This is a genomic window from Apilactobacillus timberlakei (genome assembly GCF_002993965.1).
GTDB lineage: Bacteria > Bacillota > Bacilli > Lactobacillales > Lactobacillaceae > Apilactobacillus > Apilactobacillus timberlakei.
On record NZ_POST01000004.1, the window covers coordinates 57,672 to 228,736 of the forward strand.

Annotated in this window: 176 protein-coding genes, 3 tRNA genes, 1 rRNA gene, 1 other RNA gene, 1 pseudogene and 3 other annotated features (1 of these 185 only partly in view); of the genes and pseudogenes, 155 read left to right on the top strand and 27 right to left on the bottom strand. The window is 30.2% G+C overall.

Annotated elements, in window-relative coordinates; genetic code table 11:
* The 14 genes from secA to whiA form a co-directional block, all read left to right on the top strand.
* Positions 1–92 carry the 3' end of a preprotein translocase subunit SecA gene (secA, locus tag C7N71_RS05615; protein ID WP_105988147.1) on the top strand. The gene continues 2,272 nt to the left of window position 1, outside the view, so the window shows 92 of its 2,364 coding nt (coding positions 2,273–2,364); the start codon falls outside the window, past its left edge; its stop codon occupies positions 90–92.
* A gap of 65 nt (positions 93–157) precedes the next feature.
* Positions 158–1,274 (top strand): peptide chain release factor 2 gene (gene prfB / locus C7N71_RS05620; RefSeq protein ID WP_105988148.1). Its coding sequence is split into 2 segments (ribosomal slippage): positions 158–229 and positions 231–1,274, totalling 1,116 coding nucleotides; the frame shifts between segments, so codons are not numbered across the junction.
* A 16-nt stretch (positions 1,275–1,290) separates the two neighbouring features.
* Positions 1,291–2,430 carry a PDZ domain-containing protein gene (locus C7N71_RS05625; protein WP_105988149.1) on the top strand — a complete coding sequence of 380 codons (1,140 nt, stop codon included), beginning with the start codon at positions 1,291–1,293 and terminating at the stop codon, positions 2,428–2,430.
* Positions 2,431–2,505: 75 nt separating this feature from the next.
* Positions 2,506–2,805: a PspC domain-containing protein gene (locus tag C7N71_RS05630; protein ID WP_105988150.1), complete on the top strand. Its 300-nt coding sequence runs from the start codon at positions 2,506–2,508 to the stop codon at positions 2,803–2,805.
* A 12-nt stretch (positions 2,806–2,817) separates the two neighbouring features.
* Positions 2,818–3,165 carry a phage holin family protein gene (locus C7N71_RS05635; protein WP_105964933.1) on the top strand — a complete coding sequence of 116 codons (348 nt, stop codon included), beginning with the start codon at positions 2,818–2,820 and terminating at the stop codon, positions 3,163–3,165.
* A 118-nt stretch (positions 3,166–3,283) separates the two neighbouring features.
* On the top strand, positions 3,284–4,222 hold the full coding sequence (gene hprK, locus C7N71_RS05640; RefSeq protein ID WP_105988151.1) for an HPr(Ser) kinase/phosphatase: 939 nt from the start codon (positions 3,284–3,286) through the stop codon (positions 4,220–4,222).
* 7 nt (positions 4,223–4,229) lie between these two features.
* Entirely contained in the window at positions 4,230–5,075 is an 846-nt protein-coding gene (gene lgt, locus C7N71_RS05645; protein ID WP_105988152.1) for a prolipoprotein diacylglyceryl transferase, read from the top strand.
* A gap of 23 nt (positions 5,076–5,098) precedes the next feature.
* On the top strand, positions 5,099–6,115 hold the full coding sequence (locus C7N71_RS05650) for an NAD(P)H-dependent glycerol-3-phosphate dehydrogenase (RefSeq protein WP_105988153.1): 1,017 nt from the start codon (positions 5,099–5,101) through the stop codon (positions 6,113–6,115).
* A 22-nt stretch (positions 6,116–6,137) separates the two neighbouring features.
* Positions 6,138–7,013 carry a UTP--glucose-1-phosphate uridylyltransferase GalU gene (gene galU / locus C7N71_RS05655; protein WP_105988154.1) on the top strand — a complete coding sequence of 292 codons (876 nt, stop codon included), beginning with the start codon at positions 6,138–6,140 and terminating at the stop codon, positions 7,011–7,013.
* Positions 7,014–7,093: 80 nt separating this feature from the next.
* Positions 7,094–8,020, top strand: a complete 927-nt coding sequence (gene trxB / locus C7N71_RS05660; protein WP_167387722.1) for a thioredoxin-disulfide reductase — start codon at positions 7,094–7,096, stop codon at positions 8,018–8,020.
* 169 nt (positions 8,021–8,189) lie between these two features.
* Positions 8,190–10,199: an excinuclease ABC subunit UvrB gene (uvrB, locus tag C7N71_RS05665; protein WP_105988295.1), complete on the top strand. Its 2,010-nt coding sequence runs from the start codon at positions 8,190–8,192 to the stop codon at positions 10,197–10,199.
* Positions 10,200–10,214: 15 nt separating this feature from the next.
* Complete coding sequence (gene uvrA, locus C7N71_RS05670; protein WP_105988156.1) at positions 10,215–13,067, top strand: excinuclease ABC subunit UvrA; 2,853 nt, start codon at positions 10,215–10,217, stop codon at positions 13,065–13,067.
* Positions 13,068–13,192: 125 nt separating this feature from the next.
* The gene (locus C7N71_RS05675; protein WP_105988157.1) at positions 13,193–14,191 is read left to right on the top strand and encodes a gluconeogenesis factor YvcK family protein; all 999 of its coding nucleotides are present in this window, start codon (positions 13,193–13,195) and stop codon (positions 14,189–14,191) included.
* A 3-nt stretch (positions 14,192–14,194) separates the two neighbouring features.
* The gene (gene whiA / locus C7N71_RS05680; RefSeq protein WP_105988158.1) at positions 14,195–15,148 is read left to right on the top strand and encodes a DNA-binding protein WhiA; all 954 of its coding nucleotides are present in this window, start codon (positions 14,195–14,197) and stop codon (positions 15,146–15,148) included.
* A 51-nt stretch (positions 15,149–15,199) separates the two neighbouring features.
* On the opposite strand, the gene clpP is transcribed toward whiA, so the two are convergent.
* Positions 15,200–15,793: an ATP-dependent Clp endopeptidase proteolytic subunit ClpP gene (gene clpP / locus C7N71_RS05685; protein WP_105964924.1), complete on the bottom strand. Its 594-nt coding sequence runs from the start codon at positions 15,791–15,793 to the stop codon at positions 15,200–15,202.
* Between the two features lie 92 nt (positions 15,794–15,885).
* Positions 15,886–15,957: transfer RNA gene (locus C7N71_RS05690), tRNA-Arg, on the bottom strand.
* Between the two features lie 254 nt (positions 15,958–16,211).
* Between C7N71_RS05690 and gap the strand changes: the two genes are divergently transcribed.
* The 12 genes from gap to C7N71_RS05750 all read left to right on the top strand — a co-directional run bounded on the left by gap (position 16,212) and on the right by C7N71_RS05750 (position 28,633).
* Positions 16,212–17,222 (top strand): type I glyceraldehyde-3-phosphate dehydrogenase, encoded by a 1,011-nt coding sequence (gap, locus tag C7N71_RS05695; protein ID WP_105964923.1) that lies wholly within the window; start codon positions 16,212–16,214, stop codon positions 17,220–17,222.
* A 158-nt stretch (positions 17,223–17,380) separates the two neighbouring features.
* Complete coding sequence (locus tag C7N71_RS05700) at positions 17,381–18,595, top strand: phosphoglycerate kinase (RefSeq protein WP_105988159.1); 1,215 nt, start codon at positions 17,381–17,383, stop codon at positions 18,593–18,595.
* 151 nt (positions 18,596–18,746) lie between these two features.
* Complete coding sequence (tpiA, locus tag C7N71_RS05705; protein WP_105988160.1) at positions 18,747–19,502, top strand: triose-phosphate isomerase; 756 nt, start codon at positions 18,747–18,749, stop codon at positions 19,500–19,502.
* Between the two features lie 103 nt (positions 19,503–19,605).
* A complete protein-coding gene (eno, locus tag C7N71_RS05710; RefSeq protein WP_105957080.1) occupies positions 19,606–20,925 on the top strand; it encodes a phosphopyruvate hydratase in 1,320 nt (439 codons plus the stop codon).
* A 105-nt stretch (positions 20,926–21,030) separates the two neighbouring features.
* Positions 21,031–22,557 (top strand): ClC family H(+)/Cl(-) exchange transporter, encoded by a 1,527-nt coding sequence (locus tag C7N71_RS05715; RefSeq protein WP_225361890.1) that lies wholly within the window; start codon positions 21,031–21,033, stop codon positions 22,555–22,557.
* Between the two features lie 102 nt (positions 22,558–22,659).
* Positions 22,660–22,899, top strand: coding sequence for a preprotein translocase subunit SecG (secG, locus tag C7N71_RS05720; protein WP_105957082.1), 240 nt, complete (start codon positions 22,660–22,662; stop codon positions 22,897–22,899).
* Between the two features lie 141 nt (positions 22,900–23,040).
* The gene (rnr, locus tag C7N71_RS05725; RefSeq protein ID WP_105988162.1) at positions 23,041–25,368 is read left to right on the top strand and encodes a ribonuclease R; all 2,328 of its coding nucleotides are present in this window, start codon (positions 23,041–23,043) and stop codon (positions 25,366–25,368) included.
* A gap of 28 nt (positions 25,369–25,396) precedes the next feature.
* The gene (gene smpB, locus C7N71_RS05730; protein ID WP_105988163.1) at positions 25,397–25,870 is read left to right on the top strand and encodes an SsrA-binding protein SmpB; all 474 of its coding nucleotides are present in this window, start codon (positions 25,397–25,399) and stop codon (positions 25,868–25,870) included.
* 93 nt (positions 25,871–25,963) lie between these two features.
* Entirely contained in the window at positions 25,964–26,653 is a 690-nt protein-coding gene (locus C7N71_RS05735) for a uracil-DNA glycosylase (protein WP_105988164.1), read from the top strand.
* 19 nt (positions 26,654–26,672) lie between these two features.
* On the top strand, positions 26,673–27,644 hold the full coding sequence (pta, locus tag C7N71_RS05740; protein WP_105988165.1) for a phosphate acetyltransferase: 972 nt from the start codon (positions 26,673–26,675) through the stop codon (positions 27,642–27,644).
* 12 nt (positions 27,645–27,656) lie between these two features.
* Entirely contained in the window at positions 27,657–28,124 is a 468-nt protein-coding gene (gene tsaE / locus C7N71_RS05745; protein WP_105988166.1) for a tRNA (adenosine(37)-N6)-threonylcarbamoyltransferase complex ATPase subunit type 1 TsaE, read from the top strand.
* A complete protein-coding gene (locus C7N71_RS05750) occupies positions 28,124–28,633 on the top strand; it encodes a GNAT family N-acetyltransferase (protein WP_105988167.1) in 510 nt (169 codons plus the stop codon). The genes tsaE and C7N71_RS05750 overlap by 1 nt, the downstream gene beginning before the upstream one ends.
* A 22-nt stretch (positions 28,634–28,655) precedes the next feature.
* On the opposite strand, the gene C7N71_RS05755 is transcribed toward C7N71_RS05750, so the two are convergent.
* Complete coding sequence (locus C7N71_RS05755) at positions 28,656–29,192, bottom strand: 3'-5' exonuclease (RefSeq protein WP_105988168.1); 537 nt, start codon at positions 29,190–29,192, stop codon at positions 28,656–28,658.
* 84 nt (positions 29,193–29,276) lie between these two features.
* Between C7N71_RS05755 and murB the strand changes: the two genes are divergently transcribed.
* Both murB and C7N71_RS05765 read left to right on the top strand, forming a co-directional pair.
* Positions 29,277–30,176, top strand: a complete 900-nt coding sequence (gene murB, locus C7N71_RS05760) for a UDP-N-acetylmuramate dehydrogenase (protein ID WP_404799026.1) — start codon at positions 29,277–29,279, stop codon at positions 30,174–30,176.
* 14 nt (positions 30,177–30,190) lie between these two features.
* Positions 30,191–32,161 carry a cation:proton antiporter gene (locus tag C7N71_RS05765; RefSeq protein WP_105988170.1) on the top strand — a complete coding sequence of 657 codons (1,971 nt, stop codon included), beginning with the start codon at positions 30,191–30,193 and terminating at the stop codon, positions 32,159–32,161.
* 39 nt (positions 32,162–32,200) lie between these two features.
* Here the strand turns inward: C7N71_RS05765 and C7N71_RS05770 are convergent, their stop codons facing one another.
* Positions 32,201–32,857 carry a DUF1361 domain-containing protein gene (locus tag C7N71_RS05770; RefSeq protein WP_181398991.1) on the bottom strand — a complete coding sequence of 219 codons (657 nt, stop codon included), beginning with the start codon at positions 32,855–32,857 and terminating at the stop codon, positions 32,201–32,203.
* A gap of 167 nt (positions 32,858–33,024) precedes the next feature.
* On the opposite strand from C7N71_RS05770, the gene cdaA reads away from it, so the two are divergent.
* The 10 genes from cdaA (at position 33,025) to C7N71_RS05815 (ending at position 43,275) form a co-directional block, all read left to right on the top strand.
* Positions 33,025–33,876, top strand: a complete 852-nt coding sequence (cdaA, locus tag C7N71_RS05775; protein WP_105988172.1) for a diadenylate cyclase CdaA — start codon at positions 33,025–33,027, stop codon at positions 33,874–33,876.
* Positions 33,876–34,832, top strand: a complete 957-nt coding sequence (locus C7N71_RS05780; RefSeq protein ID WP_105988173.1) for a CdaR family protein — start codon at positions 33,876–33,878, stop codon at positions 34,830–34,832. The genes cdaA and C7N71_RS05780 overlap by 1 nt, the downstream gene beginning before the upstream one ends.
* Positions 34,833–34,876: 44 nt before the next feature.
* Positions 34,877–36,229: a phosphoglucosamine mutase gene (gene glmM, locus C7N71_RS05785; protein WP_105988174.1), complete on the top strand. Its 1,353-nt coding sequence runs from the start codon at positions 34,877–34,879 to the stop codon at positions 36,227–36,229.
* Between the two features lie 171 nt (positions 36,230–36,400).
* Positions 36,401–38,224 carry a glutamine--fructose-6-phosphate transaminase (isomerizing) gene (gene glmS, locus C7N71_RS05790; RefSeq protein WP_105988175.1) on the top strand — a complete coding sequence of 608 codons (1,824 nt, stop codon included), beginning with the start codon at positions 36,401–36,403 and terminating at the stop codon, positions 38,222–38,224.
* Between the two features lie 165 nt (positions 38,225–38,389).
* On the top strand, positions 38,390–38,512 hold the full coding sequence (locus C7N71_RS08270) for a hypothetical protein (protein WP_263850929.1): 123 nt from the start codon (positions 38,390–38,392) through the stop codon (positions 38,510–38,512).
* Between the two features lie 25 nt (positions 38,513–38,537).
* Positions 38,538–40,070: a glycoside hydrolase family 73 protein gene (locus C7N71_RS05795; RefSeq protein ID WP_105988176.1), complete on the top strand. Its 1,533-nt coding sequence runs from the start codon at positions 38,538–38,540 to the stop codon at positions 40,068–40,070.
* 88 nt (positions 40,071–40,158) lie between these two features.
* Positions 40,159–41,283 carry an ABC transporter ATP-binding protein gene (locus C7N71_RS05800; protein ID WP_105988177.1) on the top strand — a complete coding sequence of 375 codons (1,125 nt, stop codon included), beginning with the start codon at positions 40,159–40,161 and terminating at the stop codon, positions 41,281–41,283.
* A 47-nt stretch (positions 41,284–41,330) separates the two neighbouring features.
* A complete protein-coding gene (locus C7N71_RS05805; RefSeq protein ID WP_105964903.1) occupies positions 41,331–41,651 on the top strand; it encodes a hypothetical protein in 321 nt (106 codons plus the stop codon).
* A gap of 210 nt (positions 41,652–41,861) precedes the next feature.
* Entirely contained in the window at positions 41,862–43,013 is a 1,152-nt protein-coding gene (locus tag C7N71_RS05810; RefSeq protein WP_225361891.1) for a cation:proton antiporter, read from the top strand.
* Between the two features lie 4 nt (positions 43,014–43,017).
* Positions 43,018–43,275 (top strand): hypothetical protein, encoded by a 258-nt coding sequence (locus tag C7N71_RS05815; protein ID WP_105988179.1) that lies wholly within the window; start codon positions 43,018–43,020, stop codon positions 43,273–43,275.
* 38 nt (positions 43,276–43,313) lie between these two features.
* Here the strand turns inward: C7N71_RS05815 and C7N71_RS05820 are convergent, their stop codons facing one another.
* The gene (locus tag C7N71_RS05820; RefSeq protein ID WP_105988180.1) at positions 43,314–45,353 is read right to left on the bottom strand and encodes a KUP/HAK/KT family potassium transporter; all 2,040 of its coding nucleotides are present in this window, start codon (positions 45,351–45,353) and stop codon (positions 43,314–43,316) included.
* A 168-nt stretch (positions 45,354–45,521) separates the two neighbouring features.
* On the opposite strand from C7N71_RS05820, the gene C7N71_RS05825 reads away from it, so the two are divergent.
* Positions 45,522–46,619 (top strand): SLC13 family permease, encoded by a 1,098-nt coding sequence (locus C7N71_RS05825; RefSeq protein ID WP_105988181.1) that lies wholly within the window; start codon positions 45,522–45,524, stop codon positions 46,617–46,619.
* 74 nt (positions 46,620–46,693) lie between these two features.
* Complete coding sequence (locus tag C7N71_RS05830) at positions 46,694–47,479, top strand: glucose-1-dehydrogenase (protein WP_105964898.1); 786 nt, start codon at positions 46,694–46,696, stop codon at positions 47,477–47,479.
* A gap of 57 nt (positions 47,480–47,536) precedes the next feature.
* Here C7N71_RS05830 and C7N71_RS05835 read toward each other — a convergent pair whose 3' ends face one another.
* Positions 47,537–48,868: an MFS transporter gene (locus tag C7N71_RS05835; RefSeq protein WP_105988182.1), complete on the bottom strand. Its 1,332-nt coding sequence runs from the start codon at positions 48,866–48,868 to the stop codon at positions 47,537–47,539.
* A gap of 148 nt (positions 48,869–49,016) precedes the next feature.
* Here C7N71_RS05835 and C7N71_RS05840 point away from each other — a divergent pair, with 148 nt between their 5' ends.
* Positions 49,017–49,898: a magnesium transporter CorA family protein gene (locus tag C7N71_RS05840; RefSeq protein ID WP_105988183.1), complete on the top strand. Its 882-nt coding sequence runs from the start codon at positions 49,017–49,019 to the stop codon at positions 49,896–49,898.
* On the opposite strand, the gene C7N71_RS08070 is transcribed toward C7N71_RS05840, so the two are convergent.
* A complete protein-coding gene (locus C7N71_RS08070; RefSeq protein WP_157944366.1) occupies positions 49,899–50,042 on the bottom strand; it encodes a hypothetical protein in 144 nt (47 codons plus the stop codon).
* A 207-nt stretch (positions 50,043–50,249) separates the two neighbouring features.
* Here C7N71_RS08070 and C7N71_RS05845 point away from each other — a divergent pair, with 207 nt between their 5' ends.
* Both C7N71_RS05845 and C7N71_RS05850 read left to right on the top strand, forming a co-directional pair.
* On the top strand, positions 50,250–51,125 hold the full coding sequence (locus C7N71_RS05845; RefSeq protein WP_105988184.1) for a GRP family sugar transporter: 876 nt from the start codon (positions 50,250–50,252) through the stop codon (positions 51,123–51,125).
* A 137-nt stretch (positions 51,126–51,262) separates the two neighbouring features.
* Positions 51,263–52,453: an aminotransferase-like domain-containing protein gene (locus C7N71_RS05850; RefSeq protein ID WP_105988185.1), complete on the top strand. Its 1,191-nt coding sequence runs from the start codon at positions 51,263–51,265 to the stop codon at positions 52,451–52,453.
* Positions 52,454–52,508: 55 nt separating this feature from the next.
* Here C7N71_RS05850 and C7N71_RS05855 read toward each other — a convergent pair whose 3' ends face one another.
* On the bottom strand, positions 52,509–53,729 hold the full coding sequence (locus C7N71_RS05855; protein ID WP_105988186.1) for an NRAMP family divalent metal transporter: 1,221 nt from the start codon (positions 53,727–53,729) through the stop codon (positions 52,509–52,511).
* A 179-nt stretch (positions 53,730–53,908) separates the two neighbouring features.
* On the opposite strand from C7N71_RS05855, the gene C7N71_RS05860 reads away from it, so the two are divergent.
* Positions 53,909–54,214 (top strand): hypothetical protein, encoded by a 306-nt coding sequence (locus C7N71_RS05860; RefSeq protein WP_105988187.1) that lies wholly within the window; start codon positions 53,909–53,911, stop codon positions 54,212–54,214.
* Positions 54,215–54,247: 33 nt separating this feature from the next.
* Here the strand turns inward: C7N71_RS05860 and asnS are convergent, their stop codons facing one another.
* A complete protein-coding gene (asnS, locus tag C7N71_RS05865) occupies positions 54,248–55,636 on the bottom strand; it encodes an asparagine--tRNA ligase (RefSeq protein ID WP_105988188.1) in 1,389 nt (462 codons plus the stop codon).
* A 60-nt stretch (positions 55,637–55,696) separates the two neighbouring features.
* Positions 55,697–55,913 (bottom strand) — a binding site (T-box leader).
* A 156-nt stretch (positions 55,914–56,069) separates the two neighbouring features.
* Between asnS and C7N71_RS05870 the strand changes: the two genes are divergently transcribed.
* From C7N71_RS05870 to C7N71_RS05895, 6 genes are all read left to right on the top strand, one after another.
* Positions 56,070–56,381 (top strand): heavy metal-binding domain-containing protein, encoded by a 312-nt coding sequence (locus tag C7N71_RS05870; protein WP_105988189.1) that lies wholly within the window; start codon positions 56,070–56,072, stop codon positions 56,379–56,381.
* Positions 56,382–56,561: 180 nt separating this feature from the next.
* Positions 56,562–59,216, top strand: coding sequence for an HAD-IC family P-type ATPase (locus C7N71_RS05875; protein ID WP_105988190.1), 2,655 nt, complete (start codon positions 56,562–56,564; stop codon positions 59,214–59,216).
* A 122-nt stretch (positions 59,217–59,338) separates the two neighbouring features.
* A complete protein-coding gene (locus C7N71_RS05880; RefSeq protein WP_105988191.1) occupies positions 59,339–60,004 on the top strand; it encodes a histidine phosphatase family protein in 666 nt (221 codons plus the stop codon).
* Between the two features lie 188 nt (positions 60,005–60,192).
* Positions 60,193–60,933, top strand: coding sequence for a MerR family transcriptional regulator (locus tag C7N71_RS05885; RefSeq protein ID WP_105988192.1), 741 nt, complete (start codon positions 60,193–60,195; stop codon positions 60,931–60,933).
* 156 nt (positions 60,934–61,089) lie between these two features.
* Entirely contained in the window at positions 61,090–61,272 is a 183-nt protein-coding gene (locus C7N71_RS05890; RefSeq protein ID WP_105988193.1) for a hypothetical protein, read from the top strand.
* A gap of 34 nt (positions 61,273–61,306) precedes the next feature.
* On the top strand, positions 61,307–61,777 hold the full coding sequence (locus C7N71_RS05895) for a GNAT family N-acetyltransferase (protein ID WP_105988194.1): 471 nt from the start codon (positions 61,307–61,309) through the stop codon (positions 61,775–61,777).
* A 238-nt stretch (positions 61,778–62,015) separates the two neighbouring features.
* Here the strand turns inward: C7N71_RS05895 and C7N71_RS08075 are convergent, their stop codons facing one another.
* The 3 genes and pseudogenes from C7N71_RS08075 to C7N71_RS05905 all read right to left on the bottom strand — a co-directional run bounded on the left by C7N71_RS08075 (position 62,016) and on the right by C7N71_RS05905 (position 64,615).
* Positions 62,016–62,186, bottom strand: coding sequence for a hypothetical protein (locus C7N71_RS08075; RefSeq protein WP_157944367.1), 171 nt, complete (start codon positions 62,184–62,186; stop codon positions 62,016–62,018).
* A gap of 429 nt (positions 62,187–62,615) precedes the next feature.
* Positions 62,616–63,765: pseudogene (locus tag C7N71_RS05900) on the bottom strand (tyrosine-type recombinase/integrase).
* Between the two features lie 52 nt (positions 63,766–63,817).
* Positions 63,818–64,615 carry a helix-turn-helix domain-containing protein gene (locus C7N71_RS05905; protein ID WP_105988195.1) on the bottom strand — a complete coding sequence of 266 codons (798 nt, stop codon included), beginning with the start codon at positions 64,613–64,615 and terminating at the stop codon, positions 63,818–63,820.
* A gap of 123 nt (positions 64,616–64,738) precedes the next feature.
* Between C7N71_RS05905 and C7N71_RS05910 the strand changes: the two genes are divergently transcribed.
* From C7N71_RS05910 to C7N71_RS05945, 8 genes are all read left to right on the top strand, one after another.
* Positions 64,739–64,954 carry a helix-turn-helix transcriptional regulator gene (locus C7N71_RS05910; RefSeq protein WP_225361892.1) on the top strand — a complete coding sequence of 72 codons (216 nt, stop codon included), beginning with the start codon at positions 64,739–64,741 and terminating at the stop codon, positions 64,952–64,954.
* A gap of 40 nt (positions 64,955–64,994) precedes the next feature.
* Positions 64,995–65,264, top strand: a complete 270-nt coding sequence (locus C7N71_RS05915) for a hypothetical protein (RefSeq protein WP_105988196.1) — start codon at positions 64,995–64,997, stop codon at positions 65,262–65,264.
* 139 nt (positions 65,265–65,403) lie between these two features.
* Positions 65,404–66,084: a Rha family transcriptional regulator gene (locus C7N71_RS05920; RefSeq protein ID WP_105988197.1), complete on the top strand. Its 681-nt coding sequence runs from the start codon at positions 65,404–65,406 to the stop codon at positions 66,082–66,084.
* 128 nt (positions 66,085–66,212) lie between these two features.
* Positions 66,213–66,401, top strand: a complete 189-nt coding sequence (locus tag C7N71_RS05925; RefSeq protein WP_105988198.1) for a hypothetical protein — start codon at positions 66,213–66,215, stop codon at positions 66,399–66,401.
* Between the two features lie 62 nt (positions 66,402–66,463).
* Positions 66,464–68,449 carry a VapE domain-containing protein gene (locus tag C7N71_RS05930; RefSeq protein ID WP_105988199.1) on the top strand — a complete coding sequence of 662 codons (1,986 nt, stop codon included), beginning with the start codon at positions 66,464–66,466 and terminating at the stop codon, positions 68,447–68,449.
* A complete protein-coding gene (locus C7N71_RS05935; RefSeq protein ID WP_105988200.1) occupies positions 68,421–68,651 on the top strand; it encodes a hypothetical protein in 231 nt (76 codons plus the stop codon). Before C7N71_RS05930 ends, C7N71_RS05935 begins: the two co-directional genes overlap by 29 nt.
* Before the next feature lie 406 nt (positions 68,652–69,057).
* Positions 69,058–69,240: a hypothetical protein gene (locus C7N71_RS05940; protein ID WP_105988201.1), complete on the top strand. Its 183-nt coding sequence runs from the start codon at positions 69,058–69,060 to the stop codon at positions 69,238–69,240.
* A gap of 83 nt (positions 69,241–69,323) precedes the next feature.
* The gene (locus tag C7N71_RS05945) at positions 69,324–70,169 is read left to right on the top strand and encodes a terminase small subunit (RefSeq protein WP_105988202.1); all 846 of its coding nucleotides are present in this window, start codon (positions 69,324–69,326) and stop codon (positions 70,167–70,169) included.
* A 40-nt stretch (positions 70,170–70,209) separates the two neighbouring features.
* Here the strand turns inward: C7N71_RS05945 and C7N71_RS05950 are convergent, their stop codons facing one another.
* Positions 70,210–70,521: a hypothetical protein gene (locus C7N71_RS05950; RefSeq protein WP_105988203.1), complete on the bottom strand. Its 312-nt coding sequence runs from the start codon at positions 70,519–70,521 to the stop codon at positions 70,210–70,212.
* A gap of 74 nt (positions 70,522–70,595) precedes the next feature.
* On the opposite strand from C7N71_RS05950, the gene C7N71_RS08080 reads away from it, so the two are divergent.
* The gene (locus tag C7N71_RS08080) at positions 70,596–70,772 is read left to right on the top strand and encodes a hypothetical protein (protein WP_157944368.1); all 177 of its coding nucleotides are present in this window, start codon (positions 70,596–70,598) and stop codon (positions 70,770–70,772) included.
* 692 nt (positions 70,773–71,464) lie between these two features.
* On the opposite strand, the gene C7N71_RS05955 is transcribed toward C7N71_RS08080, so the two are convergent.
* The 3 genes from C7N71_RS05955 to ssrA all read right to left on the bottom strand — a co-directional run bounded on the left by C7N71_RS05955 (position 71,465) and on the right by ssrA (position 73,533).
* Positions 71,465–71,725: a DUF3781 domain-containing protein gene (locus C7N71_RS05955; protein WP_105988204.1), complete on the bottom strand. Its 261-nt coding sequence runs from the start codon at positions 71,723–71,725 to the stop codon at positions 71,465–71,467.
* Between the two features lie 684 nt (positions 71,726–72,409).
* Entirely contained in the window at positions 72,410–72,880 is a 471-nt protein-coding gene (locus tag C7N71_RS05960; protein WP_105988205.1) for a hypothetical protein, read from the bottom strand.
* Between the two features lie 282 nt (positions 72,881–73,162).
* Positions 73,163–73,533: a transfer-messenger RNA gene (ssrA, locus tag C7N71_RS05965) on the bottom strand.
* Between the two features lie 121 nt (positions 73,534–73,654).
* On the opposite strand from ssrA, the gene C7N71_RS05970 reads away from it, so the two are divergent.
* Entirely contained in the window at positions 73,655–74,317 is a 663-nt protein-coding gene (locus C7N71_RS05970) for a C39 family peptidase (protein ID WP_105988206.1), read from the top strand.
* A 46-nt stretch (positions 74,318–74,363) separates the two neighbouring features.
* Here C7N71_RS05970 and C7N71_RS05975 read toward each other — a convergent pair.
* Positions 74,364–74,437 (bottom strand) — tRNA-Glu (locus C7N71_RS05975).
* A 110-nt stretch (positions 74,438–74,547) separates the two neighbouring features.
* Here C7N71_RS05975 and C7N71_RS05980 point away from each other — a divergent pair.
* From C7N71_RS05980 to C7N71_RS05995, 4 genes are all read left to right on the top strand, one after another.
* Positions 74,548–74,620, top strand: a tRNA-Gln gene (locus C7N71_RS05980).
* A gap of 240 nt (positions 74,621–74,860) precedes the next feature.
* Complete coding sequence (locus C7N71_RS05985) at positions 74,861–76,588, top strand: ABC transporter ATP-binding protein (RefSeq protein ID WP_105988207.1); 1,728 nt, start codon at positions 74,861–74,863, stop codon at positions 76,586–76,588.
* The gene (locus C7N71_RS05990; protein WP_105988208.1) at positions 76,588–78,405 is read left to right on the top strand and encodes an ABC transporter ATP-binding protein; all 1,818 of its coding nucleotides are present in this window, start codon (positions 76,588–76,590) and stop codon (positions 78,403–78,405) included. The genes C7N71_RS05985 and C7N71_RS05990 overlap by 1 nt, the downstream gene beginning before the upstream one ends.
* Positions 78,406–78,528: 123 nt before the next feature.
* Positions 78,529–79,542, top strand: a complete 1,014-nt coding sequence (locus C7N71_RS05995; protein WP_105988209.1) for a serine hydrolase domain-containing protein — start codon at positions 78,529–78,531, stop codon at positions 79,540–79,542.
* Between the two features lie 17 nt (positions 79,543–79,559).
* On the opposite strand, the gene C7N71_RS06000 is transcribed toward C7N71_RS05995, so the two are convergent.
* Together C7N71_RS06000 and C7N71_RS06005 are read right to left on the bottom strand one after the other, a co-directional pair.
* Complete coding sequence (locus tag C7N71_RS06000; RefSeq protein WP_105988210.1) at positions 79,560–80,270, bottom strand: type 1 glutamine amidotransferase; 711 nt, start codon at positions 80,268–80,270, stop codon at positions 79,560–79,562.
* A complete protein-coding gene (locus C7N71_RS06005; RefSeq protein WP_105988211.1) occupies positions 80,270–81,619 on the bottom strand; it encodes a Mur ligase family protein in 1,350 nt (449 codons plus the stop codon). The genes C7N71_RS06000 and C7N71_RS06005 overlap by 1 nt, the downstream gene beginning before the upstream one ends.
* Positions 81,620–81,794: 175 nt before the next feature.
* On the opposite strand from C7N71_RS06005, the gene C7N71_RS06010 reads away from it, so the two are divergent.
* The 31 genes from C7N71_RS06010 (at position 81,795) to C7N71_RS06160 (ending at position 107,615) form a co-directional block, all read left to right on the top strand.
* Positions 81,795–82,379, top strand: a complete 585-nt coding sequence (locus C7N71_RS06010; RefSeq protein WP_105988212.1) for a thymidine kinase — start codon at positions 81,795–81,797, stop codon at positions 82,377–82,379.
* A gap of 12 nt (positions 82,380–82,391) precedes the next feature.
* On the top strand, positions 82,392–83,474 hold the full coding sequence (prfA, locus tag C7N71_RS06015) for a peptide chain release factor 1 (protein WP_105988213.1): 1,083 nt from the start codon (positions 82,392–82,394) through the stop codon (positions 83,472–83,474).
* Positions 83,467–84,309, top strand: coding sequence for a peptide chain release factor N(5)-glutamine methyltransferase (gene prmC / locus C7N71_RS06020; RefSeq protein ID WP_105988214.1), 843 nt, complete (start codon positions 83,467–83,469; stop codon positions 84,307–84,309). Before prfA ends, prmC begins: the two co-directional genes overlap by 8 nt.
* A 17-nt stretch (positions 84,310–84,326) precedes the next feature.
* On the top strand, positions 84,327–85,349 hold the full coding sequence (locus C7N71_RS06025) for an L-threonylcarbamoyladenylate synthase (protein WP_105988215.1): 1,023 nt from the start codon (positions 84,327–84,329) through the stop codon (positions 85,347–85,349).
* A gap of 79 nt (positions 85,350–85,428) precedes the next feature.
* The gene (gene glyA, locus C7N71_RS06030) at positions 85,429–86,670 is read left to right on the top strand and encodes a serine hydroxymethyltransferase (RefSeq protein ID WP_105988216.1); all 1,242 of its coding nucleotides are present in this window, start codon (positions 85,429–85,431) and stop codon (positions 86,668–86,670) included.
* Between the two features lie 20 nt (positions 86,671–86,690).
* A complete protein-coding gene (gene upp, locus C7N71_RS06035) occupies positions 86,691–87,323 on the top strand; it encodes a uracil phosphoribosyltransferase (protein WP_105988217.1) in 633 nt (210 codons plus the stop codon).
* Positions 87,324–87,555: 232 nt separating this feature from the next.
* Positions 87,556–88,272 (top strand): F0F1 ATP synthase subunit A, encoded by a 717-nt coding sequence (atpB, locus tag C7N71_RS06040; protein WP_105988218.1) that lies wholly within the window; start codon positions 87,556–87,558, stop codon positions 88,270–88,272.
* 29 nt (positions 88,273–88,301) lie between these two features.
* Complete coding sequence (gene atpE / locus C7N71_RS06045) at positions 88,302–88,514, top strand: F0F1 ATP synthase subunit C (protein WP_105957131.1); 213 nt, start codon at positions 88,302–88,304, stop codon at positions 88,512–88,514.
* 44 nt (positions 88,515–88,558) lie between these two features.
* Positions 88,559–89,095 (top strand): F0F1 ATP synthase subunit B, encoded by a 537-nt coding sequence (gene atpF / locus C7N71_RS06050; protein ID WP_105988219.1) that lies wholly within the window; start codon positions 88,559–88,561, stop codon positions 89,093–89,095.
* Positions 89,085–89,627, top strand: coding sequence for an ATP synthase F1 subunit delta (gene atpH, locus C7N71_RS06055; RefSeq protein ID WP_105988220.1), 543 nt, complete (start codon positions 89,085–89,087; stop codon positions 89,625–89,627). The genes atpF and atpH overlap by 11 nt, the downstream gene beginning before the upstream one ends.
* 31 nt (positions 89,628–89,658) lie before the next feature.
* Positions 89,659–91,191 carry a F0F1 ATP synthase subunit alpha gene (atpA, locus tag C7N71_RS06060; protein WP_105988221.1) on the top strand — a complete coding sequence of 511 codons (1,533 nt, stop codon included), beginning with the start codon at positions 89,659–89,661 and terminating at the stop codon, positions 91,189–91,191.
* A gap of 21 nt (positions 91,192–91,212) precedes the next feature.
* On the top strand, positions 91,213–92,115 hold the full coding sequence (locus C7N71_RS06065) for a F0F1 ATP synthase subunit gamma (RefSeq protein WP_105988222.1): 903 nt from the start codon (positions 91,213–91,215) through the stop codon (positions 92,113–92,115).
* A gap of 33 nt (positions 92,116–92,148) precedes the next feature.
* Entirely contained in the window at positions 92,149–93,555 is a 1,407-nt protein-coding gene (atpD, locus tag C7N71_RS06070; protein ID WP_105988223.1) for a F0F1 ATP synthase subunit beta, read from the top strand.
* A gap of 12 nt (positions 93,556–93,567) precedes the next feature.
* Positions 93,568–93,987: a F0F1 ATP synthase subunit epsilon gene (locus C7N71_RS06075; RefSeq protein ID WP_105988224.1), complete on the top strand. Its 420-nt coding sequence runs from the start codon at positions 93,568–93,570 to the stop codon at positions 93,985–93,987.
* Between the two features lie 102 nt (positions 93,988–94,089).
* The gene (locus C7N71_RS08335) at positions 94,090–94,308 is read left to right on the top strand and encodes a DUF1146 domain-containing protein (protein ID WP_105988225.1); all 219 of its coding nucleotides are present in this window, start codon (positions 94,090–94,092) and stop codon (positions 94,306–94,308) included.
* Between the two features lie 24 nt (positions 94,309–94,332).
* Positions 94,333–95,622 (top strand): UDP-N-acetylglucosamine 1-carboxyvinyltransferase, encoded by a 1,290-nt coding sequence (murA, locus tag C7N71_RS06085; protein ID WP_105988226.1) that lies wholly within the window; start codon positions 94,333–94,335, stop codon positions 95,620–95,622.
* 93 nt (positions 95,623–95,715) lie between these two features.
* Positions 95,716–96,714, top strand: a complete 999-nt coding sequence (gene mreB / locus C7N71_RS06090) for a rod shape-determining protein (protein WP_105988227.1) — start codon at positions 95,716–95,718, stop codon at positions 96,712–96,714.
* 16 nt (positions 96,715–96,730) lie between these two features.
* Entirely contained in the window at positions 96,731–97,006 is a 276-nt protein-coding gene (gene yidD / locus C7N71_RS06095) for a membrane protein insertion efficiency factor YidD (protein ID WP_225361893.1), read from the top strand.
* 42 nt (positions 97,007–97,048) lie between these two features.
* Positions 97,049–97,270: a DUF2969 family protein gene (locus C7N71_RS06100; protein WP_105988229.1), complete on the top strand. Its 222-nt coding sequence runs from the start codon at positions 97,049–97,051 to the stop codon at positions 97,268–97,270.
* A gap of 30 nt (positions 97,271–97,300) precedes the next feature.
* Positions 97,301–98,509 carry an FtsW/RodA/SpoVE family cell cycle protein gene (locus C7N71_RS06105; RefSeq protein WP_225361894.1) on the top strand — a complete coding sequence of 403 codons (1,209 nt, stop codon included), beginning with the start codon at positions 97,301–97,303 and terminating at the stop codon, positions 98,507–98,509.
* A 331-nt stretch (positions 98,510–98,840) separates the two neighbouring features.
* On the top strand, positions 98,841–99,875 hold the full coding sequence (locus tag C7N71_RS06110; protein WP_105988230.1) for a methionine ABC transporter ATP-binding protein: 1,035 nt from the start codon (positions 98,841–98,843) through the stop codon (positions 99,873–99,875).
* Complete coding sequence (locus C7N71_RS06115; protein WP_318530534.1) at positions 99,868–100,560, top strand: methionine ABC transporter permease; 693 nt, start codon at positions 99,868–99,870, stop codon at positions 100,558–100,560. The genes C7N71_RS06110 and C7N71_RS06115 overlap by 8 nt, the downstream gene beginning before the upstream one ends.
* 12 nt (positions 100,561–100,572) lie before the next feature.
* Positions 100,573–101,394 (top strand): MetQ/NlpA family ABC transporter substrate-binding protein, encoded by an 822-nt coding sequence (locus tag C7N71_RS06120; RefSeq protein ID WP_105964858.1) that lies wholly within the window; start codon positions 100,573–100,575, stop codon positions 101,392–101,394.
* A gap of 115 nt (positions 101,395–101,509) precedes the next feature.
* The gene (locus C7N71_RS06125; protein WP_105964857.1) at positions 101,510–101,881 is read left to right on the top strand and encodes a GntR family transcriptional regulator; all 372 of its coding nucleotides are present in this window, start codon (positions 101,510–101,512) and stop codon (positions 101,879–101,881) included.
* Positions 101,874–102,743, top strand: coding sequence for an ATP-binding cassette domain-containing protein (locus C7N71_RS06130; protein WP_157944369.1), 870 nt, complete (start codon positions 101,874–101,876; stop codon positions 102,741–102,743). The genes C7N71_RS06125 and C7N71_RS06130 overlap by 8 nt, the downstream gene beginning before the upstream one ends.
* Before the next feature lie 518 nt (positions 102,744–103,261).
* Positions 103,262–103,489 carry a hypothetical protein gene (locus tag C7N71_RS08210; RefSeq protein WP_140929709.1) on the top strand — a complete coding sequence of 76 codons (228 nt, stop codon included), beginning with the start codon at positions 103,262–103,264 and terminating at the stop codon, positions 103,487–103,489.
* A 22-nt stretch (positions 103,490–103,511) separates the two neighbouring features.
* Positions 103,512–104,078 carry a hypothetical protein gene (locus C7N71_RS06140; protein WP_105988233.1) on the top strand — a complete coding sequence of 189 codons (567 nt, stop codon included), beginning with the start codon at positions 103,512–103,514 and terminating at the stop codon, positions 104,076–104,078.
* Positions 104,079–104,455: 377 nt separating this feature from the next.
* Complete coding sequence (locus C7N71_RS08215) at positions 104,456–104,890, top strand: hypothetical protein (protein ID WP_140921726.1); 435 nt, start codon at positions 104,456–104,458, stop codon at positions 104,888–104,890.
* A gap of 67 nt (positions 104,891–104,957) precedes the next feature.
* Positions 104,958–106,058 carry a D-alanine--D-alanine ligase family protein gene (locus tag C7N71_RS06150; RefSeq protein WP_105988235.1) on the top strand — a complete coding sequence of 367 codons (1,101 nt, stop codon included), beginning with the start codon at positions 104,958–104,960 and terminating at the stop codon, positions 106,056–106,058.
* Positions 106,059–106,149: 91 nt separating this feature from the next.
* Positions 106,150–106,689, top strand: a complete 540-nt coding sequence (locus C7N71_RS06155) for a DNA-3-methyladenine glycosylase I (RefSeq protein WP_157944370.1) — start codon at positions 106,150–106,152, stop codon at positions 106,687–106,689.
* Positions 106,690–106,784: 95 nt separating this feature from the next.
* Positions 106,785–107,615, top strand: coding sequence for a helix-turn-helix domain-containing protein (locus C7N71_RS06160; RefSeq protein ID WP_105988237.1), 831 nt, complete (start codon positions 106,785–106,787; stop codon positions 107,613–107,615).
* A gap of 32 nt (positions 107,616–107,647) precedes the next feature.
* On the opposite strand, the gene C7N71_RS06165 is transcribed toward C7N71_RS06160, so the two are convergent.
* From C7N71_RS06165 to C7N71_RS06190, 6 genes are all read right to left on the bottom strand, one after another.
* Positions 107,648–108,103: a universal stress protein gene (locus C7N71_RS06165; RefSeq protein ID WP_105988238.1), complete on the bottom strand. Its 456-nt coding sequence runs from the start codon at positions 108,101–108,103 to the stop codon at positions 107,648–107,650.
* A 17-nt stretch (positions 108,104–108,120) separates the two neighbouring features.
* A complete protein-coding gene (locus tag C7N71_RS06170) occupies positions 108,121–108,408 on the bottom strand; it encodes a hypothetical protein (protein ID WP_105988239.1) in 288 nt (95 codons plus the stop codon).
* A gap of 2 nt (positions 108,409–108,410) precedes the next feature.
* Positions 108,411–109,673 (bottom strand): replication-associated recombination protein A, encoded by a 1,263-nt coding sequence (locus C7N71_RS06175; RefSeq protein ID WP_105988298.1) that lies wholly within the window; start codon positions 109,671–109,673, stop codon positions 108,411–108,413.
* Between the two features lie 37 nt (positions 109,674–109,710).
* Positions 109,711–110,184, bottom strand: a complete 474-nt coding sequence (locus C7N71_RS06180) for a YueI family protein (protein ID WP_105988240.1) — start codon at positions 110,182–110,184, stop codon at positions 109,711–109,713.
* A 116-nt stretch (positions 110,185–110,300) separates the two neighbouring features.
* The gene (rpsD, locus tag C7N71_RS06185) at positions 110,301–110,909 is read right to left on the bottom strand and encodes a 30S ribosomal protein S4 (protein ID WP_105988241.1); all 609 of its coding nucleotides are present in this window, start codon (positions 110,907–110,909) and stop codon (positions 110,301–110,303) included.
* A 195-nt stretch (positions 110,910–111,104) separates the two neighbouring features.
* The gene (locus C7N71_RS06190) at positions 111,105–111,575 is read right to left on the bottom strand and encodes a GAF domain-containing protein (protein ID WP_105988242.1); all 471 of its coding nucleotides are present in this window, start codon (positions 111,573–111,575) and stop codon (positions 111,105–111,107) included.
* Positions 111,576–111,730: 155 nt separating this feature from the next.
* On the opposite strand from C7N71_RS06190, the gene C7N71_RS06195 reads away from it, so the two are divergent.
* From C7N71_RS06195 to trxA, 37 genes are all read left to right on the top strand, one after another.
* Entirely contained in the window at positions 111,731–113,449 is a 1,719-nt protein-coding gene (locus C7N71_RS06195) for a septation ring formation regulator EzrA (RefSeq protein ID WP_105988243.1), read from the top strand.
* Between the two features lie 115 nt (positions 113,450–113,564).
* Positions 113,565–114,713 carry a cysteine desulfurase family protein gene (locus tag C7N71_RS06200; protein ID WP_105988244.1) on the top strand — a complete coding sequence of 383 codons (1,149 nt, stop codon included), beginning with the start codon at positions 113,565–113,567 and terminating at the stop codon, positions 114,711–114,713.
* A gap of 14 nt (positions 114,714–114,727) precedes the next feature.
* The gene (gene thiI, locus C7N71_RS06205) at positions 114,728–115,945 is read left to right on the top strand and encodes a tRNA uracil 4-sulfurtransferase ThiI (RefSeq protein WP_105988245.1); all 1,218 of its coding nucleotides are present in this window, start codon (positions 114,728–114,730) and stop codon (positions 115,943–115,945) included.
* Between the two features lie 40 nt (positions 115,946–115,985).
* Entirely contained in the window at positions 115,986–116,495 is a 510-nt protein-coding gene (gene tpx, locus C7N71_RS06210; protein WP_105988246.1) for a thiol peroxidase, read from the top strand.
* A 31-nt stretch (positions 116,496–116,526) separates the two neighbouring features.
* Positions 116,527–116,747, top strand: a binding site (T-box leader).
* A 36-nt stretch (positions 116,748–116,783) separates the two neighbouring features.
* Positions 116,784–119,444, top strand: coding sequence for a valine--tRNA ligase (locus tag C7N71_RS06215; RefSeq protein WP_105988247.1), 2,661 nt, complete (start codon positions 116,784–116,786; stop codon positions 119,442–119,444).
* 53 nt (positions 119,445–119,497) lie between these two features.
* On the top strand, positions 119,498–120,799 hold the full coding sequence (locus C7N71_RS06220; RefSeq protein ID WP_105988248.1) for a bifunctional folylpolyglutamate synthase/dihydrofolate synthase: 1,302 nt from the start codon (positions 119,498–119,500) through the stop codon (positions 120,797–120,799).
* A 144-nt stretch (positions 120,800–120,943) separates the two neighbouring features.
* A complete protein-coding gene (locus C7N71_RS06225) occupies positions 120,944–121,948 on the top strand; it encodes a rod shape-determining protein (protein ID WP_105988249.1) in 1,005 nt (334 codons plus the stop codon).
* A 63-nt stretch (positions 121,949–122,011) separates the two neighbouring features.
* Positions 122,012–122,863, top strand: a complete 852-nt coding sequence (mreC, locus tag C7N71_RS06230; RefSeq protein ID WP_105988250.1) for a rod shape-determining protein MreC — start codon at positions 122,012–122,014, stop codon at positions 122,861–122,863.
* A 13-nt stretch (positions 122,864–122,876) separates the two neighbouring features.
* On the top strand, positions 122,877–123,395 hold the full coding sequence (gene mreD, locus C7N71_RS06235) for a rod shape-determining protein MreD (RefSeq protein WP_105988251.1): 519 nt from the start codon (positions 122,877–122,879) through the stop codon (positions 123,393–123,395).
* A 27-nt stretch (positions 123,396–123,422) separates the two neighbouring features.
* Positions 123,423–124,094 carry a septum site-determining protein MinC gene (locus C7N71_RS06240; RefSeq protein WP_105988252.1) on the top strand — a complete coding sequence of 224 codons (672 nt, stop codon included), beginning with the start codon at positions 123,423–123,425 and terminating at the stop codon, positions 124,092–124,094.
* Positions 124,094–124,906 carry a septum site-determining protein MinD gene (gene minD, locus C7N71_RS06245; protein WP_105988253.1) on the top strand — a complete coding sequence of 271 codons (813 nt, stop codon included), beginning with the start codon at positions 124,094–124,096 and terminating at the stop codon, positions 124,904–124,906. The genes C7N71_RS06240 and minD overlap by 1 nt, the downstream gene beginning before the upstream one ends.
* 50 nt (positions 124,907–124,956) lie before the next feature.
* Positions 124,957–125,180, top strand: a binding site (T-box leader).
* Positions 125,181–125,224: 44 nt separating this feature from the next.
* A complete protein-coding gene (locus C7N71_RS06250; RefSeq protein WP_105964835.1) occupies positions 125,225–125,863 on the top strand; it encodes an amino acid ABC transporter permease in 639 nt (212 codons plus the stop codon).
* A 12-nt stretch (positions 125,864–125,875) separates the two neighbouring features.
* A complete protein-coding gene (locus C7N71_RS06255; RefSeq protein ID WP_105988254.1) occupies positions 125,876–126,502 on the top strand; it encodes an amino acid ABC transporter ATP-binding protein in 627 nt (208 codons plus the stop codon).
* 13 nt (positions 126,503–126,515) lie between these two features.
* The gene (locus tag C7N71_RS06260) at positions 126,516–127,388 is read left to right on the top strand and encodes an amino acid ABC transporter substrate-binding protein (protein ID WP_105988255.1); all 873 of its coding nucleotides are present in this window, start codon (positions 126,516–126,518) and stop codon (positions 127,386–127,388) included.
* A gap of 3 nt (positions 127,389–127,391) precedes the next feature.
* Positions 127,392–128,654 (top strand): EF-P 5-aminopentanol modification-associated protein YfmF, encoded by a 1,263-nt coding sequence (yfmF, locus tag C7N71_RS06265; protein ID WP_105988256.1) that lies wholly within the window; start codon positions 127,392–127,394, stop codon positions 128,652–128,654.
* A 21-nt stretch (positions 128,655–128,675) separates the two neighbouring features.
* Positions 128,676–129,953 (top strand): EF-P 5-aminopentanol modification-associated protein YfmH, encoded by a 1,278-nt coding sequence (gene yfmH, locus C7N71_RS06270; protein WP_105988257.1) that lies wholly within the window; start codon positions 128,676–128,678, stop codon positions 129,951–129,953.
* 77 nt (positions 129,954–130,030) lie between these two features.
* Positions 130,031–130,897 carry a helix-turn-helix domain-containing protein gene (locus C7N71_RS06275; RefSeq protein ID WP_105988258.1) on the top strand — a complete coding sequence of 289 codons (867 nt, stop codon included), beginning with the start codon at positions 130,031–130,033 and terminating at the stop codon, positions 130,895–130,897.
* Positions 130,898–130,959: 62 nt separating this feature from the next.
* The gene (gene pgsA / locus C7N71_RS06280; RefSeq protein WP_105988259.1) at positions 130,960–131,541 is read left to right on the top strand and encodes a CDP-diacylglycerol--glycerol-3-phosphate 3-phosphatidyltransferase; all 582 of its coding nucleotides are present in this window, start codon (positions 130,960–130,962) and stop codon (positions 131,539–131,541) included.
* Between the two features lie 47 nt (positions 131,542–131,588).
* Positions 131,589–132,059: a nicotinamide-nucleotide amidohydrolase family protein gene (locus C7N71_RS06285; RefSeq protein ID WP_105988260.1), complete on the top strand. Its 471-nt coding sequence runs from the start codon at positions 131,589–131,591 to the stop codon at positions 132,057–132,059.
* Positions 132,060–132,161: 102 nt separating this feature from the next.
* Positions 132,162–133,217 carry a recombinase RecA gene (recA, locus tag C7N71_RS06290; RefSeq protein ID WP_105988261.1) on the top strand — a complete coding sequence of 352 codons (1,056 nt, stop codon included), beginning with the start codon at positions 132,162–132,164 and terminating at the stop codon, positions 133,215–133,217.
* A 194-nt stretch (positions 133,218–133,411) separates the two neighbouring features.
* Positions 133,412–134,977, top strand: coding sequence for a ribonuclease Y (gene rny / locus C7N71_RS06295; RefSeq protein ID WP_105988262.1), 1,566 nt, complete (start codon positions 133,412–133,414; stop codon positions 134,975–134,977).
* Between the two features lie 79 nt (positions 134,978–135,056).
* The gene (locus C7N71_RS06300) at positions 135,057–135,860 is read left to right on the top strand and encodes a TIGR00282 family metallophosphoesterase (RefSeq protein WP_105988263.1); all 804 of its coding nucleotides are present in this window, start codon (positions 135,057–135,059) and stop codon (positions 135,858–135,860) included.
* A 24-nt stretch (positions 135,861–135,884) separates the two neighbouring features.
* A complete protein-coding gene (gene mutS, locus C7N71_RS06305) occupies positions 135,885–138,506 on the top strand; it encodes a DNA mismatch repair protein MutS (RefSeq protein ID WP_105988264.1) in 2,622 nt (873 codons plus the stop codon).
* A gap of 18 nt (positions 138,507–138,524) precedes the next feature.
* On the top strand, positions 138,525–140,450 hold the full coding sequence (gene mutL, locus C7N71_RS06310) for a DNA mismatch repair endonuclease MutL (protein WP_105988265.1): 1,926 nt from the start codon (positions 138,525–138,527) through the stop codon (positions 140,448–140,450).
* Between the two features lie 23 nt (positions 140,451–140,473).
* A complete protein-coding gene (gene ruvA / locus C7N71_RS06315; protein WP_105988266.1) occupies positions 140,474–141,088 on the top strand; it encodes a Holliday junction branch migration protein RuvA in 615 nt (204 codons plus the stop codon).
* 16 nt (positions 141,089–141,104) lie between these two features.
* Positions 141,105–142,112, top strand: a complete 1,008-nt coding sequence (gene ruvB / locus C7N71_RS06320; protein ID WP_105988267.1) for a Holliday junction branch migration DNA helicase RuvB — start codon at positions 141,105–141,107, stop codon at positions 142,110–142,112.
* Positions 142,113–142,190: 78 nt separating this feature from the next.
* Complete coding sequence (gene yajC / locus C7N71_RS06325) at positions 142,191–142,526, top strand: preprotein translocase subunit YajC (RefSeq protein ID WP_105988268.1); 336 nt, start codon at positions 142,191–142,193, stop codon at positions 142,524–142,526.
* A 135-nt stretch (positions 142,527–142,661) separates the two neighbouring features.
* On the top strand, positions 142,662–143,642 hold the full coding sequence (locus tag C7N71_RS06330; protein WP_105988269.1) for a DHH family phosphoesterase: 981 nt from the start codon (positions 142,662–142,664) through the stop codon (positions 143,640–143,642).
* Positions 143,642–145,003, top strand: a complete 1,362-nt coding sequence (locus tag C7N71_RS06335) for a DEAD/DEAH box helicase (protein ID WP_105988270.1) — start codon at positions 143,642–143,644, stop codon at positions 145,001–145,003. The genes C7N71_RS06330 and C7N71_RS06335 overlap by 1 nt, the downstream gene beginning before the upstream one ends.
* 267 nt (positions 145,004–145,270) lie before the next feature.
* Positions 145,271–147,913 (top strand): alanine--tRNA ligase, encoded by a 2,643-nt coding sequence (alaS, locus tag C7N71_RS06340; protein WP_105988271.1) that lies wholly within the window; start codon positions 145,271–145,273, stop codon positions 147,911–147,913.
* Between the two features lie 66 nt (positions 147,914–147,979).
* On the top strand, positions 147,980–148,249 hold the full coding sequence (locus C7N71_RS06345; protein WP_105964816.1) for an IreB family regulatory phosphoprotein: 270 nt from the start codon (positions 147,980–147,982) through the stop codon (positions 148,247–148,249).
* A gap of 3 nt (positions 148,250–148,252) precedes the next feature.
* Positions 148,253–148,687 carry a Holliday junction resolvase RuvX gene (gene ruvX, locus C7N71_RS06350; protein WP_105964815.1) on the top strand — a complete coding sequence of 145 codons (435 nt, stop codon included), beginning with the start codon at positions 148,253–148,255 and terminating at the stop codon, positions 148,685–148,687.
* Positions 148,688–148,702: 15 nt separating this feature from the next.
* The gene (locus C7N71_RS06355) at positions 148,703–149,005 is read left to right on the top strand and encodes a DUF1292 domain-containing protein (RefSeq protein WP_105988272.1); all 303 of its coding nucleotides are present in this window, start codon (positions 148,703–148,705) and stop codon (positions 149,003–149,005) included.
* Positions 149,006–149,116: 111 nt separating this feature from the next.
* Complete coding sequence (locus C7N71_RS06360; protein WP_105988273.1) at positions 149,117–149,368, top strand: cell division protein ZapA; 252 nt, start codon at positions 149,117–149,119, stop codon at positions 149,366–149,368.
* Complete coding sequence (locus C7N71_RS06365; RefSeq protein ID WP_105988274.1) at positions 149,368–149,853, top strand: CvpA family protein; 486 nt, start codon at positions 149,368–149,370, stop codon at positions 149,851–149,853. Before C7N71_RS06360 ends, C7N71_RS06365 begins: the two co-directional genes overlap by 1 nt.
* A gap of 17 nt (positions 149,854–149,870) precedes the next feature.
* On the top strand, positions 149,871–152,225 hold the full coding sequence (locus C7N71_RS06370) for an endonuclease MutS2 (protein ID WP_105988275.1): 2,355 nt from the start codon (positions 149,871–149,873) through the stop codon (positions 152,223–152,225).
* 82 nt (positions 152,226–152,307) lie between these two features.
* Positions 152,308–152,619 (top strand): thioredoxin, encoded by a 312-nt coding sequence (gene trxA / locus C7N71_RS06375; RefSeq protein WP_105964810.1) that lies wholly within the window; start codon positions 152,308–152,310, stop codon positions 152,617–152,619.
* 42 nt (positions 152,620–152,661) lie between these two features.
* Here trxA and C7N71_RS06380 read toward each other — a convergent pair whose 3' ends face one another.
* Positions 152,662–153,150, bottom strand: a complete 489-nt coding sequence (locus C7N71_RS06380) for a YslB family protein (protein ID WP_105988276.1) — start codon at positions 153,148–153,150, stop codon at positions 152,662–152,664.
* A 176-nt stretch (positions 153,151–153,326) separates the two neighbouring features.
* On the opposite strand from C7N71_RS06380, the gene racE reads away from it, so the two are divergent.
* From racE to C7N71_RS08340, 21 genes are all read left to right on the top strand, one after another.
* Entirely contained in the window at positions 153,327–154,139 is an 813-nt protein-coding gene (racE, locus tag C7N71_RS06385; RefSeq protein ID WP_105988277.1) for a glutamate racemase, read from the top strand.
* Positions 154,139–154,732, top strand: coding sequence for an XTP/dITP diphosphatase (locus C7N71_RS06390; RefSeq protein WP_105988278.1), 594 nt, complete (start codon positions 154,139–154,141; stop codon positions 154,730–154,732). Before racE ends, C7N71_RS06390 begins: the two co-directional genes overlap by 1 nt.
* A gap of 73 nt (positions 154,733–154,805) precedes the next feature.
* The gene (locus tag C7N71_RS06395) at positions 154,806–155,183 is read left to right on the top strand and encodes a DUF948 domain-containing protein (RefSeq protein WP_105964806.1); all 378 of its coding nucleotides are present in this window, start codon (positions 154,806–154,808) and stop codon (positions 155,181–155,183) included.
* A gap of 14 nt (positions 155,184–155,197) precedes the next feature.
* Positions 155,198–155,626, top strand: a complete 429-nt coding sequence (locus C7N71_RS06400) for a hypothetical protein (RefSeq protein ID WP_105988279.1) — start codon at positions 155,198–155,200, stop codon at positions 155,624–155,626.
* A gap of 147 nt (positions 155,627–155,773) precedes the next feature.
* A complete protein-coding gene (gene ccpA / locus C7N71_RS06405) occupies positions 155,774–156,775 on the top strand; it encodes a catabolite control protein A (protein WP_105988280.1) in 1,002 nt (333 codons plus the stop codon).
* A gap of 90 nt (positions 156,776–156,865) precedes the next feature.
* The gene (locus tag C7N71_RS06410) at positions 156,866–157,600 is read left to right on the top strand and encodes a YebC/PmpR family DNA-binding transcriptional regulator (RefSeq protein ID WP_105988281.1); all 735 of its coding nucleotides are present in this window, start codon (positions 156,866–156,868) and stop codon (positions 157,598–157,600) included.
* Positions 157,601–157,698: 98 nt separating this feature from the next.
* Positions 157,699–158,559, top strand: a complete 861-nt coding sequence (comGA, locus tag C7N71_RS06415; RefSeq protein WP_157944372.1) for a competence type IV pilus ATPase ComGA — start codon at positions 157,699–157,701, stop codon at positions 158,557–158,559.
* Positions 158,560–158,563: 4 nt separating this feature from the next.
* Positions 158,564–159,541, top strand: a complete 978-nt coding sequence (locus tag C7N71_RS06420) for a type II secretion system F family protein (RefSeq protein WP_140922492.1) — start codon at positions 158,564–158,566, stop codon at positions 159,539–159,541.
* Positions 159,542–159,543: 2 nt separating this feature from the next.
* A complete protein-coding gene (comGC, locus tag C7N71_RS06425) occupies positions 159,544–159,855 on the top strand; it encodes a competence type IV pilus major pilin ComGC (RefSeq protein WP_105988284.1) in 312 nt (103 codons plus the stop codon).
* Complete coding sequence (locus tag C7N71_RS06430; protein WP_105988285.1) at positions 159,824–160,282, top strand: hypothetical protein; 459 nt, start codon at positions 159,824–159,826, stop codon at positions 160,280–160,282. Before comGC ends, C7N71_RS06430 begins: the two co-directional genes overlap by 32 nt.
* Positions 160,275–160,448 carry a hypothetical protein gene (locus tag C7N71_RS08085; RefSeq protein WP_157944373.1) on the top strand — a complete coding sequence of 58 codons (174 nt, stop codon included), beginning with the start codon at positions 160,275–160,277 and terminating at the stop codon, positions 160,446–160,448. Before C7N71_RS06430 ends, C7N71_RS08085 begins: the two co-directional genes overlap by 8 nt.
* Positions 160,449–160,461: 13 nt before the next feature.
* Entirely contained in the window at positions 160,462–160,860 is a 399-nt protein-coding gene (locus C7N71_RS06435) for a ComGF family competence protein (protein ID WP_157944374.1), read from the top strand.
* Positions 160,847–160,987, top strand: coding sequence for a hypothetical protein (locus C7N71_RS08220; protein ID WP_181398675.1), 141 nt, complete (start codon positions 160,847–160,849; stop codon positions 160,985–160,987). Before C7N71_RS06435 ends, C7N71_RS08220 begins: the two co-directional genes overlap by 14 nt.
* Before the next feature lie 79 nt (positions 160,988–161,066).
* Positions 161,067–162,095, top strand: coding sequence for a class I SAM-dependent methyltransferase (locus tag C7N71_RS06440; protein ID WP_404799025.1), 1,029 nt, complete (start codon positions 161,067–161,069; stop codon positions 162,093–162,095).
* 21 nt (positions 162,096–162,116) lie between these two features.
* Complete coding sequence (locus C7N71_RS06445) at positions 162,117–163,307, top strand: acetate/propionate family kinase (RefSeq protein ID WP_105964797.1); 1,191 nt, start codon at positions 162,117–162,119, stop codon at positions 163,305–163,307.
* 256 nt (positions 163,308–163,563) lie between these two features.
* On the top strand, positions 163,564–164,946 hold the full coding sequence (locus C7N71_RS06450) for an amino acid permease (protein ID WP_105988287.1): 1,383 nt from the start codon (positions 163,564–163,566) through the stop codon (positions 164,944–164,946).
* A gap of 95 nt (positions 164,947–165,041) precedes the next feature.
* Positions 165,042–165,650, top strand: coding sequence for a metallophosphoesterase family protein (locus tag C7N71_RS06455; RefSeq protein ID WP_105988300.1), 609 nt, complete (start codon positions 165,042–165,044; stop codon positions 165,648–165,650).
* 16 nt (positions 165,651–165,666) lie between these two features.
* On the top strand, positions 165,667–167,058 hold the full coding sequence (locus C7N71_RS06460; RefSeq protein WP_105988288.1) for a bifunctional metallophosphatase/5'-nucleotidase: 1,392 nt from the start codon (positions 165,667–165,669) through the stop codon (positions 167,056–167,058).
* A gap of 11 nt (positions 167,059–167,069) precedes the next feature.
* A complete protein-coding gene (locus C7N71_RS06465) occupies positions 167,070–167,618 on the top strand; it encodes a YutD family protein (RefSeq protein ID WP_157944375.1) in 549 nt (182 codons plus the stop codon).
* A gap of 2 nt (positions 167,619–167,620) precedes the next feature.
* Entirely contained in the window at positions 167,621–168,394 is a 774-nt protein-coding gene (locus C7N71_RS06470) for a TIGR01457 family HAD-type hydrolase (protein ID WP_105988290.1), read from the top strand.
* A 1-nt stretch (position 168,395) separates the two neighbouring features.
* Positions 168,396–169,019, top strand: a complete 624-nt coding sequence (locus tag C7N71_RS08340; RefSeq protein WP_105988291.1) for a TIGR01906 family membrane protein — start codon at positions 168,396–168,398, stop codon at positions 169,017–169,019.
* 35 nt (positions 169,020–169,054) lie between these two features.
* Here C7N71_RS08340 and C7N71_RS06480 read toward each other — a convergent pair whose 3' ends face one another.
* Positions 169,055–169,693 carry a VTT domain-containing protein gene (locus C7N71_RS06480; protein WP_105988292.1) on the bottom strand — a complete coding sequence of 213 codons (639 nt, stop codon included), beginning with the start codon at positions 169,691–169,693 and terminating at the stop codon, positions 169,055–169,057.
* A 161-nt stretch (positions 169,694–169,854) separates the two neighbouring features.
* On the opposite strand from C7N71_RS06480, the gene C7N71_RS06485 reads away from it, so the two are divergent.
* Both C7N71_RS06485 and C7N71_RS06490 read left to right on the top strand, forming a co-directional pair.
* Positions 169,855–170,442: a peptidylprolyl isomerase gene (locus C7N71_RS06485; protein ID WP_105988301.1), complete on the top strand. Its 588-nt coding sequence runs from the start codon at positions 169,855–169,857 to the stop codon at positions 170,440–170,442.
* Between the two features lie 482 nt (positions 170,443–170,924).
* Positions 170,925–171,065, top strand: a 16S ribosomal RNA gene (locus tag C7N71_RS06490); the annotation flags it as partial.

Here is a 171,065-nt window from a genome sequence, read left to right on the forward strand (position 1 = left end):
ATCAAATGTTTGAAGAAATGGTTTCAGATATCAATTATGATACAACTAGACTATTTATGAAGGCTGAAATTAGACAAAACATTGAAAGATAATTTTAAAAACGGGGATGGACTTGTATAGTTCCATTGCCGTTTTTTACATAGGGAGTAAATAATTTATGGAATTAAAAGATGCAAAAGATGAAATTAATAAAATAAAAAAAGCCATTGCTGGTTTTAGGGGGTCTCTTTGACTTAGATTCATTATCTGAAAATATTGAAATTAATGAGTCTAAAATGGCAGATCCTAATTTTTGGGATGATCCTAATAAGGCTAAAAGCTTTATTGAAGAAAACAATAAACTGAAGAAAAAGTATGATAATTTTAAGGTAATTGCTGAAGAAAGTGATGACTTAGAAATAAATTTAGAATTATTTGAAGAAGATAACGACCCCTCAATAATGGAAGAATTTGAAAATAATTTAACTAAGACTAAAAAGCATTTAGAAAATTATCGCTTAGGCATGCTTTTAAATGGTAAATATGATGGCAATAATGCCATCTTAGAAATTCATCCAGGTGCTGGTGGAACTGAATCTCACGATTGGGGAATGATGTTACTTCGCATGTATACCAGATGGGCTGAACAACATGAATTCAAATTAGAGACTTTGAATTATCAAGTTGGTGAAGTAGCTGGAATTGATAGTGCAACGTTATTAATTTCTGGTGAAAATGCATATGGATATTTGAAATCAGAAAAAGGTGTGCATCGATTGGTTAGAATTTCTCCATTTGACTCAGCAGGTCGTCGTCACACATCATTTGCCTCAGTGGATGTAATGCCAGAATTAGATGATTCAGTAAACATTGATATTAATCCTGCTGACTTAAGAGTAGACGTTTTTAGAGCCAGTGGAGCTGGTGGTCAACATGTTAACAAAACTTCATCTGCGGTTCGAATTACCCATGAACCTACTGGAATTGTAGTTGCTAGTCAAGCTCAACGTTCACAGCTACAAAATAGGGAAACTGCAATGAATATGTTAAAGTCCAAGTTATATGAATTAGAAGAAGAAAAGAAGGCTGAGCAAAAAGCTCAACTAGAAGGTGAACAAAAAGAAATTGGATGGGGTTCACAAATTCGTTCTTATGTTTTTCATCCATATTCGATGGTAAAAGACCATCGTACAGGCTATGAAACTGCTAAAGTACAAGATGTTATGGATGGGAAATTAGACAAATTTATTAATTCGTATTTACAATGGAAATTAAGCAAGCAGAACCCAGATTAACTTAGGAGACAAGCAAATGGATTATTTATTAACATTATCTATAATTTTTATTCAACCAGTTCTTTGGCTGGGCATAATTAAAGTTCTTTTAAACAATAAAAAAAGACTTTCACGTGAAAGAAATTCTTTTAATACTGCTATTTATCAAAATAATTTTGAGTTAAAACATTTTTTACTAGGATTTTTACTTTTTGGTATTTTTGGATCTATTTTATCAATTTTAGTTGGTACATTTATTTCTGTTCCATGGATTATTTTGTATGAAGTACTACTATTATTAAATATTGTGTTGATTCCCTATAGATTATTTCCGATTATAATAGCTGGAATAACAACTTTAATTACAATGATTCCTAGTATATTTGATTATATTAATGACAACTTTGATTCTTCAATTGATTTATCAATGACTGCCAATCAAAACATATTATTTCTAATTAGTTTAATCATTTTAATATCCGGTTTATTTTGGAGATACTTTGTTGGCCGTTATAATACCCCTGAAATATCGAAAAATAAACGTGGAAACCGTGTAGCTGGATATCTTTTAAATGAAATGACAGTTTTTCCATTACTCGTTTTAATTCCTGGCGACCAATTGCAAAAAGCAATTTCATTTTGGCCTACTTTCATGGTAGGACATCAATCGTTTAGTTTATTTTTATTACCAGTACTTTTAAGTGCAAAAATGAAAATATTCAAGAATGTTCCTTTAAAGATTGCAAAAAAGATTGGTAATTCAATCATTAAATTAGGTATTTTTGGATTTATATTAACAATTGGCAGCTATTTCTTCCCAATTGTTACTTTATATTCAATCGGAATCCTTATTATTGTTTATTTGTTGATTTTAATTAGACTCAAATTACAAGACCTTAAATCTGAAAAATGGTTTTCTGATGCAGTTGAAGGCGTTAGTGTAATTGGTGTTAAGCCATCTACTCCAGCTGATAAAATGGGGGTTGAAATTGGGGATCGTATTGTTGAAGTTAATAACAAAACGGTTCATAATGAAAATGAATTTTATGAGGCCATTTTATCTTCACCTACATTTTGTCGATTAAAATTAATAAATAGAAATGATCGAATCAAAATTACTGAATCAGCTATTTATAACGATTCACCAAATGAATTAGGGGTTGTTTTGTTTAAATAAATTATTTTTGTTAAAAGGATTGTATTTAAGCATGAAAAGTGTTTAAATGTTTAACTCAAAGGAGTTGTTAATAAAATGAAAAAATTAACTAGATCAAAAACAGACAGAATGCTAACTGGAGTTGCCGGTGGAGTTTCAGAATATCTAGGAATTGATTCTAGAATTATAAGAATAATTTTTATTATTCTTGCTTTCTTTCATGGCATTGGATTACTTGCATACTTGATTTTGCTTGTTTTAATGCCCAATACTCAACAAACAACTGGTCCTTTTGATGGGATGTTTAATCAATATAAGTCTAAAGAACAATCAACAACTAAGAATAACGATAAAAGAAAAAATTTAAAAGATGTTCAGGAATTTGATCATAAATAAAGGAGACTTACAATGGGATTTTGGGGTCGTTTATTAGTTAATACCTTATTATTTATAGCTATTGCAGGTTTCTTTCAAGGAAGCTTTTATGTCGCTAGTTTAACAACTGCCATTATCGCTGCTTTTGTATTGGCGATTTTGAATACTTTGGTAAAACCGGTATTGTTTATTCTTTCATTACCAATTAATATTTTGACATTGGGATTATTCAGTATTGTCTTAAATGCATTTATGTTAGAAGCAACCTCATATATTGTTGGCAGTGATTTCCAATTTACTTCTTTTGGGATGGCAATGCTAGTATCTATAATAATGTCAATTTGTAATGCGGTGTTATCTAATAATCAATCAACTGAATAATGTTAAAATTAAGTAGGTATTTAATAATATCTACTTATTTTTTTATTTTTAATGTGTTTTTAAGATTAAAAGATAATAATTAAAATGGTAAAATAATAATAACATAGGAGGTAAACGTATGACTTATAATGTTAGTGTTGCTGACTTAGTTGAAAATACACATCTAGATATTTTTTATGGTAAAGAGTATTTAGATAGACCTATTACTACTAGTGACATTTCAAGACCTGGTTTAGAGTTAACTGGATATTTTAATTATTATCCGGCTAAAAGAATTCAATTACTTGGAATTACTGAGACCTCATATGCAAAAGGCATGAATAGTGCCGATCTTTATGAAGTTATGAAAGAAATGTGTCACCCAGAAACACCAGCTTTTGTGATCTCGACCCAATTGGATCCGCCTGATGAATTAATTAGAGCTGCTAAAAATAAACATATTCCTATTTTAGGATCAAAATTAACAACCTCTAGAGTTTTAAGTAATATGACTAATTATTTAGAAAGTAATTTAGCCGAAAGAAAATCTATGCATGGAGTTTTAGTTGATGTTTATGGATTAGGTGTTCTGATGACTGGTGATTCAGGAGTCGGTAAAAGTGAAACTGCTTTGGAATTAGTTAAACGTGGACATCGATTAATAGCTGATGATCGAGTTGAGGTATACCAACAGGATGAACAAACACTAGTTGGACAAGCTCCACGTATTTTACGTCATTTATTGGAAATCCGTGGAATTGGGATTATTGACGTAATGAATTTATTTGGTGCAGGAGCTGTACGTTCAAAAACCAAAGTTGATTTAATTGTCCATTTAGAAAACTGGTCTGATAATAAAGATTATGATCGATTAGGGAATTCTAATGAAACTAGACGGATTTTTGATGTTGATGTTGAAAGAATTAACATTCCAGTTAAAACAGGACGTAATTTAGCAATTATTATTGAAGCAGCTGCAATGAACTTTAGAGCTAGAACAATGGGATACGATGCAACTAAAGTATTCAATGATAATCTGAATAGCTTAATTAAAGAAAATTCAAAACCTAATGGTTAATTAAATATTGAATGGAGGAGATCTTATTTCGTTAGCTTTAAATCCGATTGCATTTAATTTGGGATCAATTCAAGTTCATTGGTATGGAATCTTTATTGCTAGTGCAGTGATGATTGCGGTTTATCTTTCTGTTAAAGAAGGCTCAAAACGTGGAATTATTGCAGATAACATTTATGACATGATTTTATGGGCATTGCCTGTTGCGATTATTTGTGCTCGTATCTATTATGTAGCATTTCAATGGCCGTACTATAGTCAACATCTAGATGAAATCATTAAAGTTTGGGATGGGGGAATTGCCATTTATGGAGCTTTAATTGGTGCTGGCTTAGTTGTATTTTATTATTGTCGTAGTAAATTTATACCGGTTTGGTTGATGCTAGATGTTATTGCTCCAACTGTAATAATGGGACAAGGTATTGGTAGATGGGGTAACTTTATGAACCAAGAAGCTTTTGGTAAAATTACTAGTTTATCTTTCTTACAACACTTACATTTACCATCATTTATAATTAATCAAATGTTTATTCAAGGATCATATCGTCAACCAACTTTTTTATATGAGTCTATTTGGGATATATTTGGTTTTATAATACTAATGAATTTAAGGCATATTAACAAATTCTTTAAACGTGGTGAAGTCTTTTTAGGTTATGTAATTTGGTATTCATTTGGAAGATTCTTTGTTGAGGGAATGCGTACTGATAGCTTAATGGCCTTTGGTGATATAAGAGTTTCACAATTATTATCAATTGTTTTATTTTTCGGTTCTATTGGTATTATTATTTATCGTAGAAAGAAAAATCCAGATTTACCATATTATCTTGACGGTAGGTCAATAATTAATAAGTAATATAATTACAAGGAGATTTTATAATGGTAGAAAAAGTAGCAGTTTTAGGTGCAGGATCATGGGGTAGCATGTTAGCAAACATCTTATCTGAAAATGGTAACGAAGTTCATTTATGGTCTTATAAACCAGCTCAAGTTGAAGAATTAAACAACAAACACACTAATACTAAATACATTGAGAATTTTACATATTCTAAGGATTTAGTAGCTTATTCTGATATGAAGGAAGCTATTAATGGAGCTGATGACATTTTATTTGTGGTACCAGCTCAAGTTACTAGATCAATTGCTCAAAAAGTAAATAATATTTTGGCGGAATTGAATATGAAAGTAAATATTATTCATGGTAGTAAAGGAATTGAGCAAAAGACTTATAAACGTATGTCTGAAGTCCTTACTGAAGAAATTGATCCTAAATATCGTAAATCCATTTCTGTAATATCTGGCCCTAGTCAAGCTGAATCTGTAGCAAAACATGATATTACTTTGGTTACTACTGCTTCAGAAAATATTAAAGATGCTGAACACGTTCAGTCTTTGTTTATTAATGAATATTTTAGAGTGTATACCAATGATGATATTATAGGTGTTGAAATTGGTGCAGCGTTGAAAAATATTATTGCATTAGGAGCAGGAGCACTTTATAGTTTAGGATATGGTGATAATACTAAAGCAGCTTTAATGACTCGTGGTTTAGCAGAAATTTCTCGATTAGGGACTTCATTTGGTGCTAATCCATTAACCTTTACTGGATTGTCTGGGGTTGGTGATCTAATTGTTACAGCAACAAGTAGTGATTCTAGAAATTGGCGTGCTGGATATCAATTAGGACAAGGTAAATCATTGGACGAAGTTATTGAACATATGGGGATGGTAATTGAAGGCATTGCCACCACCAAAGCAGCCTATGAATTAGCTAAACAACGTGGTATCGATATGCCAATTACATCAGCTATTTATCATGTTATAAACGATGAATTAACTGTTAAAGATGCAATTAATAATTTAATGCATCGTGAAGGCCGAGCAGAATTGGACTAAATATGGTTTAAGGAGAATTTTTATGAAAAAAATTAGAAAAGCAATCATCCCAGCTGCAGGCTTGGGAACAAGATTCTTACCAGAAACTAAAGCAATGCCTAAGGAAATGCTTCCAGTAGTGGACAAACCTGCTATTCAATTAATTGTTGAAGAAGCAATTGCTTCTGGGATTACTGATATTTTAATTATTATTGGAAAAGGTAAGCGTGCAATTGAAGACCATTTTGATTCTAATACTGAATTAGAATTAAATCTTGAAAAGAAAAATAAGATGAAAATGTTGGAAGCTGTTAAGAAAACTAATGGTTTAAACATCTATTTTAAACGTCAAGAACACCCTAATGGTTTAGGGGATGCGGTTCATACTGCCAAGAGTTTTGTTGGGGATGATCCATTCGTTATTATGCTAGGTGACGATTTGATGCAAGACAAGACTCCATTAACTAAGCAATTAATTGATAGTTATGAAAAAACTAATTCTTCCACTCTAGCTGTTATGAAGGTTCCACATGAAGATACTTCTAAATATGGAGTTATTAATCCCGCTAAGGAAGTACAAGATGGATTATATGATGTTACTAGCTTCGTTGAAAAACCTAATCCAGAAGATGCTCCTAGTGATTTAGCAATCATCGGTCGTTACTTATTGACTCCAGAAATATTTGAAATATTGGAAAATACTAAACCAGGTAAGGGTAATGAAATTCAATTAACTGATGCTATTGATACTTTGAACAAAAATGGTAAAGTCTATGCTCATGAATTTAAAGGTTCTCGTTATGATACCGGGAATAAATTCGGCTGGTTAGAAACTAATATTGAATTTGGTTTACAACATCCAGAAGTATCAAATCAATTGAAACAATATATTAAGGATTTAGCTAAGAAATTAGACTAATATTACTTTGTGTGCAAAATAATAGACAAACTTTTATTTTGCTAGTAAAGTAGTGCTTATTGAAAAAGAGAGGAGCTGAAATTATGGAAAAATATGATGTAATCGTAATTGGTGCAGGTCCTGGTGGAATGACTGCAGCATTATATGCTTCTCGTGCAAATTTATCTGTTTTGATGATTGATCGAGGCATTTACGGTGGCCAAATGAATAATACTGCTGAAATTGAGAATTATCCTGGCTTTAAATCAATTTTGGGCCCAGATTTAGCTAAAAAAATGTATGAAGGTTCAATTAACTTTGGTGCAAAATATGCATATGGTACTGTTGAATCAATTGAACAATCAGGTAAAAATAAGATTGTTAAAACCGATCAAGATAGTTATGAAACAGGTTCTGTGATCATTGGGACTGGTTCTCAATACCGTAAATTAGGTGTTGAAGGTGAAGATGAATATGGTGGTAAGGGTGTTTCTTATTGTGCTGTATGTGACGGAGCTTTCTTTAAAAACAGAGAAGTAGTCGTAATTGGTGGTGGTGACTCAGCAATTTCAGAAGCTTTATACCTTGCTGGTATTACTTCAAGAGTTACTGTTATCCATCGTCGCGATCAATTAAGAGCACAAAAGGTACTTCAAGATCGTGCATTTGCAAACGACAAAATTAATTTTATTTGGAATACTAATGTAACTGAAATTATTGGTGATAATATGAAGGTTACAGGGGTTAAAACATTGAATAATCAGACAAATGAAACTGATGTTGTTGATGCCAATGGAGTATTTATTTATGTTGGAAACAATCCAATGACTGAACCATTTAATAATTTAAATATTACTGATGATAAAGGTTGGATTAAGACAAATGAACGTATGGAAACTTCAGTACCTGGAGTTTTTGCAATTGGAGACGTTCGTTCAAAAGAATTAAGACAAGTTGCAACTGCTGTTGGTGACGGTGGAATTGCTGGTCAAAATGCTTTTGAATATGTATCATCATTAGAAAAATAATTGATAAAAAGGAATGCTATTTAAGCATTCCTTTTTATTATCTTGTCGGATACGTATTAATTTTAGAATGTATGTTCGTGTGTTAAAATGTATACAAAATTGCAGGGATGTTTAAGGGCTTATAATTTAAGCTCTTATTTTAATGAGAAAGTGAGGGCTTTTATTGCAAATTAAACGAGAAAAAAATAACCATTTTGACTTAGTTTCTAAATATAAGCCAACTGGAGATCAACCAGAGGCAATTAAAAAATTAACTGTTGGTATTGAAAATGGCCAAAAATCTCAAATATTATTGGGTGCTACTGGGACTGGTAAAACATTTACGATTTCAAATGTTATCAAGAATGTAAATAAACCTACGTTAATTTTATCTCACAATAAAACGTTAGCTGGCCAATTATATGGTGAATTCAAAGAATTTTTCCCTAATAATGCAGTTGAATATTTTGTTAGTTATTATGATTATTATCAACCGGAAGCTTATGTACCTTCAAGTGACACTTATATTGAAAAGGACTCTTCTGTAAATGACGAAATTGATAAGTTACGGCATGCCGCTACTAATGCACTCCTAACCAGAAATGATGTTATTATTGTAGCTTCAGTATCGTCTATTTTTGGTTTAGGGAGTCCGGAAGAATACTATAAACATACGGTATCTTTACATGTAGGGCAACAAATAGAACGTGATGATGTTTTACGTCAGCTTGTCGATATTCAATTTGATCGGAATGATATTGATTTTCAACGTGGTCGCTTTAGAGTTCATGGTGATGTGGTAGATATTTTTCCAGCTTCAGGTGATAAACATGCACTTAGAGTTGAATTTTTTGGCGATGAAATTGATTCAATTAGAGAAATTGATACATTGACAGGCGAATTTTTAGGGAAAAAGAATAACGTTATTATTTTCCCTGCGACTCACTTTTTAACCGATGATCAAAATCTGGATCGTGCTTTAGCCAACATTAGAAAAGAAATGGATGAACAAGTTGCTAAATTCAAAAGTGAAGGTAAACTTGTTGAAGCCCAACGCCTAAAACAACGAACTACTTATGATATTGAAATGATGGCAGAAATGGGATATACCAATGGGATTGAAAATTATTCTAGGCATATGGATCATCGTAAACCAGGTGAACCACCATATACATTACTTGATTTCTTCCCTGATGATTATTTATTAGTTGTTGATGAATCTCATCAAACTTTGCCTCAAATTGGTGGGATGTATAAGGGTGATAAAGCTAGAAAAGAACAACTTATTAAGTATGGATTTAGATTACCTAGTGCTTTAGATAATCGTCCTTTGAAGATGCCTGAGTTTAAGAAACATATTAATCAAGCTGTTTACATGTCAGCTACACCTGGTCCTCGTGAACTAGAAATGACTGATAAAAAGAATATCGTTCAACAAATTATTCGTCCAACTGGTCTTTTAGATCCTACAGTTGAAGTTCGTCCAATCATGGGACAAATGGATAACTTAGTTGGTGAAATTAATAAAAGAATTGATCGAGACGAAAGAACATTTGTTACTACCTTAACTAAAAAGATGGCAGAAGATTTAACTGATTATCTGAAAGATTTAGGGATTAAAGTAGCATATTTACACTCAGATGTTAAAACTCTTGAACGGACTAAAATTATACGTGACTTAAGATTAGGTAAATATGATGTTTTAGTGGGAATTAATCTTTTAAGAGAAGGTATTGATGTTCCGGAAGTTTCTTTAGTTGCAATTTTGGATGCTGACAAAGAAGGCTTTCTAAGAAACGAACGTTCATTAATTCAAACGATTGGCCGTGCAGCTAGAAATGAAAATGGTTCTGTTATTATGTATGCTGATACAGTAACTGATTCCATGCAAAAGGCAATGGATGAAACTGCTAGAAGAAGAAAAATTCAAAAAGCATATAATAAAGAACATGGGATTACCCCACATACTATCAAGAAACCAGTTCGTGATCTTATTAAATATGATAATAACGATGATGATGAACCAAAAGAAAGTCATTCATTTGTTGAATCTGATTTCCAAAAGATGACTAAAAAAGAACAACAATCAATGCTTGAAACTCTAAATAAAGAAATGCGACATGCTGCAACGAAATTAGATTTTGAACAAGCTGCTTCTATTCGTGATACAGTTATGGAACTTAAGAGTCAAATGAAATAAGTAAGGAGTGATTTCTTGCCAAACGATAAAATTATTATTAAGGGTGCTCGTGCTCATAATTTAAAAAATATTAATGTTTCAATTCCTAAAAATAAATTAACGGTAATGACAGGACTATCTGGATCTGGTAAAAGTTCTTTAGCTTTTGATACTTTGTATGCTGAAGGACAACGCCGTTATGTTGAAAGTTTATCATCATATGCTAGACAATTTTTAGGCCAAATGGACAAGCCAGATGTGGATTCTATTGAGGGATTAAGTCCAGCAATTGCGATTGATCAAAAAACAACTTCTCATAATCCTCGTTCTACTGTAGGAACCGTTACTGAAATTAATGATTATTTTAGACTTCTATGGGCTCGCGTTGGAACCCCTATTTGTCCTAACGACGGAACTAAGATTACTCGTCAATCCATTGATCAAATGATCGATGAAATTATGGCATTACCAGAACGTACTAAATTACAAATTCTTTCACCAGTCGTGCGTGAAGAACGCGGTCAACATAAAAAGACTTTTGAAAAGATTCAAAGAGAAGGCTTTGTTCGTTATCGTGTTGACGGTGAAGTCCATGAGTTAGGCGATGGAGTAGAATTAGAGAAAAATAAGCGTCATAATATTGATATTGTTATTGATAGAATTATTGTAAAAGATGGCATTAAGTCAAGACTATCTGATTCTCTAGAAACTGCGCTAAGATTAAGTGGTGGTTATGCAGTCGCTGATTTAATGGGACATGGAGATAATCTCATTTTTTCAGAACATTATGCATGTCCTTTATGTGGTTTTACCATTAGCGAATTAGAACCTCGTTTATTTTCATTTAATTCTCCAATTGGTGCCTGTCCTGATTGTGATGGATTAGGAATGAAATTAGAAGTAGACGAAAGTCTAGTTATTCCTGATCAGAATAAAACTCTAAATGAAGGCGCAATTGAACCATGGAACCCAATTAGTTCTAAGTTTTATCCAAGCTTATTGGATCAAGCTTGCCATGCTTTTAAAATTGATATGGATACGCCTTTCAAAAAATTACCTAAGAAGCAACGTGATATTATTTTAAATGGCTCTAAAGGAAAAGAATTTCATTTTCACTTTGATAGTAATTTCGGTGGTGTACGTGATACTGATGCACCATTTGAGGGGGTCTTAAATAATATCGATCGTCGCTATCATAGTACTAATAGTGATTTTACCCGTGAGCAAATGCGTAAATATATGACAGAATTAACATGTCAAAATTGTCATGGCTTACGTTTAAATCGTGAAGCTTTAAGTGTGAAAATTAATGGTGAAAATATTAGTGAAGTTACTAATCTAGACATCAATAAAGAATTAGACTTCTTTAAATCTTTAACATTTGGCGAAAAAGATACCGTAATTGCAAAACCAATTTTAAAAGAAATTATTGATCGTTTGTCTTTCTTAAAAAATGTTGGTTTAGATTATCTAACATTGTCTAGAAATGCAGGAACTTTGTCTGGTGGTGAATCACAAAGAATTCGCTTAGCTACTCAGATTGGTTCTAACTTATCGGGTGTTTTATATGTGTTAGATGAACCATCCATTGGATTGCATCAACGTGACAATGATCGTTTGATTAGTTCATTGAAATCAATGCGTGATTTAGGCAATACTTTAGTGGTAGTTGAACATGGTGAAGACACGATGGAAGCTGCTGATTATATTGTAGATATTGGACCAGGTGCTGGTGCTAATGGTGGTAAAGTAATGGCTGTTGGAACACCAAAAGAAATTGCCAACAATGATAATTCTTTGACTGGTCAATATTTATCTGGAAATAAATTTATTCCAGTACCATTGAAACGTAGAAAAGGTAATAAAAAACATATTAAAGTTAAAGGTGCTGCTGAAAATAACTTAAAGAATGTTGATGTTGATATTCCATTAGGTGAATTTAATGTTGTTACTGGAGTTTCTGGTTCTGGTAAATCAACTTTAATTAATCGTGTTTTGAAACGAGCCTTAGCACAAAAAATAAATAATAATTCAGAAAAGCCCGGTAAATACAAGTCTATTTCAGGTTATAAGAATATTGATAAGTTAATTAATATTGATCAAAGCCCAATTGGGAGAACTCCACGTAGTAATCCTGCCACTTATACGGGTGTTTTTGACGATATTCGTGAACTATTTGCTGAAACTAATGAAGCTAAATTAAGAGGATATCAAAAAGGTCGCTTTAGTTTTAACGTTAAAGGTGGACGTTGTGAAACTTGCCATGGGGATGGGATTCTAAAAATTGAAATGAATTTTTTACCTGACGTTTATGTACCTTGTGAAGTTTGTCATGGTAAACGTTATAATAATGAAACGCTTGAAGTGGAATATAAAGGTAAAAATATTGCTGATGTTTTGGATATGACAGTTAAAGAAGCTTTATCATTCTTTGAAGCAATGCCTAAAATTACAAGAAAACTTAAAACCATTGATGAAGTTGGTTTAGGTTATGTTAAATTAGGTCAATCAGCCACAACTTTATCTGGTGGTGAGGCACAACGAATGAAATTAGCTGCTGAATTATACAAAAAATCAGCTGGTAATAACTTATATATTTTGGATGAACCAACTATTGGTTTACACACCGATGATATTAAGCGTTTATTAGTGGTTCTACATGAATTAGTCGATCAAGGTAATACAGTCTTAATTATTGAACATAATTTGGATGTTATTAAGACTGCTGATAATATAATTGATTTAGGACCAGAAGGTGGTGAAGGTGGCGGTAATATTATTGCTACTGGAACTCCTGAAGAAATTATCAAACAAAAAGATAGTTATACTGGTCAATATTTAGCTCTAGTTTTAAAACGTGATACTAAAAGAACTAAAATGAATAAATAAAATAAAAAAGAGTCTAAGACTCTTTTTTATTTTATTTATAAATGACACGCCCGGGTATGTGTGTTAAAATATCATGAGTTATTATATTGAACGAATAAATTGTTAAAGAAAGGCGGGAACATTTAATGAGTAATGATTTAAATAACCGTCCTAAAATTGTAGTTATCGGTGGTGGAACCGGACTACCAGTTATATTAAAAAGTTTAAAAGAAAAAAATGTTGATATTACAGCTATCGTGACAGTTGCCGATGATGGAGGTTCTTCTGGTAAAATTCGCAATTATATGGATGTGGTACCTCCAGGTGATATTCGTAACGTATTAGTTTCTTTGTCAGAATTACCTAAGCTAGAATTAGATTTGTTTCAATATCGTTTTAATAACGGTGATGAATTTTTATCTGGTCATTCGATTGGTAATTTAATTATTGCAGCTCTAACAGAGATGAAAGATGGGGTTAATAATGCAGTTGAAATTATTAGTAATATGATGAAAGTTAATGGACATGTTTATCCGGCCTCTAGTCAAGATTTACAATTATGTGCTGAATTTTATGATGGTACTAAAATGGCTGGTGAATATGAGATTACTTATGCCAATAAGAATATTAAACGTGTGTGGGTAGAAAATATTAGTAGCAATGAGCAACCCAAAACTAATCAAAAAGTAATTGACGCGATTATGAATGCTGATCAAATCGTTTTAGGACCTGGAAGTTTATTTACTAGTATTTTGCCAAATTTAATGATTGAAAACTTAGGACATGCAGTTATTGCTTCACCAGCTAAGGTAGTTTATATATGTAATATCATGACACAAAAGGGTGAAACTGATCACTTTACAGATGCTGATCATGTAAAAGTTTTAAATCGTCATTTGGGATGTAATTTTATTAATGTTGTTTTAGTAAACAATGCATCAATTCCTAATAACTATATTGATAAAATAAAATGGAATGAAATATCTAAACAAGTTACCCATGATGAAGCTGGCCTTGAACAACAGCATTGTAAAGTCATTCAAGATAACTTTTTAAAGTTATCTGATGATTGTGCTTTTCATAATGGAAAATTAGTATCTGATACGTTAATTAAACTAATAAACAACAAAGATTGGAGTGATTAATAATTGTCATATGCAAGTGAAGTAAAAAAAGAGTTAACCACTCTAGAAGTTCATAAGAAAAATGCTAAGGCCGAATTAATGGCTTTAATTCGAATGAATGGTTCAATTTCTCTATCTTCAAATAGAGTGTTATTAAATATTCAAACTGAAAATCCTGCAATTGCTCGTAGAATTTATAGTTTAATTTTGAAATTCTATGATGTAGAAAGTAAATTAGTTGTTCGTAAAAAGATGAAGTTAAATAAAAATAACATTTATATAGTAAGAATTATGTATCAAGTTAAGGAAATTCTTGATGATTTAAAAATATTCGATAATTATCAAATTGTTGAAACAGTGCCAACCAAACTTTTAAATAGTGATTCTCAAGTGAGATCATATTTAAGAGGAGCTTTTTTAGCTAGTGGATCTGTTAACAACCCCGAAACTTCTCGTTACCATTTAGAAATATACTCATTATATGAAGAACACAATGATATGATTTCTGAAATGATGAATAATTACGGCCTTAATTCTAGAACTACTGAACGTAGAAGTGGCTATATAACTTATTTAAAGGAAGCCGAAAAAATTGCTAATTTCTTACAATTAATTGGTGCCACTAACGCAATGTTAAAATTTGAAGATGTAAGAATTATGCGTGATATGCGTAATTCTGTTAATCGTTTAGTTAATTGTGAAAATGCTAATATGAATAAAGTTGCCAATGCATCAACAAGACAATTGACAAGTATTCAATATATAGCTAATACAGTTGGTTTGAAACAATTGCCAAAAAAACTTTATGATGTGGCAGTTACCAGGATTCAAAAGCCAGAAGTGAGCTTGAAGGAATTAAGCGATTCTTTACCTGATGGTAGTATTTCTAAATCAGGGATTAATCATCGTTTAAGAAAAATAAATGAATTCGCTGATAGAATTAAGAAAGAGGCTGAAGAGAAAGCGGCTGAAACATAAAAAAAGCATCTGGAATTATTCCAGATGCTTTTTTATTAACAATAAATTATATTATTTCTTTTCTGAACTATTTTTCATAATTGCATCAATTAAACCATAATCAACTGATTCTTGAGCACTTAAGTAATGATCACGTTCAGTATCATGATTAATTTTTTCAATTGATTGACCAGAATTTTCAGCCAAAATTTCATTAATCATATGACGAGTCTTTAGTATTGATTCAGCAGCAATCTCAATTTCGGTTTGTTGACCTTGAGCACCACCAGATGGTTGGTGAATTAATACTTCTGAGTGTGGTAGAGCAAAACGTTTACCCTTAGTACCAGATGAAGCTAAAACACTGGCCATTGATGCAGCCATACCCATTACAATGGTTTGAACATCTGCTTTAATAAATTTCATAGTATCATAAATTGCCATTCCGGCAGTTACAACACCACCAGGAGAATTTATATATAAGTAGATATCTTTATCAGAGTCTTGGGCATCAAGGAATAATAATTGGGCAATTACTGTATTTGCCATATTATCTTCGATAGGACCTGATAACATAATGATACGATCTTTTAATAATCTTGAGTAAATGTCATATGCACGTTCACCATTAGATGATTGTTCAATGACTGTTGGGACTAAATTCATATTGCTTCCTCCCCATAATTAATTTCATTTTAAAAGCTGTAACCAATTCTATATTATTGGTCAATCAAGGTCAAACGATTTGTTTAATATAATGCACTTGAAGGGAATCGAACCCTTAACTTAAGAACCGGAATCTTATGTGCTATCCATTACACTACAAGTGCATAAAATTACTATAAATGAATAAGCTATAAAATTCAAGATAACTATTTTAACTATTGATTTGCAAAGTAAAAACACGATTGATATACTGAATTTGTGGAGATTAATGCTATTTTATTTACAAATAATTATTATAAATTAATAATGAAAATTATTTTAAATTAGTTAGCCAGTTTTATAGACTATTACTTGAAAAAGTAGTAACATTAGCTCTGTACGTAGTACTTAAATTTATTTCTCTAGGAGGAAAACAGTTATGACTGTAAAAATTGGTATTAACGGTTTTGGTCGTATTGGTCGTTTGGCTTTCAAACGTATCAACGAACTAAACTCAGATGAAATTGAAGTTGCTGCTATCAATGATTTAACAACTCCTTCAATGTTAGCTTACTTATTAAAATATGATTCAACACATGGTAAATTCCCTGGTGAAGTTTCATCAACTGATAAAGGAATTGTTGTTGACGGTAAGGAAATCCCAGTTTACGCTGAAAAGAACGCCGCTGACCTTCCATGGGTTAAAAATGATGGTGTTGACTTTGTACTAGAATGTACAGGTTTCTACACTTCAGAAGAAAAATCACAAGCTCACTTAGACGCTGGTGCAAAACGTGTCTTGATTTCAGCTCCTGCTGGTCAAATTAAGACTGTTGTTCCTGGTGTTAACTTAGATACATTGAACTCAGATGACAAAATTGTTTCAGCTGGTTCATGTACTACAAGTTGTTTAGCACCTATGGCTTACTTTTTAAACAAAGACTTCGGTCTTAAAGCAGGTACTATGACAACTATTCATGCCTTTACTTCTACTCAAGCTATCTTAGATGGTCCTCGTGGTAAGAAGTTCAGAAACAACCGTACTGCTTCAGTAAACACTATTCCTCATTCAAGTGGTGCTGCTAAAGCTATTGGTTTAGTAATTCCTGAATTAAATGGTCATTTACAAGGTCACGCACAACGTGTTGGTGTTGTTGATGGTTCATTAACAGAATTAGTTTCTGTATTAGACAAGAATGTTACTGCTGATGAAATCAATGAATCAATGAAGAAATATGCTAAAGACAATGATGCCTTCGGTTACACTGAAGACCCAATTGTTTCAACTGATATTATTGATGATTCACATGGTTCAGTATTTGATCCAGGTCAAACTGAAATCACAGCAAATGGTGACACTCAATTAGTTAAGACTGTTGCTTGGTACGATAACGAATGGGGCTTTACTTGCAACATGGTTCGTACTTTATTACACTTTGCTGAACTTTAATATTAAATTAATGCTTTTATAGCAAACAAAGGTGGAGGAGGCATTTGCCTCCTCCATTTTTTATAAAATATTTTTCATTATTCTTTAAAAAAAGATCTAAATGAATTATATTTAATATGTGATTTATAATAACAATTTTTTTGAGGAGGTCGTCTAAATTGGCTAAGACAGTTGTTTCTGATTTAGATTTAAATGGCAAAAAAGTTTTAATGCGTGTCGACTTCAACGTTCCTGTGAAAGATGGCGTTGTTGGTGATACTAGTCGTATTGTTGGTGCTATTCCAACAATTAAATATGTAATTGAACATGGTGGTAAAGCCGTGTTATTTTCTCACTTAGGTCGTATTAAGAGTGAAGATGATAAAGAAGCATTATCATTACGTCCAGTTGCTGAAAAGTTATCTGAATTAATTAATAAACCTGTAACTTTTGTTCCTGAAACAGAAGGTAAAAAACTAGAAGATACTGTTAACAATATGAGTGATGGAGATATTGTTTTAGTTCAAAATACTCGTTATGAAGATGTTGTTGATGGTGAAAACGTAAAACGTGAATCCAAAAATGATCCTAAGCTAGGCCAATACTGGGCTTCATTAGGTGATTGCTTCGTAAACGATGCATTTGGTACTGCTCATCGTGAACATGCTTCAAATGTTGGTATTGCACGTGCAATGGAAGCTAATAATAAACCAGTAGCTGCTGGATTCTTAATTGAAAAAGAAATTAAGTTTATTGGTGGTGCTGTTAACGATCCTAAACGTCCATTTGTTGCCATTCTTGGTGGTGCAAAGGTTTCTGATAAGATCGGTGTTATTGATAACTTACTAGGTAAAGCTGATAAAATTATTATCGGTGGTGGAATGACTTATACATTCTATGCTGCTAAAGGTTACTCAATTGGTAACTCACTTGTTGAAAAAGACAAGATTGATACCGCTAAAGAAATCTTACAAAAGGGTGGCGACAAAATCGTCCTACCTATTGATTCTGTAGTTGCTCCTGAATTCAAGAATGATGCACCTACTGAAGTTGTTACTGATAATATTCCTGATGGCCAAATGGCTTTAGACATTGGTCCTAAGAGTATCAAACTATTCGAAGATGTATTAAGAGATGCTAAAACAGTTGTTTGGAATGGACCTATGGGTGTATTTGAAATGAGTAACTTTGCTAAAGGTACTCTAGCTGTTGGTAAATTCTTAGGTGAATTAAAAGATGCTACTACTGTTGTTGGTGGTGGTGATTCAACTGCTGCTGTTAACCAATTAGGCGTTGCTGATAAATTATCACACGTTTCAACTGGTGGTGGAGCTTCACTAGAATACATGGAAGGTAAAACTTTACCAGGTATTGCCGCAATTACTGATAAATAAAGAATTCTTTCTAAAAGAGCTCGATATTTTATATCGAACTCTTTTTTTTATTTATGATAAAATTGAATTACTTAATTTATTTTACCTGAGTGGTATCATTGATTATAAAGATTAATATTTAATTTTATTAAATATTGAGGGGGAAATAATAATGAGGACTCCTTTTATAGTGGGTAATTGGAAAATGAATTTAACTCTTGAAGAAGCTAAGAGCTTTTTAGATCAAATTACTAACAAATTACCTGATAGTAACCAAGTTGAGTGTGCAATTGCAGCATCACCAATATTTTTAGAGACTTTAACTAAATATTGTGAAAATAGTCCTTTAAAATCATCTGCTGAAAATTGTTTCTATAAAGATAAAGGGGCTTATACTGGTGAGGTTAGTCCTTATGCTTTATCTGAGATGGGGGTTAATTACGTTATGCTTGGCCACTCAGAAAGGCGTAAATATTTTAATGAGACCAATAGAACCGTAAATAAAAAAGTAAAAGCTGTACTACAAAACCATATGATTCCAATTATTTGTTGTGATGAAACGATGACCAAACAAAAAAACGATGATCATATGGATTGGGTAGTTAATCCAGTTGCAGAATCATTGAATGGTGTTTCATCTAGGGATGCACAAAATGTAGTAATTGGATATGAACCTAGTTGGGCAATTGGCACTGGTAAATCTGCTAGTGTTTCAGAAACACAAGAAGCTTGTTGTTTAATTAGAAAAACAATCGCTGAACTATACGATGAAAAAGTGGCTAATCAAGTCAGAATATTATATGGTGGTAGCGTTAATGACAAAAATGTACAAGAATTAATGCAACAAAAAGATGTTGATGGTGTTTTAGCAGGAACTGCTAGTTTAAAGCCCAAAGAATTTTTAAAAATTGTTAATTATTCAAAATAATTCGCTTTTTATAAGGAGTTTGTATTGAAAGTTTGTCTTTAAAATAATAAAATGAAAGTAGCCTTGATTCTGAGGTAACAACTTTCATTAAGGAGAGAATAAAATGTCAATTATTTCAGATATTTATGCTCGAGAAGTATTAGATTCTCGTGGAAATCCTACAGTTGAAGTAGAACTATATACTGAAGCAGGTGCAATGGGTCGTGGAATCGTACCTTCAGGTGCATCTACTGGTGAACACGAAGCCGTTGAATTACGTGATGGTGATAAAAACCGTTACATGGGTAAGGGTGTTACTAAGGCTGTTAACAACGTTAATAACATTATTGCTAAAGAAATTGTTGGTTATGACGTAACTGATCAATTAGCTATTGACCAAGCTATGATCAAATTAGATGGTACACCTACTAAAGGTAAGTTAGGTGCTAACGCTATTTTAGGTGTTTCATTAGCTGCTGCACGTGCTGCTGCTGATGAATTAGGTGTTCCATTATATAACTATCTTGGTGGTTTTAATGCTCATGTATTACCTACTCCAATGATGAACGTTATCAATGGTGGTGAACATGCTAATAACAAGGTTGACTTCCAAGAATTTATGATTATGCCTGTTGGTGCTGAAACTGTTAAAGAAGCTATCCGTATGGGTTCTGAAACATTCCACAATTTAAAGGCTATCTTAAACGAAAAGGGTTACTCAACTGCTGTAGGTGACGAAGGTGGTTTTGCTCCTGATTTGAAGAACAATGAAGAACCATTTGAAATCTTAGTAGAAGCAATCCAACGTGCTGGTTACAAGCCAGGTAAAGATGTATCAATTGCATTTGACTGTGCTGCATCAGAATTCTATGATGCTGATACTAAGAAGTACAACTTAGTAGGTGATGGTAAATCATACTCTGCTGATGAATTTGTTACATTACTAGAACAATTAGTAGACAAATACCCAATTATTTCAATCGAAGATCCATTGGATGAAAACGAATGGGAAGATTGGCAAATGGCTACTAAACGCTTAGGTAAGAAAGTTCAAATCGTTGGTGATGACTTATTCGTAACTAACACTGACTACTTACGTAAGGGTATCAAGATGGGAGTTTCAAACTCAATCTTAATTAAACTTAACCAAATCGGTACTTTAACTGAAACTGTTAACGCTGTACAAATGGCTAAGGAAGCTGGATACACAGCTATCATTTCACACCGTTCTGGTGAAACTGAAGATACTACAATTTCTGACTTAGTTGTTGCTATGAATGCTGGTCAAATTAAGACTGGTTCAATGAGTCGTGGTGAACGTATTGCTAAGTACAACCAATTAATGAGAATTGAAGATCAATTAGGTTCAGTTGCTCAATACAAGGGTGTACACTCATTCTACAACTTAAGTGAAGAAGCACGTAATAACATCATTAATAAGTAATTTTGTTATTCATAATAATAAAAAGCATTAGGCATTTTATGTTTAATGCTTTTTTTATTTTAATTATGGTATGATTAAATTATCATAGTTTAAGGGGAAATTGATTTGAAAAAGGATAATGTTAAACGCTTCAAATCAGTGTTATATGGAGCTTTAATTGGAGTTTTAGTTGGATTCTTTATTAGTATCTTTAGAATATCAATTGAATTCTTATCTGGAATATTATTAAAAATATCCATGTATGCTAATCATAATTTTTTATCTTTAATATTATTAATAGCTATTAATTTACTATTTGCAATTATTACTTATCAACTAATATTATCCAATTCTGATATTAAAGGATCAGGAATTCCACAAGTCGAGGGTCAACTCGCTGGAGAAATTGATTATAAATGGCTACCTGTATTTATAAAAAAATTTATCGGTGGTGTTTTATCTATTTCCAGTGGCTTATTTCTTGGTAGGGAAGGACCTTCAATTCAGTTAGGTGCTACCTTAGCACAAGGAATAGCTAAAATTACTCATAAAATTGGTGTTGATAGAAAAATAATGATTTCTGGTGGAGCAGCAGCTGGGTTATCTGCAGCATTTAATGCGCCTATTGCTAGTACTTTATTTGTTTTAGAAGAAATTTATCATAATTTTTCTACTCTAGTTTGGACTGTTGCATTGTCAGCAGCAGTTGCATCTAATTTTGTTTCAACAGCTATTTTTGGGAAAACGCCAGTTTTACATATGCAGTATTTTCATGTTATTCCACTACATATATATCCCTATTTAATTGGGTTAGGTATATTTTTAGGATTCTTTGGTAAAATTTATGAATTCTTTACCATTAATATTGGTAAATGGTATTCTAAAATTAAATTTTTGCCACAATGGATTTTTTCGATTATTCCTTTTATATTAGTAATACCAATTGAAATGTTTGTCCCTAAGGTTTCTGGCGGTGGCAGTACATTAGTTTTGATGCTTGCTAGTCAATCACCAGCAATATCAGCATTGATTTTTTACTTTTTATTACGTTTTATTTTTTCAACTATATCATATGGAACTGGTACTCCGGGGGGCATATTTTTACCGATGCTTTCTTTAGGTGCTATTTTAGGTGCCTTATATGCAAAAATATTAATTAATTTTAATTTAATGCCATCATATTTATTTGTTAATTTTATCATTGTTTCAATGAGTGCATATTTTGCTTGTATTAGTAAATCACCTTTTACAGCGATATTATTAATTACTGAAATGGTTGGTTCTTTGCAAAACTTAATGGCTTTATCATTTGTGACTTTAGTAGCATATATAGTTTCTGACTTAATGAATAGTAAGCCAATTTATGATGAAATGTTAAATAATTTACTGGATCCGCAAAAACAAAGTAATCTTGGCGAATTGTTTACAATTAACTATTCCGTATTTGTGGGATGTGAAATTGATGGTAAAATGGTTAAAAATATTTCTTGGCCTAACGATACGATTTTAAGCTCAATTGATCGAAATGATAAAGAAATTATTCCCAATGGTTCTACGATAATTAAAGCAGGGGATAATTTGAAATTATCAACCAATTATAAAAATCGTGGTTATGTACATTCTTATATGGATAAACTGGTAGCTAATGGTTGATAAAATTTATTACTAATTGGAAAGATTTACTTTATATGATAAACTAAAACATAAAGCTATCAATTATTGATTTAAAACCTATTTTAGGTAGGAGGCAACGAATTGTATAATTTATTAATGGATATAATTTGGATTGACAGTGTTTTAATAATCATTGCCGTATTAATGCAACCAGCTAAAACTAATAATGATGCAATGTCATCATTGAGTGGTGGAGCTGATGACTTGTTTGCTGGCTCAAAGCCTCGTGGTTTTGAAGCCTTTATGCAGAAAGTTACTGTTGTTTTGTTAATTATCTTTTTTGCGTCTGCATTAGCCTTGGTATGGCTATCATCGCATTAAAAAGAATGACTCCTGTAAAATTTACAGGGTCTTTTTTTATATTTAGTTAATAAAAGATAGTATAAAAATGTTAAAATGACTTATAGAAGTATGGCGGAATTTGATTAAGTTCAAAAATAATAAATTAATGAGGAATCGATATTGGAAGATAATAATTTAAAAAATGAAGTCCAAGCGGTTTTAAACAAGTTTCCTAGTCAAACATTTGCTGTTGAAGAAATTGCTGATGAACTAGGCTATCATGGTGCTAATGCATTTACTCTCATCGTGCAAACACTTGCTGTCTTGGAAAGAGAAAAAACTGTAATTGTTACCGAAGAAGGTAATTTCAAATTTAATGAAGAAAATGAAAAATTAGAAGGTGTTTTTCATTCAAACCCCAAAGGTTTCGGCTTTGTTAATTATGATGATGATTTAGACGACGCCTTTATTGCTCCAGGAAATACTATGAATGCAATGAATGGTGATACTGTTGAAATCAAAATTGTAAGAAAAGGTGACCAAAATTCAGGTAAGGGTCCTGAAGGTAAAATTGTAGACATCATTGAAAGAAACTATGAACAAGTAGTTGGTGAATTTACTCGTACTGATGATGATCAAGGATATATTGGTCAAGTTAAGTTAAAAGAAAAGAAATTAATTAACTATAAATTCTATGTTGTTGGTGTAGGTTTGAAACCAACACCAGGAGAAGTTGTTACTGCTGAAATCACTGAATATCCAAATGAAGATCATCCTGATTACATGGTAGGAATTGCAAAAGAAGTAATTGGTAGTGTTGATGATCCCGGTATTGATATTTTACAAATTGTGTACGCTCATAATATTCCATCACAATTTCCAGAAGATGTTTTACAAGAAGCCGATGCCATTCCAGAGGAAATTAGTGAATCAGAAATGAAGGGTCGCGAAGATATTACTGATCAAAATTTAGTTACTATTGATGGTGAGTCTTCTAAAGACTTGGATGACGCTGTTACTGCATGGAAATTACCAAATGGTAACTATCATTTAGGTGTTCACATTGCTGATGTATCACACTATGTTAAACCAGGTAGTTTATTAGATGAAGAAGCATATAAACGTGGAACTTCAGTTTATTTAACTGACCGAGTTATCCCAATGTTACCTCGTCGCTTATCTAATGGTATTTGTTCATTGAATGAAGGACAATTGAGACTATGTATGAGTTGTGATATGGAAATTAATCCTGAAGGACATGTTGTTAAACATCGTATTCATCCTAGTGTTATGAAATCAACTGCCAGAATGACATATAAAGCTGTTAATGACATTTTGGAATCAGACGACGAAAAAACTAAAGAAAAGTATTCCCGTTTGGTTCCAATGTTTAAAACTATGGGCGAACTACACAAAATATTATATAAACAACGTCGCCGTCGTGGTGCTATTGATTTTGATGATAATGAAGCAGAAATTATCGTTGATGATAATGGACACCCAATTGATATTCAAGTTCGTGTCCGTGGTTTAGCAGAAAAAATGATTGAATCATTTATGTTAGCTGCCAATGAAACTGTTGCAAAGAACTATTGTCAAAAGCATGTACCGTTTATTTATCGTGTCCATGAAACTCCTGATGGTGACAGAGTTAAGAACTTCTTTGAATTCTTAAGTGCATTTGGTATTGATATTAAGGGTGATCCAGATCACTTAAAACCTAAGATGTTACAAAATGTTCTAAAGAAAGTTGCTGGTAAGCCTGAAGAAGCTGCAGTGTCAGTCATGATGTTACGTAGTTTGAAGCAAGCTAGATATACTGACCAACCATTAGGTCATTTTGGATTAGGTGCTGAATATTATACTCACTTTACATCACCAATTAGAAGATATCCTGATACTATGGTTCACCGTTTGATTCATCATTATGAAGATAATGGAATGGGTAAGGCAGCTAAAGAAAAATATGGTAACTTACTAGAAGAAATTTCAGTACATTCATCTAAATGTGAACGTCGTGAAGTAGATGCTGAACGTGATACTGATGCAATGAAGAAAGCTGAATACATGGCTGATCATGTTGGTGAAGAATTTGATGCAACTGTTAGTTCAGTCTTGAAATTTGGAATGTTTATTGAATTGCCAAATACGGTAGAAGGATTAGTTCATATTAGTCGTATGAAAGATGATTACTATGAATATATTGAAAAATTCTTAGCGTTAGTTGGACGTAATACACATCGTACTTACCGTATTGGACAACCAGTTCGTGTTAAAGTTGTTAATGTTGATGTTGACCAAAGTGCAGTAGATTTCGATATTGTAAATCCACAGGATACACCAATGTCTAAATTAAGACCTGAACATAAGAATAATGGTTCTCGCGGTGGCAATAGACGTAAACGTCGTAATGACGATAAAAAGGGTCGCGGAAAATTCAACGGTAAACGTTCTAATAGAAGCGATAATCATAAAAACAATCATAGAAGATCTAATCATAAGCGTTAATTATCCTAGATCTTAGAGGTGATTTTAAATGGCTAAGAAGAAACAAAATGCGAAAAACGCTAATCTAATGGCTCAAAATAGAAAGGCCAGACATGATTATCGTGTTTTGCAAACTTACGAAGCAGGAATTGCTTTAACAGGAACTGAAATTAAGTCCGTTAGAGCACATCGAGTAAACTTAAAAGATGGATTTGCTCAAATTCGTAATGGACAAGCTACTTTGATGAATGTTCACATTAGTGAATATACACAAGGTAATCAATTTAATCATGATCCATTACGTAACCGTAAGTTACTTTTGCATAAACAAGAAATTAAACGATTAGCACGTGAAACTGATAAAAAAGGAATTACTCTAATTCCTCTAAAAATGTATATTAAGCGTGGCTTTGCTAAAGTTTTAATGGGTGTCGCTGAAGGAAAACATGAGTATGATAAGCGAAATACAATTAAGAAACGTGATCAACAACGTGAAATTTCTCGTGTAATGAAACATTATTAACTATAAATAAAAGCACTTCCTATTTTGGGAGTGCTTTTTTGTAAATGTAATTTGGATATTAATTGTGATAAAATTAATATGAGGTGTTTAAACATGAAACCTTTTATTCATAATGATTGGTGGGAAGTTTTACAACCAGAATTTGAAAAAAGTTATTACCAAAATTTAAGAAAATTTTTAGTTAATGAATACAATCACTATGATATTCATCCGGCAGCTGGTAAAATTTATGAAGCTTTTGAATGGACACCATTTAGTAAAGTGAAAGTGGTTATTTTAGGTCAAGATCCTTATCACGAACCTAATCAAGCTCATGGATTAAGCTTTTCAGTTATGCCAGGTGTTAAGTTACCGCCATCATTACGTAATATTTATAAAGAATTACAAGATGACTTAGGAATAAAGCCAGTTAATCATGGCTATTTAGAAAAATGGGCTAAACAAGGAGTTTTGTTATTAAACTCTGTTTTGACAGTTAGAAATGGTCAAGCTTTTTCCCATAAAGGTAAAGGCTGGGAACAGTTGACAGATGCTGCAATTAAAAAGTTATCAGCACGTCCAGAACCCGTTATCTTTATATTGTGGGGTGGAGCAGCTCGTTCTAAAATTAAACTAATTAATACTGATACTAATATTGTCATTCAATCTGCTCATCCTAGTCCATTGTCTGCATATCGTGGATTTTTTGGCTCTAAGCCGTTTTCTAAGACTAATGATGCTTTAAAAGCATTGGGAGAACAGCCAATTGATTGGCAATTACCAGAACATGTATCAATGAAATGATTTATTAGGAGGTTTTTATATGAGCAATTTATTTGATGGATTAAGAAAAGATATTAAGGGTAAAAATAAAAAGATTGTTTTTCCCGAAGGATCTGATGAAAGAATTATTGAAGCAGCTGCACGTTTAGCTTCTGAAGATTTAATTACACCTATCTTATTAGGAAATAACACTGATATTTCAAAGCATGCTAATGGTGCTGATTTAAGTAAAGTACAAATCATTGATGTTAATGATTATCCTAAAGACGAATATGAAGCAATGTTAGATGCTTTAGAAGAACGTCGTAATGGTAAGAACACCCGTGAACAATTATCAGAATGGTTAAATAATGAAAATTATTTTGGAACAATGCTAGTTTATATGGGTAAGGCTGATGGTATGGTTTCTGGAGCAGCACATGCTACTGGAGATACAGTTAGACCAGCATTACAAATTATTAAAACTAAAAAAGGAATGCGTAGAATTTCTGGTTCTTTCTTAATGCAAAAAGGTGATACCCGTTATGTATTTGCCGACTGTGCGATTAATTTGGAATTAGATGCAGCTGGCATGGTTGAAGTAGCTAAGCAAAGTGCGGAGACTGCTAAAATGTTTGGAATCAATCCTAAGGTTGCATTTTTAAGCTTTTCTACAAAAGGTTCTGCTAAGGGTGAAATGGTTACTAAAGTGCAAGAAGCTGCTAAGATGGCTCAAGATGAATTAGATTATCCATCTGATGGTGAACTACAATTTGATGCTGCACTTGTTCCAGAAGTGGCAAAGAAGAAAGCACCTACATCTGAAATTGCAGGAAACGCCAATGTATTTGTATTTCCCGAATTACAATCAGGAAATATTGGCTACAAAATTGCTCAACGATTAGGTGGATTTGAAGCATTTGGTCCAATTTTACAAGGAATGGCTAAACCAGTTTCGGATTTATCAAGAGGTTGTAATGCTGAAGACGTTTACAATGTTTCAATTATTACTGCTGCTCAATCTCTGAAATAAGGAGGTTAATATATGAAGTTTAACGTTAATACTCCAGAAGAGACAATGAGTTATGGTAAAAAAATAGCTAATTATTTAAAACCTAAAGACGTTATTTTATTAGATGGTGATTTAGGTGCTGGTAAGACTACTTTTACTAAGGGGCTTGCGGAAGGACTTGGTATTAAAAGGAATATTAAAAGTCCTACATTTACAATTATTAGAGAATATCAAGATGGACGTTTACCTTTGTATCACATGGATGCATATCGTTTAGACGATGGTAGTGGTGATGAACTAGGATTAGAAGAATATTTTAATGGTGATGGTATTAACGTCATCGAATGGTCTAATTTTATTGAAAATGAACTACCTAGTGACTATCTTAAAATCATTTTTAAACGTGATGATTCTAAGGGTGATAATTATCGTACAATTGATTTTCATCCTAAAGGTGAACACTTTAATAAGATTATTAAAGAAAGTTATCTTGAAAAATAATGGAAAATAAAATTGATGTAAATATTACTTTGGCAATGCCTGAAGACGCCGAAAATTTAATTAATTTATTGGAACAATTAAAAACTGAATCTGATACTTTCACTATTGATCCAGAACTTGGTAAAATGAGTGTGCAACAGCAAGCACAACAAATCATGTTAGTTAATCAAACTCGTGGAAACATAATTTTGTTAGCTAAGCATTTAGATAAAATTATCGGTTTAGTGACTGTCCAAAATCTAGATGATTCAGATTTAGGTGAATTAGGCGTAGCAATCATTAAAAAATATTGGAACTATGGATTAGGCACTGATTTAGTTAAAGAAGCTATTCATTGGGGATCTAATTATAGTAATTTGTCTACAATTGCATTAATTGTAGACAAAAGGAATCATGCGGCTGTTCATCTATATCAGAAGTGTGGATTTATATTTTCTACAAAACGTTTAATTAATATTCATAGAAATTACCATTCTACTTATGAAATGAATATAAAACTAAAAAAATAATCTGCTTAAATTAATAAGTAGATTATTTTTTTACTTTAATGAATTGTTTTATTGCGTCATTGCCAAATTCTTTTTGTTGTTTAATCAATATATTGGCACATGCTAAACTATCATCTAGCGCATTATGATGATGATGCAAATCAATATTCATGTTTTCACATACAGTATCTAATTTATGATTTTCAAATTCTGGGAAAAAGTATTTTGAAGTTTTTACAGTATCTAAAGTCAGATATTTAGGGACAATTAAATCATATCTTAATAGGGTATTCTTTAAAACACTATTATCAAATGAATTATTATGGGCAATTACCAGTTTGTCATAAGTAAAGAAATGATTAATAATTGGCCATATTTCTGGAAAAGTAGGTGCAGCAGCAACATCTTCTGCATGTAACCCATGAACTTTGATATTTCGCCAATTAAATTCGACTTCCGGATTTATAAGCGTATAAAATTCATCAACAATTTTATTATTTCTTATTACTGTTATTGCTAATGAACATGCACTTGCACGTTTATTATTAGCTGTTTCAAAATCAATTGCAGTAAAATTCATTTATAAACTCCTTAATATAAAATTTATACTTAAGTATAACATGGTAACAAAGTCTTTTATCGTGTTAAAATTAAAATATAAAATATATTAAGGAAATTGATAGCTATGAAAGAAAAATCAAAAATATTAAAGAATGAACTATTATCAAAATATACATTTACAAAAACTGGTGGTCCAGCTGATTTACTAGCTTTTCCAAAATCCATTGATGAAATGCAAGAATTATTAAAGTTTTCTAATTCTGAATATTTGCCAATTACAGTTCTTGGGAACGCAAGTAATTTAATTATCAAAGATGGTGGTATTCGCGGCCTAGTAATTATGTTAACTGATATGAATAATATTGAAACTACTGATAATTTGGTTATTGCTGATGCTGGTGCAGCATATATTGATGTTACGATAGCTGCACAGAAGAGCAGCTTATCAGGTGTTGAGTTTGCAGCAGGCATTCCTGGTAGTGTAGGTGGGGCAATATTTATGAATGCTGGAGCATACGGTGGTGAAACTGATCAAATTGCTGATAGCATAGTTGCCTTAACACCAAACAATGAAATAAAGATCATCAAACACGATGAATTAGACTTTGGATATCGTCATAGTTCCATTCAAGATAATAATGACATTGTTTTACAAGCAACTTTTAAATTAACGCATGCCAATAAACATGATATTCAACTTAAAATGGATCACTTTAATTCTTTGAGGGCTTCAAAACAACCACTAGAATTACCTTCTTGCGGGAGTGTCTTTAAAAGACCTAAAGGACATTTTGCTGGTAAACTAATACATGATTCTGGGTTACAAGGTTATCAATCTGGTGGCGCTCAAGTATCTACTAAACATGCTGGCTTTATTGTAAATGTTGGTAACGCAAGTGCTACTGATTATCTTGACGTAATTCATCATGTTCAAAAAATTGTTTATGATAAGCAAGGAGTTAAGTTAGAAACTGAAGTTAGAATTATTGGAGAAGATAAATAAGGAGTTAATTTTATATGGAACTTATTGAAATTATTTTGCTACTAACAATTATTTTGCTATCGTCTAATATAATTCATCATTATGTTCCAGTAATTCCAGATAGTCTTATTCAAGTGACTTTGGGATGTCTATTAGCCGTTATATTTGGTTTTAACATTCATTTGAGTAGTGACTGGTTTTTGTTATTGTTTATTGCACCCTTACTTTTTAATGATGGTCGGCGTTTCCCAAAAGACGATTTATGGGAATTAAGATGGCCCATTTTTGCCAATTCTATATTGTTAGTGTTTATAACAATGATATTAGGTGGATTAATTATTTATAAAATGATTCCATCAATGCCATTACCAGTTGCATTTGCTTTAGCTGCTATTTTGTCACCAACCGATCCTATTGCAGTTGAATCAATTGCTAAAAAGGCTAAATTACCGAAAAATATTTTACACTTGGTTAATGGTGAGAGTTTAATTAATGATGCTAGTGGACTGATTGGATTCAAATATGCAGTGGCTGCGACCGTCTATGGATCTTTTTCTTTAAAAGGTGCAGTTACTGATTTCTTTTACATTAGTATTGTTGGTGGAGTTATTGGAATTATAACAATGCTATTTATTTTATTTATTCGTAAGTTTTTATACGAAAAAGGTTTAACGAATGTTCCATTTAACATTGTTTCTCAAATAGCATCACCATTTTTGATATATATGTTATCTGAAGAAGTATTTCATGCTTCAGGAGTAATTGCTGTAGTAACTGCTGGGATTATTTACCATTTAAAAGCATCAAAATCAAATGCTTCTTCTGCTGAATTAGATATTATGAGTGAGCATACTTGGGATGTAATTATTTATCTATTAAATGGTATTGTGTTTGTAATATTGGGAATTGAAGTTCCTTTTGCAATGGGAACTGTAGTTAAAAGTATGCAATTTAATACATGGTTATCTATTGGATATGCAATTATAACTTGGTTAGTTTTATTAATTATTAGAATTGCTTGGATTATAATATATGAAACCTTTACTACATTTATTTCTGAACATAGATTTGCTCCAATTGATATTAAAACTGCCGTTATTGCAGGACTATCAGGTGTTAGAGGTGCAATTACAATGGCTGGTGTGTTATCCATACCATTTGTAACTAATCAAGGAATACCATTTCCAGATCGTGCTTTAATCCTATTTATTGCATCAATCGTAATTATTTTAAGTTTACTCGCTGCAGTTATAATATTACCTTTAATTCCTAGTGATAATAATCAAGTTGTTGAGTACAATAACAATAACTATTGGAATGAGGGTAAAACGCGTATTTATATGTTGAATTTTGCCATTGATAGCATTAAAAAACATAGTTCAGAAGATAAGCATATTACTAATGTAATTATTGATCAGTATCAAATGATTATTAAGCAATTTTCTATGACACATATTAGTAAAATTGAGAAAGATATTCGTCTTGCAGCAATCAAATATGAAAAAGTGGCAATTAAAAAATTAATGGCTCAAGGACAAATTTCTAAAAAAATGATTAATGCAGTTAATTATGAAATTAATCATCGTGAAATTAAAAATTTGAATCAGTCTAATCAATCTAATGCTAAATTAGAATTGATATCATCATACCAAACTTTAAAATTATGGCTCTTCAAACAAAACAATGATGAAGAGATTAATAAACAAATGCGTAAAATATTAATTAAAATAAATAGTTATACAATTGAAAACTTAAAACAACTTTATAATAAATATGATGAAGATGTTGTTGAAACAATAATTGATGAATATTTAAACTATAATGAAGCATTGAAAACAAGTCCAATTAATTATGATGCAAGGTATCGTAAAATTAGAGTTAGGGCATTAGGTGCTCAAAGAATAGCTATTCAAGAATTACTTAATGATGAAAAAATTGATTGGAAAACAGCATCTGATTTAAGACAAGAAATTAATTATCTTGAAAATCTTGAATTAGATTCATAAAATATAAAAATCACCCACATATTATGTGGGTGATTTTTATTAAAAGTTATTTTTAGTATCTTTGATTATTAGATTTATTATCCAATATACAAATATTTGGATGATTGTTAAAATTATTACAAACACAATCATATGAGGAGTCCACATGTTGATTAAAGGATTAATTAATAATTTTGGTGACAATAGTAAGTATATTGTATGAAATCTTAAAAATCTACCTATATAAATACCAATTGAAGCAAGGATATTAAAAATTATGATTAAAGTTATAACAAACAATTTATTTTTAATATGCAATTTATTTTTAATTTCATGAACTATTTTAAATAGTCCATATAATCCAATCAATGAACAACCTAAGGCACTTATCATTAAATATGAATAACTTAGCCACATATTACTCGACAAACGGAGTAAACCTTCGTTTGTATATGGACTTAGTAATGATAGATGAAATAAATCAGTTAAAAGGTATGGTGCGTTTGGATAAAATATTAACCATAGTATTAAAATAGGCCAGAATATCCAAGATTTTTTAACATGTTTATTCGTAAGTTCCAAACTCAATTCAATTGGAATGTACCCCAAAATGGTATTTAAGATTAGAAAGCCAAAGGGTGGTTTTACCATAAAATATAAGAAAATAATCCATGCAATGAAGATTATTCTGATTTGCCATTTTATATTTTTAAACATTATGCAACCTCTTAAGATAATTTATTATTACTATTTTATATTTTAACGCGAAAGCTAATTTTATTGAACAATTAAAATCTAAAAATTACAATGTAATTATTAATATTAAAAAGTCACAATGTTGAGTGATATAATATATATTGTTAATTAAATATGGAGGAATATTTATGAGCATAAATTTTAGTAGTATATTTACTCTAAGCAACCTTTTAGATATATTGGTTGTTTGGTTTATTATATATGAAGTAATTGTCTTACTTAGAGGAACGAAGGCAGTTCAGTTATTTAGAGGAGTACTGGTAATTGCTATTGTAAAAATCATTAGTATTATTTTTGGCTTGACTGCAGTATCCTGGTTAACTGATCAAGTTATAAATTGGGGAGTTATCGCCATTATTGTTATCTTCCAACCAGAAATAAGACGTGGTTTGGAACATATTGGTCGTGGTTCAATCTTGAAACATACACAAAACCAAAATGTTGAAAATCAAAAGATGATTACCGCTTTAGATAAAGCAATTCAATATATGTCTAAACGTCGTATTGGTGCTTTAATAACAATTCAAATGGATACAGGATTAGAAGACTACATAGAAACTGGTATTAATATTGATGCTGATGTCACCGGTGAACTATTAATAAATACATTTATTCCTAATACTCCATTGCATGATGGTGCTGTTATCATCAGAAACAATAGGTTAGCAGTAGCTGCTGCTTATTTACCATTATCTCAAAGTAATTTAATTCCAAAAGAATTAGGGACTAGGCATCGTGCTGCTGTCGGAATTTCAGAAGTTACTGATGCACTTACGATTGTTATTTCAGAAGAAACTGGCGAAGTTTCTATCACTAAAAATAATGAATTACTAAGAGGACTTACTCAAGAAGATTATATTAAGTTTCTAAAAGATCAATTGATTACTAAACAGGACTCTGTGAACAAGAATTTCTTTACCACTGTTGGTACATGGATTGATAAAATTAATCTTAAAAAGAAAGATGGAGGTAAAAAATAATGAAAAGATTAGATAATCCTTGGTTCTTCAGACTAATTTCATTAATTTTTGCCATCCTTTTATTTGTTTATGTTAATCAAGATAAATTTTTTGGGAATAATAATAATTCTACTGATAGTTCAATCACTCAATTAACTGCTACTAAAAATTCAACTTTATCTTTACCATTACAATTGAATTTTGATAATAATAAATACTTTGTAACTGGGTATCCTGAAAAAGTATCAGTTAAAATTAGTGGGCCAGCCGCTTTAGTTACCACTACTGTTAATACACAAAACTTTAAAGTATATGCTGACCTTTCAAGATTAGGAGTTGGCCATCATAGAGTTAGAATTTATCAAGATGGATTGAATGATGAATTGAAGTATAAGACTAATCCTTCTTATATTAATGTTAATATTCAGCCTCGTAGGACCACTGAATTTCCAGTTAACGTTAAATATGATGATTCAAACATTGCTGATGGATATCATGCGGGTAAAGCTGTTCTAGGTAATGATAAAGTTAAAGTTACGGGTGCCGAAAATGAAATTAATAAGATTAATAAGGTAGTTGCCGAGCTAAGCATTCCTCAAGGAACTAACAAGACTGTTAATTCTTCCGTTATTCTTGAGGCCTTAGATGCAAAAGGTAAAATTGTTAATGTAATTTTGACGCCTTCTACAACTTCTGTTAATTTACCAATAAGCAGTGGAAATAATAAAAAAGTGCCAGTCAGTTTGCATACAGAGAACGCATCTTCTGCTAAAAAATATACTTTAACGCCTGAAAGCAAATCTGTTAAGGTATTTGGGACATCCAAAGAGTTGGATAACATTAAAGAAGTAAAGGCATATGTTGATGTTTCTGGCATAAGTAAAGAAAAGAACGTTAACGTTCAATTAGATAAAAGTTTAAACCATGTATCTGGATTTGATCCTGATAATATTAAAGTCAAAGTTAAAACTAATTAGAAATAAATAGGCCTATTAAATGGACTAGAAATGGAGATATTATTATGAAATATTTTGGAACTGATGGGGTTAGAGGAGTTGCTAATGAAGACCTTAGCCCTGAATTAGCATTTAAATGTGGTCGTGCTGGTGGATATATTTTAACTAAGCACAGTGAATCAGAGAGACAACCTCAAGTTTTAGTTGCTCGTGATACTAGAATTTCTGGTCAAATGTTAGAAAATGCATTGGTTGCTGGTTTGTTATCTGTTGGAATTGAAGTATTACAATTAGGCGTTGTTACTACTCCAGGAGTTGCTTATTTAGTTAGAACTCAAGGAGCTGCTGCTGGTGTTATGATTACTGCATCTCATAATCCTGCAGAATATAATGGTATTAAATTCTTTGGTTCAGATGGTTATAAATTATCAGATGATTTAGAAGAAGAAATTGAAAAAATATTAGAAGAAGATAAAGATGATTTACCTCGCCCATCAGCTAAAGGATTAGGCACTGCTGATGATTATTCTGAAGGTAGTCAAAAATATATTCGTTTCTTAGAACAAACAGTTCCAGAAGATTTATCAGGAATGAATATTTGTGTTGATTCTGCTAATGGTGCTACTAGCAGGTTAGTATCTAGATTATATGCTGATTTAGGAATTGATTTTGATACTATGGCTACTACTCCCAATGGAATTAACATTAATGATCAAGTTGGTTCTACTCACCCAGAACAATTACAAAAAATGGTTGTTGATAAAGGTGCTCAAATTGGTTTAGCTTTTGATGGAGATGGTGATCGTTGTATTGCTGTTGACGAAAATGGTGAATTAGTTGATGGTGATAAGATAATGTATATTTGTGGAAAATATATGTCCGATCATGGTCGTTTGAAGCAAGACACAGTTGTAAGTACTGTTATGAGTAATCTTGGTATGTATAAGGCAATGGAAGCCAATGGTATGAAGAATGTACAAACTAAGGTTGGGGACAGATATGTTGTAGAAGAAATGAATAAATCTGGATACAATCTTGGTGGTGAACAATCTGGACATATTGTTTTCTTAGACTTTAATACTACTGGAGATGGATTGTTAACTAGTTTACAACTACTACATGTAATGAAAGATACTGGTAAGAAATTATCAGAATTAGCTAGTGAAATTAAAAAGTATCCACAAAAATTAATTAATGTTAAAGTATCTGATAAACAACATGCTTTAGAAAACTCAAAAGTTAAGGATGTTATTTCAAAAGTAGAAACAGAAATGAATGGTGATGGACGTGTACTTGTTCGTCCTAGTGGAACTGAACCATTATTACGTGTAATGACTGAAGCACCAACTCAAGAACTAGTGGATGGCTATACCAAACGTATTGCTGATGTAGTTCAACAAGAAGTTGGAATTGAATAAAAAAGATTAAAGGCCTCTAAAAGGTCTTTTTTTATAAATTGATATACAACTATACCAATTTATTCTTACTAATTGACATATATTGTAAATCATTGTAATCTATTACTTGTCTTTAAAAAAAATATAATATGAATGTCTATACCAATTATAAAATTGAAAGGAATATAAAATATGTGTGGAATTGTTGGAGTCGCAGGAAATAAAAATGCGGTTAATATTTTAATAAATGGTTTACAAAAGCTTGAATATCGTGGATACGATTCTGCTGGTATTTACGTAAGTGACAAAGATGGTAAAGATTGTCTAATTAAAAGAACCGGAGCTATTTCTAATTTAAAAAAGGCTATTGGTTCAGACGTAAAAGGAACTTCTGGAATTGGTCATACTCGTTGGGCTACTCATGGTGGGGTAACGGTAGAAAATGCTCATCCTCATTACTCACAAGATAATCGTTTTTATCTTGTTCATAACGGAGTTATTGAAAACTATAAAGAATTAAAGGAACAATATTTAAGTGATTTTACCTTTACTTCTCAAACTGATACTGAAGTAGTTGTACAATTAGTCGATTATTTTGCAACTAAAGAAAATATGAATGCTAAAGATGCATTTTTAAAAACTTTGTCCTTATTAGATAAGGGTTCTTCATATGCTTTTCAATTAATGGATCGTGAGGAACCAGATACTATCTATGTTGCTAAAGATAAGAGTCCTTTATTAATTGGAATCGGTGATGGTTGCAATGTTGTTTGTTCAGATTCATTAGCAATGTTAAACGTAACTCATGAATTCTTAGAATTAAATGATGGGGATTTTGTTACTGTAAAACCAGATTCTATTGATATTCAAGATAAGGATGGTAATAAAGTTACAGACCGTAAACCATTCCACGTTGATATTGATGCTAGTGATACAGATAAGGGTACTTATCCATACTACATGCTTAAAGAAATTGATGAACAACCTAATGTTATGAGAAAACTATCTTCTGAATATTTAAACGAAGATGGTAGTCCTGAAATTGAAGAAGATTTATTAAAATCAATTAAACAAGCAGATCGTTTATATATTGTTGCTGCTGGTACTAGTTATCATGCTGGTTTAGTAGGTAAAAACTTATTTGAAACAATGGCTCAAATCCCTACTGAAGTGCATGTTGCTTCTGAATTTGCATATAATATGCCACTCTTATCAAAGAATCCATTTTTCATTTTCTTAAGTCAAAGTGGTGAAACTGCTGATAGTCGTGAAGTTTTAGTTAATGTTAGCAAAGCCGGTTACAAGAGTTTAACTATTACTAATGTTGCTAAATCAACTTTATCACGTGAATCAAACTATACTTTATTATTACATGCGGGTCCTGAAATTTCCGTTGCATCTACTAAAGCATATACTGCTCAAATCGCTGTTGAAGCTATTTTAGCTAAAGGCTTGGGTGAAGCAGATCAAATTAAAGCAGCTACTGAATTTAATTTAAGACAACAATTAGGATTAGTTGCTACAGGAATGCAAACAATTGTTGACGAAAAAGAAAAAATGAATCAACTATCCAAAGACTACTTTGTAAACGCTAGCAAGTCATTCTACATTGGTCGTGGAATTGATTACTTTGTTTCATTGGAAGCTGCCCTTAAACTTAAAGAAATTTCATATATCCATGCTGAAGGATTTGCTTCTGGAGAATTAAAGCATGGTACAATTGCTTTAATTGAGGACAAGACTCCAGTTATTGGAATTATTACTCAAAAGAATACTTCTAACCTAACTAGAAGTAATTTGGAAGAAACAATGGCTCGTGGATCTAAAGCTATTACAATTGTAACCAAAGCATTGGCTAAAGAAGACGATGATATTATCATTCCTGATGTAAATAGTATGTTAACACCATTATTAAGTGTTATTCCTGCTCAATTACTTGCTTACTATACAAGTTTGAATAAAGGATTAGATGTTGATCATCCTAGAAACTTAGCTAAAAGTGTTACTGTCCAATAAAATGAGAATAAAAAAGCATTGGGATTTAATCCCAATGCTTTTTTATTATATAAATGTTTTTGTATTGTAATAACGATTTATGCCTAGTGATGTTATAATTTTATTTAAGGGTATATAAATTTTTATCTTATTAATGTTATAATACCGAGGATTGGAGTTCGATTTATGAAATTTACTAAAAAAAGATCAAATAATTCTAAGTCACAAGCCAAAAAAGATAAGACTTGGGAAAAATTTAAAAATCAACAAAATAAATTAAGCGCAGATAAGCGTGGAATAAGAAGATAATATACATAAAACATGGAGGAAGATTATGCGAAATAAAAATATTGCAAAAGCTTTTCTATCAGTTATGACTGTTAGTGCAGTTATGACTTCTTTTAAAGTGTTAGATGTTAATGCAGATGATAATAATCAATCCAACAATTCTAGTGTTGATGTTAGTAATACTAATAATGTAAGCGTTATTTCTAGTGAATTAAATAGTCAAAACTTTTTTGATAAACTTGGTCCATTAGCACAAAGAATTGCTAATAAAAATGATTTATATCCTTCATTATTACTTGCACAAGCAGCTATTGAAAGTGCTTATGGTCAAAGTTCTTTAACCCAAAGCAGTAATAACTTATTTGGAATTAAAGCTACAAATGGGCAAGGTATTAACACCCCAACTACTGAATTTAGTAATGGAAGTAGTTATACAACAAATTCTACTTTTAGTACTTATCCTGATTTATTAAGTAGTCTACAGGGCTATGCTGATTTCTTAAACAACAATATTAGATATTCAAATGTTCATCGATCAATGACTCCAACAGTTGAGCAAGCTGCTATTAATATTCAAGCTGATGGATATGCTACTGATCCAGCTTATTCCAATAAATTAATTTCATTTATTAATCAAAATAATTTAAAAACTTACGACTCTAGTTCAGTTCCATCTAATAATGATCAAGATAATAACACACAAAACAATATTAACACTCAAAATAATAATTCTAATCAAGCACAACCTGCACAACCCGCAACACGACCTGAACAACCTAAACAAGAAAATATCACTAAGTATGTTGGATCAGATGGTAAAGAAACTTTCAAATTATCCAATAAGTATAGAACATATAAATTATACAATCATGTAAAGGGAACTATTCGTAATATTAGATCTTATGGGTGGAATAAATCTCTAAATTCCAGTAAGAAAGTATTTGTTGATTGTTTGGGAATTCGTAATTATGGTAAAAATGAATCTAAATGGTATCGAATTAGACTATCTGATCATTCAAAGAAAAAATATTGGGTATATTCAAAGGCTTTAGAGATGCCTAAAGTTAATTATATTAAAGAAAATAAAGAAGTTTCTGTAAATACTAATACTCATAGTAATGTTTATAATCATGTATATAATTCACCATATTTGAGTAAAAAGGTTAAGGAAAATAAGGATTTGGTTGATGACAGTTATCATACTAGTTTGAAAGCAATCATTGATAATGATGGCATAAGAACAGAATGGTATCGAATCTATATTCCAGGAACTGGTAATGCTTGGATTAAGTCAAAAGATTTATCAAATATAACAAGACATAAAGAAGCTAAAAACAATTATAATAACAAATCTGGATATGCTTACCTTAACAATTATGGTAAATATCGTCTTTATAATAATATTCCAGGATCATCTAAGAAAGCAAAAGTTACCAATTGGGATAATGTAAAAGTACCTAGTGATTATTTAATTACTTATGATAAGTCAGGTGTAAAGGGTAAGGATAACACTAATTGGTATCGTATTAACTTAAACAATAAAAACTATTGGATTGCATCAGGGGCTTTAAAGTTTTAGTTTAGCTTTTTAGTTATACTTTGATTTGATATAATATTCTTGTAGTTTTATAATAAACAAATTGAATAAAATTTTAGGAAGTATAAAAATGACAGAAGATTATAAAATTAGGGTTCAAAATGTAACAAAAGAATATGACTTATTTAAAACTCAAGCTGACAAATTAAAATCATTTTTTTCGATTAAAACTAATGTACCTCATTTTTGGTCTTTAATGGGAATTTCTTTTGATGTCAAACCAGGAGAAACTTTAGGATTAATTGGGGTTAATGGTTCAGGTAAATCCACTATATCAAATATAATATCTGGTATTATTCCACAAACTAGTGGTTTTGTTGATGTTAGAGGGGATACATCAATTGTTGCAATTAGTGCTGGTTTAAGAAAAAATTTAACTGGTCGTGAAAATATTAGATTAAAATCTTTAATGCAAGGTCTTACTAATAACCAAATTGATAATATGATGGATGATATTATTTCTTTTGCTGATATTGGTGATTTCGTTGATCAACCGGTTAAAAGTTATTCCAGTGGTATGAGGTCTAGATTAGGATTCTCAATTGCTGTTCATATTAAGCCTGATATTTTGATCATTGACGAAGCACTATCTGTTGGTGATGATACATTTTATCAAAAATGTGTTGATAAAATTGCTGGTTTTAAATCTGAAGGTAAAACCATTATTTTTGTTAGTCACTCTTTAAGACAAATCGAGTTGCTTTGTGATCGTGTAGCCTGGATTAATTATGGTGAATTAAAAACTATCGGTAAAACTAAGGATGTTACTAAGAAATATCGTGAATTTACTAAATGGTTTAAAGGTCTATCCAAACAACAAAAAGTTGATTTTGAAACTGATAAAAAGCAAATTCAAAAAGACTTTGATATTAATAAATATCAAAATCAGGTAATTGAAACTGAACAAAAAGAACATCCTGATGAAAAAAGGGTAGCTGCAAAAATAAAGAAACGTTTCTATAGTTCTGTTATTAGTGAAAAAATGCCCAAATTAACGGTTGCATTTACTTGGTTGGTTGTTTTTGCAACTATGTTTTTCTGTTTAGTAAATATTTCTGGTCATTCGATTAGTCATATTGTTAAAAATCCTTCTTCAATTGTAAAACCTTCAAAAACATTGAAGTTGCCTGGTAAATTAGAACAGGCATCAGGTATTAAAAAACATCATAAAACTCAAAAAATGAGTGTAAAATAATAATAAATCCGTTTATGCGGATTTTTTTAGTAAGGAGATATTATGTAATGTCTGAAGAATATAAGAGCGATGAAACATTAGATTTGATTGAACAAATTACTAGGCTAGATGGAAGCAAGTATATGGAAATCAGTAACATGGTGCAGAACGGTCGAGCTGAATTGGCTGCAGAGAAAGGATTTATTAAGGAAGTGAGAATTCTTCAATTAAATATTCCTCATTCTGATCATGTTGCAAATTATGAAGACTACATTAACAAAAATTATACGATGCCGGATGAAAATTTAGATCATTTTGAAGAATGGAAAAAGAACGACGAAATGAAACAAGAAGTTCAAATGATTTTGAAAGAAAATCATGTTGGATAAAAAAAGACTGCTGAAATAATCAGCAGTCTTTTATATTATGTGTCCACTCATATGTTACAGAAAATAATAGCAATAAAAAATTAAGCAACATTTAGTGGTTAATTTGAATATGTATTTATAATTATAACGTAAATTATTAAGTAGTTCAACGTAATATATTAGATAATCAGTTATGTTAATATATTAGATAATCATATTTTTTTGAAGGGGATGATTTATTTGAATTACTTGATTGAACTAATTTTAATATTATTGTTTACAATAATATTTGGTAGGCTATTTCAAAAATTCGGTTTGCCAGGGGTAGTAGGACAATTAATCAGTGGGGTATTTATGGGCCCATCGATCTTAAATATTGTTCATACTGGATCTATAATTAGTATTTTTTCAGACATTGGCGTAATTATATTAATGTTTATTGCTGGATTAGAAAGCAATTTAGATCTATTAAAAAAATATTTAAAGCCCAGTTTATTTGTTGCAATTTTAGGTATTATAGCACCTATCTTGTTCATGTACATTGCTGGCATTATGCATCATTTTTCTAATGTAGAAAGTTTGTTTATTGGAATTATTTTTGCGGCTACTTCTGTTTCTATATCGGTTGAAGTTTTGAGAGAAATGAAAGAACTAGATAGCGTTGAGGGAATCACTATTTTAGGCGCTGCAGTAGCTGATGATGTTTTATCAATCTTAGCTTTGAGCTTTGCAGTATCTTTCTTTGGAGTTAGTGATGTTGATAATACTAATATTATTATCACTATCTTACTTCAAATTTGTTTCTTTATCCTTATTTATGTTTTATATAAAATAATTACCAAATGGTTAAATCTTTTTATAAAAAAATTTAATTTAGGAATCACTGAAATTGCTATGATTACATGTCTAGCGCTATCTTATTTGGCTGAAGAAACATCTTTAAGTGCCATTACTGGGGCTTTTTTTGCTGGAATTATATTTAGTCGTACTGATTTTAAAAAAGATATATCTGATAAATTTGAAAATATTGGATATTCATTATTTATTCCAGTTTTTTTTGCTAATGTAGGATTGAATTTGGAAATAAGCGGGATTATAAATAATTTATTAATTTTTGTTATATTTACTGTATTAGCAGTTATAACTAAATTCTTTGGTGCAATGCTTGGTGCTAAATTAAGTAAATTCAATTCAATATCTTCAATGGAAATTGGTGCTGGAATGATTAGTAGGGGTGAAGTGGGACTCATTATAGCTGGCATTGGATTAAATGCTCATTTGATTAGTGAAGGTTATTATTCAACTATAATTGCTTCAATAGTTGCTACAACCTTAATAGCACCTATAATTTTAAGAAAAATTATTTTAATAAAGAAGAGATGATACAATGAATTCATTCACTAAAGAAATGTTACTTAATTTAGGATTATTGGTATTTCCATTTATATTTATCATAAGTGGAATAAGTGATTCATCACCGGTCTTATATATTGGTATTATGTTGTTAGGAATTATTTGTTTATTAATGGCACCAATATACGTTTATTATTGGTTTAACAATCCTAAGGGCCTTTGGTATCGAAAAACACTTGCTATTGTTTATATTATCGTATTAATGGCATGTATCAATTCATATATTTTTTAGTAATAAAAAAAGATTTACCAAATTAATGGTAAATCTTTTTATTTACTATTTTTTCTAGAATGAATTGAATGATATATCTTTCTTTGTACTAAATATTGATCATGTTGCATTGTTATAAATAATGGTGAAGATTCTTCAATTACATTACTGAATTCTAATCCATACCAGGAAATAGGAGAAGCAGTAATATTTTGTAAGAATATTCTTCCAGAAATTAGTTGACGATCAAAGGCATTAATTTCAGAATTTAATGCTAAATCAGAAGGTCTTTCATTAATAATAACAAATTTAAAATCACCGACATTACCAGGAACATTAGTTGATGAATAACGTTGTTTTTGTGGATCAATTACACCTTGTTCTATTAAATAATGAACAATTTGATGTAAATAAATGCTTACACTTTGTTGTTTTCTAAATCCTAAGTAAAGTTGAATATCTACAACATTTTTAGTATCTAATAAATCAACAGTATAATTACTTTCGTAAGGATTATTAGTTTCATTAACCGTTACAAACCAATAAACTTTGGCACGTTTAGGTTCTTTATCTAGAATAGAATACATAGTACTACGTTTGATTTGATAATCATTCTTAATTTTAGTCATGTAAACTAAGTTAGATGTATACAAAGGAATTGAATCATCATTACTTAATTCTGATAATTGTTTACGATAATCCAATAATGAAACGTATTCACTTTCTTTTTCATAATGATCACGACGTTTGTTACCGAAGTACCAAAGAATCATAACCAATAAAATAGAAAGCATAATAATTAGGGTTACATATCCACCATGCACGAATTTAACAACACTTGCTAAGAAGAATGTAAATTCGATTACTGCAAAGAATAGAGCAACGAAAAATGCAAAGACACGTTTAATCTTGGATGACAAGAATTCAAATAATAATAAAGTAGTCATTAACATCGTAATTGTAATTGCTAATCCGTAAGCTGATTCCATCCGTTCTGAACTTCTGAAGAACCATAATACAATAAATGTAACTATACATAAGAACCAATTAACGGTCGCAATATAGATTTGACTTCTTACATTACTTGGATGTTTAACAATCATTCGAGGCAAGAACTTCAAACCAATTGCTTCATCTACTAATGTAAATGATCCTGTAATTAGTGCTTGTGATGCAATAATAGCTGCTAATGCTGCAATTGCAATTGCAAAGCCACGTAAACTACTTGGCAACATATCATAAAATGGATTTAAATTTTTTAATCCGGCAAATGCAGGATTATGGGCATTTTTAATAATCCAAGCACCTTGACCTAAATAGTTAAGAATTAATGAAATATATACAAATGGCCAAGTACCATATATATTCTTTTTACCAACATGTCCCATATCAGAATATAATGCTTCAGCACCAGTAGTTGCAAGAAAAATACTACCTAAAATAAAAATACCAGATTTATTAGTAGGGCTAAATAAAATTCTTACAGCATAGATTGGATTAAAAGCCTTTAGAATCATAGGATAATGTAATAAATTAATAATCCCCATAATTGCTAAAAATGAGAACCAAACTAGCATAACAGGACCAAATGAATTTCCAATAATTCCAGTCCCAAACCTTTGAATAATAAATAAAACTAATAATACACAAGATGTAATTATTACAACATCTTGTTGGGAATTACTGAAAGAGATGGCCCCAAATGATTGTCCCTTCAAACCTTCAACAGCAGAAGTTACGGTAACCGCAGGAGTTAGAGTACCATCAGCTAAAAGGGCAGCTCCACCAATTAAAGCTGGCCAAACTAACCACTTTGCTCGACGCCTTACTAATGCATAAAGAGCAAAAATACCACCTTCACCATTGTTATCGGCTTTCATTGTAATTAAGACATATTTCACGGTAGTAATAATCATAAGGGTCCAAATTATTAGTGAAATAGATCCTACAATGTAATCTGGAGTAATGTCAGACATTTTTCCGGCATCACCGATAATTGCATTCATTACATACAAAGGCGATGTACCAATATCACCATAAACAATACCTAATGCAATCAACATTCCGGCAAAGGATAGCTTATCAAATTTAGCTTTCATAACTAAATCCTCCAAATAAATATAAAATTTTATGTAATTTTTACCTAATAGAATACAACATACCACTAAATAAGCACACTTTAAAGAAAAAGTAGAAAATATTAGAATAAATGTTAAATTATATATAAAGATAAAAAATTGCAATTAAAAAATGGGATGAATTTATAAATGAATAAAATTAAAAATAATATTTTTTACGACCCAATACTTAAAATTGTTATCGTGATACTCATTCTAATGTTGTTTATTGGTAATCCTAGAATGAATGATATTAATTTCACTACCATTATATCTTTATTTACTATGATGATGTTAGTTTTAATTATTAAATCTCTAAATATTTTAAAATTCTTTAGCAATTATATAATTAACATTTCCAATAGTACTCGACAAATAGTTTCTTTGATGACAATATTTTCTTTTCTGGGGTCCATGCTAGTCACAAATGATATCGCAATTATCACTTTAGTACCTTTATATATAGAAATTGCTTATACACAAAAATTATCAATTCCATATCCGGTAACGTTGATTACAATTGCTGCTAATCTAGGTAGTTCTGTAACTCCATTTGGTAATCCACAAAATGTATTCTTATTATCATATTATCATTTATCAATTAATCAATTTTTTAGTCCAGCTTTTATAATTCTATTATTAGGAATATTTGTTTTAGGGTGTCTGATATTATTTGTAAAAAATAAAAAAATTAATTCCAATAATTTATCAAAAATTAACTTGGATTACAAAAAATGTTTGCCGGTTATTATATTAATCATCTTTATATTTATGGGCATATTTGAGGTAATTAACTTATGGATTCCTTTTGCAATAACCTTAATTTATGGAAATTATATTAATCGTTCAACAATTACTGACGTAGATTATTCATTATTGCTATCTTTTGTTGGATTTTTTTTGATTGTTGGTATTTTAAGTCGCAACCAATTGGTTATTAGTAGCTTGAATCATTTACTGAATACACCACATCAAGTATTTTTTTCGGGGGCGCTAATTAGTCAAATCATTAGTAATGTTCCAGGAGCAGTCTTGATTGCAAAATTTACTAATGATTTTTATTCATTATATTTAGGCGTTAATATTGGTGGCTTAGGTAGCTTAGTTGCATCTTTAGCAAACTTATTAGCTTTTAAGCAGGTTCAAAAATATTCAACTAAGAGTAGTTGGCAATTTTTAAAAATTTTTACCTTGACTAATATTATGTTGTTACTATTATCAATAATATTAATCAGTTTTATAATATAGAAACAAATTATTAACGTTTTTTTATAATGTATGTAATAATTTAAATAGTTAACAATTAGAGAGGAATGATTTTAATGTATACAGATCTTAAGGGAAAAGTTGCAGTTGTTACTGGTGCTTCAAAAGGTATTGGTAATGCTGTTGCTACTCGTTTAGCAAATGAAAACATGAAGTTAGTATTTAATTATAATTCTGACGAAGCGGGAGCTCAAAAAGCTGTTGATCAAATTAAGCATGAAGGTGGAGACGCTGTTGCCGTTCAAGCCAATGTTGCTAAAGAAGAAGACATTCAAAAGTTAGTAGATACTGCTGTTGAACATTTTGGGACTTTAGACTTATGGATTAATAATGCTGGTATGGAAAAAGAAGCTCCAACTCATGAATTATCATTAGATGATTGGAACAAGGTTATTAATGTTAACTTAACAGGTACTTTCTTAGGTACTAAAGCTGCTTTAAATTATTTCTTAGATAATAATAAACAAGGTAACATTATTAACATGTCTTCAGTTCATCAACAAATTTCATGGCCACATTTTGCTGACTATGCAGCATCAAAGGGTGGTAGTAAATTACTTACTGAAACAGTTGCTAAAGAATATGCTGAAAAGAATATTCGTGTAAATGCAATTGCTCCAGGTGCAATTAATACACCAATTAATGCTAAAAAGTTTGCTGATCCAAAGACTTATGCAGAAACTGCTGAATTAGTTCCTATGGGTCGTATTGGTAAGCCAAATGAAGTTGCTGCTGCAGCTGCTTGGTTAGCATCTGATGAATCATCATATGTAACTGGTGACACAATCTTTGTTGATGGTGGTATGAAGTTATATCCAGCATTCAATAATGGTCGTGGATAAATTAAAAATAAGCTTATTATAAAAAAGGTTCACTGATTTGGATTCAGTGAACCTTTTTTATAATGCTTTAAACCCAAAATCTTTGGGTTGTATTAGGACCTCAATAATTGGATATATCATTAAAATTCCTAAAAAGATAAATCCATATTCATATGCGATATTAACACTTACAAAAGTTGATAATGCAGATACAATTACTGAAATAAGTGAAACTCCTAATCCCTGTGCCATAGTCTGTAATACCGAGCTTAGAGTATTAGCAGAATTTCTTTCATTCATTGGAATTTCCGAAAATGTGACCGCATTATAACAAGTTAGTGCCAAAGATCGACCACAACCAGATAACAATGCTAATAACGCAATAATTATACCGCTTGTATTTGGACGGACTAATGCAATTAATGCTGTACTAACAGCAACGGTAATTAATGCTAAAATTAATGACCATTTATATTTAATTGCTTTAATTATCATATTGGTAAATGGTTTGATTCCGATATTACCTATAAATACAAAAATTACATAGTATCCAGCAGTTAATGCGGACCAATGGAATACCGTTTGTAAATAGATAGTTAATAAATATGGTAATGCACCGACAGATAGCCACAGAAAAGTTCCACCAGTTTGATAAATTCTGAATGAACTGACTTTTAAAGCCTTTATTTCAAATAATGGTTCTTTTGTTTTTGATAAATGGTATCCAACTAATAAAATCATTAACAAACCAATTATTACTAAAATACTTGATAATGTCCATAAATATTTACCATAAGTTGCTATTTCTGCACCAATTAAAATTAGTCCAGATGACATAGCAATCTCAATAAAACCTAACAAATCAAATTTACTACGTATCTTATTATCATCTTTTTCAATTAATTTATTTCCAATAATTACGGCAATCAAACCAATAGGAATATTAAGCAAGAAAATCCACTGCCAACTAAGATATTTAACAATAAATCCTCCTAACATTGGTGCGATTGCAGGTGCAATTAAAGCAGGCCAAACTAAATAATTGGCCATTTTTAGTAATTGATTAGATGGAGTCTTTTCCAACATAATTAATCTAGCAGTGGGGGTCATTAATGAACCAGCAAAACCTTGTACAAAACGACTAATTAGTAGGAAAGAAAATGTTGGAGCAACGGCATCTCCTAATGAACTAAGTACAAATAATGATGTTGCTAACATCCAAGCATTTTTTTTACCAATTCTTTTGGCAATCCATCCACTTAATGGGATGAAAATAGCCATGGTAATAAAATAAATACTAACAGTTAAAGATAATGAATTAGTTGGGACATCCAAACTTTTACCAATATATGGTAGGGCAGTTGTTAAAATAGTTGCATCTAAAAATTGCATAAATAAGCTTGATGCCATTAAAATAGCTACTTTTTTATAATTATTAATATTAAGCCAAATCCTTTCTTCATAATGATAAAAACATATATAATATATTGTATCAGTACTTAAATTTTACTATCAATTATTTAAGTAAAAATAATTATATAAAAATGAGGGATTATCTTTGAAGAAAGTACATAAATTAATTGATTCAACTTGGATTGAATTGGTTGATGCTAACACTAAAGAGGTAGTTAACACAATTGATGATTATAAATTACCTAACATCCTAAAGGGATACATGCTTGATAGACATGAACATTCTCGTTTTGAATATGATTCTGTGAAAAAATATTCAGTTTTGATTGCACGTGCATTGATAAGCGGTCAAGATGAAAACGTTGATACTTCACCAGTAGTTGCTGCATTCACTGAAGATGTTATTATAACTAAAAGTGATTCTAGATATCGTGTTAAACAACAAAGTAGTTGTAATAAATTTGATGTTATTTTTAGTATCTTAGAAAGAATTAATAAGCCATATATGAATAAATTAGATGAAATTAACGAAGATGTTGAACATTTACAAGGACTACGTAAAACTGTTAATAATAAACAACTTAACGAAATTGCTATTTTAAAAAATGACTTAGTCTACTTAAAATCATCTACAGCTGCTAATATTATGGCTATTAATCAATTACAAAAATCTAGTGATAATTTTGTAGTTCCGATTACTTTTAATAATCATCAAGATCAGCATATTGATGATGTTGTTGTTGAATATAGTGAATGCAAATATATGTTTGACGTCAATGATGAGATTGTCAGTCAGATTGAAGATACTTATAGTAATATTATTAATAATAATTTAAATGAGACTATGAAAATTCTTACTATCTGGTCTTTAATTCTTGCAATTCCACCAATTATTAGTGGATTTTATGGGATGAACGTTGGGCTACCTTTTGCTGATAGTAGTTGGTCGTGGTTATTTACAGTATTTATTACATTTGTGATTATTTATCTAATGATGCGTTATTTACGAAAGCATCATGATTTATAATTATTTCCAAACAAATTCAGTTTGATTATCTGGATTTGTTCTTTTTATTACTTGATTTTGATTTTTAGTGTTAATGAATGAAGTAAATAAAATTAATGAGATAGTAGTTATTAAAATCAATTTTTTTATTATAATTTTGTTCATTGAAATCACTTCCATATATTTTTTATTTATTTTAAATATAGATACTTAAAAATAACTTAAATGAAAATTAATGAAAGCGCTTTACTAAAATCAATTCCAAATGTATAATAATAAATATACAAAATGATATATAGCTTTTATTTAACTTTAATTATAAAGAAGTGCATAATTAATTTTGTAATCAAATGAGAAAGAAGTGTTTCTAATATGAGTTTGAATATTTTAATCGGAATACTTCCCGCGTTATTGTGGGGGGTTGGACCTCTAATTGCCACTAAAGTTGGTGGTCGTCCAATTGAACAAGTTATGGGTACTGGATATGGACAAGTTATTGTTGGACTAATAATTTATGCATTTACTAGACCATCAATCTCTTTCCAAGAATTTTTATGGCCTTTCTTAGGTGGAATGGCTTGGTCATTTGCTCAGTTTACTCAATTTAGTTCTTTCCAAAAAATGAATGTTTCTTCAGCAATGCCTATTTCAACAGGATTGCAATTAATTGAAATCCCATTATGTGGTGTTATTTTTTGGGGTGAATGGGGATCTCTTGATGCTAAAACAATTGGTTTTATCAGTATTGCTCTATTAATTGTTGGAGTATTTTCTACTAGTTATGTTGATAAATCAGTTTCTAGAGTAAAGATGAATTATAAAGCTGGTATTCCATTATTACTTATTGGATCTTTAGGTTACACAGCTTGTTCTGTATTCCCTAGAATTCCAAATGCTTCTGGAATTGTTGGATTATTACCTCAAACAATTGGTATGTGTTTAGGTGCTATTGTTATTTCATTTATTATGAATGGTAAGAGTAGTGTTCAATTAATGAAATCTAAGTTTACTATTAAGAATGGAATTATTGGACTATTAGGTGGTTTAGGTACATTGGCATACTTAACATCATTAAGTTTAAATGGTGTTGCAACTTCATTCCCATTAACTCAAATGAATGTTGTTGTTTCAACACTAGGTGGTTTATTAATCTTAAAAGAACACAAAAACAGAAAAGAATTATTATTCACAATYGTTGGATTGATTTTAATTGTATTTGCTGCCGTTATGATTGGTAGATTATCATAATTTAAATTATTTATGAAAAAGACTGATTTTTATTATCAGTCTTTTTTTGTATTGGAATATAATTAAAAATTCATTAATTTATTTTAATTGTTATGTTATTATTGTTCATAATATAATAATGAATGGAGTGAAGTATTATGGATTTTAAGTTTTCAAATCGCGTACCCAAACAAAACAATGATGTGGTAGGTGAAATTTTAAAGGTAGCTGGGGATCCTAAAATTATTTCATTTGCGGGAGGCCTACCTGCTCCAGAATTATTTCCAGTAAATGAAATAAAAAAAGCATCTGACAAAGTTTTTTCAAAACATGGCCAAGATGCTTTACAGTATACTGCATCCATTGGTAATTCGAAATTAAGACAATTAGTAGCTAATCGAATGGATTCTCATAAACATATTAACTGTAAACCATCAAATATTTGTATTACTACTGGATCCGAACAATCTATTGATTTAATTTCTAAGATGATGATTAATCAGGGTGATGTGGTTTTAGTTGAAAAACCTACATATCTATGTGCATTGGATGTATTTAGAAGTTATGGAGCTAAAATTGTTGGTGTAGATATGGATGAAAATGGAATGAAGGCTGATTCTCTAGAAACTGCCTTGCAAAATTATCCAAATGCAAAGCTTATTTATACCATTCCGAATTTTCAAAATCCAACAGGTAGAACGATGCCTACTAATCGTAGAAAAGAAGTTGCCGATTTAGCAAGCAAATATGATGTTATGGTAATGGAAGATGATCCATATGGTGAAATTCGTTATTCAGGAAAATCTATTGATCCAATTAAACATTTTGATAAAGATGGACATGTTATCTATATGAGTACTTTTTCTAAAATATTGGCGCCAGGAATGCGTTTAGGATGGATTATTGCTGATGAAAAATTTGTAAATATGTTTGTTGTAATGAAGCAATCTGCAGATTTGCATTCAGATAATTTGTCCCAATATATTGTTGCTCAGTATATGGAGGACAATAACTTAGATCTTCATATTCAAAAAATTCGCGATGCTTATCATCGTCGTGCATCAATGATGTTAAAAGAAATTGATAAACAATTTCCAAGAGGTGTTAAGCATAGTAATCCAGAAGGCGGGATGTTTATCTGGGTTGAAGTACCTGGTAATATTAATACTATGGAATTATTTAAGAATTGTGTTAAACATAATGTTTCTTTTGTTCCAGGAGAACCATTTTATCCAGATGAAATTATTCCAGGAACTTTTAGACTAAATTTTTCTAATATGAAAGATGACCAAATTCATGAAGGAATTCATAGAATGGCTGATGCTATCTCTGAAATGATTAAAAAATAAGTATGTAAAATAAAAAGACCAATTATATTAGGTCTTTTTTTATTTGATGAAATTTTTACCAAAAATTTAAAGTAGGGCCAATCATATAAATACCAAATATCATAAATATTAGGCAACAAATAATAACCAGCCATTTATAAAATCCATGCATTTTATATTTATTAGGTAGAGCTTTATTTTCAAGCATTAATAAAAGTCCTAATACAATAGGAGTCATTAATGCATTTAACACCTCGATAAAAATAGTAATATCAATCATATTTTGCATAAATAAAACCATAATACCGCTAATTAAAAATACAGATACATATATTAAATAAAAATATAAATTTTTACGACTTATTTTGTAGTTTAAACTATGAGGAACGTTCAAGACTTCAGTAATGCCCCAGGTACCAGCTAATGCTACAACAATGGCTGCTACAAATGCACCACCAATAATACTTAGTCCAATTATTATTTTTGCTGTGTTGATACCAGAAAAGTTGCTTAATACATTAGTTAGATCTGCAACTGAGTTTAATTTTATTATATTATTTTTATTTGCTACTATTGCAGCAAATAAAATAATATATCCAATCATAATTGCCTGAGTGATGATGGTACCAATAGCTGTATCATATTTTTCTTCTTTAATCATATTAGGTTTTAATTTTTTATCAATAACAGCACCTTGTTGATAAAATACCATCCACGGTATAATTACTGCACCTACATTTGCAGCAATTAAGTATATGTAATTTGGATCATTTATTGGGAGCTTAATAAATCCGTTTATAATTTGACTTGATGAAGGGTGTACGAAAAACAAACCAATAATAAATACTAATTCGAAAAGACCAACAGCAATTCCAATATGTTCTACTTTTTTGTAACTACCATTTAATCCAATTAGTGATAATAAAATAATTGAAAATGGAACTGTTATCCATTTAGAAATGCCAAATAATTCACCAACACCAGCAATCCCTATAAATTCAGTTATTAAAGCGCCAATTACTGATATTAATAAGGTTATAGCTGATAAGTAAGCCCATTTTTTACCAAAATGTTCACGAATTAATTCACCATGACCTTTTTTAGTAACTATTCCTAATCTAACAGTCATTTCTTGTGCCATATATAAAATAGGGATTAAAATAATTTGTGGCAAAATCATAGAATATCCATATTGGGCTCCTGATTGTGCAGCTGTTATTAAGCAACTTGCATCGGTATCTGCTAACATAACAATTAATCCGGGGCCAAATATTTTAAGCCATCTTTTTATCTTCATATATTTTTTACTATTTTGTGATTTAATTTCTTCGATATATAATCGCTCCTAAAAAAGTCTGGATTTACATTCTAGCATTTAAAAATTAAGTTATTGAGTCTTTATCTGACTATATTTCTGTGGTATAAATCTTATCAATCTAGATTACCAATTATATTTTTATGAAAGGAGACATGAAATTGTCTAATATAATTAAAATTCTTGAATCAAAACAAAATTTACTTAAAGTAACATATCGTGGTGAGTTTGGTTATTTTTTTCCTTCTACGAATTTAGTACAAAATAATACCAAAATTAAATCCTTTATGGATGCAAAAAAAGAATTATTAGAACAATTAAAAATCAATAATATTATGACTGTTCCAATTGAATTTGATATAGATAATGAATTATTTTTTATTCAATTGATTAATTATAATTTTAAAAAATTAGGTGTTTTTAGTATTAATAATTTAGGCAAAATAAAAGAGATAACAGATTATTAAAATATCTGTTATCTCTTTTATTGTATTAAAAAATTAGAATGGTGCGTTTCCTGGCTCACGTGGGTAAGGGATTACATCTCTGATATTTTCCATACCAGTTACATACATAACTAGTCTTTCAAATCCAATACCAAATCCAGAATGCTTAATTTCACCATATTTTCTTAATTCAGCATACCAAGCATATTCTTCAGGTTTTAAGCCAAATTCATGAATCTTTTGATCAAGGACATCTTCACGTTCTTCACGTTCACTTCCACCAACGATTTCACCAATTCCTGGCACTAAACAATCAGAAGCAGCAACTGTCTTACCATCATCGTTATCACGCATATAGAATGCTTTAATATCACGAGGATAATCAGTTAAGAAAGTAGGGCGTTTATAAATTTCTTCACATAAGTAACGTTCATGTTCAGATTTTAAATCCATACCCCATTTAACCGGAATATCGAACTTTTCACCAGATTCTTGTAATAATTTGATTGCATCAGTGTAAGTTACACGAGCGAATTCTTTACCGGCAGTACCCTTTAATTTTTCAATTAATCCTGGTTCGACATTTTTGTCTAAGAAGTTTAATTCATCTTTAGCATGTTCTAGAAGGTAATTGATAACATATTTTAATAGGCCTTCAGCACAATCCATCATACCTGGTAAGCGAGTATATGCCATATCTGGTTCAATCATCCAGAATTCTGAAGCATGACGAGGGGTATGTGAATTTTCAGCTCTAAAGGTAGGACCAAAAGTATATACATTCTTAAATGCCATGGTAAAAGCTTCTTCTTGTAATTGACCACTAACAGTTAAATTAGTAACCGTTTTGAAAAAGTCTTTTGAATTATCAACATTACCTTCATCATCTTTAGGTAAATTATTCATGTCTAAAGTGGTGGCACGGAACATTGCTCCAGCACCTTCAGCATCACTACTAGTAATGATAGGGGTATTAACATACACGAAATCATTGTGTTGTAGATATTCATGAACAGCGAATGCTGCTAATGAACGGATACGGAATACAGAGTAAAAGGTATTAGTTCTTGGACGTAGATGAGCAATTGTTCTTAAGTATTCAAAACTTTGTTTCTTCTTTTGTAATGGGTAGTCAGCATTGGAATGACCAACTAATTCTACCTTTTGTCCATGAATTTCAAATGCTTGTTGAGCATCTGGAGTTTTAACAAATTCACCTTCAACAGTAATTGTTGAGGCAATAGGTAATTTACTAATTTCTTCAAAGTTAGGGTTATCTTTTTTCAAGATAATTTGAGCACTTCTAAAGCATGAACCATCATTTAATTCAATAAAACTAATATTCTTTGATCCACGAATAGTTTTTACTGAACCTTCAAGAGCAACTGTTGATTTGTCTTCGATGTCTTTGTCATATAAATCAATAACGCTTAGTTGTTGCATATAAATTACACACCTTTCTAATTTAATTAAATACAATAAAATAAAAAGAGCCTTCATCCATCAAAGGACGAAAGCTCTTTTCCGCGGTACCACCTAAAATGCCTTTTTAAATAAGGCCACTTTTTCATATAACGTATGAAAAACGTTTATTCCTACTTAAGTTTCGAAATAAAAACAAATAGGTGTTATTCCTAAATAACAATATTATTAAGCTCTCACTATCCTTAACTCGCTAAAAATTTGTAGTTTAGTACTCATCCATATTTATAGTATTTAATATATAAACTTATTAACAATTAAATATTAACACTAAATGGTAATTATATACAATACTATTTATTTCAAATTCATTATGAGCTTACTTGTTAGGAAAATATAATTTTATTTATTATAATTTAATTGTGATAAACAAATCAAAAAGGGATGTTTATATATGTTAATTTCTACTACTGAAAATATTGGAACTAATTATGAAGTGCTTGGAGAAGTATTTGGTGTAACTACTCAATCAAGAAACGTAGGAAGCAATATTGCTGCTGGATTAAAGAATCTTGTTGGTGGCGAAATTAAAGGCTATACTCAAATGCTACATAATTCTAGAGAAGAAGCAATTCAAAGAATGAAGGATGAAGCAAAAGATAAGGATGCAGATGCCATTGTTATGATGAGATTTGACTCTGGATCGATTGGTAATGATATGCAATCAGTTGTTGCATATGGAACGGCAGTTAAGTTTATTCAGTAATATTAACTGAATAATATTTAGATATAAATTAATATTATTAATAAGATATAATATTTATGAGGTGATATGAAATTATGAGCATATTTTGGCATATCTTTATATCTTGTTTACCTTACTATCAATTAAAGTAGTTTTAAAGATGTTATTTAAACTATATTAAATTTAAAAAGGTAGATATAAATGAGTGATAAAGAAAATTATCAACTAACTGTTGATCAAATAATAGAAAAATACAATATTGAAGACATAAAAGCTGGTTTGAATGATGAGCAAGTTCGTAATCAGTTAGATAAAGACGGATTAAATAAAATTCAAGTTGCAAAGGAGCCTAAATGGAAATTATTTGTGCGCCAATTTAATAATATGATTATTTATATTTTAATGGTTGCTGCATTAATTACTTTATTGATGGGGCATTATTCTGATGCTTTGGTCATTGCTTTAGTGGTGATCATTAATGCCTTAATTGGATATTACCAAGAGGCTAATGCATCTGAAGCTCTGGAAAAGATTAAACAAATGCTATTAACGCAAGCAACTGTTTATCGTAATGGTACTCGTGATGACATTTCTGCGGAGCAGTTAGTAGTTGGCGATGTGGTTTTCTTAGAAGCAGGTGATAATGTACCTGCTGACTTAAGAATCTTTGATGCAGATAATCTAAGAATTCAAGAAGCAGCACTAACCGGAGAACCTGATTCAATTGAAAAAATTGAAGGTGTTATTGATAATGATAAAACACCTTTAGCTGAAAGAAAGAACATGGCATATGCATCAACTTCAGTTACATCTGGTAGTGGTAAGGGAATTGTTGTTGATACTGGTTCAAACACAGAAATTGGTAAAATTTCTTCTGAAGTAAGTAATACTAAGTCTAGAAAATCACCATTAATGATTGAACTAGATAAGTTAGGTACCCAAATTACTTATGTAATTATAGCTGTTTCAATTTTGCTTTTTATATTAGGATTATTTATGGGTACTTATTCATTATCAGTATTAGCTTTAGCGGTTGTATCGATGTTAGTAGGAGCTATTCCTGAAGGATTACCTGCGACAACTTCAGTTGTTCTTGCAATGGGTGTTAGTGATATGGCTAAAAAGAAACATACCATCATTAAATCATTGCCAGCGATTGAAACATTAGGATCAGTTGATGTAATTGCAACCGATAAAACAGGGACGCTTACTAAAAATGAAATGACTGTTAAGAATATTATTATTGATGATAAAAATTATAATGTTACTGGTGATGGATATGAACCTAAAGGGAATGTTCAATTTAGCGGTGAAAATATTAAAATGAATTCTAAAATGCAACTATTTTTAGAATCAGGTTATGAGGCTAATGATACTGTTCTGACACATGAAAATAACAATTGGGAAATTAATGGAGAGCCAACTGATGGGGCATTTTTAACTCTATATCATAAGGTATTTGGCTACCATAATCATACTAATTATCAAGAAGTTGACATGTTACCATTTGACTCGGATTATCGTTACATTGCTAAATTAGTTCGTGATGATAATGGGCAAAAGAAGATTTTTATTAAAGGATCCCCAGATAAATTATTTAATATGACAAATAAAAATGATAGTTCATTTAATGAAAACTATTTAAATAATCAAATTAATGATTTATCTAAGCAAGGAAAACGTGTGATTGCTGTTGGATATAAAGATGTTGCTGATGATGTAAATGAGATTAATCATGATATCTTAAAAGATGGAGTGACATTCTTAGGTTTAGCAGCAATTATTGATCCGCCAAGAGAAGAAGTAATTCAAGCACTTAAAGAAATGAATTCAGCTGGTGTCAGTCTGAAGATGATTACTGGTGATAATCCGATAACGGCTAAGGCAATTGGTGAGCAGTTAGGCTTGGCCAATCAGATTAGTGCAGTGACTGGAGCACAATTAGATGAAATGTCTAATACAGAATTTAAGGATGCAGTATTAAATAACCAAGTATTTGCTAGAACTACTCCTAAAAATAAAATGGATATCATTGAAACACTCGAAGATGCTGGTAAAGTGACAGCCATGACGGGGGATGGAGTTAATGATGCACCAGCTTTAAAGAAGGCTGATATTGGTGTAGCAATGGGAATAGAAGGTACTGATGTTGCTAAAGATTCCGCTGATATGATTTTAACTGATGATAATTTCAGTACAATGGCAGTAGCTATTAAAGAAGGTCGTCGGATTTATGACAACATTAAGAAAAGTATTTTATTCTTATTACCAACATCGTTTGCTGAAGGTCTAATTATTGCATTTACTATTTTGATGAATAAAGAAATGCCATTGCAACCGACACAATTGCTTTGGATTAATATGGTTTCAGCAATTACCATTCAATTTGCCTTCATTTTTGAACCTGCAGAGAATGGAATTATGAAACGTAAGCCTCGTAATAATCAGGATAGATTATTAAATAAACATGATGTTTTTCAAATGATTTATATTTCATGCTTGATTGCGATTATGGGGATTGTAGTATTTGAATGGTTAACTGGTCATGGATATACTGATGCAGTTGCAAGTACAATGGTTGTTAATGTGGTGGTATTTGGAAAGATCTTCTATCTATTTAATATTCGTACTAGCAAGCCAGCAATATCAAAAGAATTATTTACTAATATGAAAGCATTCTGGATTATTGGTTTAATGATTGTTTTGCAATTGATTTTAACTTACATTCCATTTATGCAATCATATTTCTATACTTCTAATATCAGTTTATTAGATTGGTTAATTGTTATTGCTTCTGGAGCTGTGGTCCTAATTGTTGCAGAATTTGGCAAGATGATTAGGATGTTTTTAAAATAATGGATTAAAAAGTAACCGCTACTAATTGGTGGTTACTTTTTATTTTGTAAATGTTTAGATTAATTATTAAACTTTTATAGTTTACTTTGATATAATCGTAAACAAATAGGGAGGTAATTATGATGAAAGAGTTTGATTTATATGTAGTTCGTCATGGACAAACTTATTATAATATATATCGTAAAATGCAAGGTTGGAGCAATACTCCCTTAACAAAACAAGGAATTAATGATGCACAAAAAATTGCTGATAAATTATCTGATATAAAATTTGATGCAATTTATTGTAGCGATATGGAAAGAGCTAGATATACTGCAAAAACAATTTGCGATAATAATTTGTATCATTCAGATGAAGATACTATAATTGATACTCCATTATTAAGAGGAGTATTTTACGGTTACTTTGAAGGTAATAGTATTGATACAACTAATTATACCCTAGCTGCTTCTAATAAATTTTCCTCTCATACTAATATGGTTAATGAATTAGGCTTAGATGGAATAAAAGATGCTTTTCACAAAATGGATCCATTTCATCAAGCAGAAAATAGCAAAGATTATTGGAAACGTTGGGATAAGGGACTTCAAGAAATAATAGATAATCCTAATGTTCAAAATAATGGTAAGGTATTATTAGTGAGTCATGGACCAGCAGTACTTAGTTTGGTTGATCGATTCGCTAATGGTAAATTTGATGTTAGTCAAAGACCACAAAATGGTAGCTTGACTAAATTACACTTTACTTCAAAAGGTAATTTTGAGGTAACTGGTTATAATATTAAATAGAAAAATTATAATTGTTTATATCATTATGAAAAATATAGCTATCCAATTTTATTTGGATAGCTTTTTTTTGACTTCATTATATTTTTGTTGATTTACTAAACTATTAAATTTTAAAATATTTTTTATAATTTATGTTTACTATTACGCTAGGTTATAGAAGATAATGAATTTGTTGGAGGAATAGTACTATGAAATATTCAACAAAAGAAATAGCTGATATGTCCGGACTTACAGTTAGAACTTTACATTATTACGATGAAATAGATTTACTGAAACCTAAAAGATCATTAAATAATTATCGAATATATGATTCTGATGATGTAGTTATCTTACAAAGGGTATTATTTTATAAAGGGTTGGGATTTAGTCTTGATAGAATAAAGACTATTTTATCTTCAAGTAATTTATCATTCTATGATGAATTGCAAACCCATATTGATAATCTTTTGATAGAGAAATCTAAAATTGATAATACTATTAAAATGATTAAAAGGGTTCAAAAGGAGGATGAAAATATGAATGATAATGAAAGACTAGAAATTTTTAAGCAAAATAAAATTGAAAACAATGAAAAAAATTATGGAAATGAATTAAGACAAAAGTATGGGGATGATTTTATAGATTCATATAACCAAAGTTTTGCTAACTTATCTAACAATAACATTGACGATTATAATAATATTGGTAGAAAAATAATTGATTTATTAATTAATAGTGTTAAAAATAATGATAAAAGTCATGATAAGGATATCTTTAATTTACACCAAAATTGGTTGAAGCTAATTAATAAAAATTATAGTAAAGAGTATCACATTTATATGGCTAAAATGTACTTGAATGATGATAGATTTACTAATTATTATGATTCTAGAGCTGGTAAGGGTGCTGCTAAAAGGTTGAGTTCAATTATTATGGAATATTTAAAGTGATTTTTTAATATTGAGTATCTTCTATGGGGATGCTCTTTTTTATTATATGGGTTTTCAATTGCTGTAATTCTAAAATGTAAAGTATTTTTTCTAATTTAAATAGATTAAGCTAGTCCATTATACTGTGTTATTATTTTATTTATAGGAGTGATATTTATGATTTACATAATTGGTTATACTGTTTCACTAATAGGATTGCTTATGTTGCTTTTTAGTTGGAAAAAATTCTTTCCAAAGTTAGATAAATTACAAAAATTTGCATTTTCTATTCTATCCCTAGGTATAATTGTTCCGATGATATATGGATTTGTTATAGGTTTTATTAGTAATGTTAAATAGCTTTTTGCAAATGATTTGTAGGATGTGAACATATATGAAAATTAGATTATTTGAAAATGAAGATGCAATTGATTTATCTAAACTTGTTGCTAAAACTATGAAGATTAGTAATTCTAAGGATTATAGCTTAGAATATCTAAAAAAGGATATTTCTGAAAGAACACCTGAATTTTTTATTGACAGATCTAAATATTTGCATTGTTATGTTTTCTTAATTAATAACAAAATTGTTGGAACTGGATCGATTGGTCCGTACTGGGGTAAAAAAGATGAAAGTAGTTTATTTAATATATTTGTAGATCCAGGTTTTCAAGGACAAGGTATCGGTAAAAAAATTATTATAACTCTTGAAAATGATAGTTATTTTAAGCAAGCTAAAAGAATTGAAATACCTTCATCTATTACTGCAGTAAACTTTTATAGAAATTTAGGCTATAATTTTAAAGATAATATTAAAAGTACAGATAAAGAAGGTCTATTTAGGTTAGAGAAGTTTAATATTTAATTAAAATTTTCTTTTCAATTGATTATCAACATTGTTGATAATCTTTTTTGATTTTTGGTACTTTATATATTATTCACCTTAATGTTTATTTTGTTTGCTATTCATGAAGTGTAATTTTTACTAATTAAAAGTGGTAGTGGGATTATCACATAACCAGATAAAAAACTACTGATAATTAAACCAATAGCAAATGGTTAATTTATATAATATATATATAAGCTTATATTATGTGTATTTATTAAAATAAATTTTGAATCGAAGAAAATGTGTTTATAATTCCAACGATAATAATAAAAAACATTAATGAATAGAATAACTTAGCACTACTCATTATCTTATTTAAAGACCCGCCAAATATAATAATTATTATAGCAATTGCTACTAATGTTAAATTTAATATAATTAACAAACCGTGAACCTCCTCTATACATTAATTGAATCCACAAATGATTTAAAAATATATTGATGTAACTTAAGCTTACTAAATGATTATCATTATATCCTAATATTATATAAAAATAAAAAAGCCACTCACAAGAGTAGCTTAGTTATCCCGTCCCATACGTACATACATATTTTTATAAATTATATTATTTTTAGCGGCTACCATATTGGCTACCATTGAATGCTATATTATGTGTTTTTATATTTATATTATTTAAAATAAAAAAGGCTGTTATATCAATGCTTTTAATCACTGATTATAACAACCTTTTGTCATCTAATGGAGTCGGCGGGTTTTGAACACTACTTTTAGTAGATTGCTGTAAACACGCTATCCATAAGCCTTTTATTAATATTTTAAATTTTGCGTACTGTCATTTTTACTGTCATTGACCTAAAAATCAAGGTAATTAACCAATTTTTTAACAGCTTCTTTATTTTGTTGATTGGTAACATGAGTATAAATATCCATAGTGGTTTGTATATCTTCATGACCTAATCTTTCTTGAACTTCTTTGATTGAAGCACCCGCAGAAAATAGGGCGGAAGCATGAGTGTGCCTAAAGCCATGAACTGTAATAGGCTTTAAATTATTAGCTTTAATAACCTTTTTTAACCACTTAGCTGGTGTATTTAAACATTTATGGTTATTAGTACGTGAAGCAAAGACTAATTGAGATTTTTTAAAGGTGTTAAAACCTAACATAAAGAATACTTTCTTTTGTCTTAAACGCCATTCTTTTAGATAGTTCATAGTTTTAGAATCCATTTTTAAAGTACGGCGACCTTTACGAGTTTTAGGAGCTTGTACTATTTGTTTACCCTTAACACCTTGTGTAAGTGTTTTGTTTACTCTGATAGTTTGTTCACTCATATTAATATCATCCCAAGTTAGGGCTAAACATTCACCACGTCTTAAACCAGCAAAGGCTAATACTCTAAATAATGTATACTTTTCCATTTCTTTACTTGGATCAATACATTCAAAAAAATTAAGTAATTGCTTTTTATCCCAAAAGTTAGCAGGCTTATCACCATATTCCACTTGTTTTTTAGGGATGTTTACCAATTTACAAGGGTTATCTTTGATATATTGTTCCTTAATCGCATAATCAAATACATTAGATGTATAATTAAACCACTTTTTAAAGTTATTAGGAGCAATTTTAAACCATTTATTAATTGCTCGTTGTACTTCATTAATCTTGATTGTCCGTATTCTCTTATTACCAAAAGCGGGGATGATATGGTTTTTAAACATCCCGTCAGTACGTGCATAAGTGGACTCTCTCACTGTATTAATATATGCTTGATACCACTGTTCATAAACTTTACTAAATTTAATATTGTTTTCTTGCTTAATGCCACCTTGTGCAACTTCAAGTTCTAACCTTGAAGCTTCTAGGGTGGCTTCTTTTTTGTTTTTAAAACCGCTTCTACTTAAATGCTTAGGTTTTCCCAGTTTGTGAGTTTAAACCAGCATACAATTGGAATTCATAACGTTTATCGCCATTCTTAGTTGTGTAACTTTTGATACTTGCCATTATCTTTCATCCCTTAATAATGCCGTGTGGGGCGGTATGTATTAAAGGAAAATTAGTTATCAAGATCATCTTTAAAATCGTTAACAAATAATTCCTTATATTCATTAACTGAATCTAAATAATCTTTTTTTATATTATCCAATTTTTTATCAAAATCGTTAACAATTAGGTTATCTATTTTTATTGAATAATAGTAAGATATCTTATCTCTTAATGATATTCTTTTATACTCAGAATATTTTTTTAAGAAACTGTTTAAAGTCATTTTAGATATATTTAAAGCCTCTTTATTTTCACTTATTGATAATTTGCTCTTAATATTGTTTATTTTTGCTAAAATGGTATTTCTTTCCCTAGCATTTTCAAATATTACATCAGAAGATAGTGTTATTATTTTTTTATAATCATAATACCCGAGTTGTAATTTAACAGAATAAGTAAATATGTCATTTATGTTTTCATCTATAACATGGTTTATTTCTTCATCTGTGATGGTATTATTATTGGGAATATCTATTCCATCTTCATTAATATAGGCTCCTTCACTATCTAAGCTATAATCTATAACATCTATTATTAATCCTATATTGTTAAGAAGAAGGCTTTTAATAAAATCCTTCATATCTCCATAAAGAATATATCCAATTTGTACGTTAAATATTTTAGATAAGTATTTTAAGTTAACTTGTCTTGGCTTTGCTATTCCTTTCTCCCAATTGTTAATTGTACTTTTACCACCAACATTAATTTTATTTGCTAATTCCTCCATACTCAAATTAGATTTATTTCTTAAATTGTGAATTCTGAAACCAACGCTTTTTTTATTTATTTTAGGTAAATCTATACACAATGATAAACAACTCCATTCTTTAAAGTACTAAAAAGTACAATGTTTATATTGACAGTATAATTTAAAAGTATTAACATTACAAATGAAAATTAAGTACTAAAAAGTACAATAAGGAGGTTGGATATGATAATCAAAATCAGTAATTCTGTAAAAAGATATCGTCAATTTGCTGGATATACTCAACAAAGTATAGCTAAAGAATTAAACATGCCACTTAGTACTTATCAACAAAAAGAACAAGGCAGAATAAATTTTTCACATTCTGAAATGGAAAACATTAAGTTATTGCTTTCTAAAGAGATTAAAAATGTTACTATTGATGATATTTTTTTTAATTAAAAAGTACTAAAAAGTACAATTGATAAAATGAGGTGAAAATATGCAAGTACAACTACCAAAAGAACAAGAGCAAGCTTTATATAAACATGTAAGTGATGTATTGAGTAAAGCAGTTGATAATGTCGAACAAAAAGCTAATCTCAACACACCATGGATTAAGGGGAAAAAGCAAGCATGTAAATGGTTAAATGTTAGTCCACAATCACTAAATAAACTAATGACTAGGGGCTTACCAGTACATTATTTAGACGATATGGGAATATGTTTCTTTAACAAGCGTGAAGTTACTAAGTATTTACTAGAACAATAAAATTTATTGCCGTGTGGGGCGGAAAAATACTTATAACATAGCAAAATAAAAAGCCCATATATAAATATGAACTTGAAAGGGGATGATATATGAATGTTTTTTGTTGAATCAATTAATTTATAAATAGGAGTTGATAATTATGTATGATCTATTAAATACTGGTTTAGTATTCACACAATCAGAGAGTGAGAATGCTACACCAATAACAACCAATTATGTAATTTCTGAATATGCAAGAATTAAGGTTCATGCTGTTAATCAATTAATAAGAAAATACAAAACAGAAATGAAATCATTACAATCCAACGCACTTGAAATGCCTAGGATTGAGCAAAAAAGTAAAAATGGAAAACTAAAAATAACTTTCTTATTAAATGAAAAACAATCAGTTTTCATAATTGCACTTTTAAGAAACACTAAACAAGTAGTTGAATTTAAAAGGAATTTAGCTAATGCTTTTGTTGAAGTTAAAAAGCTGTTGAGTAAAAGACAAATAACACATGCTAATAGTAAGCCAATAACTAAGACTTTAGGGCAAGCAATACAAGATAATCCTAATATTACTAATAAGTTTGCTTATAGTACCTTTAATAAGCTGATATATAAACATGCTTTAGGCATTAACACCAATCAATTAAGAAAGACTAAAGGTATCCCTAAGCACGATGTTATTAGTGATTATTTAACTGTTGATGAGCAACAAGAACTAAATAAAATTAAAAACTTGGTTATCTCATTGCTAGATATGAACTTAGATTATCAAAAAATTAAGCAAACACTTGAAAATTTACCAAGTAAACAATTACAAGGAAGTAAATAATATGATAAATAAGGGTATAAAAAAAGACTGCCACTCGCCAAAGTCGTGCAGTCTTGTGAGCCTAGCAATGGGCTTTTTATACCCTTTTATTATATCAAAAATACAAATTTAATAAAGGGGTTAGCAATATGCAACAAGTAATTAAATTAGCCAATAGCAACTGGAATAAGCGTTTAGGGATGAATGAAAAAGTTATTATAAATTATCTATGCACTGATCCAATTACACTACTTAAGGTTATTGATATGTTGAAATATCCTAATTTATTGAAGTACAAACATAACAATAAAGTCTATACAGGTGAAGTACAAACATAACAATAAAGTCTATACAGGTATTGAAGTAATTAATGTACTTAAAAGATAGGTGGTGAATTATTTTGATTAATACAAAGCTAAATAATTGGCAATATATCAAGGAATTAGCTAATAAAGGTATTTGTATGTATCCATTAATTAAAGGCACTAAGAAGCCCGCAATTAAAGATATGTTAAATAATGCAACTAATGATATTAAACAGTTAAAAGAATGGTTTAAGCCTAATAAAAATGGCTTTCTAGAGTATGACGTAGCTGTTAATCCTAGTAAAAGTAATTTAATCGTTATTGATGTGGATAACCATAATAATACAAATGGTGCTAAATGGATTCATGAAAAAGAACAAGCTGGCTATATTATGCAAGCTAAGGTATCAGAAACCACTAAAAATAAAGGTGTTCATTACTTTTATATTAATGACTTAGATATTGATATTAAAGACGGCACGCATATAGATTCTAATAACTCGATTGAATTAAAAACACAATCAACCATTATTTATCCTAGTGCTGGATATAAGCCAATAAATAGCATATTAGACAATGATATTGATGTAATGCCTAAGTGGTTAAAAGAGTGTATAAAGAATGTTGTAAGTAGCAAAAATAAGCCTAAAACAACTCATAAACGTAGGAAAAATAATATATTTACTGAATTAATTGACTTGTTTCAACATGGTATTCATAAGGGTGAGCGGAACAATAAATTAGCTCAAATAACTTCTAAACTATATGCTATGTATTTTGATGATAAAGGCGTTAAAAAGACAATCGAGTATATTAACGATGCTTATTGTGATTATCCATTGCCACAATCAGAGATTAATACCATGCTTAAAAGTAAGGCTAAACAAAAGCATATGCTAATTAAAGTTGATGATTACGAGATTCAACAAAACAGGAACAAAATACCTTTAAAATGCTATGCTAATGGAGCACCTAAGCCTAACTTTGCTACTAATTTTAAATTAATATGTTCATATGATAATAATTTAAAGAACTTAATTAAATATAATGAATTTAGCAATGCCGTATTTATCAAAAAAGGTAATAAATGGGTTCGCTGGGATGATACAGATTCGGGTAAGATAAGAGTATATGTTGAAAACAAATATAATTTTACCGCTAATAACAATGGAACTATGTATCAAGGTATTGAACAATATGCTTTAGAACACTCATATAACCCAGTTAAAGATATGATTAATAAAGAACAATGGGACGGTGTTAATCGTGTTGATACACTCTTTATTGACTATCTCGGAGCAGAGGACAACTCATATAATAGAATGGTAGCTCGTAAGTTTATGGTGGGTGCCATTGCAAGGGTATTTCATCCCGGATGTAAATTTGATTTAATGCCTATCTTGTTAGGCTCTCAAGGTTTAGGAAAAAGTGGTTTAATTGATCGCTTAGCTAGTGGATACTTTGAAGATCATTTAAGTAGACTAGGTGGCAGTAATAAAGATGACACTATGAAACTTCAAGATAGTTGGTTAGTTGAAATAGCTGAACTAGAAGCTTTTAACAAGTCAAACTCTGATAGTGCTAAGGCTTTTATTACTTCACAAGAAGATAAATATAGAAAGCCTTACGGTGCAGCACCGTCAACATATTATCGCCACAATGTATTTATTGGAACAACTAATAAAGCTCAATTCTTAAATGACCAAACAGGAAACCGCCGTTATTTACCAGTTGAATGTGGTATTAATAAAGCTACTAAGCATGTTCTTAAGCAAAGCAACGGGCAAGATGATTTAGATGATTATGTACGTTATCAAATCTATGCAGAAGCTAAGTATATGTATGAACATGGGGAATTAATCTATTTAACTGATAGCGAAGAAAAAGAAGCCGATAGCAAAAGACAAACTAATGAAGTGTATGATGTGGTTGCTGAAAGTGTTAAGAGCTATTTAGATATGAAGATTCCAAAAAATTGGGATGATTATGATGAGTTTCAACGCACACAATACTATATTCGTGTATTTCAAGAGAATAGATATTCTAGTAAGTATGAAGAAAAAAAAAGACTTAGATGTTAATGATCTAGTTGAAATGAATGCAGTAAGCACTAAAGAATTATTAAGTATTCCGCTAAATAAAAATAATAATGCAGAAATACAAGGCAGTCCTAGAAGTTTATCTAGGCGAGTAAGTAATATCATGAGTGGTGTAAATGAATGGAAACAGTCAAATAAAGTTAGTTTACATGATAAGTATGTACGTGGATATAAGAGAAAATAACGATTAAGCGTACCATAAGTGTACCCGAACAATTATCCTTATGAACCTTGTTAAATCGATATTTACAACATTATTATAGTTTTAATATAAACAAAACGGGTACACTAAAAAATAACAAGTGTACCTTGGATAATGCTTGATGTATCAATAATTAGAGTGCTTAGGGTACACTAGGTACACTAATATTTTTAATATATATAGGGATGATAATAATCATAATTAATATAGCTAATATAATACTTATATATATGTTTTTATTAAAATAAGCGTACCTACCGTACCCAAGGTGTTACAAATGTTGATATAACAGCTAAAATAGCGGGTACACTAGAGCAAAAATAAGTGTACCATTAGTGTACTTAAGCGTACCCAAGTGTACCAAAGTAAAAAAATAGGAGTTATAACAATGGAAAACAACCAAGAAACTACTAAATATATTATTAATGCAAAGACCTATGAAAGTTTAAAGTATATGATGATTGATTTTATGGACGATACACCAGATATTAATGGCTCATGTATTGCTAGAAAATGTGATATTAATGCTTTAATTGATGAGATTGATAAAACACGAGTTAAAACTATGTAGTTAATATATTGGGAGTGCATTACGCTTATTGCGGTGTACTCCTTTTATTATGCTGATTCTAATTAGAAAGGAATATTAAAATAATGAATAAATGGGATAAAATTAAGAATGAATATGAAAATACAGATATATCAATGCGTAAGCTTGCTACTAAATATGATGTAAATTACTCAACATTACGAGTTAAAAAGAATAAAGAACAATGGAACAAAAACGAGAACATTATAAACGGTGTTACCGGTTTAGAAAACAGTGGACTAACAAATAAAGAACAAGAGTTTTGTATTGAGTATTTGAATGATTTTAATGCAACGAGAGCATACAGGGATGTATATAAATGTAAATATCGTACAGCACGTGTAAAGGGGTGTCAGTTGCTTGCAAAAGATAACATTAAGCAAAATATCAATGACTTAAAAAAGTCTATGCAAGGCGAAAAATTGCTTACTACAAGTGATGTTGTTGATAAACTAATTGAGATGTTTTTTATTAATACTAACGAGTATGTTAAATGGGGCAATCGGGATGTTGTTGATGAAGAAACTGGCGAAACTTATAAAAAGTCTTACTTATATTTAAAAGATAGTGAAGAAGTTGATACATCCCTAATAGATGGCGTTAGTTTGGGTGTTAATGGTGCAAGTGTGAAGCCATATAATAAAATGCAGATTGCTAAGTTATTACTTGAATACTTACCACAAGGCAAAACAGGGGATAAGGTTGATCCAGTTGTTAATGCAGTTAGTCAGAGCATGGCAACAAATAAGCAAGATAAGATTAGGATTGAAAATGAATATAAAAAGCGTTTATTAAAGCAATTAGATGGGGCAGATAGTCAACAAATGAGCCAATTAGGTAAACTAATGGATATACTAGAAAACTCCGATACTGACAATGAGCAAGCACATATGAACGATGTAGAAGAATAAAAAAGACAGCCATAATATGTAATTGGCTGTCTTTTATAATTTAAAAATATAAATCAAACATTATTTCATGTTCATTTGAATCTTCATTTAACTTCTTAATTCCAACTAAATATGAATTATTAGTGTCTAAAGAATCTATGTAACTCTTATCAATGTTTTCAAAACATTCATCATAATTTTCAAACATTATCTTTTTAATATGTTTAGCAATTTGATTATTAGTACCATTAATTATGTATTTGAAATCATTATTGATAAATAGATGTAAATTTAAAGTATGTCCAATTGAATTAATATCGTTTGCAATTGGCATTCCTGCACCATATTTTACTAAATTAATATCACAATACATTGTCTCACCTCACTTCCATTTATTGATAAGCAATAAATATAACATGTTACATTTGATAAAGTCAATATCTATTTATGGGGTGTCTCCAAAATTGGCTGAACCCATTAATTAGAGAACGCAAAATTGCGTTTTCATATGGTTGTCAGTTATTTGCCATTGGTTTCCTTAATTTAGGGAAAGCCATTGAGATTAGTGTTTTAAATGGGGTTGCCGAAAAATCGGCTACCTGCATGGGGCTGGCTGAAAATTAAGCCACCGTAATAGCCAAAAAATACGATAACGTTTAAACATTGCTATTATTAGTGTTTAAGTGGGTATCAACATAATTGTTGATACTCTCTTTTTTTATCGTTACGGACTTTTTTGTCCTTTACGTGATAGTTGCAACCATTGCATACATAAAAGTGGGAAAAAGGCAGATGAAATTTAATATAATTGCGTCTCATTTTGCTACGGTATTACCTTATTAACAGTGTTTAGTAGTGAAACTTTATATATTCTTGCAACCATGAATGCAACCTTTGCATACGTAGAAATGTTAAAAATGTCTAGTTAATTAGCAACTGCCTAAAATGGGAATGTGGTAGCTAGGTAGCAAGATACGACCTAGTTTATTATGGATCATTGTATATTTAAGGTGCCACCAAATTGGTGACACCCACATAATTAAATGAATGAGGTACCAAAACAGTCCACCATTGACAGCTGATATCGTGAAGTGCGATAGCAGGTAAATATAAAGTAGGGGGTGCCGAATCGCCACCCGCTGATTATTAAAGAGCTATTTAACTTAAACACTCATATAAAATAAAAAAGCCACTGATAATTAAATCAATAGCTAATAGCCCGACGCAAAATTGCGTCCGTCTTTGTTGTTAACGTTCAATCTAATTTTATGTTTTTTTATTAAAATTGTCTAATTATTCAATTTCACACTTCATTTTTACTTTTTGGTTTTTAAACTATCTGTAGTTATCACTCTAAAATTATTTGCGTTGACAGTAACTCTAATTTGATTATCAAAATTATATACATAATAATTTTTGCCCTTTTTCTCAATTTTAGAAGATGTGAATATAGTTTTTTTGATTAATTTTTCTATGGATTCATTTGATAAATTAATTTTTAGTTTCTTTGATATTCTTATATAGACTAATTTTGTATAACAAATATTTTTAGCTATTTTTAACTTTAATTCTTTCAAAGTGTACCTCTCAATTATAAAATCTATTATATTACTTTACGACTACTTTAATTATGCACCGATAAATACATTAAAGGTATTTGTTTATAATTTTTATATTGTCCGACGCAAAATTGCGTCCGTTGCTTGTTTCCGAAATATCGGAGTCACGTTTATAGGTTTAACGCTAATATGCTGAAAACCCAAAAATGGTTTTTCACAAAAGTGAGAATAACTTAACACTTTGATATTAGTAAATGACAAAATAATCAATCACGATAACCAGCTCATAATTGAGCCCGAACCATTATTGGTTTGGTCGACCCTAAAGCAGAGCAATCTAATTATAATAACGCTTAGGGCTTATATATTTAGTTTTCCCAAAATTTGATAATCAGACAACCACGCACTTTTGAGAATCCTAAATTAGGACTATCACGGGGGTATGCGCAAAATTGAGCAGACCTATTTAAGCAATGATCTAACGATTAGTTCATATTGACCTAATGGAGTTATGAGAGCTCATAATTGAGCTTTGAAATTGTTTATAATTGGCTTCTCAAATTACTGGAGAAGCGTATTTAGGTGCCTTAAATTAGGGATAATAAAAGATAATGAATGGTTTAATTTAGGTGCTCCATTTTGGAGCAATTAAGCAGTTACAAGGTTATAAGCTTATATATACGTGTTTCACATTTTTGTTAATTACGATAACCATTTTAAATTATTGTGATCCATTTTATAGTCCATTGAGCATACTAAAGCGAAGTTATCTATACTTAAAGCATTTATACTATTATTTAATATTGTTTTATATAAGTCCTTTGTATTTTCATGTTTATTAGCGATTCCATGAGTTATACTTTTTATACCTTTTGAATATTCTTTTTTATTGAATGAATCATCTAAGGTATTAATACTACTCAGATAGGTGTAGTTAATTCTAGAAAACTCATTAAGAATTAGAACTTTTGTAAAGGTTTTAACTTTCATGAAGCGATTACCAGCTTTTAAGCTTATAGCCATTACTTTATGTTTCTTTGAGTAATTCTCACATTTTTTAACATCTTCTATAATATCTTTTAAGTTTTTGGGTATTTTAATACTAATGTGTTCTCTGTTATCAAAGTGTACATATATAGTTGATACTGGTTTAAGTTCTGCTGTTGTATTCAAATTATCATCCTTTGATTTAGATTTATTTATTATTTAAATTATATATCAATAAAATAGGAAGTAAAAATAAAAAAGCCACCCAAAAGAGTAGCTTAGTCATCCCGTCCCACACGACAATAATTATTAATATTTATGTTGTTTCTATACTGTTATTTTTACTGTCATACTGTCATGGATACTGTCATTAAATTATACGTAATTATCTTATATTTTATATTAAAACAAAGAAAAAGCCCGCTGTTACGGTAAATTTAAAACCAATAACAACGAGCTTTTTATATCTAATGGAGTCGGCGGGATTTGAACCCGCGTCCGAGCATATCGCCATTCGAATTTCTACGCTCATAGGAGTATTATTTAAATTTCACTAATCAAAACGCCATACACCAAGGCTATCATGATTAGCTAACCTGATTAATCTCTTCTATCAACTTCAGGTGGGAGTTGAATAGCGTAACCTATTTCATATAAAACCCAATGTTAACCCATAGGCAAAGCTAAATCGGATTGCTACAAAGTTACTTATTAAGCAACTGCAGCTAAGTTTGAATTATTGTTTGCAGTTATAATTTAAAACTGGACGGTTTTGCGTAGACGCCGCTACGTAACGCCATTCGAATTCGAACTATACCCGTCGAATCCATAACGACCCCAATACTTACATAATCTATTTTATCATAATATGGCATTGTGTAAAACATTTATAATTCTTAGCATAAAATATTAATAAAACTACCTAATTATTGTTATAATTATTATATTGAAGGTGAATTAATGAAAGCAAATGCAATCGCAAGTGAAAGAATAAATCCTTTCTACGTGAGGTTGAAACATCTCAAAATGGAAAAATGGTACGTTAATGCAATGCAAGAATCTAGAAGTAAACGTTGTCCATTTTCCAAGGAAAATAATTATAATAAGTTAGAAATAGATAAAATAGGATTTTATAAAAAACAACTATGGTTTCATTTTTGTGGAGTGGTCAATGAAGGTTGGGTACCTCATAAGTTTGTTCGGAAAAATTATCGGTTACTGAAATTACATTTTAAAGTGGATCATCAATATGATAATGCTATTGTTGCTGCACAAAATTTATTATCATATTCGGGATATGATTTATCTATTGATAATGTAATTAAATTTATTGAAGATAAGCATTCATATGTTCCTAATGATTTCTTTAGATTGTTTATTAATAACAAGGGTTCGTTTAAAATACTCAATAATAAATCATATCGTCGAATTAGGGGACAATTGTTAAGAAATCGGCCAGTCGTAATGTGGTTAGACAATAATGAACATTGCGTAATCTTAATTGGGTTTAATCGTAAAGTCTTTTTTTATAAAGATGCACATGATGGATTAAATAAAACAATTACTGTTAGTCAACTTACTCATAGATGGAAAAAGAGTGGGTATTTAGCATTTAGTTACTAACGATAATAAAAAGACAAGTCATTAATGACTTGTCTTTTTATTATGATCACCCGCATGGGTCTCGAACCCATAACTCCGCCTTGAGAGGGCGACGTCTTAAACCAGTTTGACCAGCGGGCAATAAATATTAACAATAATCATGTTACTTTAAAATAATTAAATTGTCAATCTATTAATAATGTTGACAGTTTTATCACATAAGTTTAACATTAATAAATGTAATATATTTTTGGGTATTCGCCAAATTGGTAAGGCAGCGGACTCTGAATCCGCAATCTACTGGTTCGAGCCCAGTATACCCAATCATTAAACGTCGCAGGATGCGACGTTTTTTTATTTGATTGTTTTTTGTTATTGATAGAAGATTATTTAATTTAAATTTTAATTAATAAATATTAGAATAATACTAACTATACTTGAATTATGTAAACGTTTGCCTTTTTTGAACAAGTACTATGCTTTTAAATTATTTTTATAAAGTATATAATTATCATTTGCATTTTTCAATATTTATAAATAATTAAAGAAGGAGTGAGTATTAACTTGATAAGATTAGCTAAAAAATATTTAGTTTGGAGTGCAGTCTTAGCGGCTGTATTATTTTTAGTGGTTCAAGTATCTTGCGATTTATATTTGCCAACTGTTACGTCCAACCTAATTAATAATGGGGTAGCTAAAAATAACGTTCCTTACATCTGGAGTGAAGGATTCAAAATGTTATTTGTTACCTTTATTGGTGTAGTTGCTGCTGGCGGAAACATTTATTTTGCAGCAACTCAATCCCAAAAAATGGGTAAAAAAATTCGTTCAGCAATGTATCGTAAAATAATGTATTTATCTGATCAAGACTTAGATAAATTTGGTGATGCTTCATTAATTACTAGAAATACTAATGACGTTGTTCAAATTCAAAACGTAATGATTCAGGTTTTAAGAATGATGATTATGTCGCCAATTATGTTAATTGGTGCAATGTCATTGGCATTCTTTAAAAGTCCTCGATTAACCATTGTTTTCTTTGCTGCATTAGTTGTGCTAGCAATTGTAGTTGCTATTATTATGTCATTTGCTGGCCCTATGTTTAAAAAATTGCAAGGACAAACTGATAAATTAAATTTAGTGTTTAGAGAAGGATTAACTGGTGTCAGGGTAATCAGAGCTTTTAATCGTGATGATTACGAACAAAATCGTTTTGATAAATATAATACTAAATATGCTAGTACCGGAATTCGTGTATTCATGCTTGTTTCTCTAATGTTCCCGTTGATGACTTTTATTTTAAGTGGAACTAATGTTGGAATTGTGTGGTTTGGTTCCAAAATGATTGTTAATAATGGATTAGATGTTGGTAATTTAGTGGCATTTATGACTTACGCTACTCAAATCTTAATTAGTTTTATGATGCTATCGTTCTTATTTGTTTTTATTCCTAGAGCGCAAGCTTCTGCTTCACGTATTAATGAAGTGTTCGATGTTAAAAATTCAATCAATGATCCTAAGAATCCTAATAAGATTGAAAAGGATAATAATACTTTAAGTTTTGACCATGTTGATTTTAAATATCAGGATTCCAAAAATCTATCACTAAAGGACATTAACTTTTTAGCCAAAGCAGGTCAAACGGTTGCTGTAATTGGTGAAACTGGTTCTGGTAAATCTAGTTTAATTGATTTAATTCCAAGATTATACGATGTTACTTCTGGTGCTATTAAAATCAATGGTATTAATATTCAAGATATCTCTCAAAGTAATCTTCATTCTTTGATTTCTTTAACTCAACAAAAAGCAGTTTTGTTTACTGGTACTGTTAAAGAAAATATGCAATATGGTAATGAAAATGCAACTGATGAAGAAATATGGCATGCATTAGACTTAGCCAAGGCTTCTGACTTTATTAAAGAAGAGGGAGGCTTAAATGCTAAGGTTGAACAAAATGGTGAAAACTTTTCTGGCGGGCAAAAGCAACGTTTAGCAATCGCTAGAACCATTTTAAAAGATGCTGCTATTTATATATTTGATGATTCATTTTCAGCACTAGATTTTAAAACTGATGCTGAATTAAGACAGGGGTTAAATAAAGACGATAAGATTAAAAATGCAATTACTGTGATTGTTGCACAAAGAATTTCTACAGTTGCTGATGCTGACTTGATTTTAGTACTAAACAATGGAGAATTAGTTGGCGCTGGAACTCATAAAGAATTATCTAAGGATAATCCATATTATAAAGTTATTTTAGATTCTCAAATCAAGAAGGGAGGATCCAAATAATGGAAAATAACAATAAAAAACGTGCCGAAAACTTTTGGGGTTCTACTTGGCGGTTAATAACATACGTTAAACCTTGGTTAATTGGGATTATATTTACTTTAATCATGGCAGTTGTTGCAACAGTTTTGCAGATTGTTACTCCCAAAATTTTAGGTGAAGCTACTACTGAAATTTATAAAGGGATTATGAAGGCCTTTGAAATGAAAAAAGCTGGGCTACATGTTGGAAGTATTCCAATTGATTTTGGTGCAGTTGGTCATATTTTACTAGTAGTGGGATTGCTATATGTTGCTGCTGCTTTATTTAATATGGGACAACAATTTATTATGACTTACATTTCTCAAAAGGTCGTTTATCAATTAAGAAAAGATATGAAGTCTAAGTTAAAACGCTTACCAATTTCATATTACGATACTCATGCTAATGGGGATGTTATGTCTACAATGATTAACGATATGGATAATATTTCCACAATGTTGCAAACTAATTTAACCCAATTAATTACAAGTGTCTTGTTATTCTTTGGAGTGCTTTACATGATGACAACCATTAGTTGGTCTTTAACTTTAGTAGCTTTATGTACATTTCCACTAATTGCAGTTATTGTAGGAGTGGTTACTCCTCGTTCACAAAGATTCTTTAGTAAACAACAAAAACATTTAGGTCAAGTAAATAGTCAAGTTGAAGAAAACTTTGCTGGCCGTAACATCATTAAAACTTTTAATCGTGAAGAAGAAACTATTCAACAATTTGAAAAAGAAAATGATAAATATTATAAATCTGCTTGGAAAGCTCAATTTGTTTCAAGTTTCATGTTTCCATTGATGAATTTTGTTAAGAACTTAAATTATGTATTTGTTGCAGTCTTTGGTGGAATCAAGGTTGCTGCTGGAACCATTGCTTTAGGTAATGTTCAAGCATTTCTACAATATGTAAATATGTTTAATCAACCTATAACTAATTTGGCTAATTTAACTAATACTATTCAGTCAACAATTGCTTCTGCTGAACGTATTTTTAAAATTCTTGATGAACCTGAAATGCAGGATCAAACTGTTAATAAAAATGTTGAAGATACTAATGATGAAATAACTTTTGAAAATGTTGACTTTAGATATTTACCTGACACACCATTAATTCAAGATTTTAATTTACATGTTAAACAAGGTACTACGGTTGCAATTGTTGGACCAACTGGTGCTGGTAAAACCACTATTATTAATTTGCTTGAGAGATTTTATGATATTGATTCTGGTTCTATTAAATTTAAAGGTAAGGATACAAGAGACTTTAGTAAACCAGAACTGCGTTCACATATTTCAATGGTACTTCAAGATAGCTGGTTATTTACTGGAACGGTTCTTGATAATATTAAGTATGGAAATGCTAATGCAACTGATGAAGATGCCTACAATGCAGCCAAAGAGGCACAAGCGGATGGCTTTATTCAAAACCTTCCAGATGGTTATAACACTGTTTTGAATGAAAATGCTACTAATATTTCACAAGGTCAACGTCAATTGATTACTATTGCCCGTGCTTTTGTTGCTGATCCGGAAGTCCTTATTTTAGATGAAGCAACTAGTTCAGTTGATACTAAGACGGAATCTTTGATTCAACAAGCAATGGATAATTTAATACAAGGACGTACTAGTTTCGTAGTTGCACACCGTTTATCTACAATTCAAAATGCTGAAAAAATTATTGTAATGGATCATGGACAAATCATTGAAACTGGTGATCATAATTCATTGATGAAACAAAATGGTTTTTACGCTGACTTGTATAATTCTCAATTTATAGGTAATAATTTATAAATTAAGCATTTAAAATAAAATCAAGTTATAATGTAATTAAATAAAACACTTTCGATAAATCATTAGTTTATGATGTAAGTTCGAAAGTGTTTTTTATATGAAATAATAAATCAGGTGAAAATTATGGATTATCCAAAAACAATTGAAATGGTAAATAGGCTAGTTGATGATGGGGTTGTTCCTGGAGTTAATTATGCCTTTATTGATGGCAATAAAGTAGAAAGGTATTTGATTGGTAACAGTGAATTAATACCTAAAAAAATAAAATTAAAAGATAATTTAATATATGATATGGCATCACTTACCAAAGTTGTTGGCACCACAATGGTAATTTTAAAATTGGTTGATAATAACCAACTTAATATGGAAGATTCTATTAGCAAATACCTACCTCAATGGAGATATCCAAAGGTAACTGTGCGAAACTTAATTACCCATACTTCTGGAATTGAAGGATATATTAATAATCGAAATAACTTAAATCATGATGATCTGATTAAGGCATTACTTAATTTAAAAGCAGGTAAAGGTTTGAATCATGAAATGCACTATGCTGATGTTAATTTTATTTTCTTAGGTTTAATTGCTAAGCAAATTACAGGAAAATCAATTCATGATTTAATTACTGAATGGGTATTAAAACCATTACACATGCATAATAGTTCTTTTGCTCCCAAAGATAAGGACAAATGTGTTCCCACAGTTTATGATGAGAAAAAAGGTTTATTACAAGGTTCAGTTCATGATCCTAAAGCACAAATATTAGGCACAGATTGTGGATCAGCTGGACTCTTTAGCAATATGGATGATTTAATTAAATTTGTGCATGCTATTTTATATCCTGATGACAATCCAATTATTTCATCAGCATTAGTAAAACAATTTTATGATGATCAAACTTACTCTCATGCTTTAGGACGTAGTTATGGATTCGAATTGATTCACTATCATGGAATGAAATTTATTTGGCAATCTGGATATACAGGAACCTTTATTGTTATAATTCCAAAATTAAAACGAGCAATGATTTTTTTGTCAAATCGTGTTCATCCTAAAGCACCTAATGAATACTATATTGAAAGAAGAAAGCCTTTAATTGAAACATACTTAGATGAAAATAAAAAAGCTTGGAAATAGTTTCCAAGCTTTTTTGATTAATAAGATTTTTCAACATCCATTTGTTCTAGTTTTGAAAAGTCATCATTAGGGTAACGTCTTTTTAATGCTTTAATTAAAATGTGTTTAGCAATAATATTGTTTCTAGCTAAAATTGGTCCATGAAAGTAGGTACAATAAACATTTTTGTAAATGGCACCTTCAGCTTTATCTTGACCATTATTACCATATCCCTTTTCAACATCACCTAAAGGACGTTCTCCTTTGCCAGTGTAAGTTACACCTTGATGATTTTCGAATCCATGGTATTGTTCACCAGTTTCTTCGTTTTTAATTAAAATGTTACCAATGAAACGATTATCATGTTGTTGTTCTGTGTAGTGGTCTAATACACCAATCCCAGGAATTTTATCTCCGTTAGCATCAATATAATATTTACCTAGTAGTTGAAAACCACCACAGATTGCTAATAGACACCCATCTGTTTCAATAAATTTTTTGATTTCATCTTTTTTGGTTTGGATATCTTTTGAAACGATAGTTTGTTCAAAATCTTGGCCACCACCAAATACAGCAATATCATAATCATTTGCTTTAAAATCTTCATCTAAGCTGACCACATTAGATTGCACATCAATACCCATTTTTTTACCATAATATTGTAAAACTAAAATATTACCTAAATCACCATAAGTATTCATTAAATCACCGTATAGATGAGCAATATTTAGTGTATATTTATTTGCCATTATTCAATGCCTCCCTTAATGTATCCTTTTTCTGCAAAATCTTTTCTTAATTGCATCATAGCAGTATAAGTAGCCAAAATGTACACCTTATTTGTCGGTAAATCAGGAATATCATTTACTATTTTTTCTAAATTTGGTTCAACATCATGAATGTTTTCATCAACACCAGCTACCTTTAGTCTGAAAGTGATATCTCGATATCTTTCTCCACCAGTAATATATTTTTTTATTGGCATATTCTTTAAACGTTCAAATTCGCCATCCCAAATCCAACTAGTGTCAATTCCATCAGCATAGTTGGCATTTAATAAGCCAATAAATGAGAAATCTTCTTTTTCTTTTGAAATCATATCGATAACTTGATTTAAGCCAACTGGATTTTTTACTAAAATTAAAGTTACATCTTTACCTTCAACATTAATTTGTTCTTGGCGACCAAAGACTCTGTCATTAGACTGAAAAGCTTCAGCAGCTTTTTCAGGCTTAATTCCTAAAAAGCGACCGACTGAATATGCAGCTATTGCATTATAAATGTTATAAACGCCACCAATACCGATTGATAATTCTTGCCCATCAACAGTAAATGATGATGAATTAGGGGTTAATTGACCTAGTTTTGTTAATTCATGACTTAAAATTGGACGCTTAAAACCACAATGAGGACAGAAATAATTACCTAAGTTAGCATAACTAATATAATGATAGTGCAAAATATTTTCACAGACTGGACATAAAATACCATCAGTATTAGGTTCTGCCTTCATATCCTTTTCATCATTATGATTTTTAAATCCGTAATATATTTTAGGATTAGGTAAATCTACAGAGTTAAAGATAGGTGCATCACCATTGGCGATAATAGTAGCTTTAGGTGCTAATTTAACACCATCAATAATCTTTTTGTAAGTAGTATAGATTTCACCATAGCGATCCATTTGATCACGAAAAATATTGGTAAATACAAATGCAACTGGTTTAATATACTTAGTTAATTTAACTACATTTGCTTCATCTACTTCTAAAACTGCAAGTGGACGTTTATTCTTATTATTTTTGGCTTTTAAAAAGGTAGTAACTAATCCTTGTTCCATGTTAGATCCAGAAGGATTGGTTAATACATTATCGTATTTTGTTTTTAAAACTTGGACAGTAAGGGCAGTTGTTAAAGTCTTACCATTAGTACCAGTAATAACAACTACATCGTAGTTTTTTCCTAAATGTTTTAAGATAGCAGGATCAATCTTAGTAGTTATTTTACCTGGTAATGAACTTCCACCATTCATGAAAGTATGTAAGAACCAGTATGATGATTTTCCAGCAATAGTTGCTAGTTCGCTTCTAAGTGACATTGTGAATGCGCTCCTTATTGATATAATATTCAAAATTTTATCACACTTTACTATTATAGACCGTAAAAGTGCACATAAGTATGTCAATTTTATTAACTTTATTTCATACTATCGAAATTAGTCTGTAAATCAGCTATAATAATAATGAAAATAAAAAGAGAAAGCGAGTTGTACCATGGCTCAACTATATTATCGTTATGGAGCAATGAATAGTGGTAAAACTATTGAAATTATTAAAGTTGCTCATAATTATGAGGAACAAGGTAAATCAGTAATTATTATGACTAGTGCTCTAGATACCAGAGAAGAAAGAGGAACTGTTTCTTCAAGAGTAGGTTTAAGTAGAAGTGCACATGTAATTGATACTCAATCTGACTGTTTTGAAATGGTAAAACAAATTAATCCAGACGCCAGTTGTATTTTAGTTGATGAAGCACAGTTTCTAAGTAGAGCAAATGTACTACAATTTGCTAAGATTGTTGATGAACTGAATATCCCAGTAATTGCTTTCGGATTAAAAAATGATTTTCAAAATAAATTATTTGAAGGTTCTGAAAACTTACTCCTTTATGCAGATAAAATCGAAGAAATGAAAACAATTTGTTGGTTCTGTGGTAGAAAAGCCATTATGAATTTGCGCTTTCATGATTCTAAGCCAGTTTATGAAGGTGAGCAAATTCAAGTTGGTGGTAATGAATCATACTACCCAGTTTGTCGTAAACATTACTTCAACCCACCATTAGATTTAATCGGAAAGTGAGGACTTTAATTTATGGATGAAATATTTGAAAAGTTACAAGCGGTTGTTGACCGTTATGATGAATTAAATGAATTAATTAGTGATCCAGAAGTGATTGCTGATACAAAACGTTTTATGGCTTTATCTAAGGAAGAAGGTAGTCTTCGTGATATTGTTAGTGAATTTAATAAATATAAAAATATTACTGCTCAATTAGATGAAGATAAAGAAATGCTATCTGAAAAGTTAGACGATGATATGAACGAAATGGTTAAAGGAGAAATTAGTGAACTTGAACCACAAAAATCAGAATTAGAAGAAAAAATGAAAATCATGTTATTACCTAAAGATCCTAATGATGATAAAAATATTATTATGGAAATTCATGGTGCAGCTGGTGGTGACGAAGGTAGCTTATTTGCTGCTGATTTATACGATATGTATATTCGTTATGCTGAAAAGCAAGGTTGGAAAACTTCTATTATTGATCAAAGTGATACTGAAGTAGGTGGTTTTAAAGAAATTGCCATTATGATTCAAGGTGAAAAAGTTTACTCTAAACTTAAATTTGAAAACGGAGCTCATCGTGTACAACGTGTGCCTGCAACTGAATCAGCTGGTCGTATTCATACTTCAACTGCTACTGTTGGCGTTATGCCTGAAGCTGAAGATGTTGACATTGATATTGATCCTAAAGATATTAAAACTGATGTTTATCGTGCTTCTGGTGCTGGTGGACAACATGTTAACAAGACTTCATCTGCAGTTAGAATGACTCATTTGCCTACTGGAATTGTAGTTGCTATGCAAGATGAACGTTCACAACAACAAAACCGTGCAAAAGCAATGCAAGTTTTAAAAGCTCGTGTTTATGACTATTACCAACAACAAGAAGAAGATAAATATGATTCCGAAAGAAAGGCTGCCATTGGTACTGGTGATCGTTCCGAAAGAATTAGAACTTATAATTATCCACAAAATCGTGTAACTGATCATCGTATTGGTTTAACTTTAAATAAGTTAGATAAAGTGATGAATGGAGATTTGGACGAAATTATTGATGCCTTAATTGTTTCTGACCAAGCTAAGAAGTTGGAGCAGTTAAAGAATGAATAAGATGACATATTTTGAAGCCCAAAAAAGGGCTTCTTTGTGTATAGAGGATAAAAATTTGGATAAAGGAATTGCCAAATTTTTGATGATGGAAAGATTTAATTTAGATACTACTCACTTATTACTTCATTATCGTGATGAAATGAACGAAAATGATTTAAAACAATATTTTGATGACGTTAATAAATATATTGAGGGATATCCTCCACAATATATTATTGGTAAAGCTAACTTCTTCGGACATACATTTTATGTGGATAGTAATGTTTTAATTCCACGCCCAGAAACAGAAGAATTAGTCGAGTGGGTACTATCTGACTATTCTGCCAAATATAGATTAAATATTTTAGATATGGGTACTGGTAGTGGTGCAATAGCAATTTCATTAAAAATGGAAAACAATAATTGGAATGTTGATGCTGCTGATATATCAAATGATGCTTTATCAGTTGCTAAAAAAAATGCTAAAACTAACAAAGTTGATGTAAAATTTATTAGTAGTGACTTATTTGAAAATATTAATCAAGATTATGATGTAATAATAAGTAATCCTCCATATGTAGCAGATGATGAGCTTAAGTATATGGATGCTAGTGTTATTAAATATGAACCAAGTGAAGCATTATTTGCTAAAAATCATGGCTTATTTATATATGAAAGAATTGCTAGTTATATTCAGTCTATTTCTTTTCATCATCATGGTGATTTATATCTAGAAATAGGCTTTAAGCAAAAATCAGCAGTTGTTGATATTTTTAATAGAAAACTGCCAAATGCTTTGATTACTACTAGGAATGATTTTTATGGTAATCCTAGGATGGTAAAAGTCAGATATTAAAAGGAAAGTGATAAATTATGGATACAAATATTTATACTAAAAAAGATTTAAAGCTTGCTGCTAAGGATATTAATGATGGTCAGTTAGTATCATTTCCAACAGAAACTGTTTATGGGTTAGGTGCAGATGCCACCAATGAAAAAGCAGTTAAAGCAGTTTATGCTGCTAAAGGTCGACCAAGTGATAATCCTTTAATTGTGCATGTGGACGGACCAGATATGGTTAAACAATATGCTCAACCATTATTACCAGAAGCACAAAGTTTGTTAGATACTTTTTGGCCAGGACCATTAACGATTATTTTTAAGTTAAAACCTAATGTTTTATCTAAAGCAGTTACAGGGGGATTAGATACAGCTGCTTTTAGGAACCCTAATAATGATGTGACATTATCATTAATTAGAGAGGCTGGAGTGCCAATTGTAGGGCCTTCAGCTAATACTTCTGGTAAACCCAGTCCAACTAAGGCAGAACATGTTTATCATGACTTAAAGGGTAAAATTGCAGGAATCTTAGATGATGGTGAATCTAAATATGGGGTTGAGTCTACTGTTTTAGATATGTCTACTGACAAGCCAGCTATTCTTAGACCAGGTGCAATTACTGCTGATCAAATTTCTAAAGTAATTAATAAGCCAGTGTTGGATCAAAGAACTAAAGTGGCAGATGATCAAGTTCCTAAAGCTCCTGGTATGAAATATAAGCATTATGCACCTAATGCTCAAGTCTATATTGTTGATGATGAAGATGAATGGCAAGAAGCAGTTGATTGGGCTGCCAAACAAGACCATCCAGTTGGTATTATGGCAGATAATCATAATATTAATGGGTATGATTGGTCAGATAATGTTGAAACTTTTAGTTTAGGCGATAATGTTAATTCTGCTAGTCATTTATTATTTGCTGGATTAAGGCATTTTGATAATGAGCCAGAAGTTAAATCAATCTTGACCCAGGCTTTCTCATCTTACGGAATTGGTGAAGCTTATATGAATAGATTAAATAAATCAGCGGGTCAAGTTCATTTTCATTTAAGATAAAGATGCATTTTTATTATTTATAATTTATACTTTAGATGTAACTTATATTTAGTAACCTATATTTGGAGGAGAGAACGCCATGAATTATGATTATGTAAATGTAGATAAAGAATTGTGGAATGCAATCCATGATGAAAAAGATAGACAGGAACATACTATTGAACTGATTGCCTCTGAAAACATTGCTTCAAATGCTGTGATGGCAGCTCAAGGTTCGGTATTAACTAATAAGTATGCTGAAGGTTATCCAGGTAAGAGATATTACGGGGGTTGTGAATTCGTTGATGTTTCTGAAAGTTTAGCAATTGATCGTGCTAAAAGATTGTTTGGTGCTGAATATGTAAATGTGCAACCACATTCAGGTTCGCAAGCTAATCAAGCTGCGTATGCTGCATTTTTAAAACCTGGTGATAAAATCTTAGGAATGGATTTAAACGCCGGCGGTCATTTAACTCATGGTGCTAAAGTTAACTTTTCTGGAAAAATTTATAAATCATATTCTTATGGATTAGATGCTAAAACAGAAGAACTAAACTATGATGCTATATTAGAAGAAGCTAAGGAAATTAAGCCACAACTAATCGTTGCCGGTGCTTCTGCATATAGTAGAATTATTGATTGGAATAAATTTAGAGAAATCGCTGATGCAGTTGGGGCATATTTAATGGTAGATATGGCTCACATTGCTGGTTTAGTTGCAACTGGATTACATCCTAGCCCAATTGGCATTGCTGATGTTGTGACAACCACCACTCATAAAACTTTAAGAGGCCCTCGTGGTGGGATGATCTTATCACAAGCAAAATATGCTAAAAAAATAAATTCTTCATTGTTCCCTGGTACTCAAGGTGGTCCTTTAGAACATGTTATTGCTGGTAAAGCAGCTTGTTTCTTTGAAGACTTGCAACCATCTTTTAAAACTTATTGTGAACAAGTGATTAAAAATGCTAAAGCAATGGCTGATGAATTTAAAAACTCTCCAAATATTAAAGTAGTTTCAGGTGGAACTGATAATCATTTAATGGTCTTAGATTTAACTAATACGCAATTAAATGGTAAGGAAACTCAAGCATTATTAGATACATTAAAAATTACAACTAACAAGGAAGCTATTCCTGATGAACAATTAAGTCCATTTGTTACTAGTGGATTAAGATTAGGGACTCCAGCAATTACTTCTCGTGGCTTTAATGAAGAGGATTCAAGAGAAGTGGCTAGATTAATATCTAAAGCAATTGAAAATCATGATGATTCTTCTGTATTAGATGAAGTTAAAGAACAGGTACGTTTGTTAACAAGTAAACATCCAATTTTCAAATAGAAAAAGAGGTATTATATTAGATGGGTAATTTTGAAGTTATGAATCATCCTTTGATTCAACATAAATTAACAATTATTAGAAACAAGGATTGTGGAACTCGTGAATTTCGTGAAGTCGTCAATGAAATTGCTACATTATTAGCATTTGAAGTGTCTCGTGATATGCCACTAGAAGATATTGATGTTCAAACTCCAGAAGGGGTTGCACATGCAAAGCATTTGACTGGCAAAAAAGTAGCAGTTGTTCCAATTCTAAGAGCAGGTATTGGAATGGTTGATGGAATCTTAAACTTGATTCCTGCCGCCAAAGTTGGCCATATTGGAATGTATCGTGATGAAAAGACATTTGAACCTCACGAATATTTTGTAAAGCTACCTAATGATATTGATAAAAGACAAATTTTTGTTGTTGATCCCATGTTAGCTACCGGTGGTTCTGCAATTATGGCAGTAGATGCTTTAGTTAAAAGAGGCGTTCCTGAATCTAATATTAAGTTTGTTTGTTTAGTTGCTGCTCCAGAAGGAGTTAAAGCCTTGCAAAAAGTTCATCCTAATATTGATATTTATTCAGCTGCACTGGATGACCATTTAGAAAATGGTTATATTGTTCCCGGATTAGGGGATGCTGGTGATAGATTATTTGGAACTAAGTAATTGTGATAAGGGGTTACTGTTTTTGCAGTAACTTCCTTTTTTGTATATAATAATCAACAATTAATATACATATTTTATTTTAGCTATGTTTATTGATTTTTTGTTTTGAAATAACCATAGAATGGTGGTAAGATTTTAATGTATTTTATAATAAAATACATCATCTTAGAATTCATACTTACATCGTTTTGTTTAATGATGTATAGTAAGCTAAGAAAAGGGGTGATATTCTGTGAATGAACCTGTTTCCACTTTTAAGCTTTTTGGTTTAACCTTTGATATTGGTAACATGGTTTCTTTAGTCGTAGTTGCTGCAATCGTATTTTTCTTTATATTTGCTTTATCTAGAAAATTACAAATTCAACCTACCAAGAAACAAAATGTTCTAGAAATGATAGTTGAGTATACAAATGGATTATCTACAAACTCGCTTTCCGCAAAGAACGCTAAGCCTTATGGATTATATGCATTTGTTTTATTCGTATTCTTATTTATTTCTAATCAATTAGGATTATTCCTAGAAGTTGCTTATAATGGGGTTACTTATGTAAAAAGTCCCACTTCCAATCCGGTTGTCACTATGACATTGGCTGTAATGGCTTTGGGTCTGGCTCATTTTGCAGGAGTTTCAAAATTAGGTTTTAAAGGGTACTTCTCAAGTACATATTTAAAACCATTTAAGTTATGGTTACCACTGAATATCTTCGAAGAGTTTGCGAACTTTCTAACTCTTGGCTTGCGTCTATTTGGTAATATATTCGCAGGTGAATTACTACTTGGAATGGTTAGCAACTTAGTTGTTACTCACGGAGTAGTAATGGTTATTCCTGGATTCATTTTAGGAATGGCATGGGTTGGTTTTTCAATCTTTATCGGAACTATTCAATCATTAGTTTTCGTAATCTTAACTTTCGTTTACATTTCTCAAAAGATTCAACCTGAGGAATAATTTTTTCTATTTTTAAGGAGGATTTTATCATGGGAGCAATTGCTGCTGGTATTGCCGTAGCCGGTTCTGCTATTGGTGCAGGTATTGGTAATGGTGTTGTTATTTCTAAGTATCTAGAAGGAATGGTTAGACAACCAGAAATGACTGGTCAATTAAGAACTAACATGTTTATTGGTGTTGGTTTGGTCGAAGGTTTGCCAATCATTACCTTAGTTATGGCATTTATCTTAATGAACAAGTAATTTTTATATAAATATAACTTTTTTAAGTAAGGAGGTGTCAATAGATGCTTTCACAAACATTATTTTCTTCTGTTGCTGCAACAGAAGAAGGTGGACTAGCTATTGGTAATATTATCTTTACTGCTATTGTATTTATTGTATTAATGGCATTAATTAAACATTATGCATGGAAGCCATTATCTGATGTAATGACCAAGCGTGCTGATAAAATTTCTAATGATATTAGTTCAGCCGAAAAGTCTCGTAAGGATGCTGAAGAATTAGCTAAAAAGCGTGAAGTTGCTTTATCAAAATCACGTGATGATGCTAGTGACATCATTAGTAACGCTAAAGACTCAGCACAAAAACAAAGTGAACAAATTGTTTCTGAGGCTAGAAATGATGCACAAAGTGTTAAAGCTTCTGCTCAAAAAGATATCGAGCAAGAAAGAAAAGATGCTTTGGCTAACACTAAAGATGATGTAGCAAACTTATCTGTTGAGATTGCTTCAAAAATCATTCAAAAAGAATTAAAGTCTGATGATCAAAAAGCATTGATTGATTCTTATATTGAAGGGTTGGGGAAGCAAAATGCTAGATAAGATTACATTTGCAAAACGTTATTCAAAAGTAATTTTTGAACTATTAGATTCTAATAATCAAGTTGAAGATGGCTATAATGAATTATTGCAAATTAAACAAGTATTTGAAAATAATTCAGATTTAGGCAATTCTTTAACTGATGTTAGTTTCCCAGAAGAATATAAAAATAATTTAGCTAAACCTTTGATTGAAAATGTTGATATTGATGTTATTAAAAATCTATTGAATGTTTTGTTATCAACTAATAATATGGATGAAATTACTATGATTGTTGATGAATTTGAACAATTATATGATGAAAAGAACAAGATTGTTCGTGCAGTAGCTATTACTGCAGTTCCATTATCAGATGAACAAACAGCAAAATTATCCGATACTTTTAAAGCACGTATGAACGCAAAAAAAGTTATTTTAAATAACAAAATTGATCAAAGTATAATCGGTGGTGTAGTTATTAAATCATCGAATGTTATTTTTGATGGAAGTGTAAGTACAAAGATTAGTAGTATCAAGAAACTTCTATTAAATTAATAACAATATCTATCGAAGAGGTGAAACTTTTATGAGCATTAAAGCTGAGGAAATCAGTGCTCTAATCAAGCAACAATTAGCTGGCTACAAAGATGAGCTATCTGTTGATGAAACAGGTATCGTTACCTATGTAGGTGATGGTGTTGCTCGTGCTCATGGCTTAGATAATGCGTTGTCTGGTGAGTTGCTTGAGTTTGAAAACGGGATTTTCGGTATGGCTCAAAACCTTGAAAGCAATGATGTAGGTATTGTTGTTTTAGGTGATTGTACTGGAATTCGTGAAGGCGCTACTGTAAAACGTACCGGCCAAATCATGGAAGTTCCTGTTAGTAAAGATATGATTGGTAGAACTATTAATTCCTTAGGTCAACCAATCGATGGTAAAGGTGATATTAAATCAGAATCATCTCGTCCAATTGAAAAGAAAGCACCAGGAATTATGGACAGACAAAGTGTGTCTGAACCATTACAAACTGGTATTAAAGCAATTGATTCATTAGTTCCTATTGGTCGTGGTCAACGTGAATTGATCATTGGTGATAGAAAAACTGGTAAAACTTCAGTTGCTATTGATACAATCTTAAACCAAAAAGATCAAGACATGATTTGTATTTATGTTGCAATTGGTCAAAAAGATTCAACTGTTCGTTCACAAGTTTCAACACTTGAAAAATATGGTGCAATGGATTACACAATTGTATTATCTGCTGGTCCATCAGAACCAGCTCCATTGTTATACATTGCTCCTTATGCAGGTGCTGCAATTGGTGAATACTTTATGAATCAAGGTAAGCATGTTTTAGTTGTATATGATGACTTAACAAAACAAGCTAATGCTTATCGTGAACTATCACTTATTCTTCGTAGACCACCAGGTCGTGAAGCTTACCCTGGTGATATTTTCTATACTCATTCACGTTTACTAGAACGTGCTGCTAAGTTATCAGACAAATTAGGTGGCGGTTCAATGACTGCTTTACCAATTGTTGAAACTCAAGCAGGTGATGTTTCTGCATATATTCCAACCAACGTAATTTCTATTACTGATGGACAAATCTTCTTAAACTCAGATATGTTCTATTCAGGTACTCGTCCAGCTATTGATGCTGGTACTTCAGTATCTCGTGTTGGTGGAGATGCACAAATTAAAGCTATGAAGAAAGTTGCTGGTACTTTAAGACTTGATTTAGCATCATATCATGAACTACAAGCCTTTGCTCAATTTGGTTCTGATTTAGATGATGCAACTCAAGCTAAATTGAATCGTGGTGCCCGTACTGAAGAAGTTCTAAAACAACCTCTTCATGCGCCACTACCAGTTGAAAAGCAAGTAATTATCTTATATTGCTTAACGCATGGACATTTGGATAATATCGAAGTCGACGACATTGCTCGTTACCAAAATGAATTATTCGAATATTTTGATGCTTCACATCGTGACTTATTAGATTCAATTGTTGAAACTGGCCAATTACCAGATACTGATAAGTTAGATGAAGCAGTTAATGCTTTTGATAATTCATTTCAACCAACTGAAAATAAAAAAGAAAAACAAAATAACTAGCTTGAAGGATGGTGATAACTAATGGCTGAATCTATTAATGAAGTTAAACATCGTATTGCATCAACAAAAAGTACACATCAAATTACAACTGCAATGCAAATGGTTTCGACTGCCAAGCTAAATCGTATTCAAAAGCATTCAGTTTCATATGAACAATATGTTTCTCGTGTTAAGTCTGTTGTAATGCATTTGGCTCAGTCACATTTGTTAGACAACATTAATTCCTCAAGTAATGCAGACTCAGGCAAAGCTAAAAAGACTGCATATCTAGTTATTACTTCAGATCGTGGAATGGTTGGAAGTTACAATAGTAATGTAATTCGTGAAGCCAATGCGTTTATTGACAAAAATACTCCTAATCCTGACGACTATATGATTTTAGCCGTCGGTGGCAATGGAGCTGATTTTTACAAGAATCGCAATGTTAATGTTGCTTACGAATATCGTGGTGTTTCTGATATTCCTACATTTGCTGAAGTCAGAGAAATTGTTAAAACTGCTAATTCTATGTATGAGGATGGTGTATTTGACGAATTATATGTTTGTTATACTCATTTCATCAATAGAATTTCTTCAGAATTCAGAGCTGAAAAAATGCTACCAATGGATAGTGAAGCTATGAATGAAGGCGCAAGTAAAGATGTTAAAACATCAAAAATTAGTGCAGAATATGAAGTTGAACCTGATAAACAGGCAGTACTGAAGTCTATTTTGCCTCAATATGCACAAAGCTTAGTTTTCGGTGCTATTCTTGATGCTAAAACTTCTGAACATTCAGCAAGTTCATCAGCAATGCAATCTGCATCTGATAATGCTGAAGATTTAATTTCAAAATTAGAATTACAATATAATCGTGCAAGACAAGCTGCTATTACTACTGAAATTACTGAAATTGTTGGTGGTCAAGAAGCACTTAAGCACTAATAACAAAAGACATGATGGGAGGAATTAACGAAAATGAGTACTGGTAAGGTTATTCAAGTTATTGGACCAGTCGTTGACGTTGAATTCCCAACGGACGCTGAATTACCTAACATTAATACTGCACTTAAAATTAACAAGGGCGAAAACGAAAGTTTAATTACTGAAGTTACTCTTGAATTAGGTGACGGAGTGTTAAGAACCATTGCTATGGACGGAACTGATGGTTTACGTCGAGGCATGGAAGCTGAAAATACAGGTGCACCTATTTCTGTACCTGTTGGTGAAAACACTTTAGGTCGTGTATTTAACGTTCTTGGTGAAACAATTGATGGCGGTCAAGAATTTGATAAAGATGCAGAACGTTGGCCAATCCATAGACAAGCACCATCTTATGATCAATTAAATCCATCTGCTGAAATTCTTGAAACAGGAATTAAAGTTATTGATTTATTAGCACCATACATTCGTGGTGGTAAAGTTGGATTGTTCGGTGGTGCCGGTGTTGGTAAAACTGTTTTAATTCAAGAATTAATTCATAATATTGCTCAAGGTCATAATGGTATCTCAGTGTTTACCGGTGTTGGTGAACGTACTCGTGAAGGTAACGATATGTACTTTGAAATGAAAGAGTCAGGTGTTCTAGATAAGACAGCCATGGTTTATGGTCAAATGAATGAGCCACCTGGTGCACGTATGCGTGTTGCTTTAACTGGTTTGACTATTGCTGAATACTTCCGTGATGAAGTAGGTACCGATGTTCTATTATTCATCGATAATATTTTCAGATTTACTCAAGCTGGTATGGAAGTTTCCGCATTACTTGGTCGTATTCCATCTGCCGTTGGTTATCAACCAACATTAGCTACTGAAATGGGTCAATTACAAGAACGTATTACATCAACTAAGAAGGGTGCTATTACATCTATTCAAGCTGTTTATGTTCCTGCCGATGATTATACCGACCCTGCTCCAGCTACAACATTTGCCCATTTGGATGCAACTACTAACTTGGAGCGTTCATTAACTCAACAAGGTATTTATCCTGCTGTTGATCCATTGGCATCAACATCAGCTGCCTTGGATCCATCAATTGTTGGAGATGAACATTATAAGGTAGCTACTGAAGTTCAACAAGTATTGCAAAGATACCATGAACTTCAAGATATCATTTCTATCTTAGGTATTGATGAATTGTCAGACGAAGAAAAGACTATTGTTGGTCGTGCTCGTCGTATTCAATTCTTCTTATCACAAAGTTTCAGTGTTGCTGAACAATTTACTGGTTTACCTGGTAAATATGTTCCAGTTGATCAAACTGTTGCTGGATTTAAAGCTATCTTAGATGGTAAGTATGATGATCTTCCTGAAGATGCATTTAGAAACTGTGGTCCTATTGAAGACGTAGTTGAAAATGCTAAAAAGATGAAGCAAAATAACTAAGGAGGGTTCTAATTGGCTGATAACTCAGTATTGACCGTTAGTATCGTAACTCCTGATGGTAAAGTATACGAATGTGAAACTGCTACATTAGTCGTTGTTAGAACTATGAGTGGTCAATTAGGAATTATGCCTAATCATATTCCTGTAATTGCTTCATTGGAAGTTGACGAAGCAAAAGTTACACATGACGGAAAAGAAGATGAAATTGCTGTAAATGGTGGTTTCGTAGAATTTTCTGATAATAATTTAACTATTATTGCTGATAGTGCTGAAAGACAAGGAGACATTGATGTTGATCGTGCTTCTAAAGCCCAACATCGTGCGGAAGAAAAGATTCGAGAAGCTCGTGAAAAACACGATGATCAAGAAGTCTTACGCAGTCAAGTTGCCTTAAGAAGAGCTATTAACAGAATTAATGTTGCAAAACGTTAATATAAAGACCTACAAAAATTTTGTGGGTCTTTTTTTACATATTTTGTAAAAAGACAAAGTCATATTTTTATGGTATAGTTTTGATAAGAAAATGGTGAAATTATGCAAATAATAAACATTAATAACATAATAGATATAGTAATTCAGCTATTTTTTATTAGTATATCCTTTTGGTGTATAAAAGATATTCACTTAGAAAAATATGTTCGTATGCATGAGAATCAATTTAAAATTTTACTAACATTATTGTCAATAATGCTTGGTTTTTCATGTGGTTCATTTTTTATATGGATAATTAATATATTCTATAGTTTTAGCTGATTAGTTTAATTAGGAGGTCTACCATTGGATAAAATAATTGTAAATGGTGGTAATAAATTAGCTGGAGAAGTTAATATTGAAGGTGCCAAAAATGCAGTATTACCCATTATGGCATCAGCTATTTTAGCTGATGAAGGAGAAATGGTTTTAAATAATGTTCCGCTGTTATCTGATGTTTTTGTAATGAGTAAAGTATTGAAATACTTAAATTTAGATATTAACTTAGATACTGATAAGAATTCTATGCATTTAAGTGCTTCAAATAATATTTTGCCTGAAGCACCATTAAAATATGTCTCTAAGATGCGTGCATCTATAGTTGTAATGGGACCACTATTAGCAAGATTAGGACATGCTAAAGTTGCTTTACCTGGTGGATGTGCGATTGGATCTAGACCAATAGATATTCATTTAAAAGGATTTGAAGCTTTAGGCGCTAAGATTAGTCAGCATGATGGGTATGTTGAGGCTTTTTCAGATGAAGGTCTTAAGGGGGCCAATATTTATTTAGACTTTCCTAGTGTTGGTGCAACTCAAAATCTTATGATGGCTGCTACCTTAGCTGAAGGTGAAACATTTATTGAAAATGTTGCTAGAGAACCTGAAATTGTTGATTTGGCAAATATTTTAAATAAAATGGGCGCCAAAATAACTGGGGCTGGTACCAGTAAGTTAAGAATTAAAGGTGTTAAGCATCTACATGGTACAACCCATAATGTATTACAAGATCGTATTGAAGCTGGAACTTTTATGGTGGCGGCTGCATTGACTCATGGCAATATTTTAATTAAAAATGCTGAAAGTCAATATAATGAACCATTAATTTCTAAAATGAAAGAAATGGGTGTAACTATTAAAGAAGAAGATAATGGTATTAGAGTTATTGGCCCCGAGAAATTAAAACCTGTAGATATCCAAACATTGCCTTATCCAGGATTTCCAACTGATATGCAACCACAAATGATGGTACTTCAATTGGCTTCTAATGGTAATAGTATGTTAACTGAAACCGTTTTTGAAAATCGTTTTATGCATTTAGGTGAACTTAGTCGAATGAATGCTAAATTCCATATTAATGGTCAAACAGTTATTTTAAAGGGACCTACAGAATTTAGTGGTGCTGAAGTTTCAGCAACTGATTTAAGAGCTGCTGCAGCATTAGTCTTAGCTGGATTAATAGCTAATGGTCAAACTCAAGTTACTAACCTAAAATATTTAGATCGCGGATATTATGATTTTCATGATAAGTTAAAGAGCTTAGGTGCTGATATTAAAAGGATTTCTTTGGATGAAGAAGATGAAATTACTGAGTAGTTTTTTGGAAAAATAATCTAATATCTTAAATAGTATATTCTATAAATATGATATAATATATTAATACAAGTTGATTCAGGAGGAAAATGAAAGATGGTAAAAGATATCGGCATTGATTTAGGAACTGCCAATGTTTTAATATATGTAACTGGCAAGGGAATTGTTTTAAATGAACCTTCAGTCGTTGCAGTTGATATTCAGACTAATAAGGTATTAGCTGTTGGTTCTGAAGCTTATAGAATGGTTGGTAGGACTCCAAGTAACATTAGGGCTATTCGTCCATTAAAAGATGGAGTTATTTCAGACTTTGATGTAACTGAACAAATGCTTACTTATTTTATTAATAAATTGAGCGTTAAAGGTTTTATGTCAAAGCCTAAGACTATGATTTGTGCACCTACTAATATCACAAACATTGAAAGAAAAGCTATCATCCAAGCTGCTGAAAAAGCTGGTGGCGGAAAAGTGTATATAGAAGAAGAACCTAAAGTTGCAGCTATTGGTGCTGGTATGGATATCTTCCAACCTAAGGGTAATATGGTTATCGATATGGGGGGAGGAACATCTGATATTGCTGTGATTTCACTTGGCGACATTGTTGCAAGTAAATCTATTCGAGTTGCCGGTGATTCTATGAATAGCGAGATTGCTGCTTATGTTAGAGATAAGTACAAGATGGTTATCGGTGAACATACAGCTGAAAAGATTAAAATTAAAATTGGTACTGCTACTGTTGATGAAGATGATGTTAAAGAAATGGAAGTTAGAGGAAGAGATGCAATTGGTGGAATGCCAAAATCTATTACTTTAACTAGCCCAGAAGTACAATCTGCTATTTCTGATATTGTTAAACAAATTATTGAAGCTGCCAAAGATGTATTAGAAGTAGTACCACCTGAATTGGCTTCTGATATTGTTGATCGTGGAATTATGTTAACTGGTGGAGGAGCTTTATTAAGAGGCTTAGACCATGCAATCTCTAAGGAATTAACTGTACCAGTTATCATTTCAGAAAATCCTTTGGATAATGTTGCTAAAGGTGCAGGTGCTTTATTAGAACATATGAACAAAACAGAAAAGCGTAAAGATTAATATAAGAAGTAATATAATGACAAAAATTTTATTATTTTTAGTTGGTGTTTATAAAAAGTGGATTTCGCCTTTATTTCCACCTGCATGTCGTTATTACCCTACATGTTCAACTTATATGATTGATGCTATTAAAAAACATGGTCCTTTCTTAGGCTTGATTATGGGAATTTCTAGAATCATTCGATGTCAGCCATTTGTTAAGGGTGGATATGATCCAGTTTCTGATCATTTTACTATTTTTAGAAACAAAAGAGCGAGTGATGAATATCGTCGTTCTATGAATTTGAAGTAGCCGATCTTTATTTATCGACTACTTTTATTTTTGGAGGAAAATATGTCAAAATTAAATAAAAATGTTAATGTTAAATTAGATACCAAAAAAATAGATGGAATTGATTGTGAAGTTTTATCTATTGGTAAAAAAGAAGTGGGCTATATCAAACCAAATGATGAATCAAAATTTGATGTCATTTTTGGTGAAGATGTATTTCATACAAAGAGTATTGATGAAGGTGTTGAAACATTAATTAGTCAATATCATTTACATCGAGGTTAATTATAAAATTTAATAAGGTGATGATTTAGATTGTTGAATAATTCTAATGAAAATGACAATGTTGATTCTAGAATTGACTGGCAAATAATCATTTGTGTATTATTATTAGCACTAATTGGAATTGGTTCTATTTTTATTGCCGTTTCTCATGACTCTTATTCAGGAGCTATCGTAAAACAAATAATAACTCAATTCGTATGGTATACGATTGGAACGATTGCGATAATAATTATTATGCAGTTTGATTCTGAACAACTTTGGAAAATTGCTCCAGTTATTTATTGGGGTGCATTGCTTATGTTAGGATCTTTATTGGTTTTATATAGTCGTTCTTTCTATATTCAAACAGGTGCTAAAAGTTGGTTTCAGTTGGGATCTTTGACCTTTCAACCTGCAGAAATCATGAAGCCTGCATTTGTTGTTATGCTAGCAAGAGTAATTGTTGAACACAATCGTAATTATGGAGAACATTTAGTTAAAACAGATTTTTGGTTATTATTAAAGATGATTCTTTGGACATTACCAATTTGTGTTTTATTAAAAGTTGAAAATGATTTTGGTACCATGTTGGTTTTCTTTGCAATGCTTGGAGGATTAGCCATTGTTTCTGGAATTACCTGGAAAATTCTTGTGCCAGGAATTATTTCTTTTATAACAATTGGTGGGACGGCTTTAATTTTAGTTGTAACTAGTGGTGGTCGTAAGATATTAGAAGCAGTTGGTTTTCAATCTTATCAATTTGACCGTGTTAATGATTGGTTGGATCCATCTAATCCATCTAATTTAAGTGGTTCTGGTTATCAGTTATGGCAAAGTATTAAAGCAGTTGGTTCTGGTGGATTTAGCGGAACAGGATTTAATGTTTCGCATGTTTATGTACCAGTTCGTGAATCAGATATGATTTTTTCAGTTATCGGTGAAAACTTTGGATTTATCGGTGGGTTAGTATTGATTGGATTATATTTCTTCTTGATTTACCGTATGATTAGAGTGACTTTTGAAACTAAGAATATATATTATGCTTATATTTCTACTGGAATTATCATGATGATATTATTCCATGTGTTTGAAAATATTGGTATGAGTATTGGATTATTACCATTAACTGGAATTCCTTTACCGTTTGTTAGTCAAGGTGGTTCAGCATTGATTGGTAATATGATTGGAATTGGTTTAATTATGTCCATGCAATACCATAATTATGGATCAATGTTTAGTTCTAGCAAAGATTTTTCATAGTATTTTATTGACTTTGTAAAATATTATTTGTATACTTATTAAAATTTGATGAAAAGATGAGTAAATAATTAATGAATGAATAAGAGAGCTTTTGAATGCTGAGATAGAGCCTTTCATTATTATTGAATATGGTCTTTGTTTTATCTTTATTAACGAGTTTTAAACAAATTAATAATGTTTAGCAAGCATTATTTTGCCAAGTATAATATACTTATTGAGATTATTGTTGTGAGACAATAATGAACAAAGGTGGTAACACGAAGCTCTTCGTCCTTTACTATTAACTTAGTAGAGTGCGAAGGGCTTTTTTATTTATGAGGGGGTAAGTTTATTGATAAAATTTAAAAATGTTTATAAAAAATATAAGTTAGATAAAAGTATTTTAACGGCTGTAAATGATGTTAATTTTGAAGTAGATGATGGGGAAATTTACGGTATTATTGGCTATTCTGGAGCTGGTAAAAGTACATTAGTAAGAATTCTTGATGGTTTGGAAGCACCTACTTCAGGTTCAATTGAAATTAATGGAAAAGATATATCTAAATTAAGCAATAAGTCATTAAGGGAACAAAGAAAAAAGATTGGAATGATTTTCCAACACTTCAATCTTCTTTGGTCTAGAACTATTATCGAAAATGTTGAATTACCATTAGAAATATCTGGGATTAACAAAGCAGAAAGAAGAAAACAGGCTGAGGAATTTATTAAATTAGTTGGTCTAGAAGGCCGTGAAAATGATTATCCTTCTGAATTATCTGGTGGTCAAAAGCAAAGAGTAGGTATTGCAAGAGCATTAGCTAATAAACCAGAAATACTAATATCTGATGAAGCTACTAGTGCCTTAGATCCTCAAACTACTGATGAAATTTTAGACTTACTTTTAAAAATTAATAAAGAATTAAATTTAACTGTCTTATTAATAACTCATGAAATGCATGCAATTAGAAAAGTTGCTAAGAAAGTTGCAGTTATGGAGGAAGGTAAGATTGTTGAACATGGCGATGTTTATGATATCTTTCAAAATCCTAAACAAAATATTACTAAACGTTTCGTAAATGAAGATAATCCAGCTTCTTCAGGTGAACTTAACATGACGGTTGATGATATTTTGGATAAATATCCAAATGGAACTGTGCTTAAATTGTCTTTTAAGGGCAACCAATCACAACAACCAGTTGTTTCTAATATGATGCGTGAATTTGATACTTTAGAAATGAGTATTATTGAAGCTACTATTCATCAAACCCAAAGTGGTTCAATTGGATCACTAATAATTCAACTATTGGGTAGTCCGAAAGATCAAGATAAAGCTATTGAATATTTAAATTCATTAAACATTGAAACTGAGGTGATCAACCGTGGATAATCAAGGAATTCAATCATATTTTCAATTAAAAAATATTAATTGGTCAGCTATGAGACAAGCAACCTGGGAAACAATTTGGATGACAGCATTATCAATGATTATTGTTGCAATTGTGGGTATTATTTTAGGTTTACTTTTATTTGAAAGTCATAATAAAAAAGGCATTGGATGGAAAATATTAAATTGGATCATTTCCTTTTTTGTAAATGTATTTCGTTCAATCCCATTTATTATCTTAATTGTATTATTACTCCCATTTACAAGAGATTTAGTTGGGACAATTATTGGTCCTAAAGCTGCGATTCCTTCATTAGTAATTTCTGCGGCACCATTTTATGCAAGAATGGTTGAAGCTGATTTTAGAGAAGTTGATAGTGGAGTTATTGAAGCTGTGAAATCAATGGGAGGAACTAATTGGGATGTCATCTTTAAAGTTTTACTTCCTGAAAGTACACCTGCATTAATTGCTGGTGGAACTGTAACTGCTATTTCATTAATTTCTTATACTGCAATGGCTGGAGCTATTGGATCAGGTGGTTTAGGATATTTAGCATACCTAGATGGTTTCCAATCCAACAATAATACGGTCACTTTAGTTTCAACTGTGATTATTTTGATTATTGTTCTAATCGTACAGACTATTGGTGATTTAATAGTTAAGAAAACTGACAAACGTTCATTATAAGGAGGATTAATTATGAAGAAAATTGTATCCTTCGGTTCAGTAATAATTTTATTTATTATTTTATTATTTTTAGGACCTGGTAATTATAAAGCTAAAAATACTTTAAGAGTAGGAGCTTCTAACATTCCACATGCTGAAATATTAAGGCATGTAGAACCTATCTTGAAAAAAGAAGGTATAAAACTTGATATTGTTACATTTCAAGACTATGTATTGCCTAATCGTGCTTTAATTGGTAAACAATTAGATGCTAATTATTTCCAAACACCAGCATTTTTGGATCAATGGAATAAGCAAAATGATGCAGATCTAGTAAATATGGGTGCTGTTCATTTGGAACCAATTGGAATTTATTCTAAGAAGGCAAAAAGTTTATCTCAACTAAAAGATGGATCTAAAATCTTGGTAAGTAGTAATGCTCCTGATTACGGAAGAATTATTCAATTATTCCAGCAACAAGGTTTAATTAAAATAAAAAAAGGTGTTAATATTTCTCAAGCTACTTTTAGTGATATTACTTATAATCCTAAACATTTAAAATTTCAAACAGGCTATGAGCCTAAAATTATGCCATTAATTTATAATAATGGTGAAGGTGACGCAGTAGCTATCAATTCTAATTATGCTGTACAAGGTGGTTTACAACCTGATAAGCAATCTATTGCACTACAAAAGGCAACTAAAGATTCTCCTTATAATAATATTGTAGCTGCTAGACATAATGATCGTAATAATCGAGAAATTAAATTATTAGTTAAGGCTTTACAGTCTAAGTCAACTCAAAACTGGATTAAAGATAAATATAAGGGTGCAGTTTTACCTGCTGAAAAATAAATAATCTTTTATGAAGTACTCATTATTTGAGTGCTTTTTTTATTGACAAAGTTATTTAGCATATATATAGTTAGTTATATAAGCAACTAACTAGAATTGCATTGGAGGTGCTTACATGCAATTTGACTTTCAAAGTCCGGAACCCATATTTTTACAAGTTTCAAATCAAATTGAAGATGCTATTTTTACAGGGGCTTTTAAAGAAGGAACGCAGATTCCATCAACTACAGAAATATCGAAAACATTTCAAATCAACCCAGCAACTGTACTAAAAGGGATGAACCTTCTAGTTAACAATAATTTATTAGAAAAACAAAGAGGACGTGGAACATTTGTTACTTATGGAGCTCAACAAAGAGTAATTAATGAACGTCGAGAACATTTCTATCACGATTATATATTGAATTTAATCAATGAATCTAAAAAATTGCATTTATCTAAAGATGACATATTGGAATTAATAAAGAGGGGTTATGACAATGGATAAACTAGAAATCAAAAACTTAAATAGAAATTTTAAATTTGGTAAACAAAAGGTTTTAAAAAATATCAATGTATCATTTTTATCTAATAAGATTTATGGATTATTTGGTGAAAATGGAGCTGGTAAATCCACTTTGATGAGCATTATTGCTGATTATAATTTTCCAACTAGTGGAGAAGTCTTATTAGATGGTGAAAATGTTCATGATAATGATAATGCACTATCAAAAATTTATTATATGAATCAAAATAATATGTATCCTAAAAATGAAAAAGTAGCTAAGACTTTTAAATTCGTTCAATCAATGTATGAAGGATATGATGTTAATTTACAAAATAAATTAGTCAAAGAATTTCAATTAAATACTAAGAGTCGTTTTAATAAGTTATCTACCGGATATAAATCTATTATGAAAATAATTATTGCATTATGTGTACCATGTGAATTTATAATGCTTGATGAACCCACCTTAGGACTTGATGCTAGGAATCGTGATATTTTTTACCGGGAATTAATTGAATCATATACGGATCATCCTAGAACATTTGTTATTTCTACACATATTATTGAAGAAATAGATAAATTGGTCAGTGATGTTGTAATGATAAATAATGGAAAAATTATTTTAAATGATTCTGCTGATAATATTAGATCCAAGGCATATTCAATTAACGGTCCTGCTGATCTCGTTGATGAATATGTTCATGGCTTAGATATAATTGGCAAAGAATCACTTGGTCAATATGAAACAGGTCATATTATGGGACGATTACCAGAAAAAGAGATTCCTAGTGGTGTTGAAGTAAACAAAATGGAACTTCAAAAATTAATTGTTAATTTAATGGATAGAAGTGAAGGTGATTAATATTTATGAAAGAACTAGATTTATATAAAAATCTTATTAAGAGATATTTATTTTATTTATTAATTTTTTCTTGCGTATTTGGATTAATGAATTTAATTTTTAATCATTCTCCATTATTTTCTTTATTACATTCTATTAGTTATTATTTGTATGGTTATACTGTAGCATTAGTTACATTAAATTATTATTTATTTAATTTGTCCATTTCTAGTGGTATAAGTAGAAACGGATTATATAGAGTAAAATTATATAGTTTGTCCACTATCACGTTCTTTATAAATATATTTATATTTTCTATAAATTTATTTTCCTATATCTTAAATAATAAACAAACTGATTCTATTTATATGAATTTATACTTTGGATTTTTTAATAATAATATTATAAATTTTATTTCTATGTTTATTATTGGATTTATAACTATATTCTTTATTATGATCTTATTTAATACATTAGGAACATTTTTATCTTTATTTAATGTACTCGGTAAAATCATTACGTTTTTTGTTATCTATGCAATGATACATATTGGTCTTATATCATTTAGTATTTATTATTTTGTTTTTGGTTTTAAAAATATTAATTTGCAACCTACTTTTGATTTAATAACTGGTCTTAATACATCGACTGCTGGTGGTGGTAATACTGGTAATCCAATTAGCATTGCGATAACTCTAATTTTGTTTACGTGTTTATTATTATTTATTAATTACAAGTTAACTAAAAAATTTCAAATAAGAAAATAATTTTTAAGGAGGGTAATATTAAATGAAATCAAAGTTACTATTTAAAAAAATTAATCAGCAAAACTTATTTATATGTTTATTGATTATCGCTTTTATATGTTTTTCTAATATTATTTTTGGGGGGGGTTCAAAAGATATATTTCTTAAAATACTTAATTCATTATCTGGTTGTGTAGGATTATGTTTTATCGTACTATTATCTAGAAATTATGGTAATTTTAAATTATCCATTCAGAATGGTATGAGTAGAAAACAATTTTTTAAATCAAATATGTTTGGAAGCTTAATGTCATTGTTCAATCGTATGGTTAAATTATATATATATTTACTACTAATAAGTTTAACAGTTTCATTTTTTATTGGAATTGCTCATGAAGGTTTTTATGAATATTTTGTAAGAATAATGGACAATTTGCATGTTGTATCTATTTTCAAATTTATATCTGGATTTAATACTATAGATATAGATCAAAGGCACTCATTAGCTAATGCCAATCCAATAAATGCTATCCTGACATTATTAATATCTAGTTCTATTTTGAGTTGTATTAGTTATAAAATAACTAAATTACAGCAGGTAAATAGATAAATTAAGGAGCCATAACTATGAAAGAGCAATCACTATTTAAAAATGTTGTTAAAAGATATTTATCTATTTCTTTTTTTATTGTTTTATTACTATTTTTATGGGATTTATTTGTTACAGGAAGTACAAGAATAAATATGGATTTATTTAGTCTTTTACATGAGATATTTATATCAATTTCATTTTGGACAGTATTTAACGTAATAATAATCTTTCTCTGGTCTTTTAACTATAAGAATTTTAAATTATCAATTCAAAATTCTATTAGTAGAAAAAAATTTTTTAAAATTAAAATTAAATTGATATTATTTTTTACTATAATATCTTGTGTATTTAATCTTTTAGAAAATTTGATGGATAAATTTATTTTTAATATTTCTATGAATGAATTGTATTCTAAACAATATAACAATTATTTTAATTCAATTTCAATTTTTTTAATGACATTTTTTGTAATTTTCTTCTTTATTCTATTGGCTAATACGTGGGGGAGCTTTTTATCACTATTTTCAAACATATGGAAATTTATTATTCATATTTTTATGATATCAATCTTTGTATCTTTTTGTTTCTTATTAGTTAATCCAACCTATCATGATATTTTTTCTAAAATTATGCTCTCTATTAATGCTGACTTTGTATTAGATTTCGTATCTGGATTTATTGATGGATTTAATCATCATCCAGCAATTCAAAACAATTATTCTAATATAACAATTTATAATCCTAACTTAACATTATTGTTTTTGATAATTATGTCAGCTATATTTTTAATAATTAATTATAAATTAACAAAATTACAGCAAGTAAATTGATAATACATCATTTATAAAAATATGATATACTATAGTTTCAAAGAATAATTATAGGACGGTTATAAAAATGGCAAATAAAACACATTTAGCACTATTATTTGGTGGAGATTCATCAGAACATGATGTTTCAAAACGTTCAGCACATAATATTTATGATGCAATGGATAAAGAAAAATATGATATTAGTTTATTTTTACTTACTAAGAAGGGTATTATCTTAAGTAATGAGGCTTCTCATCGTGTTTTCAATGGTGAATCAGAAGATGATGTTGTAAAAGAAGAAATGTCTAAATTAGATTTTTCAGATCCTTTGGCACCAATCAAAAATTTATCAGAAGTTAAAGATATTGATGTATTTTTCCCTATTATCCATGGTAATTTAGGTGAAGATGGTACTATTCAAGGTTTATTAAGACTATTGCATAAACCATATGTTGGTAGTGGTATCTTAGAATCAGCTATGGGCTTTGATAAAGACATTACTAAAAAAATGTTAAATCTTGCAAATGTTAGAAATACTAATTACCAATTAATTACTCCTGATAATAAAGATGAATGGTCATATGCTAAGTTGCAAGCAAAATTTGGCGATGTAATTTTCTTAAAGCCAGCTAATCAAGGATCATCAGTTGGTATTCATAAGATTACTAATGAACAAGAATTTGAAGATGGATTAAAAGATGCATTTAGATATGATTACAAAATCCTTGCTGAACAATCAATTGATGGTCCAGAAGAATTAGAAATCTCTATTTTAGGTAATGAAAAACCTATTGCTTCTAAATTGGGTGCAATTAGAGTTCCTAAACAAGATAAATTTTATACTTATGACAATAAGTTTGTTGATGCTAGTCAAGTTATTTTTGATATTCCAGTAGATGTTTCGACAGAATTATCTGATGAAATTACTGACATGGCACTAAGAGCTTATAAAGCATTAGGCCTTAAAGGCATGGCTCGTATTGACTTCTTAGTATCTAAGGATGATGTACCATATCTTGGAGAGGTTAATACTCTTCCTGGGTTTACTAATATTAGTTTATATCCACAATTATGGGAATCATCGGGTATTAGCTATACTGAATTGATTGATCGATTAATTGATTTAGCATATGCTGAGTTTGATCGCCAATCTAATATTATTCATGATTTTAAACCATTATCATAATATTTTTAAAAGTACTCATTTGAGTGCTTTTTTATTTTGAATTATTTGTTAAATAACATTCGTATATTATGAACAAGGGGGTGACAATTTTTTGGTTGAAAGATGTGATTGGGCAAAAGATAATTCAAAATTATTAATATATCATGATAAAGAATGGGGAGTTAAGGAAACCAATAATCGAAAATTATTTGAAAAACTATCCCTTGAAATTATGCAAGCGGGGTTGAAATGGACCTTAATCCTAGATAAAAGGAATGAAATTATAAAGGCTTTCGATGATTTTGATATTGAAAAAGTTTCTGAATATAGTATTAATGATATTAATCGGTTAATGAGTGATAAAAATATAATTAGAAATCAAAAAAAGATAGAAGCAATTATCTATAATGCAAGGATATGTAAATCTATAAATTTAAAGAAATTTATATGGGAGCCATTTAATTATAGTATGTTAGATCATTTATTACACACGGGTGATTATAAATATATAGATTCTTTTATATCTAAGTATGTTTTTCAATTTAAAAGAAAAGGATTTAAAAGGATTGGAAATAAAACGTTATATTCGTTTTATCAAGCAATTGGTGTTATTAATGATCATGAATTAAAATGTTTTTATCATAATCGATAAAAAAGTGTTGATTAAAAATCATAAAGGGGTATTATAAATAAGTAAACATACTTACGAAAGGGTATACAACAAGGTGTATACATAATTTAATCACCATGCAGAAAAGTGGCGCATTAATAAAAAAGTCCAGGATTACTATGGGCATTACGCAAGTCGAATTAGCTAAAAGAACAAATTGTACTCAAACTACTATTAGTAATATTGAAAATGGTAATCATAAGACTGATATGCATACCATTTCATTAATATCTGATATATTAAATATTCCAATCGAAAGTTTTTCTAATGATACCTTTCAACTTACACATCGTAAATTGGATAAAATTTATGAATATATTCTGGACGGTAAATTAGATTCTGCTAAGCATTGTTTGGATGGAATTGTTGCTTTTAATATTGATGATACTATTACAAAAGGTAAGTATTATTTTTATAGTGGCTACATTACTTTTTATCAGCAAAAAGATTATGTTAAAGTAATTCCTTTAATGTTAAATGCATACTACTGTTTTTATAAGGATAAAAAGAATCTATCATATTATGTTTGGACATGTAGCTATCTTGCTAAATCGTATTATTTACTGAATAGTTATGATGAATCTAATTATTATATTAATAATGCATTAACAATTATTAATGCAGATGATAATATTGGTCATTCTCTGGAACATATAAAAGATGCTTACAATATGTTGCATTATGTTTTATGCAAAATGAAGAGATTTAAAGATGCAAAATGTATATCTAATTTAATCGAATACCGAGAATTAGCCTTTATTGCAAACTTTGAAATTATTTTAAGAGATCATAAAATAAATAGACCTGATGATGTTCAATTTAACAATTTATGTAATTATATATGTAGTTTAGGAATAAAGTTACCAAATAATTTTCAAAAACTTGTTGAAAAACATAATTTAGAATAAATAAAAAAGCTCATTTATATGAGCTTTTTTATTTATTCTTTATTTTGTACATCTGTTTTTACCATCAGTACATCACAACTTGCTGATCTTGTTACATATGAAGCTACGGAACCAATTAAAATTCTTTCAGTCATATTCTTACCGTTAGCACCAATCATGATTAAATCAATATTAAACCTTTTGACTAAATCTTTTGCAATAATTGATTTTGGCATTCCATATTCAATAACATAATCAACATTGTTAACTCCGGAATCAATTGCTGTTTCTTTATATTTATCTAATGTCTTTTTTGCATCAGAGGTTAATTCATCTAACATTGATGTATCGAAAGTGGCTAAATCGTTAAAAACTCTTGTATCAATAACATGTGCAATGTGTAAGCTAGCATTGTTTCTTTTGGCTACTTCTACTGCTTTATTGAAAGCTAATTTAGAATATTTTGATCCATCAATTGGAACTAAAATTTGTTCATAGTTTTTTAACATATTATGCACCTCAATATTTATTTTTGTGTTAGAAATTTAATTAATGTTAATTCCATCACCAAGGACATTATACAACTAATAATTAATATTATGATAATAAATGGAATACTATTTATTATTATTGATAGTAGAGATAATATTGCTAAACCAATAAATATTAAACCGTAGTTTTTAACCATTGAGCTTAATAAATTGTTATTTTCAGGATGAAGTAACATGAATGGTTTATTACGATGCTTATATAGGTATATGCCCATTATTGATAGGATAATTGTAAATATTATCATCAAAATTACAATAATCATTTTTATCCTCCATTATTTTGTCTTTGTGCATTGATTAATTTTTCATATTGTATTTTATATGCAGTTTCAATTTTTCCATTACTCTTTGGTTCATAATATTCATCATTTTTTATTTTATCAGGTAAGTATTGTTGCTTAACCCAATCATTTGGATAATCATGAGCATATTTATAGTCAATTCCATGGCCTAATTTTTTAGCTCCAGAATAATGTGAATCTTTTAGATAATTAGGTATTTCTCCATAGTTACCACTTTTAATACGTTTGATAGCACTATCGATAGCTTTAATACCAGAATTAGATTTAGGTGACAATGATAATTCAATAATTGTATCTGCTATTGGGATTCTCGCTTCTGGTAACCCAACTTTATTTGCTGCATTAATAGCTTCAACAGCTCTAGCACAAGCAGGAGGATTAGCCAATCCAATATCTTCATAAGCAATAACCATTAATCGACGGCTAACAGAATTTATATCTCCAGCTTCCAATAGCCTAGCTGCATAATGTAAGGCTGCATTTACATCGGATCCACGGATAGATTTTTGAAATGCTGATACTACATTATAATGAGCATCACCATTTTTATCTTGGGTTAGAGATTTCTTTTGTAAACATGCCTCTATATCTGATAATTTTATTTCTACTATACCTTCATTATTGATTTTTGTAGATTTTGCAGCTAATTCTAAAGCATTTAATGCACTTCTTAAATCACCATTTGTGCTATTAGTTAGAAAATTCATTGCATCGTCGTCAAATTTTATATCCATATTACCTAAACCATCATTTTTATCTTCTAATGCTCTCTTTATTGCATTACGAATATCAGTAGACGTTAGGGGATATACTTCAAAAATTTGGGTTCTACTTCTTATAGCAGGACTAATATTTATATATGGATTTTCAGTAGTTGCACCAATTAAAATAATATTTCCGCTTTCTAATAGTGGTAACAAAAAATCTTGTTTGGTTTTATCAAGTCGATGTATTTCATCTAAAAGTAATACTACGGTGCCTGATATTTTTGATTCTTCAGCAACTATTTGCAAATCTTTTTTAGTATCAGTGGCAGCATTTAGTTGTCGAAAGGCATATTTTGTAGAACCAGCAATTGCGCTTGCGATACTTGTTTTTCCGGTCCCAGGAGGTCCATATAGAATCATTGATGATAGGATTTTAGCTTTAACCATTCGATTAATAATTTTTCCTTTACCAACTAAATGTTGTTGACCAACCACATCCTCAATCTTTTTGGGTCTCATTCGATAAGCTAAAGGATGCAAATAATCACCACCTTAATTATTTAAAAATATTTTTGATTTTATCTATAAATGAAGACTTTGAATCCTTTTTACTTGAATCATTTTGTTTTGAATCATTGTTATGATTATATTTATTTTCAAAATCGATTTTATTAATGTTAATGGATTGTTTATTAGCGTAAATAACACCATAATTTTCAGGTTCAGTTTTATAAAATGAATCATTTTTTATAACAAATTTTATATTATTTTGTGAAGCTAACCTAATAAAAGGGGAAATTAAATCATGTGATAAATTTCCATTTAATATTAGTTGGTAACTAGAGTTATTTTCAAATTCTTTATTTAAATCTTGAATGGCATTAGAATTACCTAAATCTTTTATTTTAATTGCAAATGAAACTCGTTCTCTAAAAGTTCCTAAATACTTTCTTTGTTCGTCTGGGTTTACTTTAGGAGTGCCTCCCATTGAAGACTGTTCTAATCTATCATTTACATTATTTTCACTCATAATAAAACTCCTTTTTATTTGCACTTAATAAATACCATTTTATCATTTATTAAATGATGGTAACAAAAAAGTGTTTTGCATAAGCAAAACACTTTTGATAAAAATGAAATATTGAATTATAGTTTGTTGTAGTATTCAACAATAAGTGAAGCATCAATATCAGCATTCATTTCATCACGTTGAGGTAATCTAGTGATTGAACCTTCAAGTTTGTCAGCATCAAATGATACGTATTGTGGACGACCAACAACGGCGTCAACAGCATCTTTGATGATTTGTAGATCTTTTGATTTTTCACGAACTGAAATAACTTGACCTACTTTTACTTCGTATGAAGGAATGTCAATACGTTTGCCATCTACAGTAATGTGACCATGGTTTACCAATTGACGAGCTTGACGACGAGTAGTTGCTAAACCTAAACGGTAAACAACGTTATCTAGTCTACGTTCTAGTAAAATCATGAAGTTATCACCGTGACGTCCTTCTCTAATTTTACCTGCACGAGTAAATAATTTTGAGAATTGACGTTCAGTTAAACCATACATGTAACGTAATTTTTGTTTTTCTTTTAATTGAGTACCATATTCAGATAATTTACCACGACGACCTTGACCGTGATCACCTGGTGCGTAGGGGCGACGAGCTAATTCTTTACCAGTACCTGATAATGAAATACCAAGGCGACGTGAAATTCTCCAACTAGGACCTGTATATCTAGACATAAAAATATCCTCCAATAAATTTGTTTTGGAGTAAAATAATCCTTTATATACTTAGTATTCGTGCATATTGTTTTGCGACTTTCGCTTCAGCAGCCGTGAAGTTACTAGTAGGACCAATGTTGCGGCATCAATATGTTGACGAGCTTACCGTATATTGCTGCATTATTTTACACAAAAAGTATTTTACGTTCATTTTTATACTTTGTCAATATTCAAATGATTGGTGAATACTTTTATAAATTCTTTTAATGTATTTTCATCTTCTATTGAAAAACGATTGAAAATTGGGGCATCAATGTCTAACACTCCAAACCTCTTACCATCTTTAATAATAGGTATAACAATTTCCGATTTGCTATCTGAATCACAAGCAATGTGACCAGGAAATTCATTAACATTTTTTACCCGTTTTGTTTTTTGTTGTTTTAAAGCGGCACCGCATACTCCATTACCATTTTTAATATGAACACATGCTACTTTTCCCTGAAATGGACCAAGAAGTAGTTCATCATTTTGTTTCTCATATAGATAAAATCCAGCCCAACTGATGTCCTTCATGCTTTGCATTAAAAGTGCGGATGCATTAGCCATATTAGCAATATTATTATTTTCGTTACTTAAAAGTGCATCTAATTGTTTAGCAATCATTGATTTAATTTCGCTCATATTTACTACCTACCTTATAAATTGTTTATTAGGTGTTTTAATAATCTTTACATACTGATATAATTTAAATATATATGGAGTTATTCTATTATTATTAAAAATAAATTACAAATAAAAAATATTATTAAATAAAAATTAAGGGGACATACGATAAAATGATTGTAATAGTATCTGCTATATTAGTAGTTGCCGTAATAATTATGCTAATATTAGTTGTTTATCAAAAAAGTGTTTTGAAAAAGATTCAAGATACTATTAATAAAAAGGACACTTTAAGTAAAGCACCAATTGGTGACAATATTGAAGCTACTTCTAAATTAAATTTAACTGGTGATTCTTTTAATCAATTTAATGATTACAAAGAAAAATATGAAAAGATCATCAATGATGATTTACCAAGTATCAATGTTGCATTAAAAGATTCCAATAGTAATGCTAAGACATTTAGCTTATTACAGGCTAATTCATTATTGTCTGAAGCTGTTAATTCACTTAATGAAATTGAAGATTCTATGGGTAAAATTGATGATGGCTTAAATCAACTTAAAGATTTAGATGAGCAGCATACAAGAGCTATTGATGAATTGGATAAACAAATAAAAAATTTAAATAAAAACATCTTATCTAAGAATTATTCTTATGGTCCTAGTAGTGACAAAATAGAAGATGAGTTAAGCAACATCAAATCTGAATATCAAGAATTTATTAAGACTGTTGAATCAGGTGATCAATATACAGCTGATGATATCTTAAATAGTTTAGTTAAAAAAATTGAAATAATTGAATCATTAATGAAAGAGACACCTAAACTTTATTTATCTTTATCTAAAGACTTCCCAAAACAAATTGACGAAATTGATCGTGGTCATAGAACTATGATTGAGACAGATTATAATTTCTCAGATGATAATATTGATGAAAATATTGAAATAATAAAATCATCAATTAATAAATCTATTTCTCTGCTTTCTAACTTAAAAATTGATGATGTTAAGCAAGAAAATTATAAAATTGAAAAAACTATTGATTCTATGTACGAAATGATGGAAAAAGAAGTTATTGCTAAACGTAAAGTTCGCAAAAACATTAAATTAGTTTATGATTATATTTATCATGCACGTCATCAGAATCATATGTTAATTGCAGAACTGGATCAATTAAGTAAGAATTATACTTTAGAACATGATGAAATAAAAAAGGCTAAATTATTTTCACAACAAATCCATCAAATTGAAAGTATTTATAATAATGATTATCAACTTATTATGGATAAAAAAGCCGTTTATTCTGAAGTTCAATCTCATCAACAAGATTCTAAAAAACAATTAAGTGCAATTGAAAAAGAACAAAAAGATATTAATGATTCTGTCGCTGATTTAAATGAGGAAGAAAATACAGCACGTGAAGCAATTCAAAAATTTGACTTCCAACTTTTAAATATTCGTCGTAAAATTGATAACTTAAATTTACCTGGTTTACAAGATGATTTTATTGAAAAATATAATTATTCTTACAAAAAGGTTTCTGAATTAGGTTCTACTATTAATCAAGTTAAAATTAGTATGGATGAAATTAATAAAAAATTAGCTACTATGGATAAAGCTATGGAAGAATTAATTTCTGACACTGAAGACATAGTAGACAATGCAATTTTAGCTGAACGATTGATGCAATATGCTAATCGATATAGAAATAATAATGAAGAAGTTAATGCTGCTTGTGCTGAAGCAAAAAATCATTTTGATAATGACTTTGACTATGAAAAAAGTTTAAAAATTATTTCTTCGGCAATAGAAAATGTTGATTCAGGTGCTTTTAATCGCATAAAGAAAGAATACTATCAAAATAAGCAAAATGAATCAAAAAAAGATTAAATTGATAAAGAAGTGATGTCTATAAACTAACATTACTTCTTTTTTTCTGTTATAATTACAAGATTGTTTATTTTATTACTTTGAGTAAGTATTATGAAGAGAGGGTCGAATAATAATGATTTATTTTGATAATAGTGCTACAACTAAGCCTGATTTGAGTGTTGTTGATACTTATTCTAAAGTCAGCAAAAATATCTGGGGTAATCCATCTAGTCTTCATCAATTTGGGGAGCAATCTTTTAATCTTTTAGAACAATCTCGTCAGCAGATAGCTAAGATATTAAATGTCTTTCCAGATGAAATTTTCTTCACTGGTGGAGGTACCGAAGGCGATAATTGGGCTATTAAGGGTACAGCAATGGCTAAAAGAAAATATGGCAATCATATTATTACTTCTTCGGTTGAACATCCCGCAGTAATAAATTCTATGAAACAGTTAGAAAAGTTAGGCTTTGAAGTGACCTATCTACCTGTAGATCAAAATGGAAAAGTAAGTGTTGAAGATGTGAAATCATCCATCAAGCATTCTACGATTTTAATATCCATTATGGCTGTTAATAATGAAGTAGGTTCAATTCAACCCATTGAAAAGATTGGTGAATTATTAAAAAAATATCCTACAATTCAATATCACATTGATGCAGTTCAGGGAATAGGTAAAGGTCTGCACGATATCATATTTAATGATCGTGCCGACTTGATAACTTTTTCTGGCCATAAATTTCATGCACCTCGTGGTGTAGGCTTTATATATAAGCGTCGTGGTAAAAAAGTTGAGCCACTACTAGCAGGTGGAGGGCAAGAAAAAAACTTAAGAAGTAGTACAGAAAACCTTCCTGCAATAGTAGCGATGGCTAGAGCTTTGAGACTACTAACTGAGAATGAAAAAGAAAAAGTTGCAAAGCAAGCAGAAATCAAAGACTTTATTTTTAATTATATTTCTAAATTTGATAATGTTGTAACTTTTTCTAAAGATAATGCTGAATTTGCTCCTCATATCTTATGTTTTGCAATTAAAGGAGTAAGGGGAGAAACAATTGTTCATGCATTTGAAAGCTATGATATATTTATATCTACTACTAGTGCGTGCTCATCTAAAAAACATTTAACTTCTAGCACTTTAACGGCAATGAAGATTCCCGAAGAAGATGCTACTAGTGCAGTTAGAATTTCATTGGATGAAAATAATACAATGAATGAAGCTAAGAAATTTATTCAAATTTTTGATATACTTTATGAAAAGTTTAAGAAAATTAATGCTTAGAAAGGAATAAATCGATGCAATATACTGAGATAATGGTTCGATACGGTGAATTATCTACTAAGGGTAAGAACCGTAAAGACTTTATTAAGCAACTTGGTAAGAATGTTAAACGAGTTTTGCATAATTTTGATCATCTGAAAATTAATGCTAGAAGAGATCGTTTGCATGTAACTTTAAATGGTGAAAATTCTGATAAAGTTATTGATCGTTTAAAAGATGTTTTCGGGATTGAAACTTTTTCTCCTGCCATGAAAGTAGAAAAAGATATAGATGCTGTGAAAAAAGTGGCTTTAGAAATGGTTAAAGACCAATATAAACCTGGCATGACATTTAAAATTGACACTAGACGTCAAGATAAGAATTTCCCATTAGATACTCATGAGATCAATGAAGCACTTGGAAGCGCAATTGTTGATAATATTGATGGAATAAAAGCTAAAATGAACAAGCCCGACATTACTATTCGTGCAGAATTTAGAATGAATGGGGTTTTCTTGTCTAGCTTAACGATTCCTGGATCCGGAGGTTTGCCAGTTGGTACTGGTGGACGTGCAACTATGATGTTATCTGGTGGAATTGATTCTCCAGTTGCATCATATTTAGGGATGAAACGTGGCGTTAAACTAGATATGGTTCACTTTTATAGTCCTCCATACACTAGTGAACAAGCTTTAGCTAAGGCCAAACAGTTAACTGAAAAATTAACTCGTTTTGGCGGTAATATTCAATTTCTTCAAGTACCGTTTACTGAAATTCAAGAAGAAATTAAGGAAAAAGTCCCCGAAGGATATTTAATGACTGTTCAACGTCGAATGATGTTAAGATTAACTGCTGCTTTAACAATTAGTAGACATTGTAAAGGTATTTTTACCGGTGAATCATTAGGCCAAGTAGCTTCTCAGACATTAGAAAGTATGATGGCAATTAATGATGTAACTAATATGCCGGTTTTAAGACCGTTAACTTCATTGGACAAAACCGAAATTATTAGAATTGCTGAAAATATTGACACTTATGAACTATCTATTATGCCATTTGAGGACTGTTGTACTGTATTTACACCACCAGCACCAAGAACTAAGCCTAATTTATATCGTACAAGGGAATGTGAAAACATGATTGATGTAAAAGGCCTAATGGAACGTGCTCTAGATAATGTTAAAATTGTTGATATTGAACCTGGAGAAGAATTCTTAAACGCTAATGAAGATGTTTTCTCTGAATTACTATAGAATTATTTTATAATCATTAAATTAGTAGGAGTGATTTAAAGTGAAATTAACATTTTTAGGTAAAAAAGTTAAAACTGATGGTGAACCAATTAATGTTGGTGATAAATTACCAGATTTTAAAGTTTTAAATTCTAACAATGAAACTAAAACTAATAAAGATGTTTTAGGTAAAGTTACTTTAATTAGTTCAGTTCCAGATATTACATCCGATGTATGTAGTTTAGAAACTAAGAAGTTTAACCGTAAGGCTGATGACTTTTCAAATGTAAACTTTTTAACTATTTCTAAAAACACAGTCGATGAGCAAAAAGATTGGTGTGCTGCTAAAGGTGTAAAAAATATAGAATTATTGTCAGATAAAGATTTATCTTTTGGTAAAGCTACCCATACTTATATTCCTGATATTGATGCTTTAGCTAGAATGATTTTTGTTCTAGATAAAGATGGTAAGGTAGTTTATCGCCAAGTAGTTCCAGAAATTGAAACACTACCAGACTTCAATGAAGTTGTTAAATCTATTGAAAAATTAATTAACAATGTTGACGACTAGTCAAAAATTGTCTAATATATAGTTATTGATAAAGAAAGTGTTGAACAAGAGAGTATTTTTAAAATAATGTGGACAGAAAGAAAATTAATTGATGAAAAATTTTCCTTTATTTTAAATTGAAGGTAGCTTGGGAGCTTTCATATTGAACTTAGAATAGATATGAACGGGACCATCGTTAAATGGAATTAAGTGAGAATGTTAATTATTTTAGTATTCTAAATTAGGTGGTACCACGAGCGCTTCGTCCTATTGGATGAGGTGCTCTTTTTTATAATTTGGAGGGAAATTATGTCTAAAGAAACAGATATGTCAACAAAGTATGATCATAATGCTGTTGAACAAGGTCGTTATAAAACTTGGCTAGACGAAGATGTCTTTAAGCCAAGTGGTAATAAAAAAGCAAAACCATATTCAATTGTTTTACCCCCACCAAATGTTACTGGTAAGTTACATTTAGGCCATGCCTGGGATACAACTTTACAAGATATGTTAATTAGACAAAAAAGAATGCTTGGTTATGACACTGTATGGGTTCCAGGAATGGATCATGCTGGAATTGCTACTCAAGCTAAGGTTGAAGCTAAGCTAAGAGAACAGGGTATTACTAGATATGATTTAGGCCGTGAAAAATTTGTCGATAAAGTTTGGGAATGGAAAGATGAATATGCTGCTACTATTAAAGAACAATGGGCAAAAATGGGTCTTTCTTTAGATTACAGTAGAGAACGTTTTACTTTAGATGATGGGTTATCCGATGCTGTCAAAAAAGTTTTCGTTGACTTATACAATAAAGGGCTAATTTATCGTGGACAATATATTATTAACTGGGATCCACAAGCACAAACAGCCTTATCAGATATTGAAGTTGTTCATAAAGACGATAAAGGTGCATTTTACCATGTTAAATATCCATTTGCTGATGGGGTAACTTTTGATAGTAAAGATTATATTGAAATTGCTACTACTCGTCCTGAAACTATGTTTGGGGATGTTGCTGTAGCAGTTCATCCTGATGATGAAAGATATAAAGAATTAGTTGGTAAAAAGATTGTAGTCCCATTAGTTAATCGTGAAATTCCAATTATCGCTGATAAATATGTAGATCCTGAATTTGGAACTGGAATGGTTAAGATAACTCCTGCTCATGATCCTAATGACTTTAAAGTGGGTAATCGTCATGATTTAGAACGCATCAATACTATGAATGGTGATGCTACTATGAACGAAAATGCCGGTAAATATAATGGCATGGATCGTTTTGAAGCTAGAAAAGCAATGGTTAAGGATCTTGAAGATCAAGGTTATATGATAAATATTGATCCTATTGTCCATGCAGTTGGTCACTCAGAAAGAACTGGTGTGCAAGTTGAATCAAGACTTTCTACTCAATGGTTCGTAAAGATGAAACCATTAGCAGATCGTGCTGTTGAAAATCAAGCAACTGATGATAAAGTTAACTTTATTCCAAAACGTTTTGAACATACATTCACTCAATGGATGGATAATATTCATGATTGGGTTATTTCACGTCAACTATGGTGGGGCCATAGAATTCCTGCTTGGTATAATAAACAAAGTGGAGAAATGTATGTTGGAATGGAAGCACCTAAAGATGCCGAAAATTGGGAACAAGATCCTGACGTGCTAGATACTTGGTTCTCATCTGCATTATGGCCATTTTCAACTTTGGGCTGGCCTAATGAAAATTCAGAAGATTTCAAACGTTATTTTCCTACTAATACTTTAGTTACTGGATATGACATTATTTTCTTCTGGGTTTCACGTATGATTTTCCAAAGCTTAACATTTACTAATGAACGTCCATTTAAAGATGTTTTACTGCATGGTCTAATGCGTGATGCACAAGGCCGTAAAATGAGTAAATCATTGGGTAATGGAATTGATCCAATGGAAGTTATTGATAAATATGGTGTTGATGCACTTAGATGGTTCTTAGCTACTGGTAATACTGCTGGACAAGACGTTCGTTTTAGTTATGAAAAAATTGAATCAGCATGGAATTTCATTAATAAAATTTGGAATGCTAGTCGTTATGTAATTATGAATCTGGGTGATATGGACAAGCCAATTTTACCTAATAAAGATGAATGGAATTTAGCTGATCGCTGGATTTTAAGTCGTTTGAATAATGTTGTAACTCAAGTTACAGATTTATTTGAAAAATATAATTTTGGTGAAGCTGGTCGTGCTTTATATGACTTCATTTGGAATGACTTTTGTGATTGGTATATTGAAATGAGTAAGGAAACCCTTAATGGTGAGGATGCTAAATCTAAAGAAAATACAAGAAATATTTTAGCTTATGTGTTAGATAAGATTCTAAAATTAATGCACCCAATGATGCCATTTGTTACTGAAAAAATTTGGTTAACCATGCCTCATGAAGGAAAATCTATTGTGGTTGCACCATATCCAGTTGAACACAAAGAATTTAATGATGCTCAAGCTGAAAAGAATATGTCTGCATTAATTGAACTAATTAAGGTTGTAAGAAATATTCGTGCCAAAGCTAATGCTCCAATGTCATCATCCATTGATTTGTTGATTAAAACTGATAATGATGAGTTGAAAGATATCTTTAACACTAACAGACACTATATTGATCGTTTCTGTCATCCAAAGGAATTTAGTGTAGGTTCTGACGTTGATGCACCTAAACTTTCGATGACTGGCATTATTACCGATGCTGAAATTAGTATTCCTCTAGCTGAACTTGTTGATTTAGACGAAGAAATTAAACGTATTCAAAAAGATATTGATAATTATACTTTTGAAGTTCAACGTGCTGAGAAAAAACTAGCTAATAAACGCTTTGTTGATAATGCACCAACTCAGGTTGTTGATGCTGAAGAAGGTAAAAAATCAGATAATGAATCTAAATTAGAAGCTGCTAAACAAAGACTAGAAGATATTAAAAATCAAAAATAGTTAAACAATAAAAAGCCGAGCTTAAGCTCGGCTTTTTTAGGAGAAATAACAAAATGAATTATGAAGAAGCTTTAAATTTCATTCACGGTAGACAAAAATTTAAAAAACATCCCAATTTAAACACTATAAAATTATTACTGAAACATTTAAATAATCCACAAGATAAAATTAATGGTATTCATATTGCTGGTACTAATGGTAAAGGATCAACCCTAGCATTCTTGCGCAATATTTTTCAAGCAGAAGGATTAAAAGTTGGATCATTTACATCACCATTTTTAATTCGTTTTAATGAAAGAATTAGTGTGAATGGTGTGGCAATTAGTGATCAAGAAATTATTGAATTAGTTTCAAAAATTAAACCAATTGTTGACGATATGGACAAAAATCTTAAGGATCTTGGACCAACTGAGTTCGAAATTGTAACTGCAATGATGTTTTTATATTTTTCTAATAATCCAGTGGATATTGTATTAGTAGAAGTAGGTCTAGGTGGCTTACTAGATTCTACTAATGTTTTTACTCCTAAAGTATCTGTAATTACTACTGTTGGTTACGATCATATGAAAATATTAGGTAATACTATAGATGAAATTGCTAATCAAAAAGCCGGTATTATTAAAGATAAAGTTGACTGTGTTGTAGGAAAACTACCTAATGATGCCTTTAATGTAATTGATCAAGTTTGTCAAAAACATAAAAGTAAATTATTTGTTCCGGAAAAAGATTATTTCATTTCAAATTGCAAGGAAGCATCATGGAAGGAAGATTTTTCTTTTTCTAATGATTTATTTTCATTTAATAATTTAACTATTAAAATGTTGGGGCAATATCAAATTGATAATGCTGCTTGTGCTATTGAAACTTATATTAGATATAAATCTATTAATAGCCAGTCAATAGACTATAGAATATTAAAAAAAGGCTTGATGAATACTTTTTGGGCAGGTCGCTTTGAAAAGCTAAATGATAATCCAACGGTAGTAATAGATGGTGCACATAATGAACCTGCTGTTTTAGAGTTATCTAAGTTATTAAAAAGTCATTTTTCGAATAATGAAATTTATATTGTGCTTGCAATTTTGTCAGATAAACAATATTTAAAAATGATTAATACATTGGCTAGCATTAGTAATGTTCATTTAATATTAACTGAATTTTCAGGCCCTGAGAATCGTAAAGCTGCAGATATGAATGATATTTTACAAACTGTAAATACTAAACATCCAGTAAGGTTTGTGCCAAAATGGAAATTGGCAWTAATGAAAAGTGTTAATGAGATGTCTAGCAATGATTTGTTATTAATTACTGGATCATTATATTTTATCTCAGATGTTAGAAAACTTTTTTATTAAATTTTTAAAACATTAATGATAAATAATTTAAAATCGTTTACACTAGGGTATGTTATTATAATTTTAGAAGAGATAATTATGATATAATAATAAGGTGAAAAAAATAATAAGCCAACCAAATGAATTATGAAGGGATGAAAAATTGTGTTTGGATTTGGAACTAAAAACATTGGAATTGATTTAGGAACTGCAAACACAATTGTTTATGTTGATGGTAAACAAATTGTGTTAAGAGAACCTTCAGTTGTCGCTAAAAATACTAAAACTGGAGAAATTGTTGCGGTAGGGCAAGAAGCAAGAGATATGATTGGACGTACTCCAGCTAGTATTGCTGCCATTCGTCCAATGAAAGACGGAGTAATCGCTGATTATGATACTACTGTAACCATGTTAAAATATTATATTAATAAGACTATTGGTCATTCAGCTGGTAAGCCATACGTAATGGTTTGTGTACCAAGTGGTATTACTGCTGTTGAAAAACGTGCAGTTATTGATGCTACTAGAGTAGCTGGAGCTAGAGATGCTTATGTAATTGAAGAGCCATTTGCTGCTGCTATTGGTGCTGGATTACCAATTATGGATCCTACTGGTAGTATGGTAGTTGATATTGGTGGTGGAACAACTGATGTTGCCACAATTTCACTTGGTGGAATTGTTTCCAGTCGTTCATTAAGAGTAGCTGGAGATCGTTTAAACGATGCAATTGCTACATATATTCGTAAACATTACAATTTGTTAATTGGTGAAAGAACTGCTGAAAAATTGAAATGGGATATTGGTTCGGCTTCACTCGAAGCAGCTAAAGACATTGAAAATGTTACTATTCGTGGCCGTTATCTATTAACTGGTTTACCAAAGAGCATTGAAATTTCAGCTGAAGATGTGGCTAAATCAATTGAAGAACCTATTCAAGAAATTATTAGTACTGTAAAAGAAACCTTGGAAGAAACATCTCCTGAAATTTCAGCCGATGTTATTGATCATGGAATTGTTTTAACTGGTGGTGGAGCTTTACTTAAAAACTTACCACAAGTTATTTCTGAAGCAACTAAAGTACCTGTTTCTATCGCTAAGACCCCGCTTGATTGTGTTGCAATCGGAACTGGTGAATCATTAAAAAATATTGATGTTATGAAGAGAAAATAAATTAATTTAAGTGGGGAGATTTAAAATCTTCCCACTTATTTATTAAGTCCGGAGGAATTAAAGATGCATAAGTTTTTCTCCAATCGTAAATGGGTAATTATAATTGTTTGTATTGTTTTAGCGCTTGGATTTATGACTTTATCGGTCAGCACTAGAAACAATCGTTCAATGCCTCCTTTTATTCAACGATTTGGGAACGATATTGTTGGTATTACAAGTACAGTTGTTGCTTTTCCAGTTAATACTGTGCGTCATGGATCAGAAAATATTAACAACTTAATTAATACTTATAAAGAAAATCAACAATTAAAATCTCAAGTATCAACTGTAGTTTCAACTAAAGTTAAAAATCAAGCATTACAACAAGAAAATGCACAGTTAAAAAGGCAACTAAAAATGAACGCTAGCTTAACTGATTATCAAGCAATCACTTCAAATGTATTATCTAGAACACCTTCTGCTTGGCAGAGTCAATTTATTATTAACAAAGGTAGTAGTGCTGGCGTACAAAAAAACATGCCAGTGTTGGGTGGTAATGGATTAATTGGAAGAGTTTCAGAAGTTAACACCACTAATAGTAAAGTTGAATTAATTTCAGATAATTCTGATTCTAGTAATAAGTTTTCAGTAGCGATTACCAATAAAGACGGTAAAACTGTTAATGGGTTAATCAATGGATTTGATAGAAATACTGGCGAACTAATAATGGGACACTTGAATACTGAAATTAAACTTAACAAAGGTGATAAAGTTTCGACTAACGGTCTTGGAGGCATTACACCTAAGGGACTTTATGTCGGATCAGTAGCTAAGAATACTACTGATGATTATGGAACTTCATCTAAAGTTTATATTAAAACTCCAGCTAGTATGAATGACTTAGAAGTTGTTACTGTAGCTGCTAAGAAAGAATAAGGAGGATATAAATATGTTAAGTCACTCTCCTTTAAAATATATTCTACCAATCGGAATATTTATTGCATTATTTTTTGATGGATCAATTTCATTAGTATTCAGTCATTCATTATTTAGTAATTACTACTTTATTCCTCAATTAACATTTTTATGGTTATTTTTTGCTATGTTTTTCATACAAAGAATTAATATTAGAATTGAATTGTGGGCTGCACTAGCTGGATTGATATTTGATATGTACTATACCGGTATTATAGGTGTATATTTATTTGTATTTCCGTTAGCTATATATATAGGTAAAAAATTATATAAATTACTTTCTGTCGATATTTTTAGTGCAATTTTGATTTATTTTATTGATTTATCAATAATCTATTTGTTATCTTTTTTTGCAAATAAACTACAAAATTTAACTAGTATGTCAGACAGCTTTTTCTTAGTTCATGTCTTGGGACCTACTCTAATAATTAATATTATATTTTTAATTATTTTATACATTCCATGTCAAATTTTATTTGAACGTTTAGATTAAAAATACTGAAAGAGGAGCAATTGATTAATGCAATCGGCTGTATTAAAGGGAACTCAATCTGGTTATGAAGTAATTTTAGATGAATCTTCAAGCTTAGAACAAATTAATACAGATTTAAAAAATCTGTTAAATAGGTTGGGTGAAAACAATTTAAAAAAATCAGAAAATATTAAATTAAATATTCGTATTGGTAATCGTTTATTTTCTCAAGAGCAAAAAAATATTATGATAGATAATATAAATAGTTATCATGGTTTATCAGTTGGACATTTTATTTCCAATGTTTTAACTAAAGAAGATGCAAAGGCTAAATTTAAGCAAAAGTATATTGAACCAATGAGCAAAACTATTCGAAATGGGCAAGAGGTAAATGTCGATGGAGATGTATTATTTTTTGGAACTGTTCATGAAGGTGGTAAACTATTTGCATCAGGTAACATTTATAATATGGGGAATGTTAATGGGATTATTCAGGCAGGTTATCCTGATAATGAAGATAAATTAATTATCGGTAATTTACATAACGCTCAACAAGTTAGAGTTGGTGAGCAATATGATATTGTTTCAGATAACCCAATTGATGATGAAGAAAGCACGGTTGTTTATGTTAATGATTTACATCTATTGAGTTATGGTAAAATTAATGATTTAAAAGAAATTAATCCAAAATTTTTTAATCGGATTGGAGGTATTATTTAATGGGAAAGTCAATTGTAATTACATCAGGAAAAGGTGGCGTTGGTAAAACTACTTCTAGTGCTAATATTGGAATTGCTTTAGCAATGATGGGTAAAAGAGTTTGTTTAATTGATTTAGATATTGGTTTAAGAAACTTAGATGTTGTTTTAGGTCTAGATAACCGAGTTATGTACGATATTGTTGATGTTGCCGATGGAAGAGCTAAATTAGTTCAAGCATTAGTAAAAGACAAAAGATTTGATGATTTGTTATATCTTTTACCAGCTGCACAAAATACTGATAAAAATGCTGTCAATCAAGAACAAGTTAAAGATATTGTTGATGAGTTGAAACCTGACTTTGATTATGTATTCATCGATTGCCCTGCAGGAATTGAACAAGGATTTATTAATGCTGTTTCTGGAGCTGATGGAGCAATTGTGGTAACAACTCCTGAAATATCTGCCGTTAGAGATGCTGATCGTGTTATTGGTTTGTTAGAACAACACCCATTAAAAGAATCACCTAAACTAATTATAAACAGAATTAGAACCTCTTTGATGCAAGATGATAGTTATATGGATATTGATGAAATAACTACTCATTTAGGCATCGATTTATTAGGTGTGATTCTTGATGATGATAAAGTTATCAGTACTTCTAATATTGGTAAGTCCATTGTTATGGATCCAGATAATCCAACTGCACAAGGTTATCGCAATGTTGCAAGAAGATTAGAAGGAGAAACAGTTCCTCTTATGAACATTCATAATTCAGCTAAAAAAGAGGGCTTTTGGAGCAAACTGACTCATCTATTCAGTCATAAAAAATAAATTAAATTTGATTTAATCATCAAATTAAGTTATTCTTATTTTTATAAATTAAAAAAATTATGATCAGAAGCACGTTAAATGGTAATTTATAGAGAGTCTATTTTTGGTGAAATTAGACAATTATTATTAACGTTTCACGTCTGTAAATTGTTATTCTGAAGTTACTAAGAATAGACCGGTTTTAATCCGTTATCTTTTGAGTTTTATACTCAACAAGCTACTTTATGCGAGTAAAGTAGAAAATTAGGTGGAACCGCGTTTGAACGTCCTTTTAGTGAATTAACTAAGAGGACGTTTTTTATTTAAGGAGGTCTTAAAATGCATTATATATTTGAAATACTACCATCATTATTTTCTGGAGTATTAACAACATTAGAAATATTTGGGTTAACTTTATTAATTTCAATTCCATTGGGAATTTTAGTTTCATTAGCTTTAACCGGTAAAAGTTTTATAAAATCTATTTTCGAATTTTATGTATGGATAATGAGGGGGACGCCTTTATTATTGCAATTGATTTTTATCTTTTATGGGTTACCCATCATAGGAATTGTTTTTCCACGTTTTGAAGCAGCATTAATTGCATTTTCTCTAAATTATGCCGCATATTTTGCTGAAATATTTCGTGGTGGCTTCCAATCAATCCCTCAAAATCAATTTGAGAGTGCCAAAATGTTACGTTTATCTAACTGGCAAACGCTACGAAAAATTATTATTCCACAAGTTTTTAAAATCGTTTTACCATCAATTGGAAATGAAGTTATTAATTTAGTTAAGGATTCTTCTTTAGTATATGTAATTGGAATTGGTGATTTATTGCAAGCCGGTAATATTGCTACTGCGAGAGATGTCACTTTATTACCATTAATTTTAGTAGCAGTATTTTATTTAATTTTAACGGCATTATTAACTTTAATTTTACGAAAATTAGAAAAACGTTTTAATTACTGGAAATAGGAGGCGATTTTAATGTTTAAAATAGAAAATTTAAATAAAAGTTTTCAAAATAAACAAATAATTAAAAACATGAATTTGTCTGTAGACAGCAATGAAATTCTTGGAATAGTGGGACCTTCAGGAGCAGGTAAAACTACACTATTAAGATGTATCACAGGGTTAGAATCATTTGATTCAGGTGATTTTTATATTGATGGTAAGAAGTTTGATCCTAGTGATAGTTCTGAATCTTTGATAGGCGTTGTTTTCCAAGACTATGGATTATTTCCTAATTTAACAGTTATTGATAATATAACTTTAGCTCCGCAATTAGTTTTAAAGAAATCAAAAGAAGAAGCGGAAAATGAAGCTCAAAAATTAATTGATCAATTAAATTTAAGTGGTAAAGAATCATTATATCCATATCAATTATCTGGTGGTCAAAAGCAACGTGTAGCAATTGTTAGAACTTTAGCTATGCATCCTAAAATTATTTGTTATGACGAACCAACTTCCGCCTTGGATCCCAAATTGAGTAAGGAAGTTGGAAATATTATTTTGAACTTAAAAAGTAAAAATATTACACAATTAGTGGTAACTCATGATATTCAATTTGCTAATCAAGTTTCTGACAAAATAAAAGAAGTAAAACCAATTTAAGAGGTGAATACTTATGAATAAGAAATTTTATAGCATTCTAATATTGCTGTTATCTTTTTTATGTATGATGACTCTAACTGGATGTCAGTCTTTAACGCAAAGAGCGAATACCCAAGATAATTGGAGTAAAATAAAAAAAGATAAGAAAGTTATAATTGGACTCGATGTGACATTTGTACCAATGGGATATGAAAATAAAAATGGTCAAATTACAGGTTTTGATGTTGATTTAGCTAAAGCAGTTTTCAAGAAATATGATATTAAACCAGTTTTTCAACAAATTGATTGGTCAATGAATGTTACCGAATTACGTAATGGAACCATTGATTTAATTTGGAATGGATTTTCTGCAACTCCAGAAAGAAAGAAAAATGTTGCATTTACTAAGCCATACTTATCTAATGAGCAAGAATTAGTTACTTTAAAGTCTTCGCATATTAATAATTTCAATGATATGCATAATAAAATATTAGGTGCTCAAAGTGGATCTTCTGGATTAAATGATATAAATAATAATCCTAAAGTTTTAAAAGATAAAATTAAAAATAATTATCCAATTTTATATAACTCATTTACTAATGCTTTTATTGATCTAACTCATGGTAGAATTGATGGTTTATTAATAGATAGCAATTATGCTAATTACTATATTGCTCATCAATCTGATCCATTAATGTATAAAGTATCAACGGGTAAATTCCCAAATGAAGAATTTTCTGTTGGATTGCGTAAGGGCGATAAAACAATGAAGAATAAGATCAATGCTGCCCTTAGTGAACTAGCCAAGACCGGTGAATTGAAAAAAATTTGTCATAAATGGTTTGGTGAGAAATATAAATCCCCATTATTAAACCTAGAAAAACAATCACAACAAAAGGAAGGTTAAATATTGAAAAAATATATTTCAAATGGAGTTAGTTTGAATACTATTCATGATGATAAGTTTAAAACAATTACAATTACTTGTGATTTAATTGAACCTTTGAATATCAATAATTTTGAAAAAAGGGCATTATTGGCAGAACTTTTTGAAACTAACAATGCAGATTATCAAACACAAACTAAGCTAGCTCGTCAATTATCTAAAATGTACGGAGCTAGTTTTGGTACTAATTTATTAAGATATGGGAACTTATCGGTTATTAGAATAAATTTAAGTATTCCTAATCCGGAATTTATTCCGGGGAATTCTTCATCATTGCTAAAAGATGCTATTCAATTTTTAAATTCAATTTTGATGCACCCATTAACATCTAATAGTGCTTTTGATAATGATACATTTAATTTACAAAAATCAAATATGCAAAAATATATTTCTTCAGTTGCTGATGATAAACAATATTATGCATCAATTAAACTTAAGGAATATTATTATCAAGATGATATTAATCGAGGTAAATTTTTATTTGGTGATGTTGATCAATACGATAAAATTAATTCTTCTGACGAATATAAATACTATCAAGATGTTATAAAAAATAATAACATTAGAATTTCAGTATTAGGTAAATTTGATGATGAGAAATTAATTTCATATATTAATGAATTCAATTTCTCTGATCGTGACGAAATTTACAAAATAGATTGTTTTAAACATAATAAAAATACAGTTGAATACATTACTGAAAATACAAATGCTACACAAAGTAATCTTAATATGGCATATAATTTACCTATTTATTATGATTCTAGTGATTTTTTTGCAGCATTGCTCTTTAATGCTATTTTTGGTGGTAGTTCTCAATCCAAATTATTTAAAAATGTTAGAGAAAAATATAGTATGGCATATTATGCAAATAGTATGTTTAATTCTTTGAATGGAGTCCTTATGGTGAATTCCGGGATTGATGCTAATAATGCTGAAAAAGTTCAGTCTATTGTCAATGAACAATTGGTTTCTATTCAAAACAAAGATATTAATCTTGATATTTTAAACAGTATTAAATCTGAGATGATCACTGCTAAAAGATCTATTCTAGATAATCCAAGACAAAGTTTAGAACAATCATTTGTTAATTCATTATTAAATAAAAAATGGAATTTTGAAAAATGGCGTAAAAATATTGAATCAATTAATGTTGATCAAATTGCTAACGTTGCTAAAAAAGTTCAGTTACAAACTGTTTTCTTATTGAAGGGAGATAAGAAATAAGAAGGGAGATAAGAAATAAAAATGATAGAACTTAAATATCCTCAATATAATGAAACCGTTTATAAAGAACAATTAGAAAATGGGCTAACAGTGGTTGTCGAACCGAAAAAGGGTTTTCAGAAAACCTATGCTTCTTTAACTATAAAATATGGTTCAATTGATAATACTTTTATTAGTTATGATAATGAAAAAAAAGAGATGCCAGCTGGAATTGCACATTTTTTAGAACATAAAATGTTTGATAAAGACGGCTATGATGCAATGGATGTTTTTTCTAGGTACGGTGCTAGTTCTAATGCATTTACTAGTTTTAATCGTACTAGCTATCTATTTTCTTGTACTAACTATGTTAATGAAAATTTGAATACTTTACTTGATTTCGTTCAAAGTCCTTATTTTAATGAAAAAAAAGTTAATAAAGAAAAAGGAATTATTGCTCAAGAAATAAAGATGTATAACAACGATCCTAATGCTGCATTATATTTCAATACAATTCAAAATATGTATCCTGATAGCCATCTGAATGTTGATATTGCTGGAACTGTAGACTCCATTAATAAAATCACTGCTGATGATCTATATACTGCTCATAAGACTTTTTATCAACCATCTAATATGCAATTAAATGTTGTTGGGAATGTTGATCCCGATAAAGTAATTAAAATAATTAAAGAAAATCAAGATAAAAAGACTTTTTTACCTGCAAGAGACATTAAAAGAGTTCAGTCTCCATCTAAAAAGATTAATAATTCGAATCGAAGACAAATGGATGTTTTTAACCCTAAAGTTGCTGTTGGAATTAAGGGGAATTCAGCACTAGGTAAAGATATTAAGTATGAACTTTCAATTTCATTACTATTAGAAATATTATTTTCTGAGGATTCTGATAATTATGCTTATTTGTATAATCATGGAATTATTGATGACTCCTTTGGATTTGATTTTGATTGCAATAAAAACTTTAATTTTGCCATTATTGCTGGAGATACTGAACATCCAAAAGAATTTATAACTAATATTAAAGATATTTTGATGAATGCAATTAATAATTTAGATAATTACACTGATGATTTAGAACTGATTAAGCGTGAAGAAATTGGTCAACATATTTTGATTATGAATTCTATTGAAGCTACTGCTAATAATTTAGGCGATAGTGATAATCATTTTATAAATTTATATGATGAAATTAAGCTGATTAATGATATTACTATCAATGATTTAAAGGAATATGGTGCTAAGTTGTTATTAGGCGATAATATTATTTCTAATATAATTATTCCATATTCTAATAAATAATTATTTTAATTCCTAAATTTTCATTATGTTATGATATACTAAAATTATGAAAAATATATTTAAGTGGAGTAATTTCTATGGCAAAAGACGAAAATAAAGAAGTAGAAATCGGTAAATCACTACATGATGCACGTGTTGCAAAAGGTATGTCATTAGAAGATGTACAAAAGATTACCAAAATTCAGGCTCACTATTTGGAAGCAATTGAAAATGAAGATTTTTCAGAACTACCAGGTGATTTTTATGTTAGAGCTTTCATTAAACAGTATGCAGATACTGTAGGTATCAATGGAATGGAACTACTTAATGAACATGATGATAGCTTACCTGATACTCAAACCGAAGAATATAGTCAAAAAGTGTCAGAAGATACTTTATCAAAACGATCTGAGCGTCAAAATAAAGAAGAAAAAATTAATTCTTTTAGAAAATTCGTTCCAATTGTTGGCGTTGTTATTGTTGTATTAATTGTTATTTTTGTTATTTGGGGAGTTGTTGCTAAAACCAATAAATCTGCAGATACAAATATTAATAGTAACAATAGTTCTGTTTCAGTTAGTGGTTCTTCTGAAAAATCTGAATCATCAAATGCTGATAATAATAAAAAACAAGACAAAAAGCCTGCTCCTAAGAAAAATATCAATAAAACCTCTATTAAAAAGGTTAATGCAACTGAATATGAAGTTAGTGGTAGTAAAGAAAATACTATTACATTAGATGCAAGTAATCGTGCTTGGTCATCTATTTCAACTAATGGTAAGTCACTATTTTCAGGTTCACAAGAATCTGGTAATAAGAAATCTGTTAAATTACCTAGTGGAACTAAAGATGTTTCTATGTCATTAGGAAATGTGCCATCAACTAAGATTTTAATTAACAATAAGTTGTTAAATCTTGATAAGAGTGTGCCTATGACTACTGTTTTAAATATAAAATTTAAATAAAAAATGGGGCTTAATAGCCCTTTTTTTAATCTGAAATATCAGCAGAAAAGGAGTATTATATTTTGAATTTACCTAATAAATTAACGTTGATTAGAATTATTATGATCCCCATTTTTATTTTATTATTGGCATTTCCTTTGAATTTAGGAACTACTATTTTATTTGGTACAACTGTTCCTATCGTTAGAATTATTAGTGCTATTATATTTGCGATAGCATGTATCACTGATTTTTTAGATGGTCAAATTGCTCGTAGACAAAAGCTAGTTACTAATTTTGGAAAGTTTGCTGATCCATTAGCTGATAAAATGATTGTAATGTCTGCTTTCATTATTTTGGTATCATATGGTTTGGTTCCCTCATGGGTAGCTGCAATCATTGTATGCCGTGAATTAGCAGTTACTGGACTAAGATTAATAGCCGTTGAAAATGATGGTGAAGTGATTGCTGCAGCCTGGCCTGGAAAAATTAAGACTGCAAGTCAAATGATTTCAATTATCTTGTTACTAATGAATGATTTCATTACATTACCATTTAATATTGGATTAGGAACAATTATACTGTATATTTGTTTATTCTTTACAGTTTATTCAGGGATTGAATATTTTGTAAGAAGCAAAGATTTATTTTCTGATTCTTTTTAAATAAGTATAGTTTTTTACGTATTTAATATCGAAAGGTCGAAATAATAATGAATATTGATTATTCAATCATTAAAAGTCTTATTAAAGATAATATATCGATTACAGCCGCCGAAAGTTTAACTGCAGGCATGTTTCAATCCATTTTAGGAAACGTATCAGGAGTATCTGCTATTTTTCCTGGTGGATTTGTTACTTATTCTAATTCTGCCAAAGAGTTATTATTAGATATTCCAAACGATATTATTAATAAAAATGGAGTTGTGTCTGATAAAACTGCAATTTGGATGGCTAAGCAATCTAAGACAAAAATGCATACTAACATTGGAGTTTCTTTCACAGGGGTAGCAGGTCCTGATTCCTTAGAAAATAATCCTGCGGGAACCGTTTTTATAGGAATAGATTTTTTAGACCAATTACCTTATGCTCAAGAGTTTCACTTTGATGGAAATCGTAATGATGTAAGGGTTAAATCTGTGAATGCTGCCCTGAAAATGATTGCAGATGAGTATAATAAATAGTACGAACATTTGTTCCTTTTTTACTTGCTTTTTTTAATATAGATTAGTATAGTATAAATATTGAATATTTAGGAATGAAGTATTTTTTAAGGAGGTCATTGAATGGCTGATGAACGTAAAGCCGCTCTAGATGGTGCTTTAAAACGAATTGAAAAAGAATTCGGTAAAGGATCCATTATGAGAATGGGGGATCGTGGAGACACTAGAATTTCAACAATTCCAACTGGTTCACTTGCATTAGATAATGCGCTTGGAGTGGGTGGATTCCCTCGTGGAAGAATTGTGGAAATTTATGGCCCAGAAAGTTCCGGTAAAACAACACTTGCATTACAAGCAGTCGCTGAAGTTCAAAAACAAGGCGGAACTGCAGCATATATTGATGCTGAAAATGCGCTAGATCCAGTTTATGCTACTAACTTAGGTGTTAATATTGATGAATTATTATTATCACAACCTGATACTGGTGAACAAGGTCTTCAAATTTGTGATGCTTTAGTTTCCAGTGGTGCCGTTGATATAGTAGTAGTTGATTCTGTTGCTGCATTAGTACCACGTGCAGAAATTGAAGGTGAAATGGGTGATGCCCATGTTGGACTACAAGCTCGTTTAATGTCACAAGCCCTTAGAAAATTATCTGGATCTATTAATAAGACTAAAACTATTGCTCTATTTATTAATCAAATTAGAGAAAAAGTTGGAGTTATGTTTGGTAATCCTGAAACTACCCCTGGTGGACGTGCTCTAAAATTCTATTCAACTATTCGATTAGACATTAGAAGAGCAGAACAAATTAAGAATGGTACTGATGTTATAGGTAATCGTACCAAGATTAAGGTTGCTAAAAATAAGGTAGCTCCTCCATTTAAACGTGTTGAAGTTGATATTATGTATGGTAAAGGTATTTCTCAAACCGGTGAATTGGTAGACATGGCTGTTGATCAAGATATTATTAATAAGTCTGGTTCTTGGTATTCATATGGTGATGAACGTATCGGACAAGGTAGAGAAAATGCTAAGCAATACTTGGTCGATAATCCTGATAAAATGAGTGAAATTAATAAAAAAGTTCGTGTTGCTTATGGCATGGATGAAGATGACTCAAAAGAAGAATCTGATGATACTAAATCAGAAGACAATAAGCAAAAAGATAGTAAATAATCAATAAAAATAGAGTTATTTAGTTATAATGCTAAATAACTCTATTTTTTCGCTTAATATCGATGTTTATTAAAGTAGATATATTGACACTTTTATCAGTAAAATTTAAAATATAGTAGTACTTAAATAATTTAATTACACTTAAAATATAATTTAATTCATTTTTTGATGGTTTGGAGGTGTAACTTAATTTTATGAATTATATATTAATTGATATAATCCTCGTAATCATCGCTGTTGTTTTAGGTGCTTTTGTTGGTATGTTTTTACACAAAAACATAGTTGAAAAAAAATTGGCTATTGCTCACAAAAGTGCTAAAGACATCTTAGATAATGCTAAACGACAAGCAAAAACATCTTCTAAAGAAAAAATTCTTGAAGCTAAAGAGAAAAGTAATCAGTATCGTTCTAATATTGAAAAAGAAATTAAGCAAAGACGTCTAGAAGTACAGAGACAAGAAAATCGTTTAATTCAACGAGAAGATGCTTTAGATAGAAAAGATGATGCTTTCGATAAAAGAGAAGATTCTCTTAATAGAAGAGATGAAAAACTTAACGTTAATCAAAAGAAGTTGGAACAAAAACAGCAGGAAGCCGATAGATTGGTTGAACAACGCCAAACTGAATTGGAAAAAATATCCGCACTTTCTCAGGATGAAGCTAAGGACTTGATTATTAAAGAGACTAGTGATCAATTAGCAGATGAAAGGGCTAAAATGGTTAAAGATAGTTATAACGAAGCCCAAAAAGAATCAAGTAATAACGCTAAGAATCTTGTGATTGAAGCAATACAACAAAGTGCTGCTGATATTGTTTCTGAAACTACTGTTTCAGTGGTTACTTTACCAAGTGATGATATGAAAGGTCGTATTATCGGTAGAGAAGGTCGCAATATTCGTACATTTGAAACCCTTACTGGGATTGATTTAGTCATTGATGATACTCCAGAAGCGGTTGTATTGAGTGGATTTGATCCAATTAGACGTGAAGTTGCTAAAATGGCATTGGAAAAATTAATTAAAGATGGTCGTATTCATCCAGCTCGTATTGAGGAAATGGTGGATAAAAGTCGTCGTGAACTTGACGAAAAAATTCAAGAAATCGGTGAAGAAACTGTCTTCGACTTAGGAATTCATTCTATGAATCCTGAAATGATTGGAATGATTGGTAAATTACAATTCAAAATTTACTATGGCAGAAATGTATTGAGTCATTCAATCGAAGTCGCGAAATTATCTGGTGTATTAGCATCTGAACTGGGCGAAGACGTTGTTTTAGCAAAACGAGCAGGATTATTACACGAAATAGGTCGTTCTGTTAATAATGAAACTGAAGGTTCTCATATTGATATTGGAATTGATCTGGCTAAGAAATATCATGAAAGTCCCGCTATTATTGATTCAATTGCCAGTGATGACGAAAGTAGAAAACCTAAGTATATTATTTCAGAATTAGTAAGTATTGCTAATAAAATTGCAATTTCTAGACCGGGAGCTAAAAGCAAGTCCTTGGAAAGTTTCGTTCATCGTCTTGAAAGTCTTGAAAAGATTGGTGATAGTTTCGATCAAGTCAAAAAGAGCTATGCTATTCAAGCAGGTCGAGAAATTCGCATAATTGTTAAACCAGATAAATTATCTGATACTCAAGCAATTGTTTTAGCAAGAGATATTAAGAATAAAATTGAATCTGATATGGAGTATCCAGGACATATTAAGGTAACCATTATCAGAGAAGTAAGATCAATTGAATATGCAAAATAAAAAAAGGCCATTTGGCCTTTTTTATTTTTATTAAATCGGTGTAAAATTAATTATATATATAAATGAATTGAGGATAAATATGAAAATTTTATTTCTTGGTGATGTTGTCGGAAATATCGGAACGAAAATGATAAAACAATATCTACCAATCTTAAAAAGAGATTATAAACCACAGTTAACAATTGTTAATGGAGAAAATGCTACATCCTTTGGTCGTGGAATTAATCGAAAGGTTTATAAGGGCATTATGGATGCTGGAGCTGATGTAATTACTCTAGGTAATCATGCATGGAATAACGAAGAAATATTCGATTTTATAGATGAAACTAAAAAATTGGTGCGTCCTTTAAACTTTCCGGGTAAAGATGTTCCAGGAAATGGTTATACTATTATTAATGTCAATGGGAAAAAGGTTGCTGTAATTAATTTGCAAGGACGTATTTTTATGGATCCAATTGATGATCCATTTAGAATGATTGACGAATTAGTTAGTAAGTTACATTCACAAGTTGATAATATATTTGTTGATTTTCACGCTGAAACAACCAGCGAAAAGCAAGTTATGGCTATGTATTTAGACGGCAGAATTAGTGCAATGGTAGGTACTCATACTCATGTTCAAACTAATGATAATCGTGTTTTGAAAAAGGGAACTGCCTTTATGACTGATGCAGGTATGTGTGGACCCACAGATGGTGTTTTAGGGATGAAATATGAAAATATTATCCATCGCTTTTTAACACAACGTCCCACTAGATTTGAAGTCGAAGAAAACGGCGGTGGAATTGTTTCTGGTTGTATTATTGATATTGATAATCATATTATGAAGGCTAAATCTATAAAGAAAATATTAATTAGTCCAGATCATCCTTATCAAGGATAGGATTTTTAGTAAGGAAGGTATCTAATGGTAAAATCGGCGAAATTAACACCAATGATGGAACAATATCAAAAAGTTAAAGATCAATATAAAGATGCTTTTTTATTTTATCGTTTAGGTGACTTTTATGAAATGTTTAATGATGATGCAGTAAAAGGAGCACAAATATTGGAACTAACATTAACGGCTAGAAATAAAAATTCTAGTAATCCAATACCAATGTGTGGAATTCCTCATAAAGCGGTTGAATCTTATATCAATACTTTAGTAGATAAGGGTTATAAAGTAGCTATTTGTGAACAAATGGAAGATCCCAGAGTTGCCAAGGGAATGGTTAAACGAGCAGTGACACAATTATTAACCCCCGGAACAAAAACTGAAACTGGTGCTGAAAATGCTAAGAATAATAATTATTTAACTGCTTTAGAATACGATAAAGATAGTAAAAAATATGGTTTTGCTTATGCTGAACTTTCTACAGGTGAATTAAAAACTAGTGTTTTAAGTAATATTGACACTTTAATTAACGAAGTTATGAGTTTACAAACCAAAGAGATTATTGTTGATGATAATGTTGAAAAAGATGATATCAACACTTTTAATAAATTAGGTATTTTAGTGTCACATCAATCTGACATTGATATTGAAGATAATATGATTAATTTAACTGATAATTTGATTAATAATTTAGAAAAAAAGACATCCGAACTTTTAATTACTTATATTATCAAAACTCAAAAGCGTAGTTTATCTCATATGAAAGCGGCTGAATCTTATCGTCCCACTGAATTTTTAAAATTAGATCATAATTCACAATATAATTTAGAGTTGAATAAAAATATTCGTACCAATAAAAAATCTGGTAGTCTATTGTGGCTTTTAGATGAAACTAAAACTGCAATGGGTGGTCGTAAACTTAAAACATGGTTAGATCGTCCATTAATAGTTAAAAATCAAATTATTCAACGTCAAAATGCGGTTCAAGAATTACTAGATCATTATTATGAACGCAATGAAATTAGTGATATTTTGGTTAAAGTTTATGACTTAGAAAGATTAGCTGGAAAAGTGTCTTTTGGTTCTGTGAATGGTCGTGACTTGATTCAATTACAGTCTTCTTTGGAACAAATTCCTAAGTTAAGGTATGAAATAGCATCAATGGACGCTGCTTCTTTTAATAATATTTATGATTCCTTAGATCCAGTTGATGATGTTGCTAAAATGATTAATGATTCTATTATTGATGAACCACCAATTTCAGTTACTGATGGTGATTTGATTAAAGATGGATATAATAAAACTTTAGATGATTATCGTGATGCAATGAATAATGGTAAAAAATGGATAGCTGAGCTTGAAAATAAAGAGCGTAATGCAACAGGTATTAGTAACCTTAAAATTGGATATAACCATGTTTTTGGCTATTATATTGAAGTTTCTAAAGCTAATTTAAATAAGTTACCAGAAGATCGTTATGAGAGAAAACAAACTTTAACTAATGCTGAAAGATTTTCTACTCCAGAATTAAAAGAAAAAGAAAAATTAATTATTGAAGCGCAAGAAAAATCTAAAACATTAGAATATGCGATATTTAGTAAAGTACGTGAAAACGTAAAAAAATCAATTAAAAGATTACAAAAATTAGCAACTGCAGTATCAACCCTTGATGTGTTACAAAGTTTTGCAGTTATATCTGAAAAATATCGTTTAGTTAAGCCCTCTTTAAATGATAATCATGATTTAGAAATTATTGATGGCAGACATCCAGTAGTTGAGAAAGTTATGGGGCATCAATCATATGTGCCAAATAACGTAAAAATGGATCCTGATACTAATGTATTATTAATTACAGGTCCTAATATGTCTGGTAAAAGTACTTATATGCGTCAATTAGCATTAGCAGTTATCATGACTCAGATAGGATGCTTTGTTGCTGCTAAATCAGCTCAAATGCCAATTTTTGATAAAATATTCACTAGAATTGGTGCAGCTGATGATTTAATTTCTGGTGAAAGTACATTCATGGTGGAAATGAAAGAATCTAACGAGGCAATTCAAAATGCAACTGAAAATAGCCTGATTTTATTTGATGAAATTGGTCGTGGAACTGCTACCTATGATGGAATGGCATTAGCTCAATCAATAATTGAATATGTTCATAATAATATTCATGCCAAAACTCTATTTTCTACCCATTATCATGAGTTAACTGAACTAGAAACGACTTTACATCATTTAACCAATGTTCATGTTGGAGCCGTTGAAAAAAATGGTGAACTTGTATTCTTGCATAAAGTTAAAAAAGGTGCTGCTGATAAATCTTATGGAATTCACGTTGCCAAATTAGCAGGTTTACCTGATAAGTTATTATCACGTGCAGATAATATTTTGGAAACACTTGAAAATAAAGACGACGATAACGAGAAATTGATGAATATTCAGACCTCATCAGTTCCAAAAGATGAAACTAAAAATGATGAGGAAGAACATCAATTATCATTATTTAATGATGACAATCCTAAAAATAAGAAACAAAATGTTTCAAATCTTAAAATTATTAATGAAATTAAGCGTATGGATTTAATGTCTAAAACACCAATGGAAATTATGAACGCTGTTTATAAATGGAAACAAAAAATTGAAAAATAGGTGAATGGAGGGGATTATTTGTCAAAAATCCATGAATTAACGCCGGTGTTAGCTGATCAGATTGCTGCTGGTGAAGTGGTCGAAAGACCTGCTTCAGTAATTAAAGAATTAGTAGAAAATTCTATTGATGCAAAAAGCACGCAGATTGATATTAACGTTAAGGATGCTGGCTTAAAGAGTATGCAAGTAGTTGATGATGGTATAGGAATTGAAAATGATGATATTAAATTGGCTTTTAAGCGTCATGCCACCAGCAAGATTAATAATCCTCAAGATTTATTTAAAGTTCATTCATTAGGTTTTCGAGGTGAAGCATTGCCTTCTATTGCATCTGTTTCGGATGTTCAATTAAAAACTTCTACTGGGGATGAAGGTACTAAACTTCATATTAGAGGAAGTAAGATTGAATCTATTATGCCTTCTGAATCTAGAAGAGGGACTTCAATCAAAGTTAGTGATCTATTTTATAACACTCCGGCAAGATTAAAATACATGAAGTCGTTACAAACTGAATTATCTAAGATTACTGATATTGTTGATAGATTAGCAATTGGTCATCCTAATATTGCTTTTTCACTTGTTCATAATAATCGAGAATTAATTCGTACTTCTGGTCGCAATAATCTTCAACAAGTAATTGGCGATATTTATGGTGCTAGGAATTTAAAACGAATTATTAAAATAAATAATCAAGATGATGACTTTAAGATTAATGGCTATATTAGTTTGCCAGAATTAACTAGGGCATCTAGAAACTATGTCACCATTATTTTAAATGGCCGATATGTGAAAAATTATAATATTTTTAAAGCTTTAACTGATGGATACGGCTCTAAATTAATGGTTGGACGTTATCCTATTGTTACTCTAAACATCAATTTAGATCCAACTTTAGTTGATGTTAATGTTCATCCAACTAAACAAACTGTTCGTATTAGTAAGGAAGAACAATTATGCAATTTAATTTCTAAAACCGTTTATGATGCTATTTTTCCACAAAATTTGATTCCAGATGCGATGAATCGTGATCGAGCAGTTAAACCACATTATGAAACTAGTCAAATTCAAATGGATTTAAATAAAGCATCGACTCATCATCCAATAAGTAGTCTCGAAAATTTCAAAGATAATAACAAAGATTATGATTTAGACAATGCAATTGATGAATCAGTGAAATCAGATGTTGAAGCTAGTAATGTAGAAAACTCGATTATTATTAAAAATAAGGCCGATTTAAGTAGTTCTTCAGTAATTAATTTTAAAGAAAAATATGATAATGAATCAGAAACTTTACCATTTGGAGAAACTAAATCTGAATTAAATTATGATGATGTTAAAGTAACCCGTTTTCCTAATTTACGTTATATTGGCCAATTACACGGAACTTATTTAATTGCTGAGTCAGATAATGGAATGTACATTTTAGATCAGCATGCTGCCCAAGAAAGAATTAATTATGAAAAGTTTAGAACTGAAATTGGGGATGTTTCAGATGACCAACAAAACTTGTTAGTTCCAATAGTTCTTGATTATCCGGCATCAGATGCAATTATTATTAAACAAAAGATTGATGTTTTGCATAGTGTCGGAATTAATATTGAAGTTTTTGGTAAAAACAGCTTTGTGGTTAAACAACATCCAACTTGGATTAAGGGTTCTGACGAAGAAGAAACAATTCGATCAATGATTGATTGGGTTATTGAAAATAAAAAGATATCAGTTGCATCATTTCGCGCCAAAACTGCAATTATGATGAGTTGTAAACGTGCAATTAAAGCTAACCATCACCTTGATCGTAAGCAAGCAATTAATTTAATTGATAATTTATCAAAAGTTCAGAATCCATTTAATTGCCCTCATGGTAGACCAGTATTAGTTTCATTTTCTAACGCTGATATGGAAAGGATGTTTAAACGTATTCAAGATCCACATAAAAGCGAATAATTATTTAAAAGGATGTAAAAAATATGTATGAATATTTAAATGGAATCATAGCTGATGTAAAACCCGGATATGTTGTTATTGATGTTTCAGGAGTAGGGTATTTAGTGCATACTTCTGATCCTTATCGCTATTCTTCTGATGAGAAAAAAGTAGTTAAGATTTTTATTTATCAAGCAGTAAGTGATTCATCACAGACTTTATATGGATTTTATACTAGAGAAGAGAAAAGTATTTTTGAAAAATTACTAAGTGTTTCTGGCATTGGACCTAAGAATGCACTAGCAATTTTAGCTGGCAATGATCCTAAGTCCTTAGTGAAAGCAATTAATGAAGAAAACGTTACTTATTTAACTAAATTTCCTGGTGTTGGGAAGAAGACAGCCAAACAAATTATTTTAGACTTAAAAGGGAAGATTGATGATCTTGCACCATCGTTATTTGATGATGTGGATGAAGCTAAATCAATTGATACTAATGATTCAAATAATCAAGAATTAAGCGATGCATTACAGGCATTAGAAGCTTTAGGATATACACATCGTGATGTCGAAAAAGTTAAGAAGCAGTTGTCTAATGAACAATCCATGACCACTGATGAATACCTAAGTAGCGGACTAAAATTATTAACCCAATACTAAAAGGAGGAATACTAATATGGACGATAATCGAATTGTTTCTGGTGACAGTGCCAGTGATAATGAAGAATCAGTTGAAAAATCTCTACGCCCACAACATTTATCCGAATATATTGGTCAAGATGATTTAAAATCGGAACTATCTGTTTATATTAAAGCGGCTAAACAAAGAGAAGAATCATTAGATCATGTTTTACTTTATGGGCCTCCTGGATTAGGTAAGACGACTTTAGCAATGATTATTGCTAATGAAATGGATGTTGGTATTAAGACTACTAGTGGTCCTGCAATTGAAAAACCAGGTGATTTAGTAGCTTTGCTTAATGAATTACAACCAGGTGATATTTTATTTATTGATGAAATTCATCGATTACCTAAAATGGTTGAAGAAATGCTATATTCTGCAATGGAAGACTTTTATGTTGATATTGTTGTTGGTCAAGGACCAACGGCACATCCAGTTCATTTTCCATTACCACCATTTACTTTAGTTGGTGCTACAACTAGAGCAGGAATTTTATCAGCACCATTTCGTGATCGTTTTGGCATTGTAGAGCATATGAGATATTATGAAACTAAAGATTTAGAAGAGATTGTAAAACGTTCAGCTGATATTTTTAACGCTGAAATTGTTGCAAAAGGAGCTCATGAAATTGCTCGTCGTTCTAGAGGAACTCCTAGAATTGCTAATCGTTTACTAAAAAGAGTACGTGACTTTGCACAGGTATCTGATAAAGAAAATATTGATGTGGAAATTGTTGATCATTCTTTGAATATGCTAGGTGTTGATGACGAGGGACTAGATAGCACTGATATAAAATTATTGAAAACAATGATTGTATATTACAATGGTGGACCGGTAGGATTAAATACATTGGCTGCTAATATTGGTGAAGAAACTGATACAATTGCTGAAATGTATGAACCATATTTGTTACAAATTGGTTATTTAAAAAGGACAGCTCGTGGAAGAACAGTTACTGAAGCTGCATATAAACATTTAGATTATCCAATTAATAATAATTAATTTATGGTAGACTATTAATAGTAGTTCTGATAACCTATTATATAGAGATGTTATGAATTGAAAGAGTAGGTGAAAATAATGGGTAATTTCGCAGGATTTGGAATTATGATCGTCCTTTTTGCTGTTATGTATTTCTTGATTATTAGACCACAAAAGAAACAACAACAAAAGCATGCCGAAACTTTAAAGCAATTACAAAAAGGTGATCATGTTATTACAATTGGTCGCCTTCATGGTGTAGTTGATGATATCGATACTGAAAACAAGACTATTACATTAGATTGTGATGGTATTTATTTAGTATTTGATATGAACGCAGTTGCTAAGGTAACTGAACGTGTTAGTGAAACAACTTCAAATGATGATAAAAGTTCAGAAAATGAAACTGAAGCAAAATCAGAAAAAGAAGATTAATTCCAAAAGCAATTTTCAGGATAATGAAAGTTGCTTTTTTTATTTCTAATAATTTTATTTAAACATTTTAAGCGTGTGATATAATTATTAGATATATTAAGATAAGAAATAGATTGAAGGTCATTAGTTATAGTTATGCAAAAAATTTTAAAAGCATTTAATTTATCAACTGAAAAGAAAATTATTAAAGCCATTTGTGATTTTGATACGATTATCATTCATCGTCATCAAAGACCAGATCCAGATGCTTATGGATCTCAAATGGGATTAGCAAATATTATTAAAACGTCTTTTCCTAACAAAAAAGTTTATTGTGTGGGTAAACAATACCATGGATTTGATTGGTTAGGTAAGACTAATAATATTGACGATGATGTCTACGAAAATGCATTAGTAATTGTTTGTGATACTGCTAATCAACCTCGCGTTGATGATTCTCGTTATACTAAAGGTAAAATGATGATTAAAATTGATCACCATCCTAACGATGATCAATTTGGTGATATTATGTGGGTTAAACCAGAAGCATCAAGTACTTCTGAGCTTATTTATGATTTATATGATGCTTCTAAGAAACTAAAAATTAATGATGAAGCTGGCCGACTATTGTATGCAGGAATTGTTGGAGATACTGGCCGATTTAAATATCCTTCAACGTCTGCTAATACTTTTAGAGTAGCTTCTGAATTAGCAAAATTAAATTTTTCTACAACTGAAGTTAATAATATCGAATCTGAAATTGATATTCCATTGGCACGTTTATCAGCTTATGTATACGAAAATTTAAATATTAAAGATAGTGGAGCAGCTTACTTAATATTAAGCGATAAAGTCCTAGAACCATTTAATTTAGGGGATGAAAGTACTTCTGCGGTTGTTCCATTACCTGGAAATATTAAACAGGTTAGTTCATGGGCAATTTTTGTTCAACAAAAAGATAGCAGTTATCGCATTAGATTACGTTCTAAAGGACCATCAATTAATGAATTAGCTAAGAAATTCGGTGGCGGAGGTCATCCATTAGCAAGTGGAGCTGTTGCTAAAGATGATGACGAAATTAAGCAGGTCATCGAACAATTAGATACGTTAGTTGCTGATTATAAAGGAGATAAATAATGACAACTACTTTTAAGCAATACAATTTTAAGCCATTTATTATGAATGCCTTAGATGAATTAAATTTTAAAGAACCAACAAAAATACAAGAAAATATAATTCCCGAAATTATGAAAGGGAGAAGTGTAATTGGTCAATCTGCTACTGGTAGTGGTAAGACTCATGCCTTTTTATTGCCTATTTTTGAAGAAGTGAATCTTGATGAAAACAGTGTTCAAGCAGTAATCACTACGCCAAGTCGTGAATTGGCTTATCAAATTTATGAAAATGCTAAGCAATTAGCTAAACATAGTGATCAAGTCATTCATTTGGCCAATTATGTTGGTGGTACTGATAAAAAACGTCAGATTGAAAAATTGAAAAATGAACAACCACAAATTGTAATCGGGACTCCAGGAAGAGTTGCAGATTTAATTAAGGGTCAACATTTAGATGTTCATACTGCTAAAAGCTTAGTGATTGATGAAGCTGATATGACAATGGATTTAGGTTTCTTAAATGAGGTTGATACCATTGCTGCTAGTTTTGGTAAAGATGTTCAAATGATGGTATTTTCAGCTACTATTCCACAAAAATTACGTACATTTTTGAAGAAGTATATGACTAATCCATATATTGAAAATATTCCAAATACTTCTGTAATTAATCCTAATATTGATAATTTATTGATATCAACCAAAGGCGAAAATCGTAATGATTTAATTTATAAGTTAATTACGATGGGTGAACCATATTTAGTATTGATTTTTGCCAACACTAAAAAAAGAGTTGAAGAACTATATGAATATTTACGTAATCAAGGATTAAAAGTTGGAATGGTATCTGGGGCTCTGACTCCTCGTGAACGTAAGCGCATGATGAAGCAAATTCAAAATCTTGATTTTCAATTTGTAGTAGCTACGGATTTAGCTGCTCGTGGTATTGATATTGAAGGAGTATCGGATGTTATCAATGATGATATTCCTGAAGATTTAGAATACTTTATTCATCGTGTTGGTAGAACTGGTAGAAACAATATGTCCGGAACTGCTATTACTTTGTACGATCCTGATGAAGAAGATGAAATTGACGCTTTAGAAAAAATGGGGATTTCATTTAAACCCAAAGCTATCAAAGGTGGTCGTATTGTAGATACTTATGATCGTAATCGCCGTAAAGCTCATCGTCGTGGTCATGATAAACTTCAACCAAATATGATTGGTATGATTAAGAAGAAGAAACGTAATATTAAACCTGGTTATAAACGTAAGATTAAGAATGAATTAAAACGTAATGATGAAATGAATCGTCGAGTTGAACAACGAGAAGAAGGTCGTCGCAAACGTAAGTCAAGAAAGAATAGTTCTCAACGCTATAGATAATTATTGACACCATTTTTAACAAATTTTATAATCATATATGAGAATAACGAAGAGAATATGTTTATATTAAATAACTATTTAAGAGACATCTTGGTTGGTGCGAAAGGTGAGTTATTTTTATAAATGCTGTCTTTTTATGATGAATTTAATCGTTACTCAGCGTTATTGAGAATAAAGAGGTAAACGAAAACATCGTTGCAAGTAAAGTGGTACCGCGTGTAAGCGTCTTTACTGCAACGGTGTTTTTGTGCTTTTTGGAGGAAAATTATGAAAAACTTAAGTAGTAGTCAAATTAGAGCTATGTATTTAGACTTTTTTAAGCAACATGGTYATACTATTGAACCTAGTGCTTCATTAGTACCTAAAGATGATCCATCTTTATTATGGATTAATTCCGGTGTTGCTACTATGAAAAAATATTTTGATGGTAGCGTAGTTCCTAAAAATCATCGTTTGACTAGTTCACAAAAGAGTATCAGAACTAATGATATTGAAAATGTTGGTAAAACTGCCCGTCATCATACTTTGTTTGAAATGCTAGGTAATTTCTCAGTGGGTGATTATTTCAAAAAAGAAGCCATTAATTGGGCTTTTGAATTATTAACTTCACCAGATTGGTTTGGCTGGGATAAAGACAAATTATATATGACTGTTTACCCTAAGGATACTGATGCTAAAAAATATTGGGAAGCCGCTGGAGTTGCTCCAGATCATTTAATTGATATGGACGATAACTTTTGGGATATTGGTCAAGGACCTTCAGGCCCTGATACTGAAGTTTTTTATGATCGAGGACCTGAACATGATGATTTAAAACCAGATGACCCAGAAAACTATCCTGGTGGTGAAAATGAACGCTACCTGGAAGTATGGAATATTGTATTTTCACAGTTTAACCATAAACCTGATGATACTTATGAACCTCTACCAAGAAAAAACATTGATACTGGGATGGGGTTAGAACGTGTAACTTCTATTTTTCAAAATGCACCAACTAACTTTGAAACTGATTTATTTTTACCAATTATTCATAAAACTGAAGAATTTAGTAATAATAAAAAATATGGATCAGATGATCAAGATGATGTTGACTTTAAGATCATTGCTGATCATGCACGTGCGATTACATTTGCTATTGGCGATGGTGCACTTCCATCTAATGTTGGTCGCGGCTATGTTATTAGAAGATTAATTAGAAGAGCAATTGTTTCAGGACATCGATTAGGAATTGAAAAAGATTTCTTATACAAATTAGTACCAATCGTTGGTGAAATAATGAAATCTTATTATCCAGAAGTGCTAGAACAAAAGGATTACTTAGCAAAAGTTATTCATTCTGAAGAGAAACGCTTTAATGAAACATTATCTGATGGTTTAGACTTATTAAATAATCTTCTAGATGGATTAAAAGAATCTGACAATAAAATTGTTAGTGGAAAAGATGCATTTAAACTTTACGATACTTATGGTTTCCCATTAGAAATGACCAGAGAATATCTAAATGATGAAGGCTATTCTGTTGACGAAGATGGCTTTAAATCTGAAATGCAAAAGCAAAAAGATCGAGCACGTAATGCACGTGGAGATAAGAAATCAATGGGTGTTCAACGTGATTTATTACTTGAAATTAAGACTTCAAGTAAATATGTTGGATATAATCAATTAAGTGTTGCCAATGCTAAATTACTTGATATTATCGTTAACGAAAAATTAGTTGATTCAGTTGATAAAGGCATTGCTGAATTTATTTTTGATAAAACTCCATTTTATGCTGAAATGGGTGGACAAGTTGCTGATCAAGGTGTAATTAAAGATGCCAATGGTGATATTTGTGCTAAGGTAACTGATGTTCAAAATGCGCCTAATGGACAGAATTTACACACTGTTGAAGTCCTAAAGCCTATGAATAAAAATGATAGTTATTCATTAGATGTTGATCGTCATTTCCACAGTAAAGTTGAGAAAAATCATACTGCCACTCATTTGTTAGATCAATCATTAAGAAATATATTAGGAAACCATACTCAACAAGCTGGATCTTTAGTTGAACCTAATTACCTAAGATTTGATTTTACTCATTTTGGTTCAGTTACTGAAGATGATTTAAATAAAGTTGAAGAACTAGTTAATGAACAAATCTTTAAGGAATTACCTGTTAATACTGTTGAAACTGACCAAGAAAATGGTAAAAAAATGGGAGCAATTGCCTTATTTGATAATAAATATGGCGATAAAGTAAGAGTTGTTAGTGCTGGTGATTTTTCTGTAGAATTTTGCGGTGGAAATCATGTTAAAAATACTAATGAATTGGGCTTGTTTAAGATTACTTCTGAATCTGGTGTTGGTGCTGGAGTAAGAAGAATTGAAGCCGTTACTTCTGGTGATGCTTTTAAATATTTGAACAATGAAGAAAATATTTTGAAACAAATTGCTATTAATACTAAGACCAATAAACTTGAAGAAGTTCCAAATAGAATAAATCAACTACAAGAAGAAATTAAAGAATTGCAACAAAAACAAGAAACTTTAGAAACTAAAATGGCCAACCAACAAGCAGATTCTGTATTTGAAAATGTACAAAATGCTGGCAATCTAAAGGTGATTACAGGTGTATTAAAAGTTTCTGGTATGGGTCAATTAAGACAGTTAGCTGATACTTGGCGTAATAAAAATCTCTCAGATGTGTTAGTATTAGGTACAAGCATTAAGGGTAAAGCTAATTTAATTGTTGCCGTTAGTGATGATCAGGTTAAAGCTGGTATCAAAGCTGGAGATTTGATTAAAGCTATTTCTAGTGAAATTAATGGTGGCGGTGGTGGCCGTCCTAATTTAGCACAAGCCGGTGGATCTAACCCAGAAGGACTTGCTAAGGCTATGGATGCTGCCATTGAATGGTTACAAAAATTATAATATTTTATAATTAATGTTTTATTGAAATTATGTTATCTTACATCATAGATATAGAGGTGTTTTGGAATGAGTGCTTCAGATAAAACAATGTATTTTGATTTAAATAATAATACTCCTAAGGATGTTCATGATACTTTATTGTTAGTATATAAATCTTTGGAAGAAAAGGGGTATGATCCATATAATCAAATTGTAGGATATCTTATCTCAGGAGATCCCGCATATATTCCTCGTTTTAATGATGCAAGGAATCTAATTCGTCGTTATGAAAGAGACGAAATTATTGAAGAATTAGTTCGTTTCTATTTGGTTAAGAATAACAGTGAGGATAAATAGTTTATGAGATTAATGGGAATGGACGTTGGTTCTAGAACCGTTGGAATTTCTGTTAGTGATTTATTGGGATGGACAGCTCAAGGAGTTGAAATCATTCCGATTAAAGAAGAAGAAGAGGAATTTGGTTTGGATCGCGTTGATCAATTAGTTGAAAAATATGGTGTACAAGGATTTGTGCTCGGATTACCCAAAAATATGAATAACACTTCCGGACCTAGAGTTGATGCATCAAAGCACTATGGTGAACTGTTAAAAGAAAAATTTGGCTTACCAGTTGATTTTGAAGATGAAAGATTAACTACTGTTGAAGCAGAACGGATGTTAATTGAGAAAGCTGATACTTCTAGAAAAGGTCGTAAAAAGGTCATTGATAAGATTGCTTCTGAATTAATTTTGCAGACTTATTTAGATCGCAAGGGTAAACTAACAAATATATAGAGAGAAGGCTTATTAATGAATAACGAAGAACAAACACAACAAATTACAATGGTTGACGAAAATGGAAATGAAGAATTATATGATGTTTTATTCACTTTCCAATCAGAAGATTATGGAAAATCGTATATTTTACTTTATCCAGTTGGTAAATCAGATGACGATGAAGTAAACATTGAAGCTTATGTATTACCAGATGATGATGATCCTACTGATCCTCAAGGTGGAGATTTAAGAACCATTGATTCTGATGAAGAATGGGATATGGTTGAATCTGTCTTGAACACATTTTTAGCTAAAGATGATGACAAAAAAGAATAATTATTATTCATTAAAGGGGTGTCTTATAAGACGCTCTTTTTTTATGCATAACTGTTTTAAATTTATTTTTATGCTAAAATAGTGATTGAATAATCAGGAGGTTTGTGTAACATGACTAGTGCAAATCAGCGCTTTAAAGCAAAAATAGACAATAAAACATATACATTTGTAGGTAAAAGTTCAGTTGAACATATGGAAACAGTTACTGAATTAATGAATGAACAATTAAATCAATTAAAAGAATTATCACCTGATATAGATAAGGCTGATGCTGCAATATTATTGGCATTCAACGCTTTTTCGGAGCAGGTAAAATTGCAAAATAAGATTAATCAATTAGAAAAAAAGGACTATAAAGAATAATGTTATTTACAATTATTATATCTTTAATACTTATTTTTAGTATTTACATTGGATATAAAAAAGGACTAGCACAAGAAATAATCAGAATTATTGGATTCTTAGCTACTTTATTATTATCGTTGCTTTATTCAAGAGATTTGAGTGATATTTTATTTTCCCATACTAATATTATTAGTAATCATCTATTATGTAATAGTATTAGTTTTTTAATATTATTTATTATTCTTTCTGTAGTTGTGAGATTTATTATGAGAATAATAAACCATGTAACTTCTATTCCAGTTATTCATGAATTAAATTCCTTTGGTGGAGCTCTTATTAGTTTTATAATTTCATATTTTATGATTTTTTTAATTTTAAATATTATACTAGTTCTGCCCGAGAACAATATAAAAAAACAATATTATGATTCTAAGGTAGCTACTTTTATTGTTAATAAAACACCATTGTTATCACATGATTTATATAAGAAATGGTTAAGATAAGGAGGTATTATGCCAATATGGATACTAAAGTTTTTGATACTTTAGAATACAATAAAATAAAAAATAAAATTTATGAGTATTTAACTACTAAAAATGGTAAAAATGAATTATCTTCGTTGGTTCCAACTAACAACGATAAGTCTATTAATCTTTGGTTGGATGAAACTGACGATGGAATGCATGTTTTACGTTTAGATAAAGAAATATCGATTCCTAAATTGGATGATATAACTCCATATATGAAGAGATTAAAAATTGATGCTACTTTAAATGGCAGTGAACTATCTAAAATTAATAAAGTTTTAAAATCTGCTAATGCTTTAGTATCTTTTTTTGATAAAATGTATGAAGAACATGTTTCTTTTAAGAGACTTTATGATATTGTTGATGAATTTCAAACTATACCCACTATTTCGAAACAATTATCTTTGTCAATTGATGATGAAGGAAACATATTAAGCTCTGCATCTAAAGAGTTAAATGGTATTCGTAAAAGAATTGATAAAGTAAAAACAGACATTCGTAATATTATGAATGGGTACACCAAAAAACAAGCCAAATATTTAACTGAACCAATAGTAACTATTCGTGAAGATCGCATGGTTATTCCGGTTAAAGCTGAATATAAAAATAAGTTTGGTGGAATAGTTCATGATCGTAGTTCTTCCGGACAAACTTTATACGTAGAGCCTAGTTCTGTAATTGGCTTAAATAATGAACTTAGACAAAATCAGATTGCTGAAAGACAAGAAGAAAGACGTATTTTAATTGAATTATCGGACTTAATTAGACCATATCAATGGGAAATAATTAATAACTCTAAAATTTTAGGTCATTTAGATTTCATAAATGCTAAAGCTAAGTATGCTCGTAAGATGAAAGCAACTAAGCCATTAGTTTCTACAGACAATAGAGTTAATTTAAAGCAAGCTAGACATCCACTAATTGATCAAGATAAAGTGGTTGCTAATGATTTAAAAATTGGTGAAGATAACCGTGCAATTGTTATTACTGGACCTAATACTGGTGGTAAGACTATTACTATTAAGACTTTAGGTGTTTTACAATTAATGGGACAGTCTGGTTTATTTATCACTGCTAATGAAGAATCAACAATTGGTGTTTTTGATAATGTTTTTGCTGACATTGGTGACGAACAGTCTATTGAACAAAATTTAAGTACTTTTTCATCACATATGGATAACATTGTCGATATTTTAAATAATCTTACTAGCAAGAGCTTGGTTTTACTTGACGAATTAGGTGCAGGTACTGATCCTAAAGAAGGTGCGGCACTTGCGATGTCTATTTTAGATAAAATTGGTGAAGTTAATTCTGAAGTTGTTGCAACTACTCATTATCCCGAATTGAAGGTTTATGCTTACAATCGTGTAAAAACTACTAATGCTTCAATGGAATTTGATGTTGATACTTTGCAACCAACATATCATTTATTAATGGGAATACCTGGTCAAAGTAATGGACTGAATATTGCAGAACGTTTGGGATTATCAGATCAGATTATTAATGAAGCTCGTTCACTAACCAATCAAGATAGTCAAGATTTAAACAATATGATTGTTGAACTAACTGATCAGACTAAACAAGCTCGAGAAAATGCTGAATATTTGAGAACACAGCTAGCTGATGCCACTAAATTGCATGCAGAATTGAGCGATAAATTTAGTAAGTATCAAAATCAAAAAGAACGTCTTGTTACTGAAGCTAAAGAAAAGGCTAATGAAATTGCTAAAAAGGCTAAAAATAAGGCTGATCATATTATTGCAGAATTACACAAAAAACAAGATCAGATTGGTAAAGTTTCAGTTAAAGAAAATGAATTAATTAACGCTAAGGGTGAATTAAATTCATTGAGACATGATATTAGTTTATCTAATAATAAAGTATTAAAGAAAGAAAAAGCTAAGCATGATTTTCACAAAGGTGATGATGTACTAGTTAAATCTTATGGCCAACGTGGGGTATTAATGAGTAAAATGGGTAACCATAGTTGGGAAGTACAACTTGGTATTTTAAAGATGAAAATTGATGATACTGATTTGGAAAAGGTTAAGCCCGAAAAAGAAAACAATTTTACTACGCGTGTAAAAAGGTCTGGTTCATCTGGATTATCGACTACCCTTGATTTAAGAGGTCACCGTTATGAAAATGCAATGCATGAAGTAGATCAATATCTGGATTCAGCTGTATTAGCTGGCTATCCTTCCATTACTATTATTCATGGTAAAGGAACTGGAGCATTACGTAAGGGTGTAACTAATTTATTAAAACGTGATCGCAGAGTCTCTGACTTTGGATATTCTGCGCCTAATGCTGGTGGAGATGGATCTACGATTGTTAAGCTAAGATAATATATCGTATAAGACATATTATTTGCAATCTTATATTAAAATGATACACTTACTTTTAGTAAATACGAAGGAGGTTATTAATATGGTTTCCGAAACTACAGATAAGACTTTTGAAAAAGATACTTCTGATGGTGTTACTTTAACTGATTTTTGGGCAACTTGGTGTGGTCCTTGCCGTATGCAATCACCTGTTGTTGAACAATTGTCAGAAGATATGGGGGACAAAGTTACCTTTAATAAAATGGATGTTGACCAAAATCCTGAAACCCCTCAAAAGTTTGGGATTATGAGTATACCTACTTTACTAGTTAAAAAAGATGGCAAAGTTGTTGATAGTATCGTTGGCTATCACAGCAAAGAACAATTAGCTAAAATTTTAAATCAATATCTATAAGTAACAAAAAAGACAACTTGTTTTATTACAAGTTGTCTTTTTTTAATTTGAATATAAATCAAAATTTGAAATATCATCAGAATCATTAGTAGGACTTTTTGGATCCATATGTACTCTAATTGTTACTTTACCATTTTTTTCTTCTTTGGGATTCATTTCAGCTTCTGCAATGACTCCCATTTGTTGTTGTGCAATTTGAGCTAAAATGCCTGCTTCAAACATAAAATCAGCATCAGCTGAAGATTCAAGTCTAGCTTTAACTATTTCTCCATTTAAGGTCCATTTTATTTCATGTTTATTTTCTGAAATAATTGATAACTCGCCTAAGCCGGATTGCTTAAAAAATAAACTAACATCTAAAGCATCTCTAAGTGGAAATTTTCGTGCAATTTTTTTTCCAGCCCAATAAAGGATACTATGATCATCAGTACCTAACAAATCCTTTATCAATATATCTCTTAATAATTCTTGTCCCCAATATTGACTAGTAGATTTATTACCCATGATTTTTTTATAAAGATTATTATTCATACTTACTAACCTCAATTCCTTTTGTCATTTTTCATTATATTATAATTTATCATTGATTTGTATATTTTATCCAATAAAATTTGGAATGTGTTGCTAAATATCGTTGCTAGGTTGCTCAAAACTTAAAAAAGGATGATAATATATATTTAAACACTTTTTGAAAGAAGGTTAAGTAATTGGATAAACGTGCAATTGGTTTTATGGATTCAGGTGTTGGGGGACTCACTGTTGCTAAGGAAGCTATTAAACAATTTCCCAATGAAAATATTATTTACTTTGGGGATGAAGCTAGATTACCATATGGTGAAAAAAGTCCTGAAGAAATAAAAAAATTCGCTCAACAAATTTCCGATTTCTTGATTGATAAGGGAATTAAAATTTTAGTTATTGCATGTAACACTGCTACTGCTCATGCACTATCCTTATTAAAAGATATCTTAGATATTCCAGTTATAGGTGTAATTTATCCTGGTAGTTTAGCTGCAGTTAATATTTCTAAAGAAAAACGTATAGGTGTAATTGCTACTAATGGAACCATAAAAAGTAAAGCTTATGAAAAAACTATTAGCTCGATTAATAATAATGTTAAAATTTTTAGCCTAGGTTGTCCTAGATTTATTCCAATGGTTGAAGATGGACATTATAAGAGTCAAGAAGATCAGAAATTAGTAACCCAAGATTTAGTACCTATTATAAAAGATAATGTTGATACTTTAGTAATGGGATGTACCCATTATCCAATTATGCGTAAATTAATTCAAAATGCTATGGGTGCTGATGTTAGATTAGTCGATCCAGGAATTGCTGTAATTAAAGACATTAAGCAAACAATTGATGAATTAAACTTAAAAAACAGTTTATCTCATACTAGAACATTAAGATTTTATACTACTGGTTCTGTTGAAAAATTCCGCTTCGTAGCAGAAGAATGGTTAGACCGAGATATTGATATTAAAAAAGTTTCTTTGAAAACATTGGAGGGATATTAATGTTAAATACGATTGTAATTGCTACTAATAATGAAAATAAGGCTATTGAATTTAGAAATATGTTTGCATCTAAACATATTAATTTTAAGACCTTAAAAGACTTTTCAGAAATAGGCACTATTAAGGAAGATGGTAATTCTTTTGAAGAGAATGCTACTATTAAGGCACAAGCTGTTCATAAGATGACAAATTTACCAGTCCTTGCTGATGATTCGGGATTACAAGTTCATGCTATTAATGATGAACCTGGCATTTATTCAGCTAGATATGCTGGTGATCATGATGATTCTGCTAACAATAAAAAGCTACTAAACAAATTATCAGGTAAAAAGAATCGAAGTGCTACTTTTAAAACCTGCCTGGTTTTGATTAAACATGATGGTAAAAAATTAGTTGTTAATGGAGAATTGAACGGTACTATTTTGGAAAAATCCAGGGGAGACAATGGCTTTGGCTATGATCCCTTATTTTATGTACCTAGTATGAAAAAGACGTTAGCGCAAATGAATAGAACAGAAAAAAATAAGATTAGTCATCGTGGTAATGCAATGAAAAAATTGTTCAATGAATTTGATAATTGGTGGCTCAACTAAATGTTAACTAATTGTAAAATTTTTACGAAAATGCTATTCTAAAAGCATAGTATAAATAAGGGGGAGGAATTGTATGACAATAGGAGCTCTAGCTGGTTTAATTGCTGCAATTGCATTTTTAATATTAGCTGTAAGTGCTGCGTTTGTTTTAATTAAACTTTCAAAAACCGTTGATGAGGTTAATAAGAATATTAACTCAATTTCTCAAGATGTTAATGTTTTGTCTAAGCAAACTGAAGAAATTATGATCAGTTCTAATTCTATGATTAAAGATTTAAATGAAAAAGTTAATACATTAGATCCTGTATATCAAGCTGCTGCTGATGTTGGTCAAAGTGTTTCTGATTTAAATAGTGCTACTCAAAGCTTAACAAAGAAATTTCAAGAGAGAAATAAACCTTCTTTTCTTGAAAAGCTAGCAGGTATAGGCTTTAAAGTATTTAGAAAATAAGGAGAGTGTTTTTTATGAAAAAAGCAGGATTATTTTTTATGGGACTAACTGCTGGAGCTGCGGCAGCTGCTTATGTTGCTTATCGTAAATTAGATGACGACAAAGCCAAAAAAATAGTAGATACTACTAAAGATGCAGCTAATAGTTTGAAAGATCGTGCATTAGACTATGCGTTTTATGCTATGGATTCGGTAGATGATGCTAAACAATCATTACAATCTAAGACTTCAGATGCTACATCTAAAATTAAAGATGCTGCAGGCAAGGCTAATGATAACGTAATGAATAAGGCTCAATACTACTATGACGAAGGTAGTACTCAATTTCATAAAGCTGCTAATAATTTAAGAGAAAAATCTAAGGATATCAATAATAAAAATAATGATGATAACGAAGATGTTGTCGTAGATCCTGATTTTTTAAAAAAAGATAGTGACAAGTAATTGAACAAAAAAGACTTAGAATTAATTAAAATGATTAATCCTAAGTCTTTTTTGCTTACTTGTTATTTTTATTTTAATCTGCTATATTTATACAATAAATGAAAGCGCTATAAAACTTTCTATTATTTGTTTAGAAAGGATTAAAATATGAATAAGCAAAATATAACTATTTATGATGTTGCTAGGGAATCTAAAGTTTCAATGGCAACAGTTTCAAGAGTTTTAAATGGTAATTCTAATGTTAGACCTGCTACAAAAAATAAGGTAATGAATGTAATCAATAAGATGGAATATCGTCCTAATGCTGTAGCCAGAGGATTAGCTAGCAAAAAGACTACAACTGTGGGAGTTATTATTCCTGATGTTACTGATGAATATTTTGCATCTTTAGCCAGAGGTATAGATGACATCGCTTCTATGTATAAATATAATATTATTTTAGCCAACTCAGACGATGATTCATCTAAACAAGTTAAAGTTTTGAATAATCTATTGAGTAAGCAAGTTGATGGGATTATTTTTATGGGAAATGAGATTAATGATAAATTACGCCAAGAATTTAAAAATTCTAATGTTCATATAGTACTAGCTGGATCTGTAGATGAAATTAATTCTGTGCCTAGCGTCAATATTGATTATATTTCTGCTGTTAAAACTGAGACTAATAAATTAATTAACAATGGTAATAAAAAAATTGCTTTTATTTCTGGTTCTTTAAATCAGCCAATTAATTTAGATTATCGATTAGTGGGATATAAAAAGGCCCTACAAGAAAATAATTATGTATTTGATAAGTCGTTGGTATTTTCGACAAATGGTAATTATCAATCCAGTTATAATTTAGTTAATAGTATTTTATCTAAAAACATAACAGCAGCAGTTGTTACTAATGATGAATTGGCTGCAGGTTTACTAAACGGTTTAACGGACTTGAATATTAAAGTACCAGATGACTTCGAAATATTTACTAGTAACGATACCAAAATATCAAGACTTGTAAGACCTCAATTATCATCAATAACTCATCCATTATACGATGTGGGAGCTGTTGCGATGAGATTACTTACTAAAATAATGAATAATGAAGATGTTGATAAAAAACAAATTCTTTTAAATTATGATATTGTTGAAAGACAATCAACAAAATAGTAATGTACTTGATTATTAATATTCGCATTGATATAATTAATATGTTTGTAAAATGAAGAATTTGAATTAAACGAGAGGAGTGCTGAGATCATGTCAGGACATTCAAAATGGCATAACATACAAGGTCGTAAAGGTGCCCAAGATAAAAAACGTGGTAAAATTTTCCAAAAAATTTCACGTGATTTATACCAAGCAGCTAAAGCAGGGGGTGCAGAAATAGATGGTAACCCTCAATTACGTTTAGTTATTGATAAGGCACATGCTGCTAACATGCCTAAAGACAATATCCAACGTGCACTAGATAAAGCAACTGGTGTTGGTGGAGCTAATTATGAAGAAATAACTTATGAAGGATACGGACCAGCTGGTACAGCTGTTATGGTTTCTTGTTTAACAGATAATAAGAACCGTACTGCTGCAGCTATTCGTTCTGCATTCACTCATCATGGTGGATCTCTAGGTTCTAATGGTTCTGTTTCATATATGTTTGATCGTAAAGGTTACATTGTAATTTTACGTGATGACTTAAATGTTGATGAAGATGATATGTTAATGGATGCATTGGATGCTGGTGCAGACGATATGAAGGCTAGCGATGAAAAATTTGAAATTTTTGTTAATCCTTCAGATTTAAATGCTGTTCGTGATGAATTACAAAAGAAATATACACTAGATACTGCCGAAGTAACAATGTTCCCACAAACTGTTACTGAAGTTCCTAGTGATAAAGCATCACAATATACTGGCTTAATTGACGAATTAGATGAAAATGACGATGTTCAAGATGTCTATGAAGCTGCTAAGTTACCAGAAGATGCTGAATAATTAAATAATGATTTAAGATGTGTAGTTATTCTATACATCTTTTTTTTTATAAAAAATACATACACTTTTTTGCGAATATATTAGTGGAGGATATTTATATGAAAATGAAGGAGTATTTTAATGACTTAATTAATCATGCCATTGATATTAAAGCAAGTGACATTTATATATTTCCAGCGGGGGACAATTTTAATATTAAAATGCATACGAATGTAAGAATATTAGAACATTCAGTGATAGATAGCTCTTTTTCTAAAACTTTGCTTAACTATTGTAAATATATATCGAATATGTCTATTAGTGAAAATAGAAGGCCACAAATAGGATCATTTGTATATAAATTAGATAGTCAAAAATATTATTTAAGATTTTCATCGGTTAGTAATTTTAGTAATAAAGAATCTATGGTAATTAGAATTATTTATAGTATAGAAGATTCTGATTTGAGTTATGCAGATTATAATAAGTTGATATCTCTAAAGAAAAGATTCTACAAAGGAGGGATGATTTTGTTTGCGGGTCCTACTGGTTCTGGCAAAACAACATCGGCTTATAAATTAGCTAAAAGCATTAGTTCTAAAAAAATTATAATGACAATCGAAGATCCAGTAGAAATAATTGAAGATGAATTTTTACAATTACAGGTAAATGATTCTGCTAATATGGGATATGATGAACTGATTAAAGTAGGGTTACGGCATCGACCAGACATATTTATCATTGGTGAAATAAGAGATGCTAGAACAGCTAATGCTGCAATAAGGGCCTCACTTTCGGGTCATTTAGTAATTAGTACCATTCATGCTAATAGTAAGAATGGAGTAATTAATCGTTTAAAACAATTAAACGTTGATTCATCAGATATAAATCATGCCATTAATACAGTTGTGTATCAGAAATTAGCGAACGATGAAGATGGAAATATGACTGCATATATGGATATAAATGAGGAGCAGTAAATTTTTGTTTAATATAAGACTAAAAGGACCAGAACAGCAGCTATTGTTTAAAACACTTAGTGAACTATTGGATTCGGGATTTAACCTTAAAGACTCATTAATTTTCATAAAACAAACAACAATTAAGGCAAATATCATTGATGATGTTTTATCAAAATTGGAACAAGGCTATCACTTTAGTTATAGTATTAGAAAATATATAGACGGTGAATTTTATAATCAAATATATATTAGCGAAAAGAATGGTAACTTGATTAGTTGTTTAAAAGAAATAAACAAATATATTTCTATCAAAAATAAACAACACAAAAAAATACGAGAAGTTTTAATGTATCCATTATTTTTAATATTAATGCTTTTAATGGCATTAATTGGTATCAATAAAGTAATTGTTCCACAGATAGATGCAATCGGTAGAGTTGAAAAATATGATTTAAGTTATTTATATTTTTTTATATTATTAATATTTGTGTTCTTATTGCTAATTTTTATTTATTATAGAAGTTTATCCTTTTTAAAAAGAAAAGAATTTTTAATTAAAATACCTTTTATTGGGAAAATATGTCAATATTATATGGGTTATTATTTGTCTTATAATTTATATTTAATGTTAAGCAATGGTATTGATATCAAGAATATATTATTTATAATGAATAGTTTCGATAAATCAACAATTATTTATTCATTAAGTAATGAAATAAAAAAAGAACTAGAAAATGGGATGAATTATACAAAACTTATACAAAAATATAATTTTATCCCTAAAGAATTTATTTTATTTTTGTCACAAGGTAATTCTAAAGAAAAAATAATTAACAATTTATTTATGTTTTCAAGACTTCAATTTGAAGACATGATTAATAAAAGTAATCGTTTGATTAACTTAGTTCAACCAATTTTATTTTTATTAATTGGTATCGGAATTATATTAGGATATTTATCAATTTTGATGCCCATTTATAACTCATTAAGGGGAATATAAACATGAAAATATGTAAAAAAAGATCTGGATTTACTTTAATTGAAATGACTATTGTATTATTCATTATTTCATTATTAATTTTAATAATTGTACCTAATTTAAACGGACAAAGGAAAAAGGCTGAATCTGTTCATAATAATGCAATGATATCTTTGGTTCAAAGTCAAATTGATGCTTATTTGATTGATAAGGGTGATGCTGATGTTACGTATCAATCTTTAAAGGACAATGATTATTTGAATTCATCACAAATTTCACGAGCAGAAAAACAGGGAATTAATATTGATAATAATAAAGCAATTAAAAAAGAGTAAGTTTGGATTTACTAATATCGAAATGATTATTGTATTAATGGTTACATCTTTGTTTGTAGGTATTACCATTTTTATTTATCCTAATATTAAAAATTATCAGCGTAATGATGAACAAAAATTTTGGAATTCTTTTAAATATCAATGGGATAGTATTGTTATGTCTACAAAAATTAACAAAAATGAAAAATCAAAAATAACAAGTACAATTATAGTAAATAAAAATAATGTTCATTTTATTTATTGGAATGGGGTTACTAAATCTATTAAGGTTCCTAATACTATGAGTATTTATGGTAATTCTTATATAATTGATATTAAAAATGGTGGATATGTTGCTCCTGCAACTTACCGTTGGCATTCTAATATGTTAAAGAAGGATTATATACAAACTTTTCAACTTGGGTGGGGTGTATATCATATTGAATAAAAATTTAGATGGGTTTGTGATTATTGATAGTTTAATTGCAATTATTTTAATTACTTTAGGTATATTATTTTATATTGAATGTGATCAATCTATTAATAATGGTATAAAACATGCCGAAAATCATTTGATTGAAAGTAGAAAAAAATATGAGAATAACCTTAAATAGAAGAGGCTTTACAGTGATAGAAAGTATCATGGGTTTATTAATGTTAAGTTTAATTGCTATGCTAATTAATACCACAACTTTGTATATTAATAATTCTGATAGACATCAAAGAAGTGAGATTATTAATTATCATGTTTTTTTAAGTACAATTGAATCTAGAAAGTTAAATTTAAGAGTTGTTAAAACAGATGATAATAATATAACCTTAATTAATCCATCAAATTATAAAGAATATAGGATTCAAACTTATAAAAATATGTTGAGACTTTCTGGAAATAAAAGCGGACATGTACCAATTTTAGAAAATGTTGCTTCAACATATTTTAGCATTCATAAAAATCATCTATTTATTAAATTAACATTTATTAACCATCAAGAATTTGAAAGTGAGACTTCTATTGAAAAAAATTAACCATAATGGCTCTGCTACAATGGTGGCATTAATATTTTTAACAGTTTTATCTATTATTTTATCAATTAAATTTTTAAATTATAATGCTGAAATAACTACAATTAATGAATTAATAAAAAATTATTAATATAAGTAATTATTTGTTTATCTTGAATTAATTAATAATAATCTGGTAGTATTAAACTTGTATTAAATCTTTTAAGGGAGTGAGAATACTGGCTGAGAAAGATACAGAAACTTTGTTTAATATATTGGACAAATCTACTGAAATATTGAAAAAAGAATTAGATGTTTCATATTTAGACGCCTTTATTGAAAACGGTGATAATATGATTAACAATAATACTGTTCATGTTGAAGATGATAAGCCTAATGAAGATATAGTTTCTAAATTAGAAAAGCTGTATAATGAAGTAGATTATAATTCTATGGATGCTGAGTCAATTAGAAAAGCTATTCAAATAGCGATGATTAAAGCAACTAAAGAAGATGCTGTTCAAGCAAATCATCAAATAACTCCCGATACAATTGCTTCAATTATGGGATATTTAATTATTAGATTATATAAAAATAAGTCTAATTTAAGTGTTCTTGATTTAGCTGTTGGAACTGGTAACTTATTAAGTACCGTTGTTAATCAGCTATCAGATGCACTTAAAACAAATATACATGGTATCGGTGTCGATAATGATGATTCTATGTTGGCTATTGCTAGTTTAAACTTTCAGATGCAAAATAAGATTGATGATGTTGAATTAATTCATCAAGATGCTGTAGATAACTTATTGGTTGATGATTCAGATTTAGTTATTTCTGATTTACCTGTTGGTTATTATCCAATTGATGAAAACACTAAGAATTACAAAACTAGATCTACTAATGGTCATTCATATGCCCACCATTTGTTAATTGAACAAGGGATGAATCATGTTAAACCAGGTGGATTTGGTGTTTTCTTAGTACCAAGTAATCTTTTTAATACGCCTGCAGCTAAGGAATTATTAAAATGGAATCAAGATAATGCATATATGCAAGGGTTATTAAACTTACCTAAAGAATTATTTACTAATGTTAAAGCCCAAAAAGCTATTTTAATTTTACAAAAGCATGGTAATGATGCTAAACAAGTTGATAAAATAATGTTAGGGGAATTTCCTTCTTTCAAAAATCCATCAGCTTTTCAAAAGTATTTAGCTGAAATTGTTGAATGGGAAGAAAATAAATTACTAAAATAAAACAAATTAAGGAGAACTGTTATGGGAAAGTCTATTGCTATTAATGCTGGAAGCTCCACATTAAAATTCAAATTATTTGAAATGCCTTCTGAGAAACTAATTTCAAGTGGTGCCATTGATCGTATTGGTTTAACTAAATCTGATGTTGCTATTAAATATGGTGATGGTAAGAAATTTCATAAAACTATGGATATTGAAAACCATGAAGAAGCTATTAAATTAGTTTTAGATAAACTACTAAGTTTAGATATCATTGACGATTACAATGAAATTACAGGTGTAGGTCATCGTGTTGTCGCTGGTGGTGAATTCTTTACTGATTCTGTTGTTATTACTGATGATGTTTTGAAAAAACTTGAAGAATTATCAGAATTAGCACCATTACATGAACCTGCAAATATTTTAGGTATTAAGGCATTCAAGAAGATCTTACCTAATGTAATTAGTGTTGCTGTTTTTGATACTTCATTCCATACTTCAATGCCAGAAGAAAATTATATGTATGCTTTACCATATAAATACTATCGTGAACATAAAGCTCGTAAATATGGGGCACATGGTACTAGCTACCGTTACGTTTCAAGTCGTGCTGCTGATATGCTTGGTAAACCACTAAAAGATTTAAAATTAGTTGTAATGCATTTAGGTGCTGGGGCCTCTATTTGTGCTATTGATCACGGGAAGTCACTTGATACCTCAATGGGCTTTACTCCAGTAACTGGTGTTATGATGGCAACTCGTTCAGGAGATGTTGATCCTTCATTACTTGCATATATTATGGAAAAAGAAGGCATTACTGATGTTAATGAAATGATTAACATTCTAAATAAGAAGTCTGGATTGTTAGGTGTTTCTGAAGTATCAGCTGATATGCGTGATTTGGAAGCTGTAAAAGCTGACAATCACCAAGCTGAATTAGCTCGTAATATGTACATGAATCGTATCATTAGATATGTTGGTCAATATGTTGCTGAAATGAATGGTGTAGATGCTATCGTATTTACTGCTGGTGTTGGTGAAAATGATATTGGTATTAGACAAGAAGTAGCTGACAAACTAAGTTATTTTGGTGTTGGTGTTGACCCAGAAAAGAACCATATTCGTGCTGTAGAAAGAGATATTAGTTCTGATGATTCATCAATTAAGACTTTGTTGATTCCAACTAATGAAGAATTAATGATTGTTAAAGATATTGAAAGACTACGTAAATAATTAATAAAAAAGAACTCATTTTGAACCGTCTTACAAAAGTTAGACATTTAAAACTAACTTTTGTAAGTCACACCATTTTGAGTTCTTTTTTTATTTCATTAATAGGTGAATAAAATTCATTTAAATTTTATAATCATGAAAAAATGTTGACAAAACAATATTTATAAAGTAAATTTGTTTTTAAATTACTTTTACTACAGTACCTTATAAATAATTATTATGTATAATTAAATTAGTAAAGGGAGTGCATAGAATTATGAAAGATACGCCCAACAAAGATAATGGACAATTATCTAAGGGATTAAAGAATCGTCATGTTCAGTTAATAGCTCTTGGGGGAACGATTGGAACAGGACTATTTTTAGGAGCTGGTGAATCAATTCAGTTTGCAGGTCCATCAATTGTTCTTGCTTATTTGATAGCTGGAGTAGCTGGATTCTTCATTATGAGATCTCTTGGAGAATTATTATTATCTGATGTTAATTGTCATTCATATATTGAATTTATTGATAAATATTTAGGTAAAAAAATAGGCTTCGTTGCAGGATGGACTTATTGGGCCTGTTGGATTTCAATTGCGATGGCCGAAATTACTGCTGCTGGTTTGTATGTGCATTTTTGGTTTCCAGGAATACCACAATGGGTAACAGGTTTATTTTTACTTATCGTATTATTTTTGGCTAACTCAATTAATGTTTCTGCTTTTGGTGAAACTGAATTTTGGTTTGCTTTAATAAAAGTGGTTGCAATCTTAGCATTAATAGCTACAGGTGTAGTTTTAGTCATAATGAATTACAAAACACCAGTAGGACATGCTAGTTTAAGCAACTTATTTGGAAACTCAATGTTTTCACATGGCTTTAGTGGTTTTCTTTTAAGCTTTCAAATGGTTATATTTAGTTTTGCAGGAATCGAAATGATTGGAATGACTGCTTCTGAAACTAATGATCCAGAAAAAGTAATCCCTAAAGCAATTAATGAAGTCCCATCTAGAATACTAATTTTCTATATTGGTTCATTAATAGCTTTAATGTGTATTTATCCATGGAATCATATTAATGCTGCTTCTAGTCCTTTTGTACAAGTATTTCAAAATATAGGGGTTGGTTCTGCCGCCGCAATTATTAATTTTGTTGTACTGACAGCTGCTGTTTCAGCATGTAATTCTGCTATTTTTACAACAGGAAGAATGATTTATTCATTAACATATGGATCTAAAAAGCCTTTAGGAAAGCAATTAGGATCTTTAAATAAACATCAAATTCCTTCTAAAGGTATTTTATTTTCTATTGTAATAATTACACTTTCATTAATTTTAAATGCTTATATGCCTGATGGTGTATTTCAACTAGTTTCTAGTATTGCTACTACATGTTTCTTATTTATTTGGGGATTGATTGTTTTAGCCCATTTAAAATATCGTAAAGTAGTTTCAAGTAAAAATGAAACTAACAAATTAACTTTTAAGATGCCATTTTTCCCTTATTCTAATTATTTTGTTTTAGGATTCTTGGTTTTTGTAGCAATTGTGATGTTATTTAGAATGAATACTTTATTTGCACTGGTTGGTTCAATAATTTGGATTATAGCACTATACATTATAAAATCATTAACAGATGAAGTTCATCAAAAAAGATAATTCCAAACTTGGAGTTATCTTTTTATTTTGCAATTTATATTTTTACGGTTATTGTTGTAATATATAGTTAGTTAATATTGAAAGGGAGTAATTATATTCAGTACTTTATTTCTGATACGCATTTTTTTGATAAACACATGTTAGGTATTGATGACTTTGCTCCAAGACCTTTTTTCTTTGTTGATGATATGAATAATAAAATTATTGATAATTGGAATAGTAAAGTTCAAATTAATGATACGGTATACCACTTAGGTGATATTGCTGTACATCATATAAAGCCAGCAAAGAAAGCCTATGAAGCAATCTTTAATATTTTGAAAAAATTGCATGGTAATTTAATTTTAATTAAAGGCAATCATGATAGTCGCGATTTATTTAAGTTTTTAAGTAATCATAACTATTATATTAATGGAAAACTGAAATTTGAATTTCATGATGTTGGTGTATTAATAAAGATGAACCATTGTCAGTACTATATGACTCATTATCCAATGATGATGGGTAAGGTTGAAAAAATTATTAATCTCCATGGCCATATTCATCATTATTCGGTGCCAATTAAAGATAATTTAAACGTAGGTGTAGATTCTCCAGAACTAGACTATTTAAAAACAAAACCATCTTTTGGTGCTCCATTATCTGAATCTGAAGTACAGGAGATGGTTTTGGGTAAGAATATTGACTTTGCGAAAAGACATTGATTAGGAGGTAAGTGAATTGTTAGATAAAATTGCTATTTTGCATACAAACGATTTACATTCTCATTTTGAAAATTGGCCTAAAATTGTTAGATATTTGGCCTCAGAAAAACATAAGTTAGAAAACCAAGGCTATTTTGTTATAACTGTTGATTTAGGGGATGCTGTTGATCGTGCTCATCCGTTAACAGAAGCAACTGATGGCAAAGCAAATATAGATTTATTAAATCAAGTTCATTATGATGCTGCCACTATTGGGAACAATGAAGGATTAACTAATAATAAAGATGAATTAAACCATCTATATGACGATGCTAACTTTGATGTAGTTTTGGATAACTTGTTTGATCTAAAAACTGGGAAACAACCAACTTGGGCAAAAAAGAAAAAGATTATTAAAAGTAAAAATGGTACTAAAGTAAAATTACTAGGATTAACGGCGCCTTATCATTCTACTTATGAGTTAGAAGGATGGAATCCTGTTGATGATCAAAAAATTATTCCTGATCTTATAAAAAATGATAATGACGATTATGACGTGATGGTCTTGCTATCGCATTTAGGTGTTACTCAAGATCGTTTAATTGCTAGTAAGTTCCCACAATTTGATATTATTATTGGAAGTCATACACATCATTTATTTAAAAATGGTGAATATGATAATAAATCATTATTAGCTGCAGCTGGTAAATATGGTCATTATGTTGGAGAAATTAAATTATCTGTATCAGATGGGAAGATTACTGATAAGGTTGCTTCAGTGGTTAAAACATCAACTTTACCAGAACAAGCTGATGATGAAAGTTATATCCAAGGACTAGAAGAACATGGTGAAAATATATTAGCACAATCGAAAGTAGCTGACATTCCTTATAGCATGCATACATCATTAAGAGGTGAACCTTCTATTATGCAAGAAGGCCTCGAAGCGATTAAAGAAAAAGCTCAAACAGACATTGCAATTATGAATGATGGGTTATTTTTAGATGATTTACCTAAAGGAGTGGTTGATAAAAATCAATTGCATAAAATCCTTCCTCATTCTATGCATGTAATGAAGACTACTTTAAAGGGTTATGATTTATGGCGTATGGTTATGGAAATGGAAAAAAATCGTAAATTCTTAATTCAATTTGAACAAAAAGGAATGGGATTTCGTGGTAAATATTTTGGTGAATTAAATTATTCCGGTATTGATGTTGATATGAAGACCCGTAAAGTTTTTTATAATGGTAAAATTATTAAAGATAATGATAGTTATGACATTGCTTTATTGGACCATTATTCATTTATTCCATTTTTCCCAACTATCGCTATCGTAGGTGATAATCATATTTTATATGATCAAACATTAAGGGATGTATTTGCCACTTATTTATCAAAAAAATATCCCTTAAACAAAAAAGATTAGGAGAGTTTTATTTGGATCGTAAGACTATTGAAGAAACAGTAGAAGAAAATAGATCATCTAAAAAGCCATTGGCAAAAATATCACAAGAAAGTGATGATAGACTGCTTATTAATGGACATGATTATGAAATAATTAAGAATGTCGAAAATTGCTTTGATTTAGAAATCTTTAAACAACAATATAATCCAATTTTTAGTAAATATAATTATATTGTAGGTGATTATGCTTACGGAGTTCTAAGGTTAAAGGGGTTTCTTAAAGATGATGCTAAAGTACCCCCACAATATCAATATAGCTCAATTGAAGATTACATTTATGAGTATGCTAATGTAGGTGCTAAGTATTTCGTTATTAATAACTTAGAAGTTAAAAATAACTTTAGAAATAGTCATTTCATTAAAAAGCGTCGCAATCCTCGTAGAAAATTTAAAAATAGGAATCATAATTTTGAAGAGAAAGTAACTAAGCATAAAAAACCTATTAACAAGCGTAAACATATGCGTATTACTAAAAGCAATGGTAAGGGTAAGCGTCATTTTACAATTAAACAGGGAGATTAGTGATGAAAAAATATAATGGATACTTTATTGATTTAGATGGGACAATTTATGCGGGTAGTAAAAGAATTCCTGCTGCTAAAAGATTTATTGAAAGATTACAAAATAAGGATATTTCTTTTATGTTTGTTACTAATAACACTACTAAAATGCCTATTGATGTTGTGAAAAATTTAGCTGATAATCATGATATTCATGTAAGAGAAGATAATGTTTATACTGCTGGATTAGCGACCGCTGATTATATGGATAAAATTGCTGGAAAGAAACGTAAGGTTTATGTAGTGGGGGAAAAAGGTTTAATCACTGCTTTAGAAAATAATGGATTTGAAATTGTGTATGATGAACAGCCGGATTATGTAGTAGTTGGTTTGGATTCTAATACTGACTACGATAAATTAAGTAAAGCGGTATTGTATATTAGAGCAGGCGCTAAATTTATTGGGACAAATCCAGATAGTAATATTCCAAATGAAAAGGGGATGCTTCCAGGTGCTGGTTCTTTAGTTGATTTGGTTAGATATGCAACACAAGTTGACCCAATATTTATTGGTAAACCTGAAAGTATTATTTTAGAAAACGCATTAGATAAAATTAAATTAAATAAAGATGAGGTTGTAATGGTCGGCGATAATTATATGACTGACATTTTTGCAGGAATTAATTTTGGCATTGATACTTTACTAGTTTATTCAGGACTATCAACTAAAAAGCAAGTTTCTAATATGAATATAAAACCAACTAGCGAAATTGATTCTTTGGATGATTGGATAGTTTAGAATGTTTAAATTTAACTGTATTAATATATTAAGTATTACTCTCATTCTTTTATCTGTAATAAGTTTAGGTATATTTATAATTATAAATATACCTTTTTTATACTATTCATCGATATTAATGTTTCACATTGATATTAATTCTCATAAAACAATAAATGAGCTAATGAATAGTTATTATAATATTATTACTTATTTACAATCTCCTTTTATAAACCATTTAAATGCTAGTTTTCTTATAGATAGAAGAGGTCTTCATCATTTTTATGATGTAAAGCAATTAATTATTTTTAATAATCTATTTATGTTCTTTTCTTTGCCAATATCATTAAAAGTTTATTATAAATATGCAATTAAACAATTTATTAGTTTATGGATCAATTTTTTGAAATTAACCATTTATATATCTATTTTTATGTTTGTTTTAATTATTCTTGATTTTAATGATATTTTTATAAAATTTCATCAAATATTTTTTAACAATAATGATTGGATATTTAGTATTAAGCAAAATCCTATTATTTTAGCTTTCCCTGACGGATATTTTTTTGTATGTTCATTAGTTTTATTTTCTATATTCTTGTTTTTATGTTCTTTTATTTTAAGAAAGGGTAAAAAAGAACTCTAATAGAAAAGAGTGGAATATTATTATTCCACTCTTTTCTATTTTTGTTTTTTCTCTTTTATAAAAGCTACTATTCCAGGTATTAAAGTGATTAATATAATTCCAATGACTACTACTGAAAAATGTTCTTGAACAAATGGAATGTTTCCAAAAAAGTGACCAGCACCACAACATAGTAATACCCAAACTATACATGCTGATAAATTATATTTTATAAATTTATTATATTTATAACCACTTGTAGCAGCAATAAAAGGGGCTAATGTTCTAATGATTGGCATAAATCTTGCTATGAATATTGCTAATATACCATATTTATCAAAAAAAGCTTTTGCTTTATCTAATTGTTCCGGTTTTATAACTTTTGCTACCCATTTTTGCTTTGTTATTTTATAACCTATTTTATCTCCTAAATAGAAATTTAACGTATCACCTAAAAATGATGCTAATAAGAATACAACTATAAATATCCAAGTATTTAAATGGTATTGAGGATTTGCTGAAATGGCTGATGCTGCGAATAGTAAAGAGTCACCTGGTAAAAATGGCATAACAACTACTCCTGTTTCTACGAATATAACAGCAAAAAGTATAATATATGTCCAATTACCGAAATAAGTAACCAAATTTATTATATGATTATCTATATGAAGTATAAAATCTATTAAAGTATTCATATTTTTCTCCTTAATTTAAATATATAAAGTAATTTTACCAAATTTATAAGAATAAATGCATAATAATAAAATAAATTATGAAAAAACACTTATCATTTCTCCAATTTTATTTTATTATATTATATGTTTGTTAAATAAATAATTATTTGGAGGAATTTACTATTAATTATCCGCAGCTGAATTTAGATGAAGAAAATGGTCCTTTAGCTATTATAAAGACTAATTATGGTGATATTGAAATTAGATTATTTCCTGAACAAGCACCAATGGCAGTTGAAAACTTTACTAAACTGGCTGAAGTAGGTTATTATGATCAAATTAATTTTCACAGAGTTATTAAAGACTTTATGATTCAATCTGGTGATCCAACTGATACAGGTGCTGGTGGTGAAAGTATCTGGAATCAACCATTTGATGATGAATTTTCTGATGATTTATATAATTTTAGAGGTGCATTATCAATGGCTAATGCCGGTCCTAATACTAATGGTAGTCAATTTTTTATTGTTCAAAATAAACATTTAGCAGACAATTTAATAGAACCTATGAAAAAATCTAAGTTTGCTAGTGAAGTTATTAATGCATATAAAAATAATGGTGGAACTCCATGGCTAGATTTTAGACATACAGTTTTTGGTCAAACAATCAAGGGAATTGATGTAGTTGATAAAATAGCGGATGTTGAAGTTGATAATAATGATCGCCCAGTTTCAGAAGTTTTAATAAATAAAATAGAAATATATAAATAGTCATTGACTATATTTTATTTTATTGGTATTATTATTTTTGTTGTCATTCAGGTTATATTTTTTATATTTTATTTATTGAAAGAATGTTGACTTTGAATTTAACTTTTGATAACATTTTAGTTGTTGATTTTTAAATTTATCAAATATTCATTTATTAATTTAATTAAAAAAGTTATTGACTTTATATTTAAAAAATGGCATAATAATTAATGTTGCGTTGTTGAGATAACGAACGACAACATATCAACTTAAAAATTAATTATAAAAAGTTGTTGACATCAAGTTGACGACGTGATATAATTAAAAAGCTGCTTCATAAAAGCAGTTAACTGATAAGTAGATCTTTGAAAACTGAACAAGATTGATAATCGATGATGTGTAAGGAACTTGCAATTTAGATTGTAAGTAATTAAACACAGCGAAGTCAATTCGCTTATAAAAAAACAATTAATTTGATGAGCTAGTTAAAAGCTTTTCATCTATAAGATGAGAGTTTGATCCTGGCTCAGGACGAACGCTGGCGGCGTGCCTAATACATGCAAGTCGAACGAGTCCTCCCAATTTGATTTTATGCTTGCATAAATGATTTTTGGATTCGGGACGAGTGGCGAACTGGTGAGTAA

Excerpts from the sequence above, each read along its gene's own strand:
- C7N71_RS05625 (WP_105988149.1), top strand. The coding sequence starts at position 1,291 with ATGGATTATTTATTAACATTATCTATAATTTTTATTCAACCAGTTCTT.
- C7N71_RS05630 (WP_105988150.1), top strand. The coding sequence starts at position 2,506 with ATGAAAAAATTAACTAGATCAAAAACAGACAGAATGCTAACTGGAGTT.
- C7N71_RS05635 (WP_105964933.1), top strand. The coding sequence starts at position 2,818 with ATGGGATTTTGGGGTCGTTTATTAGTTAATACCTTATTATTTATAGCT.
- hprK (WP_105988151.1), top strand. The coding sequence starts at position 3,284 with ATGACTTATAATGTTAGTGTTGCTGACTTAGTTGAAAATACACATCTA.
- C7N71_RS05650 (WP_105988153.1), top strand. The coding sequence starts at position 5,099 with ATGGTAGAAAAAGTAGCAGTTTTAGGTGCAGGATCATGGGGTAGCATG.
- galU (WP_105988154.1), top strand. The coding sequence starts at position 6,138 with ATGAAAAAAATTAGAAAAGCAATCATCCCAGCTGCAGGCTTGGGAACA.
- C7N71_RS05675 (WP_105988157.1), top strand. The coding sequence starts at position 13,193 with ATGAGTAATGATTTAAATAACCGTCCTAAAATTGTAGTTATCGGTGGT.
- clpP (WP_105964924.1), bottom strand. The coding sequence starts at position 15,793 with ATGAATTTAGTCCCAACAGTCATTGAACAATCATCTAATGGTGAACGT.
- gap (WP_105964923.1), top strand. The coding sequence starts at position 16,212 with ATGACTGTAAAAATTGGTATTAACGGTTTTGGTCGTATTGGTCGTTTG.
- tpiA (WP_105988160.1), top strand. The coding sequence starts at position 18,747 with ATGAGGACTCCTTTTATAGTGGGTAATTGGAAAATGAATTTAACTCTT.
- eno (WP_105957080.1), top strand. The coding sequence starts at position 19,606 with ATGTCAATTATTTCAGATATTTATGCTCGAGAAGTATTAGATTCTCGT.
- smpB (WP_105988163.1), top strand. The coding sequence starts at position 25,397 with ATGGCTAAGAAGAAACAAAATGCGAAAAACGCTAATCTAATGGCTCAA.
- C7N71_RS05735 (WP_105988164.1), top strand. The coding sequence starts at position 25,964 with ATGAAACCTTTTATTCATAATGATTGGTGGGAAGTTTTACAACCAGAA.
- pta (WP_105988165.1), top strand. The coding sequence starts at position 26,673 with ATGAGCAATTTATTTGATGGATTAAGAAAAGATATTAAGGGTAAAAAT.
- tsaE (WP_105988166.1), top strand. The coding sequence starts at position 27,657 with ATGAAGTTTAACGTTAATACTCCAGAAGAGACAATGAGTTATGGTAAA.
- C7N71_RS05750 (WP_105988167.1), top strand. The coding sequence starts at position 28,124 with ATGGAAAATAAAATTGATGTAAATATTACTTTGGCAATGCCTGAAGAC.
- C7N71_RS05755 (WP_105988168.1), bottom strand. The coding sequence starts at position 29,192 with ATGAATTTTACTGCAATTGATTTTGAAACAGCTAATAATAAACGTGCA.
- C7N71_RS05765 (WP_105988170.1), top strand. The coding sequence starts at position 30,191 with ATGGAACTTATTGAAATTATTTTGCTACTAACAATTATTTTGCTATCG.
- C7N71_RS05770 (WP_181398991.1), bottom strand. The coding sequence starts at position 32,857 with ATGTTTAAAAATATAAAATGGCAAATCAGAATAATCTTCATTGCATGG.
- cdaA (WP_105988172.1), top strand. The coding sequence starts at position 33,025 with ATGAGCATAAATTTTAGTAGTATATTTACTCTAAGCAACCTTTTAGAT.
- C7N71_RS05780 (WP_105988173.1), top strand. The coding sequence starts at position 33,876 with ATGAAAAGATTAGATAATCCTTGGTTCTTCAGACTAATTTCATTAATT.
- glmM (WP_105988174.1), top strand. The coding sequence starts at position 34,877 with ATGAAATATTTTGGAACTGATGGGGTTAGAGGAGTTGCTAATGAAGAC.
- glmS (WP_105988175.1), top strand. The coding sequence starts at position 36,401 with ATGTGTGGAATTGTTGGAGTCGCAGGAAATAAAAATGCGGTTAATATT.
- C7N71_RS08270 (WP_263850929.1), top strand. The coding sequence starts at position 38,390 with ATGAAATTTACTAAAAAAAGATCAAATAATTCTAAGTCACAAGCCAAA.
- C7N71_RS05795 (WP_105988176.1), top strand. The coding sequence starts at position 38,538 with ATGCGAAATAAAAATATTGCAAAAGCTTTTCTATCAGTTATGACTGTT.
- C7N71_RS05800 (WP_105988177.1), top strand. The coding sequence starts at position 40,159 with ATGACAGAAGATTATAAAATTAGGGTTCAAAATGTAACAAAAGAATAT.
- C7N71_RS05805 (WP_105964903.1), top strand. The coding sequence starts at position 41,331 with ATGTCTGAAGAATATAAGAGCGATGAAACATTAGATTTGATTGAACAA.
- C7N71_RS05810 (WP_225361891.1), top strand. The coding sequence starts at position 41,862 with ATGATTTATTTGAATTACTTGATTGAACTAATTTTAATATTATTGTTT.
- C7N71_RS05815 (WP_105988179.1), top strand. The coding sequence starts at position 43,018 with ATGAATTCATTCACTAAAGAAATGTTACTTAATTTAGGATTATTGGTA.
- C7N71_RS05820 (WP_105988180.1), bottom strand. The coding sequence starts at position 45,353 with ATGAAAGCTAAATTTGATAAGCTATCCTTTGCCGGAATGTTGATTGCA.
- C7N71_RS05825 (WP_105988181.1), top strand. The coding sequence starts at position 45,522 with ATGAATAAAATTAAAAATAATATTTTTTACGACCCAATACTTAAAATT.
- C7N71_RS05830 (WP_105964898.1), top strand. The coding sequence starts at position 46,694 with ATGTATACAGATCTTAAGGGAAAAGTTGCAGTTGTTACTGGTGCTTCA.
- C7N71_RS05835 (WP_105988182.1), bottom strand. The coding sequence starts at position 48,868 with ATGGCATCAAGCTTATTTATGCAATTTTTAGATGCAACTATTTTAACA.
- C7N71_RS08070 (WP_157944366.1), bottom strand. The coding sequence starts at position 50,042 with ATGAACAAAATTATAATAAAAAAATTGATTTTAATAACTACTATCTCA.
- C7N71_RS05850 (WP_105988185.1), top strand. The coding sequence starts at position 51,263 with ATGGATTTTAAGTTTTCAAATCGCGTACCCAAACAAAACAATGATGTG.
- C7N71_RS05855 (WP_105988186.1), bottom strand. The coding sequence starts at position 53,729 with ATGAAGATAAAAAGATGGCTTAAAATATTTGGCCCCGGATTAATTGTT.
- asnS (WP_105988188.1), bottom strand. The coding sequence starts at position 55,636 with ATGCAACAACTAAGCGTTATTGATTTATATGACAAAGACATCGAAGAC.
- C7N71_RS05870 (WP_105988189.1), top strand. The coding sequence starts at position 56,070 with ATGTTAATTTCTACTACTGAAAATATTGGAACTAATTATGAAGTGCTT.
- C7N71_RS05875 (WP_105988190.1), top strand. The coding sequence starts at position 56,562 with ATGAGTGATAAAGAAAATTATCAACTAACTGTTGATCAAATAATAGAA.
- C7N71_RS05880 (WP_105988191.1), top strand. The coding sequence starts at position 59,339 with ATGAAAGAGTTTGATTTATATGTAGTTCGTCATGGACAAACTTATTAT.
- C7N71_RS05885 (WP_105988192.1), top strand. The coding sequence starts at position 60,193 with ATGAAATATTCAACAAAAGAAATAGCTGATATGTCCGGACTTACAGTT.
- C7N71_RS05890 (WP_105988193.1), top strand. The coding sequence starts at position 61,090 with ATGATTTACATAATTGGTTATACTGTTTCACTAATAGGATTGCTTATG.
- C7N71_RS05895 (WP_105988194.1), top strand. The coding sequence starts at position 61,307 with ATGAAAATTAGATTATTTGAAAATGAAGATGCAATTGATTTATCTAAA.
- C7N71_RS05910 (WP_225361892.1), top strand. The coding sequence starts at position 64,739 with ATGATAATCAAAATCAGTAATTCTGTAAAAAGATATCGTCAATTTGCT.
- C7N71_RS05915 (WP_105988196.1), top strand. The coding sequence starts at position 64,995 with ATGCAAGTACAACTACCAAAAGAACAAGAGCAAGCTTTATATAAACAT.
- C7N71_RS05920 (WP_105988197.1), top strand. The coding sequence starts at position 65,404 with ATGTATGATCTATTAAATACTGGTTTAGTATTCACACAATCAGAGAGT.
- C7N71_RS05925 (WP_105988198.1), top strand. The coding sequence starts at position 66,213 with ATGCAACAAGTAATTAAATTAGCCAATAGCAACTGGAATAAGCGTTTA.
- C7N71_RS05935 (WP_105988200.1), top strand. The coding sequence starts at position 68,421 with ATGAAGAAAAAAAAAGACTTAGATGTTAATGATCTAGTTGAAATGAAT.
- C7N71_RS05940 (WP_105988201.1), top strand. The coding sequence starts at position 69,058 with ATGGAAAACAACCAAGAAACTACTAAATATATTATTAATGCAAAGACC.
- C7N71_RS05945 (WP_105988202.1), top strand. The coding sequence starts at position 69,324 with ATGAATAAATGGGATAAAATTAAGAATGAATATGAAAATACAGATATA.
- C7N71_RS05950 (WP_105988203.1), bottom strand. The coding sequence starts at position 70,521 with ATGTATTGTGATATTAATTTAGTAAAATATGGTGCAGGAATGCCAATT.
- C7N71_RS08080 (WP_157944368.1), top strand. The coding sequence starts at position 70,596 with ATGGGGTGTCTCCAAAATTGGCTGAACCCATTAATTAGAGAACGCAAA.
- C7N71_RS05970 (WP_105988206.1), top strand. The coding sequence starts at position 73,655 with ATGAAAGCAAATGCAATCGCAAGTGAAAGAATAAATCCTTTCTACGTG.
- C7N71_RS05990 (WP_105988208.1), top strand. The coding sequence starts at position 76,588 with ATGGAAAATAACAATAAAAAACGTGCCGAAAACTTTTGGGGTTCTACT.
- C7N71_RS05995 (WP_105988209.1), top strand. The coding sequence starts at position 78,529 with ATGGATTATCCAAAAACAATTGAAATGGTAAATAGGCTAGTTGATGAT.
- C7N71_RS06000 (WP_105988210.1), bottom strand. The coding sequence starts at position 80,270 with ATGGCAAATAAATATACACTAAATATTGCTCATCTATACGGTGATTTA.
- C7N71_RS06005 (WP_105988211.1), bottom strand. The coding sequence starts at position 81,619 with ATGTCACTTAGAAGCGAACTAGCAACTATTGCTGGAAAATCATCATAC.
- C7N71_RS06010 (WP_105988212.1), top strand. The coding sequence starts at position 81,795 with ATGGCTCAACTATATTATCGTTATGGAGCAATGAATAGTGGTAAAACT.
- prfA (WP_105988213.1), top strand. The coding sequence starts at position 82,392 with ATGGATGAAATATTTGAAAAGTTACAAGCGGTTGTTGACCGTTATGAT.
- prmC (WP_105988214.1), top strand. The coding sequence starts at position 83,467 with ATGAATAAGATGACATATTTTGAAGCCCAAAAAAGGGCTTCTTTGTGT.
- C7N71_RS06025 (WP_105988215.1), top strand. The coding sequence starts at position 84,327 with ATGGATACAAATATTTATACTAAAAAAGATTTAAAGCTTGCTGCTAAG.
- glyA (WP_105988216.1), top strand. The coding sequence starts at position 85,429 with ATGAATTATGATTATGTAAATGTAGATAAAGAATTGTGGAATGCAATC.
- upp (WP_105988217.1), top strand. The coding sequence starts at position 86,691 with ATGGGTAATTTTGAAGTTATGAATCATCCTTTGATTCAACATAAATTA.
- atpE (WP_105957131.1), top strand. The coding sequence starts at position 88,302 with ATGGGAGCAATTGCTGCTGGTATTGCCGTAGCCGGTTCTGCTATTGGT.
- atpF (WP_105988219.1), top strand. The coding sequence starts at position 88,559 with ATGCTTTCACAAACATTATTTTCTTCTGTTGCTGCAACAGAAGAAGGT.
- atpH (WP_105988220.1), top strand. The coding sequence starts at position 89,085 with ATGCTAGATAAGATTACATTTGCAAAACGTTATTCAAAAGTAATTTTT.
- atpA (WP_105988221.1), top strand. The coding sequence starts at position 89,659 with ATGAGCATTAAAGCTGAGGAAATCAGTGCTCTAATCAAGCAACAATTA.
- C7N71_RS06065 (WP_105988222.1), top strand. The coding sequence starts at position 91,213 with ATGGCTGAATCTATTAATGAAGTTAAACATCGTATTGCATCAACAAAA.
- atpD (WP_105988223.1), top strand. The coding sequence starts at position 92,149 with ATGAGTACTGGTAAGGTTATTCAAGTTATTGGACCAGTCGTTGACGTT.
- C7N71_RS08335 (WP_105988225.1), top strand. The coding sequence starts at position 94,090 with ATGCAAATAATAAACATTAATAACATAATAGATATAGTAATTCAGCTA.
- mreB (WP_105988227.1), top strand. The coding sequence starts at position 95,716 with ATGGTAAAAGATATCGGCATTGATTTAGGAACTGCCAATGTTTTAATA.
- yidD (WP_225361893.1), top strand. The coding sequence starts at position 96,731 with ATGACAAAAATTTTATTATTTTTAGTTGGTGTTTATAAAAAGTGGATT.
- C7N71_RS06100 (WP_105988229.1), top strand. The coding sequence starts at position 97,049 with ATGTCAAAATTAAATAAAAATGTTAATGTTAAATTAGATACCAAAAAA.
- C7N71_RS06120 (WP_105964858.1), top strand. The coding sequence starts at position 100,573 with ATGAAGAAAATTGTATCCTTCGGTTCAGTAATAATTTTATTTATTATT.
- C7N71_RS06125 (WP_105964857.1), top strand. The coding sequence starts at position 101,510 with ATGCAATTTGACTTTCAAAGTCCGGAACCCATATTTTTACAAGTTTCA.
- C7N71_RS06130 (WP_157944369.1), top strand. The coding sequence starts at position 101,874 with ATGGATAAACTAGAAATCAAAAACTTAAATAGAAATTTTAAATTTGGT.
- C7N71_RS08210 (WP_140929709.1), top strand. The coding sequence starts at position 103,262 with ATGATACATATTGGTCTTATATCATTTAGTATTTATTATTTTGTTTTT.
- C7N71_RS06140 (WP_105988233.1), top strand. The coding sequence starts at position 103,512 with ATGAAATCAAAGTTACTATTTAAAAAAATTAATCAGCAAAACTTATTT.
- C7N71_RS08215 (WP_140921726.1), top strand. The coding sequence starts at position 104,456 with ATGAATGAATTGTATTCTAAACAATATAACAATTATTTTAATTCAATT.
- C7N71_RS06150 (WP_105988235.1), top strand. The coding sequence starts at position 104,958 with ATGGCAAATAAAACACATTTAGCACTATTATTTGGTGGAGATTCATCA.
- C7N71_RS06160 (WP_105988237.1), top strand. The coding sequence starts at position 106,785 with ATGCAGAAAAGTGGCGCATTAATAAAAAAGTCCAGGATTACTATGGGC.
- C7N71_RS06165 (WP_105988238.1), bottom strand. The coding sequence starts at position 108,103 with ATGTTAAAAAACTATGAACAAATTTTAGTTCCAATTGATGGATCAAAA.
- C7N71_RS06170 (WP_105988239.1), bottom strand. The coding sequence starts at position 108,408 with ATGATTATTGTAATTTTGATGATAATATTTACAATTATCCTATCAATA.
- C7N71_RS06175 (WP_105988298.1), bottom strand. The coding sequence starts at position 109,673 with ATGAGACCCAAAAAGATTGAGGATGTGGTTGGTCAACAACATTTAGTT.
- C7N71_RS06180 (WP_105988240.1), bottom strand. The coding sequence starts at position 110,184 with ATGAGTGAAAATAATGTAAATGATAGATTAGAACAGTCTTCAATGGGA.
- rpsD (WP_105988241.1), bottom strand. The coding sequence starts at position 110,909 with ATGTCTAGATATACAGGTCCTAGTTGGAGAATTTCACGTCGCCTTGGT.
- C7N71_RS06190 (WP_105988242.1), bottom strand. The coding sequence starts at position 111,575 with ATGAGCGAAATTAAATCAATGATTGCTAAACAATTAGATGCACTTTTA.
- C7N71_RS06195 (WP_105988243.1), top strand. The coding sequence starts at position 111,731 with ATGATTGTAATAGTATCTGCTATATTAGTAGTTGCCGTAATAATTATG.
- C7N71_RS06200 (WP_105988244.1), top strand. The coding sequence starts at position 113,565 with ATGATTTATTTTGATAATAGTGCTACAACTAAGCCTGATTTGAGTGTT.
- thiI (WP_105988245.1), top strand. The coding sequence starts at position 114,728 with ATGCAATATACTGAGATAATGGTTCGATACGGTGAATTATCTACTAAG.
- C7N71_RS06215 (WP_105988247.1), top strand. The coding sequence starts at position 116,784 with ATGTCTAAAGAAACAGATATGTCAACAAAGTATGATCATAATGCTGTT.
- mreC (WP_105988250.1), top strand. The coding sequence starts at position 122,012 with ATGCATAAGTTTTTCTCCAATCGTAAATGGGTAATTATAATTGTTTGT.
- mreD (WP_105988251.1), top strand. The coding sequence starts at position 122,877 with ATGTTAAGTCACTCTCCTTTAAAATATATTCTACCAATCGGAATATTT.
- C7N71_RS06240 (WP_105988252.1), top strand. The coding sequence starts at position 123,423 with ATGCAATCGGCTGTATTAAAGGGAACTCAATCTGGTTATGAAGTAATT.
- minD (WP_105988253.1), top strand. The coding sequence starts at position 124,094 with ATGGGAAAGTCAATTGTAATTACATCAGGAAAAGGTGGCGTTGGTAAA.
- C7N71_RS06250 (WP_105964835.1), top strand. The coding sequence starts at position 125,225 with ATGCATTATATATTTGAAATACTACCATCATTATTTTCTGGAGTATTA.
- C7N71_RS06255 (WP_105988254.1), top strand. The coding sequence starts at position 125,876 with ATGTTTAAAATAGAAAATTTAAATAAAAGTTTTCAAAATAAACAAATA.
- C7N71_RS06260 (WP_105988255.1), top strand. The coding sequence starts at position 126,516 with ATGAATAAGAAATTTTATAGCATTCTAATATTGCTGTTATCTTTTTTA.
- yfmH (WP_105988257.1), top strand. The coding sequence starts at position 128,676 with ATGATAGAACTTAAATATCCTCAATATAATGAAACCGTTTATAAAGAA.
- C7N71_RS06275 (WP_105988258.1), top strand. The coding sequence starts at position 130,031 with ATGGCAAAAGACGAAAATAAAGAAGTAGAAATCGGTAAATCACTACAT.
- C7N71_RS06285 (WP_105988260.1), top strand. The coding sequence starts at position 131,589 with ATGAATATTGATTATTCAATCATTAAAAGTCTTATTAAAGATAATATA.
- recA (WP_105988261.1), top strand. The coding sequence starts at position 132,162 with ATGGCTGATGAACGTAAAGCCGCTCTAGATGGTGCTTTAAAACGAATT.
- rny (WP_105988262.1), top strand. The coding sequence starts at position 133,412 with ATGAATTATATATTAATTGATATAATCCTCGTAATCATCGCTGTTGTT.
- C7N71_RS06300 (WP_105988263.1), top strand. The coding sequence starts at position 135,057 with ATGAAAATTTTATTTCTTGGTGATGTTGTCGGAAATATCGGAACGAAA.
- mutS (WP_105988264.1), top strand. The coding sequence starts at position 135,885 with ATGGTAAAATCGGCGAAATTAACACCAATGATGGAACAATATCAAAAA.
- ruvA (WP_105988266.1), top strand. The coding sequence starts at position 140,474 with ATGTATGAATATTTAAATGGAATCATAGCTGATGTAAAACCCGGATAT.
- ruvB (WP_105988267.1), top strand. The coding sequence starts at position 141,105 with ATGGACGATAATCGAATTGTTTCTGGTGACAGTGCCAGTGATAATGAA.
- yajC (WP_105988268.1), top strand. The coding sequence starts at position 142,191 with ATGGGTAATTTCGCAGGATTTGGAATTATGATCGTCCTTTTTGCTGTT.
- C7N71_RS06330 (WP_105988269.1), top strand. The coding sequence starts at position 142,662 with ATGCAAAAAATTTTAAAAGCATTTAATTTATCAACTGAAAAGAAAATT.
- C7N71_RS06335 (WP_105988270.1), top strand. The coding sequence starts at position 143,642 with ATGACAACTACTTTTAAGCAATACAATTTTAAGCCATTTATTATGAAT.
- C7N71_RS06345 (WP_105964816.1), top strand. The coding sequence starts at position 147,980 with ATGAGTGCTTCAGATAAAACAATGTATTTTGATTTAAATAATAATACT.
- ruvX (WP_105964815.1), top strand. The coding sequence starts at position 148,253 with ATGAGATTAATGGGAATGGACGTTGGTTCTAGAACCGTTGGAATTTCT.
- C7N71_RS06355 (WP_105988272.1), top strand. The coding sequence starts at position 148,703 with ATGAATAACGAAGAACAAACACAACAAATTACAATGGTTGACGAAAAT.
- C7N71_RS06360 (WP_105988273.1), top strand. The coding sequence starts at position 149,117 with ATGACTAGTGCAAATCAGCGCTTTAAAGCAAAAATAGACAATAAAACA.
- C7N71_RS06365 (WP_105988274.1), top strand. The coding sequence starts at position 149,368 with ATGTTATTTACAATTATTATATCTTTAATACTTATTTTTAGTATTTAC.
- C7N71_RS06370 (WP_105988275.1), top strand. The coding sequence starts at position 149,871 with ATGGATACTAAAGTTTTTGATACTTTAGAATACAATAAAATAAAAAAT.
- trxA (WP_105964810.1), top strand. The coding sequence starts at position 152,308 with ATGGTTTCCGAAACTACAGATAAGACTTTTGAAAAAGATACTTCTGAT.
- C7N71_RS06380 (WP_105988276.1), bottom strand. The coding sequence starts at position 153,150 with ATGAATAATAATCTTTATAAAAAAATCATGGGTAATAAATCTACTAGT.
- C7N71_RS06390 (WP_105988278.1), top strand. The coding sequence starts at position 154,139 with ATGTTAAATACGATTGTAATTGCTACTAATAATGAAAATAAGGCTATT.
- C7N71_RS06395 (WP_105964806.1), top strand. The coding sequence starts at position 154,806 with ATGACAATAGGAGCTCTAGCTGGTTTAATTGCTGCAATTGCATTTTTA.
- C7N71_RS06400 (WP_105988279.1), top strand. The coding sequence starts at position 155,198 with ATGAAAAAAGCAGGATTATTTTTTATGGGACTAACTGCTGGAGCTGCG.
- ccpA (WP_105988280.1), top strand. The coding sequence starts at position 155,774 with ATGAATAAGCAAAATATAACTATTTATGATGTTGCTAGGGAATCTAAA.
- C7N71_RS06410 (WP_105988281.1), top strand. The coding sequence starts at position 156,866 with ATGTCAGGACATTCAAAATGGCATAACATACAAGGTCGTAAAGGTGCC.
- comGA (WP_157944372.1), top strand. The coding sequence starts at position 157,699 with ATGAAAATGAAGGAGTATTTTAATGACTTAATTAATCATGCCATTGAT.
- comGC (WP_105988284.1), top strand. The coding sequence starts at position 159,544 with ATGAAAATATGTAAAAAAAGATCTGGATTTACTTTAATTGAAATGACT.
- C7N71_RS06445 (WP_105964797.1), top strand. The coding sequence starts at position 162,117 with ATGGGAAAGTCTATTGCTATTAATGCTGGAAGCTCCACATTAAAATTC.
- C7N71_RS06450 (WP_105988287.1), top strand. The coding sequence starts at position 163,564 with ATGAAAGATACGCCCAACAAAGATAATGGACAATTATCTAAGGGATTA.
- C7N71_RS06470 (WP_105988290.1), top strand. The coding sequence starts at position 167,621 with ATGAAAAAATATAATGGATACTTTATTGATTTAGATGGGACAATTTAT.
- C7N71_RS08340 (WP_105988291.1), top strand. The coding sequence starts at position 168,396 with ATGTTTAAATTTAACTGTATTAATATATTAAGTATTACTCTCATTCTT.
- C7N71_RS06480 (WP_105988292.1), bottom strand. The coding sequence starts at position 169,693 with ATGAATACTTTAATAGATTTTATACTTCATATAGATAATCATATAATA.